We start from the raw sequence: 230,686 nt of genomic DNA, 5'->3' as shown, positions 1-230,686 counted from the left end.
GATTTAGAAACCGTAGCTCAACTGGAGGCTACCGTTAAGAGCTGCAAACAGCACTATCAGCCCTTATTCGACCAGTACAATGCGCTTAATAAGCGTATCAAGATCGCCAAGGGTCTTAAAAACAAGACTTTGAATACCGTATTACAAGCCCAAGGTGATGCTATGAAGATCCTGGTTCAGTTGGCACGCAAAGAAATTAGCGACAGACAGAATCAGTTGAATGCAGCGAAACAGACACGTACCCGAAAGATAACCTATGCCCGCAATACCTTGTCTGGCATTGATAGTCCACAGGTCTCAATTAAATCAAACAAAAGCGTAGTCACCTCATTGAATAAACGGATTTCCGCAGATTGGAGTGACTTCAAAGCAGCGATTCGCAAGCAAAACCTTACATTAACCACTCAGTCTCTGTCCTCACTCGTCTCCGGTTACCGCCAAATCGCAACACACAAGCAAAAAATCATAGAATTAGAACAAAAGATTTCTGCTGTCATTGCAAATACGAGGAAACAGATCATTTAACGGACTTTTTCTTCTCATTCGCTCTGCGGTAAGCCATTACTTTGCGGTACATGCTTTTATCAGAAAGATGTTTAAAAATATACGGGTCCGGACTAGTATTCACTTCAATAATCCAAGGCGTCATGGATCTATCCAATCCTACATCGACACCAATCTGTCTAAACCCAGGATATTTCTTATGGTAGAAACGTCCGGTATCTTCTCCTAGCTTTCTCAGGATCTTAAGCATTTGCGCTTGCTGAGCTTCGTTCAGATAAGGAGACAGCAGCTTTTCCATAGCAGTTAGTTTGCCACCGCTATGATAGTTGGTAACAATCTTACCTTTCTCAGCTACCCGACCGATCAGACCGGTAGTTTCCCATTTACCCTGCGGGCTGAGCTGGACCATCACACGGATATCAAAGCGGTGTTTCCCGTGCTTTAGCAAAACTATTCCTCTCTGGATCAGGTAACTACGTCCACGCGTCGCTTTCTTTAAAGATAAATGGAAGGCGTCGAAGGTTCTAAAGGTTTTGAGTCTTGTTCCACTTTGGTACTTATATTCTGTTCCATGAGCCTCTCTACTCTGCTCAACCTTCATCACACCATTGCCGTAGGTACCGTATTCCGGTTTAACATAAACCATTCCATATTTCAGCAGCATAGCTTTCAGATTGACTTTACTGAATTTTATCGTTTCGGGAATCAACGGTGAAATTTCAGCGCTTCGCATGAGCACCTTGGTTTTAATCCATTTGCTGGTCAATGCAGACTTTAACTTCTTTCCCAACTGTCCTCTCCCCTGTCCCTCAAAAAATAATCACGGCCTTAGTAAGCCTTAGTATTTTATGCTGCAACTGTACAAATGGCATGAGTGAAACGCCCTCTCCGCTTTCGGATGTATCTACTGTTTACTGTGTTGCATATGGTGGAAGAGGATATCCATTAGCGGATAAAAGGAGGCGTGAACCATGCATATTTGTATCATTGCACCGGAGCAGTTCCCAGTTCCGGGAGACGGTTCTGTAGAAATCTGCATTTGGGCCATTGCCAGAAGACTGGCGGAGAGACATAAGGTAACCATTGTTAGTCGGAAGGTACCTGGACTACCTGCTGCCATTATATTGGAGCAGGTCAGAATTATCCGATTGCCTGCAAGCACCCCAGCCCATTATCTTACTTCGGTATTAGAATACATTCAGAAAGAATCCTTTGACATCATTCAGGTTGATAATCGCCCCCATCTTATGTCTGCTGTAAAGAAGCAGCTTCCTCATATCCCGGTATTTCTGTTCCTGCACTCGCTTACCTTCACACCGGGTACAGATAAAGTGGCAAATGCCTTAGCAAAAGCAGATCTGATCATTGCCAACAGCCATTCCTTACAGCGAAGATTGGATCGCCGCTTCCCGCAACTGACCACAGGGATTCATATTGTCTTATTGGGAGCTGATCTTGACCGGTTTACCCCTGTGCAGATATCTGAAAAACAACAGCTTCGTAGTTTCTACAAACTCCCGCAGACCTTCACAGTTTTGTTCGTGGGTCGGGTTATACCCCGCAAAGGGGTGCCTATATTAATCCGTGCTATGTCGCATTTAAACAAACACCTCCCCGCTCATCTGGTCATCGCCGGCAAAGGCAAACCGTCGTACATACGGCAGTTGAAGCTCCTTGCACGGCGGCTGAGAGTGTCTGTTACTTTTCTAGGAAATGTGGCTCATGAGAATATACACACCCTTTATCAGGCGGCAGACTGCTTTGTATGCCCTTCCCAGAATCATGAATCCTTCGGCCTTGTTAATGTAGAAGCTATGGCCTCCGGTCTACCTGTTATCGCTTCTAATAATGGGGGCATCCGAGAGATTGTCGCCTCTGGCCATAACGGTTATCTGGTAGAACGATATCGCGAGGCTTTACCCTTTGCCCGGCATTTGCTGCGGATAGCCCGCCATCCACAATTGGCAGTTACCATCGGATCACAAGGGAGAGCAGATGCGCTTGAAGCCTTCAATTGGCAGCGAACCGCAAACCATTTAGAACAGCTGTATCAAGCTTCTGCAACACCACAGCAAGGGTACAGAACTCTTGCAGATGGAATGCAATTGTAGACTCACCCAAAGTAGGGGCCTCCTAAGCCATCAACTGGTTGCTGGCTCCCTTTCTTTTTGGAGCTTGCTTGAGCTAAACACCAATCTCCGAATGAATTAGGTAACATATGCGCATACAAGGTAGCTATCGGACACAGCTGACCCCAAACGCAGCTTTATCCCTCATTTGCAATGCTAAGGACCCTATAACCCCTATTGGCATGAAAAATGTCCCATATGAACGTCATCCATAGGAATAACGCCAGTGGAGTCCGCAAACATGTTCCAAGAGCCAAGAACTAACAAATAACGTCATATCGGTCCATAAGCCTCAGAGGAGGATTATTACTCCACGATGCAGACAGGCCATGAGCAACAACAAAAAGCAGCGATCCTGCCTCACGGGAGAATCGCTGCTCTGCTTTTTTTCCGGATTTTACAATAAATAGGTAAGTTTCATTCAAATCAATTGAATAACTGTAAGCACAAGCCCTACGACAAACCCGCATAAAGCTCCGTTCACACGAATCCATTGCAGATCTTTACCCACTTTATCTTCCAGCATATTCACTAGACTAGCGTCATCCATGCTGTCCAGATTCTCTTTTACCAAAAGACCTATTCTGTAGTGGTTAGCCTCTACAAAGGCAATTAGCGAAGCGCGAATCCGCTCTTCCCAGCTGCTGATCCATTCTTGTTCCTTGCCAATACGACGTACAAGCAGGGTATATAACGTGAACAGCTTGCGTCCGCCAGCCGCCCGATCTTCCTCCAACAGGGAAATTGCTTTGCTGCGAATGTTCTCCAATTGCGCATGCAGGAATTCGGTTGCTGCTTCGCCTTCAAGCTCATTCAGTGCCCATTCTTTTAATGAAGCCAGTCTAGCCTCGTCATTAACAATCTGGAACAGGGCCACTCGAATCTCGCGGATAATCTCTTCACGGTATGGGCTATCCTCTTCCCGAAAATCGCGGATACCGGACTGCAACATACCTTGCAGCATTTCACCAAGCATATCTGCATCCATAAACCCGACAAAAGCCTGAAAAGCCATACCTTTAAGTCCGCCAAGCTTCACTTCAGCTAATTTCTCGCTGGCAATCTTGCCCAGCATAGCCTTCGTTTCAGGACGTCCGCTCCAAGTAGACACCCCTTCCAGCGCATAGTCTAGAGCAGCTACATCTTTACCGTCATTCATTAACTTAGTAACTATTTTATCAGCCGCAACGCCAAGCTCAGCTTCACGAACATATTCGGAGGCTGCCTTTTGCAGAAACGGTACTGCCTTCTCTACCGGAAGACGAGACACGAATTCGCCAAGCTGCTCCAATATTTGTACTCTTGCCTTCTTTTTACTAAAGAACTTTGTCAGTAGCTTGGAGCCCATTGATATAAAGCCAAACTTACGCAGCTTGTTCTCAATGCTTTCCTTGTTAAGAAGCTCAGTCTCCATCGCGGTGATTAGTGATTGGATGATCTTATCGCGATTCTTGAGCAGTAGTGAGGTGTGTGGAATACGTAGCCCCATCGGATGGCGGAACAGCGCCGTTACCGCGAACCAGTCGGCAATCCCCCCTACCAAACCGGCTTCGAAACCACCTCTCAGTAGAATCACGGCTAGGTTTTCAGGTAGAAACAGTGTAATCAGAAACCCACATGCCATAAAGGCGAGTGACATGGTGGCTAAGTTTTTGGATCTCATAAATAGTCCCCTTTACATAAGCAGCTGCCGATGTCCTTACACAGGAAAAATACCGTCGGTCACGTTCCACGAACATAAGCTGACGATAGATTCGGCTAGTCGGTTAGTTTGATAACTATTGTACCACGACTGAACTATTATCTAAAAATATACTGTAAAAACCTCTTATCTCTTGTTGGACGTTCATTATTGTACAGTTGCATGAAAATGGTTTTTGGTTTTCAGAATATTAATGATAAGATACAAGTAACGTTTCAATACCCCTTAAAAAGTACCACTTTACCTGGAAAAGGAGCTCATACAATATGCTGATTGCTTTAGATATGGATGGAACATTACTGAACGAAGAAGGAAACATCAGTCCAAAAAACCGCGAAGCTATTATAAAAGCTCAGAAACTAGGTCACATTGTTATCATTGCCACAGGCCGCTCTTTTATGGATGCAGAACGTCAGCTTCGGCTAGCGGATCTGGAATGTCCTGTAGTCAGTCTAAATGGCGCAGTCGTCACATTATCTGATCGCACCCTCGCGGCAAGCACGCCGCTGAATAAAGCAGACATCATTCCCGCTCTACGCTGGATGAACGAAATTCCGGACTTGTATTACGAGGTATACACTGAGGATAACGTTTATGTAGAGCTGAACAAACGTGTACGGTTAGAGAAATTATCTGCACTAAGCGATGAAGAAGTTCCTGAAGAAGTCAGCTGGCTGCTGAAAGCAATGATCGATCAACAGTTTCAACAAGCAGCAGTTACCTATGTGGAGAGTATGGAAGAGGTGTGGAGCAAGGAGGAAAATGTTATTTATAAAACATTGGCTTTTTCTCTAAACCGAGAGCTGCTCAAGGAAGCTTCCACCCGCTTCGCAGCTATTCCGGGCTTAATTATTACCGCCTCCCATGTAAATAATATCGAGATTAACCATGAGGAGGCCAACAAAGGCTCCGGTGTAACCATGCTTGCTGACCATTATGGTATCCCGCTAGCGGATGTAGCTGTCATGGGCGACAGTTATAACGATCAGCCGATGTTCGAGAAGGCCGGCTACCGGATTGCTATGGCTAACGCAGCGCCAATTCTTAAGGAAATGGCGGAATTCATCACCACCAGTAATGAGAAAGACGGAGTCGCGGCAGGAATTGAGCATCTTTTGAAAAGAAATTCTAAAGAATAATTTCTGCATAAAGCAGTGAATGCACAAATAGCACCGTGGGCGTTCTGCTCACGGTGCTATTTGTGGGTTTATTTTTGCTAGGTAGGGGTCTCTCATTTACACTTTAGGTTTAGGTTATGGCGTGCCTATAGCTTACTGTGGCTTGCCTATAGCTTACTGTGGCTTACCTATTGCTTACTTATCGCTTTCCTGTAGCTTACTGTGGCTTGCCTATTGCATCCCCCGTCCCTCTCAAGAATTAGTTGTACTTCGTACAGTTAAATGCCCTCTTTTAGGCGCTAATTCGGATTAATTGCACTCTGTACACTTATATTCAGCAAATCTATTCAAAACGCAAAAATTCGCGATTTTTAACTGTACAAACTACATCTAAATCGCAAGGGATTCGCTACTCCACGAAATAGTTGCACTGAATACATCTATTTCACTTCAGCCGGTCAATCTCCCCATGTCTACAACTGCCTCCGGGTTAAAGCGAACTACCTTTCCATTCATCCCAAATCATCAAGGAAGCTTCCCTCCCCCTCCCATTCAGCAGACACTCGTACGTAGTCATCCACCTCAGGAAATTCCAACAGTTCAATAATAATCAATTCGAGCGCTGTAATGGCCCGCAGTCCATGCTTCGTACCAGCAGGTACCGTGACCGTGTCCCCGGCGGCAACCGCATGAAGATGGCCATTCATCCGGTATTCTCCATTTCCAGAAAGAAAAGACCAAACTTCTTTAGTATGCCGATGAAAATGGTAGCTGGTGTGCTCGCCTGCCAAAATGGTTATTTTAGAGGTCGTAACCTCAATACCTGCCGCCGTACGAGAGAAGTCCAAAATGCGTGAGGTGCCCCAGCGTTTTTCTTCAATCATCGGCTTCGCCGCATGGCCCTCCAGCTTCTGCTTAATTCGTTTTGCCTGCTCTATCCCAGCAACCAAAATGCCATCTGGACCCGACGCCACGATTAAACCAGGAGCGCCGATGATATGCACAGGACAAGAGAGTTCGTTGATCAAATGGGTACCTTTTGAATCCTCAGAAATACTCCCACTGCCAATTACTCTTCCTTGCAAATGGGGAACAAGTGCATCCCAGCTGCCGATATCCGCCCACACCCCAATATAGGGGATGACAACCGCTCGCCGCGTGTGTTCTAGCACCTCATAGTCAAAGCTTCGTTCTGGCAATTGATCATAATGCTCCATAAACTCCATGTAATCTACTGGAAGATCCCGTTCGACCATACTTGAGAGCAAGTACCCTAATGAGCAGGAAAACACGCCGCAATTCCACAGTCCTCCCTGAGAAATGAACTCGGCGGCTGTCGATTCGTTCGGTTTCTCCGCAAACTGCTTAACATTTAAAAAAGACGTCCCCCCTACCCCAGACCCTTCACCCGGCAGAATATAACCGAACTGTGTAGAAGGAAATTCAGGTAAAACACCAATCAAAGCAATGTCCGCTTGTGATTCGGCAAGCACACTTGGAAATTGATGAAGCTGTTTAAAAAAAGAAGTCTCCACATACGAATCCACCGGAATGACCACTACGATCTCTTTTGAGTCCATACCCTTCACAGAATGCAGATAACTTGCCGCCAGAGCTACTGCAGTAAAAGTCCCCCGTTTCTGCGGCTCCGCTAATAAAGGGACTTGAGCACCAACGGATTTGCGAGTAATCTCCACCTGACTGCGATGAGTCACTATGCAGCTTGAATCCAACAAATCTACCTCTTCCAGCCCTCTGCATACCCGCTCGATCATCGACTCCATACCGCCAGCTTCTGTTGGAAGCAGCCTTAAAAAAGCTTTTGACCTGATCTCATTTGATAGCGGCCACAACCGCTTCCCCGATCCCCCTGAAAGGAGTACGATCTGCAACCCTATCGCCCCCCTGCCCTGGATTTAGCCCCCGGTGTTCTCACATACCCCTTTCGTTTATGAAAAGACAATGATCTATACTTCTCAGCCAGCTGATTCACTTTCTGCTTGGATAGCTGTCCTGCATTCATATGGAGACCTTTATTACGCGCTTTTTGAATCTTCATTCCCTCGCGATTCTTCGAATACAGGTAATTGGCATAGGTTTCGAATTCGGAAAAGGCAAATTGCTTGGAGCGGTTCATACTGTGTAAAATAGCTCGATACCAGGGCATTTGGTGTTTTGCTTCTATCTCTCTTTTCATTTGAGCCAATTGACTGCGTTCAAACAGCATATAATGGGTCACAAATGATGATTTTGCGGTCACCTTCCGGCCCATGAGTTTCCTATAGGTTACAAAATACTGTGGTTGGCTCCAGTTCCGGCTGTAAAAGAGTGTCTTGCCATTCGCCCGAAAATGGTGGGGGGTGATCAGAACGGTATCGGCATCAATGACCAAAAAATAATCCGCTGTGCAGAGCTTGTCGCCATTCAGCTTCAGCAGCTGTTGGAATAGCCAGCCGGAACGTTCCCAGGTGCGTGAGCGGTAATGAATGTCTTTTTTCGTAATCGGCAGCACCGTATTCTCGTCAATAAAGGTACAGCCTTTTGTGCGGCAGAACTCAATCATCCGTTTCTTTTTGGGAGCAACAATTAATATCCGGCCGATGGGATGCTTAACCTGCTTTCTAACAGCGTCAATCACATGGGGAAGGGTCTGTAAATCTTTTTCAATCGCGGGAATCAGTACATCTATAGTAACGGCATGTCTGATGCGGGCCTTACTGGGCGAGGGCATAGGGTCATCTCCATATCATGTTTTTGCTTTAGGATATGAGCATGATAGGAAAAGGGAATGGGCATCACAGAATTGTTCAGGAGAGTGGCAAATGTGCGCTGGACAAGCCTGCGATGCGCGGGCAGAAATTTTTATATTATAAAAATAGAAATAGACCTGCACCCGGCGCCCTTTACTGGGGCAAATATGCCAATTTTTTCGCTTATGAAGGTGGATTGGCCCTCGTCTAGGGCATTTTTGCCTCTCTTCCACGTCCCAGCTCCTCTTCTGCTTCTTTCTAGGGCATAAATGCCTCTCTTTTCGCTTACGAAGGCGGATTCGCCCTTATTTAGGGCATTTTTGCCTCTCATTCCGCCCACCCAGTCATATTCCATCCAATCTACGGGATTTATACCGTACATTCCGTCCACGTAGCCACTTTCCAGCTAATCTACGGGATTTATACCGTACATTCCGCCCACGTAGTCACTTTCCATCCAATCTACGGGATTTATACCGTACATTCCGCCCACGCAGCCACTTTCCATCCAATCTACGGGATTTATACCGTACATTCCGTCCACGTAGCCACATTCCAGCTAATCTACGGGATTTATACCGTACATTCCGTCCACCCAGTCACATTCCAGCTAATCTGCGGGATTTATACCGTACATTCCGTCCACGCAGCCACATTCCAGCTAATCTACGGGATTTATACCGTACATTCCGTCCACCCAGTCACATTCCAACTAATCTGCGGGATTTATACCGTACATTCCGTCCACGCAGCCACATTCCAGCTAATCTACGGGATTTATACCGTACATTCCGTCCACCCAGTCACATTCCAGCTAATCTGCGGGATTTATACCGTACATTCCGTCCACGTAGCCACATTCCAGCTAATCTACGGGATTTATGCCTCACATTCCGCCCACTCAGTCACATTCCACCCAATCTGCGGGATTTATACCGTACATTCCGCCCACGCAGCCACTTTCCACCCAATCTGCGGGATTTATACCACCGTTGTGTCCCACTCCCACACCAATCCCCAGATTTTTACTGGCTCAATATCCAACACTTTTCCTGTGCAGTAAAAAGCCTGGGATGGTATATTGTAGATTGGCTAAATTTTCGGCACATTTTAAGATGAACTCAAACATCATAGAACTAGATTTGTTGAGACCACTCTATACAGAAATAATGAAGGTGAATCTATTGAATAAGCTTTTATTTCATAATATCCCGCTGGGAGCTACTGGTGAGCGGATCCCGCAAGCGGCTGTTGCCTCAGCGCAGACAAGCCAAGAACTGGTGAAGCGGGAGGATGAGGACTCCGCTTATTTTCGCAGGCTGGAAGAAGGCGGCATCCTGCTCAACCGTCCGCAGATTTCTGCGGTACGGCATCATAAAGGGCCGCTTCTAACACTGGCCGGCGCAGGCTCCGGCAAAACCTCGGTTCTGATCTGCCGAACCGGTTATTTGTTGTCCGTGCGCGGTGTCTCGCCAAGTCAGCTGCTATTGCTGACTTTTTCGAGTAAAGCTGCGGCGGAAATGCGCGAACGGATCGCCCTATTACCGGGAGTAGGCCCAGCGGACGTCGCGCGGCTGCAGGCCCGCACGTTTCATTCCTTTTTCTTATTTTTCTTGCGCAGACAAGGATTGCAGCAAGAGATTTTCAGTGAGACGCGGCGCCAGCACATCCTGTTGAAACAAATCATGCGTGAGCTAGGGCTACCTAAAGATGCCTATCCACCGGAAACGCTACTCTCCCTGCTCTCTTCCTGCAAGATGAACATGGGTACCGCAGAAGGCTTGCCTGAAGGAACCACCGCTGAAAAAGAAATGAAATCCATTCTGGAAATCTACGAACAATGGAAACTAGACAATTTCAAAATCGACTTCGACGATGTCCTCTTAATCGCCTATCGGATGCTAAAGGAGCGTCCTACGCTTTTACAGGAATTGCAGATGAGATATCTATACGTGATGGTGGATGAGTTTCAGGATACCAATGCCCTGCAGTACGAGTTAGTCAAAATGATTGCTCACCCGCAGCATAATCTGATGGTGGTTGGCGACGATGACCAGACGATTTATTCCTTCAACGGGGCACGCAGTGAATTCATTCTGGAATTCGAGAAGCTGTACCCGGGAGCAAGGGTTATTACACTTGATATTAATTACCGTTCTGGTCCAGCTATAGTCGGACTCGGCAACGGTATTATCCGGCACAATACGCGCCGGCGTTCCAAAACCCTGCAAGCTGCCAAAGGCAGCGGGAGTCAGCCCCGGTATATGCGTCCCCAAACAGCAGACGAGGAAGCCGAGCAGATGGTTGAGCATATTTTAAACGAGGTTTCGAGCGGCAAAAGAGAATATAGCGACTTCGCCATGTTATATAGAGCGTCCAGCAGCAACCGGGCCGTTCTGGAATTACTTCTTTTACGCGATATTCCCTATATTGATTATGGAGAAGGGCAATTACTGTACGAACACTGGCTAATTTCCCCGGTCGTGGATCATATGCGTCTCTCCGTGAATCGGCGGAATTTTGCGGCTATGGAGAACATCCTGCCTACTCTTTATATGAACCGTGAAAAAGGTATGAATCACATCCGGCAGATGGAAGCCAGACAACCAAAGCAAGGCCCACTAATCCATCTGTTGTCCATGCCCGGCATGGAGGATTTCAAGGGCACTAAGCTTAGAGAGCGGCTGGATCTAATTCGCAATATGCGCGAGTTAACCCCAGTCCAAGCGATCCGCCAGGTCCGCACGCAATTCTATGATTATTTCATCGAAGCGAATGAGCGGCATCAAGCAACCTTGCATCGCGAAACGTTAAAAGAAATGCTAGATGAACTAGAATCGTCTGCAGAGCGATTTGATAGTATTCCTGCCTTTCTGGATTTCATAGATAATGTTACGGAACGTAATGAACATAATCGTCAGCCAAGCACCAAAGAACAAGGGAATCGGATCGCGCTTATGACCATTCACAAATCCAAAGGATTAGAGTTTCCTGTGGTCTTTTTGATTGGAGCCTCTGAAGGAATTCTCCCGCATAGCTCCGCCCTGGAGGGCGACCGGCTCAAGGACCGCAAGCTGGCCGCTGCAAATAGTGGGAGTTCAAGCTTGGCTGCCCTGGAAGAGGAGCGAAGACTGGCTTACGTAGCTGTTACTAGAGCCCGGGAAGAGCTATTTATCAGTTCACCTGCGAGGCATCGAGGCAAAAAAGCAGAGGTCTCCCGCTTCATGTTATCAGCCTTCCGCTCTGCCGTTTCTTCCACAGCAACGACTACGGTGAGCAGAACAGTGACAACAAGATCCTTACCTACCAGCCGGACAACTGCGACAAGAACCCATGTCGTTCCGGTATGGAATTGTACCAGCAGTACCTGTCCTGGCTGGACACGCATGAAAGCGGGCGGAGCTGAGGATCATTTAACCTCAAAGCCCTGCCCGTTATGTAGTTCCCCTATGGCAAAGGACCAACGAGAAGTTCCTGTATGATTCAACGCAAAAAAAGCAAGTTTCCTCTTCCCTGGAAACTTGCCTTTTTTATAAAAATATAGGTTTAAGCTGGAGTTACTACTGCTTCTTCTTCCTCTTCTTCATGCACGGTCTTGATCTGGATCATTACGGTTGACGGTTCGGTCAACACTTCAATACCGTCCTTGAAGATCAGATCAGAGACTAGCAACTGGTCGCCAATATCCAGTCCGCTGATATCGACTTCCATGGAGGTAGGCAGATCTTCAGGCATACAGCGAACTTCCACTTCATAAATTTCAACCTGAAGCGTACCGCCTGCTTTAATCCCTACGGCTTCACCTGCAAAATGAATAGTCACCTTGCTGTCCATGCTCTTTTTCATATTTACATGTTGGAAATCAATATGCAGAATTTTGCCGGACAGGGTATCCTTCTGAATGTTCTGAACCACGACCGGAACCTCTAGCTCTTCCGATACCTTACCTTGCAGAATTGCGCGCGGATTCTTTTTGAGAATGTCCAGAAGTTCTTTTTCATTCACTTCCAACGTCAGAGTCTCTTTACCAATACCATATAATACAGCCGGAATACGTCCTTGCTTACGCGCCTGATTGATGTTGGACTTGGTGTCAGTCTTACGTGTGTTGAATTGAATAAACTTATTCATTGGGTTTCCCGCTCTCTTTGACCATAAATTCTTGTCACACTAAGTGTAACATGACCATATAATCTAGTCAAACCAACTGGAAGAATGCTAGGATTCGTATTCGTCAAAAGGGTCCGCGATCTCAATCTCATATGCTTCAGCATCACTCACCCCTACAGATAATACCGCCCGGCCTCCTCCAAGACGTTTCAAGCCACCGCTAAAGATGACATCCTCCAGTTCCTTGCGCTTGCCCGGGCCCGCCGGAAAATCACTGCGGACTGCAATTATTTTGACCGGAGTTGCTTTATAAGTCTCAGGATTCAGCGAAAAAGCCATGGCATAATAGTGTTTGTTTCCGGCGCTATCGAAGCAAGCAATGTGGCCCAATACGCCCACCATTCCACCCCGCAGCAGATGAGCTTCATTGGCTCCCCCCCACTCTTCGGGCACGAATTGATCCTGAAGCACCTCGGCATCAATAAAGGTCTGCTCATTCAGTTCGTCCAGCGAAGGAATCACTGTGAACCCAATCTGTCCTCGCCCACCCCGTTCGCCCTGTGGCCGGGTAAATACGCCTACACTGCCATTATCAAGCTCGATAAGCCGGATATCCTTCATCGTGCCGGGACCTGAAGAAAAGTGGGTTAAAGAATCGATGTGATACCCCCGGTAGAATTGGGTCACCCAGGAGGTAATCCGGTGCGGATCATCCGCTGCCGTAATCACTTCCACCCCGCCCACAATAAGTTCCCCCCTGATCCGGGTCCAGCACGGGTCCTGTAAATTGTACGTATGCGTATGCGCACGAGGCCTCCAGACTCCATCATGGCATGTAAAAAAGAAGACTTGAGAGAACTCACTGTCCCGTTCCTCAACTCTTCCCATTAGTACTTCCTCCCCGTTATACATAAACGGGGCGGTTATATTATAGACATCCCGGTGCCCGACACCGGTGAACGTCAGTTTATTTACTATGGTTGTACCGCGTCCGGCATGATATGTGTCCAGAAGCTGCTTACAGGTGGCTGTCCGTGCCGGGTTCCTTGTCATCATCGTCCTCCTCATAATCATTTGAACGATCGATTACCCAATCGTTGTCTTCCGCATCCATGGCGATCAGCTCGCCGGGCTGGACATTAAAGTATACACATAATTTTAGCAGCAGATCCCTTGGATACTGCACCATCTCATTCTTGTACATTCGGCGTACTGAATCAAAGTGGTAATTGATCTCTTTGGCAAGCTTACGGATCGATAATTTCGGATCATGCCTCAGCATGACCTCGCTCAGTTTACTGCGTATGACTGGCATTCATCCACCTCCTCCAATAATATATCCGCACTCACCCAAGGAGTCAATTAAATTGACAAGATTAAATGGTCATGTTACAGTGGGATTAGGAAATAATTTGCAACATTTCTAATTTCAGAAAAAACAAATACCTTTCCCTATTCAGAAAATAAAGTCTTCTTTATTTTCTTTTTTTGTATCCAGACCAATCGCAAGACCATTAGGGAGGCTCTTTGAATGAAAAATACAGTCCGTAATCACAACATCGTGTTCCTGGGAACCAGTCTGCCGCGAGAGTGCGGTATCGCCACGTTCACACAGGATCTGCTAGATGAACTTATCCACCTTCCCGGCTTCAACCCGCCCCGGATTATTGCCATAAACAACAATGAAACCTACGCTTACGATCAGCAGGTAATACGGCAGATCGACCAGCATAATTACGCAGATTATATAGATACGGCCGATTTCCTCAACAATTCTGATACCGATTTGTTGGTCATCCAACATGAATTTGGCATCTACGGCGGAGAAAGCGGTGAATACCTGCTGCCCTTTGTCGAACGTTTGAACATTCCGTATGTTGTTGTTTTTCACACAGTGTTGACCAAGCCCTCCCCTAAGCAGCATCAGATCATCCGATGTCTGGCCGAGCGTAGCGTGCAGGTCGTGACGATGGCGGAATCAACCCTTACTGATTTATCTACTATTTATGAGATCCCAGTTTCCAAAATTACATTCATCCATCACGGTGTCCCTCAAGTGAGCACAGCTTCACGCTCCAGCCTCAAAGCACAATACGGTTATCCAGACCGCAAAATCCTCTCCACCTTCGGCTTCCTCAGTCCCGGCAAAGGGATTGAATACAGCATCGAAGCTATGCGCGGCGTGGTCAAGCGACATCCCGAAGCACTTTACATTGTCTGGGGCAAGACCCATCCGGTCGTCAAGCTGGAATCCGGCGAAGTTTACCGCCAGAAACTGACGGACCTCGTAGAAATGTTTGACCTGCAGGACAATGTCCAATTCGTCGATAAGTTGCTGACCCAAGAAGAAGTAATAGAGTCCTTGGTCATGTCAGATATCTATGTGACTCCTTATCTGGGTAAGGATCAGGCCGTCAGCGGCACCCTGGCCTACGGAGTCGGTTATGGCCGGGTCATCGTGTCGACCCCTTACCGCTACGCCCAGGAAATGTTGGCAGAAGGCCGCGGTCTACTGGCTGATTTTCATGATTCTGCTTCCTTGGAAGCCTGCATTTTGCGCTTGCTGAATAGCCCCGCCCTGGTGCAAACGATGGAAGACCGTACGTTGAAGCTCGGGCTCACTATGCGCTGGAACGAAATCGCCAAAATCTATGCCGCCTTGTTCCACAGCCATATCCAGAGCTCGGCGTCAGCTGATCGGAGCGTGATTTAATGGAAACCTCCACCACAGTACAGGCTAAACCAGGCTATCTCCGCAGAATCACGGACGATACAGGAATCTTTCAGCATACCAAGTTTGGGGTTCCGGACCGTTCCAAGGGCTACACTACCGATGATAACGCCCGCGCTCTGATTGCTGCGGTCTTAATGTACGAGAATTCCCGGGATGCCGTGGCACTCGATCTCATTCATACGTATATCTCTTTTATCTATCATTCCCAGACAGCGGACGGCAATTTTCGCAATTTCATGGATTATAACCGCTCCTTTATAGAGGATAAAGGTTCTGAAGATTGTCAGGGACGTACCTTGTGGGCACTCGGGTTCGCCCTGTCGCATGCTGCTTCCCTGCCCGATAACCTGATGAATACCTGCCGGTATTTGATCAATCAGGCACTGCCGCATCTGGAAGCCTTGGGCTCACCTCGGGCCGGAGCCTATGCCATCATCGGCCTAAGTTATCTTACCGAAGCACCGGGCTCATTAGGTTATGCTTTTCCATACCCGCATACTGAAAACACGACCGAAGAAGCCGCCTTTCTTCCAAGGGCAACCATTGAGAGTCTGATCGAAAATATTGCGATTCGGCTGCATAATCAATATACCCGCTATAAGGGGCACGGCTGGAATTGGTTCGAGGACAGCATCACTTATGGCAATTCCATGCTGCCCTGGGCTCTGCTTCGGGCCTTCCTGATCTCCGGGAATAAAGACCTGCGGGAGACCGCCAAGGAAAGCCTGGATTTCCTAGCTTCCACCACCTTCTCCAGCAAAGGTTACTATAAACCGATCGGCAGCCATGGCTGGCTGCTGCGTGATGGGCTGGCTGCACCCTATGATGAACAGCCCATTGAAGCCTGCGAGATGCTGCTGGCCTGCCGGGAAGCAGCTGTTGTTCTTGAGGACCCCGCCTATCTTACGCAAGCAGAATTATGCTACAACTGGTATCTAGGGCATAATTCCTTGGGAATCCCTCTGATCGATCCGCAGACTGGTGCTTGTTATGACGGCATCCATGCCGCGGGGCTCAACCTGAACCAAGGCTCGGAGAGCATTATATCCTTCACAATTGCCCGGTTGGTGATGCATCATGAATAAATATGCTACGATCCTAGCCGGCGGGGGCGGAACACGGTTTTGGCCCCTGTCCAGACAAGAAATCCCAAAGCAGCTGCTGAATATTAGTGGCAACGACATTATGCTAAACGATACGATTGAACGCTTCAAAGGGATTATTCCTCAGGAGAATACAGTTATCGTTACTAATCGTACCCAAGCAGTATTGTTGGAGAGTATTATGCACAGCAGCGTTCTCAAAGCTAATATTCTAATTGAACCTGTGGCGCGAAATACAGCCGCTAGCATTCTTTTTGCAGCATTATCTATAGAGAAATCTCATGGCAATTCCTTAATGGTCGTCCTGCCTTCCGATCACTATATAACGGATGAGGAACAATTCCGTCTTACACTAGACGAAGCCTGTACTGTTGCCATGGAGTCAGACAAAATAGTAACCATCGGAATCAAGCCTACTTTCCCATCTACTGGCTACGGCTATATTGCCTTTGATAAGACGCCGATTGCGACAAGCCCAGTGGCTGTATATGATGTAGATGAATTTGTAGAGAAACCAAACTTTCAGAATGCACAGAGTTATCTGGCATCCGGTAATTATCTATGGAATAGTGGGATTTTTATTTGGCAGACCTCTGTCATTATTGATAATTTCAAACGTTATCTACCTCGACTCTACAAAACCATGCTGCCCATCAGTGATTGTTTGGGTACAGATCAGGAAGAGGAAGTTATTAATGCCATCTATCCAACGCTTCAGAATATTTCGATTGATTACGGCATTTTAGAACGCTCTGATGAAGTTGTCGTGCTTTCCGGGCAGTTTGGCTGGAATGATATTGGCAGCTGGGATGCACTGGGTTCAATCTTCCCTCCGGATGATGCAGGCAACATTATAAAAGCAAATCATGTGGGGATAGATACCCATAATTCAATCATCTATGGAAATGGCAGACTGATCACGACCATTGGTGTAGACGGGTTCATCATTGCGGATACTGGGGATGCACTATTAATCTGTCCCAAGGATAAAGCGCAGTCAGTCAAAGATATCGTGGAGCTTCTAAAGGAACAGGGAATGACAGAATATATCTAACAAAAAGGAATGCAAAAAGACGGGCCATTGCAATACATGCATGGTCCGTTTTTTATCTCATTATATAAGTTGAACAGTTTATAAATTTTTTTAAGCGCCAAACCTAGGTCCAAGCCCACAAGAACCCGTCTCGATCCCAAGCAATTCTCCCGCCATGGAGTTTCCGGAAAGCTTTCTTCACTTCTTTGGAGAGTGAGGCATTGCCGTTCTCATTCACAAATACAAATTCTTCTCCAAAATTCTCTTTCACATATTCAATCGCCGCCGTCTGATGCAAGGTACCCGTAAAACGAATCTCCTTCACCATCCATTCTGCTACTTCTTGTGCGGTTATTTCCATATGGATGCGCCTCCTCCCTGTGCTTACTGCTAAAATGTGCCCTCATTATAACATGAATACAGCCCAACCGGACAAACGTCCGAATTGGGCTGTATTGAAGTCATTTTACATCATTGTGGATAGATATGGTTCGACGGATAACGGGACTTCTGTCCTCCACTCACCATCAACAGAATCCCAGTAATTAAGTGCAAGAACCAGCCTACAAAAGGAATCCATGCCAATAAAGAAGTTATAATTCCTAGCACTGAACCGTAGATAGACTCACGGTCTCTTGAAGATAAAATCAATGTAATCACATGTAGAATAAACATCAACCCCAGAACGGAATACCCCGTGCCAATAACAATAGCAGCACCCAGAATTGGAATTGCCAAAATAATTTCACAGGAACCCGTAATCCATTTCATAGCTTTAGAAGCGCTCAATAGACAACCTCCTAATTGGGTAAAATATATGATTTTTCTCGTGCTAATTATTTTATTTCATACCAACGGCAAAGGTTCTTCCACTTTGTCATGAGATTGCTTCTGCACAAGTGGAGGCAAGCCCTCCTTACTCATTGCTGCCGAAGGGTCCAGCCCCAAACAGTGGCACATTAAAGGTGCCATTCGCAGCTGTGGCAGCACTTCTTCCTCTTTTTCCGAAGATAACACATCTACCCCAAACGTATATAATGGCACATCTCGCTCGGACGGGGTTATCCCGCCGTGGTACCCATTTGCGTTCATTCCGTGATCTGCCGTAATCATAATCTTATAGCCCTGTTCTATCCAAATAGGCAAAACAGTGGCCAGCAGACCGTCGGCATTACGCACTGAAAGCTCATATTCTTTACTCTCTCCGCCATAACGATGCCCGGCGTCATCTATATTCATGGAGTGAATGTATAGGAAATGCGGATCATAGGCACTCCGTAAATACACAGCGTCGGCAAACACATGACTGTCGGGATAGTGATCCTCGAAATAAAAGCTGCCATGCTGAATGGGCTTCATCACATTGTGCTGATGGCGATCAGCCAGCGGATCAAAAGGGGCCGAATTATAAAGCTCACTGACCCAATGATAGGCGACAGCAGCTGTGCGCAAATTAGCGGCCACTGCGAGATGGAATACGCTCTCTTCATGGCTTGGTCTCACAATATGGTTAGCCGTAATTCCATTTTTGGTCACAGGTGTCCCCGTCAAGAGTACTTCATAAAGCGGGCATGACAGACTAGGCAATTCCGACTTCACTCGGTGACATGATATTTTCCCCTGCTCCACCAAATGCTCCATATACCCCATATATTCACGTGCGGCCTCATATCTAAGTCCGTCCAACACTACCACAATAAGTTTATTGTTCATTTCAGTCATCTTATTACGCTCCCTCTCGTTCCAGATGCAGCAGCTCAGAAGGGTTCAGAGCCAAGGTGACGTTAGCCCCTTCCACCAGCCTCAGCCAGCGTCCGTCATTTAAAAGATCAACCGTTAAGCAAATGTCTTCTACCTCTACCGTACACCTAATAATATTGCCCAACACGGAGACAGATTTAATGATGCCATCCACCAGTTGCACTCCGGCAGCAACCTCGTGAAGTCCCGCGCCCTCATGCAGCAGCGTAACCGCCTCAGGCCGAATAGCAAAGCGGTCCTGCGTGCTATCTATCCCCCGGAACAACGTCATCACTTCTGATCGGGTCAATACATTGTAACTGCCCATAAACCGGGCAACGAACTCTGTTCGTGGTGCGGAGTACAACCCCTCAGGTGTGCCATCCTGCACAATCCGGCCACCGTTCATAATACAGATGCGGTCAGAAAGAATCAGCGCTTCCTCCTGATCATGTGTCACGAATAGTGTCGTCATGTTAAACCTTTTTTGGATATCACGAATTTCTGCACGTAAATTCTTGCGTATCTTAGCATCTAGTGCGCTTAAGGGTTCATCCAGCAGCAATACTTTGGGCTGCACCGCTAGAGAACGAGCCAGCGCTACCCGCTGCTGCTGTCCACCGGAGAGGGACTGCGGATATACATCCCGTTTATCCTCCAGATCGACCAATGCCAGCAATTCCGCGCAGCGATGATGGCGGGCTGATTTCGATAATCCACGCATTTTCATTCCATACTCGATATTTTGGCTCACCGTCAGATTGGGGAACAAGGCATAAGACTGAAACACCATTCCTACCTCGCGCTTACGGGGCGGCAAACTTCCCAGATCTTTATTTTCCAAAAGAATTCTGCCGCCATCCAGCTCTGAAAGACCGGCTATGCAGCGTAGCAATGTGCTTTTTCCACAACCGGAGGGGCCTAGCAGTGTTACAAGTTCACCTTCGCGGATCTCCAAATCAACATTGTCTAACACACAGGTATTCCCAAACATTTTGCGTACACCCTGCAGCTTTAGATAATCATTCATCCCTTAACGCCCCCTCCCATCTTTTTACCGAGCTTCATGAGTACCATCGAAAGAATTAGAATAAACAGAAAATAAGAGATCGCAATCGCGCTGGCTAAATGTCCACTTTCACCAACCCTTTGATATAGATATACCTGAATCGTCTGAATATGTCCGCCAACTAACATGTTCGTAAGGACAAATTCGCCGAATAGAACTGAAAATGATAACAGTGTAGAGACGATAACCCCAGGCCATATATTAGGCAAAATCACATTCACGAAGGCCGTTCTTCGGCGGGCACCAAGCAGCTCCGCAGCATGCAGCAGTTCAACGGCATTAACCGTTAACAGACTATTGCGAATACCCTGATACATATAGGGAAGGATGACCACAAAATATGCCCCCACTAATAAATACGCTGTTCCAGCGATATCAAAGGGACCAGAGGAATAGGTACGAATAAGACCTACCGCAGCCACAACACCAGGCACCGCATAAGGCAAAACAACAATACCTTTCATAAAGCTCTCCCAACGCGGAAAATAGAGGGTGATGACAAAAACAGCTGGCAGCATCACGGCCAGACTCAGCACCACGCTGATCAGGCATAAATAAAGCGAGGTCCAAAGCGCCTCCAGAAAGCGAATATCCTCAAACATTTCCCCAAACCAATTCAGCGTCCAAGCTCGGGGCAGCAAGGTATTCTGCCAATCTTGTGCAAAAGCATAAATGCCCGTTGCCAAAAGAGGAAGCAGCAAATACACCATGAGCAGCAGCATGAAGGTGCGTGGAGCGAAGCCTGCTTTGCGTATATTCATTGCCCTGCCTCCTCACGAGCTGTCCATAAACGCCGGGAAGCTTTGATTTTCACATCCGGTTTACTGAGCGCTTTCGTTCCGAACCTCTCCGCACACCGCACCATTAAATGGTTCAGATAAACCGCCAAAATCGTAGTCAGACCAAGCAGAACAGCAAGCGTACTCCCCATTTGTGGCTGTGTAACCACATCTCCGGCAACCAGTGAACCGATACGTACCGCCAACAGATTGTAATTTCCGCCAACCAATGCGTAAGCCGTGGCATAAGCCCCCATTGCATTAGCAAAAAGAATTCCAAGTGTGCCGAAGATCGCCGGAGTTAGAATAGGCAGGCCAATCGTCTTCCAGAACTGCCAAGGCCCAGCCCCCAGTAAGGACGCTGCCTCTCTCCACTGCTCACGAATTCCGTAAAAGGACGGGTACAAAAGCAGTAAGGCTAACGGAACCTGAAAGTATACATACACCAGTATTAGACCTGACCAGCTATATAGATCAAAATCGGCAAAAACACTCCAGCCCCACTGTTTAAATAAGAGTGTAAACACCCCATTATTTCCGAGCAAAATGATATAAGCAAAAGCCAGCGGAACACCTGCGAAGTTAGAGGTCATATTCGACAGCATCAGAAGTCTATCGCGTACTCTCGGGGTAAACCGGGTAATGCAATAAGCACAAAAAAGTCCGACAATGATCCCTATCAGACTTGAGGTTATGGAGATTAGCAGACTGTTCTTAATCGCCTGCATGTAATAGGCACTTTGCAACGCATGCAGATAATTTCCTAACGTAAATCCCGTTCCGTCCGCTGTGCGAAAGCTTCCCGTCAGCATGGATAGTATAGGTACCAGTTGAAAGGCTAACACCATTAGTGCAAATGGAATAAGTGCCAGGATCACACCGCGGCTTCTTTGTTTCATCTTACTCGCTCCTTGTCGCGGGAATAGAACAAAGGCGCCTTACGGCATCGTGACGAAGGCGCCCTGCTTCTTTTTTGGGGAGAACTAGTTCAAATGCACAAGCACACGTTCCTGCCACAATTGAGGAATGATTTTTGCCGTCTCTTCCCATACCTTGTAATCACCAACAGGCTTAGCGTTGACGTATTCTTCTTTTGGCAACAGCTTAGCTGCAACATCATCCGGCAATGTTACACTGTCACGGATCGGACGAGCGTAACCTTTGGCAAGATTAATCTGTCCTTCATCGCTAAGGATGTATTGACGTGTAAGCTTCGCCGCGTTAGGATGCGGCGCATATTTGTTGATGATCGTGGCATACCCGCTCACGACACTGCCTTCCTGGGGAATGGCTACTGCGAAACCATCTTTGTTGATCTGATCTCTATAGTTCAAAGCGTTGAAATCCCACAGCAGGGTAACTTCTACTTCCCCTTTTTCGATGTTGGCAAGGGAAGCTTCTGCATTGGAGAGACGTCCGTTTTTTGCTAAATCCTCGAAAAAAGCAATCCCCGGTTCAATGTTCGACTCGTCGCCACCAAAGGCCATCGCTGCGGCCAATACAGCCATCTGTGCTTGAGCAGCCTTGGTTACATCACCAACGATGATTTTGTAGTTACCGTTCTTCAGATCTTCCCAGCTCTTCGGTGGATTCGCCACGAGCTTAGTGTTAGTCAGAAAAGAAATGGTGCCTTGATAGCCGACGATCCAATTCCCGTCCTTATCCTTAGCCCAATCGGGGATTTCATCCCAGTAGGATGTTTTATAAGGCTGGGTTACCCCTTTATCCACGGCAACCGAGCCAAACGCAATCCCCACATCTCCGATATCGGCCGTTGGTTTGTCTTTTTCCGCATCAAACTTGGCAATTTCCTCCGCGCTCGACATATCGGTATCCGAATGTGTAAGACCATACTTACTGTTCATATCACTCCATGTATCTTTCCAGTTCGCCCAGGAATCCGGCATTCCTACACTGACGATACTGCCCTCTTCTTTAGCTTTACTCTCGATCTCAGTCAGACTTAATTCTTTGGTGCCAGCCTTTCCATTCGTTGTTTCTTCAGCCTTGGCTGAATTTCCACAAGCAGCAAGCAACAGGACGAGCAAGGATAACATTAGACCCATCGATAATTGATTTTTGATCCCTTTTTTCATGATTTCCCCTTCACTCCTATTTCTTATTTGCGGGCTTCTTTATGTCCAACTGTTAGGCACCCAATTGCAGTATAGGCGTGTACTATTTTCGCGGCATTAAAGAGAATAGGAATATTTGTAAATAAAAAGAAACGACCTGTCGTCTTTTTTAGATGACCGCCGTTTCCCTTAGAAATGTTTTTATGAAAATAATTACATTAATTACACTAAAATAGAACTTTACTGATGTATAGTAGTATTTATTCATAATAAGAAATGACCCTCAGAGGAGCTTGAAAAATGCCGTTTACAAAAATTCAGATGGTAACAGGTTTATTTCTATGTACTTTGCTTATCTCAGCTTGCAACAATGCAGCTACTCCTCCTAAAAATAACACGCCAGATACAAGTAATAAAATCATTCAAATAAACAGTGATCTTTACACCCTCCCATTACGTGATCAGAATACAGAACAATACAACTACGCTGTCAATACCTCTGCCGGTATCGTATGGTTGCCAGCCCCAAAAATGAACATTGCCCCTGGAACAGAAGCAAATCCTTTTTATTTTCCAACAGAGCCATTCACTTTCTATTTAAGTTCTCCTAATGAAAAATCACTAGCTGTAGAAAAGTCCAAGAAGCTATTGACGTTACCTTTAAATGATGGCGATGCTGTTCTGGTGGTTAGCGGCGTTTTTGGATTAGATGATTATATCCTCTATCATACCTTTTCCATTTTCACTGATGGCGCTCAGCCGATACGAGAACAAGCTTGGGTGATGAAAGTAGACGATCCAACATCTAATAAAGAAATTGCTCAATTCCATTCATCTGGAGGTAAATTTTATAGTTATGCAGTTGATGAAAAAGAAAAACTTTATCTATCGGTTTCCATACTTCCTGGAAATGCAGATGGTAGCTATAGTTACGAAGTTTATATTTATAATCTTCTGACTGGCAACAAAGAAAAAATAAATGATTATTCTCTTAATCCCTCATCACTGGATTCCATCCAATTTAATTACAATGACAAAAAATATTCGTATAAACTTCAGTCCAAGTAAAAAACTGCCCGACATTTCCAGGCAGTTTTACATGTATGAATATAATTACCGTCTACGCGCTGCCACACTGACAACACCGTATCTGTAAAGCACCTTCTTGCCGAACCAGCCAAAAAGACGATCCGTAAAGAAGCCCATAAAGCCAAGGCAGAACAACCCGACAAAGATCCAATCCGTACGGAAAAACAACCGGGAATTCCAGATCAGATAACCTACACCTTCGTTCGAAGCAATCATTTCCGCGCCGATAATCGCCATATATGAGGTGCCCATCGCTAACCGGATACCCGTAAAAATATAAGGGATCGTCGCCGGAACGACCACATGAATCAGAATTTGCCACTCACTGGCGCCCATACTGCGGGCTGAGCGGATTTTGTCTTCTTCCACGGACATCACACCGGTTAAAGTATTCAGCACCACGATAAAAAAGGTAGCGTACATAATTAACGCAATCTTCGACTGCTCCCCAATACCAAACCATACTAAGAACAATGTAATGAATGCAATCGGCGGGATAAAACGGATAAAGTTCAGGAAAGGCTCCGCAAAAATACGGATCAAGTTCACCTTCCCAATGATTAGCCCTACGGGAATCGCCAGTAAACTGCCGAGTACCCAACCAATGAGCACCCGGTAAAAGCTAATCCCGATATATTGCAGCAAGGTTCCGTCTTCCAGCAGCTCCCGTCCGCCCTTAAGTGTACTCCATGGTCCGGGGATCACATCGGGGCCATAGATTACAGCTCCAAGCTGCCAGACGCAGAGCGCGGTAATCCATAGAAGGGTTACGGATACCCACTTCCTCTCCACCCATTTTCTCATCTGTCTCACCCTATCCTATTCTTCGAAATGACCTTGAATTTGATTGTATAACGAGTAGAATTCCGGTGAGGTTACGTCCCGCGGATACGGCAGTGTATTGTCATAAATATCCGTAATATTAGAGGACGGTCCTACGGACATAATACCAATTCGTTCCCCCAGCAATAACGCCTCCTGAATATCATGAGTTACAAAAATCACCGTCTTATGTGTCTGGCGCCAAATGTTGACCAATTCCTTCTGCATCGTTCGGCGCGTCATCGCATCCAGCGCACCAAATGGCTCATCCATCAGCAGAATCGCTGGATCATTCGCCAGCACCCGAGCCAGCTGAACACGCTGCTTCATACCCCCAGACAGCTCCTTCGGGAACTTCTCCTCATGCCCGTTCAGCCCAACAAGCCCGATGAACCTATCCGATATTGTGTGCCGTTCCCCCTTTGCGATTTTCTTCATCCGCAATCCGAACTCCACATTCTGACGGACGGTTAACCAAGGGAATAAGGAGGAATCCGCCTGTTGGAACACAACCGCCCGATCTCTGCCAGGCTTATTCACCTCTACATTATCCACCCGTAGATGCCCACCGGATTTGGAGACAAACCCGGCGATCATATTCAGCAGTGTTGATTTCCCGCAACCACTCGGCCCGAGTAGAATGAAGAATTGCCCACCTTTAATTACGAGATCTACATCTTTTATAATGTAGTGAACGTCCCCAGCAGTCGGTTCGCTGTAGCTTTTACGGAGCTGCTCAATATGAATGGTATGCTGCTTAGCAGGTAATGACATGCTGAACCCCCCTATTTCTTGTACGTAACCTCTTCTGGCAATGCCTTCGCCAGCGGCTCAAGATTCAGTTTACTATCCAGATCGAAATCCTTCTCAATGATTCCGTTGTCGACCATATATTTCTTCTGCTTGGTCAAACTGTCATACGCTGCTTGAGTAAATCCTAGTGCCCACGGATTATTCGGCAGATCTTTTATCGTTGATTCCTTAGGCTGCTTCACTTCCTTATACATCAGATCAGCAACCTCATCTGGGTGAGCCTGAGCATAGGCTCCGGCTTCATCCACCGCTGCTAGGAAATTCGCTATACCTTGCGGATTCTTAGCCGCAAAATCATTTCCCGTTACAATCCCCATCCCCAATCGAACCGTGGTTTTAGACATATCCGTCAGTTCATGAACACCTTTAAGTGCATAGAGCTTATCATTCAGAACCGAACCATAAAACCATGCTCCATCCACAGCACCTTGCTTCAAAGCGATATAAGCTTCATCAAAGGCACCCTGTCCTATTAACTCCACATCACCGAGAGCAGCATTATGCTCTTTCAAATATTCATCCCAAAGGTACGGAATGAAGGTGCCGCGTATGAAACTCAGCTTTTTCCCTTTCAAATCTTCAGCCTTCTGAATATCATCCTGTACGAACAATTTCCATTCAGTGGACGCTTCATCAGTCGCTAATCCCGCCGAGGCGATAATAGCATAATCGCCCTTCGCCACTGCGTTCAGCAAGGGGAAGTCTGCCCCGAAAGCCACATCCACCTGTTTAATAAAAAGGGCATTTACACCTTCCGCAGGGGAACCAAAGTTGACCAGTTCAGCGTCAATCCCGTGTTTGGCAAAGATGCCTTTATCTAGTGCCACCCGAAAAGTGGGATTCGTATTGATATCAGCAATTTTTATCTTTAATGTCTCTGCTTTGCTATTCGCCGCTCCCTCTTTAGCGGCATTAGAGGCAGACGCGTCGCCCTTGGAGCTGCAGCCCGATAAAAGGATAACCACTGATAAAGATAAGAGCAGAAAGCTTGAGCTGATCCATGATTTTTTCAACCGACACATCTCCTCAAATTTGTTAATTTACCTTGCGGCTGCTGCCTTCATCCGTCGTCGCCACACAAGCAGCTCCTTCAATAAATGGCAGGGTTGTCGCCACACTTACCACAGAATCCGATCCTTTAGGTGCAGACCCCGGGACTCTGAACTGCGTTATGTCTATTGGCTCAATCGCTTGTTCAACTGGCGTTTCCAGCTGTGGTACCCATGCATAAGGCACACGGTAGGAACGATAGACCATGTTGGTATTTCTGGAGTCCGTAAATGGCGAAATATATTCCCATACCAGTTCATGTTCTGGAGTAACTTCAAAGAGTCTGCCGTTAGAACCTTCTGTAATTAAGGTGTTGCCATTCGGAAGCCGTTGAGCGGAGCTGATATATGGACTGTAGAATTTATAAGAATCGGTTGGGACAGAGAAACCTGCTTCTGCCGCTGTATATTGCCACTCTATCTCAAAAGTCACGGGATTAATCTCCAGAATTCGCGAGTGGTCGCGGAGTGCATTTTTTTGCCCAAAAGGAGAAGATGGATTTGGAAGACCATAACCGCCCCAGCCCCCGTTATCGAATACAAGTAAGTTGCCTTCTCCCGGCAAACCTTTCGGAATGATGTGCGCATGATGCTGGCCAATGATCCAGTCGATATGCTTCACTTCTGGCAGCGAGTAATCCGGACCGATTCTCCAAACGATGGCTCCGGTACGCTTATCCGTGATCGCAATAATATTTGCTTCACGCGCATCCCAGATCACGTTATCCGGATGGAAACGCTCATCCCCTGCATCGTAAAACTTATTGGGTCCTACATAAGAAGCCGAATTGATATGCAGCCAGTCTCCAACACCACCACCTAGATTTCCGAAAGAGCGTGAGTTAGGATCACGAAATAGTACATTTTTGGCCGCTTCATCAAAGCCTAGCTCATCAAAATGTTCATTTGGAGCCCACTCCCAGACGATATTCCCCTCCCAGTCCACCTCAAGGATCGTGTCATCAAGCAATTGTTTGTCGGAGATTTGAGGATTGTAGATGTTTTTATGAGCAAGAATTAGCGTTTTTCCACTGTCTACCTTGGGTTCAAGCCCCGGTGCAAAATATCCGACCGGATTGCCTTCGCGCTGATAGTCATGATGCTGGCGGGCATACCAGAGGGGTTCATAACCCGGATCTTCTATATGTTCATAGCTGTTATATTTCCACACGATGTTCCCATCCCAGTCCACCTGTACCAGATCTACATTATCCTGTATTCCGAATTTAGGATCTCTTCTTCCTGTGCTGCCCAGCACATAACCACCCGGGAAGATTTTAGCCGGAAATCCAAGCAGCCCCTTCCACAAATGCACCTCTTTACCGTTCATATCAATCAGTACAACACCTTCTTCACCAGCTTGAAATACGGTATAGCCACTCCAGGCTTTGTTAGGGTTATATACGGTTGCTCCAGTTGGATAAATGGTTGAATGTCCCATCGTTCATCTCTCCTACGTTCAATTTTTTTAGTAGCTAAGATAATTACTCTTTTTGGTGGTTGTTCGTGGCTTCTGTTCAAGGGCTGGAGAGGTCTCTGCATTCTCCTTGGCGAGCTTCAGCAGGATATCCGAGAATCCTTCCAAATTGCTAATGATCCGCTGATAAAAGTCATTTTGCTGCGCCAATTCCTCCTCCGTAAACCCCTCAAACAAAAGCGAAATACATCGTTCTCCGATGTTGCTGTTCTGCTCCGCCAGCTTGCGGCCTTTATCCGTAATATCCAGCATTACCGTTCTACGGTCGCCTTCTTTACGTCTGCGCACGGTATATCCACCCGCCTCAAGCTTATCGCTCAATGCGGTAATCGCACCTGAGGTGAAGTCTAGTTCATCCGCTAAGTCTCCTAGCCTTTGTTCACCATCGCGAATGATTTTGTGCAGAATCAGCATGCCTGGTAAGGAGATGCCTGCTACGGCGACCTTATCCCGCTCTTTCACGAATCTGCGAACCGCCTTGCGAAATGCCCAATCTGTCTCCTCCAGCTGTCTCCAATATTGTTCGTTCATGGCTTACTTACCTCTGCTTTCTCCCAATCAGCCCATAAAAAAAGACTCCCAGCACCTACCCCTGACAAGGGAAAAGTACGGGAGCCTTTGGTGGTCCAATCAGCTCAGTTGAATTATTTCACTGTTCATTTAATTACTGTTTAAGTATTGGTGATATCATATACCCCTTTATTCCTACCTGTCAAGTAAGTGTTTTATATATTCAAAAAAAGAACACCTTCAAAGGTGTCCTCCAACTCGGAAGCTTATAGACCACTTTCCAGCACAATTGCGAGACTGTCCTCATCGTATACCTGCATAAAAGATGAAATGGTCGGCAGATAATCGGCTGCCACGTATAAAGTACCTTTTAGGATCTGTACCTTCTGACTTGCGTCAGGCTTAAGGGAAAGTGTCCAATCCCCCTTGCTAATCACGGTTTCCTTGTTGACCGCGTTCCAGCTAATGTCCGCTCCCCATGAGCTAAATAACGCTCTAACTGGTAAATATATTTTACCCGACTCCTGAAGTGGCAGATTAGAGGTATTTAATTTCACTTGCACTCCGTCCAACCATACTTGCATGTTTTTACCTGCTGGCAGCAGCGGAACGGCATCCAGCAGATCAGCTTCACTACGCAGTGGCTTAAGGGCCTGTACATCGAGATCTAATACCTTCAATTTGTTATTTAACGTGTCCGTCACATACAGCTTCCCGGACACAAGAGCGATACCGGAAGGTTGATTAAACATTACATCGTCCAAAGCTCCGACCCGATCTCCCGCGGTACTTTGTCCTGCGACTGTAATGACCTTGCCGTCCTTCTGAATAGCCCGAACCCGATGATTCAGACTATCAGCAATCAGCAGTACTCCATCAGCATAAGCCAGTCCCCGTGGACGATTGAATAGAGCAGACAGTCGGTCTCCATTCTGGAATCCTCCAGCCATATAGCCAGTCACAGGGTCAACTGTGGTTGATTTGCCTGCAAAGGTCTCAACCTTACTGCCTTTAATCAACCGGATCATCTGATTTCCGCTATCAGCTACATAGAGATTACCGGACTCATCAAACGTAAGACCCACTGGCTCATTGAATTTTGCCGAAGCTACCGCTCCATCCAGATAAGCACCATCATTCCCCTGCTGACCCGCAAATGTAGTAACGACCCCTTCTGGAGTAACTTTACGAATCACATGATTAAGTGTGTCCGCTACATATAAGTTATTATTGCTGTCTATGGCTAGGCCACCCGGAGAGCTAAACTGCGCCGCATTGGGTTGTCCATCCTTGTACCCGGCGACTCCCGTTCCTGCAAGGGTGTAGACTGTGCCTCCCTCTATTTTGCGGATCACATGGTTGTCGGTATCACTGATATAGATATTACCTTTACTGTCAGCGGCGGTGTACGTCGGATGATTAAACAAGGCCTCTGCCGACTGCCCATCACTATACCCAGTATTACCTTTTCCGGCTATCGTCTGTAGGGTTCCGTTACTCCACTTGCTAATTGTGCCGCTTGCTGACTGCACAATAATGAGGTCATTGCTGCCAGGCACTGCTGCCACTCCCAACGGTTGCTTAAGAGAGAGTCCAACATTAGACGAAACATTCTGGACTATACTCCCTTGAATGTCACCACTTATGGGCTGCAATACCTCTGCGGCTACGATATTAGGTAGGGCTGCGCTTATAAGCATAATTCCGCAAGCGATGGAGATGAGTTCTTTTTTCATAACGTTATTTTCTCCTCCCGAAGGTTATTGCGCCTTTAAAATAACAAAGATAAGCTGATCTTAAGCGTGTCTACTATTACCTGTACAGGGCCGTCTTCAGTATCTTCAATCCTCACCAGAGGAATGATAACGTTATAAGGTTCGGGAGTTAGTCTATTCAAAAATTCTGGAGTAAGTTTAAGCACAAAGGTATTCTCATCATTCCGATCCAGTACATAATCCGTATCTTCTAGTGGTAATGGATCTCCAAGATCATATTCATAACGATATCTAATCTCCCCTACATCATAACCTAGCGAATGGATGATAAATTCCGGTGCTTCATCTTCACCTATAGGACCCGTATGATTAAAATAACTCGGAGTGATCTCTCCTTCAAAGTAAAACCCGCCGTCTGCTATCTGTTGATCCTCTTCCTGTACCTGCCCCCCGGTAAGGGCATTCTTTAACAAACCACCGTTAACCTTGATTTGAACGAATGACTTATAAGGAAGTGATTGCCGCAGTTGAATGATAAGCTCATTCTCTCGAATATATACCTCTCCTAAATCGAGCGTGTCCGCACTCTGATTCAAAGTAACACTCACCCCATCCCTCGCAGCATTAGGATTAGAGTCATCTGCGATATTAAAGGCTAAAGGTGCAGTAAACGGCAAAGCAATCTCATTATCACGGACGAGATAGTCATAGATATGTTCTCTAAATTCCTGCTGGTTCAGCTCAGGCGCGTCAAGCGGATTGGGCGTCGGCGTTGCTGTCGGCTCCGGCGTCGGCGTTGCTGTCGGCTCCGTCGTCGGCGTTGCTGTTGGTTCCGGTGTTGGCGTTGCTGTTGGTTCCGGTGTTGGCGTTGCTGTTGGTTCCGGTGTTGGCGTCGGTTTCGGTGTTGACGTCGGTTTCGGTGTTGACGTCGGCTCCGGTGTCGGCGTTGGTCTCGTCGGTGGTGTTGGTTTCGTTATATCTAAGGGAGCCCGACTAGATAGATCATAGTTAATCTTAGGTGGAATTGATGGTATAGGTGGGTGGACAGGCATAGTAGCTTTTATTTGCTCAAATAGTCGATCGAACTGATCTTTTATTGCTTCGGTTAATTTCCCTTCTTCGTTCAGATATTCCAAATGCTGCTCTAACGCAAATTGCGGCAATACATTCAGGGACAAGTGCCCCTGTATCCATTGTTGATTCTCTATAATAAGCTGTTGGGAGGCTCCTATTAATTGAGAAAGAGTAGCATCTACAGGCGAAACTACATGAACTGTTCCTTCCAGAACTCCCAAATAATCGCCGTTAATTCCTGCCCCACCATTAAGGACTACATTGCCTTGGCTATTAACGCTAACAAAAAACTCTGTGCCCATAACGCCCATAATAGCCGTCGGGGTCTCAATCTCAAACCGGGAGTCACCCTCCAGCTTCTTTTTCACCTTGATCAGGACCTGCCCATTTTGAAGCTTCAGACTTGTCTTACCGCCCAGCGCTTTGGCACTTTCGACTAGTTGGCTGATGGTAAGCGTAGTGTTTGCTCCGATCGTAACTTCTTTGTTGGCATCAAGGTCGAGGCTGATTTGTCCGTCCGAGCCTGTTATAATCGTATCGCCTTGCGTAATCGCCATCCCTTTGAAAGCATTAAATTTCTTGGTTCCTCCGCTTTTCTTCACCTCTGACTTGCCTGAGACCGCAGTTATTTTCCCCACTTTGACGCTATCCTTCGCCTCTGTGACAACCGCTGGCCAAAGAATACTGAACAAAAGAACAAATGCCAGTGTAAGCTTTAACGACTTCATCTCAATCCCTCCAATTCATAGACACTGATTCCCTGCTCCTTGCCCTTTACCTTGATCTCTCCTAATGAAACAGCTGATACTCTATCTTTTACAAAAGCGTAGGTAGCTTCACTAATGAGGATTTGTCCAGGCTTCGCATTGCTTTCCAGACGGGCCGCCGTGTTGACGGTGTCTCCAATCGCTGTATAATCCATCCGTGTCTTCGAGCCAATATTCCCGAATACAGCTGGGCCAGTGTGCACCCCAATGCCGAATTTCACGACTAAGCCAAAACGCTCGAACAGCTTTTGTTCCACTGCAGACGAGCCTTCCTTCATCGCCCACGCCGCCTTCACCGCTTGCATCGGATGATCCTCCAGCAGCAATGGAGCATTAAAAATCGCCATCGTGGCATCCCCGATAAACTTGTCCAATGTGCCATCATACTTAAAAATACAACCTGCGGTGAGATCCAGATACTCATTCAAAATCTCTACAATCTCCTCAGGCTCAGCAGCCTCCGACAACGGAGTAAACCCGCGAATATCCACGAACAACAAGGTTAGCTCTCTGCGGCTCCCCCCCAGCTTCAATCCTTCTTGACCCTTCTTAAGAATTTGATCCACAACTTGCGGGGCAACATATCGGCCAAAGATATCCGTAACCCTACGTTTCTCCATCAGTTCTTCTAAATATTGAAACCCTATCACGACAATGCAGCTAATAATTAGAAACGGAATCACATAACCTAGTGAAATCACCATTCCCTGATCATAGAAATAACGACCTGCAAAAATAAGGAGTGCAATAATGACCGCAATGACAGCGTAGGAATATAGCATCTTCACTTTACGGAATAGTAGATATGCCAGGAGTGCAGCTAGTAACAAAACTACTTCGTTCCACTTCCAATCCAGCACGCGTTTATAATTATTGTCCAGCAGCGATTGAATAATATTCGCATGTATTTCCACGCCGTATAACGTGTTTTTACCGCTGATCGGGGTTAGAAAGTCATCCTTAAACCCTGTAGCATACGGCCCGATAAGCACAATTCTATTCTCAAAATAGGATGGAGAAACCTCCCCGTTAAGCACCTCCGAATAGGGAATCTCTTCAAAATCACCCTTGCCGCCTGAATAGGGGATATAGAAGCGCCCAAACTTATCTAAAGGTAGCTTCTGCGGATCCGCAGTCCCCCCCATCGCCTCTCGATATTTCTGATAGAGTGTCCATGACAAGCTGTTAATAGGTTTACCTTCATAGTCAAAAGAAAAAAGAGCTTTACGCACCACATGGTCCATGTCGGTAATGGTATTGATATGGGCGGTCGCAGCCGCTGCCTCTCTTAAAGCCTCAAACGGCTGGGATAACTCCAACGCTTCGATCTTCCCCTGCTCAGTATTTGGGGCAAACGTGCCATATACAGGCAGGACTACATTCCCCGCTCGTGCGACAGCCGCAGCGAATTCGGCATCTGCCTCCGGATCCTCCGAGCCCACTGGGAATGTGAGGTCAAAGCCGATCACTGCAGGATGGCCCTCGGAGAGTGTATCCAAGAGCTGGGCATGAACATTTCTGCTCCATGGCCAGCTGCCGAAGTCCTCCAAGCTCTGATCGTCAATCCCGATGATAGCAATCGTAGTATCCACATCTCTCTCGTGCTGCATCACACGATCTTGTAACTGCTGATCGATGGAATCAAGGCTTCCCCGATACAGAAGGAACGCAAAAACCGCAGTAAGCAAAAGGAGGATATGTGCTAACTTCATTCTCAAAGTCGGTATCTCCAATCTATGTATTATGGAATGAGTCCAAACCAGCGGTCAGTATGTTGGATATTGATACGTAAAGAAGAAGGGGTCGGTGAATAACAGGATGAGGAGTACAAGCACCCATAAATGAATGCCAAGCCCTGCGCCAAGCGGAAGAAGTGCCGTAAAGAGCTGAATTACTGCTAACAAAAACGGTACTAGAGAAGAGACAATGCCAGCTTCCCTTGCAATTTACTTTTATTTTGAAAGATTCTGAAAATTTAAAATTAATTCAAAAATATTATATATGAAAAATCATATGAATAGTGGAAATTTCCTTTTTACATAGAAGAAAAAGGAGACTACACGCAAAAAAGACAAAAAGCAGGCCAGAGTCTCCTCTGCCTGCCTTTGCCAACCTATCTTATAATTTGATTATTCCATATAACAGTTTTGCGATTTCAGCACGGGTCACTTTGCCACGAGGGTCAAAGTTATTGTCGCCCTTGCCGTCAAGGATTCCCTTTGCTTGCAAATCAATTACCGCTTGCTTCGCCCACTCAGATACACTATTCATATCCTTAAAGCTTGCAGCAGCAGCAACGGAAGCTTGCAATCCTGCTTTATACTGCATCAGTTTCTGCAGGACAACTGCCGCCTCCTCACGAGTAATCGCATCTTTAGGTCGGAACTTGCCATCACTGCCTTGGATCAATCCAAGCTGGACAGCTTTCTCTATCGACTGTGCATAATAAGCATCTTTAGATACATCTGCAAAAGCACTCTGTACGATAGCCCCATTTGCTTCATCCAATCCGAGAGAACGAACGGCCAGTGTAACAAAATCTGCACGGGTTACATTCGCCTGTGGTCCATAATGCGTATCGTCGATCCCTTTAATCACATGCTTAGCCGTCAGCTTGGAAATATACGACTCTGCCCAGTGACCAGCAGTATCCCTAAATTGCTTATGGTATTCCAGTACCGCAAAGGAGGAAAAGTGATTTGTTGTGAAGGTAACGGTATTATCCTTAAACACTCCACCCAAATATTCCAACGTGCTGCCATTTACATAATAGACACCCGCAAAATCTGTATCAAGCTTAGCAAGCTGTTCCTTAGTCAGCGTCAAGGTAATCGTAACAGCACCTTTAAGCTGGTGGATAGCCGTTTCTTTGCCTCCTGCAGATGTACTGAGGTTCAGCGTAACGTTAGCTCTGAATGGACTCATTCCAGCGTCATTGGCCTGTACAGATATCATACTCGTATCAATGCTTAGTAGCAGCATATCACTGCCTGCCGGAATGGCTGGTAAGGAGTTTGTTGGTATGCTCAAGGTAACGTTAGATGAAACAATATTCAAATTCAACTTCTTTTCGACAGCCTGTTGAACAGCGGCTGCATCAAGAGCAATTCTAATCTGATCTTGAGCCGGGGTTGCTCCGCCTGCGCTAATCTTTAGGCTTCCCCCTGTAGCAGCTTCCTCTATCAGTTTCTTCAAGGCTGACGGATCAGCTGTATACGTCCCATTACTTCCTAATGCCAGTTCAATGTTTCCCTTTCCCGCTCCAGGTGTGGCTGTAGGCGTTGGAGTCACTGTTGGCACTGGTGAAACTACCGGAGGTGCCGTTGTCACCTCTGGTGCTGGTGTCGGCGTCACCTCTGGTGCTGGTGTCGGCGTCACTTCTGGCGATGGCGATACCTCTGGTGTCGGCGTTACCTCTGGTGTCGGTGTTGGTGTTGGTGTCACCTCTGGTGTCGGCATCACATCCTCTTTTCCAGTGTAAAAGCCCCAGATATCTGAAAGCACACTACCGGAGTGATCATCCTCAACCTTTGTATACCATTGGTAGTAGCTATCCGGATTCAGCTTACTCCAAGTGACCTGAGTCTCCGCGCCACTCTCTACTTGTGGATTGGCCGCAATTTCCTGGTCGCTGTAAACCTTGACTCCGATATAGTCGGTAGCCACACGTTTAGTCACAGGCTGTAAATCCAGATCCAGAACGAACTCATCTTTGCCTGGATATTCGTCTTCATCATAGTAGTTATAATCATCCAAATAAGGCGAATAAGTCTTCACGCGAAGTTTGTTATTAGCAACATCGAACTGAAGCAGACGGATATAGCCGAGTCCCCCTTCTTCAGCGCCTTGGTAATCTGCCAGCATTTGATAGACACTGCGGTCTGGAATACCGTCACCGTTATCATCCAGCTCGTCTACCTTAAGCTCAGCATCATGATAATGGCCGGACAGTGCTGCGATTACGTTTTTGTTAGGTTTCACAACCATCTCAAAAATCTTATCCGCAATAGGTGCACGGTTATTAGAAACCAGCAAGTATTCATGGAGACAAAGAATCGCTTTACGCTCTGGATAACGGGCAACGATCTCATTCATCCATTCGATTTCTTCCTCAGCCAATCCCCAGCCCATGTATACAATAACAAAATCATTTCCGTTCGCAGACACTAAATCGTAATGGCCCCTGTTGTTGTCATAAGAGCCACCGAAGGTCGGCATATTCTTGAATCTCCACTCTCCAAAATACTCCCAGAATTTCGTGTAATCCCCGGTTTGATGGCCTACGTCATGATTACCCGCAAGAACACCATAAGGAATGTTAGCTTCCTCCAGAACCTTCATGTCCCGGTCAGCTTCCTTCCACTCATACTCCTGATAGGATTTATCCACGATATCTCCTGTATGAATAACATACTTCAGGTTCAAGCTCTCTTTGTTGTCAGCTATCCATTCTACATTTTTACGGTAAATGTAAGGGTAGCTCTGTGAATAATATTGTGTATCAGACATCCATACAAAAGAAAAGTCATACGTATCTTGTGTTACTGTTGGTGCTGTCTTAGCCACCGAAGCAATTTCGTCCTGAACCATTACTGCAATGCTATTTCCATTAGCATATTCTCCAGCTGTAACCGTGGATTTCAGCTCAAAATCCTCTGTTCCAGCGATTAAATGATCCAGCTGTACCCATTTTTGTTGAGTTGGACTCCATGCGTAGAGACTTACTTTACGTCCCGGCAACGAATTCCCTTTCCATTCAATATCTACACGATCTGACGCCTTAACCGACTCATCCAGCTTAATTTCATAACGCTGATAAGGGAATTGATTGACAGCATCATTAATTAAATATTGTCCGTCCACCGCACTTATTTTACTGTAGTCATCACTGCTAAGCGCTTGTTCGCCCGCAGGTACGGATTGTTTCGGCGGCTCTGTATCGGATGCATTTATAAACCCAGCAAAGCCTTGCTCCGGATGGTTAGCATCGTACTTAAATCCTCTAAAGAAGGTAACGTTTATCTTATCCTGATTAGGATCTTCAACCTTAACCTTTAAAGTCGGATTAGTACCTACAGCGGTCTCCCAGTTTGTAGGAGAAATAAGCAGTGGCGCAAATGGATTCTCATTCGGTACATGGAATGTAATGACCTTTTCTGCCTGATTGCCAATCCTATCTAAGGCTGTGATAGAAAGCGTATGCTCCCCAGCCGATAACTTCCCGGATGAAGTAGCATAGGGCAGTTCAATAACATTACCATCCAGCTTCACGCTGACCTTATCTACACCCGCATAAGTATCCTTAACTTCAGCAGCAATTTCAAAATTGCCACGGTAAGTTTGTCCTTCTTCTATGGATGCTTTGATGGATGGTGGCGTGTTGTCGACAATTACGTTTGATGATACTTTCGTCACACCTTCGGTAAGCGTTACTTTATGTTCTCCGTCAGTTGCTTCCTTAGTATTCCAGTTGTACGCCTTTGAACGGAACAAATCCGCTTTTAGATCAAACTGGAAGCCGAGGGATTCATGCTTACCTGCGCTGTCCCCCATCTTGATTTCCTTATCACGTTCTGCATAAGCCGGGTCCCAAATTTCGGTACCATCTGCCAGCAGGAGACGAACATTTTTCACTTCAAAATCATCCTTATTCTCCTCAGGACGAGGATCAAATGGAGATGATTTAGAGCCCGCCCGAATGTAAATCACATTATCCGTACCCTTTTTTAAAGCGGCAGAAGAAATAGGAAAAGTCAATGTAGTATACGTAGTAATCGGGTCCATAAAGGTATACAGAATACTGGCATCTCCTAGTTCTTCCGGTCCCATCGTGATCGCATTTTTAAAATAATAGTCCACATTTTTAGCTTCAAATACAAAGTAGGCATCATTCTCCAGTGCATTATATGTCTCGTTATTGCCCAGTAACTTACTGTCAATGCTCAAGCCTAAGACATCAGCCTTAGCGGTGGCAGAGGTTCCCTTTACGGTCACGGAGCCATTGATCAACTGCCCTTCCTTCACATTCAAACGAAGGGGTGATTGATCCTGTCCTCCTGTAACTTTTACTTTCATTACTGGAGATTGTGTTTCATTCGTTCCATCAGAAACAACAAAGTAATACTGGATTTCATTTCTGCCAATCAAATCCGCAGAGGTCAATTTGAAGTGATACAAGCTGTCGTTGAAGTCTTGGGATAGATTGTGGCTAACAGCCTCCGGCTGCTTGTCCGAAGACACTCTAACTTCCACAGAAGTAACAGCTTTATTGTCATCAGCAAAAGCCTTCAAATCGAGACCCAGCGACTGATCAATCTCCGTTACGCCCGTCAGATCTTCTACTGTTGGTTTCTCTGTATCCGGCTCCACATGGATCGGTGTGCTTGGAAGTTGTGTTACATCCGTCTGGCCTGGTGACGGAACGGCTGACCCCGTACTGATCTTGAGCATTTTGCTCAGCCCATTCACAGGATACTTATATAGAAGGGCTTTATTCTCTTTGGTGTCATCACCTTTAGCTCCACCATCGTAGGTGAGGTCAGCATCATAATACGCGGAGGAAATTTCTTTTTCCGTGTTACTTTTGATTACGACTGCCCGGCGGCCAGAGTTCGCCATACCATCGCTTTTGATCAAAAAGAGATTGGTGCCTTCAATTAAGTTTGTGTTGAATTCTGTATTGAAATCATTAGCAGTGTAAGTACTATTGGCACTATTAATAACCCAGAACACCACGGACTGCTGTGCAGGAATCAGAAAGTTCTCTGGCGTCGAAGGCCACTTCACATCGGAAGCGTTACCTTTATCAGGATAACGATAATAGACCTTGTAGTCCTTGAAATTAACAGGTGCATCAGTATTGTTATAGATCTCAATGAATTCAAAAGCGTCGCTGCTCGTTCCTTTTACATTCGTCGAATTCGGCAGCAGCTCTGTGATTAACAACGGCGGCACATTATTCGAATCAAACGCCGGCAGGTTCACATGAACAGAATAACTCTCTGTCACATTATTAACGCGGATGCTGTAATGCAGCTCCGGCTCTTCCAGCGCAGCTGCAGGAATCATTGCCGCATATTCATCCCCACCTTTTGAGGTCATGGTGATTACCGTATCTTTCGCCTGAGAAGGAGAGCCATACTGTAGCTTCACTACAGGTAGTGATCCATCTGCCCCGCTTTCCAGATTAGTAATCTTCGCACTGATAGGGAGATCGGCTGGATCGACACTACTCTGTGCAATATGTTCAATCACTGGCTGCTTGTTCCCAGGAACTAGCTCAGGCACTTGTTCTGCCTCTACGGTTCCAGGCGTAGCCACAACCGTTCCCGAATTCACCATGAGGTTCATAACGGAGCTATCTGCTTGCAAGTATTGATAGAAGATCCCGTTATTCTCCTTCACCTGTTCTTTTCCATAGGAAGCAGAAACAATTAGCGTATCTCCTGCTTTGCTTTTAATTTGTAAATTACGCGCAGAAGTGTTAGCCATCCCCCCGCCACCGTTGATCCGGAACAGATTCACTCCTTCCTGCAAAGCTGCAGAAGGATTAAAGTTTTTGATGAAATCCTCCGTAGGAACATTCAGATTATTGCCGTTCATAATCCAGAAAACAATATTTCCATGCGCCGGTATTACAGCATCACCATTAGGTGCCCATGAATCTTTGTCATTATAAAAGAAATAATAATCCTTAAAATTAACCGGCTTGTCCGTATTATTGTAGACCTCAACAAACTCGTAACCATCTACAGAGGTTCCATCTGTCCCTTTTACATTTTTAGTATCCGGAACAACCTCTGTAATCAGTAGCGCTCCTGGATTATTAGGTACCGCGTACACCTCTGCCATTACAGTCGGTTGACTTAAAAGCGTGTCGAGCTCAACCTGTTCATCAAAATGCGCCTCTAATTCGGAAGATGTCTGCTCCGTCTCCAGCTGCTGCTCTTCGGCATATCCTGCTGGAGCCATGATTCCCAACATCAAACTGCTGGCAATTATGCTGGAAAATAAACGTTTAGCTTTTGCTGTTATTCTCAAAACTCCGAACACTCCCCATTTGTTTGATTGTGATTCAATGCATAAATATGCAATGAATCTCATCTGGAAAGTATACCTGCGGTGTATTATCGCTATATCATAGCCGTGTTAAATCTTTAGGTTATTTTTAATATTGCTTAAGCTTCAGTTCAGCTTCGCGGGTTACAATATAACTAGTTAGAACCCATTTTAAACGATACTTTAGACGGATGCTTAAGCAAGATAAGTTATTGCAGAACAAGAAAAGAGGACTCTAATGGATATAAAAAGAGTGATCATAGTCGGAACGGTAGTTGTAGTGATGTCTTTCGGAAATGCTTGGACTAGTCTTACCGCTAATGCAAGTTCGCCTGTAAAATGGTCCACGGCAGAGGTCGCGGATCAAGACGAATTATTGGAGGTACTTAACCAGCCAACAGACGAGGATCTATACGAGGCCATATATGACGGTAAGTCACTTCAAGATATTGCATCAGAACAAGGCCAAGATATTGAAGCTGTAATCGATCTACAGGTTGCCCAGCTAACGGATCAATTGGATTCACGGTTAGCCGCTGGAAGCATAACAACCGAGCAGTATGCGGCATATAAAGCGGAGCTGAGGGACATCGTTTCAGATAGTGTCCATACTTCCTTCGGTTAAGGGAATACATACAGCGACGCTGTAACATACACAAAAAAAACCCGGCTAAATGGATCTTCCATTTAGCCGGGTTTTGTATATTTAATACTTATTTTATAACAGAATCCCTAAGTCCCTATCTTGTTCTCTCTGTTAATCTCCAGAATATCAAGGAAGAATACAAAGATCGGAATCCCCAGAATCAGACCCCAAACCCCGAGATAATGCTCAGAGAATAACAACACGATAAACGTATAGAACATAGGCAAATTCATTTTGGATGACATCAGTTTAGGATTTAGGAAGTAGCCTTCTACAAAATGAAGCACGGCAATCATTGCCAGTACATAGATAGTCATGACTAGGCCACCAATATTGTAACCAATAATACAAAGTGGGATTAGCGAGATAACAAAACCTACAACCGGAATTAAACTAAGCAAGAAGATCATAATGGATAATGCGAAAAGGTAAGGAAAACCTAAAATCCAGAGCCCGATCACCGTAAAGCATGTATTAAACAACGCGATCAGAATTTGTGCTTCGATCACTTTTCCGAAAGAGGAGATAAATTTTCTGCCAAAATACTCAAGCTCTACATAGAACCAAGAGATTTTGCTCTCTTTAAGGCGGGAAGTGAAACTAACGATCCTGTTCTTCTCAAGTATAAATACAAAGCTCAAAATAGTTGATAAAACAAAGCTGGTGCCCCAATTGCTTATTTTCAAGACATATTCAATACCGTCTTTCATGTACGACTGATAGTTCAAATCCTTAAGCTGGGCGAATATATACTGCACTATATCATTCTGCGGGATGTTCTCAGGGGTCAAATTGGTCAAAAAATTCGTTAACTGTTTAATCTGTATGAAAACCTTAGGCAGATAATTAACGAGGGTTATGACAATTACAGCGATTAAGGCAAGGTATAGAATAACAATAATCACTTTGCTGTTAACTGCTACATATTTGTTAATGCGCTTCGTGAGCAGCACTTGAAAGCTATTCATTACATACGCAATCAAAAACGTCAACAGTACCAAATTAAGCATATCTCTAATACTGAATAGCAGTAGAGCAACCAATCCTAAAATCAAAAAACGCCGGACCGTTAAATTTGCGTAATAACGCTTAAACAATTCCATCAGTTCTCTCCATTCGCTTACCAATTAGTACTCTGTTTATAGTCTACAGTAAGGAATTCACTTATAGCAACTAGTGATTCGCCTAAAATGACGAATTTACTCACTTTTTGTAATCTCATCATCTATAAAAGTGACACTTTTCATGCTCCTACATCCATATGAATCAATTCAACGATTCGGCGTTTCGGATCATATTTCATATCTATATGCAGATCTTTGCATAATTGATGAAATGGAACCATCAAGGTTCCCTTCCTCATTTCAGGAGAATTCCTTACCATATTCACCTTTTGGTTGTTCAAGGTCAATTCCATAGGCAAATCGATATGCTTCATCTGATCAAGCGTCAACGCAGCGGTAAGTGTCTCACTTCCCCCGTTAATTCGTGCGGCATTCCGATCCGCTCTGGTGTTAATCCCATCCTCAATTTTGAAGGTCAGTGAAATCCCCAGCGAATCACAAACAGCCAGCAATCTGTCATTGTAGGACCCATAAGGAAAAGCAATCGCCGAATCCGTATTGCCCAATTCTTCCTTCAGCCTTTGCTCCGCCTTAGCCAGATCACGTGTAACTCTGCTGTAGTATTCGACATTCATCTCATTCCTGTTCTCATCATCAACATATAACAAGGCACTTGCAGCTGGCCGCTGCCCGCCCTCGGCATCGACAATCCCATAATGGTGCAAATCATAGGTATGACTATAAAATCCCATCCCAGCATGCTTCATTTCCCGCATTTGCTCCCAAGTGAGCTTCGGTACGCTATTCGGATCTGGGTGATCTATTGTAGATACGATAACAAAATTAACGGCTGTATATCCGTATTTTTGCAAAACGGGGAACGCCAATTTATAGAAACTCTCATATCCATCATCAAAGGTCAGCAGCACTGCATTGTCCGGAACTGCGCCGTTATTCAGCATAAATTCACGGTATTCCGCCATGTTGATCACATGAAAACCTTCCTGCTTCAGCAGATTCATTTGATCATCAAACCGATCAACCGATAACACCCAAGGAAACTGTGGCATGGGCTTCTCAGAAAGATGATGATACATCAGCACAGCCACCTGATCTCTGTAGTAAATACCTTTTGGAAGAGGTCCGGATTTCTGCCAGCCGATTTGTGTATTTAGTGCCTGTTCAGCTACCGCCTTCGGGATCATAAGATCATCAGGCGAGGCTGGGTTGGCAGCTATCGTCTTTATCATTTGACCATTTACGTTAATAATAATTGTTGAAGGTTCACGTTGTGTATTCAAAATAGCAGCAAGGCTCAGCAGTAGAACTATGACAACAAGCAGCATATATTTTTTTGTTTTCAATCTCAGAATCTCCTTAACAACATTTCTTGTCCCTATGTAACTATATATTTTATGGAAGTTCCACCTGCTATTGGTTACATTTTCTTCTTATTTTTGTTTCTTTATCATAAAAAAGAGGGCGAACCTCAAGCCTGAACCGGCTTAAGGAACACCCCGCAAAATGGAGATCTATATACAATTATGTACATCTATATGTGATTGTAGACGGTCTAGGACCTTCTCTTATCTGCGAAGTAATTCTCTTCCCCAAGCTCGTCCACGAACTGCTGCAGCCAATGATAATATTGGACGGCATGCTCCAGCTTCTCCAGATCCTTCAGGCAGAATTGCCGCTCCTCCTCAGATGTATCTACGGCTTGAACCAATCCCTCCAGCTCAGGAATGACAACGTCTAAAGCGTGCTTCATGACATCAATCTCCCGCTGTAGCTTCATCCCAAAAAAGTTCTTAAAGGTCTGAAAGAAATCTGTTTCCACTGCATACAGATCCTTTCGGTCCCGCTTCTCCTCCAGCTTAGTGACCATCTTGGAGGCCATCAAAGAACGGACTCCATAGCTCATATTACTCTTGCTCATATTCATCACATTCTTCATCTCTTCAAGCGTCATCGGACGGTCTTCAAAGAACATAATTCCATACAGCTGCCCGAATGAATAATTCGCACCATATAGGTCCATCGTCTGAGCAATCGCATCGATCATCGGACGCAGCAGCTGCTCGCGTGGAGATAAGTCTTTATTCTCTTCACCAAAGGCTACCTGTTTCATAGCTGCACCTTCATTCCACTTAGAATCTACCCTTCTATTTTACACAAAATAGCAACTACCTGCGCTAATCTCTTAATTTTTTACATAATCTCGCATCGATCTTTACGTCCACTTGACCACGCAGCCGCCCGATGAGTGTACAATTTTTTTTGAACGGAAGAGCTTTCCTCAGAATTATACCGCAAAAAACAGAAGATGGAATGGGGTATCGACAGAATAATGAAACGTTCGAGATTTATAGGGGAGTTGAAACCGGTGCTCTTCACCTTGCCGGCAATGATTCCATTCGTTGTATTTTGGCTAGCGCCATTACTTTATGTATTTTATCTCAGCTTTACGGAATGGGACTTCATGAGCCCTGAGAAAACCTTTGTCGGACTAACCAACTATCTGGATCTGTTCAGCAATCCTGCCTTCTATAAAGCACTTAGAGTGACTCTGTTATTCTGTGCCGGAAGTGTGCTGCCCGTTATTCTGATCGGACTTGGACTAGCACTCCTGATGAACGGGAAGCTGAAAGGGTCCACCCTCTATCAGGTATTGCTGTTCTCCCCTTGGGTCACGCCGACCGTGGCTGTATCCATTGTCTGGTCCTGGATCTATGAACCCGAAATCGGCCTTGCCAATACTGTACTTGACCTCTTAGGTCTAGAAAAAATCGGTTGGCTTCAAGACCCTAAATGGGCGCTGCTTGGCGTTCTGCTCGTGACAATATGGAAATCGGTAGGCTGGGCGATGATTTTTTACTTGGTGGCACTACGCAATGTCCCTACGGATCTGCTGGAAGCTGCTCAACTGGATGGAGCAAATGCTGTTCAAAAGTTCATCCGCATTACCTTACCGCTTATCTCGCCAACGACACTATTTCTGTTCATCGTACAGATCATCGGGGCGTTGCAGGCTTACGACCAGATTAACGTACTTACACAAGGTGGACCCTCAGGATCAACACGTACCTTGCTCTACATGTATTATCAGTCTGCCTTTGAAGCCTTTCAGATTGGAGAAGCCTCTAGTGTCGCAATGATTCTGGTATTTATATGTATGCTGCTCTCCGTAATCTCACTAGAGGTTAGTAAACGGACAACCCATTATCAATAACAACTGCTGTAAAGGAGAACGACTGATGAATGCAACGATTGTACGCGTGGGCAAGCTGACCCGCCATCTATTTTTTACAGCTATTGCACTGATCATGGCCTTCCCCTTCTATTGGATGGTCACCAGCGCCTTAAAAACCAATGATGAAATCTGGCAGTCTCCGCCCACAATCTGGCCTAAGGATGCGCTGTGGAGTAATTTTTCAGCCGCCTGGCACGAAGCCCCTTTCTTCAGATATATGGGCAATAGCATATTTGTCGCTGTGTCGATTGTTATTCTGCAGGTCATAAATTCCGGGATGATGGCCTATGCGCTTACGCATATGAAATTCCACTTCAGAGGGCTGTTCTCAGGCGTTATTCTTTTCGGCTATATGGTTCCAGCCACCGCAGTTTATCTTCCCGGATATTTGGTATTGTCCCAGCTCTATCTACTGGATTCATATGCCGGATTAATTCTATCCAACTGTGTAAGTGTCTTCTCCATCTTTCTAATTCGCCAGGCCTTCCTTCAGGTTCCCCATGAGCTGGTGGAGGCTGGAGAAGTGGACGGTTCCTCACATATGCGGATTCTGTGGACCATTCTTGTCCCCATTACACGTTCTTCCTTTGCTGTGCTAGCCCTGATCACCTTCATTGATCAGTACAATAACTATTTCTGGCCGATGCTCATCACCAAAGATCCTAATCTACAGCTAGTCTCGGCGGGTCTGCGTAGTTTCTTTACTCAAGGAGGTGCTTACGGATTAAAATGGCCGCTGATCATGGCCGCTAGCGCATTCACCATCACCCCGTTGCTGCTAGTATTTCTACTAGCTCAGAAAACGATCATGCAAAGTGTCAATATGACCGCTGGTTCCAGCAAAGGATAAGCTAACAATTCTATTTTAATAAGAGGAGAATGATGATGAACGTATTGAAGAGACTGTCCACCCTGTCTTTAGTTGCCGGATTTACAATGTTAACAGCTTGCGGAGGAAATGCGAATACAGGCAATGTTACAGCGGCGAATGGAGCTTCTTCCTCCCCCTCCACAGAGGCTGCGCCCACACAAAATGCACCGGTAACAATTGAATTCTGGTATGGTCTCGGCGGCAAGCTTGGTGAGAATATGGAGGCACTGATTCAGAAATTTAATACCTCTCAGCAAGAGGTCATCGTCAAAGGTATCGCGCAGGCAGACTACACGGAAACCGAACAGAAGCTGCAAGCAGCTATCGCTACAGGAAAAGTACCTGCGGCTGCTCTCTCCTCCAATGTAGATTGGGCCCGTAAAGGATATTTCGCTCCGATAGACGAGCTTATGGCACTGCAGCCAGATTTTAATAAAGAGGATTTTGTCCAAACCTTTCTAAATCAGGGCCAGGTTGATGGTAAGCAATACTTCCTGCCGATGTATGGAACAACGCAGGTCATGTACTACCGCAAAGATGTTTTTGAGAAGAATGGAATTGATGCGAGCACACTAAAGACTTGGGAAGATCTGGCTGCCGCAGCTGCGAAAATGACAGTGAAGGACGGCGGCAAAACCACCCTTTATGGTTGGGAGCCTATGTGGGGTTCAGGGAACATGATTGATGCCGTACTCAGCAAAGGAGGCACTATCCTTAGTGAGGATGGAAAACAAGTTATGGTCGACTCTAAAGAGTGGATTGAAACCTGGGATTTGTTCCGCAAGTGGATTCACGAGGATAAGATCATGCGGATTCATTCCGGCGGTCAAGGCTGGGAGTATTGGTACAAGACGATTGACGATGTAATGAAGGGTCAAGCCGCAGGCTACACTGGCTCCAGCGGCGATCAGGGCGACTTGGACTTCAGCATTGTTTCGGCTATGGAGCAGCCAGGCTGGGCAGGGATCGGTGAGGGCAAACCCGTAGCCCAAGCCCTTATGGCCGGCATTCTATCCAAAGCCAGCGACAGTGAAAAGGAAGCAGCTATGAAATGGCTAACCTACTTCACGAATGCTGAGAATACTGCGTCCTGGTCCATTAATACGGGATATATTTCGGTGCGCCAATCCGCATTGCAAGACCCGGCGTTTGTGTCATTCAGCGAAAGCAATCCACAGATTAAGGTTCCATTGATGCAAGCTTCTCATGGTTCTGCACCTTTCCAAGACCCAACTGGCGGCAAAATTAACGATGCGTTGACAATCGCCGCAGATAAGCTGCAGATTGAGAATATCCCAGCAGCACAAGCACTTAAGGAAGCACAAGAAACGGCACAAGCAGCGCTTGATAAATTAAAATAAAGGGCGGTGGACTTCATGTCTGAGCTCATCACTCCACAAGGCAGATATGCTGTAGCAGCTATTCTATTCGATAAGGATGGTACGCTGCTCCAGTTCGTATCCCTCTGGGGCAGCTGGGGCGAATGTTTTTTAGAGAGATTCACGAAGTATATGAGACAAAGAGGGCTACAGATTGCAGAAGAGCAGCTCCCTGCATTAATGGGAACTGTACACAATGCCCAGGGGAGCATTACCGATTATGATCGCAACGGACCGCTGGCTATGGGGACTATGAGTGATCTTTATGCCATTCTGTCATGGCAGGGTTATCTGCAAGGTTTATCTTGGGCGGAGTCCATGGAGCTTGTCCATCAATGCCGTCTCGAAGCGGATGTTAGGTTAGAAGAGAAACGCCCCGTTCACTCCCTTCCGGGACTTCATCGTTTTCTTGATGAGTGTGTGAGTGCAGGCATTCCTCTCGCCGTGGTGACCGCAGATGAAACAGAGGCCGCAGACAAACATCTCCAATGGCTGGGCATACGGCATTATTTCTCCGAGGTAATTGGAACAGATCTTGTGGATCAGGGTAAACCTTTCCCCGACATGGTGCAGCTTGCCTGCAAAAGGTTAGCCGTGGAACCCGCGTACACAGCGGTTATCGGCGATACTAACGGGGATATGCGAATGGCTAAAGCAGCGGGTGTACAGGTAGCTATCGGCCTAGCAGAAAGCGACGGTACTACTGCTTCAACACATATTCTCCCGGATGCAGATCTCATTGTACAATCTTATGCTGAGCTCAGAATTGAGGTTACTCCCCTGTGAGAATAGAAGGAATATGGGCATGGATGTTTCTGGCGCTGGCTATTGTGTTCGAACTCTCAGGGACCCTCTCAATGAAAATATCTCAAGGGTTCACCCAGCTCTGGCCTTCCGTGCTTATGTTCCTGTTCTATGGAGCCAGCTTCACCTCCCTGAATTATGCTCTCACCTCTATTAAGGTAGGCGTAGCTTATGCGATATGGTCAGGAGCGGGAATCATCCTGATTTCCTTCATAGGAACCCTGTTCTTTGAAGAAAAGCTAACCCTATCCTCACTACTTTGGATAGCCGTCATCATTGTCGGGATCATAGGACTGAATATTAGCGGCAAGACGCATTAGCGAACAGCAACAGTATTGGATAGGTTCATAGATGAAGGAGGATGCCCAAACATGAGTACGAACACATCACCTGAAGATAAACCAGTTATCACCTTTCAGATCATTACGGATACCCATGTCACTGCTGACCGCAATCATGAGTACAATCTTAACTTCGAGCTGGCTCTCCGTGATATAGCAGCGCATGGGGAAGGCAGCAGCGGGATTATGCATATCGGTGATGTCACAGACCACGGCTTCCCTGCTGAATACGAAGAAATGCTTCGTATCCTCAAACAATACAAAACCGAACTGCCCGGGATTACCTTTACCTTAGGCAATCATGATGTGGGCCTCGGAAATTGGGAATCACGTTTAGGAATGTATACGTCACAGACCGGAATGTCCGGACCCTATCATGATCACTGGGTCAATGGCTATCATTTTATTATGCTAGGGACAGAACAAGGATTGCCCAAATTCTGTGATATTTCTTCTGAACAGCTTGATTGGCTGGAGCATAAGCTTGGAGAACAAGCTTCACCAGATCAGCCTATCTTTCTCTTCCTGCATCAACCGCTTAAAGACACCGTAGCCGGATCGCTGGAATCGCAAGATTGGTATGGTGTCACACAAGATAAGGAATTAAAAGAAATCCTGTCGAGATACCCTCAGACCTTGTTATTCACTGGACATACCCATTGGGAGCTGGAGGTAGACAACACTATGTTCCCTGGCGATGGAGAGATCGCAACGATGTTTAATGCTGCTTCTGTCGCCTATCTTTGGACTAATGAAGATAAACATAAAGAGGGCAGCCAAGGCTTCTATGTAGAAGTGTATAGCGATAAAGTGCTTGTCCGGGGCAGAGATTTTAAGACAGGAAGCTGGATTGAGGCTGCACACTATGAGGTATTTTACCCAGCGGTAAGCGTATATTAAAGATAAGCATTTAAGCGAGAAATATAACAAAAAAACGATTGTGCACAGGGAGTCCTTCCCCGCAACAATCGTTTTTTACTGTAGCTATTCAGCTTAACGTCCAATCGGTGCAATCCGGTAGACAGCTGTATCTCCAACCGCTGCCTTCGTATCGCTCCCGATCTGCCAACCGAAGGATAACACAGAAGCCAAACGTTCCTTCTCGGCCAAGGTTAAAGCCACCTCAGCGGCTTCCTTACCTTCCTCAAGCTCCAGAGCCGCTTCTTTGCCCAGAGCTACCCATATCCAGCTGCGAATCCCACGAATCGTGTTGTATTTAATCTGATAGCCTGTCTTCACCGCTTGCCCGAACAACTCCGGCTGCTCTGACTGCAACGTAGTCAGCTGCTTATAATCAAATTGGTATTCGCTCTTGTCAACGGGCAAATCGCCCTCTGCCACTTTACGAAGAATATCCTCATCAGACCACCCCAAGGAGCGGAGTGATTCCACCAATAACGCATCCCACTGGGATAACTTTACCCGGTTTAAGTTCTCTGACATTCTGATCCCTCCCAATCTATATATAGAGTCTAATCATACCGTAAAATCATAAGCAACATAATGGCCCGGACTTACTTCCTGTAGTGTGGAAGTCTCAGCTCTGCCATACTCTTGCGAATATCCGTCTAAAATAATTCTCTGATTGGCCCGCCGGGGATCCGTCTCCAAGATGGAAGACAGCAGCGCCTTTGTATAAGGATGAATAGGATTCTCGTACAGCTCATCACTTTCGGCTACCTCCACTAGACGACCGCCATACATCACGCCGATCCGGTCAGAAATATGCCGTACCATCGACAGATCATGTGCGACAAAGAGATAGGTCAAGCCGAATTCGGACTGCAAATCCTCCAGCATGTTCACTACCTGAGCCTGGACAGACACGTCCAGCGCTGAGATCGGTTCATCACACACAACAAATTCAGGTCTTACGGACAATGCTCTGGCAATCGAAATCCGCTGGCGTTGGCCACCGCTGAATTCATGCGGGAAGCGGTAGAGATGTTCTCTTTTTAAACCTACCTTTTCCAGCAATGCCGCAACAGCTTCTTTGCGTTCTTCACCTTCGTGGATACCGTGGATTTTCATCGGCTCACTGATCAGATCAAGCACACTTAAGCTTGGATTAAGTGATGAATAGGGATCTTGGAAGATCGACTGAATGCGTCTGCGAAAAGGTTTTAGCTGCTTCTCTCCAAGCTTGCTCAGCGGCTGCCCGTCAAAAGACACTTCACCGTCTGTGTAGTCATATAAGCGCAGCAAGCAGCGTCCAACCGTGGACTTGCCGCTTCCCGACTCTCCAACCAGCCCAAAGGTCTCTCCCTGACGAATCTGAAAGCTTACGCCATCTACTGCCTTAAGCACCGATGTATCGCGTCCCCACATATCCTTGCCTTTGGAGAAATGTTTTTTGAGATTATTTACGTCCACTAGAATCTTATTGTCACTCAACCGAACCGCTCCCTTCAACGCCAGCTACGGCTGGAGTCTCCTGCACGCCATCTGCTAACCAGCACATCGAACGGTGACCGGGCGATAATTCGATTACCGGAGGACGTTCGCTGCAACGGGCAAAAGCATTAGGGCAACGTTCCATAAAGGGACAGCCAGAAGGAGGATTCAACAAATCCGGAGGTGTGCCTTCGATTGGAATTAGACGTTCACGCGATTTGCCGTCACGTTTCGGAATGGAGCGAAGCAGACCTTTCGTGTAAGGATGCTGTGGGCGATAAAAAATATCCTCCACCGTACCTTCCTCCATCACTAGTCCACCATACATTACGATAACCCGTGTACATACCTGAGCCACCACACCCAAATCATGAGTGATCAGCGCTATAGCTGTACTGGTATTATTTTTTAGCTCTTTAAAAAGATCAAGAATTTGGGCCTGTATTGTTACATCAAGCGCAGTTGTCGGCTCATCCGCAATCAATAGCTCTGGCTGGCAGGAAAGAGCCATAGCGATCATGACCCGCTGCCGCATCCCGCCGCTGAATTCATGCGGATACTGCTGCAGCCGCTGCTCAGGATTATTAATGCCCACCTGCCGCAGGATACTTGCTGCCTCTTTAAACGCTGCTTCCTTATTTAAGCCGCGATGCCGCCGGATGACCTCCGTAAGCTGCTGGCCGATTTTTTTCACAGGATTAAGAGAAGTCATGGGGTCCTGAAACACCATCGCTATGCGGTTACCGCGCAGTTTTCTCCACTCTTTTTCCGAAAGGTTAGATAAATTGTCACCACGAAAATTAATATTTCCAGCGATAATTTTACCCGGAGGTGTAATCAACGACATAATCGCCTTCGCAGTTACACTTTTCCCGCTTCCGGATTCACCAACAATCCCTACCGTTTCTCCAGCATCTATATGAAAGCTAACGCCACGAACTGCCTGATTCTCTCCATCCCGAGTTTGGAAGGAAACCTTCAAATTCTCAACAGACAATAGCCGTTCCGTCATGATGTCTTCACACTCCTATCTTCGGATCAGCTTCGGTTCAAAGCCAACCCGCAAAATATCGCCCAGAACATTAAAGCTCAGAACCGTTAATAGTATCAATAACCCCGGGAACAATGCCAAATAAGGTGCCTGAGCGATATATCCCTGCGCATTGTTAAGCATACTGCCCCAAGTGGCATTCGGAGGTTGTACCCCGAACCCAAGGAAGCTTAGGGACGACTCCATCATAATCGCGGAAGCGATATTATTCGTCGCACCTACAATCACAACAGGTACTAGCCCCGGAAGAATATGACGCCAAATAATTCCGAAGTTGCTCTGGCCGGAAGTTTTTGCATACAGTACATATTCCCGTTCTTTAATCGTCATCGTCTCCGCACGAATCACACGGGCAATGTTCATCCACATTAATAGAGCAATAATTAAAATGATGTTTCCTACACTCGGCTTCAGAAATACGCTGAGCAGCAGCAGCACAAGGAAAGATGGAATGGACATCACTACATCAAGCATCCGCATCAATAGATTATCAATCCATCCGCCAAAATATCCACTGATTACGCCCACCGTCACACCTATACCCGTGGCGATGATCATTGAAGCAAAACCAACTAGCAAAGATACCCGGCCACCATACAAAGCTCGGGCAAAATAATCCCGGCCGTAATCATCCGTACCAAACCAATGATCCGCCCCGGGTGCTTTCAAACGTGCCAAAACATCCATTGCATTCGGATCATGTCCGGATAAAAAAGCAAATATAGAGCCTAGTGTGAAGACGATTAAAGTAATGAGGGCTGCGACACCCAATTTATTCGTAAATAGCTCATCTCCAACACTTTTCCATTTACTGCGATTCATGAGGTCACCTCGTTAATTTAATTCGTGGGTCCACGAAGCTATATAGAATATCCGCGACCAGATTGCCGATGATCAGCATTAAAGAAGAGAACAAAGTTATTCCCATAATTACGGGATAATCCATCCCTTTAACCGCAGTCATCCCTAAAGAGCCAATACCCGGCCATGAAAATACCGTCTCCGTTACAATTGCACCCGCCACCAGATCACCCATCGACATCCCGAGCAATGTAATTACTGGCAACAGTACATGCTTAAGCACGTGACGGAACAGAATCGTTGTCTTGCTGGATCCAAAAGCATATTGAATCTGCACATATTCTTCTTTTAGCTGTCCAATCGTACTAGAGCGGATGTATCGTACGTAACCGGCCAGAAATCCAAACGCCAATACGGCGCAAGGCAAAATACCATGCTTCAATACATCAACCGCTGATTCCACACCAATGGTTCGCATCCCCATTATAGGCAGCAGGTGCAGCTTAATTGCGAATAAGTACATAAGTAAGATGGCCAGCCAAAATAAAGGCACTGAAATTCCGATATAGGATAAAAAATTAATTAGTTTATCCACCCAGCGGTTCCGGTTAGCTCCAGCAAGCAGACCCATCGGGATCGCCAACAGAACGGCTAAGCCGATTGCACTGCCCATCAAACCTGCTGTTGCAGGTAAACGTTCTAGAATTTGCTCCAATACAGGCTGATGATTCACAAGGGAATAACCGAAATTGCCCTGCAGTACTTCTTTGATCCATATAAAATATTGAATGTAGGCTGGCTTATCCAGCCCAAGGTTATGCCGGATGCGCTCAATATCATCCGCGTGCATATTCGGCGTAACGAAGGATAGTACCGGATCCCCCGGAGCCAGCTTAATCATCGCAAAGCACACAACCGAGACAAAAAACAGCATCGGCAGGGTTTGCAGTAATCTTCGGACGATAAGTTGTCTCATACGTATATTCTCCCAGTTCTATATCGGTAAAAAAATAAGCTGGATTGACCAGCTTATTTTTTCCCGTTCTTATTTAAGGTAGATTTTCGATAAATCTTCAAAAATAACGACAGGCTTCAAGACTGCTTCTTCTAGACCGCCGTAGTTCTTGGAGACAGCTACGATAGTCTTAGTATTAGCAATTGGATAAATCGGTGCATCGTCAGCAATGATCTCTTGGATCTTCTTATAGATCTCACCACGTTTAGTTACATCTGCTTCTCCTGCACCATCATTGAACAACTTATCGACTTCAGCATTATTATAATGCGAGTAGTTAGAGTCTGCAGTAGAAGTATACAAAATTCTGTAAGCATCAGGATCGTAACCCATAATATAACCTGCAATCGCAAGTTCAAAATCTGTTGAATTCATATCACTGAATTTCTGGCCATATGCCGAGGCATCCATATTTTGCAGTTCAACTTCAGCGCCAATGGCCTTTAGCTTTTGCTGCACGTATAGTGAAATGGCTTCCTGAGCTTTATTACCGCTCGATACAATCAATCTCAATTTCAGATCGCTAGCCCCTGCCGATTGCAGAAGCTCTTTGGCTTTTTCTACATCATTATCAAAAGAAGGTACGTCATTAGTATAGAACAATGCATCCGGAGTCAAAAAGGACTTCGCCGGGTCTGCATACTCGTTAGAAGTATAAGCAGCCTGAATGATTTCATCACGATTTAGGGCTAAAGACAAGGCTTGACGAACTTCTTTTTTAGCAAGAGCACCTCTATCACTGTTTGCATTGAACAACAGGTAGGACAATCGGCCTTCACTATAAGGCAGGATTTCGAAATTGTTCGAAGCCTCAATCGTTCCAACATCCTGTGGATCTAGATACTTAATGTTGATCTCACCATTCTGAAGTGCGAGATTCGCAGCATTCGTATCTTTAGCAATCCGGTACGTTATAGAATCAAGATGTGGTTTGCCGCCAAAGTAGTTGTCAAATCTCTCGAGTGTAACATATTCGCCTGCTTTGTATTCTTTAAATTTAAATGGGCCAGATCCAACCGGAGCAGCATTCTTGGTGCTTTTCTCTAGATCCGTCTCATTCTCAAAAATATGCTTTGGAATCGGAAATACTTGCACTAGTGTAGCTTCAAAAGCTGGGCTGACCTGCGGAAGCTTGAACTCTACAGTCAGATCATCCACCTTAACTGCCTTAACGGGTTTATCACCGATGAATAAGTTCGCTCTCAGCATGCTGTTTTGCTTCTCATCGAGGATGCTATCAATCGTGAACACGACATCGTCAGCTGTAAGCTTTTCTCCGTCATGCCAAGTTAGTCCACTTTTCAGTTTCAATGTATAAGTCAGGTTATCTTCGGAAAGTGTCAGGCTGTCTGCCAAGTAGAAGGTCTTCTCTCCGTTATTCACTTGGAACAATGGCGCGTAGAGCGCTTGGTCAATCGTCAGACTGACACGATCACCTGCATAGTTCGGATTTAGAATGACAGGATCTGCAGCGACCCCAATAATTAAGTTGCCGCCATCTTTTGGTTCAGTGCTTGCTGTCGATCCTTCAGTAGCCGTAGGCGTCTGATTTGTATTTGTCGAAGCGGCGTTATTTCCCCCGGAGCACGCGCTAATCAAAAATGTTAACAAAACCAAAGTAATAACTCCAGATAATCCTCTACGCATAAGTTTCTCCCCCGTGTCTATATTGTCTTTGTTTGTTTTTATATTGTATATCGGGATACTAGGAATTACAATGGATAGCATTTCACATTAATGTAATATTGAGGGAACTGATAGTTTCAACCTTTTTCATGACATCCCCACGCCTTAAAGTATCCACAGGGTCCATACCTGAAATGACTCTTCCGAATACAGTATGCCAAGGGTCGCAATAATCAAACTCTGTTCAGCCACCAATATGAGCTTCAGTCTTCGCTGTCTCTTCCGGTGCAATCAATTTCCTCAGCATCCTCATTCAGCAGAGGTCGGTATTCACCCTTTCCATCATCCCAGAACACATCCGCACGAGGATTCATGGCCAGTAACAGATTGATTAACTACTGAACTTTTAGTGGTGATTTATCCATAGTCTCATTCCTGTGCTCATCTGGCTGCATTCTTATCTAATTATCCGGTAATTGTACAGCAGATTCATCAAAATTAATATATCTAAAAAGTTCAATTTATCCAACTCTCATTTCTAATTTACTATAAGAACTTTGCGAAATAAGGATTATTACTCTCTCACTGTAAATATATTGAGAACATACCTATACCTCTCGGAAGAAAGGGAGAGTCCCCCAAGGAGGCCGCAATGAATAAGACACGCGTATTAATCGGCAGCCCGATCCATCAAAAGCCCAATGTATTACGGGAATTTCTGAATTCCCTGCTGCGCTTGAATATCGAGCAAATCGAACTGGATTTCCATCTGATTGATGACAATGATGATGAGGAATCCAGCCGGCTGCTCCAGGAATTTAAAAGCAAGGGCGAGCATATTTTTATTCAAAGCTCCGGCTTTAACGATGCGTACATTCGCAATGATACGACTCACTATTGGAATTCTGATTTAGTCTGGAAAGTCGCCAACTTCAAAAACCTCATGATTAACCGAGCGCAAACCCTGAACTACGACTACCTGTTTCTGATCGACTCAGACCTCATCCTCCACCCCGATACGCTAAGACATCTAATAGGGACGAACAAAGATATTATTTCAGAGGTATTTTGGACACAGTGGCAGCCAGATACCATGTTTCAGCCGCAGGTCTGGATGCATGACGAATATAATCAGTGGGAGATACTTCCCGGCGAAAAACTGCAACCCGAGGAGATCAACCGCAGATTTCATGAATTCATAACCAAACTCCGCAATCCTGGAATCTATGAAGTGGGGGGTCTCGGCGCTTGTACATTGATTAGCCAGCATGCGATAAAAGCCGGGGTGAGCTACAATCAGATCCGGAACATATCATACTGGGGCGAGGATCGCCATTTCTGCATTCGTGCCGCGGCCCTTGGCATTCCGCTATTTGTTGACACCCATTATCCTGCCCTTCATTTGTACAGAGATAGTGATTTGAACAAAGTTGAAGATTTCATCAGAGAAACAACAGGGGTAAAAGCTGAATCGGCACCCACACCCATCGAGGAAAATTCCAATGAGGCTGCAGCTGCTCCTATAACCAAAAAGCGTCCCAAGCTAACCCTTACCATGGTTGTAAAAAATGAAAGCGGGCGCTTCCTGCGACAGGTTCTGGAGGAACACCGCAAATATATCGATGAGGCTGTCATTATTGATGACGGCAGCACCGACAATACAGCAGCTGTCTGTCTGGAAGCACTTGAAGGCCTTCCCGTTCGTCTCGTGCATAATACCGAATCCAAGTTCAGCAATGAAATTGAGCTGCGAAAACAGCAGTGGGAGGAAGTCCTAAAGACAAATCCCGAGTGGATTCTGAGTCTGGACGCGGATGAGATCTTTGAAGCCAGCTTTGCAGAAAATATAGATTCCTTGCTGTATGCAGATGGGGTCGATCTGTTCTGCTTCCGCCTTTACGATTTATGGAACGCGAACCATTACAGGGAGGATACCTACTGGCGCTCTCATCTGAACTACCGCCCTTTTTTGCTTCGCTATAAAGAAGACTTCAACTATGTATGGAATGAATCCCCACAGCACTGTGGGCGGTTCCCGGAAAATATTTTCGAGCTGTCTCATCAGCTAAGCAATCTGCGGCTCAAGCATCTCGGTTGGTCCAAAGCCGAGTTCCGGCTGGAAAAATATCTGCGTTATATGCTCCTCGACCCCGACGGCAAATACGGCTGGAAAGAGCAGTACATGTCCATCTTGGATGAACAGCCTCATCTAATCCCTTGGGTGGAATGAGGCTTACAATAAAAAGGGCGTTCACAAAACCATTAGGGTTTTGTGAACGCCCTTTTTTTATTCAGAACTCAATTCAGAACTCTCTGGTCCATCGACTTCTGGCTTCAGAATGGTTACTGTCAGCTCGTTGCCGGATTCATCCACCTGAATAACTGATCCCTCTGCGGCTTCACCAGCAATAATCGCACGCGCCACACGTGTCTCCAAGCTGCGCTGGATAAATCTTTTCAACGGTCTTGCCCCATACACAGGATCAAAACCTTCCTTAGCGATAAAACGCACTGCCGATTCAGTTAATGCCAGCCCGATCTCCCGTTCTGCCAGACGTAGACGCAATCCATCCACCAGTTTGTCCACAATTTTCTCGATCTCACCCAGTGTCAGCGGCTTGAACATTACAATGTCATCCACCCGGTTCAGGAACTCTGGACGGAAATGACCACTCAGTTCCTTCATCACTCTATCCTTTGCAGCTTCCGTGAGCTGACCTTTTTCATCGGTGCCTTGAATCAGATGAGGTGAACCGATATTGGAAGTCATAATGATGATTGTATTCTTGAAGTCAACCATTCGGCCCTGTGAATCAGTCAGCCGTCCATCATCAAGCAGCTGCAACAGAATGTTAAACACATCGGGATGCGCCTTCTCCACTTCATCGAGCAGCACTACAGTATAAGGCTGACGCCGCACAGCTTCCGTGAGCTGCCCGCCTTCCTCATATCCAACATATCCTGGAGGTGCGCCGACGAGACGGGAGACACTATGCTTTTCCATATACTCCGACATATCTATACGGATCATGCCATCTTCGCGGTCAAAAAGAGATACCGCAAGCGACTTAGCGAGCTCAGTCTTCCCTACACCCGTCGGGCCAAGGAACAGGAATGAGCCAATCGGGCGATTCGGATCTTTGATTCCCGCTCTTGCCCGAAGCACTGCATCGGCCACCAAGCTGACAGCTTCGTCTTGGCCCACTACCCGTTCATGCAGCGTATCCTCCAGACGCAGGAGCTTATCCCGCTCGCCTTCTACCAGTCGGCTAACCGGAACGCCGGTCCAGCGGGAGACAATATCTGCGATTTCCTCTTCAGTAACAGCCTCACGTAGCAATCTTGTATCCTGATCCTGCTGTGCCGCTTCTTCCGCTGCTTTCAGCTGACGCTCCAGATCAGGAATAATGCCGTAGCTCAGTTCGGCTGACTTATTAAGATCATATTCCTCCTGTGCATCAACCAGATCCTTACGTGCTTGCTCCAGCCGTTTTTTGAGGTCGCGAATCCCTTGGATGGCCGACTTCTCTTTCTCCCAGCGCGCCGTCATTCCTAGCTGCTTCTCCTTCAGGTCAGCGAGCTCGCGCTGTAATATTTCGAGACGGCGTTTGCTGGCGTCATCGGTTTCTTTTTTAAGCGCTGCTTCTTCAATCTCCATCTGCATCAGGCGGCGGGTCACTTCATCCATCTCACCCGGCATGGAGTCTATCTCTGTGCGGATCATGGCGCAAGCCTCGTCCACTAGGTCAATCGCCTTATCCGGTAAAAATCGATCCGTAATATAACGATTGGACAATACCCCTGCGGCTACCAGTGCGCTGTCATGGATTTTGACCCCGTGGTGAACTTCAAACCGCTCCTTCAGACCACGCAAAATGGAGATCGTATCCTCTACATCGGGTTCGCTCACGAGCACCTGTTGGAAACGGCGCTCCAGCGCAGGGTCCTTCTCTATATATTTGCGATATTCATCGAGCGTTGTGGCACCAATACAGTGCAGCTCACCCCGGGCCAACATCGGCTTCAGCATATTGCCCGCATCCATCGAGCCTTCGGTTTTACCTGCTCCCACAATCGTATGCAGCTCATCAATAAAAAGAATAATGCGGCCGTTACTTTCGCGAACCTCCCTCAATACCGCCTGCAGGCGTTCTTCGAATTCACCACGGAACTTCGCGCCTGCCACAAGTGAACTCATATCCAGTGAAAAAATCGTCTTATCCTTCAGCCCCTCTGGTACGTCTTTGCGCACGATCCGGTGGGCCAAGCCTTCCACAATGGCTGTTTTCCCTACACCTGGTTCACCGATCAGCACAGGATTATTTTTCGTTTTACGGGACAAAATCCGGATTACCCGGCGGATCTCGCCATCACGACCAATGACTGGATCAATCTTGCCCGCGCGAACCTCTGCTACAAGATCACGGCCGTATTTCTCCAGCACCTCATAAGTAGCTTCTGGCTCCCGGCTGGTTACCCGCTGATGTCCACGGATCTCAGCAAGCACCGACATCAGCTTCTCACGGGTCAGCCCACGGCGGACAAAAAGATCCCTTAGCTCACGATTCTCCCCGCTCGAATCCGACACCATGGCCAGCACCGCATGCTCCACAGAAACAAACTCATCCTGCATCTTCGCCGCTTCCTTCTCCGCCTGCTCCAGCAGATGAATCAGCGATTGCGAGGCGTAACGCCTTACCGTGCTTACTCCTGACCCGCTGATGCTCGGCTTGCGTTGAAGCAGTTCATCTGTGCTGCGCATCAGCTCAGCCACAGGGATATTCATCTTTTGCAGCAATCTTGGCAGCAATCCTTCTTGCTGCTGAAGCAACGCTTTTAACAGATGGAGATTATCGATCTCCTGATGACCGCTGTCTGATGCCAGCGACTGCGCCGCAGCTACTGCTTCCTGCAGCTTTTGAGTTAATTTATTGAAATCCATAGCTCTCTCACCTTTCTATTTAGGAGTGATTATATTAAATCGGCCTTTTGGGCCGGGGATAGGTTAATTTAGTGGGATTTATCCCGCTTATTTCGAGTAACTGGCTGGTTTGCACTCATTCTGCGGGATTTATACTGTTCTTTTCGAGTAACTAGTTGGTTTGCACTCATTCTACGGGATTTATACCGTTCTTTTCGAGTAACTAGTTGGTTTGCGCTCATTCTGCGGGATTTTTACCGTTCTTTTCGAGTAACTAGTTGGTTTGCACTCATTCTACGGGATTTTTACCGTTCTTTTCGAGTAACTAACTGGTTTGCGCTCATTCTACGGGATTTTTGCCGCTCTTTTCGAGTAACTAGCTGGTTTGCGCTCATTCTACGGGATTTATCCCGCTTATTTCGAGTAACTGGCTGGTTTGCGCTCATTCTACGGGATTTTTACCGTTCTTTTCGAGTAACTAGTTGGTTTGCACTCATTCTACGGGATTTATCCCGTTCTTTTCGAGTAACTAGTTGGTTTGCACTCATTCTGCGGGATTTATCCCGTTCTTTTCGAGTAACTAGTTGGTTTGCGCTCATTCTACGGGATTTTTACCGTTCTTTTCGAACAACGAGCCCAATTCGGCACTTTCTAAGGCACTTTTGCCTCTCTTTTCGACCAATGAGCCCTCGCCAGTACTTTCTAAGGCATTTTTGCTTCTTTTTTCGCACATCGAGCCTAATTCAGCACTTTCGAAGGCATTTTTGCCTTTCTTTTCGACCATCGAGCTTAATTCAGCGCTTTCTAAGGCATTTTTGCCTTTCTTTTCGACCATCGATCCCAGTTTGGCACTCTCGAAGGCACTTTCGAAAGCACTTTTGACTCTCTTTTGACTCTCTTTTCCCACCATAGTGCCGACTTTCACCGTTTGAGCGAAACGTTCATTTATAGTTAGTGGCTAAATAAGTTACTGTTCTGCAACTAGCATTCAAATCACCTTATTCACCAACCAGAGTTGATCACAAACGAGTGAAATCACCTCACCTCTACCTCTTCTACCTATCTATTAATTACCCACTTTCGCCTTCTGCCGCTGGGTGCCAGTGCTTTGACGTTTAGCTCTGGCTTCGAAAGGGCTGGAGTCTGCCAGCTTTCGGTAGAGATTTTTCTCCGCTTCGCTGATAGGTTCAGGGATAACAATCTCAATTTCAAATAAAATATCGCCATTCGCACCATTCTCACGTTTTAAGCCCTTGCCGGGGATACGTAGCGTTTTGCCGCTCTGAATTCCTGCTGGAATCTTCAATTTCACGGCGCCGCCCCCCGGTAATGGAACCTTTACTTCTCCACCCAATACCGCTTGCCAAGGAGCGATTTCAACCATGCCATATAAGTCGCCATCGCGAATCTCATAAATATCATGAGGAAGAATATGAAGTGCCAGCAACACGTCGCCACCCGGAGTGTTTCCCGCGATTTTAATAATTGTACCCTCATAGGATCTAGGCGGAATGTTCACATCCACCGTTTTGTCACTGACCTGTACTCTTACAGTGGCGCCTTTATAAGCCTGCTCCAAGGTAATATCCAGCTGCGCCTGCATGGTACTGCGGGCCTCTCCCCACGGATTGCCATTCGCACGCCCCGTTCCACTTCCCGAGAAAAAATCAAAGCCAGCCCGATCCGCCGAGCCCCGATTCCCAAAAAACATCCCGAATAAATCTTCCTCCGAAATACCAGAACCTCCTGTTGAATAAGTTCCACCTTTCCAGCTTCCACTTCCACCAAAGTTTGAATCCCAAGAGGAGGCTCCACTCGCCGCCCCTCCACTAGCTCTGCCACGTTGAGCTCCATAAAGCAGCTCTTCATCATAGAGTTTCCGTTTATCCTCATTACCAAGCACTTCATAGGCTTCAGCTGCTTCTTTGAATTTCGCCTCTGCCTCAGGGGCTTTGTTAACATCGGGATGCCACTTCTTGGCAAGCTTCTGATAAGCCTTTTTAATTTCCTGTTTAGTAGCTTTTTTGCTCACACCCAAAGCATCATAATAGCTTTTACTAGCCACTCGCGCTTCCTCCTTTCCATCCCTATTCTCATATTGACCACCATTGCACTCCGAGAAAAGACGCACCATAGCCGGAATTCTCCACTACAATGCGCCTTCTATTCATAACACTATATTAAAAGCCCGCTGCCATCTCTAAAAGACTGAGCGGAAGTTCATTCCGCTTAATTTATGCTTATTCAGACTGCGAACCCGTAGAATTAGAATCTCCGTCTTGAATCTCGATGCGTTTACCTTGCATTTTTTGCCGTTTGGGAACTTCCAGCTTCAGCACTCCATCTTTCAAAGACGCGCGAATTTCTTCCTCGGCAATATCTTGAACATAGAATCTGCGCACATATTCACCATATCGGCGTTCTCTGCGTACAATCTGATGTTCCTTGTTCTCCTCGGCATTTTCTTCCTTACGTACCGCTTTAATCGTCAAATAAGGACTGGCATAATCAATGTCGATTTCTTCTTTTTTCAAACCAGGAAGTTCAGCTTCAATCAGGTAAGCCTGCTCACTCTCACGAATATCTGTTCTGAAGGACATCGTGGAGCTCTTAATCGGTGCAAAAAAATCATCATTAAAAACATCATTCAAGGACTTAGCCAGCACACCAAAAGCATCATCTCTACGTTTACCAAAAGGAACCATATCAAACATTATCCATTCTCCTCTCATTGACTTTGACTTTATTTGACCTATGACCTTATTATAGTCCCCTACCCGAGGAATAACAAAACCGATTTAAGCCGATTATCGCTCAAATTCAGGCGAATTAGCTGATTTTCCACAACGAAATTAGTTCTTTTTATTTATTTGACCAATTTTGACCTTTGTTTGATCTTTCGTAAATGACACCTATTTAATCATGATCCAACTTGCAGTACGATTATTATATGTTCAGACCTTCCGTTCAATACAAGCCATTAGCTTCTAATCATCTTCACGCCAGCTTTTACACAGAGTTTTCTTACGATCTATCAAAATTTAACGATTTAAAGATGAAGCCAGCAGAAGTGATATAATGAAAGACAACTAAAGACCATTTTCGTTACAGGAGACCAATTGTATGCAACCAACCTATCCTATGGATGATACGCAGTGGAGTAAGCTCATCCAAAATGTCGCCTATTATTTCGATGATCTTACCCTCAAGCGGGGGTTCCAATATTATAAACAAAATCGAGTGCAGCCGTTTACCATGACGGAGCCTCGTAAGATTAACGCTCTAGTTGAAGGTAGAGAGGATTACCGCGTCACCATTGATCTCGACGGCTTCACCAATTGTCATTGTAATTGTCCAGTATCAGGTCATTGCAAGCATATGGCTGCCGTGCTGTTGAGTTATGCCGAACAACAAAATAGATCTGTACAGGTTTTGGCTAACGCTAAAGCTGCTTCCTTTTTGCCCAAAATATCAAGTACAGCAACAAGTACTTCTATTGGAGCCGATGCAACTCGTCAGCAGCAAATGAAAGAGATGGCCAACCGCATCGCTAGCGGAAAAATAATGGAGTGGCGGGAGTATTTTGAATTCTGTATCTCCCCTCTAGCCCATACTACCCGAAATCCTGAATATGTGAGTCGGGCCTTGTCTGCAATTAATAAATTCAAACCAAAAATGCTTCCGGAAACGGAGAAGCTGTTCACTCTGCATGCTCATCTTTATCTGTTGGAAAAGCTCGCTAAGCCTTCCACGCAATCCGTCGGTCAGGCCGCTTACGCCCCTTCTCTTGGTTATTACACACAGGTAGCAGTCTCAGAGCTACAGGAAGTAATCACAGGTCTTTTAAAAAAGACACTTCCGCTGTCCCCCGAGCAAGAGCAGGATCTATGGCCATACGTCATCGATACTCTATCTTATCTGCGGCGCGAGATGTTGACGGAGTCACGGGATCGCTCACGGGATCAACCCTCTTTTTCTCTTAGCTATGATCTGCTGTGGAGAAATTGGATTTATCCGAATACAGGTGGAACTAAGCTTTACCTGAATGAAATCGAACAGCTGCAGCAAGCAGAAGGTGAATTAGGCGCTTCCCTGTCACAACATGCGTGGCTGTTAGCTCAGAGCCGCATGTATTACTATCTGATGGATGACCAGAAAGCTTGGGACTTACTGAATAAGGCTGCCGAACGCCCGGGTCTCCATCCCGATGAGCTCATGAGCTTCACCTCTCCGCTGCTGGATGCAGGGGATTGGTCCCGGTTGGTGGGTTGGCTTGTTCAGATCGGTCCACTGCTGAGCAGCAGACTCTATAATCTCAATAGCTATTCAACCAGTTGGGAAGAAGCTGTTCGCCACCTGCCTGAAGCTGAGCTGCAAATGTGGGACACACTAGCCACCATGTTACCTATCTCTGGCGAAGTCTATGAAGAGAAGTTAATCACCTATGAGAAATGGCAGACCTGGATGGATTATCAGCTGTCCATCGGTAAACAGCCCTCCGAATTTCGTGTCAAAGACCTCCAACCGGTGGAAAAGAATGCACCTGAGGTTCTGCTGCCCTTTTACCATCAGGCCGCCGAAAGATTCGTGCTGGATAAGAACAGACATAGCTACAAAGCGGCTGTGAAATTGTTGAAACGATTATCCAAGCTGTATAAAAAGCTGAAACAAGAAGAACGCTGGGAAGAGTTCCTCACTGCCTTCGCCATTAGGCATAGCAGGCTCCGTGCGCTGCAAGAGGAGCTTCGGAAAGGAAAGCTAATACCATGAACATGCATTTACGCACGCTAACCATCCGGCTTGCATTAAGCCAGTATGGCGATGCTTTAATATTTGGAATGAATGAGCGCGAAGATCTCGTGCCGGGCTTGCAGCTTAAGCAGCGGCTTTTCGCCTGGCATGAGGCGTCTTTTTATGGTACAGAGTTAACCGTGCAGCCCGCTGGCGAAGGCGTGGAGCTAGTGATTCTTCCTGCTGAGCAGGTCATCCCCTTCTTTGCCGAGCAGAAGCTTTTGGCGCATATCGAATGGAGCTGGGAGGGCGATGCCGCCCACCTCACAGAACTGGCGCCACTTCTGGCTATATGTCTGGAGCACAAACAGTATATTCCCGACATCTCCGCCTACCGCGCCGGGAGGCTGCAATGGACTTGGGACGAGGGGGCTCTTGCGCAGGTGGCAGTGGACAGTGACACTGCTAAGGGAGCCCTTGAGGCGCTAAATGGCGGCAGCGAATTTAGCCGTGGATTACGTGCGGCGTTCTCTGCCGCCGTATCGCAGCGCTATTACAGCACGGAGGCCGAGGCCGGCGACCTCCGCAGCGAATTCCCGCTTCTCTTCGATAGAAGCGGAGCACTTGCAGCGGGCATGGATACCGCCGCGTGGCTTATCGCCATTGGCTGGAAGGCGGACTCCGCGCCTTTCCGGCCCGCTCTACAGCTGCTGGAGCCCGATGAGGATGAATCCTATTGGCGGCTGCAGCTGATCCTTCAGGACAAGCGCGATGAATCCGCGCTTGTTCCCATCAGGCTCGCCGATAACGGCGAGCCGTACGGCTTGTGGCCGGCCGCGTGGTCGGCTCACGTGCATGAACGGGCCGCGGGATGGCTGGAGCGCCTCCGCGGCAGTCTGCCGCCCGAGCGCTTCGCGGCGGGCGGCGATGTGCTGGCCGAACCGCTGAGCGATGCCATCGCCTGGCGGTTCTTGACGGCCGAGAGCCAGCGGCTGCTGGAAGCAGGCTGGCAAGTGCTGCTGCCGGCGTGGTGGGAAGCCGCCAGCCGGAAAAAGCCGCGCCTGCGCGCAAAGATCAGCTCCGGCGAAGACAAACGCAGCGGTGGCGAGTCGCTGTTTGGTCTCGATTCGATCATCGATTTCGATTGGCGAATCTCCATCGGCGATGCGGATCTCACTGAAGCCGAATTTGCCGAGCTGGTCGCAAGAGGGGAACGGCTCGTCCGCTTCAAGGGCAAATGGGTCTCACTCGATCCGGCTCTGCTGGCGCAAATCCAAAGAGCCATGGCGGGAATGGACAAGTCGCAAGGCTTGTCCTTCCAAGACGTGCTTCAGCTCCACTTGCTAGGAGCTGGTGAAGAGGCAGACGCTGATGCTACGGAAGAGCAGCTGCAAGAGGATGCCGCGCGTCTGCGTCTGGAGGTAGAGCTGAACGAGCATTTGATCAGCCTTATCGGTCAGCTGGGCCAGCGCTCAGAATGGCCTAAGCCGCCCGTACCCGCAGGCCTTAAAGCGGAGCTGCGCACCTATCAGCATGAAGGATTCGCCTGGCTGACCTTTCTGCGCCGCTTTGGGCTGGGGGCCTGTCTAGCCGATGATATGGGACTAGGCAAAACAGTACAGCTCATCGCCTATCTGCTAGACATCCAAGAAAACACGGATGCAAGCTCAGCCCGGCGGCAGACCGACCCACCAGGCTGGCCTTCATTGATCATCTGCCCGACCTCCGTGTTAGGCAATTGGCAGAAAGAGCTGGAACGCTTCGCGCCTTCGTTGAATGTTATGCTTCATTACGGAAGCCGCCGTCTGGACGCAGGATTCTTCTATGGCGCAGCTTCGCAAGCCGATGTGGTACTGACCTCTTATGCGACTGCTGCGCTTGACCAAGAGCTGCTAAAGGAATTCACTTGGGCGACGATCTGCCTGGATGAAGCTCAAAATATCAAAAATGCCCAAACCAAACAATCCGCAGCTGTACGTAGTTTTCCAGCTCTACACCGGGTCGCCTTAACAGGGACGCCGATAGAGAACAGATTATCCGAGCTGTGGTCCATTTATGATTTTATAACCCCAGGTTATCTGGGCAGCGCCAAGTCTTTTAATGACCGATTCACGAATGCTATTGAAAAGGAACGCGACGCGAAACGTACAGCGGACCTACAAAATCTAGTAAAACCATTCATGCTGCGCCGCAAGAAAAAAGACCCTAATATACAGCTCGATCTACCTGATAAAAATGAAATGAAAACCTATGTTCATCTGACAGCCGAACAAGCGGCGCTTTACGATCAAACCGTAAACGGACTGTTGGAACGGATGAAGAAGCTGGAAGGCATTGAGCGCAAAGGGGCAATTCTCGGGGCTCTGACCGGGCTTAAGCAGCTATGCGATCACCCGATGCTTGTGACAAAAGAAGCTATCCCTGAGCTTGATACGGACAATAAACTGGATACCAGCTTTCTTATTAACCGTTCCTCCAAACTGGAAAGACTGCTGGACATGGTTAAGGAGCTGCGCGCGGAAGACGAGCGCTGCCTGATTTTTACTCAATATGTGGGTATGGGAAAAATGCTTCAGGCGGTTCTCCAGCAGGAGCTGGGCGAACCCGTCCTTTATTTGAACGGAAGTACCTCCAAACAGGCGCGCGACCGCATGATCGAGCGGTTTCAGACACCAGCCCCTTCGGCGGAAGATGGGTCTACACGCCCAGACACATCGCCGTCTGATCAGCCGAATGTATTCATCCTTTCACTCAAGGCTGGGGGAGTTGGCCTGAACTTAACTGCAGCCAATCACGTATTCCACTTCGACCGCTGGTGGAATCCAGCGGTGGAGAATCAAGCAACTGACCGCGCTTACCGCATGGGCCAGACTCGTGATGTGCAGGTGCATAAATTCATCGCCCTGGGCACACTCGAAGAACGGATTGATGAGATGCTGGAGAATAAACAGCAGCTCAGCGATAATGTGATCTCCAGCTCGGAAGGCTGGATTACCGAGCTGTCCACAGAGGCTCTGAAAGATCTCTTCACCTTGCGTCGTGACTTAAATGACTAGCAAAAAGGAACATTCGCGTAAATGCGAATGTTCCTTTTTCACAAGAATAATTACCATTGCTCGGACATTTTAAAGGTAACTGCGAGATCGTCCCCGCCCGAGAGGGAGTTTACCACCAATGTGACAGGTTCATCATGGAACTCGTATGAGAGTCGCTCATTAAGTAAATTGACCGCCAGATTCGCATACGCCCCAGAAATCCCTGATCCTGTACCTTGCATAATAACTTTTCCACCCGTGACCGTAGTGCAGGTATAGTTCACTAGCAGCGCCGTGTCCGTGACAGGAATATTTGTAGTCGGTGTAGGATAATTCTCGAAGGCCCCATCAAGGGTCCCGCCTGCAACGACCATATATCGCACAGGTCTTTTGGACATAACATCTAAAGCTGCCGGTCGAATCTCAGCCGCAAGACCTTGTGGAATAGCAAAGCCAGGACGTCTCATAAAGCTGATCGCTGCGAAGTCAGTCGATGTAACGGTCACGTTATCACGTATTTCCGAGGTTATTCGGCTCACTTGAAACACTTCAAGATCAACGGCCGTCCATACACCGTCCACATCAACAAGGAAAACCTGAATCTTCATCTGCTCCTGCGAATATACAAAATTAAATTGGAATAAATCCTCTACCATGACATAGGTCTTGCTTAAGGTCTCCTGATATTGCAGCTCAAATAACTCTTCAACAAAAATGGCCTGGGGACTGACACTATTGGATAAGCCCGTAATATAACAAAACGCGCCAGCCGATCCATTGTTGACAACTTTGATCACTACTTGATCTATTGGCCGAGTACCGTCGACTGGTAAATTAATAATGGTGTTTGTGGACAGAACAGGCAATGTCATCACACCTCCTATATATCAATTCATATATGATATGTAAACATTGTTTAGAATTATTGGGTGTAATTAAAATACAAGAGATGTTCCAGAGCATAAATAGAGATTTGCCACTAAATAACGAATGTGGTAAACTCGACTTAACTTTTTATGAACGGAGGGTTACGTGTGATAGACTTTATCCGAGTTAGAACTTTGCGCGGCTAATTGAATAGCGCTAAAGCTCTGCCCATGTGCAGAGGACTCAGGATTGGTCTACCCATTTTTAAAGGTAACCCGATAATTTAACAACAGCGTGTAGGGAGGATTCTCTTCACCTCCATTCCTTTAAGAATTGAACATCCATAGAAGCCGATTAGCCAACTGCTGCTCGCAAGGGATCAAAGTGACTCTTCCCTGCGACTGGACTGTTGTTTAATTCATTCTACCTATGGAAGGCCCTAACTCTGACGTCCTCTAACGAACCGTAAGCACAGGCAGATTGCCTGTGTTTTTTTGCGTTTATTATTTACTATTGGAGGATGAATAAATATATGGAACAAATACGAGAAAAAGCAATTATAGTCGGTGTCCAGCTTCAGAACGAAACGAATTTTGCCTATTCGATGGAAGAGCTGAGCAATCTGGCAGTTGCCTGTGACCTTGAAGTCGTAGGAGAGCTTAGTCAAAAGGCAAGTCGAATTAACCCCTCCCATTATATCGGGACAGGTAAAATCGAGGAATTATCGGCACTTTTAGAGGCACACGATGCTCCTATTGTTATTTTTAACGACGAACTGTCACCTTCACAGATCCGCAATTTGGAGTCCGCACTGGATCGTCAGGTCATTGATCGGACCATTCTGATCTTGAATATTTTTGCGGAAAGAGCGAAGACCAAGGAAGCCCAGCTGCAAGTTGAAGTAGCCAAGCTGCAATATATGCTGCCGCGCCTCACAGGTCTTCGTGAGTCGCTGGGCAGACAAGGTGGCGGAGCTGGACTTAAAAACAGAGGTGCTGGTGAAACCAAGCTAGAGCTGGACCGCAGAAGAATTGAAGAGCGGATTACTGCTTTACAGGTTGAACTGCAACAACAAGTAGCAAGACGCCAAATCCAGCGGAAACAACGGCATAAAAATGAAGTTCCCGTCGTCTGCCTGGTAGGCTATACGAACACCGGAAAATCCAGCTTAATGAATGTCATGGTAGAGACTTACCATCCGGGTTCCCATAAACAAGTATTCGCCAAGGATATGCTGTTCGCTACACTAGAGACATCGGTTCGCAGCATTGAGCTGCCTGATCACAAAACCTTTTTATTAACAGATACTGTCGGATTCGTCAGCCAGCTTCCCCATCATCTGGTCAAAGCGTTCCGCTCCACTCTTGAAGAGGTTACCGAAGCGGACTTATTGATTCATGTAGTCGATATTTCCGATCCGCAGCATCAACAGCATATGGCGGTTACAGATGAGACGCTCAAAGCACTCGGCGCTGACCAGCTTCCAACGATCTATGCCTATAATAAAGCTGATCTGACTGATTTGCCTTACCCGCAAATTGAAGGTGACAATGTCTACCTTTCCGCCAAGCAAAATAGTGGAATGGCTGAACTTACCGCTCTGATCCGCAGCCATGTTTTTACGGACTATGTCCAGTGTGAGATTCTGGTTCCATTTGATCGGGGTAATGTAGTCTCTTATTTCAATGAACACGCCCATGTTCAATCTACTAGCTATGAAGAAACAGGCACACGCCTTGAGCTGGAATGCAGAAAATCTGATTTTGAGAAATTCCGCAACGATTTTATTGAGCTATAACAAATTAGGAACGACGTGGTAATCCTTAATTAAAAAAGAGGGATAGAGTTTTCAGAGTTATCTGAAGCTCTATCCCTTTCTTTTGTGAATAAAAAAATGAACAATACAAAAGAGCCCTCTCTTTGCATTGCTCAGTAAGTATAAAATAGGCAGACGCTAGATCTTATAAATATAGTTTCTAGACCCTATTCTTGAACATACAGTGTATCGGAAGCTTCTATTGTTGGCTGCCGGTAAAACCGTTCCTGCAGATAACCGCTGTAAGTAATTAAAGTCTGGATGCACCGATTCATCCGTTAAATAGGCCGAGATATCACTCCCATATACTCTTTCCTGATTCAGAGAGTCTATGATAATCTCTCCAGTAGTAATCCCTATGCCATGGCCGTAGAACAGATCATTTTCGAGTTTAATTGCATTCTCGCCCTGCCATTCTGGCTTGCTCGGAGCATGATCGGGATTCTTGAAATATACAACGTCTCCCCGCTGCGTTAGTTCCTTGTTGTAGTTCGTGATTAAGCGTAAATTCTCGTCATAATTCCAGTCCCATAAGAACAAGTCCTTGAAATACTTATTAAACGCTTCTTCACCTATAGCTTCAATCGTCGCCCGATACATAACAATGACCATGGCTGTCGCGCATTCAAAGGCATATAAATGACCATTCCGAAAAATATCTTTAATCCCCACTGTGGGTTCCACGCCAGCGTTCAGCTGAAGCCCACCAATCTCTGTACGTGTCCAAAACTGCGGATTGCAGCGGGAATCATCAAATGTTGCAAAATCCACTCCACTTTCATTTAAAGCTTCAGCCGATTCCACGATGCTTTCTCTCATTTTGCGCTCAAAGTCAAGGGCATCGGGTGAACGAACTTCCTTCACCATGCTTAGTCCCTCCAATGTTATAGGTTCTAAATATAGGTTATTGTACGTGTTCGTCACCGGGTTGGTGCTTAATTCTCATGATTCCCTGGCATCCACGAACCACTGGTTAAGCTGCCGTGTCTCTTCCGTCAAAATATCCAGGAAAATAGAAGTGCGATAACCCGTATCCTTCAAGCTTTTGCCCGTAATCTCTGCAATTCGGTTTAATCTATAAAGCAATGTATTAGTGTGTATATGTAAAAAAGCCGCGGATTCCTTTAAATTGCCGCTTAATGATAAATAGACAGCGATCGTTTTGAGAAAATCACTTTTATGCTCGCGATCATGTTCTTTTAGCGGATATAGCAACGGGCTTTTACGAATTCGACTGCGCTTTTGCTCCATAATAGCCGGTATATAAGCCCAAAATCCAATCTCCTCGTACAATAGCAGCTCCCGCCCATGAAAAGGCAGCAGCTTTTTGATCTCCACAATGGATACCGCTTCCCAATAGGCAATAGCCGCGGACATATATTCAGTGTAATCGAGACTACAGCCAGCAGCCAGTGTGCAGCCTTCACTCTTATACATATCCTCCATTGTTTTATGCAGGAATGAAGATAATCCACCCGCCCCTTCGATCACAAAGCTGAAGGAAAACAAAATAATCAGCCGATTATGCTCAGCCGTCAGAAATAGTAATTGCAGACCGGAATAAGATGCCATAACCTGCCGAAACCGGAGTATTAAATGATCATCGATTACCTTGTCACTTTCAAACACGCTAATATAATATTTTTCCGGCAAAAGAATGGACCAAAATTCCGCATCCTTTTTAATATTTGCTTCGTTGTCGTAGTGGGAGGTAATCAGCTTCCAGAAAAAGTCCTCATGCGTTTTGTCCTGCTTCGTTTTCCAGCCTCGCTGCTTAAGTAAATAACGGCCTACGATACCTGCCGCCTTCTCAACGATATTTTCGGCATGCCCTTCTACCAGGTTGCCTGTATCTACTACCCATATGTACCCGAGAATTTCCTTTTGATGTTTAATACAAATGGCCAGCCGGGGACCAAGTCCCACCTCCAGCACTGCAGGAATTCGAATGGGATGTGCCGCGCTCTCCAGCTGCTGCATAATCCCTTTTTTGCGCAAGCCAATAATCACAGCGTTAGGTACACGCTTCCCGATAATCGTTGAAATCCGCGCGGAGTCACTCTCAAATTCATGCGAGCTGTAGCCAATCACATGATGATTGCTGTCCTCGATGGTAACTTGAGACTGTAGCGATTCACTTATCGTATCCGCCAATGATTCCATACTGTCGAAGAAACGATCAAATAATGGATCCTTATCTGTCACTAGCTTCACTCCCACCTGAAGAATAACCAAATCCTGTACTCTAGAGTGATTTCATTATAGTATGCATCCCCCTAGCTGACTATAAGATAAATAGCTGGTGTAGGTGAGGGGCGAGATCGGCTTGTTGAGGAAGGTGTTTGGGACGGGGATGATTGGTGGGGGGTGTGGGGAGTTTTGTCGGGGTATTTGGGAAGGTTTAATAGTTGTTGGTGTTTACCAAATGTTATAAGTGGTTTTTAGGGAATAACCCCCGGAAATCTCCATCAAAGCTTTCACCCGATCCATCCAACTTCACTACTTAATCTATCCACCATAGCACCGTACGAGCAAACAACTACTGTATCTAATTACTCTGAAACACAATCTATTTACTTTAACATCGTACTGACCAACTTCCACCCGGTCTCCATCGCAAGAAACGCCAAACAGCAAGCTCCCCGCAGAGAGCTTGCTGTTTGGCTCATTCCATTATGGAACGTGTCTATTTTAGATCAATGTGAATGTCTGCTCCATGGCTTGCTCAACCGAATAAGGTGTCTCACCCAACGCTTCGGCAACAGCTTGGCAGGTGATTCTGCCATTGGCTACATTCACGCCGCTTCTTAAGCCGTCATTATCCTGAATCGCCTTGATCACACCTTTATTGGCAATTTGCAGGGCATATGGAACTGTAACATTTGTTAAGGCAATAGTTGAGGTCTTAGGAACAGCGCCTGGCATATTAGCCACGGAATAATGCAGCACGCCGTGTTTCACAAACACGGGATTATCATGTGTCGTCACTCTGTCGATGGTTTCTACAATGCCACCTTGGTCAATGGCCACGTCAACGATCACTGATCCCGGCTTCATGGTCTTGACCATTTCTTCAGTAACCAGCTTCGGTGCTTTAGCACCCGGAATTAACACGGCACCTACCAGCAGATCCGCTTCAGCCACTGCTTTGGCAATATTATAAGGGTTAGAGATCAACGTATTAATCTGTGCTCCAAAAATATCATCTAATTGACGTAGTCTCTCCGCGCTGAGGTCAACTATCGTAACATCTGCGCCTAAGCCAATAGCCATCTTAGCTGCATTAGTACCTACTACACCGCCGCCAATAATACTCACTTTACCTCGGCTAACGCCAGGAACTCCGGAAAGAAGAATACCTTGTCCGCCGTAGTTCTTTTGCAGGAACTGCGCGCCCAATTGGACGGACATCCGGCCAGCTACTTCGCTCATCGGTGTTAACAGCGGCAAGGTGCGTCCATGAACAACCGTCTCATATCCGATCGCAAAGACGCCTTTGTCTTTTAGCGCAGCAGCCAAGGCAGGCTCTGGAGCAAGATGAAGATACGTAAATAGAATAAGGCCTGGACGGAAATAGGGGTACTCAGTTGCTAATGGTTCTTTTACCTTCATCACCATTTCAGCAGAGCTCCAGACCTTTGCTGCATCCTCAATCAATTGTGCTCCGGCAGAGACATACTCTTCGTTAGGAAATCCGCTGCCCACACCGGCTCCAGCTTCTACGAGCACTTGATGACCTTCAGTAATTAAACTAACTACACCCGCAGGGGTTATGGCAACACGATTTTCATTGTTTTTAATTTCTTTAGGTACTCCGATAATCATCATTCATCTCTCCCATCTAATGTAGATCCCTTATGTAAAGAATGATAACATATGATTAGCATTCCCATTTTGTTAAAAAATTAAAATATTATCTACCATGATTGTGTTTTTACACAAAGGATCAGACTTAACTGCCCATTAATCTTTAATCATTTTGGTACTCAACACAACCATCTATATTATCTCATAAAAAAAGACACCCTATAGAGTGCCTTTTTGACGATTTTGTATGAAATTAAAGCGACTACCATATCGCATGATGTTATATTAAGTGACATTAACTATCTTGATAATAACAACATCACTGTTTCTAACACCACATTTACCCCTTTTTCGCAGTCTTCATAGGAGGTTAGTTCCTCTTCACAATGGCTTTTACCCTTCACGCTAGGCACGAACACCATTGCGGATGGCAGAAAGCTGGCTACGAATTGTGCGTCATGCCCTGCACCACTTGCGATCTTTCGACTGGAATAACCCAAGGTTTGAGCCGCTTGCTCCACCAAATCACACACATTCTGATCAAACCACACCGTATCTCGGCCCCAAAGCTTAGTCTTGCTTACTTCACAATCCAGCAGTTGCTCTGGCAAACCGTTGATAATGGCTTCCACTTCACGCACAATCTCCATCTCTTTATGTCTGGCTTCAATGGTGAAAATCACTTTATTGGGAATGACGGTATGGATATTAGGAAGCACATTCATTCTGCCCATGGTATACACAAGCTCGGAATCGAGCGCCCCCAGCTTGCTCCGCAGCTCAATAATCAGATCTGTGGCAGCAAACAAAGCATCTTTGCGCATCGCCATAGGGGTTGTGCCCGCATGATCGGATTCTCCCGTCACCTCAATCTCGTAACAGGCCATACCAACTACACAGTCAACCAGCCCAATCGTCAGCTCCTCTTTTTCAAGAACAGGCCCTTGCTCGATATGAAGCTCCAAATAAGCGGTGGCTTCGGTGATACGATTGCTCATTTCTCCCTTATATCCACTCTTCTCCAGCGCTTCACCAAAGGTGATGCCTGCTGGATCTTTTTTGTTCAACATAACACTTTTATCAAACTTTCCGGACAGCACACCAGAGGCCATCATCGATGGCTCAAAACGTGCCCCCTCTTCATTCGTAAAATTCATAATCGTCACCGGAAACTTCGGCTTAATCCCGTAATCTACAAGCGTCCGCACCACCTCTAGACCCGCGATAACCCCTAGGACGCCATCGAATCTGCCCCCTTTTTTCACAGTATCCATATGCGAGCCAATCACAATCGGAGGCCCGGAAGTTTCGCCTGCCAGTGTGGCATACATCGTCCCCATATCATCCATCTTCACAGACATTCCGAGCTCTTCACAACAGGCACGAAAATAATCCCGAACTTTAAGATCCTCTTCCGTCAGCGATAATCGGGTCACGCCATTTTTATCTGTACGCCCATAATCGGCAAATGCCTCGATTGTATTCTTCAGTCTCTCACCGTTCACGAATATTTTTTGCAGCTGCATCCCAGATCCCTCCGCTTCGAGCATTTTGTTGGCTTTCTATCTATGTTAAACCAAACCATAATATTTTCATTTTACATATTGTAATAACTATTATTCACATGATGCTACAACGAGTAGAGCCAGCAATAAGTAAACTAAAGTAGTATATACAATCTTTTCATACGAGGGGTAAGCTTAAGATAGCTTATCATCCAGTTCTACACAGGAAAGGAGCGAGCCCATGAATCTAAGCCTTGTGATCCCGGTATACAATATAGAGCAGTATATAACCCCTATGTTTAATTCACTGCTTGATCAAAGCGATCCGCATTTCGAAGTCATCATCGTAGATGATGGTTCTACGGATAACACTTACAACGTTATAGAAAAGGTTCTTTCGCGTAATCCCGCCCTTTTCTGTAAAGTCATTCGAACGGAGAATCATGGAGTAAGCGCGGCTAGAAATAGGGGTTTAGCTGAAGCCACAGGTAGCTATGTTCTTTTTGTAGATGGAGATGATTATGTCTCCGCAGACTTGGTCTCAACCCTTCAGTCATATACTCAAGATGAACAACCCGAGATTATTTGCTGGGGTTATAATCATGTCTCCGAAGGCAGAGAAACTCTATTGAGCTGTACCTCTGATTTCAGCGACGTGACGGGAAGTGAAGCACTGGCGCGGATTTTCGTGAACAAAAGCTTGCGAATATGGACAGGGAGTATCGCTTATAAGCGAGAATTCTTACTTCTCCACGGGCTAGGTTATACAGAACGCTGTGTGAATGGAGAGGATCAAGAGTTCATCTACAAAGCCTTGTCCAGAGCAGCCAGAGTCATCTCAATCCCGGATATACTATCCTTTTATTTACAGAGAAACTCCTCCATCTCCAACAGCTATAACGTGAATAAATTCGATGTAGTGGATGCTTTCAAAAGGGTGGATGAATATTTCAAAACCTATCCCTTTGCTGAACTAGATACGATCTCCCCTTTGTTAATGAACCGGGAGCTGATCGAGAACTACTTTTTCAACCTCAAAACCTGTCTAAATGGTACGGAAGGGGTAAGCATTCAGGAATTACTTCGTGACATCAACCATACCTATCCAAAGCTCAATCAAGAAATGGATGAACTCATAAGACGTTATAGAGGAGATAATCGCAGATTAACCCTTTATATCAGAACATTTTTAATCTCCCCGCTTCTATATCACAGATTCATCTCTGTGGAGAGAGGCTTATCCAGGTTCAAGCGAAACCTACTTAAAGGGAACGGAACCCGAAAGGAATCTAGAATATGAAAAAGATGCTGATATACGCCTATACCGAATTTAATCTGGGCGATGATCTATTCATTAAGGTGCTGTGCGAAAGATATCCGGATACCAAATTCAGAATTTGCGCACCACGCCTCTATAAACAATGTTTCAAAGAGCTCCCTAACCTCAAAGTGTATCCTTCCGATTCCCTTCTTCTAAGAGGCATTGGCTATATTTGCAGGAAGCTAAAGATACATAATGTAGCTCACAAATATCTGGCAGATCACTCAGATGGCGTCGTTCATATCGGCGGCTCGATTTTCATGGAAGCAGACCACTGGGCAGAGCATTTCAAGAATGCAGAAGTCATTCGTAATCAAAATAAGCCTTACTATCTGTTAGGATCTAATTTTGGCCCTTTTACAAATCAAGAATACTATGATGAGCACAAGCGGATTTTCAAGGATTATACAGATATATGTTTCAGAGAACAGTACTCTTATGATTTATTTAAGGATCTGGATAATGTCCGCTTAGCCCCAGATATTATTTTTCAGCTAGACCCGCCAGATATTCCAAACGAACCGGAGGATTACATCGTCTTATCCGTTATTAAACCTTCAGCGAAAGGTCTGAACGGTTTTGACAACCTCTATTATGAAAAAATGAAAGAACTCGCAATTTATTTCATTGAAAAAGGTTACGCGGTTCATTTCATGTCATTTTGCGAACACGAAGGCGATCAACTGGCGATTGAAGAGATTCAGCGCCTTATCGGTCCCTCCTACAAGGATGCTATTCAAGTGCATTTATATAAAACGAACATGGAAGAAGTGTTGTCCGTGTTAGCTAATGCCAGTTCTATTGTGGCTTCAAGATTCCATGCAATGATTCTGGGCTGGGTATTTAATAAACCGGTATTCCCTGTAGCCTACAGCAAAAAAATGGTCAATGTAATGGAAGATGTTGGATTCACAGGTCTGTATGCCGATTTCAACACGCTGGAACAGGTCCAGCCTGAACAGATTTTTGAAAGTATGATCACCTGCTCTATGGATGTCACACTGCAAGCAAAACAAGCCGAAAGACATTTCGAGCATCTAGATACGTATTTACCGCTTTACGAAAGGGGGATTCGTTATGAAAGCCAAGCGGAGCATTCTTAACTTATCCTTTGGACTGGGAAGTCAACTCATCACGATCATCCTCGGTTTTTTTATACCCAGACTGATAATGGTCAACTATGGCTCTGAGGCCAATGGGCTGATCGCTTCGATTGTGCAGATTATTAGTTATTTGGCGCTGCTGGAAGCAGGTGTTGGGGCGGCCTCGATCCAAGCACTTTACAAGCCGGTAGCTTCGGATAATAAAAACAATATCAACTCTATTCTGGCTGCCACCTCCAGCTATTATAAAAAAACAGGTATTTACTATTTCTTCGCCGTACTGCTACTCGCCATCGTGTACCCGCTAGTGATCTCATCTGAGATCGATAAATTATCGATTATGGTCATTATTTTGCTTACGGGGATGGGCGGAGCAATCAATTATTATTTTCAGGGGAAATTCAAGGTCCTGCTCGCTGCGGAGGGAAAAAGCTATGTAGAGACTTCTATTGTCACTGTGGCTAATATTATGAACAGCCTGATCCGGATTCTGTTATTACTGCAAGGTGTGGACATTATTGCGGTTCAAGCTTCCTATTTTATCTTAACTTTACTTCAAATCATCGCTTTCTATATTTATATGAATAAGAATTACAAGTGGATCAACCTGAATCTCAAACCAGACTATGAAGCCATTGGTCAAAAGAATTCCGTATTAGTCCATGAAATCTCCTATTTGGTGTTTAGAAATACGGACGTACTTATATTAACCATCTTTACGAATCTAAAAATCGTCAGTATCTATGTTATGTACAATATGATTTTTACGATCGTGGATAATATCGTCCAGACCATAAACGGAAGTGTGAAGGCTGCCCTCGGGCAAAGCTACCATGAGAGTAAAGAAGCATTTATTAAATTTTATGATGCTTACGAAGTGTATTTTATGGGGCTTATCTTCTCGATTCTAACGGTGGCTTACATTTTGATTTTACCCTTTATGAAATTGTATACCGCTGGGGTAAACGACGTGAATTACATTGATATGTGGCTGCCGGTCTTGTTCGTAGTCATCAAATTATTAACCAATGCCAGAACGTCTTCCAATAATGTGATTACCATCGCTGGACATTTCAAAAAAACACAAAACCGTTCCATTCTGGAATCCGCCATTAATCTGGTGGCTTCTGTTGTCTTCGTAATCTTCATGGGAATTTACGGTGTACTGATGGGAACGATAGTTGCCCTCCTATACCGCTCCATAGATATTGTGATCTATGCCAGCAAACATTTGCTGGACCGCAGTCCATGGGTCACTTTTAGAAGATGGCTTACGAATGCAGTAGTTTTTGTAGGCATTATTCTCATCACAACTGCCATCGACATCCCGATCCATTCCTATCTGGGGCTTATGATCTGGGGTGTACTTCTAGGACTAGTGATCTTGCCTGTATATTTTGTAATCGGCTCTTTAATGGAACGGGAAGTCTTCCTCTATACATGGGAACATCTCAAAAAGTATCGATACAAACTCAAAAATAAAATTAACGCTCAGCCTGAGGTAAGTGGTTTATCCAAATAACACAACAGGAGGACTGGAAATGGATCATAGCGAGGTTTTGCAGCAAGCCTGTTACGTCTTTCTAAACGACCTAAATGACGAAATAAACCATTCACCTACCATCCAAATAGAGGATACAGAACTATTGCAAAGATGCCGCCAGATCATAGATCAAGAACAAAATGTACAAATCAAACCTTATCTGGAAACCTTATCTGAGGTTATTCATGCCTTTCTGACGGGGAGGGCTTCAGAGGATACTTTGAAATTCTATCTGTCTGAACAATTCAACATTGTTGCCAGTGATATCGCAGGTTTAATTCAGGGGTTGGTTAAAATGGAAAGCCGCATTTCGGATACGGAAATTTCCTACCCAACAGTCCAATCCTTATCCGATTCTCCCAAGATCAGTGTCATTATCACCACCTATAATAGAAAAGAATTCCTATATCAAGCGATCCAAAGTATCTTAATGCAGGACTATCCCAATAAAGAGATTACAGTGATTGATGATTGTTCTACAGATGGCACGAAAGAGTTAATGCAGCAACACTTTGGGGCGGAGCCACGGGTCATTTACATGCGCAATGCTACCAATAGCGGACCTGGAAATAATCGCCGAAAAGCTTTTGCTGCACATGGTGATGGGGAATATGTTCTTTTTCTCGATGATGATGATTATCTGATCGACATGAATTATTTCAGTAAAGCAGTCCGCTTCCACCTCCTTCATCCCGAAATTTCATTTGTAGCTGCGAATGTGTTCCTGGAGTATTCCAAAGCCAAACAACTAAAAATCTCCAATCTGCAGCTTAGCAGCATTATTAAGAAACGCGATTATTTCATGAATTTCGAGAAAAAAGGATATCCAAAACCCGCCTCTACTTTAACTACTGTCTTTAAACGAGAGGCCTTAATGGCTATGGATATCCTAGATATGAATATGGTCAACGATGCTTCCATCTATTTGCGTTCCCTGCTGGTAGGTGATGCGGGCTTCATTGATGTGATTGCCGGCGTGTACAGAATACACGGGAACAATATCACCTTTAATCTGAGCCAAGGATTTTTAATTGAGAATCTGGAAGAAAAGAAACTCATTAAGAATATGGCCGTGCAGAAATATGGATATAACGCACAGGAAATGACGGAATGGTTCAACCACAATGCTTACGATACGATCTCATACTATTTATTAAATTCTGCAAAAGACGCTACAGACTTTAAATTCATGTACCATTGGGCGCTTAACCATTGCCCGCTGATCTACAATCAATTAAAAAATGAGTTTCGCATGAAGCTTATTAAAAAACAACTATTACGAATCTCCTTACTCCGCACGCTACTCGGCAGATGATTCGCTCATTAGCTTATCGAGCAGCAGAAAAAACTCTTTAAGCTTTTCTTTCGGGATGTCGGCATACTTGTCTCCAATGCTGATCTCACAATAAGAAGCATGTTCCCCGGTAGCTCTTATACCCGCGCTTAAACCGATTCCTGTCGCCTCATACACCGCTGACAGAATCGGTTCAATTTGTTCCTTAGACATTTGAAAATGCATGTGAAACATATTGGAGACAGGTTGAGCGGGCAGAGTGGTTACGTCGTGACATTGATTAACCCAAGCAGCAAGCTCCTTTGCACCTTCATAATACTGCTGCATGTTGCCTTCTCTTTGCTGGTAATAATAATCAGAAGAAATGATGTACGGATATAAGCTGATTAAGTCTCCACCATGCCGCCGTTTCCATATCTTTGATTGCTTCGTAAAATCTTCACTGCCTGCAAGAATTGCCCCAGCGATTCCTCCAATTCCTTTATAAAAGGATATATACACACTATCAAAGAGTGCAGAGATTTCAGCTGCTGACTTCCCGTAATACGGGAGGATCTCAAATAATCTTGCCCCATCCAAATGCAATTTAATGCCGCGTGCACGGCAATGAGCAGAAATAGCTTCAAGCTCCGTGTATTCTGGCAGCTGACCACCAATCTCGCGCTGGGGTAATTCCAGCAACAGACAGGCGATATCCTCCTTTAGGTTCGCCACATCCTCCAAAGTGATTAATCGGTTCTTGTCCGCAAGCAAGATAGGCTCAATATGATGTAATTCCTTCAGGCCATCCTGCTCATGGATCTCCAAGTGACATAAGGGATGATAGGCTACCTTTTTCACCTCTTTTTCATCGCACCAAATTCTTAAAGCGATTTGCTGCGCCATCGTTCCGCTCGGAAAGAAAACCGCGGTTTCTTTGCCCAGGATATTCGCCATTTTCGTCTGGAAATCTTCAATCACTTCGCCCGTTCCATAAATATCAGATGCCGTACTGTTCTCTACGGCTGCCAAGGCTTCCTTCAACACTTGCACATCTCTATTCCCATTCCCTGCGATTCGATAGGCCGTTTCATTAAAAGCCTCTTGTACGGTTTTTTTTCCGTTCATTCGTTGGATAACCCCTTCCGGATTTGCCTTGTCCCTAATATAGACGAATTTCCAAAAATCCCATCTTAATTTTACCCGATCTAAGGTGAAAAAACATGAGCGCTGTGCTACAATATTGGAATTGCAACGGCAATCTTAGGGAGGGTTATTGAATCACATGCTCATTATTGGTATCGCCGGCGGCACCGGCTCGGGAAAAACAACCGTAGCCCGCTCCGTCATTGACCGTCTTGGAACGGGAAAGGTAACTTTCATATCTCAAGATAACTACTATAAGGATCACTCACATCTCAGCTTTGCTGAACGTGAATCCATTAATTACGATCATCCTTTCGCTTTCGATAACGAGCTGCTCATTGAGCATCTTAAATCTCTGCGCGAAGAACAGACCGCATTCGCTCCCGTGTATGACTTTACAGTCCATGCCCGCTCCACTACAGAGACGGTAGAACTGAAGCCAAACAATATTGTAATCATTGAGGGACTCCACGTCCTTTCTGACGAGAATCTCCGTGAAATGCTCGACATCAAGGTATTCGTGGATGCCGATCCTGATGTACGTATTCTCCGCCGGGTCCTTAGAGATATTGAAGAACGTGGACGGAGCATCCAGTCGATCCATCATCAATATTTGAGTACAGTTAAACCCATGCATGAAGCTTTTATCGAACCATCCAAAAAATACGCTGACCTGATCATCCCTGAAGGTGGCCATAATGAGGTTGGTATTCAGTTGTTGTCCATCCTAACGGAGAAGCATCTATATAACGATTGGACGTCTTAAAGTCTTAATTAAGCGCTTCTAGCTAGCTGCAGAGAATCTCTCTGCGGCTTTTTTTGATATGCGTTGACCCATCCGTGGTTCAGAATAATCCCACCTCATTATGGTAATAGCTATATTTACAGCACCAGCGGAAGAGGGATAACAACTATGGGATTTCTGAACAGAACAATAACAAAAGTTTTTAAGAACCCTTCATTAGGGCACCCTAACCCCACTAAAGAATTACCCAAGGAACCTATTAAAGAAAAACTTCAAGATAATATTCAATATATAAAAACAACACTCGGCAATAGTACAGATCTCGTGATTAGAGAATTCTTTATTGGTTCCAAACACCAGATTAAAGCAGCTATTTTCTATACAGATGGATTGGCGGATAGTAAAGCTATTCAGGATTTCATTCTGGAATCACTAATCTTAGAACTTCCAGATCCAAGTCTTGATACACAAACAACCAACTATCAATTATTAAAAGATCACATGCTCACTGTAGGGGATATTAAAGATACGACGGAGTTCAATTCTTTATTCACCTCTCTATTATCCGGAGATGTGATACTCTTACTCAATGGATATACCAAAGGGTTCACCATAGGCATGCGTGACTGGAAAGACCGTGGCGTAACGGAAAGTGCCACTGAAACGGTGATTCGTGGACCTAAGGAAGCCTTCACAGAAAGCTTACGCACGAATACCGCATTAATCCGGCGGAAAATAAAAGACCCCAATCTCTGGTTAGAAACACAGCAAATTGGACGTGTAACACAGACAGACGTAGCCCTCATGTATATCAATGGCATTGTTAGTGATGAGATTCTGCAAGAAGTCCACTCACGTTTAGATCGGATCGACATTGACGGTATCCTGGAAAGTGGCTATATCGAAGAATTAATCGAGGATGAAACCTATACCCCATTTCCAACCATCCATCATACGGAACGCCCTGACGTTATAGCAGCTGCTCTTATGGAAGGAAAAGTAGCCATATTAGTAGATGGGACTCCTATAGTAATGACGGTGCCTACCTTATTTGTTTCCTTCATGCAGACGGCGGAAGATTATTATCAACGTGCCGATGTTAGCACCTTAGTACGAATGCTTCGATACTTCAGTATTTTCATTTCACTACTTGCCCCATCTTTGTATGTAGCTATTACTACCTTTCATCAGGAGATGCTGCCCACAACCCTGCTGATCAGTCTAGCCGCACAACGGGAGGGCGTGCCGCTTCCAGCATTTATTGAAGCACTCTTAATGGAGCTTGCCTTTGAGATTATACGAGAAGCGAGTGTACGAATGCCTCAAACCATAGCCCAATCTGTATCCATTGTAGGCACCCTAGTGATTGGGACTGCGGCAGTTGATGCCGGCATTGTTTCTGCTGCCATGCTTATTGTCGTCGCTATTACTGCTATCTCCAGCTTTGTGCTGCCATCCTTCGATCTTGCCCTGACCATCAGAATGCTCCGTTTCCCAATGATGTTCCTTGCTGCATCCTTTGGATTGTTTGGGATCATTATCGGCGTTATTGCGATAGTTCTTCACATGTGCAGCTTACGTTCCTTTGGAATTCCTTATTTGAGCCCGTTTGCTCCCTATAACCTCGCCGATCAAAAGGACACCTTTTTCCGAATGCCGCACTGGGCTATGTTTACCCGCCCTAGACTTATCAATAAAAAAAATATCGTTCGGGAAAAGAGTACACCACCGGAAAAACCTGGAGATCTCACGGAGGAATAATTCATGAAACGAAGATCGCTTCTGATTTGTGTTCTTATTCTCATGCAAATATTTGTAACAGGTTGCTGGAGCCGCCGAGAATTAAATGATCTTGCGATTGCTGTAGGAATAGGTATCGATAAAATCGGAGATCAATATCAAGTTTCTGCGCAAGTGGTCTTACCCAGTCAAATCGCTGGCTCAAAGGGGGGCTCTCCTCAGGCACCAGTCAACCTTTATAAAGCGACGGGAAATACCGTATATGAAGCCCTTAGAAAAATCACAACCGTTAGTCCACGTAAAATTTATATCTCTCATTTACGAATCCTAGTCCTTGGCGAGGATTTGGCTAAAGAGGGAATCAGCGATGTTCTTGATTTCATGTCAAGAGACAACGATACGCGAAATGATTATTTTATAGTGGTAGCAAAGGATGCGAGGGCAGAAGATGCGTTGAAAATATTAACCAGTCTTGAAAAGATTCCTGCCGTGCGATTGTTTTCCAGTCTGGAAACCTCTGAGAAAAATTGGGCACCTACATCTACTGTGACATTAGGAACCCTAATTACAGAACTTGTGAGTAAAGGTAAAAATCCAGTCTTAACAGGTGTTGTCATCGATGGAAGTGTAGATGAAGGAGAAACTCCGAAGAATGTTGAAACGGTAGACTCTCCAACGGAATTGAAATACTCCGGATTGGCCATATTCAAGGAGGACAAATTGATTGGTTGGCTAAATCCAGAGGAATCAAAAGTGTATAACTATTTAACCAATAAAGTAAGGAGCACTGTTTTCTATATCCAATGTCCCGAAGGTAAAAAGGTTTCACTTGATGTATTTGAAGCCCGTTCCAAAATGAAAGGCAGCATCCATAGTGGCAAACCAGAAATCACTATTGAGCAGCATTTAGAATCAGATTTAGGAGAGGTACAATGCAGAAATCTTGATCTAAGGGACCCAAAGACCATCACTCAATTAGAACAAATCGCCAATAAAAAAGTAATAAATCTATTCGAAGCTACAATTAAAAAGGTACAAACTGAATACAAAAGTGATATTTTTGGATTCGGCGAAATCATCCATCGTTCTAACCCGCAGGCGTGGAAGAAACTGCGAAACAATTGGGATGAGACCTTTGTTAACCTTCCAGTAAGCGTAAAGATGGATATTAAGATTCGCCTGTTAGGGAAAGTGACTAACTCTTTCCTAGAAGAGGCGAAGTGATGAATTGGAGTGAACAAAACCATGTTGGAAAAGGGAAAAATAAGTACTCGCCAGCTAACCTTACTGGTTATGCTCCTTACTATTGGGGATTCCATCCTTATAATCCCTTCTTCATCCACACACTACGCCACACAAAACGCCTGGATTTCCACTTTAATTGGAATGGCATTAGGTTTGCTGGCCAACTATATGTACAGCAAGTTCGCAAAGTTATATCCCAAATTAACGCTTATTGAGGCAATTCAAAAGGCCTTCGGAAAATGGCTTGGGACTATTCTATCGCTTATGACTTTATTGTTTTTTCTTATAGTTATCGCTGGAAGTATGAGGGAGATCAGTGATTTTGTGATTTCAGAAATGTTGCCTGGAACTCCTATCCCGGCCATTCTGCTCTTATTTATACTTATCGTAATTATGGCAACGCGGCTCGGTATTGAGGTTATCGGACGAGCGGGAGAGATCTTCACTCCAATGGTCGTTATCCTATTTCTGATCCTGACGGTCGCAATTGTTCCTCAGATGGAAATTATCAGAATATTCCCCATCCTGGAAGATGGAATAAAGCCAGTACTGAGAGGGACTATTCCCATTACGGCCTACACCTTTTTAGAACCAGTCGTCTTTCTAATGATACTTCCTTATGTAGATAAACAACAAAAGATAACAAGGAGTTTTTTACAAGGCACCCTCCTAGGGGGGACTGTAATTTTCATAACGCTCATCGTCTCCATACTGGTCTTAGGTCCGGATCTGACGGCCAGAGATATATATCCCAGCTATAACATCGCAAGGCGCATATCTGTTGGTGGAATCTTTGAGCGGGTGGAAGCCATGATAGCTCTACAGTGGATGTTAACTTTCTTTATAAAAGTAACTTTGTATTTCTATGCTTTTATTCTGGGGTTGTCCCAATTATTAAAATTGAAGGAGTATCGAGTGTTATCCTTACCGACAGGGTTGATTTTGGTCGCACTAGCACCTCTTATAGCCCCAAATTACACTTATTACGGCGAAATTTTTGATAATTATTGGGTGTATTATGTTATAACCTTTGGGTTATTTCTACCCCTGGTTTTGTTAAGCGTAGTAATGTTCAGAAGAGCACTGAGCAAAGACTTAATATCTCGAAACTAAATGGTTTGGGAGGTTGTGAATATTGGGTATAGTAGTGATTCTCATAGTTGTAGCCGTTATAGCAGCCATTGAAGTTCCCCTGATGTGGAGGAAAAAATTAATCAAGGAGATGTGGGTTTTCTCATTTCTTCTGTTGCTGGGAACTTTCTTCAGTCTTATTAATGCGTTACATATTTCGGTCTCTAACCCATTGGGATGGATGATATTTATCTATAAACCCGTCTCCGATATGGTAAATGCCTGGTTATCCTAAAATGGGACTGAACCATTCCCTTGAGATGGCTTAGTCCCCATGATTAAACGACATTGCCAATTCAGCAAGCGCCCTAAAGTTTGTTGCTAGCCGTTCACGCTCCAGCCAGTAATAGACTTCCTGGCCTCTCTTTTTATGGTCAACAATGCGGGCATCCCGTAGGATTTTGAGATGATGTGAAATCGCTGGCCTGCTTATTTCGAATTCACCTGCAATTTCCCCAACATTCAGCCGACCTTTATTCCCTAATAACGTAACAATCCGAATCCGAGTAGGATCACCAAATGCGGTGAGAAACCGTGTGATGCTGTTGATATCGTTAGGTTTAATCTCTTGCGGTTCTATCTCCCCACCCCGATTCGTAAATAAACTTAAACATACTCACTTGTTGAAACTACAATAAAGACCTTGTAGATTCTCTAACTATTAATTCAGCCGGGAAAATCTGATGCGCATGCTTAACCTTCTTATTGATGAGATCAAAAAGAATCTTAATCGTCGCTTCCGCAATCTCCACTACCGGCTGTTTGATGGTAGTAATAGAAGGATTATAATAGAAGGAAATATCCAATCCGTCATAACCAGCCACAGAGTAATCTTCCGGGACTTGCTTGCCCGCTTCAAATATTGCCTTACAGGCGCCGATAGCCATACTATCTGATAAGGTAAAAATAGCGGTGAACTCTTCACCTAACTCTAGCAATTCTTTTGTAACCGCATACCCATTTTCCATACTGTAACTGTCGATATCCTCTTTCATCCGCCGCACTAGCCGTTCATTATAAGCGATTCCATGATCAGCTAAAGCCCTTTTATAACCTTCATATCTTAACTTACCGATACTTACATCTTCTTCTGGTGCAGTAATGACTGCGATTTTCTCATGCCCCAGATTACATAAATAGTCCACAATCTTATAGCTCTCATTAAAGTCATCTACAGATACAGAAGAATAGTCGCTCAAATCAAACTCTTCCGTCATCCCAATCGTACTAAGGACAAATGGAACCGTTAATTGCTGTAATTTCTCTTGAGAGTGTGAGAATAAACCTCCTAAAAAGACAATTCCCTTCAGCCTTTTTTCTTTCTCCAGCTCAATCGCCACTTCGATCTCATCTTGATTCTCATCAACTCGTTGTAGGATGAAGGAGTATTTCTTGCGTTGAATCTCTTTTTCGAACACTTTGATCATCGGGCTAAAAAATGGATTGGATATCCCTTTAATCAATACTGCAATCGTTTTCGAATCAGAACGTTTTAAATTTCTTGCACTGTTGTTCGGGACATAATGATTTTCTTTGATAACCCTCATAACCATCGCTTTTGTTTCTTCATTAATATCCGGATGATTGTTAATAGCCCTTGATACAGTAGTCACGCCAACACCGCATAATTTGGCGATGTCTATAATAGTCAGTCTCTCCATTTCTATCTATCCTTTACTTGTTAGTATCTATCAAACTCCTTAATCCTTATTCAACTTCATAGTCAAAATAAGAAAGCAGGGGATTCCTGATGGTCACCCACCAAGAAAAACACCCTACTCGCTTCTTACATGAATATTAATTTATTTAACGAGGTAGATCAAGCTTAACCCTTAACCGCACCTGCAACGACACCTTCGATGATGTACTTTTGACAAGTCAGGTAGAAAATGATGATTGGCACAATAGCTAAGACCAGCATCGCCATCATAGCTCCCATGTCAATCGATCCGTATCCACCTTTTAGGTACTGGATCGCAATAGGAATCGTTTTATATTCTGTACCAATCAGCAGGTCTGGCAATAGGAAGTCGTTCCATACCCACATTACATTAAGGATAGCTACAGTTACAGCAATAGGTTTCAGGATGGGCAATACCACTTTAAAGAAGGCCTGAGGTGGATTACAGCCATCAATCATTACCGCTTCTTCAACCTCAAGCGGGATAGACTTCACAAATCCGCTAAACATAAACACAGACAGCCCTGATCCAAACCCTAAATAGATTAAGATAATCCCAATCGGATTGTCGAGATGCAGCACGTTTGCAGTCTTAGTCATTGTGAACATAACCATTTGGAAAGGCACGATCATCGAGAATACAAACGCATAATACATCATGCCTGTGAATTTGGACTTCACCCGGGTAATGTACCATGCAGTCATGGAAGTAAATAACACGATCACAGCCACCGAGCATACCGTAATAAACAAGGACATTCCGAAGGCACTGAAGAAATCAATCTTTGCTACACCACTAGTATAGTTCTTTAAACCAACAAACGTAGTCTCATTAGGGAATAAGAACGGCGTATCACTAATGTAGAACTTACCCTTGAAGGAGTTCATCAGAACAATAAAAATAGGAGATAAGAACGCAATGGCCAAGACCAACAAAATGGTGAATATAGAGTAATCTTTTGCTCTAGTCTTTTGCATTAGTTCTCAACCTCCTTTCTTCTAGTAATGACAAGTTGTATTAAGGCGATTAAGGCTACTAAAGCAAAGAATACGACGGCTTTCGCTTGACCGACACCTTCCCATCCTGATTTTCCGTAGAATGTATTGTAGATGTCCAGTGCTAACATGGAGGTCTGCTTAGAAGGAGCACCAGCGGTCAACGCTAAGTTCTGGTCAAACAATTTAAATGAATTGGATAAGGTTAAGAATAAACAAATAGTAATGGACGGCATTACGAGTGGAATAGTCACATTACGCAAAATCTTAGAACGTGAAGCTCCGTCAATTCTTGCGGCTTCTACTATATCTTTAGGAACATTCTGAATACCTGCAACATAGATAATCATCATGTACCCTATCAATTGCCAATTCATAAGAACGATTAGTCCCCAAAATCCATACGTTGCATCAGAGGTCAAAGTGACACCAAATTTGTACAAAATCCCATTAAAAATCAGCTGCCAGATGTATCCTAATACGATACCGCCTATCAAGTTAGGCATAAAGAAGATCGTTCTAAATACGTTGGTACCTTTTAGCTTTCTAGTTAATAACATCGCCAAGATGAAGGCGAACACATTAATAGTAAGAACAGATAAAACTGTGAATTTAACGGTGAAACCTAATGCATTTAGAAACTCTTGATTCGAAAAAGCTTTAGCGTAATTGCCAAACCCTATCCATGTTGCATCATTGACTGTAGTAAACTCTGTAAAAGACAAATATATACCCAAAAGAAAAGGGATCACAAAGGCAATTCCAAAGGCTATTATGGTCGGTAATGCAAAAAGAGCAAAATATTTTTTTATCGATTTTTCCATGGAGTCTTCTCCTATCTCAGTATGGAAAATGATGAAACAGATGTAGCAAGATCCACTCCAATTGTTGCTTAGTGCCACTGAATCCCGAGGGAGCCCAGTGGCACTAAGCTTTTATCTGTATGACAACTGAGAGTTATTCAAGCATCTTTCCATGCATTTATTATTTTGCTTTTTCAGCCTTCCAAGTGTCCTTGAAGATGGTTACAACTTCATCCCAAGTTTTGTTTCCTTGAGCGTATTGCAAGAGGGCATCACCAAAGACGTTTTTGAATTCTTCACTTGGGAATGCTGCGAATGTCCAAGCTACAGAAGTAAGATCTTTTTCCATCCAAGCAGATACTTCTTTAGCAAGTGGATCTGCTGGTTTTTCGCTGTCTTCAAAGGTATTGAATGGTGCGATGAAGCCTAGATCGTTAGTTACATAAGCTTTACCTTTTTCACTGGAGAACAACCATTCCAGGAAAGCGATAGAAGCTTGTTGGTTCTCAGCAGATACTTTGCTGTTGATTGCGAAATAGTTTTCTGTACCTACAGCCAAACCTTGTTTTTCTTCGCCTTCCATACCTGTGTAGATAGGCAAGAATTTGATTTCTTCAGCTTTAACTACGTTACCGTCAACATCGTTGATTTGTGACCATGCCCAGTTACCATTTTGAACCATAGCTGCGTTACCAAGTGCAAATTCAGCCATGGAGTCAGCTACGGATTTACTACCCAGCAAGGATTCTTTAGTTACAGAGTTCTTGATGTACAGATCGAAGATGTTTTTAAATTTATCGTTGTATTTGAATTCAACTTCTTTAGAAGCTAGACCCGCAAGAACGGTGTTGTCAAACTCAGTATTGTCTTTGAATTCATAGTACAGCGGCAAGTTTGCAAGGTGAGTCTGCCATCTCCATTGCTCACCAGCAGCGAGGGAAGTGGAGGCGAATACACCTTTAATGCCCAGTTGGTCTTTTTTAGCCGTCATATCTTCTACTACTGCTTTCAAAGTGTCGAAGTTATTGATCTCAGTTGTGGAGGAGATCGATACCGCTTTATCAGCCAAAGCGAAGTATTTCTTCATAATTGCGTCGTTGTAGATGATGCCGTATCCTTCAACTACGTAAGGGATACCATACACGCCTTCACCTTCAGTTACAGCCAAGCTTTTGTCGGACAGATAGCTGTAAAGCTTAGTATCTTTCAAATCCAAGGTGTAATCTTTCCAGGATTGAAAACCAACAGGTCCGTTAATTTGGAAAATAGTTGGCGCTTCAGACTTGGAGATTTCGGATTTCAATTTAGTTTCGTAAGTACCCGCAGCAGCCGTTACGACTTTTACCTTAACTCCTGTTTCTGCTTCGTAATCCTTAGCGATCTTTTCATATATTTCTGCAATCTCAGGTTTGAAGTTCAAGAAATAAACTGACCCTTTTTTACCAGATGTAGCGTTTCCATCATTGGATGCAGAATTATTTTCTTTATTCCCACATCCTGCCGCTAAGACAACAACCATAGACATTACTAACATGAGCCCTAAATATTTTTTGATATTCTTCATTCTTCTTCCCCCTCGTACTTTTTATTAGATTACTTCGCATGAAGACGTTCCGATGCTGTTAGTGAAAATTATGTCAGCGTTTTCATTTGCTTAAGTAATCCCCAGCCTACTTTTTGGTATCCTTCTCGGTATCCTTATCGGTAACGTTTTCAATTGAAATATTAGCACACCATTTTGAACTTTTCAATAGCCAATCTTTTAGAATCATTTTATGGAAAAACTGCCCACGGCAAACCTTGCAAGCGTTATAATAGATTCATCCTTATTCATGAATGGTGAATGCTTAGGACATACTAATGGTTAACGACCCATTAAATAACTATGAATAGGTGATTGCATATTTTATCTCTGATCGAACAGTATGAGCTACAATTCTCCAATAATAATTATTTTGGCGATATCGGGGTAGATCCCTCTTACTCCATTGTAGAAGGCTCCCTTCCTGTACTAGTCTCAGCTCCACATGCCATTAATCATTTTCGAGAACATGCTGTAAAACCAGCTGACATGTATACAGGCTCCCTTGCCCTCTTGTTACAAAAGCTCACCAATTGCTACTGTATTTATTCGAATAGCTTTTCCAAAGAAGACCCAAATTACATCTTAGGTGGAGAATATAAGGCTGCGCTACGAGCGCTTGTCAAAGAACATCGCATTCAGTTTGTGATCGATCTGCACGGAGCTTCCAAACTTCGAGAGTTTGATATTGACCTAGGGACACTGTACGGAACCTCTATACGAGAGAATAATTTAAATGACGTCATAGGCATCTTTAACAATAATGGTATTACCAATGTTCGACAAAATCATACATTTTCTGCATCCCATCCTGGAACGATTACTTCATATTGCGCTAAGGAATTGTTAGTTCAAAGTATTCAAATTGAAATTAATCGAAATTATCGTAACCCGAATGCGTTTGATTTATTCCAAAAAACCATTCATTCCCTTGAACAAATCATTAAACTATTGGGCGGTGTCTGACATTATTATCGAGCAAACCTTTACTATTCTAGACAAACAAAGCCTTCAACCTCGTGAAGAAATCACAATGAACTCCGAAGAGTTAAAGGAATTAGGTTTAGTCCAGCATATCTTCGTTGATCTTACAGCAGAGAATGGTGTCAAAGTCAGCTGTTTAATTTTAACGGCAGATGAGGTGCCAAGAGGTACAATCCAATTATCCAAGCGGGCAAAGGACAAGCTCGGGGACTGCCTGACTACAGGATTAACAATAACGAAGCCAGAATACGACACAGTTCTTCGGGGAATTCCTAAAGGACGAGATTGCCAAACCCTATGTAAAAGCCTGTCCAGCACTCGTCCGTAAATATACAAATCAAGTAGAACTTATCAATCCCAAAAATGGCTTCCGGGTAAACCTAACTTTACGAGAAGATAGCACAGCCAAACCGAATACCCTTTACTTCAACAGATACATCATGTTATTGCTTGAAACCCATTCCGAGGGGCATGATCCATTAATCATTACTCGCGCTAGGACGCGTTCTCAACCCAAGCCAGGCATACATAAACTTATAAATCAACTGATCCAACGGCCCTTAAGTGCATTAGGGAACTTTTTTATTGGCAAAAGAGAGCTCACCCTCAGAGTGGGTCATCCTTACCCTTTTGATGAGCACCAGAATTTATGCAGAATTCATCCGAATGTTAGAAAACTGCTAGGCATGGAAGAAACAGATCAGATCGTGATCTCCTATAATTCCAAACAAATCACCATCCCCATCTTAGACATCGATACGGAGCATATTGCCCAGTCAGTCAAGCTTCATGCGGATAATGAGCAGCTTAAATTTATCGACAGCCACTTATTTATCGGGATCACCGCCTTATCGCGTAACGAGTTAGAAATCCCAAGCATCGGCACATCAGTTACCGTAAAAAGAAGTATGTACTCCTTATTCCTAAAGCACTTAAACAAACTGGTCTTACCTGTTATCGCTTTGTTGTTCACCATAGTACAGCTATATAAGGATTTGAACTGGAGCATCGCTCTGACCGTCATCATTTCTCTTGTGTTACTTCCGATTATCATCTACACAACACTATCTGAGGAACGCGCCAAAATTAATTAAATGGAGGGATTTCCGTGGAATTCACTTCACAATCCCAAGTAGAAGATATGATCTACAGCTCTTACCTAAGGGCCATTAACAACATTACAGAGACTTTGGATGAAGAAGTTAGAAAACCGGAGTTAACCAGAGCATTACTGGATGCAGTCGGAAGTCCGGATCGCAATCAAAAATACATACTGGTCACAGGCAGTAAAGGTAAGGGCTCCACCTCTAGATTTATTTCCTCTCTGTTAAGTCACTTGGGATATAAAGTGGGGTTATTCACCTCCCCTCACCTGGTAGATTTCAACGAAAGAATCCGGATCAATGGGCAGGCAATAGCCACAGAAGATTTTGTACGATTAGGTAATGTAATTTGCGGGGGCTTCCACCAGATCGAAGAGCAGCTTGCTGCTGATGAATATCAAGGTCCGGTTGGGGTTGCTTTGGCTATTGCGGCTTTGTACTTTAAGGAGAAGGGTACAGATATCAATGTGATTGAATGCGGTAGAGGAGGAAGGTTTGATGACACCAATGTCCTGAGCAATGACTGGGCTGTCATTACCCCGATTATGGAAGAGCATGTAGCCCATTTGGGACCTGATCTGAACAGCATTACACTGCACAAGCTTGGGATTGTCAAAAACAACATAACAAACGTCTATGTTAGCAAACAGAAATCCGACGTTCTTGCGATCATGAAGGACAACCTGTCCTCCAACCCTGTGCAATATTATGAAGAACAGTTTTTAGCTGAATCTATCACCACCACTTCTGTCGGAACTACTTTTGATGTCCGGACGAAGCCAGCCGTTTATCCAGCCTTGACCCTTCCGCTATTGGGACAGTTTCAAGCGGTCAATGCTGCCAGCGCAGTCGCACTTTGTGAAGAGATTACAGGGGGACCCCTTGATCAGGAGATCGTACATCACTGTTTTGAACAATTACAATGGCCGGGACGTTGTGAAGTTATCTGTCATGACCCACTGACGATTATTGACGGAGCTATTCATAGAGATTCTGCAAGCTATCTGGCTGAACTTATTCAATTAGTGAATCCTGAGCGCAGCCGTACCGTCACATCCATCATCGGTGTCCCTAAGGATAAAGATTACACAGGGGTCATCGAAGTCATGAGTACAGTCTCGGATCAACTAATCGTAACCAAACCCGATATAACCCATCTAATTTTCCCAACGGATGCCCTGCTTATCGCTAAAAGTTTTCTCGAAAAAAGTTCCGAATTCCCTTATTTAGAGGATGCTCTTACGTATGTTAAAGAACAATCACCTTCGGAGATTATTGTAATCGTGGGTACGCAAACTCTAATCGGAAATGCCAAAAGATTATTCGGGCAATCGCTGCTGAATATCGGCTTATAACTGATTCATACGCTGAAGAATAACTTCCCTGTAAAGGTCTGAGAGGCCAGGTACTTCACTTGGATTTTGCTTACAATATTCATCTAACATCACCTTATGGTTGACCTCAATCACCATCAAGCCTTGATTTGTCTCTAAGATATCTACTGAGCAGAAATCAAGGCCCAGCGCTTTAGAGGTCCGGGAGGCAAGCTCCGCCAGCGCCTCTTGTTTGGCCTGATCTTTCACCTCAATCGTAACAGCTCCGTTAATCAAATTATGCTTCCACGAACGAACTTTTTTTTTGCCAAGGAATACACGCGCCTGATGATTAAAAGTTACAATTCTATACTCAATCTCCGCTTCATAATAAGGACCTATTGCCCCATTAAGCTGTAAAGAAAATAATAAATCCAGCTTTTCGTGCAGATCGGCTATCTCATTGATTTTGTACACATGATTTCCCTGCGCCCCGTTATCCTGCTTCATAACTACCTCCCCATTGCATGCTTGGAAATAATGCTCAGCCAATGGATAAGGATTCAAATTGCTAAATTTGGAGTCAGGATGCGGCAAATAAATATGTTCTACAGCTGGGATATTCGCCTTATGCAAAACATCATAAGTTAGAGATTTACTCATGGCAATGATCGTAGAAGCACTCTTGTTTAGTCCGATCTCAGCGTCTACCATCACAAATGATTTCACTCCATCTGTCGCTCTATATACGAAATTCGGTGTAATTTCCTCAAAGCTAATCCCTGAGGCTGTAACAGAATGCTGGATCATTTTTAAGTAAGGTCTAGTCGTCATTCAGTTTCCTCATTTCTAACAAAATATGACCAACCCTAATCATAGCATGAGGAATATTAATAAAAAATAATAAAATTGCGTTATAATAGTTAACACAATAATCTCCCGAATCTTATTTCAGGTCCCTTTTTCACAAAAATGACAGACTGTATGTTACGTTTAATGACTGACAGCGCTTTTATAGTTAAAATAAGTGTTGATTATTTAGTGATCATCCTCTATGATAAGCTTATTAAAGCGAATCAAAAAGTTAAAGCGGTTAAACTTTAATCTCTAGGTACCTAGTATTATTGCTAATTAATAGTGTTAGTATGAACAAAGGTTAAAGCGCTTATACTTTTAAAACGAGAGGTTGGTGTGTCATGATCAATCGCGAGAACAGGCGGCAGACGTTCTATATGTATCTGTTCATTTCTCCTTGGATTATCGGCTTCCTAGTATTCGCCCTTTATCCTATCTTATCATCGCTTTACTTCAGCTTTACTGATTATGACATCATACACCCACCTAAATTTATCGGGCTCGCTAACTACACAGAGATGTTTCACAATGACCTGTTCTGGAAATCGGTGGTTGTCACGCTGAGATATACCTTCATCGGTGTACCTATCCAGCTTGCACTCGGTCTTGGCTTTGCGCTATTGCTCCACCAGACCATTCCTTTGCGCGGCTTTTTCAGAACAGCAATGTATTTCCCAAGCATGGTATCCGGCGTGGCCATGTCCCTGCTGTGGTACTGGATCTTCAACCCGCAGATCGGGCTCTTCAATTACATCCTTTCCTGGTTCGGCATTCATGGACCAGCTTGGCTGATGAACCCAGACACTGCTCTATATGCCTTAATCATCATGACCTTCTGGACAGCAGGCTCAGGAATGATTTTATTCCTCGCAGGTCTGCAAGGCGTACCGGCTAGCTTGATCGAAGCCGCTAACCTTGACGGTGCCGGGCGCTTCAGAATCTTCCTGAACATTACCTTACCGATGATCTCTCCCGTGCTGCTCTTCCAACTGATCATGGGACTAATTGATTCCTTCCAAGTCTTTACCCAAGCTTTTGTCATGACTCAAGGGGGGCCGAATTACTCTACCTGGTTCTATGTCTATAATCTCTACACCAGCGCTTTCAAAGAATATCGTGCCGGTTATTCCTCAGCCTTGGCATGGGTGCTCCTTATCGTAGTTATGCTCTGCACTGCACTAATTATGAAATTGTCTAACCGTTATGTTCACTATGAAGGAGGCGGACGCAAATGAGTACAGTCAGAGCGCTAAGCCCCCGGACTAAAGGAACAAAACGCCGCCGGAAAGCGGAGCCTGTTAAGATTTTCAGCTTTATTACTCTAGTAGTTACAACATTTCTGATGCTGCTTCCTTTGTTCTTCATGGTCTCCACTTCACTTAAGTCCAAACGCGAGATGCTGAAGTTCCCACCCACCTTTCTTCCGGAGAGCTGGCAGTGGAGCAATTACACAGAAATATTTGATACCCTGCAGTTCGGTACACTTTATAAAAACAGTCTGATTATCGCCGGCTTTAGTGTTGTGGGAACCTTGATTTCTTCGGCGCTGGTTGCCTATGGATTCGCCAGATTCAGAGGTACAGGTAATCAGGTGTGGTTCATCCTGCTGCTGAGCACCATGATGTTACCCTATCCGGCCATTATGATTCCGCAATTTGTACTCTTTTCGCAAATGAACTGGATAGATACCTTTTTACCCCTGATCGTGCCTGCTTTCTTCGGCTCAGCCTATAATATTTTTCTGCTGCGCCAATTCTTCTCCACATTGCCTGAAGAGCTGTTTGATGCCGGACGCATTGATGGCTGTGGTGAAATACGGATGTGGGCTACCATAGCAATCCCACTCTCCAAACCTGCACTTGCGACCGTAGCTATCTTTGCTTTTATCTACAACTGGAATGATCTGCTTACGCCAGTGCTTTACTTAAGCTCATCAGATAAGTTCACGCTACCCGTCGGGATGGCTTCTCTTACCTCATCGAGGTTCCGCATACCACCTTGGCATCTGCTAATGGTTGCTTCGGTTCTAGCTATGGTCCCAATCGTTACGCTGTTTGCTGTAGCCCAGAAACAGTTCGTCGAAGGGATTGTACTTACAGGGATTAAGTAATAATCCGCCATCCGGCGGCCAAATATACTTGAAATCATGGAGGGTTTAGCTAATGAACAAGAACAGGAAAAGTATTGCGCTTTTACTTGCAGCTACCATGCTCGTTGTTCTAGCCTTATCAGGCTGTAGCGGCGGCAAATCGGCGGGTAACGCCCTATCTGAAGGAAACGGTGGCTCTACTAATTCTGGAGGCAAAGCAGAAACGGTAACGATTACCCATTACACAATAGATTCAGAAGACCGCACATTTGTCGAAAAATTAATCCCTGATTTCGAGAAGCAGCATCCGAATATTAAAGTGAAAGTGGAAAAAGCGCCTTATGAGCAGTTCGACAGCAAGCTGCAAACGCTAATTGCCGGCGGCAAATCGCCCGACGTGACAAGTCACTGGGGGTATGGAGGTTTCGCAGAATACTACAATAAGGGTATGTTGTTCGATATGACCGACCTTATGAAAGAGGATGGTTTCAAGGCAGAGGATTATAGTATCCCAGAGAATCTAATGGGTATCTACAAGGTTAAAGATCACACTTACGGCATCCCGGTCAATATGTATGTCACCTTAATGCTCTATAACAAAGACATGTTTGATGCTGCCAAACTGACTTATCCAACAAGCGATTATGAAGATAAGAGCTGGACGTTTGAAAAAATGGTCGACGAAGCTAAACAAATGACGCTTGTATCCGATGATATCGCCAAAACTCAATATGGCGTAGACTTCACTTGGTCCGAACGCGATATGCGGCCGTTATATTTTGGAGCGGAGCCTTACTCAGAAGATACATGGACTAATGGCGGCGTGCCTTCCGAGACTTATTTTGACTCCCCTGAAGTGATCGCTGCCTACAACAAGCTTTTTGATCTTGTCTTTAAGGATAAAGTCTCTCCTTCTTCCGAATGGAGCAAAAGTGTAGCTGGACAGAACGGCGATCCCTTTGTTGCTGGTAAAATCGGCATGTCTATCGGAGGCTCATGGAACCTTGCAGGTGCAAATGACTTCCCCTTCAAAATTGGCGTAGCCGCTGTACCATGGGGAGGAAACGAAAAGGTACGCAGCACCCTTTATGTCGATCCGCTGCTGATCTTGAAGGACTCCAAACATCCGAAGGAAGCTTTTGAATGGATCAAATACCTGATCACAAGCGAAGTGCAAGAGAAATCCATTGAGCTTAGTGGCGGTAACCCACCAGTCAACACCGAAGCTGCAGAAGCTTACTATAAACATTTTGAAGGTATCGATCCACAGGATATCAAAAATGTCTACGAGGGTGCTGTTAACTACGGCTTCGAATCCTATAACCACTTAATCACCAACTACTCGCAAATTAATGACATGTTCATTAATGAATTGCAGCCAGTAGAAACTGGACATAAGACGGTTGAAGAGGTGATGGCGACGATTCAGAAGAAGGTTACAGAGATCATTCAGCGATAACTGTTTGGCAGGTATACCGCCCCCTTTAGGGACGGTATACCTGCGTGAAATCATACGTTTAGCGGACAGTCTGCCAACCCTGTATACTGAAAGTAGAAAACAGGATCGGAAAATCTGCCGTGAGGAGAATTAAAGATGAAAGTTAGTATTTTTGATGTAGCCAAAAAATCCGGATTATCCGTTGTAACCGTATCCCGGGTGTTAAATGGGGCCGAATCGGTACGCGAGAATAATCGCCAAAAGGTGCTGGAGGCAATTAAAGAGCTGGATTACCGCCCTAATGCTGCGGCACGCAGTCTGGCAAGCGGTAAGACGGGAATTATCGGCATTATTGTCACTACCCTGCAAGATTCCTTTTTTGACGCAGTGGTCAAAGAGCTGAATGAAATATTAGCGATGCATGGTTATTTTTTAGCCATATCCATCTCAACAGGCATCGAATCGGATGATAGCCATTATTTAATTCAGGAGGATCGTGTAGACGGTTTAATTCTGCTCTCTCCGATGGAAGAGGACAATTATATTGTGGAGTTAAAACGGCGGGGTATTCCTTATGTGCTGATAGATAATCAGAAGCCCGAAAATGATACCTACTCCATCACGATCGACAACTTCAAGGGGGGATACGCAGCTACGCGTCATCTGCTGGAGCTGGGACACACTTCAATCGCTCATCTCTGCGGTCAGGAAATGTTCCGGAGTACGCGGGAGCGGCGCAGTGGATTTCTACAGGCGCTTCGGGAACAAGGACTGGCCCCCTTTGAGATCGTGCCTGGTGATTTCGATATTGGGATGGGATACGATACCTGCAAACGTTGGCTGAAGGAAGGAAAGCTGCCCACCGCCGTATTTGCCGGGGATGACAATATCGCGCTTGGAGTCATCAATGCCCTGATGGAAGCGGGCATTCAGGTACCCGAAGAGGTGGCAGTGGTCGGCTATGACGATCATTATATTGCTTCACAGCTTCATCCACATCTGACAACAATACGTCAGCCTGCAGACAAAATCGGGCTGGCAGCCGCGGATATGCTGCTCAAACGCATCTCCGGAAAGATGAAACGTGGAGCCGGGATGCGGATTGATCCTGAACTTATCGTACGTGAATCTACCGGAGCTGAGTAGATTAAATTTATACACTAGGAGTGACGACCATTGACTTACTACTTGGGGATCGATGGGGGAGGCACGAAAACCTATGCTCTGCTAAGCGATGAACATGGCAATGTTCTTGGCAAAGGCAAGAGTGGTAACGGCAACCACCAGACAGGCGCCCTTGAGGCCGCCAACAGTATTAAAGAGGCCACATTCGGGGCGCTGGCTGAAGCCGGACTCCGGTTGGAAGACATCCAGCATACCTATCTCGGACTTGCCGGTGCTGATCGCGAGGCCGACTATGCTATTCTCCATCCGATGATACGCCAGATAGGATTCACCAAATACACCATTAACTGTGACACTATGATCGGTCTACGCGCCGGAACGAATCGCCCATATGGTGTCGCGCTCATCTGCGGCACCGGCACCAATTCAGCAGGCAGAAACCTGCAGGGAGAGCATTATCAATGCGGCGGCTTTGACTATATGTACGGTGATTTTGGCGGGGGTGGCGCACTCAATATTGAGGTGTTTCGTTCCGTTATCCGAGCTTGGGACGGCCGGGAACAGCCCACCCTATTAACAGGCTTACTGCTAAAAATGTTAGGTTATGAGGAAGTTGGGCATATGTTTCACGATTTCCTTGATCATTGGAAAAAAGTCCCCGTAAATGTTGCCCGCCTGCTCTTTGAAGCAGCAGCTGAAGGAGATGCCGTAGCATTGGAGATTTTACATCGGCAAGGGGTTGAACTAGGGAAGTCTGCGGCAGCTATCATTCACAAGCTAGGCATGGAGCAGGAGGCCTTCGATGTGGTGCTGGCAGGAAGTCTGCTAACCCGAGGGGATCGCGGTTGGATTCGCCAGCCTATCGAGAAAGCTGTACACGCTGCAGCCCCTCAGGCAACCGTGGTTACCCTTGCCACAGAGCCTGTAGTCGGTGCAGTATGGTCAGCTATGGATCAAGATGGGTTGACCCTTAGTAGTGAAGTATATGAGAAAATGCGGAAATTTCAGGATTATGAATCGATCAAACAAACTACAAGACAGGAGTGATTAATCTTGGCAGCTAACCAAGGATTAAAGATTGCAGTTATCGGTGGAGGTTCTTCGTATACCCCAGAATTAGTAGAGGGATTCATTCTTCACTATAAAGAACTTCCCGTGCGCGAATTATGGCTTGTAGATATTGAGCCTGGTCTTCGCAAGCTGAATATTGTAGGTAACTTGGCAAAACGTATGGTGGAGAAATCCGGCCTTCCGATTGAGGTTCATCTGACAACAGACCGCCGTAAAGCGATCGAAGGCGCCGACTTCGTCAGCACTCAGATGCGTGTCGGCATGCTTGATGCCCGTGCCCGTGATGAGTCGATTCCGCTCAAATATGGCGTTATTGGCCAAGAAACAACAGGTCCTGGGGGAATGATGAAAGCACTGCGCACCATCCCTGTTATTCTGGATGTATGCCGTGATATCGAGGAACTGGCTCCCAACGCATGGCTGCTCAATTTCACTAACCCTGCTGGGATGGTCACCGAAGCCGTTCTGAAATATTCTAAGGTAAAAAGTATTGGCCTGTGCAACGCACCTATCGGCCTGATCAAGCAAGTCTCTGCCAAATATAATGTAGCAGCAGACCGCGTATATGCCGAATTTGTGGGCCTCAACCACTTGCACTGGATTACTCGTATCGATGTTGAAGGTGAAGACAAGCTGGATGATATGCTTGCAGATACAACCAGCTACAGCGCTAAGAACGTACCGGCAAGAGAATGGGACCCGGAATTCCTGCAATCCCTTCATGCACTGCCCTCATACTATTTAAAATATTTCTATATGACCGATGCCATGCTCGAAGAGCAGATGGACTCCCATAAGCAAGGCATTAACCGTGCTGAAGTCGTCAAACGTGTAGAAGAAGAGCTCTTCGAGCTTTATGGTAATCTAGAGCTAAGCGAGAAGCCGAAGCAGCTGGAACAGCGCGGCGGTGCTTTTTACTCAGAAGCAGCTGTTAATCTCATGAGATCGCTTCATAACGGATCAAACGACATTCAGACCCTAAATGTCGCTAACCGTGGCATATTGGACTTCCTGCCAGATGACGCCAGCATTGAGGTGAACTGCGTGGTCACCAAAAACGGCCCGCTACCTCTGCCACTGACCAAAATTCCAACCATGGCTAAAGGACTCATTCATGCTGTCAAAACCTATGAACAGCTGGCGATTGACGCCGCTGTAACCGGAGACCGCGCCCTTGCCCTTCAGGCGCTCGCACATCACCCGCTTGTTCCGTCCGTGGACGTAGCGATTCGGATGCTGGACGAAATGCTGGAAGCTAATAAAGAGTTCCTGCCGAACTTTTTTGCGAATTAATTCATACCTCCTATCGAGAAATAACTAAAAGAGACCGAACCCGGTCTCTTTTTTTGCGCTTGTTGCTGATACTCGCTACCGAAGCAAAGATAAATAAAGCATCTTGGTAATTTGCACTTAGCGAATTCGCTATCGGACACAGCTGACCTTAAAAGCGGCTTTTTCACATTTTTAGAGTGCTAGCGGACCCCATAGCCGTTATTAGCATGAAAACCACCCAATATAACCCCTTTCTAATTGAATAGCGGCGCTGGTGTCCGAAAACCTGCTCCAAAGGCTAAAAACTAGCAAATAACGTTATCTGGGTCCGCATGACTCGGCCGAAGATTGCACAGAAAATGTGTTCGGATATTTATAGAAGAACCAGAGATTACTGCGAGTTGTACCGATAATGAGATCTGCTGTCCATCAGTTCACTGCTGCCAGATTTGCCAACGACCCACAACGCAAAAAAACGATCCCTGTTACTGGAGGAACGCTTTTTTGTTTCTACTCCAATGGGCTCCCAGCATTTCCACCATTATCATCCACTCATTTATTGCTGCGCTCTCAGCGTATTTCTTGCATTACCTGTTCAATGCCAAAGCGAATATCCGGCTCTTTTACACTGGATACATTGAGCTTTAGAATCTTCTCTTTATTAAAAGAGGGCAGATACCCGCTGTCCGCCATTTCGATGCGAATGAACTTTTTTTGCAGACGTTTGCTCATCTGTTCTGTCTTTATGCTGTCACTAAGCTTCAGATACGTATGCACACCAAGCTGGCCGGTTGGATGGTAGGAATAATGCTGTGCTGTCGCTGTATCTAACTCTCTCATAATCGATTCATGGAGCAGCGTGGATCTTTTTTCGTAGCAGGAACGCATCTTTTTTCGGTGGCGCTCGAACATTCCGCTTTTCAGATACAACTCCAGGGCAGCCTGAGACAGCATAGAGCTATCTATATCCATCAGTCTTTTGAATCGGTTAAAAGAGTCACACAGGACCGCTGGCAGTACAGCGACACCGACACGCAGACCCGGAAATATAATTTTGGAAAAGCTTTTCAAATAGATCACATGGGAAGCATCGTCATAAGCGTAGATCGGATCCTCTTTTGCATCCTGCTCCAAGTCCGCCATGTAGTCATCCTCAACGATGTATACATCGTATTTAGCTGCTAGCTGAGCAATCGCCTTCTTCTGGGGACGGGTATAGGAGACGCCAAGCGGATTATGAAATCGCGGGACGGTATAAAAGAACTTGAACTGGCCTGTCTTAAATAACCGTTCTAATTCATTCAAGTCCACCCCAGCATCCGAACGCTTTATCCCCTCTGTCTCAATGCCATACGTCTTCAGATATTCCATAAAAAGCGGATAACCCGGCTGCTCAATCAGCACTCGCTGCCTGCCATTCGGAAAAGGAATTCGGGTCAATACGCCAAGCGCCTGCTGCACACCTGAGGTAATAAAAATCTGTTCCGGATTGGCAAATACCTGATAAGAAGCCAGATGCCGCTGCATTTCACGAATAAGAGAAGGAAGCCCCTGCGGCGTTCCATAGATGAACAAGTCATTGCGGTACATATCAATCGCTTTATTAATACAATGTTGGAAATCCAGATACGGAAAAATATCCGGGTCGGGTGCAGACACCGTAAAATCGATCCAATGTGCACCTTCGTCTTTTCGCTGTCCGCTTCGTTTCATGACATAATAACCACTTTTTGAGGCGGCATAGATTAAATGTTTGTCCTGAAGATCCTGTAAAGCGCGAATTACTGTACTTTTACTACATCCATAACGTAAGGACAACTCCCGGATAGACGGTAATTTATCTCCCTCACGATACGTATCCTCGGCAATTTGCGCTTCCAGCTCGTTGATTAACTCCGAATACTTATACATCCCTTTCACCTTCCTCCAAGCTTATTCTGTACCGGTACAGATGAATAATAATTACATTGTAGCACAGCTACTCTAGCCTTAGAATAAAGAGCAGAACAGGACCGGTACCTAAATGCGCGCAACACTTTGGAGGTCTTTACTAATGAATACATCTTCTACTCAAAAAGCGATAGCAGCAGCTGTCATGAATGCGATTATCGTCGGGTTTTCCTTTATATTTGTAAAAATGGCCCTAACCGTCTCGGATCCTTTTGATACGCTAGCTCATCGCTTCACGTTATCTTTCCTTGCCGCTTCTTTATTTACTTTTCCAGGGTGGGGGCGGGTGAAGTTTGGAATATCCAAGGCAGCAGTGATAATCCCACTGGCTTTAATGTATCCAGCGTTATATTTCACCCTTCAGGCGTATGGACTTCTGTATACAACCTCCGCTGTAGCGGGTATTATTCAGGCGACAATGCCCATCTTCACCATCCTTTTGGCGGCGATGTTCTTGAAGGAAACCACGAGCAGCTTCCAAAAGATCTCTACATTAATCTCAGTTGCAGGCATTATTCTTATCTTTGCCATTCCAGGTTTGAGTATCTCTTCTTCTAGTCTTTGGGGCGTCTTGCTCATCCTAATCTCAGCTTTATCCCTTGCCGGTTATAATGTTGCGGCTCGAAAGCTGACACGTACCTGGAGTCCCAAAGAACTTACCTATATGATTACTTTGTTCGGATTTATATTTTTTAATGGACTGTCGATCATTAAGCATGGTTCGGCAGGAACCTTGGATCAGTATTTCACACCTTTTCAAGAGCCCAAATTTATATTCTCCATGCTCTATCTCGGCGTACTCTCCTCCCTCGTGACCTCCTTCCTCTCCAACTATGCTTTATCACGGATGGAAGCTTCACGCGTGAGCATTTTCGGCAGTCTTTCAACAGTTGTCTCTATTCTCGGTGGTGTACTTCTGCTGAATGAGCAACTGGAATGGTACCATTGGACCGGTACAGTGATGATCATCGCCGGGGTGATCGGTGTGAACTGGCGGAAGCAAGTAAGGGCCAAAGGCAAAGCGTGAAGATTGATATGCATACAAAAAAGACACCCCGCGAGGTGTCTTTTATCTTTACCCTTTTCAGTATCTCTATTCTGTAGCAAGCCTCACTAATCGCCGTTATTTGGCTGTTTCAAGCTCCTTGATCTTCTCTTTATATTGATCCAACAGATTAGCTAAAGCTTCCTTGATCACAGTCACATCTTTGGATATAGCGGCACTATTCAGATCATCTTGGGCTTTGAAAAAAGCTTTATCCGCGTCGCTAAGATCTGGAATGGAAATAGCAATTGAAGTCGCGTCTACAGCTTTCATTGAAGTAGTGATATTGCTATCTACCTGCATATCATCGACTACAGGTATTACTTCAAGGTTACGACCAGCTTCAATATATCCTGCAGGTAGAGCTTCGGTGGATAGTATTTCTTTAGATAATTGAACTCCCTCCACCAGTTCCGCAGGCACAAGCTCGGCAAGTGCGGTTACACTAAATCCAGCAACCTTATAATACTGATCCAAGGTGTTCTTCCAATCTTCTTGGGTATTAGGTGCGTAGGTCTTAGCCAACTCTAGGGGATCTACCCAATCAATAGTGGTTACTTTAGTGGCAATTGTTCCTTTAGAGGCAGCAGTAACCACGGCTGCAGCCGTTGTTTTCGTGTTTCCGTCTTGCGCTCCACTTGCTGCGTTCGTTGCAGACGGTGCAGCAACGGCGGACACTAGCAGGGCGGACAGCGCTAACTTTTTAAATAACATCTGTTGATTCATAAATACAACACTCCTCGTCGAATCGAATGATCTTACAAGACCAAGCTTACATAATGGGTGTGGCAGAACATTGGTTAATTTGTGGAAAAACAATGGCAGCCGCCCTTACCCACCTCTGGATTGATATAATTGTAGGAGAATAATTTGGAGGTAACCCGAAATGAATAATCCATATCTCATTGCCGTAGTCGACGATGATGAACATATACGCAATCTTGTTGAAGCTTATTTACAAAAAGAAAACTACCACACCATCGGCCTTGGCAGCGCTGAGGAAGCATGGACCTTGTGGCAGACTAGCCCCCCGGATATGTGGGTACTCGACGTTATGCTCCCCGGCATGGATGGTTATGAGTTCTGTAAAAGGATTCGTAACGAAGCCGAAGTACCGATCATTATGATCTCCGCAAGAGATAATGAAGTGGATAAAATATTAGGATTGGAGCTTGGCAGTGACGATTATCTAGTCAAGCCGTTCAGCCCTCGTGAATTAGTCGCCCGGATCAAACGGCAGCTTCAACGCTGGTACAAAATGAGTAATCAGGCCGAAAAATTGAATAGTCAGACCACTTCCACCCGTCTTGAAATCGACCAGCTTCTACTATTGCCGGAAGAAAGACGTGTATTTTGGTGTGGTGAAGAGGTAGACTTGACCAGCAAGGAATTCACCATGCTAAAAGTATTCGCTGATGCCCCTAACCGGGCATTTACAAGAGATGAGCTGCTGAGCTATGTGTGGGGGGACGACTATTTTGGAAGTGATCGCGCCGTGGATCATCTCATTAAACGGATGCGCAAAAAACTGGAGCATTTGCCCATTGAGGCTGTATGGGGACACGGATACCGCATGAGAACAGATGGGGGTGAGCATACGAATGAAACTAGCACATCAGATTAATTTAGCCTTTAGTATTGCATTGGTATTGCTACTATCTATTACTGCAGTCGTGATCCATTTTGTACTACTCAACCATTTTGTCGGAACACAAAAAGAGGATTTAAGAACCATTGGTGCGGCGATGTCAGTTACATTGACTGAAGAAAGTAAATACATCGGGGAGATTGGCACTCAGCTGGAAGCTCTGCCGGTGACCATACCTTCTCTAAGCACTGCAGGCGTCGAAGCCATTCTTAGCGATGAGACAGGAAAAGTCTTGTCCACATCATCAGAGATGAGTTCAATTGCAATAAACTATGATGCCAAGAGTGTCACAGGCCAAGCCACTGAGCTCCAGAACATTTGGAATGGAACAGATACACGGTATATTACTGAAGTGAAGGCTACACCTATAGGCACGCTAACTCTGCTAACCCCTATGAGCGCAGTCACTGCTATTGAACAAGCTTTGCTCAAAAGACTGCTGATCGTTTTCAGCGCAGCGGGAGCATTTATGTTCCTATTTGGCCTATTTATCACCAAGAAGATGATTCAACCTCTAATGAGGCTGCAACTAGAACTCCGCAAAGTCAAAGAACGGCACTTCTCAGATGTTAAATTAATTAAAGCTGGTGGAGAGCTTGGATCTGTCGCTCAATCGGTATATGACATGGCAGATGAATTAAATCGTTTCAACCATGTGCAGAAACAATTTTTCCAGAATGCGTCTCATGAATTAAAAACTCCCTTAATGTCCATTTCCGGCTACGCTGAAGGGATTAAGGATGGTGTTTTTGAAGGTGAGAATGTAGTAAAAGGGCTAGACATTATCATGAGCGAAAGCAGCCGCTTGAAGAAGCTCGTGTCCGAAATGACTTTACTTGCGAAGCTGGACAGCGAGGAAGATATATTCAAGCCTACGGTTATTTGTTTAAAAGATCTACTGACAGAAACCATCGAACGAATGAACCCTCTATTAATGAAAAAAGAATTAACCCTCCATATCTCCCACGATCATCAAGATTCTCTTACGATCCGTGCGGATAGGGATAAGCTGCTACAGGCGCTTCTTAATGTAGTTTCCAATGCAGCACGTTATGCTAATCAACATATCTATATCCATGTTTCGGTCAAGGAGGGCCGGGCTCTGTTATCCGTAAGTGACGATGGCCCTGGAATTTCGGACGATCTGCTTCCCTATCTCTTCCATCGTTTTGTAAAAGGAAAAGACGGAGAATCCGGACTTGGACTGGCTATTTCCCGCGCAATCATCGAGCGTTGTGGAGGTCAGATCAGCGCAGGCAACCGAAGAAATGGCGGTGCGGTAATCTCGATGGGGTTTCCTTTATAAATATCCATAAGAGGCTGTCTCAAAAGTAGTAAACTCTACTTGGGGCAGCTTCTTTTTTATGGAATAGAAAAGTAATGGATTTTACTGTGCCATATGACTATATACCACGCGTAGTGTTCTCTGATATTGCGTTGGGTGGTTGGACGGTGGGCGGTTGGGCGGTGAGCGGTGGGTGTAGGCAGTGGGCGGTGGGCGACTTGCTAGGTGAGTTTTTCATACGGCTTGCGGTAGGGTTTAAACTAATTAGGGAAAAACTCCCTGAAAATAGCCGATATTCACTCTAAATGCACGAAATCAGGGAATTCCTCCCTAATAATTAGGGGGATTTCTTAATTAGTTACTAAATCGGCCGAAAATCAGGTAAGTTTTCCCTAATTACTCTATAAATACTTCACTTATTGCATCACTTGCAGCATCACTTGGTGCGACACATGAATCATCAATTGCTCATCACTTGGTGCGCCGCTTAATTCAATCGCTCAACATGTACATAAGAGCTGGAACAGGCCTCATCAGCTACTTGAACATTCATCGTCGGTCACCATCTATATTTTTACTGGTAAATGATGCCGTTTCTACTTCATGGTAAATATAGCTACTATTTTGGGTAATATATAGTCGAAGTAACAATTACACCTTACCTCTGATAAGAGTTAGATACTACATTTTTTTCACAAAAAGGAGATACCAACATGAGCAGACTTGCAGGAAAAGTAGCTATTATTACTGGTGGAGCAGGCGGTATTGGTAAAGGGATGGCCCTGGCTTTTGTTAAAGAAGGCGCTAAGGTAGCTATTATTGACCTCAATGAAGAAACCGGCAAAGAAACAATTAAAGAATTACAAGAATATCAACCTGAATCTATCTTTATTCAAGCGAACCTCAAGGAACACGATAAAATAGCTCACCTTGTTAAACAAGTAGCTGATAAATTTGGAAAAATAGATATTTTAGTAAACAATGCCCACGCATCCAGAATGAAATCTATTGAAGAAACTACACAGGCTGATTTCGATTTATCTTTTGATACAGGCTTCTATCCAACCTTCTATTTTATGCAAGCAGCACTACCGTATTTAAAAGAAACACAAGGTAAAATTATTAATTTTGCATCGGGCGCTGGCCTCAACGGGGATACCAATCAAGGAACATATGCTGCTGCAAAAGAAGCCATCCGTGGAATTACCCGGGTAGCCGCTAATGAATTTGGTCCATTTGGTATCAACGTAAACATCATTGCTCCAATTGCTAATTCCCCTGGCATGATTGAATGGGCAGAAGCAAACCCTGAGTATTACCAAAACATGATTTCAAAAATCCCTTTGAGAAGATTGGGTGAACTGGAAAGTGATATTGGTCGTGTTGCGGTATTCCTAGCGAGTGAAGATTCCGATTATATTACGGGCCAGACTATCATGGTAGATGGCGGGTCTATTAAGCTTCGTTAATTTCAAGCAGATACTCGACTTAAAATGAATAAATTTGATGCTAAATAAATAAGCCGGAAGTGAACATCGTAAAATGTTCGCTTCCGGCTTTACTACTTTCTATTTAATCGTGATTTCGTCCACATATACGGTAGCACTACCTACTGGATCAGTTGCTGTGGTCATGACTTGAACGCCAATCGCTTGGGTCAAATTACGATCCGCTACCTTGCTGATATCCAGTGTTATTGTAGTAAATCCATTGGCATCTACTGGTGTAGCCGTAGAAGCAGTCCATGTTCCCCAGCTTGAGCCACTTTGGGTAAACAGCTGAGCCATTACACCGCTAACATCGCTTGCATCAATAGGTACAACCTTGATTTTAAGCGTAATTGTTGATGCATTCGCTAAGTTGGTAACCACCATACGACGCAGCTGGAATTGCCCTCCATTCAATGTTAAGTCCGCTTGCATCGAATGAGTTCCCTCAGCATACACAGCATTGCTCACCGATAGATTCTGAGCCAGCGCTGTATTATATTTATTATTTTCATCCACATTGATGCTGAAGCCTTGCAGTGTATTGTCCTCGAAGCCATAGACGACAGCTTCAGGTGCGGTACCATTCTTCAGGGTCCGAACATCATCCAGATACAGCGTAGAAGTTCCCGTACCACTGAATCCCTCGAGCTTGATACCTATGGCTTTTACACTATTAAGATCTGCAATACCTGCCAAGTTGAGCGAAACCGTAGTAAATCCGCTCGAATCTACTTTCACAGCTCCACTGTCAGCCCAAGACCAGGTTGATCCCGTCTTAATATACAAACGTGCATCCGCTGTTCCGTTCGACAGTTTAATTTGTGCGCTTAATTTATCTACCGCGCTCAGATCCAAACTGCCATTTTTGCTGAGCTCAAAAGCTCCACCTGAATCGAGTGAGAACAAGGAGCTTAACGAATGAGTTCCTTCAGCAGCCTCATCAGTCGAGATCACTGCCGCGCTTGCACTCGCATTATTTTGCTCTACTGTCCAGTCCTGAGTATCTTTTTCGAAACCATACAACAGCTTCGCCTGTTCTGGCGTGCTGCCAGGGCCTTCGCCCCCGTTAGGAACGCCACCCGTTCCATCATTAAACGCTGCAATATCGTCGAAGTACAGCGTACCAGACGTACTTGCTACTATGTCCTTTTTATTTACGTAGATAGACACTGCCCGAATGTCCTTAAGGTTCTCTTTAGTGATTACTTTACCGGCATTTCCTGTATCCCATGGCGCTGGAGCGAACTGGCTGAATGGAATTTCCACCAAGCCAGGTGTCGTACCTGCCAGTGAAGGATAAGCTTCAAAAGAAATGCCGCTTGCATTGACCTGAATAACAAGCTTGTGGTCGCTGCCATCAGGTGCAATCCAGAGCTTCAATTTGTTGGCGTCCGACCAGTCGGCATTATTCATGTTTTTGGTACGACCTGTATAACCTTGGCCATCCACATTATAATCGAATCTCAGGCCATACTTGCCATCATTTTTATGGTCCGCATCAAGTGAGATCGTATTTAGATCACCCGCAGGACTTAATGCCGCACGAAGTAATTCATCATTCCCTTTGTAATTCTCAAAAGTATCTACAATCAATGGGTCCCCATTGCCCTCTACGTCACTTACAAAGATTTGGATCGTTTGTGAAAGTACAGAACCATCCTTTGCATAGGACTTAACAGTAAGCATCACGCCAGATTCGTCGAAGGCTACACCTGGTGTCCAATCTGCCAAGTAATAGAAACCTTCTGCGTCAGCTGCCATGCTGTACTCTGTTGTGTCATCCCCAATCAGGTAGGTTACTTTATCTACGTCCTGATTCAACACACGAACACGAAGGGTCGATGTTTTTGTCGTGGGCACTGTTTGGTTTGCCGTTGGTGAGGCAATGTGTAAAAAAGGTTGCTCGGCTTCTGTAGTTACCTGTTTCGAATACGCATCCGCAATAGCCACTTCATGGCTGAAGCTTGTATACGGATCATTATAATAGTCTACAAAATCAGGGAGCAGTTCATGATCCCCTAGCCCGTTTGGAGCATTTCTATAAGGGACAAAGATAGAATCTGTATTGAAATTCGCCCAAGTCTGCATGTACGCCATCCGTTTAGCATCCGGATCAGACTGCAGTGCAGCGATTAGCTTGGTAAAGAATTTCAGGTCCTTCGTTCCAGTTGGCTTCACACCCGAATAACCGAACTCAGTAAATGCTGCGATTTTCCCCTTATCATCCGCCAGCTTCGAGATCAGCTTAGCATCCTTCACGACTGAATCAAACCAACCCTCAGTGGTTCCGTCATAATAATTATCGAAGCCAAGGATATCGACATAGTCATCTCCCGGATACGTCTCAAGGAATGTCGCATCTGTGCCGTTAAATGGACTTCCCGGTGAGAACGCATATAAGAAGTTATGCACATCTTTTTTGTCCCTTAAGTATTCAACGGTATAACGATAAATTTCAGCATACTGCTCCTTCGTACGGTAAGGCGCACCCCACCAGAACCAGCCACCATTTTGCTCGTGGAATGGACGGAAAATGACTGGAATAGCTTTACCATCATCATCTTTTAAGTTATTCGCAAAGTCCGCAATCATATCCAGGAATGCATTAAACTCTGCATGTTTGTCACCGCCGGGTAATATATGCGTAAGCACATTCCCTTTGGTGTCATAAAAGTCCTTTCCTGTGACGAAGTTCGGCATATGCGAGCTTAAAGTAAGCACGCCGCCTTTTTCATAAGCAGATTTCATCACGCCGATTAATTTATCACGATTCTCCAGCTGGGTTGCACCTAGATCGCCTGGTTTCTCAAAACCTTCAAGACTAAGCGTATCCCAGCCGAACAGCCCCGGAAGGTCGCCTACTGCATTCTCGACCTCAGACTGCGTTCCGTCCTTTTCAGTAATAGAAAGTCCTTCTGTAGTAGCATGCTGATGTCCAAACAAGATCTCACTGCCGCGGATATCCTGTAAATAGGCGAATAGCGATCTAGTCTCACTACTTGCATCAACATCCGCTAAATTCTCGATACGTCCCACAGGACCCGTCGGGTCTGTCGGTGTCGGTGTTGCTGTTGCTGTCGGTGTCGCTGTTGGTGTCGGTGTTTCCGTTGGTATTGGTGTCGCTGTAGGTGCCGCGGTTGGATTAGTCGGACCTGCCGGCGTTGTTGATGAGCCTGATGCCGAGGTAGGCGCTGGGGTAGTCGTTGCTACAGGACCTTGATTGCCTTTGATAATGACAATTGTGCCAGGAGCAATGGGCTTACCGTTCAACGTTACTCCTGTTGCTTTAACGTCCGCTTTTGCAATGTCGCCCTGACCGGAAAGAGTGGTTCCAGTCGCTTTGACAGCTACGTTTAGATTAGCAATCGATGCGCCTTCACCTAGGATCAGCCCCACAGTGCTATTTAGAATTCCCGTGGTGATCATCGTCCCAGTTCCAAACTCCAGTCTTGCTAGACTATCTACCGTTAGCTGAGAAATTTGGGTTGTACCACTCGTGAGGACACGAACCTCACCCTCTTTACGATTTATATTTACTTTGCCTAATGAGCTATTCTTAATAAGAATGGAGTTTATACCGCCACCTGCAATAAATGTGGTGCCCGTAACCTTAATACCCTCAAGGGTCACTTCGCCGTTACCGATCCCAGCAGTTAGATACAGGTTTCCGTTTATCGTTGCATTTTTTAACACAACACCATCCTGATTAACGACTACATTCCCAGAAACTATTCCTCCTTCAAAGCTTCCAGATTGCGAGTAATAACTCTTCACTATTTTATTAATTAACGTTATAACTTCGGCACGGGTGATCCTTCCAAGCGGCTTAAAGGTTCCATCCTCATACCCTGTAATCAAACCTGAGAGCGCATGAACTGCATCCTTAGCATAAGCCTGAATCTGAGCGGAATCACTAAATCCGCTCATCGATGAAGCGCTTTCAGTAGCTTGAAGAGTAAATATCCGAGCCAACATCGTCACCGCATCCTGACGCGTTATATAATCAGTAGCTTGTGCTTTATTCTCTGAGTATCCTTCATAATACCCAGCATATCGTGCCAACGAAAGCTGATCTGCATACCAATCGGTCGCTTTTACATCGGAAAAAGATTGATCTGACTTCATATAGAAACCAAATACCTTATTCAAGATCGTAGCAAACTCAGCTCTTGTAATTCCTTCATTGGGATGAAAAGAACCATCCTGATACCCGTTTAATACGCCATTTTCTACCCACTTCGCAATATTTTGTTGTGCCCAGTGACCCTGTGTATCACCGAATCCCACAGTCGATGGCGCTGCTGCTGCAGAAATTACAGAGGGGAAAGGAGACATTATCATTGCACAGGCAAGTATACTCCCCAGCCACTTTTTCGCTTTTTTCATTCCTAATTCTCCTTCGAAAATGAATGGATTTGATAATAAGAATAGCCAACCAGCTGTTATGAACCCAATAACTATCTGTCCTTATAGAAGACAATTACAGACCTACTCGCTAACTATTCACCTCCACATATTCAGCTTCGTTATTAATAACAAACACTAACAAAATACTTTAATTTCGTTAGATATTTCGGTATATGCAAGATTATAGCGGTTACATTGGCATAAAACAATCTAAATATTCCCTTTTGTTATAATTATTTTATTATTTAAGTTAGTATTAATGTTAGTTATTCCGAAAATAAATAACAAAATTCAATTTAACATAACAAAAACAGACACCCCGCAGGAGTGCCTCCCAATAATCATATAGATGAGATCCGATTCATTTATCAATAAGATTGCCCACTTGAATCCTCGAGCACTACCTGATAACCCGACCCTCCAAATAAGGGTTTGCAAATCGTTGCAACTCTCAGCGACGCACTTTCCGTGTACTCTTTGCACACATAATCCATTCCAAGGCTTCCTGCTGCCTGCTTGTTCTGACGCTCCGAATTTCCGTGAATTACTGCTATTATTACCGCTCCAATAATTATGATAATAAGGACTAGATAACCTAAATGTTTTTTTCTCATCTTTCCTCCTTATTACATAGAGTGATATTGGCACAGCAACGGGGCGATTAGCAATAATCTCGTTTCCGTAGGCACCCTATCCCGTGATTAAGTATGCCGAAGCCGATACCTATAAGCATAATTTTACCCCTACTCTACTTCAACAGCTTAACCTATATAAAAACAAAAGGCACCCCCAAGGGCGCCTTCATTATCACTACATATTAGTTGTGCTAGTTATTTATAAGACTCTGCCAGCGAGTTCGCCACCACTATCGCATTGTACACATCTTCCGGAGTAACCGGGAACGGCATATTGCCCATTGTGTCTCCTTCTGCACAAGCAGCTTCAGCAACTTGGCGCCATTCGGATTCGATAAATTCCGTGCACCCCAGATCGGCGAGGGTTAGCGGAAGATCTACATCCTTGATAAGCTCAATGACAGTTTCCAGCTCCTCATTTGAGGCATTTTCCAGTACTAACTGGGCTAAAAGACCAAACGTAACCTTTTCACCATGCTGAGCTTTGTGTAGTGAAGGAACGGCTGTCATCCCATTATGGATAGCATGCGCGGCAGCCAGACCACCAGATTCAGCACCCACACCACTTAGATAAATTGTCGCTTCAATGGTCTCCTCCACCGCGCGTGTATAGAGCTTCTGATCGACCGCACGTTTAGCTTTTACCGCATTCTTAAGTAGAGCTTCATAACAAAGTCTTGATATACCTAGACCCGTTGTAGAAGGTTTCATGAGTACGAGATTGTCGCCATTAGAGGCATAACAAGCACGGGCTTCAAAATAAGTAGCCAGTGCGTCGCCAATTCCAGCTGCGAAAAAACGGGAAGGCGCTGAAGCTAAAATCGCTGTATCCGCCAAGACCACATCCGGATTACTTGGGAGGAATAAGTATTGATCAAATGAACCATCTTTATTATAAATGACAGCCAGCGCTGTACATGGTGCATCAGTAGATGCAATCGTCGGAAAAATAACTACAGGCAGCTTCTCATAATACGCAGTAGCTTTGGCGGTGTCCAGTGTTTTACCTCCACCGATACCGACGATGATATTCGCCCCAGCTTTACGGGCAAGTTCCCGATTACGATTAATCTCTTCCTGAGTACATTCATAATTGAATTTTTCAAAAGTAGCCTTATTCCCCGCACCTTCGATGGAACTCCCCGCCTCTTTCTTAGCACGTTCCAAAATGAACTCATCACAGATCACATAGGCATGATCGCCAAACGCCTTAATATACTCATTCAGATCTGACAGTAAGTTATGGCCGGAGATAAATTTCTTTGGTGAAGTAACGGATCTAACGAAATGTGACATTGTGCAAGACTCCTTGTTGTGTGTTTTAGTAAGCATAAAGACGCAATTCCTACATATTATTACCCCGCTACCCAAGAAATACTCAAGCTGCATTCTCCAAAGGCACTCATCAGAGCATACAAAAAAGACACCCCTCAGGGCGTCCTTTGATTTTTTTATATCTATTATATAACACGATGCTGAACCCATTTCTTGCCCATAAATCGCCGCAGGAAAATCAAACCTCTGATCCCCCACTCACAATTCATCGCCAGCCAAACGCCGAGTATACCAAAGTTCAGAACAATACCTAAGATGTATCCGAGCACTACACGGAACAGCCACATCGTAAGCATCGAAACCATGGAGGTGAATTTGGAATCCCCTGCCGCTCTAAGCGCCGAAGGCGTAATAAAGCTTATAGACCATAACGGAATTTGCGCAATCGTATTGATGAGCACAATCAGGAAGATATCACCCACAATCTCAGCAGGAGGATGGAACATAGACACTAATGGATTGAAAAAAGGCATAATCAGCAACCCCATCACCACCAGGGAAAGAGAAGAGGCGACAAGGAATGATTTAATAAATTTTCGAGCATCCTTAACATTATTGCTTCCCATACATTGTCCCACCACTGTAATAATCGTCAAGGACAACGCATTCCCCGGGATTTGCATAATCCCTGCAAAGGAGGAGGCAATCGCATTAGTCGCAAGTGCATACGTACCCAGACTAACGATGAAGATCTGAGTCAGAATTTTACCACCATTAAAGAACATCTGCTCTGCCGCAAACGGCATCCCGATGAACATTATTTTTTTCAGCATAGACAGCTTAACCGCTACAAGATCGCGAATACGGATATGCAGATCGTTGTCCAATCGGAATAGATAATAAAGTGCGCAGAACGCCCCCAGGTATCTAGCTATATTTATAGAAATGGTCATCCCCAGAACACCCATATGCAACAGGTTAATAAAGACGAGATTCAATAAGACATAAGTTAAATTCATAATTAGCGAAAGTACAAGCGAGGCCCTCGTTCTACCAATTCCACGAAGAGCACCACATACCGCTTCCACAACAGCTATACCAAGATAAGAGATACAACTCCCGATTAAATATATTCGGGCGTTCTCCATAACCTCCGGTGAGGCCGCTCCAAATAGTAAATTCAACAGCGGATTGTGAAAAAGAATTCCGAACATCCCAATAGCAAATGCCATCAGCGAAACAGATGACGTAGCACCTGCCGTAGCTTTTGACACCATGAGGTCATTGCCGCTCCCTTTATACTGCGCAACAACAACCGTCCCACCTGTTGAGACGGCAATAAACACACTAATGAGAAAAATATTAAGAGAATCTATCATATTGACCGCACTGATAGCTGCCACACCAGACGAGCTTATCATAGCTGTATTCACTAGATTAAGACCCACCACAAAGGCCTGATCCACTAGGATAGGGATGAATAAAGCAATCATCTGACGATAATCTATCGACTCCCCAGAAAAATACTTTTCCAGAAACCGCACACTTTGCTTCGTATTTACACCTACATTAGGCTCCATCTTTGCTTCACTTCTTTTACATAGAGTTTGTCAAATTGAATTATGCGTATAAATAGAAAAAGGCTCTTCAGGTTGAAGAGCGATTCAAAAGTATTGCCTGTTTATATGCACTTAGGTATGCGGTCGAGAGGACTCGAACCTCCACGGGGGTTAGCCCACACGGACCTGAACCGTGCGCGTCTGCCAATTCCGCCACGACCGCACAAGATATAAAAAAATACAGTGCAGAATATAAGTTAACATGATTTCACAGAAAGAGCAACAACAAATTTAACAAGTAAAAGCGCCTTCGGTGTCCTTGTAAGGGCAGTAAGCGTTTAAGGGAAGACTATAAGAGTATTGGTGTCACTTATACTTTCTTATATTTAAAAAAAGTGTATCGATGCCCTCAAGAGGATCATCGATACACTTTTAGTTAGAACAATAGAATTATGATGCTTGTCCAAGCATGCGATAGATGATAACCGCTGCTTGAGCGCGATTAGCTATACCCTTAGGTGCAAATTTCCCACCATCAACACCGTTGACGATTCCCAATTGAGTTAGCTGTGCGATAGCCTCTTGTGCATAAGGAGCAATACTGGATTTGTCTGCAAACTTACCCAATGCTGCATTTTTATCAATCGGCTGTAGTTTGTCTTTCAGTGCGTTAGCAACCATAATGGCCATCTCTTCACGAGTCACTTCACGACCCGGTTCAAATTTGCCATTTCCAGAGCCTTGTACAAGTCCAGCCTTCACCGCAAGGGCGATAGAATCCGTGTACCAAACTCCTTGTTTAACATCGTTGAACGAACTGGTTGTTGCTGAACCCGTAAGATTCAGTGCGCGTACCAGCATCGTAACGAACTCTGCTCTAGTCACTGTTTTGGTTGGCGCAAAAGTATTTGCATCCAGACCTTTCAGAATGCCCTTAGCAGCCAATGCTTCAATAGCTTCTTGCGCCCAAGCTACCTTGCCCAGATCCTTGAAGTTTGCTGCTGGCGCAGTAGTTGGTGCAGGTGTTGCCGTTGGCGCTGTTGATGGTGCTGGTGTTGCTGTTGGTTTCGCGGTTGGAGTAGGCGTTGGAGTTACACCGGTAGAACCGCCTCCACTGCCACTGCCTGATCCCGAATCAGCCTTTAATTTATTAATAATACGACCTTCAATGGCTGCTTTAATCTCTTTGCCATTAAACGTTTTTACAATGTAGTCGTAGAACACGTCCAAATCAATAGGTCCAGCCAATGAATCACTAGCTTGAGTCAGAACCTTGTAGTTATCTCCACCCGCAGCCATAAAGTTATTTACTACTGCTGTATATTTCTGCGTAGGATTAATTGGTGTTCCATCAGTTAGTGTGAGGCTCGCAATACGATCGGCTACTGGCAGATACATATTCGCTGTATATTTCAGTCCGGAAATTTGCAGCGTTTTGATATCTGGTGTTCCATCAGCTTTTACATTCCATTGCTGTTGCAGCAATGTTTTGATTTGCGCTCCGGTTAGTGTCAGCTTCACAAGCGTGTTGCCGAATGGCTGAATTTTAGCCAGATCGCCGAAGGTTACAGGACCTTTCGGAAGGTCCGCACGGATACCGCCTGGATTCATAAAGGCGAAATCGGCAGCTTTTGCACCATCGCCGAAGTCAGCATTACGCATAGAGTCAGCAATCAGATTACCAAGTGCAGCCTCATTATTGTAAGCATCGGTACGAGTGATAGTTCCGTCCGTTGTACCCACTGGTTGAGTGAGCTCAGGATGTTTCTCAAGGTAAGCATTAACCAGTGCCACACTTTCCGGATCTGGGGTTACCCCATCATGGAAGGTGGAAGTTACCACAGCAGACTTGTCCTTCACATCACCTGTTTTAGGATCAATGATCAACTTGATATCCTCAAATGCTGTACCGTAAGAATAAGCTTGTACAATCAGCTTGCCGTTTACTGTTCCATTTGCAAGTGCATGGTTATCACCAGCAACGATAACATCAACAGGGGATTCCGCAGGAAGCGCATTGGCTAGATCAGCCGCTTCACCTGTAGTCACACCATCTTTGGTTGTTGCAGGATCATGCGCAAGCACGATAATCGTCTCAACACCTTTAGATTGAAGTTCCTTAGCGTATTTCTCAACAGCCGCCACTTCCTCATCAGGCGTAAGGAAATGCACGCCAGCCGTACCGGAAGGTGCTACCTTGCTTGGTGTGGATTTCGTTACCAGACCAATAAAGCCGATCTTCACACCGCCTACTTCTTTGATTACATAAGGATTAATAATTGGCTCGCCAGTTTTGGCATCCACTGCATTCGCATTAACATAATCAAAATCAGATCCAGCATGGTTAACTTTATTATCCTTAGGGTCGACACCGCCATAAAGCTGTGTCATCAGTGCATCAACACCTTGGTCAAATTCGTGATTACCAAGAGAACCCACATCAAATTTCATCATGTTCATCCAAGCATGAGTCGGCTCATCGCGCTCAAGGGATGATACTGGAGCGGATGCTCCAACGGAGTCACCATTATGGAAGAGTAATGAGTTCTCATATTTTGCACGGGTTGCTTTCAAATAAGTCGCGAGATAGGCTGCTGTGCCTACAGACTTATTGTTCACTGTAGAAACAGTGTCGAGTTGACCGTGGAAGTCATTAATTCCAAGAAGGTGAACCTCCACATCTTCCGTCGGTGCAGGTGTCTTCACACTTAGATCTAGCTTGAAAATTCCAAAGCCCTTATTATCTTGCTGTCCAGTATCGGAAATGTTCGCTGGGAGTACATTTGCCGCTTTAGGTGTTGTTGTAAATGTAACATTCACATTGCCCTTGATGGGTGCCAAGGACCAGTTACCATCAGCAGTTGGATCAATCGTACCAGCTTCACTGATGTAGTCCATCAGAACCTGACGATTCTCATCTTGAGAGTCTACAACCAGCTCTGCACCTTTAACACCCGGGAAGTTCCCGCCACCACTTGCGCGGTAATTATTAGTAACAACAATGAAATCCTGATCTAGATCTAAAGGTTGATCATTGTAAGTGACATCCGTTACACGACTCGAAGAAGCATCATTAATCGTACCATCCGGATTGTACTTCGCGTTTTTCGTCACATCAATTTTATATTGAACCCCATCGATTACATCGAAGTTAAAAACTGAAAATTTCGTATTCAACAGAGACTGCGGAGTCGAGATCCCTGGTTTGATGCGGTTAAATGCGCCCGCACTCATTTCCAGCCATTCTTTTACAACAGAACCCTTAACCTTGATTGCTTTAAGCGTGTTGTCATATAGATAAAGGTCGCTTGCGCTACGAATAGTCAAGTTCCCTTCATCAATACTAGTGTATTCTTCTGGACCGTTACGCCCTGCTTTAAAAGGAGCACCCACGCTTAGAATTGGCAGATCTTTATATTGAGGAACATTGACATCAATATAGTTCTGTACGTACCATTTCTGTGCGTACGTAACAAGTTGGACGGTAGGATCATCTTGAACCATTGCGAAGTAACTGTTCATTGGAGCCGTCGTAACGCCCAGTTTTTGTTCAGTATAAGCAATAGTAGCATTATGCGCTGCTGCAACCACAGCATCTACAGTCGGGTCAGGCTCAACAGTAGGAATGTTAACCTTGTTCACCGTCTTGTAAATGGAAAGTGCTGAAGCTTTTGAGCTTTCCTTATCTACCGTCCAGCCTTTATCACCTTGTACAATATCCAGATCAATTAGACCCAAATAAGCACCGCCGTAACCAGCTTGTACAGCAGGCGTACCGTTAATGTGGCCATTCACATTATCAATTACTGCTTTCTCGTTATTATATGGCTTGTCAGTAACAGGGTCCTTGAACAAACCATCCAGGGTATCGTCTTTTCCAGTCGGGAATACCTTATGCGTATGAGAGAACGTGATTGCATCAATACCTGCAACCTTACTCAGCGCATTAATGTCGTTCTCAGAGCCATCACCCTCAACAGCATTGATGTCAAACCCAGCATGGGCCATAGCGACAATGACATCTGCTCCTTCAGCTTTCATTTCTGGGACAAACTTCGTAGCCGTTGCTGCAATATCTTCAACGGTAACTTTGCCTTCCAGATTAACCTTGTCCCACTCCATAATCTGTGGAGTAACCAGGCCTATCAGGCCGACTTTAATCGTATGTTCTTGACCATTACTATCCTTTAATTTCTCATTGAGAATGACATAAGGAGTAAAGGCATTCGAGCCATCTTTTTTATATATATTTGCATTCACATAATCAAAATTTGCACCTGTTGTATCCTCATGTCCATCACTACCATTTATAGTACGATCTAAAAATTCCAATCCATAATTGAATTCATGATTCCCAAAAGTCGCAGCGTCATATCCTATAGCATTCATGGCCGCAATCATCGGATGAATCTCAGTTGGATCTTTAAGTTCCGATTTTTTCGCCACGTAAGTACCTAACGGAGTTCCTTGAATCAGATCCCCATTGTCAAGCAGGAGGGTATTGGATTTTTCGCTTCTAGCTTTCTTCACCAAGCTTGCTGTGCGGTCAAGACCGACAGTTACCGATGCCGCATTCTTAAAATAATCCCAGCCATACACATTGGTGTGTACGTCTGTTGTGCTCATTAACCGGAGCTCAACCTTTGCTCCAGATGCGGGTGAAGCAGCTACCTTATCTGGACTCCAAACTGTGCCCAGAACGACTCCGCCTAGTACCTGCGCTGATAGCACAGCAGTTGCCAGCACGGACGCAAGCGGCTTATTCCATCGTGTCTTCCATCCCATAATAATATTAGTCCTCCCTATCATTTTCACATAATTTCTGTGATATTATATCACACAAACATAACCAATTATCATATAATTGTAAAAATAATATAAAACAATGTTAAATATAATAACATAAGAAGAAAGACCTAGACTTATGAATCCGTTTTTATAGGTCAAGAGTCAATAGATGCAAAAAGAACACATCTTCACCAGATGTGTCCTAAAAACAATCCTATATAAAGTCTAGAAAAGTCGAATCTATGTCCGGCACTACTTTTTACCCATTCATAGCAGTAATCCCAAAACAGATTGCAGTTATTAAAGATAAGGGTGTCATCACAAGTTTTTCTTTCATGCTCCTCGACAATAAGTTCATTATAGTATTAAGCATTAAATAGACGGCAAAAAAATAACATACCCTTCTATCAAAAGGTAATCCAATAGAGATCACATTCCCTGCCTGCAATAAGTACAGGATGGCAACTAGCTGTATCACTACTGAAACTCCACACGCGACTCTCATTTGTGAAGGCATAATTCTATGTCTTCCTCCCATTGCAAATTCCCCATAAGGCAATCCCAGAGACAGCAGTATATAAAGAATCACTGCTCCCAAAAAAGTAATACTCCCAATCCATGCTGATATCAAGTTTTCACCCCTCCATAATTTATTTATCGCACATTAAATTATATGAGTGTAATGAATTATTATGGGCATCAACACAAGTGGTAGCTCTTTCACCCAAATATTTTTTTATGATGAACTAGCACAAGCAACACAAAAATATCTGAGTAATATAGAAGTAAATAGACCAATGAGGTGATCCACAAATGGCAAATACAACGAAGATTCGCAAACGTGCTGAACAGCTGAAAGGTAGACCCGTGTGCATTACGTTACATGATGGACGTACGTATATAGGATGGATAACCGGCCTCGATAAGAATGGACTGACCCTTTCCAAACCACGTAAAAACAAACACAGAAAATCAAAAAAACACTCTTCTTCCCGCTCCCGGAAAGCAAACGTATCAGGATTAATGCCCTTATTCGGCTCACTTTTCGGAATGGGTGGAGGCGCTCTAGGCTCCGCAGGAGCAGGGGCTGCCAGTTCTGGAGGCGGTGGTTTTGGCGGATTTGGCGGGTTCGGGGGAATCGGCAACTTTATTGGAATGGTACAAAAAACTATGCCGGTTATGAAGATGGGCTACAATATGATTAAATCTATTTCCCCCTTCCTTAACGGGCTAAAAGGATTAATGGGATAATCAAAAGACACCCCTCAAGGTGTCTTTTATTTTTGCTCATAATCTTATCAGGTTCTTTAACAATCTGGCTGCAGATCTTAACCGTGGATGTTTTAGATGCTCCTGTACATAACGATAATTGGTCAATTCAACCTTAGCATCACTGAGGGCATAGGTAAAATCATCATCAAAGGGCAACTTATACTCCCAAACTCGCTTACTCCAGTGCGGAATATTTGCTTGCATCCATGGATCGTCTATCCCGGGATGAATATAGGTCTCACTAACGCCATCCGGCAACGAATACAGCTTAGCAATAATAGATCTTTTAAAACTTTCATACGTCTCGCCTTCCTCTACACCAAAAGGATGCGATAGCAAATAGTCGGGAATCGGCACCCCAAACGTATCCGCCAGCCCTGCTCCAAGGGCAACTGGTCGTTCAATATTTTTCAGCGATGCCAAAAGCGGATCCTCAGCATGGATGTATCTGAAGAATCGTGAGGGCAATCCCCAGCGCGAAATTTTCCACAACGTCTGCGGTAGCAAGCTGCGTCCTGTTTCCACTCCGTATAAACTACCCATGTGGTTGTCTACATGGCTAATCACTATTCCCGACTGTTTTACTCGCTCGTACTGCGCATCTATCTCCTTTAGTACGGCTTTTGTCTGCGCCCCCTGTTCGAACTCTTTTACCGTCCTATATTGATGTCCGCTCTCGTCATGAAGAGAAGTCTCTCCCGTCAGGCTCGCCCAGCGCAAAGCCTCAAATTCACTAGTCATCGTCAAGTGAAGTCCCACATTCCGTTGTTGCCTGCGACTACACCATGCAGCGGCCTCCTCAAACCCAGGGGCCACCGCCATAATCGTTGCTGAGGATACCTTTTCCTCTTCCAGCAGATGTTTAATCGCCTGATTCATGGGGGGACTTTGCCCAAAATCATCACAATTGATGATTAATTTTTTGTTCATAGTCAGCCTCACCTCTCAAAGAGTCCATAAATGTAAATTTCATTGTGAAGGATATGACAACAGCTATGGCCAACAGACATAATGGCACCACACTTATTAAATACCTAAATGTCGCTTCAGGATCGGACCCTGGATCATCGCCGCCTTGATAGCCAAAGATCATACCTACAATGAAAAAAGCTAACGCAGAGATTAACCCGCTTGAACGAGTAATGAATCCGCTTACAGACGTGTAGATTCCTTCTCTTCTCAGACCTGTTTTTTCCGCATCCTCATCAATAATCTTGCCACCTACTATTGCTGGGGTCACTAGAAATCCGGCTAATCCGAAACCGACAACTACGCCAGCAGCCACACCACTTAAGAGATCATAACCAAACCATAACGGAATTACCGATAACGCATATAAGATCAGTGATAACCGCCACGCCTTAACCCCGTCCATCTTACGAATCATCCAGTACCACACGAATACTAATGGAATGACCGAAACAAAAACAGCTGCAAGTAAAATCGATACCTGAGCCTCTGAGATATGAAGTACATATTTTGCATAAAAAGGAATCATCGAGCTTACAAGTCCATTCACCGTTTGGGCAAAAGAGTTCGAAATATTAAACACCCAAAACTTTTTATTCCGAATGGTCTCCCGAAAAGCCGGAATCAACTTCAAGGGTTCCTGCTCTGTGGGCTCCTTCTTTTCTTGGACATTCATCATACATAAAAACATAAACACTCCAAAGAGACAGGCATACACTATAGCCATATTAGAGAAACCAATAGCTGCAAAAATAATTGGGGTTAAGGCAGTACCGATTAACAAAGCTACAACTTGATAACCTTGCTGAATCGCGGAGGCTTTTGCCCGAATACGGTCTCCACGGAAGAGCTCCGGGAGTAACGCTCCATAATTCACCCACAACACAGTGGCGACAGCCTCATAGAAAATAAGTGTGACTAGAAACCAAGTGAACAATCCATTTTCAGATAATCCGCCGGGAGGGGAGAAAACCAGTACAAATGCCAGCATGAATAACGGAATTGAGCCAAACACCCATGGTCTGCGTCGACCCAAACGAGTATCTGTGCGATCTGACCAATAGCCGAATAACGGATTGTTTACCGCATCCCAGATCAGAAAGATGGTTCTGGCTAATGTAGCAAGTCCAATGCCCAATCCTAATTTTTCAACATAAAAGTAACTGTAAAATGAACTAAATGCCTGACTGGGAACCATCATCGCAAACATCCCTAAAGCAAAGGTGTACGGCGAATTGATCCATTTATGCTTCACTCACATACCTCCCCTATGGTAAAGATCCGGTTGTAATATATTACCATACCGAAGAGAGAACGCCATCAAATTTTTCCTTAGCAGAAACTACGGATAAAAAAAAGAGGCCCCGCAGACCATCAACAAATGGCTGCGGAGCTTTTTCATAACTAGACTATAAAACATCCTTCAGCTTGTTTCGGCTCTGAACATCCAGGGCTAGATAATCACGGATTTCGCATCTTTTTCCATTGATATCCGTAAGAATGATTCGTTTATGACTTGGATACTGCATATGCTCGTGCAGGTTCCGCATAACGATCCGGGTCTGGCCCAGATTCGTTTGCAGCTCCCAAATCCACATATCCGCTTTTTGCTTAATAGAATCAATGCGGGTTACAACCGGAAGAAAATACCGCAGCCGGAGCTCTGTGTCCACTTCCACCCGACTTTCTTCATCGAGCTGATCAATGTCACGAATGACCCCGATCTCCTCACTCTTGGAGTTACGAACTGAAATATACTCCGTGGTATATTGGAATGGAAATATACGAAAAAGAATTAATTCCTCATAGACTTGACCCTCCACTACTCCTTGAAACACGCCACCTTGACTGCGGCTAAAAGAGATTGCACCCGGTTCAAGAATGTTAATCTCATAGGGATCTTTAGGATTCAATTCCCCGTTAACAAGATTCGGATCACTCATGCATCTCAACCCCCTTAATCTGCGACATTTCCTTCTGTGCCTCAACTAGCTTGAAGTAAGCACCTTCTGCAGCAAGCAATTCCTCATGTGTACCCACTTCAATGATCTTCCCGCGTTCAAGCACTACAAGACGGTTCGCATTTCTTAGCGTGGATAATCGATGGGCAATCGCGAATGTCGTTCTGCCTTTTACCAGTCGCGAGATCGCTTCTTGAATTTGCCGCTCGGTCACTGTATCTACAGAAGCTGTTGCTTCATCTAGGATTAGAATTCGCGGATCGTGAATTATTGCTCGGGCAATAGACACTCGCTGCTTCTCTCCACCGGACAATTTATGGCCACGTTCCCCAACTCTTGTATCATAGCCATCCGGCAATTGAACGATAAAATCATGGGCGTTGGCAATTTTTGCAGCGCGCATGATTTCTAATTCCGTAGCGTCCGGTTTAGAATAGGCAATATTCTCAGCAATCGTTCCGTCGAATAGAAACGTCTCCTGCAGCACTACACCGATCTGACTACGCAGATCTGACTGGCTGATATTTCGGATGTCCACACCATCGATGGTAATGGTTCCCTCATCTGTGTCATAGAAGCGACAGATCATATTAATGAATGTCGACTTACCGGCACCTGAATGTCCGACCAGACCAATCATCTCGCCCGCACCCACTTTTAAATTCACATTCTTGAGCACAGGATGATGTTTTTCGTATCCATAAGTAACCCGCTTAAACTCAACCTCACCGTTTACGCGGCCGATGGCTGCTGGATTCACAGTATCAGGCACATCTGACGGTGTATCCATAATTTCAAAGACCCGATCTGCTGCTGAAATCGCATGGCTGGCCCAGTTGATCATTTGGCTCACCCACTGCAAAGGTCCGAGAAGCATCCCAAGGTAGGTCACCAAAGCGATTAGCGTACCGATGGATAATTGTCCCTGTAGCACCGTTTTCCCGCCATAAAACCAAATTAATAACGTACCTACACCAGCAACCAACGCAAAAGCAGGAAACATCCCCTGCCATAAGCCTTCGATCCGAATATTATGCCGAACCAGCTCCTTATTGGCGACTGTATAACGTGACATCTCTGTTGTTTCCTGACCGAATGCTTTGACTACACGAATCCCCTGCAAAGAATCGCCAACCAAAGCGTTTAATCTAAAAATAGATCTCCACTGCTGGTACCAACGTCTGCCAATCATCGGCCATAACACTGTCGACAGCACCACCATAAGCGGCATAGGCAGCATAGCAAGCAGCGTTAGCTTCCAATCCATACTGAACATAATAGTGAAAATAGCGATTACCCGTAGCAATTCACCCGAGACCCAGATTACACCGTCAGTCATAAATTGCCGCATCGCCTCTGAATCATTATTCACCCGTCCAATAAATTGCGAAGATTGTCTTCGGTCGAAAAAAGATAAAGATAATTTCATCAAGGAATAATACACATCATGACGAAGATCACCCATGATTTTGGAACCAATCCATACCCCTATAAGTCCACGTACAGTCTGCATTAAAGTAATTACTAGGGATGTGGCTGCTAGCCCGATCACAATCCATAGAAGCGTTGAGCCCATATCCTTTTCTGTCAACACATTATCAACGATCATCTTCGTCAAAAAAGGTGGAACAAGCTCTACCAATGTAGTAAAAATCAACATAATCGCCGCAGCGATCATTTGGATCTTATAAGGCTTGGCATAGCTCAGCATCCGAAATAGAACCTTGCCGTTACTCTTGCACACCGGACAAGCTTGCGAATCTTCCGGCAGTGGATTGCGGCATTTTGGACAATTCCTTGGAAACTCTTTTTCAGAAGCGGTTGGCCGTTCCTCGCCTTTAGCTACAGCGCCAATTAATTTAGAAGCAAAACCAAATATAGAGGTAAGTGATGCTGTATAACGTATAAGTATAATAGGCCCCTCTTGGGTATCCACAAGCAACGATCCGCCGCCTACCCCGCCTACTACCCGGGCATCAGTAATATTCGAGACTAGAAGCTTTGAGACCAGTTTCCCGTCCGTTCCCCAAACGGAAATCTCCTTCTCAGTCAATACAAGCCACTGCTCACCGAATTGCCCATCTTTCATTAAATCGGATACAGAGTGAAATAAAGGTTGTTCTGTAAGCTGTATTTCTATAGACTTGGGAAGTTTATCAATAGATGTCATACATTTCTCCCCTTTCTTTACCCACCTATTTACTCACATATATTTACAGTGGTAAAGATGAAAAAATGATTATAATTGTTTTGTATGGTTATTTAAACAAATCAAAAGACACCTCTAAAGGTGTCTTTTTGTATTACTTCCTATGGTACTGGCTATACGCTTATTTCAAAGCTTTCCATACCCAGTTCTCTACTTCTGGCAAATCAATACCCTCTTCGCGAATGAATTGGTGATGTTTCTTAACGATAGCATCCATTTCATCTGCGATCGCTTTATAGTCGTTAGCATTAGGCAAGCTCAGAACAGCTTCCTTCGCCAAGTCAAAGCGGTCCATTTGATTCAATACGCGCATATCGAATGGTGTTGTGATATCGCCATTCTCGCGGTATCCGTGTACGTGCAGGTTATGGTTATGGCGATCAAAGAACAAGTCTTTAATCAGACCTTCATATCCATGGAAAGCGAAGATAACTGGTTTATCTTTTGTGAAAAATTGATCAAACTCTTCGTCAGATAAGCCACGCGGATCTAATTTTTGACTTCTCAGTTTCAACAAGTCTACCACGTTGATATATCTAATTTTAAGGTTCGGCAGTTTTTCATGCAGGATAGAGATGGCAGCCAAGCTTTCGATAGTTGGTTCTGTACCTGCAGAAGCAAAGACAACATCAGGCTCTCCACCTTGATCGGTGCTTGCCCAGTCAATAATCTTCAGTCCTTTATCCACCAGCTCTTGTGCTTCATCCGCACTGAACCATTGTGGACGAGGATGTTTGGAAGAAACAATCAAGTTAATTTTTTGACGGTCATTTAAGACGGTGTCAAAAACAGCCAGCAAGGAGTTGGCATCAGCCGGCAAATACTCACGGATAAATTCTGGTTTTTTATCAGCCAAGTGACCTAGCAAACCTGGATCTTGGTGAGTGTAACCATTGTGGTCTTGTTGGAATACAGTTGAAGTTGCTACCACATTCAATGATGGAATATCAGCACGCCAGCTTTGATCTGTTGCTTTACGCAGCCATTTGAAATGCTGAGTAATCATCGAATCCACGACACGCAAGAAAGCTTCATAGCTTGCAAAGAAACCATGGCGACCTGTCAATACGTAACCTTCAAGCAAACCTTCTGCCTGATGTTCAGACAATTGGGAATCGATAACACGGCCATAAGAAGCTAGGAATTCGTCATTCGGCTCAATCACTTGATCCAACCATTGACGTTTCGTCACTTCAAAGACAGGTCCCAGACGATTGGACATTGTTTCATCCGGTCCGAAAATTCTGAAATTGCGGTTCTCTTCGTTCAGAGAGATAACATCTTTCATGTATTTACCCAGAACGGCCATATCTTGTGCTATTACTTCACCTGGTTTGGAATTATCAAGTGCGAACTTACGGAAATTCGGTAAGTTTAGATCTTTAATTTGGTTGCCAGCATTAGTAACTGGGTTCATTCCCATACGTCTGTCGCCAGTTGGCAGAATCTCAGCAAGTTCAGCGTTCAGACGACCATTGTCATCAAATAATTCTTCTGGTCTATAGCTGTTCATCCACTCCAATAACGCCGGAGCATGCTTCATATTTTTTTGATCCACTGGAATCGGCACCTGATGGGCACGGAAAGAGTTCTCATTCGGAACACCATCCCATTGCTTTGGACCCGTCCAGCCCTTAGGAGAACGGAAGACCAACATTGGCCAAACCGGACGCGTCAGGTCATTGTTGTCACGTGCATTCTTTTGAATCGCTTCAATTCTTTCAACGATGGTATCAAGCACCTTAGCCATTTCCGGATGCATTAGATCAGGATTTTCGCCTTCAACGAAGAACGGTTCCCAACCCATACCTTTAAAGTATGCAGTAATTTCTTCTTTGGATTGACGAGACAGAATCGTTGGGTTACTGATTTTGAAACCATTTAAGTGCAAGATCGGCAGAACTGCACCATCAGTAACTGGATTGATGAACCGGTTGGAGAACCATGAAGCCGCTAATGGGCCAGTTTCAGCCTCTCCATCACCAATAACAACAGCGGAGATCAAATCTGGATTATCCAGAATTGCACCTACACCATGGGATAGAGAATAACCTAATTCGCCACCTTCGTGGATCGATCCAGGTGTTTCAGGGGCAGCATGGGAAGCAACTCCACCTGGGAAAGAGAATTGTTTGAACAATTTCTTCAGGCCTGGGATATCTTGTGTGATTTCCGGATAAATTTCAGTATAGCTACCATCGAGATAGGAGTTCGAAACCATAACCTGACCGCCATGACCAGGGCCCTCGATGTAGAACATATTCAAATCATATTTAGTAATGACCCGATTCAAATGGGCATAAATAAAGTTCTGGCCTGGAATAGTTCCCCAGTGTCCAATGGGCTTAATCTTTACGTCTGCTTCTTTCAGCGGTTCTCTTAACAACGGATTATCTTTCAAATACAGTTGACCTACAGAGATGTAGTTAGTTGCGCGCCAGTATGCATCAAGCTTCTCTAAATAAGTTTTTGATGAGTAATCAACATCCATGGATAATACCATTTCTTCCACTCCCCAAAATTTTTTCTGTGTCTACATTGCCGTAATTTCTTCCACAAGTACATCATACCGCCGCGAAAAATTAATTCAACCTTTTCAACAAATGATACGGTCCAATTTTGTGAAAATATGAACATAGTATGAAAAACAGTGTCAATTGTCTGTAAAAATACGTCAATATTAATATATATGTAAAAATATGGACTGAAGTTTGCGGGGGTATTTGCTACTTGTCCTTCTTCTATTTTGCGCAAAATAAAAAAAATAAGACCGAGAAAAATTCCCCAGTCTTACTTTTAATGAACGGACACAAAGGTATTAAATTTTAAGTATTTATAGTGGAAGCGCATATGGGAGAATTCAAATGGCGTGCCATTATCTAAAAAGAAAATCCCTTCCATAATGCTTACTGGCTCATTTGCCTGCAAATGCAGCAGCTCTTGATCCGTAGCCTCAGAGGGTTCTGCGGATATCGATAAAAAGGATTTGGTTACCGCCAGATTTCGTGAATCCTCCAAATAATTAAAGATAGATCCTTCAATAATGGTCTGATTTAAATTCTGCACGATTTTGATTGGGATATAACCCGTTTCAATCATAAAGGGTTCATCATCAAAAAGACGTAAGCGAATGATTTTGTAAACAAAATCATGAGGGCCTAAAAACAGATCCCGCTGTAGTTCTTCCGTTGGTGGAATGACCTCAAATTTCAAAACTTTAATCTTTGGCTTCTTCCCATTCATTTGAAAATTGTCGGTGACACCTAAATTAGAGCCTTCGTAGTTAAAAATAGATTCATTTTTTATGTATAAAGGATTTATAAATGTCCCTGAGCCACGCTTTTTAAAAATAATGCCGGCATTTGCCATTTTAGTCAGAGCACTTTTAATAGAACTACGACTCACTTGATAAGTTTCACTAAGCGTTCGTTCATCCGGTAATTTCATATCGGGAAACTGCCCAGCAAAAATTTTCATTTTTAAGTCATCAATAATTTGTTTGTAGACAAACTGTGTCATGAAGTACTCCTTTTCAGGTCGATACAAGTTTTATTTCAATCTTTACTATAACATAATAACCAGACGTTTATAATCTATCCGGCCAGCTTATTTACGTCGGCGATTTGTCATGCGATTGTACATCACTAAACCGGCAATGACCATGCCCAGCGTCCCCATACTACTTGCTGATTCAGCCTGCATACCAAACAAAATGCATAGGTTAGTGACCAAGCTTTTTGTAAGTACAGCAACAATAATTAACATCAACGGGCGCCAAATGTTGTATCTTCTCATCCAGGCAACACTCCTAATCCAATTTTCTCAAACTATTGATCGATTTCATCTATTATATCACAAGATAGTAACCGCATTCATTTCCTATAACCGTAAAGAAATCGAAGCCGATCAGCATTTTTTACTTCCCTCTATCTTTTTCTGTATTCTAGCCTAGCGAACGTGACGTCTATGCGTCATATTCGCTTTCAATTCCTCAGCTCCTCCTATCTGTCAATTACGCCTTTATTCGACTTTTGGTCTGGACTTATCCTTTTTCACGGATTATAATAACGAATGCACACCAAAAGACGAACATTAAGGCGGAAATCATGAGAAATTATATGCGAATATTCCTAGGCACTTCATTTTCTAGCCTATCCCCAAAAGAAATTCAAATTTTAAAGGATCATCTCTTCTGTATCAATTCGGATGGGATGATAGAAATGATCGTTGCACCGGAGCACGCCGACTATCAACCCTTGCTTGATGCTTATCAAGGTCAGGACAATTTTCATGTATTAGCCGAGGGCCAGTATTTTTTGCCCGGCTTTATCGATCTGCATGTCCACGCGCCACAATGGGCTCAATCTGGAACTGCATTAGATATCCCGCTCTATGATTGGCTAAATACTTATACCTTCCCACTGGAGTCTAAATTCTCGGACCTGGCTTTTGCAAAAAAAGTCTACGATGACGTGGTTGGTACTTTGCTCGCAAACGGAACCACTACAGCACTTTATTTTGCAACGGTGCATAAAGAGGCCAGTCTATTATTGGCTAAAATATGTGCGGAAAAAGGACAACGTGGACTCGTTGGAAAAGTGGTTATGGACGATCCGCAGGGAAATCCTGAGAATTACCGCGACTCCGACACCCACACCGCACTAGTGGATACGGAAGAATTTATACTAGCTGTACAAGAACTCGCTAAATCTACTAAACAAGGCGTTTATCCAGTAGTGACACCAAGGTTCATTCCAAGCTGCACTAATGAGGCTTTACAAGGCTTGGGAGAACTTGCCGCTAAATATGATACGTATGTGCAATCGCACTGTAGTGAAAGTGATTGGGCACATGGTTATGTGCAAGAACGGTTCCAGAAGAACGATGCTTTTGCCTTGCATGATTTTGGTCTGCTCAGTGATAAATCTGTCATGGCTCATTGTAATTTTTTAGATGAAAATGATGTGAATTTGTTTGCAGAGACAGGAACAGCTATTGCGCATTGTCCGATATCCAATGCGTATTTTGCCAATAGTGTCATTCCGATCGCTGACTTCCATGCCAAAGGCGTTGAGATTGGTTTAGGCTCTGATATTTCCGGAGGTTTTTCACCTAGTCTCTTCGACAACATTAGACAAGCCGTAATGTCTTCAAGAATGCTGGAGGATGGTGTGAATCCCTCACTTTCTGCACAAAACCGCGGAGTACCGGGATCACGAATTACGATCCATGAATCCTTTTATCTTGCTACCGCTGGCGGCGGAGAAAGCTTAAGCTTACCTATCGGCCGGTTACTAGAAGGTTATGCATGGGATGTTCAAATAATCGATACGAAAGTACACTCGGCGAAATTGCCCGTCTTTGATGAGAATGAAGATTTGCAAGATATTTTTCAAAAGATAATGTATCTGGCTAGACCTGAAAATATCCGTGAAGTCTGGGTACAGGGTGAAAAAGTTCATTCGCGTTAAAGATTAATTAAACTAGAAAACTTAAGGTGGGCATCGGAGTGAAAACACAAGCAAACGTACAAGAGCAAGCACATTTGGAATCACAGCTACTAACTGTCCTACCCGATGAAAAAGTTTCATTTAGTAAATCCGTCATTCTCGGCTTTCAACATGTATTGGCTATGGATGTCTATGTAGTGCCATTCCTGATTGCGATGTTAATCGGCTTACAGCCCAATCAGTCCAGCGCGTTAATCCAATCCACCTTTATTGCCGCAGGACTTGCAACGATTGTGCAAACCTATTTCTGTATGAAGCTGCCTATCGCTCAAGGTCCTTCTTATGTTCCACTGGGTGCGATCGTCAGTATTTATGCAGCTAGTGGTGGCGGGGAGCTCGGTTGGAGCTCCGTGTTAGGTGCCAGTTTAATCGGGGCCATCCTGGTTATTATTTTGGGTTATGCGGGGATTTTTAATAAAATCGTTAAAAACTTTATCCCGCCTATCGTAGGTGGCACAATCATTTTCATTGTAGGTCTATCTTTATTGCCTGTTGCGATCAGAGATAATATCTACGGAGCCTCCGGGGCTTCAATTAATCAAAATGTATTATTAGCCCTTATTTCAGGTGCTACACTGCTTATTTTTGTGGTTCTCGGTACTTTGTTCCGTAATAAAGGATCTGTCTTCCGAATTCTTTCCGTAATGATGGCGTTAGTAGTTGGATGTATTTCGGCTAATATTATGGGCGTTTTAGATTTCTCAGCCATAAGTAGTGCCAAGTGGTTTAGCATGCCGCGGATCGCTTTTGTTGATTTCGGCTTTTCCTTCAATTTTTCAGCTATTATCACCATGGTTATTATTTATATCGTGCTGCTGGCTGAAACAACTGGCACCTGGTTTGCGGTCAGCAATGTAATCAATAAACCTTTGACAGACAAAAATATTAACCGCGGCGTAATTGGAGAAGGAATTGGCTGTCTTATTGCTTCTGTGCTCGGTTCGACTCCTGTTACAGGTTATTCAACTAATGCAGGGATCATCTCCATTACAGGTGTTGCCAGCCGCCGGGTTTTTCTCGCTGTAGGAGGATGGTTTGTCCTCTTTGGTTGTTCCGGTAAACTCGCCGCTTTGATCTCTTCCATTCCATCCGCTGTAATCGGCGGCGTCTTCGCCATCATCTGCGGCATCATCGCAATTAATGGTGTGCAAGTAATGAAGAATGTAACCATCGGCGAAAAAGAAATGTACATTATTGCCTTACCTATGATCATCACCTTGGCGTTGGTACTCATTCCTGGTGACTACTTGAACTCTTTACCTACATTCGTGCAGTATTTATTAGGCTCACCTATCCTAGCTGCTTCATTGGCAGCAATATTATTGAATAAATTATTACCTAGTGGAAAATAGAACATAAAAAAGAGCAGCCTCTTATTGATCCTTTTTTATCCCCGCGAATAAGCCGAGCTTTGTATGCTACTTTCTGGAATTCCTTAAACAAAAGACACCCATCGAGGTGTCTTTTGTTTAAGGACATGATTATTTTTTACTTGAGTTCATCCATAAAACCGCCTTACCATATGACCTCACAATTTTAATACAAATATCCATATGTCCCTTGATTATATTTAATAAACTAGGATTCCTCCAAAATAACGGAGATTATCAACGCATTGAATTATTCCCTGAAATATATTATGATACGTTTAAACAATTAAACATTATAACGGAGGGAGTTATGAACGAATCTAATAGTAATCAGAAGGCGATTCATATTTTCGAGAATTTAAGCCCCTATTTCCAAGGCTTGGGAGATCCTATTCGTCAGCAAATCATTGCATTGCTGATCGACAAAGAGAGTATGAATGTGAGCCAAATTGCAGAGCATATCCCCATGTCCCGGCCTACAGTCTCTCATCATCTGAAAATATTACGGCAAGCAGGGCTGCTTAAGGTTCAGAAGAAGGGCACGGAAATGTTCTACAGACTTGAGTTTGACGAAGCGATAGCGCTTATGAAACAACTTGTCCATTTCGTTGAAGAGGAATGCCAGTGCTAATTAATGCCATTAACCTGACTAGCACTTGTCATTCCTATTTTTTTAAGCAATATGTTAAATAACTTAAACATATAAACATTTAAACGGAGGTTGCAGATATGCATAGGAAAAAGGTACTTATTGTAGGAGGATACGGTGCCGTCGGCAGACAAATTGCTCAAATATTACACGATCGACATCCCGATCTCGAGATTATATTGGGAGGAAGGTCACCGCAAAAAGCAGCACCTTTTGAGTCCACACGGGTACAAACAGTCGTAGTTGATAATAATGCGGATGATCCACTGCTTTATGCAGGCGATAATGTATCGCTAATCATCAATTCCGTCAACGATCTGCAGGATCGGCTACTTATGTCTGCAGTTAGAAGAAAAATCCCACTGATCGATCTTACTCGCTGGACAGAGATATTCCAACAATCAATCACAAAGTTAGAAAAAGCAGACCTCTATGCTCCTATCGTGCTTTCTTCGGGATGGATGGCGGGAACTGCTTCGCTGTTCGCCATGCTGCACTCGGCCACACTTCAAAACGTCGCCGTTGATATTCACGCGTTGTACTCTCTACGTGACAAAGCAGGACCCGACTCCGCGGCGTACATGGATCGTATGACCATTCCATTCCATATTACAGAACGGGGGGAAAAACGTCTTGTATTTCCAATGACTGACCCTATCAAAGTCCAATTTCCAGATGGATATACAGCAAAATGCTATCGGCTTGACACCCCAGATCATGTCACCTTGCCAACAGCTGAGCATATCGACTCCGCCAGCTTCCGCATCTCCTTCGACAGCAAAGCCTCCACCTCCATCCTTGTCGGACTAGTTAACAGCGGAATATGGAAGATGATCAGCGGGGACCGATTCCGTTCGCTTAGACGAAGACTGCTCTACAATCCTGGTACTGGCAGCGCACATCATATCCTTATTCATCTAAAGGGCCTGGATCATAATGGGCACTGGGTTGAACGGACAATAGCGATTTCTGACCCGCTTGGTCAGACTCATCTTACCGCTTTGGGAGCTGCTGTCCAAGCAGAAAAGCTATTGCGGATATCAAAGGAAGAACCATTGGTCCCAGGCATTTATTATCCAGAAGATCTGCCTGATGAACGGATGGACATCTCTGAAATCACCAACTTTTTTAAACAATATGGGGTTCTTATATCTCACTAATAGCACTTCACATATACCGAGCATTCTGTCTACTACAATTAAGTGCACAGACAGTAAAGAACCCGCTAATATAGCGGGTTCTTTACAATAGAGATGAGACGGAGCTAGGTAAGTTCACAAAAAGATAAAATCTTTGATTCGTGCTAAACCCTGTCCCCTGCCTATTTCCACCCTTAAAGGCGTTTGACTAGACCAGGCTAAAGTCCCTGAATATATTGTTATTATTTATCCTATTCAAGGACTTTTATTAAATGGTGGGGGTGATCATTCTGGCTATCCGTTACAGCATCATAATTCCAACCTATAACCGACTTCAGCAGCTGCTACTTACACTCACTTCATTCGAGACACAGACCTATCCGAAGGATCGGTTCGAGGTGATCGTCACAGATGACGGTTCTACAGATGGTACTAAGGAAATGGTCGAAAGCTTTCAAACTTCTTATCCGCTTATTTATGTCGCTCAGCAGGAACAACGCGGCCGTTCTGCCGTAAGAAATCTGGGGCTGAGTCAGGCAAAAGGGAAATACGTCATCTTCTGCGATGCTGATTTTCTGGTATTCCCTGAATTCATTAGGATCGTAAACCAGTATCACCGTAAATATCCTAAGTCGATAATTTCAGGTATTCCACACTCATGGGATGACGCTTATACCCACTACTACCCAGACTTTTCTCCTGAAGAAAAAGAACATTGCCGCAATACACTTTCGCCTTCTAACTTATGGAATCCTGACTTCGAATCAGCGACTGAAATTATCCCAATAATCACACCCAATGATATCCTTCAGCAGACGGAGACGTTATCAAAAGTCACCTTTGCCTCAAGAGTTCCTCCAAATACTAAAAAGCAATTTGCCAGCACAGATGTAGCCCCTTGGATGTTACTCGTCACACGTTGTGTGTCCATAAGACGCAGCCAATTAACACGGGCTGGAGGTTTTAATGAACAGTTTATCCTCTATGGACTCGAAGATTGGGATCTTGGGTATCGACTGCATCGATTAAAAATCCCTTTTCACAGCATCAAAGAAGTTGTCGGCGTTCACCAAGAACATCCAACCCACTTCAGAGGAAATCTCATAAATATTGAGAATCTAAAAATCATGTTCAAAAGCTACGGGTTCAATGACTCTTCCCTAAATCTGTTCGCCCTTGTTCCTCCAAACGAAGACCTGGAGAAATACAAACATACTATACGGGTCTTGCGCAGAGGATACCGAACGAAGTCAACACGTTCATCAGCAATATTAATGAGAAGGACGTTACGGATTGCCGCCAAACAGCTCTATGAACCCAATGATACCGCCCTATACCAAGAGTCGTTAAGACGGATAAGTGTAAAAGTAAAGAGAAGAAAAAGCCGGGTTGCCCGTGTTTTGCGAGAGATTTTGGTGAAGGCTGAAAAGCTGGGAGAATAATACCTAAAAATACATTAAACCGGGCATCAAATGATGTCCGGTTTTTACTTATTTTCTCAATTTATTAGGTAGCGGAATATGCCTAATCGACTCAATGGGGTGATAGAGCAGCATCCACGGACCAGAAAAACGCATAACCCCTTTAATTCTTTGGCGATAATCCGGTTTGTAACAATGAACAGGACATTTGGCACAAGCTGGTTTCTCTTCACCAAACTTACAATAGGCTAACCTCTTCAGCGCATACTCGTTTAATTCCTGACATTCCTCACAAAAGCCTTTATGATGATGTTTTTTCTTACAATATATACGAATCATTTTGGTAACAAGCTCTTGTTCTTTTTGAATTTTAGGACCCTCATTTAACTGCCGGTTTACCTTTGTTATCATATATGAACCCCCTTGTAACTTGTACAATAAGATCTCATGTAATTATAAAGGGTAAACCAACTGTGAAACCAGCCTTAACGCTAAACCTCCTTAATTCCCTCACATACCGGGGTTGAAAGCGATTATTTTATAAATCAAATTTATTTAAAAAAACTTGTAACGTTTATAGCTTTTTACGGATATATAACTTGAGGAGGTGAATGGATGCAGGACAACGAGCAATTATACAGGGAATATTCAACCCAAGTATATAAATTCGTATTTAGCTTTTGTCATAATCACTTGCTGGCAGAAGAAATCACCCAAGAAACTTTTTATAGAGCTATAAAATCGATAGATAAATACGATGGGACCTGCAAAGTATACGTTTGGCTTTGTCAAATTGCTAAACATGTGTGGTATCAGGAGCTGGACAAGCAGCGCAAGCGGAAGTCTGAGGAATTAGAAGACGCTCCTTTGGCTAACGCAAATTCAACAGAATCCCAGTTCATTTTTGCTCAGGACAAAATGGATTTATTTAAACAACTTCATTTACTTGATCCAAACACCAAAGAAGTATTATATCTGCGTTTGACCGGAGAATTCAGTTTTCGGGAAATTGGCGAAATTCTTGGCAGAGATGAGACCTGGGCAAGAGTTACCTTTTACCGTGGAAAACAAAAATTAATGAAAGGAAGATCTTCATGAAATGCGAGATCATTCAGGATTTATTACCTTCCTATATTGAAAAGCTAACCTCTGTACATAGTAACGAAGAAATCGAAAAACACCTGCAATCCTGTGAAAGCTGCCTTCAATTCTATAATGAAATGAACGCCACAGCAAATCTAAGTGTGCCTATTATTGATAAAGAGGAAGTTAACAAACTCAATTATTTTAAAAAAGTGAAAAAAAAGAATATAAAAACTCTCATTTTTTCCGTCTTATCGGTACTCATACTGGCTACAGCCCTTATTGGACTTTTTGTTATCGGTTTCCCTGTATCCTCTAAAGATGTAGTTATAGATTATCAGAAGACAAAGGATCGTTTGGAAGTTCATCTAACTTTGGAAAATGGCAAGGACCTCGTGTTCTCAGGAAAAACCAAATTTATCCGCGATGAGAATAATAATGTAATCGGTTCTGAAACTAGGTATACGCCTAGAGGTTTACTTCATAATCCCTTTGATGATGTAGGCAAAAAAGTTATGTTGGGGACGGAGATTCATACCGATCTAGATTTTCCAAACAAGTTTATTCTTGAATTCAAAGATAAAACTATGACGTTTGTTAATGGTGTTTTAGTGGAGTAGACATTGCCGCTAAAATAAATAAAGACACCTTTTTAGGTGTCTTTCGCTTTGCACCCTACTAAAAAAGTTAGCATTTTTGTTCGTTTTTTCGCTAAAATATAGGGTTATCGATTTACTGAAAGTATCTTATAATAAAATTACACATGGATATTTCACCTCTTTGTGAACGCGCGTTTATAGATCGGCCCATTAACCACTTAATAGGAGGAATGGTCATGCAATATGGTTATTTTGATGGAAAAAACAAGGAATATCTCATTACCAAGCCGAATACGCCTGCCCCTTGGGCGAATTACCTCGGCTCGCCGGAATACGGTGCGATCATCTCAGGTAACGCAGGCGGCTATAGCTTTGTAAAGTCTGGCGCAAATGGGCGGCATATCCGCTACCACTTCAACTCTAAGGACGAGCCCGGACGCTATATTTACGTGAGAGATTTGGAGAACGGGGATTATTGGTCCGGCTCTTGGCAGCCAGTGGGTAAAGATCTGGAGCAATATAAGTCGGTATGCCATCATGGAACCGGATACACGAGCATCGTCTCGGACTACGATAACATCCATACAGAATCATTATATTATGTACCACTGAACAAAACCTATGAGGTGTGGCGCATGAAGGTGCGCAATGATGGCTCCAAAGCACGCAAGCTGGCTCTCTTCGGATTTGTTGAATTAACCAACAATAACAACTATGAGCAGGATACCGTCAACCTTCAGTACACTCTGTTTATTTCACGGACCTACTATAAAAATAATATGATCCTTCAAGTCATCAATGAAAACACCCCCGAAGAACAAACCTGGAGATTCTTCGGGGCTGCAGGTGCAGAAGTTACCGCTTATGACGGTGACCGGGATACGTTCCTAGGCGATTACCGCAGTTATGGCAATCCGGCCTCTGTTGAGAACGGCCAATGCTCCAATTCATTAAACTACAATACTAACTCCTGCGGGGCCCTGCAGATTAACGTAGATTTACAGCCGGGAGAAGAGAAAGAAATCGTATTTCTACTGGGACAGTATGATGAGAAAGGCGCTTCCGAGATTCTCAGCCATTATAAGGACTTGTCCGTGGTAAATAAAGAACTCGAAGAGTTAAAAGCATTCTGGCACAGCAAGCTTAACCGCTTCCAGGTCCAGACACCAAGCGATAACCTGAACAACATGATCAACACTTGGAATGCATATCAATGCTTTATCACTTTCATCTGGTCACGTGCAGCCTCCTTCCAATACTCCGGTCTTCGTAATGGACTCGGATATCGGGATACCGTGCAGGATATTCAAGGCATCATTCATCTGGATCATGAGATGGCCCTTGAACGTCTAAGACTGATGATATCCGCCCAGGTTTCCAACGGCGGTGGACTTCCGTTGGTGAAATTTGACCACAACCCTGGACATGAGGGCACACCGGATGATCCAGAATACGTGCGGGAAACCGGTCACCCCCATTATCGGGCTGATGACGCTTTATGGCTGTTCCCCACCGTCATTAAATACTTGAATGAAAGTGGCAACTGGGATTTCACAGATGAAATAATCCCTTATTCGGATAAAGGCGAGGGCACAGTGTACGAGCATTTGCGCCAGGCACTTCAGTTCAGTCTGGATCGTATGGGCGCACACGGCATGCCGGTTGGGCTTCATGCCGACTGGAACGATTGCCTACGGCTTGGAGCCAAGGGTGAGTCGTTGTTCGTCGCATTCCAGCTGTATATGGCATTCAAGGTATTCATGGAAATCGCACAAAATAAGAACAAGCCTGAAGATATTCAATGGGCGCAGGGCCTGCTTGATGAGCTGGACGATAACATTCAAAGGCACGCTTGGGAGAACGATCAATTTGTCCGCGGATTTACCGAAGACAACTATACCATCGGCTCCTGGGAGAATGATGAAGCCAAGATCTGGCTCAATCCGCAAAGCTGGGCCGTATTAAGCGGTGCAGCCCGCCCGGATCAGGCGAAGCTCGCCATGGACAAAGTGTATGAGAATCTGCGGACCGATTACGGCACTATGTTATTCTACCCTCCGTTCCGTGAATACGGTTTGCCAGTAGCGTTGATGGCTCTTTTCAACGCCTCAACTAAGGAAAACGGCGGCATCTTCAGCCAGCCGCAGGGATGGCTCATTCTGGCGGAAACCATGATCGGCAACGGTGGGCGCGCGTTCGAATACTTCCTGAATTGCAGTCCGGCCAGCATGAACGATAAGGCTGAAATCCGTAAACTCGAGCCTTATGTACATGGCCAGTTTGTCGAGTCCAAGGACAGCCCATATCAAGGCCGGGCGCATGTCCACTGGCTGACCGGCACCGCTTCAACCGTGATGGTCTCCTTGGTGGAAGGCATTATGGGGGTTCAACCGCAATTTGATGGCCTTCGCCTCAACCCGTGTGTTCCTTCCGACTGGACAGACTTTTCCATGGTCCGGGAATTCCGTGGGAAGAAGCTGAACATCCAGGTGGAGAACAAGAAGGGTGTACAAAAAGGGGTTACCCATATCGTTATTAACGGTGAAGAAATTCAAGGCAACCTGATCCCGGTGGCCAAAATGGCGCCAGAAAACAACGTGCTCGTTATTATGGGTTAAGGCGTATTTATGAGGAATAGATAGGAGGACGGACCCGATAAGGTGCGTCCTCCTGTTTTTACAATTAGAACGAGGCTTGTACACTTGCCTTCCGGCTCTATGACCGCGATTGAGCTGGATTCAAATGACGAAAAAAAGACTGCCGGGACCTTCCCGACAGCCTGAACTCATTCTCATAATTGGCAAACCAAGTTTCTTCGCCTGTAACAATCCTCTACAACCTCGGGTCAATGTCTTTCTCTTTCGTTACCTCGAATAACAGGTTTGCTGCAATTTGCTTGTAGTCCTCGTTGTCAGACGAGATCTCATCCAGCTTCACTTCTAGCATTTGTCTGCCCAGCCGGTGTTCGATTAAGGACGTCCGAAGCTTAGGAGCGATATTCTTCTGTTTCATCAGCTTGGCATACTTATGTGGAAACTTGTAGTCGTACCCGTAGATGATCGACAGGTAGCCCGGATTGCGGACCTTCATGTATGGGACTACCCCCTGCTGTTCTTGCTCCGGTTTGATTACAATTCCCTCCATATGTTTCTCTACCGTTATCTTTGCGAAATACTCCTCTGCTCTGATGTAGGCATCAGGCTCTTTCAAGTCCAAAACCAGAGATTCATCATCATTTAAGAACCTGTATAATTCGGAGGTTTTACCGTCAGGTACCCGTTCAGCACCATTCTCCAGTACTTCCTTCAGGGTTGCAAAAGGTTTGTACGCTAATTCTGCATCACCCGCATACAACTCCAGTTGCTGCTTGTATACTCTGTAAGCTTCCTCACGCTGGTCAAGATCAACATACGATTCTCTTATGTCACGGACATACTTAAAAGTCTGGTAAACATGAGGCCCATAGTTGTTGTTAAGCGCCTCTTTCGACATATGGTGCTGGTCTTGTTCAAACCCGCTTGCTTCAAAATCCTGTATCAGTTTACCCAGTGACTCCTCAAATCCATATTGTCTTAAGAAATCCAGCTCTGTCTCCAGCGCCTTGCTAATCGGCCGGAACTGACGCTCAATTAACCCATCCCCCAGCGCTTTCCAAGGCAGCAGCTCGCCATCCAGTAAAAGCACACGGATCCCCTGCTCAGCCATATAGGTTCCGAATCTATGCAGCAGTTGTTCGTAGATAGGCGTCAGATCGACCGCCTTAACCTTGTAGCCGTTCCGGCTAATTGCGTAACACTGCTCTATATCCCGGTAAAGGTACACACTACAGCGTGATCCCATATATTTAGGCTGCAGGACGACTTCAGATATACGACGCTCGGCAAAATAATCCAACCCTTTTCGCAGAGACTCAAGCTCACCGGCAGCCATATCCTTATCCGCAGGTGACATCGTCCCGGAGATGAAGTTGACCCGGTTCTGCGAGGAATACTGCAGTCTGCGCACAGACTCGTAATCAAGCTCTAACAAGGATACGGTTTGCTTTTCCCGGAACAGGATAGGTAGCTCTTCGTGCACCGTAGTCACACGCGATTTTTGACTTTTATAGAAAGGTTTAAACGACATGCGAACAGAAGTTAGTTCATTACCCTGCGCACTCCCTGTGTCGAGGTGGAGTTTGTTTTTGATCCGAAAAGTCTGCTTGGCTGCAATATGTCCGAAGAGATGAAAGGGGTGATTACTCACAGCCTCTTGCTTTAGGAAATCAAGCTGTTCCTCAAAGGAAACCTCACGATCCAGCCGAAAGTTACGCTGATGGCGTAGTGAATTCGTATCCAGCTTACCAATGTACTTATTACGGCAAGGAGCATGAGTAACATAAAAAGAAGGACCTTGCATACCTATATAGCGGTAAAAGGGCTGAGATTGCTCCACTAAAGCCGAAAATTTACTAAAAAGCGCGGTATCCTCCTTAAGCACTTGGGTGGAATCAAAGTACGTTCTTAGCAGTTCCGGATCGGTTCCTTGAATCTCACCCTTTACGTACTTGTATACAAAGTTCTCGTGATTGCCCATAACAAATAGGAAATGCTCGCGGTTATCAAATAAGAACTCAATCGTCTCCCGTGTCTTTTTGCCCTTATCAATCCAGTCACCAGCAAGAATGACTCGTGTGTTACTGAGCTTATCTGTTGCACTTAACTTACCTTCGTGCACCCTGTAGCCGTAATTACGTAATAGTCCCTGAAGCTCTTCGACGCACTCATGAACATCCCCAACCACAATATACTCTTGTGCTTGTAGAAGTACCGTAGATGCGTAAGTATCCCAATCCTGTATAATCACCCGGTAGTCCGGGTTAGGTATCCCTTCACCCTCGAGAATAAAATCTTTAGCACGCACTTTATGAATCTTGTTGTAACCTTCCCGTGACAGAACAGGCAGGACTTCTTTTCTCAGCCGGTTTAAATGATTGGAGATCAGCTTCTTCGAGCGCTCCGAGACGTAGTAATCCTCCCGTTTACGGTAATCAAACAGAATAACCTCCAGATTATAATTATTTTGCCCGGCGATCTCACGGACTTTACTACGGTAATCTTCGGATAGCCCAATGGTATCCATCACCACAAACTCCGAATTAATCGGAAAAGAAGTGACTAACTTCAATCTCTCAAACAATAATTGAAAGGTATGCGAACTCGCCTCCAGCATAACCTGATCATACTTATCATAGTCGTAGCCCAATATCTCCTGGCGGATACTATCCGAGGATAAATACTGCACATTCGTACGTAAACCTTTGGAGGCATCCTCTAGTTTTAACTGCGGGATCAGAACTTCTTTAGCAAAAGTTGATTTCCCGCATTCCGTTGCTCCTACAAGCAGAAATATGGTATGTACACGCGTTTGAATTTCCACTGTCTACTCCTCCTTTCTTCGCACAATAGCGCATTGCGTCGTACGGATCTCGCCAACCCGGTCACCAACCATCAAATATTCAACCTCGACTGCTAAACCTTGAACCGTATCCAAAACCCATTGCACGAACGCTTCCTGTCCCATTTCCCACTTGTGATCTTCATGCCGGAATCCTTCCAGCTCATAGTAACGATTGAAATCAGCATTTGGTGTCGTCACAATAAGCTGTTGAAAATTCACATTACCGATTATTTGCTGAATAAGCTCTGCCGCTTCACCCTCACTCATGTGCTCTACAACTTCTGTTAGAATCACATCAACCTGCTCCCCATTGTACGACTCCAGAAAATGGTCCAGTGAGCCAAAGGTTGCAATGTTATCAATGTCCTTAGCTTTCGCTTTCCGATTCACAACCTCCAGCAACGCCTCGGCTATATCTACCGCATAATAGGTGCTCTCTATTTTTCCGGCAAACGGAATTGCATAGAAACCTTCTCCGCAGCCGATGTCCAGAATCGGCTTATTGAATGGAAACACACTCGAAATAAAAGTACGCCGCTGCATCGCAGTACCGCCATACTCCAGCCCAATAGAATACTGGTCTGTTTGTTCGATGGAGGCTTTATATCGCTTGAACCGTTCCTTAGAGGTAAGGAAATTCCTTGCAAATAGACTTCTTATATAAAAAGGTGCATCAATGACGTTAAGGCTGCGGATATATTTATCCAAAATAGCATCCGAAATATCTATGTACTCATCCCCAAATATGGATAAGAACAAGGACAGCACACCAACAACATGTAAGAGGTGATACAAGCTTTTATGTGTGGTAATCGTCAGCGAATAGCTCTTATGTGCCTGATGCTGCAAGGAGAAGGTATAGCCCTTTAAATGCTTTTGGAAAAATTCAACATAGTGTATCCGCTCAACCTGAACCATATTGATGAAAAAAGAATGCTCATATCCTTCCGCATCCCGTTCATCCTGGGCTTTGAAGGGTGTAGAGAAAAACTCATTGACCGCATTAAGCGGAAATAGAGGTGTGTTAAACCGGGAGACATTTAGATACTCAAAGCCCTCGCTTCCATTCTGCTTGTAGGATATATCGTTATCTGCGTCCTTAAAATAAACGTTATAAGTTGCCTCATCAGAATACCATCCATACGCCACTCCCTGACGAACCGGACGAAGCTGCATACCTGTCACTGGATTTTTTTTAATTAAAAAAGTGAATTTTGGATTCGTAGATTTCAGTTGTACAATAGCCACTACCATCTTCCTCCTATCAATCTTTCTATAGGGCCCGTCCCCATACTTCCTGTAAAGCTTCTCGAAATAGAGCATCCAGCTGATGATCCTTGTTGTTCTCCTTAGCATTCAAGGACGCCGCCACCTTATCCAACACTTGGAACTGTTCTTCTAAATAATCGTTAATCGCGGTTAGCTGCGGCTCGTAGTCTAGTTCCTCACCGGATTTTTTTCGTGCCAGCAATTGCTGAATCACCTGCCACAGCTCTTCATCCTGCGGAATAAGCCGCTCTACCAGTACATCGAACTCCATCGGCGGCATCTCTCCATATCGGTGAGTCCATTCACAGGCTAGAACGGGACGAAGTACATAAAAGTACTTTTTGATCTTGACCTGTTCGCCTTGCAAATAATCACGGTAGTTCCCTCTTGCCATGTTTAAGTAATGGTACATACAAGACTTCGGCGAAAACGTGTACGGGGAGATGCTTCTAAGCTTCTCTGCTGTACTGTACTTTTCTGCATATTGAATGGGTGATTGCAGCCACTCCAGCAGCGGTGGATTAGACTTCCGAAATAAATTCAGTGCTTTCCGCAAATCCCAGCCATTGATATCAAGCATATTGTTAATAGGACGCTCGATCACATCCCGCTTATCAAAAATAGATAGATACCATTCCGGTTTATGCAGATAAATAAATCTCACATCATAATCGCTGTCCTGCGATGGGAATCCCCACGCCCGGCTGCCTGATTCGCAGGCATACAATATTGTAACTTGCTCCTCCTGTTCAATCTGTTCCAGCTGCTCACGGATAAGCTTGTTTATAGGATCCATCTTCATCCCTCCAGATCGGTTACTTCCCTATTCTCTACCCTTGTTACTATTCGAACGCCTCATCAGAATTGCTTTGGCTTCATGGATCTATCTTCGCTCATCTTCCCTGTAACGAACAGGGCGGAAGTATGGCGGCGGCCAAAAACACTTCCATTTTATTCAACTCTGGTGCTTAATATAATGAGTACTACTATTTCTTATGGATTCGCTACAGGCTGGAGGGATACAAATGGCCCGGGAAAGTTTTGACAAGGAGATTCAATTTCTTCGCATGCTCTCTTTAGCGGGGGGAGCTTACAGCAGACAACAATTCGCCGATCGTCTCGGCATTTCTGTACATACCTATGACAAAACGCTGCGCAACCTGAAGGGCATGGTAACCGTCTTACAACAGGATCTGCCTACAGAACAAGGAACAGAACTCTCTGAGTGGCTCCGCTATAACTACTATGAATCTGCCGACCCGCTGCTCCTGTTCTTGTTCCGGGCGAAGTCGCTTAAGGAAACGGAGAGCATCCGGCTTACTCTACTATTAACTGCGCTCCAGACTCAGGAGCTAACGGCTAAAGATCTACAGGATGTCTGCAGTGAGCAAATGCCAACCGATTATCCAATGCCCGATGAGAAAACCATCCGTGGAGATCTGAAATACCTTGAGGAAGTTGGCGTTATTCTTCGTGTAAACGAAGGTCGGCCTTATCGATACAAGGCTGCTAACGATCTGATTGATCAATTATCCGGCGATCAGCTCTTGGATCTTTACGACTATGTTGATGTCATCGCCAACACGCAGACTCCGTCTGTACAAGGTTACCTGCTGCGCGACACCTTAAAAAAGGTCCTGCGGAAGCGGGGTTATACCCTCGAAGCTACGGAAACCCATAGATACAAATATAATTATCATTCACGTATTCTTGATGAGGCACACCTATATACGATATTTGCAGCCATTCAGCAGCGAAAAAAAATCAAGTTTCTATATCTATCCCCTAAAAAGGGCAAAAACTACGCCTCTCAGAATACCAATCCTCTCTTTGAGCGGGAAACAAGGGGCGTCACAGAAACTGTTCTTCCGCTCCGCGTCATCTATGACCATCAATATGGGCGCTGGTATTTAATCGGACATAATTCACGTATGGGCATCATGAAATTCCGAATGGAGGGCCTTACTCAAATTGAGGAGGGCGACACTGTGGAAGAAGCAGAGTTTGCTCAGAAACTCAGCAATCTGGAAGAACAGATGACAACCAGCTGGGTTATAGATACCACCCGTGCAATTAAAGTGGTGGCGAGATTTTATAACCCCAATCGCCCAGGTGTTAATTTTATTCGGGAGCGGGTTGAAGCGCAGGGACAGTGGGGAGAAATTACGGAAGAGTCCGATTCTACATTCCTTTATGAGATCATAGTGAATGGTATTTATGAAATTAAGCCGTGGTTACGAAGCTTTGGCTCGAGCTGCGAGGTATTAGAACCCCCTTGGCTGCGTAAGCAATTTATCGCGGAGTGGAAGGAGATTCACAGCTATTATGAATCCATTTGAGAAAATATTTAACTTCCAAATCATTTCACGCCTCGACGAAGTGGGTTCATTAGCGCTGACCTCCCAGGAACGTTCCTGGCTGAAAACCATGTTAATGCACCCGGCCTCAGAAGCAGCTTTTACACTGGATACCTTAAGTAAATTGAACGCCATATTGGAGGCAGAAGCGTCCACAGAAGTGCGGCAAATTATTATGGAGAAAGCTAAAAGCAAAGAGCGGCAGGTCTATCATCCAATGCTTCGTACACTCCGCCGTATAATCATGCAGAATCAAGCGATCCTTATTACTTTCCATATTAAGCATGGAGGCCAACGAACTGACCAAGCCGGGTTCCCTCACAAGCTGGAATACAACATGTATAAGCGGGAGTGGTATCTGCAATGGTACAGCACCCGGCAACGTTCTCTTATGTCCACTAAACTAAAAAACATTATTTCTGTTGAAGTAGCTCCCTTCCCTGCCAAACGGATTAATGATTTAAAAGCAAGGATAATGCGATTATTAGAGGATCAGAAGGAATGTGCATGTATTCAAGTCATCCCCACCTTTAATGCTGAGCTATCACGAATTCTGTACGCCTTTTCCTGTTTTGATAAATCCGTGTCCTTTGATGAAAATTCGGGTATCTATCGAATCAAAGTCATCTACATGAGAGACGATAGCGAATTCCTATTGTCCAAAATCCGTTTTCTTGGCCTCCGCGTAAAAATCGTCGAGGGTGAGCATCTTAAGCGGCGCATGCTGAAATCCGCAGCTATGGCGATTGACCGGTATGGGGAATAACCGAGAATTAGTATAAGCTGGTCAACTATCCTGAAGTGTTGAAACGTGCTTATATAGTAAAGTAAAAGACACGGTTAAGATGTCTTTTACTTTACTTACAGCAGCTTTCTTAAAAACTGAGAGGTTTATTCTCATGAAAAGAAAATCCGTCTTATGCATATAGTCAAGATGAAAACTCAGAGTTAGTGAGGGGATTAGAAGTGGGAAAGAGAGTTATAGTAAAAATATCAGAATTGACCAAAAAACATAAGATTTCCCTACGACAATTGTCCAGAATATCCGATGTCCGACATGCCGCATTAAGTGAGTTAGCTAATGGAAAAAGGGAGAATATTAACTTTAGTCATATAGGCAAAATTGCAGAAGCTTTAAATATTGAGGATATTCGTGAGATTATTGATTTGGTTGATGATAAAGATTAATCAAATCAACACAAAATTAATAGTTTTTGAATCGACAATAACTCAAGTAATAAGATCATAAGAAAAAGCAAAGAAAAGCGACCCCTACAGGTCGCTTTTCTGCGTTTCTGATACTCCATATTAAAGTAGAGGCAGCCATTCCCCTATTCCAGCTTCATATAGTATAGATTCGCCGTACTATCTTTTGTAATGGTATGTGCACCTGCGGCTAGAGAGACAGTGGCAATGCCATTGGTTATAGGATAACTTGTTCCATCCACTTTGATTTTCGATCCCTCTGTGTTGAACACTAGGGTTAGCGTTGAAGCTTTAGCAGCAGTGAATTGAATGCTGGTAACACTCTCGATTTTTAGACATTGGGTTAGGGTTAAACCCTGATAGGCCACAGTTCCCTTACTTGTTGAGAGATTGCCTTGAATATTGAAGAAGCTGCTTGTTGTTCCATCCGTAGTAAAGTTGTGAACGGTTGCTCCCGCTGTCGGCACTGGCGTTGTCGTCGGTGCTGGAGTCGCTGTTGGAGCTGGGGTCGCTGTTGGCACAGGAGTTACTGTTGGCGTAGGTGTTACTGATGGAGTCGGAGTCGGGTTCGTTGGGTTTGAATTCCCCCCTACAGAGACAAGTCCCGTTGTGTAGCTTCTGATTGCAGACATCAGCGCTGTATTCAACGCATACGAAACGTCATCCACTGAATCATTAAATTCCCATGTGAAGTCTCCGCCATTCAGACGTCCGGCTTTTGCCATAACAATCTGTTCAACATTGCTTACGTTATCAATATTAGATACGTTCACTCCTGTATTTACGCTCGTGTCGAAGTTGTTATAGGCTGTTCCCCCTTTTAATGCTTTGTATGAGCTTGGGACGGTTTCATTTCTTGACGAAGCTAAGTAAGCATCAAATGAGGTAACATTAGCAGGAGCTGTCCCTGTGTTTGAATTCGCATAGATGAGACTTGAAGCCTCTACAATAAGATTGTTATAGGCTTTAATCACACCTCCATTTTCGCCTGAGAATGTGCCCTCCCCTAAAGCATCTGTACCTTGTAAAGAGATCATCATTGGAAACTTAGCATGTCTAAAATAATTAGATTCTACAAAAGCTGAAGCACCTGTAGTAACACCCACACCGTATTTGGAGATACCATCGAAAAAGTTGTTATAGATATGGACGGATGCCACTCTAATCCGCGGATGACGGGAGTCCGAATGGTCAAACCAGTTGTGGTGGAAGGTAACAAAAAATTCAGCCGGCTCACTCAAACCAACTAGCGAAGATTTTCCGGAATCCCAGTAATGGTTGTAAGAGATTGTAATATAGTTGGATCCATTTTTAAGGTCTGTGGAACCGTCGCCCTTGGCTTGGTCTGCATCGCCTCCAGCAGCTCCATAAAAAATATCATTATTATGCACCCAGACATTCATATTGCCAGAATCCATTGAAATGCCATCGTCGGGGAATAACATTACACCCAGGTTTCTTACTTCCACATTACCTACATATCTTAGAAGCATTCCCCAACCGTATGCGTAAGCATCATTTCCGATACCTTCAATAGTAATATTCATTTCCGAATAATTGTTTTTACCTTTGACTTCAAGATACCCACTGCTGTTAAGCTGTCCACTCAGATCAGCAGCTGTAACTTTTCCGATAATTCGAATCGCAAGTGGAGTGGTATCATAGCCTTTTTGTCTCAGTGCCAAAATACCGCCCAGGCCAACCCCTATTTGTACAGCGCCGGAGCTGTTGATTTTCACACCAAGGGTTATGGTTTGCGCAGTCTGAGATGTTATATAAAGCACTTGAGCACCATTCTTGAGGGTTCCATTCTCATTATAAGCCCCTGATCCTGTACCATATTGCGAACTAGTCGAAAAAGCAAATCCTGAGCGGTCATATGACGTTACGGATAGTGGATTTGAAACCGCACTTACCGTCCCACCCCCTGACAAAGTAGCTTCAACTTTCATCACATAATTTCCGGCTGCAAGCCCTACAGCATCTGCTCTCCAGTAGGAAGGATATTTGCGGATTAACTCATTATTAATTTGTTGATACCCAGAATCCGCTGCACTTGCCAATTTAACATAAACGTTATACCCTGTCGCATTGCTTACAGGTGACCATTCCACGTATGCCGTTTCATTCCAGCCTCCACTGCCTGTTACCGCAAGACCAGCAGCATGCACCACCGTATTTGTCCATCCACCTACTATTAAAGAAAGAGCAAGAGAAAACAACACAACAATACTGGTTACCTTTGCAACTCTTTTTTTCATTTTATTTCCTCCCTATTTTAATTTGTTGCAGATATCCTTGTAACCGCTTGCAAAAGAATGAAGTTTCTCTTTTCACCTCCTAAATATTTAGAAAGAGATCCTGCATCTAACCCCTGTATCCCTTCGAAAATAATACAAATTCTGGAACCATAACACGTTCAACATATCAAAACTAAAAAAGGTTCCGAAACAATCATTTACTCATATCTCCCCTATCTAACCGTGTTCTGAGCTAATGATTATAGGACAGCGAATGGATTGTGATCATACAACACGAATAGCCACACAGTAGCCAGCACATAATAAAATTCACAACCATTAGGTAATCAAGGAGGAATTTTCAATTGAGCGCAAGTAAACCAGACAAGAATCTGATCAACACTGTAAAAGATTTGGAAGCCACGCCCGTAAACAGCCTGGAAGCCCAACAGCAGCAACAAGCCCGTAATGATCGCCGCAAGCAATCCCAGCATGACAGCGACGGCAAATTCACGGAAAATGAAACCGGGAACTTTCATTAAAGTCAGGGATAATGTTGGCATCTTTTTTTCGAGCTGCAATAACGTAAAAAGACACCCTTCAAGGTGTCTTTTCTTTTACTACCTATGGAGCCGTATCAAATCATTTAATCCTTAGTGCCTGGCTACAACGTGTGCAATAACGTGTACCCGGCGGAGACATTGACCCGCAGCCTTCACAATAAAGCTCCTGCGTCATAGGCTTCACTTGTTCGTCATGTCGGATCGCCTCATTCATTGTTGGATTTAACATATTCAAGGCATGGAATTCCTCTCTTCTTCCCCTACGAATGAGTAAGAACAATAAAAAGAGACCCATAATCCCGACTACGGCCATAACACCGGCCTTCATCAGCCCCGGTTCAAAGTGATAATTCCATAATGCATGCATCACAACTACTACTAAAAACATTTCAATTGCGCGTCGCCATCTTGTCCATGGCTTGACGTCCCCCAAGCTCGAATTCTTATGCATGCTACTTGCATACCATATCCCCACAGTGGCAATCGCAGTCCATGTTCCATGACCGAAGGGCGATAATAATGCTCTCATCCATAGGACGGTAAGCATCCCTATTGACGATGCCTCGTCTAGATGAACCCATCCATAAATAACACTTTCCACTGCCGCGAATCCCATGCCTGCTGCCGCACCAAACACCACTGCATCCATTAGAAATTGGATTTTCCGCGTTCGAACGAGCATCACACAAATTAATAATTTCGCTGTTTCTTCTATTAGGGCTACAGACAAAGGTACGTAAAGCTGTGAAAAATCAGAAGAATTTGCTTTTACTTCAAAAAGCCATATCCGCTCTAAATACCAAGCCAGAGGGATAGCCACAACCGCGGTAGATACAAAAACTAAAACAAGTCTCCGCTGACGGAAGCCTATTAACTGCTGACTTCTCACAAAAGCTACGAAGGCTGCGGGACCCACCACTCCTCCAACAATCAAGGTGGCGATCTTCCACCATTGGCTATGAAGGAATAGTGCCAAGAAGGAGACTACAAGAAATCCACCTACCAGCCATAACAGCTGGTCAATCCACTTGTCTTTGGTTTTAGGTAGAGATTCCTTATCCTCGGCAATAGACTCCTCGCCGATGGCAATTGTAACTTTCTCCAGCAGATGGGGTGTTCGTATGTTTAGAACCTTAATGAGTTGTTGACGAACCGGAGCGTAATAGTCGAGTATAGTTAAGAACTCTAACTTGCCCATGATAAGTAATTCACTATCTTCTACCGCGATCAACGTGTGTGAGGCAGCCGTGTCTGTTAGTAACTCTGTCTCTCCATAAAAATCTCCTTCTCGAAGAACAGTCTTACGCCGCTTTTGGCCACGAAGCTCGATACTCCCGCTGTTAATCATGAAAAAATGATCAATTACCGCACCTTCCACGATAATCTCTTCACCCTTCGTGACTTTCTTGAACATTGTAATCTCTGCAAGACCCCGAAGCTCAGCATCAGGTATGACCGACCAGATTGTAGCTTTACGAAGCATACTATGGATCATTCGGATCCGTATGTTCACAAGCACACTCTCGTAAAATAATGGACTTAGGTTCGCCAAATATTCGAAGGATGGACGGTCTAGACGCAACGCCTTTACTGGCCCGATTGCCGTAACACTAGCTGATCTTTGTTCGTTCCGAATAAGACCCATCTCTCCCACTAACTCTCCCGGTCCAAGTTCAGCTAAGAGCAGTGTTTTCCCAACTAAGTTAACTGAGGTTACTTGCACCTTCCCTTGCCATAAAATGAAACAGTCCTTAGAGGTGGACGCTTCCATAAGAAGTCGTTGTCCATCCTCTAAAGACACAAGTGTTATAGCGTTAATTACATTTTGTAGCTCATCATCAGGAATACCTCGTAAAAACGGATGATCTCGTAGAAAATCAACTGCAGCTTTGGATATCATAGTTTTAACTCATCACCGCATATTCCCTATAATACTACTTCTGGAATCTTGCATTTTTTTAATAAAATTCGTCATTACATCGAAGGCTTCGTTACGTTTATTCGTTAAACTTTGCAGGCGCAGCATGTCCATTTGCTGGCTATTACTTGCACTATCAATCTGTGACTTGATTTGCCCTAACAGCTTCTCAAGTTCCCCTTTGGTTTGCGGTATAGCCATGCCCATAGCAGTAAACATAGCACCCTTGTCATCTACCAGCTCCACAGCAGAGCCGGCCTCAGCACCAGAAGGAAGCTTCCCTAGCTCTTCATTAATAACTCCCAACAATTGATTCAGTTTTGCGATTGTTTCATTCTGGGCTTGTACAGCTGTGATTTGATCTTTTAACTGACTCTCTAACATATTAGTACGATTCTCCTGCACAGCCATCATTGCGGTTTCAAGATCCATGCCCTGAATGTTAACCTGTGTCATCCCCTCCAAATTAACGCTACCTACCGAGTTTTGCGTGGCATTTCCATTCAGGGCATCCTTAACAGAGTTATAAACCGAATTGTTATATAACAAGGCCCCTCCTACAATGATCCCCAGTAAAAAAGTACCTGACATAGATAAAACCAATTTTTTTACACTCATTTCATTTCCCCTTTTCATTTATGGATGATCATTGTGTCATCACGATTAATAAAGCAAAATGTACGCGTTCTTTGTTAATATTGTTATATCATTTAGGGTGATTTATGGTCTGTAACCCCAATTACAAATTCAAACATTTGAACTCACTCAGATTACGTCAAGTATATTTCTAAGTCTATCTATGTTACACACAAGTATTTTCCTCTGATCAATACGTATCAACTGCTCATCCTGTAATCCAAGCAATGATTTTGTCACGGTCTCACGCGCCGTTCCTGTCATATCCGCCAGGTGTTGATGCGTTAATTTCAAATCGATTAGAACACCTTCATCAGAGGGCACTCCGTGCTGTTCTGTTAGACGCAACAACACGCGAGCAATACGCGTACGCACGTCGATAACGGTTAAGTCTGTTATTAATTTATTGGCATCCCGCAGACGATCTAATGCTGTTTCCAAAATGCCGATTAGTATTTCCGGATTACTTTTTAGTAAAGGAATGAAATCACGTTTTTTCAAAATACATAAGGTAGACTTCTCAATGGTCCTTGCAGAAGCAGAGCGCGCTCTTTCGTTTTGCAACAAAGCCATCTCTCCAAAGAAATCACCTTCTCTAAAAATAGAAAGAATTACATCCCTAGAGTGGTTATCTTGATAGATTTGAACAACTCCAGAGAGAACCAGATAAAGCTCCTCTCCCTCTTCACCCTCAAAAAAAATGGACTCTCCTTTTATATAAGTACGCTCGTTACATACCTTAGCAATTTCAGCTAAATATTCATCATCAAGATGTTCAAAGAACGGAAAATCCCGTAACAGTTGTGGGTTCATCTTCTAGAGGTTCCTCCAGTATAAGTAATAAATTTTTTAGGATTGAATCGCGAAACCTATCCTATATTGTAATGCTTTTAATTTAAGATAAATAGTGACAGCAGTCATTAAATTATGATGTGACATTTTTACATTTTATGGGTTTGTGATTGAGTATATTTCACAAATTTTCCAAATGCATCATCGTAAAATGGAAGGTTTTGGTTGTTTAGGACAAGAATAAAGTTAAGATTCTAAATTCCGAGAAGTGAGTTGATGAACATGAGTGATAAGATGGTGACTGTTTTTAGAAGACAGTTTGATCCAACCGTAGAAATGTTGAAGAATCTTATCGAAGTATGTCCTGATCATTTTTGGAAGGATGCCAAGCATAAATACTGGAAGCATATATTCCATGCTACAACCAGCATGAAATTTTGGTTTAGGCAGCAGAAGGATGAAGAATTCACGATACCTGACTTCGGTAAAGATATAACAGAAGACTTAGATAAGGAGTGCTCTGACTACCCTACTAAGGAGGAAATGACGGAGTACGTAGAGGAGATAATGAGTGTGGCTCGTAATTTTTTTACTGAACTTACCGACGGCAGATTATTGGAACCATGTGTACTATACGAAGAAATAACTAAAACTGATGTTATCCTCATGCAGATAAGGCATGTTCAACATCATATAGGTTATTGCAACAGCATATTGAATTCGAATCACCTACAAACAGCAAAGTGGCTATGATAAAATTAGTGACCGAAATCAGCTTCTTTACCACGAGGAGTGTTATTTAATATGGTTTATGAATTTGATAGTGAGATATTCAATACTAATGGTAAAGTACCTATTCAAATCTCTGTTGACGGGTACGAATTTGACCATACTTTATTGCCGTCAAAGAATGGGCATTATTTTGTTTATAACGAATTTATTCGAAGAGCAGTACAAAAAGAGCTCGGTGATACATTACATATAATACTTAAGAAATGCGAGGAAAATCGTAAACTGATTGTTCCAGATTACATTACTACAAACCTTGAAGAGTACCACATGCTGAATACATTTCTAAACCAGCCTGATTACATTAAACGAGAGCAGATTAATTATATTGAGCTTGCTAAAAAGGAAGACACAAAAAATAGACGAATACTAACTCTAATTGATAAACTTAAGGATTAATAAAGGGACGACAATAAAGTTGAGGTAAAATAAAGACATCAGAGTTAAGCAACGAATAAAATGAGCACCAAACTTTAAAAAATCACAAAAAAGCGATGAGAAACAATTCTCATCGCTTTCACATTACTAAAACCAGACTTGTTACAGCAACCCTCTGTCCCCTTACGTGGTGCTGGCACGTCGCTTAGCAAGCGCCATAGCAGCGGCGTAGCCGGAGCTCCAAGCCCATTGCAGGTTATAGCCGCCGCAATCTCCATCCACATCCATCACTTCACCTGCCAAATACAGCCCAGGGACTAACTTAGATTCTAACGTTCCTTCGATTAGCTCCGTCGTATCGATGCCACCGGCTGTTGTTTGTGCATTCGTGAAGCTATTGGTATCGGTCACTTTAAATTCCCAACGTTTCAAGATTCGATAAAATATTTTCTTGGTTTTCCATGATAAATCCATACAAAGCAAGTGCGGCTGTTGATCAATTCCAGCCTCCTTCAGCAGAACTGGAATCAGTTTCTTGCTGACGATGCCCACAAAAGAATCGGCAACCGTCCGGTGTCCGAAGATCCCCCAGTGGATCTCCAGAAAATCAATTAACTCTTCCTCCGTGCGCTCCGGCATTAAATCAACCGACAATGTCACCGATTCTCCTATTCCGAGATTATACGCAGCCTTTCTGCTGAGCTGAAGTATGGGCGGGCCCGAGATACCATAGTCCGTAAAAAGAATCTCACCAGACTCAGTGCGGATGACTTCATTGTTTACGATAACATGGGCCTCTCCCTCAAATTTGATGCCCGATAGTTCCTTCAAATACGGATAATCCAGCTTCAATTGTACAATGCCTGGCACCGGGTTGATCAGGGTGTGCCCCAGGCGTTGGACAAGCGTATAACCGGAGCCGTCCGTTCCCGTTTTGGGAGCGGTAAGGCCGCCTGCACATAGAAAAAGATAGTCGCTGGTATACACAACCTGTTCCTCTGTCTCCGTCTGGCAGGTTATCGCGAACCGCGGATGTCCTGCCGAAACGGTAACATCCAACACTTTATGTTTATAATATACGGGAACATTCCGATCCTCCAGCGCCAGCTTAAATACACCCGGCACCGAAGCCGCCTGCAGCGACATCGGATACATCCGGCCATTCTCCAAGCTTACAAAAGGAAGCCCGAGTGAGGAGAAAAATTCGATCGTTTGGCGGACACCGAATTGCCGCAATACATGTATTGGGAATCCTTCCTGATTACTGTGATACTTGCGTGATAAAGCGGCCGCTTCATCCGTACCGGTGGCGGTGGATTGGTTCGTAATGTTGCAACGCCCGTTACCCGTCGTTATTATTTTCTTCCCAAGCCGGTCATTGCTTTCAATAATTGCTGTATCAATACCTTGATCCCTCGCTGTAACTGCAGCCATTAGACCTGCAGCACCCCCACCGATAATGAACAGCTCGTGGTGCTTAGAAGTCTGATCCTTATACATGTTAATTGATGCATCCCTTTTCCTAATAAATTTATTGAATTGACTTAGCTAGCGCCATGGCGGCCACATATCCGGAACTCCAGGCCCATTGCAGGTTATAGCCGCCGAAATCTCCGTCGACATCCATCACTTCGCCAGCCAAATACAGCCCAGGCACCAGCTTGGATTCCAGCGTTCCTTCGATGAGTTCCGACGTATCAATGCCGCCGGCTGTCACTTGCGCATTCGTAAAGCCATTGGTATCCGTCACTTTGAATTCCCAACGCTTCAAGATTCGATAAAATTCCCCCTTGGTTTTCATCGATAGATCCTGGCAAAGCAGCTCTGGCTGTTGATCTAAGCCAGTCTCTTTTAGTAGGACAGAAACAAGCTTCTTATTGAAGATGCCAACAAGGCAATCCGCCACAGTCCGGTGTCCAAAGGTCTCCCAGAGCCTTTCTAAAAACTCAACTAACTCTTCCTCCGTGCGGCCCGGCATCAGATCAACCGACAATGTTACCTGTTCTCCTCTTGCAAGATGATACGCAGCCTTCCTGCTTAGCTGAAGAATCGGCGGGCCGGTAATACCATAATCCGTGAAGGCAATTTCACCCTGTTCACTGCAGATGACTTTACTGTTCACAATGATATGGGCTTGTCCCTGAGATTTGATAGTGGACAGTGCCCTCATATTCGGATATTGCAGCTTCAATTGCACAATGGCCGGCAAAGGCTCAATCAGGGTGTGCCCCAGACGTTCGGCAAGTGTATACCCAGGAGGTTCTTTTCCCGCATTTGGACCGGCAAGGCCACCCGCAGATAGAAGTAGATAGTCGCTAGTATAAACAACCTCCTCCTCTGTCTCCGTTTGGCATTTTATCTTGAAGCGCGGATGATTCTTCGAAACAGTAACATCCAACACTTTGTTATTGAGGTATACCGGAACATTCCGATCCTCCAGCGCAAGCTGGAAAATATCCAGCACCGCTGCTGCCTGCAGCGACATTGGATACATCAAGCCCTCCTTCAATCTTGTAAGTGGAAGCCCGAGAAAGGAGAAAAAATCTATAGTCTGACGGATGCCAAATTGCTGCAATACCGCAAGTGGAAATCCGGCCTGATTACTGTGATACTTGTGCGATAAAGCAATTGCTTCATCCGTACCCGTCGCAGTGGATTCATTCGTAATGTTACAGCGGCCATCACCTGTCATTAATATCTTCTTTCCAATCCGGTCGTTACCCTCCAGAATGGCCGTATCGATACCCATATCCCGCGCAGTAACAGCGGCCATTAATCCAGCAGCACCTGCGCCGATAATAAACAGCTTGTGGTGCATAGAAGTCTGATTCTCATACATGGTTGGTCAATGCATCCTTTATCCAATTTTTCTAAAACACAGAGTCACTTTATTAAATTATAGCATAAGTATACTGGTTTTCATTTATATCTCCCTATTAACTCTTCCTATCCTAGGTTTGTCTTTTTTATCCCTATATAGAACCTTAAATTTATCTTTACACCTTCTTCACTGCAATCTTTAATTCCACATACGAAAGATACTGGATCTAGCAAGATACTCATTTTTTTGAACCGCCACGCATAGTCCAGATCATATTCTGAAAATATGAAAAAAGACACCTTTCATGGTGTCTTCAATAGTACTCCATATGGAGCCGGGGGAGGCGAACCCCTGTCCGAAGATAACGGCACATAAGCTTCTACAAGTGTAATTACAGTTTTGATGACCCCTAGAAGCATTCTAACCAATATTTGATGAGTCATTCTGATTAAGGAGACTGATCATAGGAATAACTCCTTAGTATAGTGATGCAATTATATAAGTTAATCGTGAATATATCGGTTTTTCACAGTGCTTCTTCGATACGCAGAAAGTACCTTTGGCGCTACAGATGATGGCTGGATCCAAGCAACAATTATGATCACCGACCTCAACGTTGAATGAAGAACGATGAACCTTCTGTATACTACCAGAAGGTTTACTAAAGTTTTTTAAAAATTGCTAATTCCCTGCGGAATCAAGATACGCTTCAGCTTCTTCTATTGATTCGTACAAGTTTGCAATATCTTTAAACATACGATTCATTTGCGTTTTGTAGAACGCCGTAGGCGCAACATACACCCATTTGTGTTTTGTGGACATTCCAGCTTTGACAGCATCTTCACCAGTTGGAGCAAGAATTGCCATCACCTCTTGCTTAAATACCAGACCACCAGTGATTACAGTCATACCTGTAAACCCTCGCTTAGTTTTCTTCAGTATCTTCGGAAATTGTTCTGCGTACGCAAAGGCATCCTCAACTTCCATACCGTCCGATGTTACAATAATTCTGTTTTTATTTTTAACATAATCAATAGTAAAACTCATAATAGTAATTCCTCCGAATGTTTTTGCTTTTGAATGCTTATGCCATAATCTTATATCAGTTCGAGCTCTTATAGATGTAGTTTCGGAAAATGTGTCACGAATTATTAACTTCAAAGTGAATGATCTAATTTTAGGTGTAGACAACATGTCTACAAAAATAAATACATTTAGTTCCCCATAATTCCTTGCCTGCATTCGTCTACAATTCAATCACTAAACAGCAAAAAAACCGCTATTTCAGCGGGTTTTCTTATGGGGCTGAGGGGAGTCGAACCCTGACCGAAGATAACGGTACATAAGCTTCTATGAGTGTAATTACAGTTTTGATGTCACAAAATTCATGACTCCCGCCAGAAGATTGTTTTACGGTGTAGTTGTAATTCTAAACTCAAAACTGTGCTATAGCGAAAAATCGGTATCACCCTTTTTATAGGGAAATTTAAGCCTATATGTTTCTTCTTCTTTTCCATAGGGCATTGTAGCAATTTTTATACGAGTATAATCAAGCCTGCTATCTTTTAAAACTCTCTTTATCAAGGCTATACTCCGTTCTTCTTCCGTAATGATACAAAATATATTAAGAGCATACTTTTTCGGGTCGGAAGTGCATTTACCCATATCAAAGCCATCAACACAACCTAAGTTAGTATCTACTAGAGATGTGTCCAGGTATTCTATTACTTTATCTCTTAACCAGTTATCACGTTGGCTTCCTTTTTCACTTTTCAGAGGATACTGTACTACTAACCAAAATCTTTCACTCATTCATAATCACCAGCCAATAAAGAGATTATTATAATAATTATAACAAAGAAACTTTGCAAAAGGGTACAGTTAACAATAGTATGGGAACCATCCTCATGCGGACGGTATTCGTGATGGTAGAGAAATCTTTTGCAGTTTAAAAATATGCATACCAAACATTCCGAGACCTCATAGTAGACATGATAAACCACAAGTACACATTTGAGGAATTGGCTGAAATCATTAAAAAGCAATCTGGAACCTTTCGTAAAACGAACAAACCAACTTTGAACAGAGGGTCCCTGACTAACCATTTTCTTGAGAAAACTTTTACTCACTGGTTTAAAATCGCAGAGCCTTCCAAAGCACAGATTCTGATAAACAGGGAGATTGTGCAACTGAATTTTTATGTGGTAGAATCTGCTAACGTTAGCGGTTAAGGAGGAGATAAAATGGATACGGAAGTTTTGTTTGAGCTAGGAGAAATAGTAGTAACACCAAAAGCCCTACAGATGATCCGTCACGCAGGTTCTATTTTCCCACTAAATTGTCACGCATATGGTAAACGGGGAGTCATCAGCGAGGCTGACTGGAAACTCAACGATTGGGCAATTAGCCATGGGGAACGACTAGTCAGTTCTTACTCTGAAATTTGACAAAAAAAGATATGTTTGTTGTAACCGAAAGGGATGGGAGTATCACAACGGTGCTACTGTGTGAGAAATACCGAGAACAGCAAACAACCATGAACTTGAGAACGAGAACATACCAAAAAATAAAAAAATGTAAAACATCGAAACCATTGTGAAGGACAACGTTATAGAAGACCTAAAATCCAGAACAAATGCTCTATAAGAGACCTTCAAGCAAGAACAAGAAGTTCTCTTCTCATGCTTATTTTTTCAGATGATCTTAGATGATTTACTTAGTTGTAAAGGTGGACCACAAAATTATTTAATTTCTTCTATTTCTTCTATTTTTAATTCCTCTCGATTTAGAATAATTTCCTTAATTTTTTTTTCTTTGACTAAAAAAACTTTCTCAAAAGTATGATCAGATGCTATAGGATTTACTTTTATACTTAATTTCTGATCTTGGTAATCTATGTTTACCATCGATACTGTATATTTTTCATTATTCTCTTCATTTTTATAATTTAAATATACGTATATGTTATTTTCATTTTTGATTCTGCCTAGGTAGATACCGTTATTTTTATCTTTACTATCTATCCATTTACTCACTACACCTTCAGTTTCATTCGTATCTAGATACTGTATATTTATTGTGCTACGATTCATGCACCCAGTGACTATTGCCATTAAAGAAACCAAAAGGAGTAATAGAAACTTTCTTTTCATCATTTAACCTCTTTTATATACGGTGTATTTTTATAGACAAACTTAATCGCCTCGCTTATGAATTATTTTAGTTACAGAGCGGAGTAAACATAATTTTCAGCTTCTTTACTTACTTGGTATGAAAATGTTACTGCTAATCCGCCTGGGTAAGTCACTGTCGGCGAACCTACAGACAAAAAAGTATGTCCATATGCTGGTTGGATTGCGACTTCAGTTACTTTGCTATTTTTAGTTAATCTATAATTGAAATTACCTGATTTTGCATAGGCTTCAGTACCATTGATTGCATAACCAAGACCAAACTTAATAGATGCACCTGTATTTATGTTTGGTACTACTGTTGGATTAGCTGTTTTAATAAACGCCCCTGTTGTTAGATCAACGTAAGAAATAGTAGCATTGCTATTTGAATTATCTAAATACATTCCTTCTGACCAAGGTACTGCCACAATGTCAGTAAGAAGGAAGTTCGGCGCACTAGACCAATTGTAGTAAGTTGAGAAAGTAATAGAACTGAATGTACTTGAACTCGAAGAACCGTTTCTATAAGTAGATAATGATAACGTAGCAGATGCACGAGCTAACTGTTCTTCTGTGCCACTATAATTTTGGATAGTGGTTATTTGTTTTTCATCGTATCCTGCATTCTCTAGCAAGGACTCATCTAGTTTTTGTAACTTATTCACTTTCACTTGCATACTCGCTTCGTAATCGAAATTCTTAATATACTCAATATCTTCTTCAGTATAACCCATTGCTTTTAAATCCTCAAAAGATGTACTCTGAATTTTTTTGAAAGAGTCATACTCATTAGAAACTGTTTGACTTACTAGAATCCCTTTACCTCCCTCTGCAGGATCAACAGGATTTGCTGATGCAGTGTTAAAAAGAGCACCGAAAGAAAGTACGCAAACCAATAAATATTTTGGAATAATTTCCAGTCTATACATGAGGACTTTTTACCCATCACTTTGAAGTTACAGAACATCTAGAGACATTGATTCGTATAACAGTGGGAGCACTGTTCAAATAGTTCCTTCGTAATCAACGCTGGATGAGCATTCTTGGTGATGATTTTGCTTCCGATATACGATTCATTAAAAATAATTGCGCAGATGGTACTGACTGACCATGTTCCAACTTTTTCCGTAGACACTTGCTGTTGATTCAATTCAGATACGATTTTATGGTAGCCTTTGTTTTCAAAAGCATACTGATTAAATACCCACCCGATAATATCTATCTCTTCACGCGGCCCCGGCACTCACACCGACTTCGTATTCTGATGTCCCAAAGCAATGTGTTCCGTCCGATATCCGTATGGCGGCGTTCCACCATTGTCGTAACCCAGTTTGACCTTTTGAGTCATTCCTTTCCACACCTCTACAGCAAGATTGGCATTGAAGAAATCAGAAATAATTTCAAGCATTCCCTCCAGCAGCATATTTTGCAGCGTCTCCCCTTCCATCTTCTCCATAATTAAAATGACCTTCACCCCAAATTGATTAAGCAGCACCTTGCAAAAAGGTGATTGGAGCGTTTGGCTAAAGCGATCATCTTTTGAAATTCCGGACGATCATCCGTTTTGACAGATTTCCCTTTTTCAATAAACTCACCGACGATACTCCACCCCTTCTCCAAACAATATTGTTGGGGCTTAATGAGCAGGAATAGACAACTCTTTCTCTGCTTGACGCTCAGATGACACACGGACATAATATGTTCATAATTACACTTTCCTTTCGTATATGATTTTTGGGCATAAAAAAGCAGGCACACCCATGAGGGCATACCTGCTGATAAATGAGGCCAATATTACCTGGACTGTCTGCGACTCAATAAGAAGCCTGATCGGTATTCCACAGTTCCATGTCAATAATCGCAGGTTGAGCATCTTCGGTCACGATTAAATCATTTCAGCACGATAACGTAAAAAAGACACCCCTAAAGGTGTCTTTTACTTTACTCCATATGGAGCCGAGGGGAGTCGAACCCCTGTTTAGTACATTTTAGCTTGTGTTAAGGTAAATTATTAAATGCTGAAAAGCCTTGCTATATAAGGGTTTTTAGAATTAAAAGTGTTAACCTGTATTGAACTGTATTAGCAGAAATTAGCCCTGTTTTATCCGTTTGGCTACACTTTGACTACAAAAAATCGAGGGGATTCTGGAGTAGAATACGGTAAAATTTATTTTACGTTAATAGACATCTATGAAATCAAGTCACTTCCATCTATGATGGAATGAATTATAGAAATCGGTAGCTAGGGAGAATACCACCGATGCTTTATTAAACTGCTCTCGATTCAATATCGTTTTCTTGTGAATGCTCGCTTATTCACAGGAATCCCCCATTTCTAGAACCACAGAAAAATCAGAAAAGGGGTCCCGCAGGTTCTGGACAGTTGGCGATTATCAATGGATAGTGTATACGAGATCATTTATTTTTTAACAAGAGGAGCATTCAGCCAAAGCGCTAGTGGCATTCCAGAAGATTGGTTGTCAGGACAGTTCCTTTGAGTGGATTCAGGAGTTTATGACGACGGCGCTAGCCTTCACCCAGAGAAGAAAGAACACTTTATCCAAGAGAATACGATGTTCTTGACTAAGGAAGAAGCCAAGCAGCATGTCAAATCACTACCACTACACTGATGAAGTACACTCGTATGTTATGACAGCCTCGAGAGCGCTGAAAGTGAAAAGGCTCTCGAAGATACTGAGTGGATTTGGGTTTGTCGCTTTGCCATAGGCCATCATCCCTGAACTGTGTCGGCTCCCTAAAGGAGAGGATCAGTACTATGAATGTGAAAAAATCTGTTGAATTAGATTTGAAGAATTTATGCGTCGTGTAAGAGATGCCTTCGGAATATCGAAAGATATACATCCAGATTCAACAAGTAACTCTTCCGAGTTAACTTGCATTTTCAGACGGAGTTCTGAATGATTCTGATGTTAATACGATTTTCAAAATTCTAGTTAGGTGATCATATTGTAGAGCTTCTGACCAGAGGAAAAATTTTAGAATATCATTAGTCCCGATCACTAAAAAAGTAATAATCAACCCGATAAATGTGATTCCTATAGCATTGGAAAGATCTTTACCTAATTGTATTCCTACAAATTCTGACCAGAGAGGAAAAAATACCACGGCACCAACAGACACAGGAAACCATTTCTTGGTTTTAATATTTTCACTTCTTGTACCGAGATAGTCTATTATTGTTTGAACATATTCAGGACTTATATGTTTATTTTTTAGCTCTTTTTCAAATTCATCAGTCCTATAAGCAAGTAAGATATCTTCTTCAAAAGAAGATAAATTGTTCTTTATTAAGGTCTGATAATCAGTCAAAGTATTGAAAAGATACCTTCTTGATGATTTTAGAACGTTAATAAATAATAGAGATGCAGTGCTCATCAAAATAAAACTAATTAGAAATAAAGAAGCAGAATTGTTTAAATTTGAACTAACGAATATAGTGAAGCCTATCAACATTATGATCAAAGCTATAACCGCTTTGAGTCTGATTTTACGATCTCCCATTAATTTGTAATTCGAAAGATTCTCCTTATAAAACAACTGTAAGTCTCTAATTGTTTGGAGAATAGTCAACCCTGTTTTTTGTTCCAAATCGTACCACTCCCTGTATTTTTTAATCAGAAATACGTTAAGTAGTGATGTTAGTTTCATATATCCGTAGTAATTTAACATTATAAATGCTCTACATTAATATCAAATACGCATGACAAGTGCAGAGAGAAGTTGCGCCCAATGATTGAGTTATTACCTGCACCGGAGAACGACTACAACCCCAAAGATGATCTCGTGGAAATATCCCATTGAGAATGCAGATACTGAAGACATACGAAAAAAATTTGGTTGCTGAACATCTATCGTACGATCAAAGGTTTAGTAGACAGCTATAAATTTGTTCTGAAGGGAAGACAGAAAACGGCCTAATTGAATACGACATGCCTGGGTAGAAGAAGCCATCAAACGCCAGATCCAGTGTCCAATCTGCCGACCAACGTGCTTATTACCAAAGAGACATGTCATGCCAATCACTTGCTCTATAAACGGATCATACAAGAAGTAACACATGTAGCTAATAATATTGTAGGTCCGCATGAGCATATGATTGTTCAACTGTTATTTGTCGGAGATAAAAAATACCGGTACAAAGATGCCGTTGAGTACATGCGGAGGGGATACATGTCCGTGGTTTATGGTTCGAAGCTACCACTTTTTCCGATAAACGTCGAAAGGTTATTGCATCACTGGCGAACACACTGCTGTTTAATGGCATTATGGACTATATAACAATCGACTACGGACGAGGTCGAAACAAAGAAGGCGAAATAGGATTAAGACAACTCAACCACCGCGAAGGGTAGATGATTCCATCGCTATCGCACCGTTCCATCATCTACCTTTGCTCTCCTGGGCAAATCCACGAAACAAACCTTGTATGCCGGACTCAATGAAGCGAAGGGTTCTTTTAGTAGTGTTTTCTTTCGTGCAGCCTTCCGCATTTCGTTTCTCAAAGAAGCCACTCTTCATACCGTAGCTATTCAATGCAAATTACATTTGTAATTTTAACAATGAAGGAGTAGAGTGTTAATTTACTGATTAATTCCAATGGTTTTTCCAACTTAACACACCCTGCCACCTTCTTGCTTGCTTAACTTTTTGAACTCTTTCATGTCGCCGTTGCATTTTTTTGTAATAATCTTCTCGCTCTGCTTGACTCATAGCCTTTATTTTATTAAATGCTTTACTAGTTTCTTTAGCGGAACTTTCACTATCAAGTTCATTGCGCACTTGATAAGCCCCCCATGATTCACCTTCATCCCAAGCTGTTTGGAGTTCAAATGCTACTTTATCAGCAAGTTCTTCTGTAGGTAATTCCATTAATTGAAATTCAAACACTCCATCAGCTAGAAGAACAATAAATTTTCCCTCTCTAATTACTGATTTATACAATAGTTCCGATCTCCTTTACACGCATTTACGCAAGTTTTAGATAACTGAACTTTAATACTCTCTATCCAAAATAAGTGACTCAGTATTCTTTTATCTTAATATACGCTTCAATTTGTGGCTCTCTAAGTTTTTTGTTCTCAATAATATTCGGCACGGTTTCCATAAAATACATCAATATACACACTTTATTGGTATATTTTGTATATTATGGATTCGACACTAATTTCTTGTCTCCCCCTTTATGCTTAAGAATATTATCGTTATCGTTAATTTATGAAGTTCTAAATATGATAACGCATGACTGTTTAGTCCTAGCAACAAGAGTTAGGCGCTCAAAAAATTTCGTCGTATCATTATTTATGATAAAATCATGGAAACATCTTTTTACATCTACATGCAAAAATAAAAGAGAACACTCATTTTGAATGCTCTCTACATAAAAATATTATAATAAAAGAAAGTTCGAATCAAATATATATAAATTATCTATTACATTAAACTATTGCATCTGCTGTGATAACTAGAATTTGCTCGATTATGTTAATTTTAGATAATAGTTTTGAATTTTCTTTGGATAATTTCTCAGGTAACACTCCTATACTATCAAAAGGAAGAATTCCAAGAAGAAATGATCTGTAACCTGCTAGATAATTATGAAGCCATACGTAATCAATTTTTGTTTGATTAGTATTTTGAAAATGCCTATGAATTTCTTTGGTAAATTCGGTAAGGTTTTTCTTCCTAGCTCTTTGATAACAATAGATAATTGATGATAAATATTGCGTTTTCTTTCTTGACAATCGGAGCTCATTCCCAATCACAAAACCATTTAATGAAATTTCCTTTTTAGTCTTTATCAATTTTTGTGAGTTCAAAGTTAATCCAGCAGATCTAAGTATTTTGCTTATTCCATTAGCAAATATCTCTTTATGAATGAATAAATCATTCGATGAAAACAGAAGATCATCCACATAGCGAGAATATGTAATATTAAATTTCTTACAATATCTATTTATTCTAATATCTAAGGATCGAAAGTAGATATTCGACAATACCGGTGAAGTAACCGCTCCTTGTGGAATTTCCCCAGCTAATGATACAGTTTTCATTATAAAATCTATTAATTTAACGCTCTCACTGATATTTATATCAGCAATATAATGCTCTAATACTTTTTTTAATTTTGACAATTTAATATTGCTAAAAAAATTTTTAATATCAAACTTAATAAAGTAATTTTTACCTCTATGAACATTTAAATAATCAACATATGATTTTTGTTTAACATAGCCATATGCGGAATTAGATAATGGTATGAAATCAAAAAAGTTGTTTTTTAACTGTTTTTGAAATTTATATAATAAATGATCATTTAGAATACAATTCAAAATCCTTTTTTTCCCTTTTTTCTTATCAATTTCTTTGCTGTAGTATGCATTGGAAATTTCCGCATCCGTTAACGAAGTGAGAAAATCCAACAGGCTTCCTCTGAGAATCTTTCTTTCAAAACTTTCTATACTTTCAATCCTCATAGTGCTCTCCTTAAATGCTGTTTAGGGGAAAGTACATCCCAGAACCTCGACTTTTATTCCGGCCGATAATACGAGTGCGATGAATATTCGCGCGATCTTTAGCAAGCTTAATACCATGGATTTTTCTTTCTACCATTAGATGAAACGTCCCAAAGAATTGTCAGTTCTTTCGATAAAAAAAAGAATAAACTTTCTTTTCTTCATGGCGAAAAACCATAATAAATATGATTGTTTCGAATTTACTACTTCCCCTAAACAATAAAATTTTACACCAAATCCTCTAAGTAAACAAGTACTTTTCCTAATTCAGGGAAAAGTGTTTGGAATTCATGCCTCATTTTATATTTATCATTTTTTCCTGTAGGATTTATTTTATTTATATATACCCATTCTAAAAATATTGATATCCATCCGCTTGTTTTTCCATCGATTATAGCACTTGATGTCTTTAAACTTTTTCGGATCACTTTAATTTTTTCCAGTATTTTATAGAAGATAACATTCTGATCTTCAGAATCACTTTCAGTATTTAACCAATCTGTTTTACCAAATAACAAAACCTTTAATAAGTTTGTTTTTTGAACATCAGTATTTAATCCAGAATATAACTTTTTTAATAAGTCCTTCTTAGTTATAAAGGTGTTTAACCATTGATATATTAAATGATGATTTTCTTTTGTAATAATCGCTCCTTCGATAGTGGTTTGAAGAGGGAATAAGTTATATTGACAAAAGTATCTCTGTATCATTTCAATCAAATCTATTCGTTCATTTTCTTCTTCTAAACATAATCCTGAAGAGTCAATAGTAAAGGTAGAGTTTTTTATTATGTTTTTAATCTCTTTTCTTAATTTAAATGAATTTTTGAATTTATCTTTATACATATATTGTTCCTGCTTTTGTATATCATCATTTTTCAATGCATTAACATAAGAACTTCCCGATATACTAAATTTATTTTTTTTTGTAACATAACTTAGTATTTTATCCATATCTAACAGTACTAAATACTTAATCTTAGACTTTCTATCATTTGGATTCACTAACTGCAGCTTATCATTTTTTCCTTCAAAGGAATATATATCATACCTTAAGATACTCGGGAATATTTCTACAAGTCTATTGTTCTTAAATAGTTCCAATTCAGTATCACCTTCAACAAACAAACAGGCCTCTGAAAAAAACATATTAGCTTCATTATCTGATATTAACTTGTATTTTTTTTGCTTGAAACCATTGATTTTAGTTATAGTTGTACTGTTATAAAATTGATTGTTGGTAATATGAAAAATATTGTAATTATGGTTTTCTATTATTATATTTTTTGCGAAAGTAGGTGAATGAGTGGAAAAAATCCACTTTGTTGTTTCGTATCCTTTGTTTTCTTTTATACTTTTAACAAAATCTTCGATTTTCTTTAGATGAAGATGCAACTCTGGTTCATCAATCATTATTAAAGCTGATGAAAAATATTTATCTTCAAAAAGAATTAAAATAAGATCTACATAAATCTTCATATATGTAAATGAATTCATTCCATTTGACCCGGTACTCAATGGATGTGAATCATAACTAAATTCCGAACCACCTAGTTGCAATTTAACTATTTGGCTTATTTTCTGATAAACTGTACTTTTCTGTAGACGTATACCATTAGTATTAAATATTTTTAGTATGCTAGTAAGTACGCCCTGGTAATTATTTGTGATTGGGTCTTCATCAACAAATATACCTTGTATTCTCTCATTAATATCAACTCTCTGTCTAAAAGGTGCAATTGTTCCTATTAACTCCCACAAAGAGTCCCACTTAAGTAGATCAATACTACGTGATTCAAGAAAAAATATTGGAAATCTAACTGCTAAAAATGAGCGGAACTCATAGTCATCATTACTCCAAACCAAAGTTCCATTCTTGTTATATTTTAATGATAAAACCACCCTGTTCTCAATCGTGTATTTTTTTATGTATTCATCAATTCTTTCAAATAATTCATTTGTCGGCTCTATCAGATTCGAAAAAATTGTGCGGGTCTGAGCAGTTTCTTTTTTCTCATTTATCTCAGTAAAGTCATATTCAACACTTATTTCTAATTCATCATTATATGGATTATTTTTGTTAAACATGTCCAAATCATGATGTTTAGTAGTTAAATTCAAATAAAAAAAATGCAGAATTTTCATTATATTTGATTTGCCAACGTTATTCGTTCCAATAAAACAATTTACGTTATTAAGAAGATTTAATTCAATATAATCAATTGATTTACAATTAGTAATTGTCAACCGAATAATAGACAATAAAATTCCCCCACATCTTAAAAATTTTATATCATTTAATTAAGGACTCATTCTTTTTTCAATTCAATGTACGCAGGCGCCTATCTTAGAAGGTAATCATCCTTTCCAAATGTTCCAAATCATATTATTCTTCACTTTGAATACTAATTATATCAATGCTTTACTATCAAGGATAACATTTTTACTTGCACTAGTCTTACTCAAAAAATTTCGCCTTACTTATGAGACGGTTCATTCCGATGGATCTAATACAATCTTGTAAAATTGCTTAATAACACCTTTTTCATTTGGACTATTACTAGTCATACTATCTCTCACAGACAATGTTTTCTTTTATATAAATTATTATTATCCCATCTCTTCCGGAGCCATAAATCCCACTTGCTGAATGACAAGATTTATAGCCACTTTCTCAAAATCCAACGGATACCCTAATTTCTTCAATAATCTTTTGACACTAATCTGCATCTAGGCTTGTATATGCTTACGAATCCCAATCCATCTTGATATTTCTTTTTATCGCCACTAATTCCCGATCTTTTTCACAAGACACTTCCGTAATGCGTTACTTCTTATATAATGTTATTTCTTTCACATCTTATTTCATAGTGATTGTATTATAGTTGTTTCCCCCTAAGTGTTTATAATATACCGTTGCCCTCGGAACAATGAGCAAGATACTGTTCAAATGATACCCGACCAACCTAATCGGGGACGTACTCTTTTAATGACGTTCATAAAAGTACACTTTTGCGAACGATATAAAATCAAGGAAATAGAACTTTAATTTACGTTCGCAATAGTGATAATTCATTTAACAAACGTTCTATTAATAATATATACATTTACGAACGCTTTTGATAGAATATAAGCATGTCCTACAAAAAAGGAGTGCGGTATATGGACGTTCGTAAATTTGGGTACATACGGGTCAGTACAAAAGATCAGAATGAAGGACGCCAATTTGAGGCCATGAAAGAGCAAGGAATTCATGAACGAGATATTTTCATGGATAAGCAAAGTGGAAAAGATTTTAATCGAGTGAACTATCCATTATTAAAACGCATGCTCCGTAAAGGAGATGTTCTATATATTCATTCCTTAGATCGTTTTGGGCGAAATAAGGAAGAGATCCTTCAGGAGTGGAATGATATCACGAAAAATATCCAGGCAGATATCGTGGTTATGGATATGCCCTTACTGGATACTACCCAGTTTAAAGATAGCCTGGGTACCTTTATTGCCGATTTAGTTTTGCAGATACTTTCCTGGATGGCAGAGGAGGAACGAGATCGGATTCGAAAACGGCAGCGTGAAGGGATTGATTTAGCTCTTCAAAATGGAGTGGTTTTTGGCCGACCCAAGGCTAATCTCCCTGTAGGGTTTGAGCAGGTATATGTTCGGTGGAAATCAGGAGAGATAACAGCTGTAGATGCTATGCGTGAAATAGGAGTTAAAAAAACGACCTTTTATAAGCTCGTTAGGGAGTATGAAGATAAGGAACAGTAATCACTATTGTAATAGAAGAAACACGTTTGCCGTTATTCAAGTTACCTTTAAGCTACTATTGCCTAATCCTCATGTATGATAAAAGGGGAATTTAGGAGATTATCGAAAAAACGAAAGATAGTAGCCCCTTACAACGGGGCTACTATCTTTTATAGATTACACAAAAGTAGATACGTCAATAACGATACGATAACGCACATCACTGCGAAACCTCTGAAATTATCCAATAAGTGTAACAGAGATATTTACGGTTGCCTTCATCAATCCAAATATCGCTTGTGTAGCTACTGCTATAGCTTTTTTCAGTTTCAAGTGCCACTTTTATCTTATCAAAATCGTGTCTGATTTCCATGGTGGTAGGAAATAATCCAAATGCGCCGCTTGTCCAAAGAAAATAAATAAAGTATTAGACTTAGTTTTCTATAGCAATACCCGGTGAATGTCTATATTTAACAATGGTTTTATTGATTCTCGTTATACAATTATCCATATCTTCATCCAAGTCTATCATATGCTTTTCATCAAATCCTTTGGGTGTAATCGCTCTATCGAATTGGTCTAAAGAAATAGGAATACAAAATAAAGAGCCTTGGCTTCTTGAATGCATTAGTTCACTTATTATTTTTAATTCTTCTTGAAAATAGCCCGCTTGAATAATCGACTGTTCAGAAAAACATACAATAACAAATTCTGACTCTTCAAGTGTCTGTCGTATTTTTATCTTCCAATCCTCACCAGGGAGAATATCTTCTGTATCGATCCATACTTCTAATGCATAATCTTTAAGTCGCCTACACAATTGTAATGCAATATTCTTATCAATTCTCGAATAGGAGATGAATACCTTAGCTGGATTTACTATATGTCTAAGTTCTTTACGCAATAACTTTGTTTCTTCCAATAACTCATTCACTCTATTGTCTTCCCAAACAAAATCATTTAGTGTAAACATAAGCACTTTCGCAGCTTCTTTATGAATATCCCATAACTCATTAAGAACTCTACAGGCACGTTCGACATCAAGTAACTCAAGATCTTTTCCTTTTCTTAGGTAGTATATGAACCAACCTGCTTGCAAATTTGTTTTCCATGGTTTAATTAAAATAATTGACAATATTTCGGTTAATAATTCAATATCCTCATCTGATTTAGCATTCTCAACTATTTTTGCAAAATGAGCTCGTCTGCGTTCTGGTTGCGAAAATTGATGTAATTCCCAAAACCTCAACAACTCATCAAAATCAGCTGCTATGATGCCTATTCCGCCGTGAGTGTTCTTTATTTTCTCTTTTAGTTCTCTCCATCCTTGATTAATAAATTCATCATTCTCATTCCAAACTAAGCCTTTTTCATACTCATTAATTTTAATGTCAATCACTCCGAATCCATTGAACAGTTTCATGCTCGGCACTATAATCAAGTCCTGTAAATAACATGTCTTCTTCACCTAAAAGATTGATACAAAGTATTGGTTTTCCTAGACTACTAAAATAGTCTAACTCAAAATTAACCCATTCGGACTCAATGGAGTTCTTTGTTTTAACAAATACCAGGTTTCTGGATTGCTCTAATCTTTTTTGCAACACTGCTTTTGTATATTCACTTATTAGCTCTCTTTTCAAGAAATCATTGTCACTTGTCCAGTCACAGTATACATTAATAGAATGCTTATTGAAGGCTTTCATTATCTTCTTTATTATTTCTGAGTCTTTGTAACTATGTGAAATAAATACATCATATACTTTTTTGTTTTGCACATTGTTACTTTCAATTCTGTTTAATAAATCGAGAGGAGTCATGTAAAACTGACTTCTCTCTGTCATATATTCTTTTTTCTTTCCTTTATAATGTTTTCTTAATTTAGCGTAGCTTCCTGTCGATTGTAAGTACTTAAACGCCATATCCCTAATTTGGTTATTCCGTTCACTATCATTAAGTTTATAAAAAAACTCAATAACTTTTCTTGATTTGAATTTCTGAAGTTCTTTAAATATTTCAAGCTTTCCATCTATACTTATGCCTCTATTGTGATAAGCAGCAATAAATGCATCAATATAAAGTGGTTCAACGTTTTGAATAAGTTCATTAGCTTTAGCAATCTTTTTATTCCTACTTTGAATAGCAATTTGCCTCTTGGCTTTATAATTATCGAGCCTTTGTTGGTAACCACTCTTATCAAAGTTAGCCTTGTGCTTGGCAATCGCACCCTTAGATAGCATGTGTTTGACTTTAGGCAAATTAAGAAAGTGTTCTCTCGGGGGAACGGGCTTGTATCTGATCTTCTTACCGTTCTTTGCTAAAAATGCATCTTTCTTTTTATATTGATGATAACGTTGATCTAATTCCTCCCACTCTCTAGGATACAGATCTTGAAATAATTTCAAGAGTGTTTCAGCACTGTAGTTATAAGGTAACACATCAGATAAACGTCTCAATATTTGACTTAAATTCTTATTGATTCGCATTGTTTCACCAACATACTTCCTTTGGGCTATACCAGGCATACTTGCGATTCCCCTATTTACGAGTATATTTTAAACACCTTTTCGGATGTTATATTGGTCTTTATTTCCGTTAATGTTATATGCCATTTGAAGATATCCATCGATATTATCAATAAAATCAGACCACTTAACAGAACGAATGTACGAGTACTCTCCTGTGTATATTTTGTTACCTTCACTATGATTGCTACAATCGTTGTAAGTTGGTGACTTAATATTAAACATATTTTCTCTTAATATTGTAAATAAGGTATTGGTTTTCAGTGTCCTGCAATTACAATAGGGACACGTATTATCCTGAATGAAATACTCATAGCTGTTGAATTGGTCTGGTAAAACAACCGCCAGTAATGCATTAGTCCCGCTTGCTTTGCCGTTTCTCGTAAGCTCTTTCAGTGAATATGAAATCTCCCACGGTATCCACTGGTCTTCTTCGCTAGTAATAACCGACTTCATATTTTTTGAAATAAACACAAGGGTTATGCTGCTATCAAAAATCTTGTCCTTCAAGCTTGTCCATATCGTATCTTCCTTAAAATCACTAAGATCCTCACCATCAGCCTCACCTTTGTTAATGTGATCTTCTTCTTTTAGCTTACTTTGCAATTCATCTACGTAATGTCTTACGGTCGTAGAATAGTTACCGTTGAGAGGATAAACACTGCTATCCGAATATTTATATGAGATAAAAATTTTTCTTCCCAACTTCATCACTCCTATAAAATGTTTATGGATTGAATTAGATACCTAAGGCATCAAGCAATTTATTTGTGAGCAAAGCATAATCGGGGCTAACCATTAACTCTTGATTAAACTCTACAGATAAATGATTGGGCTTGCTCTGCCATCCAGAGTTTTGAAATCCTGATGCAATTTCTGCTGCTCTTCCCCCGACTGATCCAATTAGAAATACTGGAAGATCTCGAGATCTTGCTAACTCAATTTCCTCATCAACACCTGGTGGAATACCCGGCCTTTGAGTTTTACCCCCTAATACGATCATACATGCCGCATTTTCATGACTAACCATTGCTTTCCTCATCGCTGTTAGGCTCTTTCCACGATCATGTTCCACATGATCTACACCTGTTACCGTTGAATGAGAAGATACCTCATCTATAGTTGCCTGCGTAACAAAGTGTTTCGAGATAAACATATGATTTGCTTGAGTAAAATCATTAGCCCTTCTTAACTTCGCAATATCAAAAATAACTTGTTGGAAGGTTGGATGGGCTCCAAAAATAACTGTGCCATTCCTGTCAAGAATTACTTGTATAATGGCATAGAGTGCGTTCCACAAAGTCTGTTGGTATTCAGGTTCACAATCTGGAAATGCTCCAGATACAATTACTCCTTTTTTTTGATTGAATGATGGTAGTTGACCTCTAGAGTAAAGTTCTAAGCTTGATATATACTCATCACAAGAATCAACAAAGTGAGGATCATCAACTAAATCCTGATTGTTTTGTGATGCCATCGGAGCAAGCATTATTGCAGCATCATAAACATGACCTAGACGAGGGTGCTTGGAATATCCCTGTTCCAGAATGGTATTGTTAAATATAACCCGATCATCATCTTTGGGTATTCTTCCATAGAAGCTAACAAGATGCGTCATCGGTCGTTGTATATAGCGAAATCCTTTTCTGGGTATATTGACCTGATACATGTAGGATTGCTCACTTATGATTTCAAGAGTTATTTTCCCCTCTCGATCCAACTCACGCATCCTTTGCAAATTTCCAAAGATGGCCATGGCTTTGTCACGTGAAATTTCAAATGCTTTATGGATAACAGAATCAACTAGATTTTCATCAACTTGTCGCAAGCCTAAATCTATTGTAGAATCCAAAAAATGGGGAGAATCAGCTGGTTTTATTCTAAGATCTACTCGATTGGTCTCATCACCGAGTTTGACCCAAACAATGGGCAAATTCATTGATAATGCCATTTCGAGTTCTAACTCAATCCAAGGAGATTCACCGCTTTGAGGCGTGTCCAGAAAAATTACAGCATCACTCTTACGAAGATTACTTTCAATAACTTCTTGGGCTTGCTCCCCAACAAGAATATCACTTAAATCTCGAAAACGATTTTGAGCCCTTAAACATAATGCATCATAAAATCCGCCTGCAATTGCTTCACCATCGGATCTACGGTGACTTAAAAAGAGAGCCATGTTTCTCCTTGTTAACGTAGGTTGTAAGATTGAAATAGCATCTCTAGCTACAGCAATTGCGATGGTCTCTAGTTGCAAATTAGTTAGTTTTCTTCGTTCAAGAGCATCCTTAACATCAAAACTTTGGGGATCAGGTATACATTTAGGTGGTACACGATGAGCAGAAGTCATCGATATTGGATAGAATTTTGTATTGGCGTGAACTGCCTCATTAAGGAATGTCACAAACGTTGTAGAATAATCGTTATCCTCACGATTAAAAAAAATAATAATATCTTTATCTGTTGGTTGAGCCATCGATTGATGTAGTATCATTTCATTTTGGATTGGCTTTGTATCGGCATGCTTTGATAACTCATTTAGACAGAACTGATAAAATTCATGCGCTTTATTATCTCCGCTTAATGTAATGGATGGATCAACTATAAAAGCTCTCAACCGAATCATCTCCCATTTCTAATAAAGTTAAAAGGCGTAACTAAATAAAACTTCATTTAGCTACGCCTGATGTCTGTTAGTATTTAAAATCCTCTGTCTCTGCCTGAGCCATCAATTCTGCTTGCTGAATGATGAGGTCTATAGCCATCTTCTCAAGATCCGGCGGGTAACCGTATTTCTTAAGTAATCGTTTGACGGTAATCCGCATTTGGGCTCGGACATTCTCTCTAAGCGTCCAATCCACCTTGATATTGCTTTTTATGGCCTGGGTTAATTCATGAGCAATTTGCTTTAGAACGAGATCGCCCATTAATTCTTTGGCTGTTTCGTTTGAGGACAAGGCATCGTAGAAGGCTACTTCCTCTTTAATGAGTCCAAGATCTTCACCGCGCTTTACGGCAGCGTTCATCTCTTTAGCCATTTGGATCAACTCTTCAATGACCTGCGTTGTCTCGATGGTACGATTGTTGTATTTACGCACAGCTTCTTCTAGCATCTCAGAGAACTTCTTCGACTGAATAATGCTGACTCTTGAAACGGCCTTCACCTTACCCTGAAGCAGCCTTCTCAATAACTCTACCGCAAGGTTTTTTTGCTTCATCCCCCGTACATTCTCCAAGAATTCATTGGACAATATCGAGATGTCCGGCTTTTGCAATCCGACTGCCTCCATAATATCAACGACTTCGTCGGACATTATCGACTTGGAGATCAGCTGATTTAATTCAGCATCTAGTTCATTCGTCGTTTTCTTCTTATTTTCTGTCGTGATAATTTTGACGATTCCTGATTTGACAGCCTTGAAGAAACTAATCTCCAAGTTCACTTGCTCTGCAGCTTCAGTAGTTGCACATAGAGCATATGCTTTTGCCAACTCCGTTGTCCAGTTCACAAAATCACGTTTTCCTTGATCTCCGAGTCCCAGTACATAGTCGACGGTTTCAACGATGGCCTTCATCCGCTCAGAGGCTTTTTCTGAAGCGAATCTAGTATAGCCGTGTCCATGCAAAAGTTCTCTGATAAGTTGTAATCTCTCAAGCATGAAGTCAACCGCCTGATCCGTATCGATACCCGCAGTCTTGCGATCATTTTCCGTGTACCGTTGAAGTGCTGATTTCAACATATCCGCGATGCCGATATAGTCCACGATTAGACCGCCTGGCTTGTCTCGGAATACACGGTTTACACGTGCAATGGCCTGCATAAGGTTATGTCCCTTCATGGGCTTATCAATGTACATGGTGTTCATACTAGGGACGTCGAATCCCGTTAACCACATGTCGCGGACAATTACAATCTCAAGAGGATCTTTTAAATCTTTCATCCGCTTTGCCAAATGTTCTCTACGGCGTTTCGTTCCAATATAAGGCTGCCAATCTGCTGGATCACTGGAGGTTCCTGTCATAACGATTTTGATTTTACCCTCGTTGTCGTCATCACTGTGCCAGTCCGGTCGAAGCGCGATAATTTCTTTATACAAATCGATGGCAATACGGCGCGACATAACAACGATCATCGCTTTACCATACATGCCACCTTGCCGTTGCTCGTAGTGATTGACCATGTCTTTGGCGACTTGTTTGATCCGTTTCTCCGAGCCAGCTAACGCCTCTAACCGCGCCCACTTGGACTTCAGCTTTTCTTGCTGTGTATATTCTTGATACTCCGTAATTTCTTCATATTCATTATCGATAATAGGTCGTTCAGTATCAGATAATTCCAACCGGGCAATTCGACTTTCATAGTAGATCTTGACGGTTGTTCCATCTTCCACTGCTCGCGTCATATCATAGATATCAATATAATCACCGAAGACAGCAGGGGTATTCTTATCGGTCAACTCAACAGGTGTACCTGTATAGCCAATATAGGAGGCGTTTGGCAATGCATCGCGCATGTATTTGGCATATCCGTACTTAATGTTTGCCGAATCATCTCCTGTAACCATCTCAGCTTGAAATCCATATTGACTACGATGAGCTTCATCCGCGATAACAATAACATTACGGCGGTTGGTGAGTACTGGGTATTTCGATTCCCCTTCTTCAGGTGAAAATTTATGGACCGTTGTAAAAATAATTCCACCTGACTCTACCGATAACAACTCTTGTAAATGTGTACGGTTTTCGGCATGTTGCGGGGTTTGACGCAGTAAATCTTTCGACTTACTGAACGTAGCGTACAGTTGATCGTCTAGATCATTTCGATCTGTTACGACAACAATCGTCGGATTATCCATGGTCAGGACTAGCCTTCCGGCGTAAAAGACCATGGATAGGCTTTTGCCGGAGCCTTGCGTGTGCCAGATGACACCGATTTTTCGGTCCCCTTCCTCCATCGTCGCTCTCTCAGTACACGCTATCGCCTTGTTAGTTGCATGGTACTGGTGATAACCGGCTAATATTTTGAAGAGCTGTTCCCCATCCGTCTGAAACAATACAAAATGCTTGATAATATCAAGCAGCCTGCTTTTCTCGAACATACCTTTGATCAACACTTCTAGTTGAGGGAGAGTGGAGGGGGCCACATCTTCCCCGTCGATTGTCCGCCACATCATGAACCGTTCTTCATCTGCCGTCAAGCTTCCTACACGAGCATTAACACCATCACTGATGACCAAAAACGAATTATATGTAAAAAGAGATGAGATTGCCTTTTTGTATGTCTGTACCTGGTTGTATGCATCACTAATTCCCACTTCTTCATTGGAGGCGCTCTTCAGCTCCAAGACTGCGATCGGAAGGCCATTCACAAAAACCACCACATCCGGCCGCTTATCCTTTTGATTCTCAATTACTGTGAATTGATTAACGACCAGAAAGTCGTTATTATCTATTCGGTCAGGATGAGTATCGAATAGCCAAACTTTCTCCGTTGGATAGTCTCCGTTAGTCGCCCGGTACTGTACGTCAATACCATCGGTAATCATTTTCTGAAAGGCCTTATTATTGATTATCAGGCTTGGGCTGCGAGGAACTTCAATAATACGAATCGCTTCCTCGATCGCTTCCCTTGGCAGTCGCTTGTTGATTCTGATCAGAGCCTCTCGAAGGCGATCTTTCAGAATCACATCCTGATAGAGCAGCCTTTCCGGATATTCACCTTCAGGTGAGATTTCCGGACCGTAAGCTCTGTTATAATTCAACTCTTCGAACCACTCTAGTGTAGCTTGCTCCAAGTCGCTCTCGGTGTAGGATGTGGTGTATAGGGCCATAAGATGCACCTCCCTTGATTAGTTAATGGGTACTATATTTTTCACTGCTTTCTGCAACCATTGGCAGATCAACAACCTGTGCATATTCTTGCTCCACAGATACCCGAATTTCACCAGACATGAGTTTGGGGAGGACGGTATCTCTAATTAAAACAAGAGACTCATTTTCCCTCTCACATTTCTCAATCAAAGACCCGCTTGATTGTATTATATTATTAAAATGAGCGATCGTATCCAGTGAGGGAATAAGTACTGGCACTCGTTTCATCTCTCCACCAGAAATTTCTTTAAATGTAGAACCAGACGCTCTACTTTCAATATTGTCTGTATTGTACTTTAATAAATAATAGATAAATTCTGATCCTACATGTTTCGATGGAATTATTGATTTAAAACCCTGATTAGTTGTTACTTCATTTTTAGAAATTGCCATGTATCCAATAGGTGCTCTGGAACTAAACAAAACAGTCCCCTTAGGTAATAGCCTAGTACTTGAGTTTTTAAAACCTTTTTTTGTTATGTCAATTTGTCCCCGTGAGATATACTTATTCTTGTTAATTGAAAGGTCTTTTGGAGTTATCCAAGGAATACCTTGGTTTGTATAATATTCATCATTATTCTTTGAAGGAGTAGATCCACCAGCAATTTCACCCAGTTCGGAAAGGAGACCAAACTTCCACCCTTTAGGAAGCGACCCTAGTTCACTTTCCTCAAACTCACCGCCGCTAGTCTTGTATGGCTCTCCATTTTCATTCGGAAACTCAAAATCTACAAACCAACGCTTAAAAATAGCCTGTGCCACTTCTTCAAGGTTTTTGTTGATGGCGTTGTTGATTTCAATTTTTTCATCGAGGGCTTCTAAAATACCAACAATTTCTCGTTGCACTTTTAGAACAGGCCAATTAACACTAATTGGATGAACATGGTTTCTATTAAGAGTTGGATTAGCCGAACCAACGTCATATCTTTTTAGATCAAGTGTTTTCAGAAAATAATAAACAAATTTCGGATTGTTTCCTTTGAAGTCCTTGACCCATAACGATGTATCATGTGGCCAGTAGTCCTCTTTTACAAAGTAAACTGTTCCCAATGTACCCTTGCGACCAATAACTACGCCGGGCCCTTTTGCATGATATGTATCATGATATCCTGATATCCCACCTGAAGAAATGACTGGAATACTTCCATTTCTCATAACCTTCTTGGTAATATCAACACCACGTTGTAAAGTTATTTGTTCTCCTAAAGTGCAATTTACCCATTGAGTACTTCCCGAACTTCTTTCCAAATGATTTTCAAAACTCAAACCCAATCCCCCCAAGCTGCTTACGAATTTCATCTTCCAAGTGACGGGATTTAGTGAATTGCTCTGCTAATTCTGTAGTCAGACGAACCATCTTATCTTCAAACGGCTCACTGTCTTCCTCTATATCTTCAATTCCAACATACCGACCAGGTGTTAAAATATATTCGTGTTCTTGGACTTCTGAAAGTTTCGTCGCTTTGCAGAAACCTTTAACGTCCTCGTATTCTCCCGCATCAAGCTGTCCGCGCCAAGCATGATACGTATCAGAAATTGTTTTAATATCCTCAGTATTTAGCTCTTTATGAGTTCTATCAGCCATCTGTCCCATTTTACGAGCATCGATAAACAAGATTTCGCCGCGGCGGTCGCGTAACCCCTTAGGAGATTTATTCTTGGCCATAAACCACAAACAAACTGGGATTTGCGTCGAATAGAACAATTGGCCCGGCAAAGATACGATGCAATCCACCAAATCCTCATTGGCCAGCTTACTTCGAATCTCAAGTTCTGCTGTGGTACTCGTAGACATCGAACCATTGGCGAGCACGAAACCAGCCACACCACTTGGAGCAAGTTTATTTACCATGTGCTGAATCCAAGCATAATTGGCATTTCCAGCAGGTGGAATTCCATAGGCCCAACGAGCGTCGTCTATCAGTCTAGCGCCACCCCAGTCACTAATATTGAAAGGGGGATTGGCTAAAATGTAATCCGCCTTTAGGTTTTTGTGCAGGTCATTATGAAACGTATCTGCATGATGCTCACCTAAGTTGCTGTCGAGTCCGCGGATGGCTAAGTTCATCTTACACAATTTCCAAGTGGTCGGATTAGACTCTTGACCATATACCGCAATATCCCCAAGTTTACCCTGGTGCTCCTCTACAAATTTCTCACTTTGCACGAACATCCCGCCCGAGCCACAGCACGGATCATAGACACGGCCTTTGAATGGTTCAATCATCGCTACCAGTAGCTGAACAACGCTATTCGGGGTGTAAAACTCGCCGCCGTTCTTACCTTCTGCGCTTGCAAATTTACTCAAGAAATATTCGTACACCCTGCCGAGTACATCCTTAGAACGACTTTCTTCATCCCCAACTTTGAACGAAAACAAGTCGATGACTTCACCAAGCCGTGTTTTATCGAGTGCCGGTCTTGCATAATCCTTTGGCAATACACCTTTAAGCGATGGATTTTCCTTCTCGATGTCGATCATCGCTTGATCGATAATTTGTCCGATTTCTGGCTTTTTGGCATTAATCTTAATGTTGCTCCAACGCGCATCCTTTGGAACCCAGAAGATATTTGCCGCTATGTATTCATCCCGATCTTCTGGATCTGCATAGGGTTCATTTTTTAGTGCCTCGAATTTCTCTTCAAATGCATCGGATACATATTTCAGGAACAGTAAGCCAAGCGCGACATGCTTATATTCTGCGGAATCCATACTCCCGCGCAGCTTATCCGCCATGCTCCATAATTTTTCTTCAAATCCTATATTAGCTGTTGCCATGTTTTCTTGGTCCTCCTCAGTATAGTTCACCGTAAAGTTGATTTTTCACTTGCTCCCAACGGGTTGTTGCCTCTTGGACAATTGTTTTGTATCGCTGTTTCTCTTCATTATATTTATTAATCCGATCTATCTGTTTCTCCTTTGTGAGAAGAGGGATTTCAATTTCGGCCACATCTGCGGGATTCAAATTCATGACGGTTGTCCCGCGTTGAAGTCCTTTAATCAGCGTAGATCCCACAGGACTCTCGAGAAATATCTTTGCATACTGACTTAGGATTGTTGATTTAAAACGAATAACGATAATATTTGCAGAGGCGATGACGATCCCTTCAGACCCCGGAAATACTGCCATTTTGTTCACTGTTCCCCGGCAGGTCATTACAAGATCATCCGAGAGGATTTCGTAGCGTCTAACCTTGCGCTCTTCCTCATCAATCGTTTCTAGTTCATCAAGAATGACTTCGCTGTCATCCAAATTGGAGATGTTAAGTACTCTAATGCTTCCTGATTTTAAATTTTGCTTCAAAATGGACTTTCCCCGAAAAATCTCTGCGACATCCCTAAGTTTCACCTTAGGAACGGCGGCTTGCTGGAACACGTGTAACAAGTCGTGATCTTCTTCCAGCATCATGTCGATTCGCCAGTTCTCCAGCTGTAGAAACTGCTCGGCATGAATGGTAATTTCCCGCTCACTAACTAGCGCCATCTTTTGGAGCTGTAATCGGCCTAAATGCACTTCTTTTGCTGGCAAATTTCCAAATTCGACTTGATAGGTCTTAATGGAAGTAAAGGGACGAAACAACCCATCTGGTAGCAAATTAATATTACAGACGGGGATCAGTTCATTCGTTTGCTTACGCCAAGTTACGATACTCCCCGATTGAAACATCATCCGTGCGGGGAAAGTTACACTAATCCTTCCGCCGTCTTGTAAGAGCGGTATTAGATGATTAACTGCTACGCCCTCGGAGTCCCGAATCGTCACTTCGTCATCTTCGTCCATTTTCATTCCGAAATTCGGAATGGCTAATATGGCCTCGAATTTTTCATTTAGCGGCAACGGATGATATATAGATCCTTGAATGACATTGACGTTAGGATAAGGTTCAAAGTATACCTTCAGAAGTTTTGCGAAAATATAGTTTTCTGTCAGCAGCGTTAACCTGAACGACTGCTTGAAACACTGTTTATCCACTAGCCCTCGAATATATTTCTCTGTCTCCGTAATGAGAAGGGATTGGTAATGATGATGATCACACATAGTTACAAACCTATCCATGATACCAGAATGGACGATGATTCCTCCCGTAACACGATCTTGCTGTAAGGTCTGCAGGGCATATTCCAACAAGTCGATATTCCAACCAGCTTGATACAGTTTATAAAATAAATACTGATCCCCTGGGAAATGTCCAAGTTCTCTCTCGCCGACATGCTCCTTCATCCAGCGAAACAATACTTCCGGTTCTAAAAGCGTGTGATTAGCTACTTTCTGTTGTTCTAATACATTTCTAGTGTGTGTGACTCTTACAGCTTCCCGAAGCAATTGATCCCGGGAGCTAATATCATGAAGTAAACAAATATTCCAGAACGATTCTATCAATTTATCACCCTCTAGCATTAGGAACTTACACCTAAATAATACCATGCAAATATTTAGTATTGCAATACTAAATATTTGCATGGTATTATAATTTTTCTTTTTGTTATTCTTTTCATTGGTATTGATGCACTAGAAAATCTCCCAGAGTATGACTCATTCCTTAGGTTTAAAGAAGTTCAGTTGGTTTGACATATCCGTCTACCTATAGCAAAAGCTCTCTACAATAAGAGAGCTTCAGCATCATCAACACTATTGTTATCGCATATCAACCACTTTAAAAACAAACCATTCACTATATTCTTTTAACGCCATCTGGACTTGTGAAAATAAGACTAACCATATCTCTGTGCTTATCTCCATTCGCGATTGAAAATTTTGTACTTACACGACCACCCTCATCTCTTGTATTGTATGTCAATCCAACAACTTTATATTTTCGGTTTTGACCAAATTGGTATTTGTAGGGGCATGAGGAAAAGAAATTATTAGCGAGTACTTTAGTCTGGTCCATGGAGATGATGTTCTGTAGGTCCACCACTTCAAACAGACAATACTCTGGGGATTTAGCTGAAATATACCTTTCGTTATCATGGAGAAACGGGGCATCCACTTCCAGAATGAATTGCTCACCCTCTTCGTTCTCAATAACCATTGTATCGACGGTGCTAATTATTCTTTCCATTCTCTTTTATAGCCTCCCTTTACTTTAATACAATTCTCCCCTGATTTTCTGATGCTCCAAGGCAAACATCTCAGGGCTAGGATCGAAATAACGGTTTGAATGTTGGAACACAAACTTGTTCGTGATGGACGATAGATATCCGGCATCCCAAGTCGTATCTTGAATAATCCATTTTCCGTCAACATACGTTTCTATCCAGGTGTGCAGAGAATCCACGACCGAGGTGTCGATAGCATTCGTTTCCCTAATCCCCTTTACGGTGCCTGTATAAATTCGGGTGGGAATTCCTATGGCTCGATTTAAAGCTGCCGTCAAATGTGCGTAACCATTACAAAGCGCCTTTTTATTTAACAAGGCTTCCATTGCAGTTTTAAGCTGGATATCACCTGAAAAGTATGCAACCGTATCATACGCGATATTTTGGGTAACCCAATCATGAATGGCTTTGGTTTTATCGTAGTCATTCGCCTTCCCTCCCGCTATACTCCTCACCAGCCCAATTATTTCTGGATCATCACTATTCACGTAAGCTGATGCGATTAAGTCGGGGGATCGTTGATCTGAATTCATCACGGTGAAGCCCGCATAACCATGGGCCAATAATTGCTCCCGGTTTCCAAAATCGACGTCAGTACTACCCGACCCTTTGGGTTTAATACTAACTACATATTTACCTGGTCCATTGTGAAGATAGATCTTCGTATTCAGTCGGCCATTTATAGTATCAACACTTTGATAATAGAGCCTCACACCATTTTGATTGACGATAATTTCAAAATTAGAATCGCTATTAAATTGTGCGGTCAAGGATATCACACTTGTATTAGTCAACGTTTGAATCTGAGTAAAGGGACCAGGCTCAAGGTCACTCCGAGCACTACTGCCCGGCACAGGGCAATTTGGACTTGGATAGGGCGGTTTGTCACTTAAAGATTCGAGTTGCTTCTTCATTTTCTTGATAAACGTAATGGCCTCCGCACGAGTGAGTAAGTCGTCTTTGCCATAACCTTCAATGGTTGGTGATGTCTTACCCCTGGACATCCCCTCATTAAGTAAAAATTGTATCGACTGATCCTCGGAACAGTTAAAACCTTGCGCAGCAATAGTTAGCGAGGCAACCCCACCTCTGGTCATCGGACGCTCCTGTGAAGAGTAGTAGCCCCATCTATGCAATGCATATGCTCTTGTTTTAGAGTCCCATGGCTGATCTTTATCTGCAATGAAACTACTTGGATCCTCGTAAGCCTTGATCAGTATTGATACAAACTCCTTAAAAGTGATCGTGTCATTCGGCCGAAAGCTCCCGTCTGGATAACCGCTAATGATGCCTTGTGCAACACCCCAAGCGATCTCTTCATGTGCCCAATGCTTGTCCGACACATCTCTAAACGAAGGAGCACCATAGGCGACAGTTGCTAGCAGCACCCAAATGAGTGCTAATAGGGGAAGGAACCGGAACGTTTTCATGAAAGACTTCCTCCCTGAGGTGCTATAAAACGCACAGATTGATCGGTATGCATATTCAGCGCATAAAATTTTGCTTCCACATAGTCAATCCATAAGCATGTTCCAGAGTTCACATGATGAAGAACCTGCTGCTGCTCGGCTGGAATTGACGTGTTAGTCTGACGACTGTAATTTTCAACATCTTTAGTATCGAAGAGTACATGATGATGGATCGGCAGCATGCAGAGCGGGTTAGGCTCATCAATTGTGAGTACAACAGTGAAATCGAAGTTCTTCCAATCCGCCCTCCATAGAAGATGCTGTAGTGCTCTTTCGAACCATCCGCCATAATTGCCATCTATTATGAGTTCGTTAGGGATATCGATATGAAAAATAAAATGATGTGCCGACTCCAGCGCCGAGAACAAAGCAGGAATGTTGTACATCTCCCAAATCGTTTCAAAAAGCAGTAGAGCCTTCTCCTGAAGAGTTAACCCGGTTGGGATTTTACGAACGAATCCCTCGTTGGTTCTTAGCCACGGTTTTTCGCCGAAGCTTAACATATATTCATTTAGACAATCCCGGTGCGGACTTAATTCGAACTGATCTGCGTAACCCTTAAGCGGGCTTGCTGAATTCCGGTCGAAGGATGCGCCGTTTGGAAACAACGTATCTACCGAATGACCATGTACCCTGCTAAGCATCTCCATATAGGTCCTAGCGAAGAATGAGCGTCCTTGCAGGGTGGCCTCACCGAATTCACGCATTTCGCCGTCCAGATCAAACTCCCGATCCGGGATAAGTTCAATGTCTCTTAGTGCTCCGCCGAGCCAGTATTCTTTTCCTGAGTCCATCTCATGGTCGAAGTGAATGCGATACACTGAAACGGGATCATGAATAAACTGCTCCCGGCATAAAGCATCAATTGTCTTCAACCGATCCTTCTTTTGACCCCCAATAAACAGTACACGGTTATTAGACCGACTGCGATCTGAGGATTTCAAGGACCAATTCCACACAAAATCTGCCTTCTCTGTACCATAGAAGTTTTCTGCAATCTTAACTGGGCCAATATGCCGGAAATACTTATCTCCATGATCAGGTCCCAAGATAAAATCCTTCTGTATCAGTTCAGGTTCCAAATACTCCTCTGCACTAGCCGTTTCTGCAATACTTCTGTGCACTTCCTTGCCGGTATATAGAGCGGGTTTTTGAGGATAGGACAAAGCCTTGCGTAAAGCAGCAGTCTCCTTGATGAGAAAGTAGGAGGACAAAACAGCACCCTTGATTAACATAAGGACCAACCCAAATACAAGAATCATAAAGAATACGACAGGTCCGGAATCAGCATTGCGGCTGCGGTTTGAGAAATAGTCCCAGAAAGAGAATAACAACCAACCTGCAGTAGCACTACCGATTAGTATGGCCGGTTTAAAAATGCTATACCTGAGAGAAAGAATAACAACCACCCAGGTCCAACCCCAAGCATTGTCTTTATTAATGATCCAAGTGACAAGCCAAATAAGAATCACTGCCCATCCGAACCACACCGATAACTTAAGCTTCCTAATAGCTTTGGTCTCGCTAGATGTATTCATCAAACTCAATAAGCCCTCCATATACTAATAATTAGAATTTTTAAAAGTCATAGATAGAAAGTATCCCTTATATGTATGTTTTGTCAATATATAAACTTTTAAGGGTGTTCATACTATCATTCCTTATCTCTAATGTTTGGGTTGAGGTGATAATATGATCGATTCATCTAAATATGATGATGATGTATATAGTTTTATCCGTCTTATTGGGGAGCGCATAAAGAGCATACGTCGATCCAGGGGACTAACCCAAGAGGAACTTGCCGAGAGGGCTGGTATTAAATCCTCATATGTGACGGGTATAGAAACCGGAAAGAGAAACTCGTCATTAAAAACAATTTCTAAATTACTAACCGCTCTAGAAGTAGAGCCGTGGGAGTTGTTTAACTTTAGTGAAATTGAAAGTGAGGAACTTCACGAGAAGAGAACGAACGTAGAGTTAATAAAGGCGCTACTATTATCGAGAGAACTACATGAGATTAAGCTCATTCAGAAGGTTGCACGACAGGTGTTTGATACCATTGATCATTCTAACGGGAAGTAAAATATATATTGCCGCAGTTATTGAGTGGATTCTACTCAATAACTGCGGCTAATAGCCTCATTCACTGCCGGCAAAGTTTCTCTAACAGACTTTTTGCCCCCTAATTTACTCGTTAAGTAACCCATATTATTTCGTAATAACCAAACAAATCAAGCACTTTAGTATTGCGGCATTAACTGCGGCTAATAGCCGCAGTTAATGCCGCAATACTCTTCCAAGTTCAAAGTACGAGAAAGGTTCTTGACAATATCACCTTATGCTCTTAGTATATGATTCATAAACTATCTAATTCATACTTCATCCCTTGACATGAGTCTTAAGGGAAACTAATTCTAATAACCTTTAAACGTGTTAATATGTTTTTAATGAGCTCTGATGCTACTAACTATTTATAATTGGCTTTAAGCCCTAATGGATGATTTCAATTCCCATTAGGGCTTTTTTGCGTTCAAACCTTCCGAGGTAGGAATGCCAATTACAGTCTAAATATCCAAGGCTGAGGGATCTCTAAATGATTCTTTGGCCTTTTTATATATATGTTACCTAGACGGCAAAATATCAATTTCCGATTTTATCGGACGTTCTAATCATCAGACCAAGGATCACCCCGGACGCTTGCGACCGGAGTTGGTTGAAACAAGTGATCCCGAATGGTATGGATACGCCCGTCCGCCATTCTGACTCAAGGGCTAGCAGGCAACCACAATACTTTTTATGTTGCCGGGAGGCGAGCCCATAACGGCTCACTTATGTCTCTGATACTACTCAATTCAAAAAAATAACAGCGAGCTTTAATAAGAGATGTACTTGAACTTGGTTTTCGTTGAACCCGCTCCAAGCAAGCTCTCCGGCCGCTGATTATATAGCTACTAGTTAAAGATTGCTGAAAGATATCAGCAATGCCATTGGAATAAGTCTGACTATTTTAAATTCTTAGAGGAGGTCTAGTACATGATTGAAACAAGAATGATTTGTGATTTAACCGTGCACCCGAGTCATGATAACGTGATTTCAGAATGCACACCTCTCGCTATGCAATCTCTTGAGTTGAGTGTCCGTGAAGAAGGAATCCTATATCCTCTAATTATCAATCAGCATAATCAAATTATTGATGGCACTACAAGATGGTTGATAGCTCAGAAACTAGGTATCTATGAGGTGCAGGTTTATATAATCGATTCCGATTCCAATTGTAACTCTGAAGAATTCCTGCTACTTACGCTAAACAGATCTAGAAGGGATAATGAACAGGATCTCATTAAGCTAGCTAAAATCGCTAAAAGGCTTTATGAAATTTTCGATATCAAAAGAGGTAGGAAATTGGGACACGGTGACCCAAAAGATGCAAAATATGTAGCAGATCTTCTTAAATGTAGTCAAAAGAAGATAACTAGGCTATTGAGACTTCTTCAGCTTATTCCTTCTATTCAAGACTTAGTTTCTCAAGACAAAATTGGAATTAGCATTGGAAACAAGATTGCATCTAAGCTTAATGAGGAGCAGCAACATGCCTTTTACAATGTTATTACTAGATTGGATATTAGGAATATGGGAAGCCAAGAAATTCACACCTTGATTGAACAATTTAAGAATGACCTATTACAACCTATTGATGAGATTTCAGAGGAGGATTTGGAACTCACAACGTTTGATGAAGTTATTAGAGCTTCTTCCGGCGAGCATTTCCCATTAGTTATGAAAAATCTTTCTGAAGTTCCAGTCGAAAATATTATTAAAGACATTGTCAAAGTCTATCATAACACCACCTTTTGCTACGAAGAAAAGCGTTATCCGATAAGTAAACAAAATCACATGAAACTAATTGCAACCGTTGAAACTTTATTGGGCTATCTCATGGATAAGGTGGGATCCGTAAATTGAATATGACTTCAGGTCCCTCACCGTTGGAAGCACAAACCAAAAAGCTCTTTAGGCATATACGTACGGGTAGTTACAAAACCCGGGCTCAATATATGGGCAAGTGTCTTAATTTTGCACGATTCTGTCATAATACTTATAAAGTCAGTAACATTCGAAACATTAACACTGATCATCTAGCAGCCTATATTGTGACCCGACAAAAAAATGATATTGCTGGAACAACAATCTGCGATGATCTTTCGGCTATTCGTTTTCTGATGGATCATGTTTCTAATCCGCGCTACCAGATATTAACAAATGTTGAAATCGAAGAACAGTATGATCTACTGTTGGGTAATGAGCCTCTAAATCCGGGTAATCGTGCGTGGGCAATCAATGAATATGAGACATTCATTCAAAATTGTAAAAATATCGGTGCTTATAATCCCATTGATGTGTCTGTTCTTTGCATTAGCATGGGATTACGTATTACTGAGGCAGTTGCCTCGACCAGGGCGCAAGCAGAATATGCACTTCGCACTAGGGAGTATCAAGTCAAACACGAGGCTAAAAATGGAAGATGGCGTAAAGTCCCTTTAAGCCCTGAGGCAGAGCAAATGTTCTTACGGCGTCTACCCGAGGTGCCACGAGGAGGACACCTTTTCATCAAACCTGATCAAAAAACGCACTTGGCAGTAAACGAGCATGAACATTTTTTACGTTGCATTCGAGGTAAAATAATTAGCGAGGAAGGGATACGAACAAGAATCATCAAAAAATCAGCAAAAACCTTTACTAATGAGATAACTTGGCATGGTCTACGTTATTCATATGCTCAGAACAAAATGAAACAACTACTTCTAAACGGATTCAGTTACGATGCTGCTAGACAAATTGTATCTCAGGATCTTGGTCATAATCGATTGTCTGTTGTAGACGTATATATTGGAAAGAAAGGTTGTTACTTGGATAACATTTTGTGAGTAATACCCGCTTCTTATGTTAATTCCTTTCTTTACATCTTTTAAAAAATGGAGGACTCAAAATGGAACCAACTCTCTTGACTATAGATGAAGCGAGAAGTATTTTAAGGGTGGGTCGTAACGTAATGTATCAACTGATTAAGCAAGGAGGTATTTGCCACATATTGGTAGGTAAACAGATTCGAATACCCAGAGAAGCGCTATATAAATGGATTGAATCCAAAACGTTTGTCTCTTGAGTTGAGTGACGAACCTCGGCCTCTCACACCGTATATACCATTCGGTATACAGCGGTTCATGAAATATTGCGTGTGGATTTGTATCTGTCCAATAAATTCTTAAGTCCATTGGATTCCCAGTGTTATTCAAAGGAATTGGACTCCCTACTATTCACCAATACCCTTTTCGGATATCCCCTCATTCATAGGCTTTATCCTCGGGCGTACCTAAGGATAGAAGCCTATGAACTTTGGTTCTCGGGTTTCTTCCATTGTTTTCAAAGGCCCACCCTGAACCCTCTTGAATCCATTTGTCCATTTCTCGAAGGACTCTTGTCAGAAGAAAATAAAGTATTAGACTGTTGAGGGCATTCAACTAACGTGCAGGATAGTTTGACCGCTTAATAGAATGCCTCAAAAATGGAGCAAAAAGCAATTAGATCTGGATTATTCTCAACTGCTTCTCGTGACGCTGTAGGAGGAAGTTGATAATGGGTGAATGAAGCAACTACACGCTTTTTTTGTTGACTTTGTTATCCTCGGTTGTTGATTTTTAATGCAAAAGAAAAACCGCTCCGACAATTGGGCGGGGCGGTTAATTCTCAAATATCGTTTTCCGTTAGCACACCCTGAAAATCCGTGAGTGCATTATATTACTCTACTCACTTTCCCTATCTTCAAATATTCAATTTGTGCAGAAATATCTTTAAGATCCTCATCATTAACGCCCAATGCATATCCCTTTGTCGTCAACCAAGATATACTCATATCACTGTTGTTAATTTGAAGTAATAACGCCTTGTTGAAATGTTGCGTATTTGCCTCAAACCATCCTCCTATGGACATCTTAATTTTGGCACGAATTTGTTCCGAAAATCGAATGAAATTTTTCGGTTTTTCCCCGCTTCTCCTATTCACCCCAGAATAGATTCTCGGTTGATGCAACGGCGGTACAGTATCTGGTTTTTCCACTACAAAGTCTACATGTCGTTGTTTTTTTAATTCACATAGCTTGGAATAAAGAAGCAGATCATCTGTAATCGAATATTTACCTCCGCGAACTTTGCTCCAGCCATGCATAGCCATGTACTTAAGTGTCATTTGATCCTCAAGTTTTTTAGCCGCAAATCTATCACAGCAACCAGCTGAAATGACCTCAATTACTGCTTTTGGTTTGTGTATCTTCGTCCATTCAGCACCTTTTTTAGTGCCATGTTTTCGAATGCGTTTATCCAAATCGTCAGTTGTAGATTCACCAACATAAATAAATTGATCCTCTAGTTCAAGTATATAAACCGAACGCATCACAATATCAGTGTCTGCCATTTTATTCCTCGCGCCCTCTGTTCTTTTTGAGCAATTCGTCTTCCTCAGCTAACATTTTTTCGTAAAACGTTTCTTTCTTTGCTTCGAATGCTTCTATAATATTTTGCATTTTCTTGTTGTCTGAGTTGCCACTAAGAATTAAATTAAGTGCCTCTTCATCTGAAATTTCATTATTAATACGTTTAAAAACCAATTCCTTCTCTAGTTGATTTAGAGCCTGGTCTTCGTAACCCCAAGAGGCATTCATTTGTTCGAACATCTTATCAAACTTTTCCTGCGAAACTTTTTCATTACTACCCACTAGACGCCCTCCCACATACCATTTCCATTATTGTACAATAACTATTTGTTACAATGCTATTTCAATGATGATACCAATTCATACAATAGTAATTATTCTCTCGCGTTGTAACGCAAGCGATCTGGCAGATCAGAAGACGCGTTAAGCTCTAACGGGAAACGTTAGTTGAACGACAACAGCGGCAGTCTAAGACTTATTTATCAAGTCTTGGTTAGCCGCTGTTTTTATTAGTGGATCAGTCTAAAACTTATTTTTCAAAAGCTGAAGATCTTTCAATTCAAAACCGCGTTAAATCAATGACTCCAGACTAATACTTTATTTTCACCGAACTCCTACTTCATACCTACTATCCTTATGTTCGTGGCTGGAGGCATTTCTAGTAGGCGTCCACCTTTTTTAGCCGCAAACCTGCCTTCCAGTGAACGGGGGCCAACAATTTTTGCCCAACCAACATTTGTCTGTTTTAAAGCAGCTTCAGGAACATAAAACTCAATATACATAGAACCTGGCTTTGCTTGTTTTCGAAATGCATTAACATCTGCAGGAAGAGCAACATGTGTTGTGCCGGTATGACTTTCTATCACTTTTTCTGTTCTTAGCATAGAGTCGTACTCCTGTTTAGACATCCATCTGCCTACTTTGGTTAGGGTTACTTCCCTGTTGTCCTTAACTGCTGCCGTACACAGCCCATCTTCTGCTATGCTTAATGCCCGTTCTGTGGAGGCAGTTAAGTGCAGGCCAAAACCATGATTGTTTGATTGCTCTCTCATAATGCTCGTCTCCTTTGAGGTGAAATAAAAAAAGCGCAGGAGAACATTCCTGCGCTTTGCTGAATATTTGTGGAAAACAAAAAAAGGCCCAAGTAGCAGCCATGAAAGACTGTCACTTGGGCCCGAGGCCTAAACTATAAAGTTATGATAAGGAGGAGTATTTTGTTATCTGATCACGGAAAACAAAAAAAGCCCCATACGATAGCCAAAAATCGGCTTCGTACAGGGCTATTCTGGATCAATCAGATTGCGTTATTAAACAAAAAAAGTCCTCCGATGAAATAGAACTATGCCTATTCCAGGAGGGCTATAGATATCCTAAATATGTAGTTATTGATAAAGAAGGATCCTGCGATTCAATTCTGAAATGGACCAGAGCCCAATTAGCAGATGAGCGTTATGAGTATTAATGGATACTTATCCTTCACGGGACACCGTGATATATTATATAGTTCACCCGGGTTGTCCTTAAAAAACAGACGTTTACCCCGAATCCAAAAAAAATTTTTCGATATACTCCAGGATGTTATCCTCTGCTCGCCGTTTATTTCTGTGAACTGTCTGCTGCTTCGTTCCAAGCATTTCCGCGCATTCGGCTTCGGTAATTGCGCCCTCCCCGTAACAACGCTCGAAGGCTTCGATTTGAGGTAGACTCTTTAAGTATTCCTTATGCATGCCTATAGGAAGAATCATGTATCCATAAAAGTCTTTCTTCTCTTTACGGCTCAATTTCCGATTATCCACCCTCAATTGCTTCACAGTCTCGATAACTTTAGCTCGAAGAAGAACCGGGTCCCGTTCTTCCAGAGTAATAGCCTGTTTTTCGAGGTAGATTTGAAACAGCTCTTTGCGCGGCTTACCCTTTTTCCCATTTACATATTTCTTTCTGAGCCACCTTTTTGTCAGCTCACTATGCACATTAATTTTTATAAAGTCTCTGAAGGTTCCCCTGCCATCGACACGGGGCATAAAACGGGTAGCAATGGCTTCAATCAACTCGACTTCAATTTCCTCTGTAGAAATGTCATCAATATCGTTCCATCGAAGCCTAATTGCATTTTTAACCATTGGTGTGAAGTACGCAGTAAATAATTGATACTCATCCCTTGTTGCATCGTTACTGCAAACGGCCGCAGCAATCCTGAAGACTTCCTCATCAGCTAAGATTGGAGAAGAAAGCGAGTGCTTCACTTCTGGAAACTCCTCTGTTCCATCCAGATGCGACACAATACAGATAGCGTACCCCCTTTTTAGCTGACCATGTTTATCTGAAACCATCCTGTAAGCCTGGCGTTTATCAGCAGCCTCGACATACTCCAAGATTTCCCTTCCCGTATCTACGGTGTAACCACTCACATAAAAGTCCATTTCAAGTCACCTCTCTTCTTTTCCGGTAAAAGTACCTATATATATTTGTTCTAATATTTTCGCCTTTTTTTGACCAAAAATCTAGAAATGAATTACTTCCGTTCAAAAAGAAGCACCCAGTTGGAAGGGAGCCCCTCCTACTTGGTGGTTTTTTTCATCATTAATGAAGCAGCGCTCATCAGCCCACCTCAAGATTTCGGGAGAAAGCAAAGGGGGCAGACTGCCAGTGGTAGTTCGCAAAACCCAGCCGGTGCAGTCGCCAACGTCCATCCAGCAAGACCGTTCCACTTCTTCCGTTTTCAAAGATACATCTGAGAGCCTACCGTAGCTGTCATCCACAGCCAGCCACACCGAACCTTGCACGGCAAGAACCGGTATGGCAAACAAGGCTATGACAGCTACGGTATACGGATGTACTGATCTTTGAAAACCTCATACGTTTCACTTCATTGCTCATCCGGGCGGACTGCGCCCTAACCGGCAAAACCTTAAAGATTCCGCTCATTGCCGCTCGTGCTAGACCAGCAAACGGAACCAGATTGGCTTTAAATCCAATAACTTTTAGGAGTCTATGATGATGTTAACAAAAAACGTGTACAGTACCATGATCGGAAAGCAGTTTTCTCAACCCAGCTTTAAGCTGTTGTGCGCACTAATCGATCAACGAATTGAATATGGACTTCCCAGCTTCATGTTGCGGAAAAGACTCCTGGAAGAGATAGAGGATTTTAATAAGAAGGCTACAGCTGTTCTGGAGGAACAGCACAAAGTGGAGGATAAGGTACGCAGAGACATGCTCGCTTTCCCCTTCCATACCGAACTGACCTATAAGCTATCTCTTGTTTTGAATTGTGGAACGGTCTGTAAATTGGACTTAAAGTATAATAATATCTCGTTTACGGATCCGGAGGGAAACTCAGGATTAACACCTATAGTGTACGTGTCCCAGTGGCAGAAGAATAAATACATACGGATGATCAAACCGAGGGAAGTGATTGAGGGCATTGAGCATCTGTACACCGTTCATTCGACTCATATTCCCGTCATTACGAAGGAAAACGTATCACAGTGTGATAATAAGGCGGTCCTGGAATTACTATTGACCTTAACGGAAACCGAGAAGAGCCTGCTGCAGGAGAAAAAGTGCCCAAAACTGCGGTCATAAAAGAGTGTTTCCAAGCCCTCATACCTTTATGGTAGCCAGCATTGAAGAACAACCATCAGTGCGGCGTAGAAAAAACAAACGTCCGGCAGCTGATAAACAAATACCTATAACCCTGCCAGTGAGAGTCTCACAGTATCAGTGCGAGATCTGCATGTCGATCTTTTATCTCTAATTTTTAATTAAGGAGATCCTGATTGGGCGCGTAAGGAGTGTATGAGCGCGTCGGCTGACTAGCTAAGCCTACTTTTTCCTTCTGCCCTGGTTCCGGATGAAACGGGCGCTGCAGAGATTCCCTTCAAAGGTGGGCGCCGAACAACGGCCGCCCTCGTAGCCCAATGTTTTTTCCTTGACAGATAAAGTGAAAATCGCTTACAGGTATAGATAGATATATTCAAGGGGGAATTAACATGACGATTTTAGCGATGTATCGATGGGAGAATAACGCTGTATTTGTATCTGATTTCCGGGTTTCTTATGATGGAAAGAACCAGGTAGATGTCTTATCCAAGTTTATTACTTTCGATAACAGACTTGGTATTTTCACTGCGGGCAATTTGGAATTATGGAAAGGCGCTGTGCCAATAATCCAATCGGTTATGCGAGAGGTTACAATGGATAACGTAGCAGAAGAGGGGCCACTGCAGCTGGCCCTGACACGTTATACAGAATCAATCCCTACCGCTCGTGATAAACCCAGACTAAAGTATGGAGGAATTGGTTTCATGCTTGACGAGGAAACGGGAACCAATATCGTCTTCAGTTTAGAAGGAGAAGCTTCAAGAGGTCTTCGCATAACCCCTCTTGAAGATGGATGTATTGTCATGGGAAGTGGCAAAAATATTCCTATGATTGAGGATAGGTTGGGCGCCGTCCTGAATCAGCATAAAGCGGAACAGCCAGACAATGTACCTGAAATAGAATCAAAATTGAAAGGAGAAGTTACTGATTACATCACTCGATGCGGAGCATCCGCTTACCGTAAGTTGGGCATATCACCCGTCTTCGCAACCTCCCGACTTGCTGCAGGTGGTTTTAATATGACGGGGATCGAGACTCATGGAGGTAGTTTTTCCACTTATGGACCTCCCCGAAGATATCATTATTCGTTTCAACGCATAGATGGACAAATGGTGCTCCAAAATCATCTTACTAACAGAGTCATAGTCGTTAATGAAATCAAGGATTATTCTGATTCAGAGGTTGATGTATTGTTTGATCCGCTCGGGTTAATGGGGGGGGTTGACCCAATCCCTTGTGCGGTAGGAGATACAGTGTACTTTATGAACCAATGGGTTGAAGATGACTTTCTTGACCGAACCGTATATAAAACGGGGATCTTCTATTTTAAAGGCCAGCCTATGTGTAATCCAAACTACCAGCAGCTGGCGAATATCATAATGGAAGAGTTAGATAATCCGGAGGCAGTTCCTTATGTAAACACGGGAGACATTGGTTTAATTATCCCGGCCGAAAAATGCAGTTCATTTGAGGCGGGTATCAGCACACAGATTTTAAACCATACATGGATGGCCGAGCATATCACCAACTACGATAAATTCTACGACCCACCGGCGGACTCTGCTGGCAACTAACCAGCTTTCTGCTGTTTTCCGCAGAAAGCCGCCGGGCTCCTTTCCACTGCAGGCGGGCGAACCAGCCCGTCCACTGAATCACCATGATCGAGTGCATAATGTCAAAAATGGCGACTCAGCCGACCGGTTCGTCAGCTTTCTGTGGTACGGGTTACTTTTTCGGGTACGCCGATTACCAATAGTCTTATTATTGTCAGAAAAAAAATAAAGATCTAGACTGAAAAATAAAGTATTAGACTAACGATGCTTCATTAAGCTAAAGGACAGCTTAATGATTTCGCGAATACTCTTATATTGAGTTATAAAAAAGTTCGTATATAAGACGTTATGTGATATTACTGCAAAGAATAAATCCTATAAATATAAAGAGGTAAATATGAATAAAATTGAAGAGAACTATAAACTACTCGTTAGTTACATTAAGCATAAATGGAATAGTATTAGCACCGAATTAGACTCAATATTAGATGTGATGCCAGATGAATTTGAAATTGACATTAAGAGCAGAACAGTGCTAAATACTTATTTCAAACCTGAGACTGAAACAGAGTTAAAAGAGTTTGAGGGATATTTCTCTTCATTTGGAGAACTATTAAACAGAACATTAATGGAAGATTATTCAAATACATATTCTTTTATTGAATCTAGCACGCAATTAATTATTAAAGAAATGAATAAAGAACTTGAATACAAGAGATATAAAAAATTAAACCAAAAATTTTCCAACAAGTCAGAATTTTATAAAATGATCAAATTCATTGACGGTAATATTTATAAGTTTAATGAGAGTGACCACATAACTATTAGATTAATAGAAAAATATATAAGAAAAATCAGAAATGATGGAGTGCATAAACCCTACGAAAGTATAGGGAATGAGATAAAAAATGCAATTTTAATAGATAACAATAATGTTGATCAAAGACTTAGAGCTGTCCATTCTCTTTTTGTCGATAATATTAATTCTTTATATGGAGTGGTAGAAGATTATAAATCTATATTATTAAAAATTGTTCCTGATAAAGGATGAAAAATCATATTGTTAGTAAATCAAAGAAGGCGATAACATCACATAACACCATTTCACGCATCGGGCCATTCGGTCCTCGGTCCGGCCAAAGATTGGAGTGAATTCGTGGAGGCATTTCAGTGTTCGAAGAAGCTGGGTCAGCCGAGTACACCCACACTGGCTAAGTCTGTCCGGGTCTGATGCCCCTTACCGCCAGTGATGGTTCTTGAATGCGGGAACTTTACTCATTGGGCTTTTTCAAGTTATTCCGCTAACGGGGACGTTAGTTGAACAACACAGCGGCATTCTATGACTTTAATTTCTTTCCACTCTTTTTCTACCAATGGAACTGGAAAATGTTTTGTAAAATAACAAAAGCCCGAATCCGAAGATTCGAGCTTTCGTAGGTTCATTACGAACCTTAATTTGTAACTTACGATAGTCGCTCATTACGAGCTTGAATGACAACATATTACCTTCAAATCCTATATACGTCAACTCAAATTAGCAGTTGATACAATATCGTCGATCTATATAAAACTAATCCCAGAGTTAATCCTTATCTCTCCCAAGTGCTGTACTCATCGCATTGATTGTTTTCTTATGCGTTTTATCAAACCGGTGAGTATAGATCTTGTTTGTTGTAGCCAAATCAGAATGCCCTAATGCTTCTGAGATTGCCTTTAAGTCAACACCCGCTTCATAGAGAATACTTGCAAAAGTATGACGCAAATCATGAAGTCTGATTTTAGGTAATACATTACGCTCTAGAAATAAGCCAAATTGCTCGGTCAGCGTATTCACACGATACGGCTTTCCATTGTCCTGGATATAAACATAGCCACTATCTATGTACTCATCACCCAACATCCATTTGTACTCTTCTTGACGCTCTCTGGCCTTGGTGAGGACCTCAAACAGTTCATCCGTCATATAAAGCACACGCTTGCTCTGTTCCGTCTTAGGGGCTTTTACGATCTCTTTACTGCCTGCGCTAGTACGAACCTCTGCTATCTGAATGCTCCTATCCTTGAAGTTAATGTACTTCCATTGAAGACCTACAATCTCTTCACGTCTAAGTCCCAAATAACCGGCCAGATATACGGGTAATTCAAGCTTTGTGTTTTTCACTCTGTCTAGCAGAATATTTAATTGCTCACGGGTATAAGACTGTCCTACGAACCGTTCTTTCTTAGGAAGAGTTACCGCGTCCGATACGTTACGATGCACAAATTGCTGCTTCAGGCCGTAATCCAACGCTTTCCGAATACAGGCATGATGTTTATGTACAGTATTTGGAGAAAGTAGTTTATCATCCATTAGATATTTATAATATTGTTGGATGTGTGCAGGTTGCAGCTTTTGTAACTCGAAGTTACCCAAAAAGGGGATAATATGCTTAAAGATAATATTTCTGTAACCATAGATGGTTGTCTCTTCGCAGTTATACTTTACGTATTTCTCTATCCAATGCTCAAGAAATTCGGAAAAAGTCATTTTTGTCGTTTGGACCAATAAATTACGTTGCTGATTATATTCAAATTCATTCAGTAACTTCTTAGCCTCGGCTTCAGAGGAAGCAGACGTATATTTCCTGATTCGTTTGCCTTTACTATCTGTACCAAAATCAAATGTAACCCGAAATTTGGTTCCGACCTTGGTGATGCTTCCTGCCATGCTATCATCTCCTAATTCTCTTTGCCGTAGGGGATTCCTCTACCTAAGGTTAGGATAGCATGCTGCAAGATATTTTGTTAATAGATAGAACTGTAGCCAAATGGACTACAGCTACCCTCAAAAATCATGCAGTTAAACGAGTGTTGGCTACAATTTGGCTACAATTTTAGTCTACATACGTAAAAACCCCGCTCTGGGAGCGGGTTTTAGGATGGAGCCGAGGGGAGTCGAACCCCTGTCCGAAGATAACGGCACATAAGCTTCTACGAGTGTAGTCACAGTTTTGATGTCACCCGAGTATCGCCCCGTAACCGGCTATACGTTGGGTCAGCCTGATTGTCTTCTTCAGCTCACCGCAGGCGGAGATGAGACAGCGTATCCCACTATTTGTTAGCCCCTATCCCTGTCACATGGGCGATGCAGAGTAGAAGCACGCGCACAGTTTCTTAGGCTGCGAAAGCGTAGTTGTTTTGTTGTTTGCCGTTTAATAGGCTTTAGCGTTGATGAAGCGGACGCGTCCCCACTACTCGCTACTCATGCTCGAACTATCCCCGTCGAATCCAAGAACGGCCCCTCATTAAAAAGGGCGCTTCGGATCAAGCGGATCTTCCAAGCAAGAGAGATCCAATCTACAGCTTCTTATTCAAGAAAACTGTAACGAAGCAATAACTAACTTACTTACTTACTTACTCAGTATAGCACATTTATCAACACTTTAACACGTGGGTTAAAGGAATTGAAGGTTGAAACTGGAACTCCTTTGAATCGTCTAGTTCTCCCAGATTATCTGGCGATCTTTTGCTTATCACGCAGTACACGCTGGATATCACGTTGAGCATCTCGCTTGGCAGCCGAGTCACGTTTGTCATACTCTTTTTTACCTTTACCAAGACCAATCAGCAGCTTCGCATAGCCATTCCGCACATAAATCTTGAGTGGCACAATCGTAAACCCATCTCGCTTGGACAAGCCCAGCAGTTTATGAATTTGCTCCTTATGCATTAACAATTTACGTGTGCGTGTCGGATCAGTAGGATTGGCACGGTTACCTTGTTCAAAAGGGCTGATATGCATGTTGTGAATCTGAATCTCACCATTGCGGATCGTAGCAAAAGCATCTCCAATATTAGCGCGGCCATTACGCAGCGACTTGATCTCTGTACCCGTCAGCACCAAGCCAGCTTCATAAGTATCCTCGATAAAATAATCATGGGAAGCTTTCTTGTTCTGGGCGAGTACTTTCCCGTCTGCTTTTTTACCCATGAGAATCACTCCTTGAATCATATTCATAAGTTAAAGTAACCATGTCTGTCTAATCTTAAACGACACAGCCATCGAACGTCTGATCTATATTGTAACAAATGGAATCAAGTGAGCGCAAGGAACCTTCAACCAAATATACCTCACCTAATTTGTCATATAGTTGTCAGTAACATTACCCAATATCTAGCATTTGTTACAAAAAAACATTAAGCTGAGTTGATCTGGATTTTTTAGAAAATAGCGAGGTTAGCCTTTTGCTTGTGCGCCTTAATTAACAGATAGTTATCCACTAATCTCTTACATATCTATATCCATCTACCCTATTTACTTATTACCTATTGTTCTCAATTATCCGCTTCCCCCTACTTGGATATACATCTATTCGACGCCTATTCAAATAGTGCCGCTTTTACCTATACTGTGCCTATCGTATACTGTGCCTATCGTATACTGTACCTATCCTCTACCTATCCACTTTGCTATCACCTACGTTTTTCTATATAAATGTATTTCGTGCAACTATTTAAGCCTTATCACCGCCAAAAAACTAATTAGTTGCACTTTCTGCAGCTAAAAAAGCGAAATCAGACCAATTAGAGGTAACTCATCAGATTTAGATGTACAAAATGCAACTAACTGCCACTTTTACTACATAACCCAAATTTAACTGCACATAATGCAATTAACCAAGCCTGTTATGAGTTAAAAAGCACCGCCCCCAGGAGGGACGGTGCTTAGTAACATTATAGAGTTACGCAACGCATAACCGTCATTTATTTCTTTTTACGCTTACGTGGTGCTCCTTCTGGAGCGCCGCCATTATTGTCACTTCGTTTAGAAGTAACTTGCTCAAACGTCTCTACGTTGCCTGGTGTCACGGACTGGCCGATGAACACGCCGCCTTTGGTTTTCTTTTTGCGGCGGCCTTTGCCTGTAGGAGCGCCGTTACGGCCTTCTCCACCGCCAAAGTTCCCCCCGCGATCCTCGCGGCTGCGGAACTTCGTGCTGCCGTCCACGCCCCGCGCTTCGCCGCCGGAGGCGTCGGACGCAGGAGCGCCGTATCCGCCTTTGCCTGATCCAAAGCCGAAGCTGATGCCGCGTCCACCACCGGCACCACCGGCACCGCCGGTGTCTCCGCCGCGGCCTCGCCCGCCGCTGCGCTCACGCGGCGCGCCTGCGTTGCCGCCGGCTTCGCCTCCGCGCTCTGCGCCCGGCGCAGCAACTACCCGGCTCGCATCCTCGCCGGCCTCGCGCCCGCGCTTCCGCTTACCGCGTCCGCCCGCTGCGCCAACACCGGCCGCTTCGCGCGGCCCTTCACCGGCGCGCACAGCTGCGCCCGGCTTGCCCTTGCCCGCGCCTGCAGCAGCGCCGCCGGGCTTGCCTTTACCGCCGCGTCCCTTGCCCGCGGCAGCTTTGCCCCCGGCCGGCTTAATGAAGCCGCCGCCCGAACGGCCGCCCTTGCCTCCGCGGCCGCCTGCAAAGCCACCGCCGCGGTGCTCACCTGGCGCGCGTGGCTTCATGTCGACCAACTCGAAATCGATCGTGTGGTCATCCATATTTACTTTGGCAACTCGGATCTTCACCTCGTCACCAATGCGGAACACACGCGATGTGCGCTCGCCAATAAGCGCCATATGACCTTCGTCGAAGTGATAATAATCGTCGCTCATTGCACTGAGACGAATAAGACCTTCGACGGTATTATCCAGTTCGATGAACATTCCGAAGCTGGTCACACTGCTGACCATAGCCTCGAATTCCTCGCCTACTTTATCCTGCATGTATTCTGCTTTCTTCAGTTGCTCCGTATCGCGTTCAGCTTCTACCGCCACACGCTCGCGTTCCGAGGACTGCTGAGCAATGTCAGGCATCCGGCTAGACAAATAATCATGCCGTTTCTGGGTCAGTGCCCCTCCATTCTCAATCACTTCACGCATTACGCGGTGAATGACCAGATCGGGGTACCGGCGAATTGGAGAAGTAAAGTGAGAATAGTATTCCGCAGCCAGTCCGAAATGGCCCGTGCTCTCCGCATCATACTTTGCCTGCTTCATGGAACGCAGCATCATCGTACTGATGACCGTCTGTTCCTTTGTGCCTTGGATTTGCTCCAACAGATCCTGCAAAGCACGTGGATGAACCGAATTGCCACGGCCCTTGACGTGATATCCGAAATTGGCCGCAAAAGCCATGAAATTCTGCAGCTTCTCTGGATCTGGATCTTCGTGAATCCGGTAAAGGAACGGAACCTTCAACCAGTGGAAATGCTCAGCAACCGTTTCATTTGCCGCCAGCATAAACTCCTCGATAATCTGCTCCGCTACAGAACGTTCACGCTTCACGATATCTACAGCCTTCCCGTTCTCGTCGACGATGATTTTGCTCTCTTCAAAATCAAAATCAACCGCACCCCGGCGCATCCGCGCATCGCGCAGCTTCATCGCCAATTCCTTCATGAGGCGGAAATCATCAATTAGTGGACTATAACGTTCCAGCAGCTCTGGATCTTCATCTTCGAGAATTTTACGAACATTGGAGTAAGTCATTCTCTCTTTGGTGCGAATCACGCTCGTAAAGACATCGTGCTTCACAACCTTCATTTGCTCGTTAAATTCCATTTCACAGGACATTGTTAACCGGTCTACCTGTGGATTCAAGCTGCAAATCCCGTTCGATAGACGGTGCGGCAACATCGGAATAACCCGGTCTACCAAATACACACTACAACCGCGGTCATAGGCTTCTTTATCCAGCTCAGAGCCTTCACGCACATAATAACCTACGTCTGCTATATGGACGCCCAGCTTGTAATGTCCATTCTCCAAGCGCTGTACGTTTACCGCATCATCCAAATCCTTAGCATCTTCGCCATCAATCGTAACAATGTTCAGCCCTCGCAGGTCGCGTCTTCCTTGCTCCGCAATCTCCTCTTCTGTAATTGAATCAGGAGCACTATCGGCTTCATCCATCACTTCAGCTGGAAATGCTTCAGGCAATTGATGTTTGCGGATAATGGAAAGAATATCAACACCCGGATCATCCTTATGTCCGAGAATTTCAATAATTTCACCCTCTGCCGCTGCTCGGCCTTCCGGATAACTCACAATACGCACAACGACCTTTTGACCATCTACAGCACCTTTAAAGGATTGCTTCGGAATGAAAATATCACGATTAATCCGCTTATCATCAGGCAGCACAAAGCCATAGGTCTCCAGGTTTTGAAAAACACCTACCGTCTGCAACACGCCACGTTTTACAATACGTACTACTTCGCCTTCCATACGTCCGCCGGACGGACTTTTAGAGGTAATACGAATCAGAACGATATCGCCATTCATAGCTCCCTTAAGATCATTTGCATGGATATATACGTCAGGATGATCACGATCATCCGGGATTAAAAAAGCAAAACCCTTCGCATGTGCTTGTAAACGTCCACGCAGCAAATCCATCCGTTCTGGCACGCCATAACGTGCAGTACGGGTCAATACAATTCTTCCATCCTGCTCTAATTCAATCAGCAGCTCCTCGAACTTTTTAAACCCTTCACTATCCTCTAGAGCAAAATGACTCACCAGCTCTTCATAAGTCATTGGTTTATATGCAGTTTCCCGCATGAAATCGAGTAATATTTCTTGTGTTATCATGTTCGTCACCCCAGCCCTCCGCGGCTTCAAGCCGCTGGCAAATATGTATATCTTGTCCTGCCCTGCAGTAATGCCAAGTAAATTTTACCTTTACTACTTCATACCCTAGTATACACGAAATCAATCCTGCGCATCCCTGTTACTGTCATCCAAAGGTTAACACAGTACAAAATTTCCTTTAACTGCTGAAATACATCCATGCCAATTTCAGATTTACTTCCTATCGATCCAGCCTTTTTCTTTGCGAATATGAAAAGAAAAGCACCCTTAGGTGCTTTTTAACTCCTTTTAATATAACAAAAAAGCCTCCGCTCTATTCCATTTAGAACAGAGCGGGGGCTTACGGTAGATCTTTTAGTCGATTAGAATAGCAGCTAGAATCGCCATGATGAAGAAACCAGCAGCAAGTCCAACAGTTACACGTTGTAGTACGAGCTCCATACCACGAGCTTTTGTTTTACCAAAGAGATGCTCAGCACCGCCAGAGATGGCACCGGAAAGACCCGCGCTTTTCCCCTTTTGCAGAAGAACGACCGCAATAAGACCGACGGAAAAAATCAGGAGCACAACTTTCAAAAAGATATCCATTCACTTCCACCTCCTACGCCTAAGCATCACTATCTATGGTAATTTAGGTTATCACGATACATAAACAGTATTCTTATTTTATCATAGCGCTGTCGGTAATACAACAGCTTAGACTGTTAAGTCGTAGCTTTTCTTGCAAGATAAGGATAAACCTATTAAAGTCTATCTTCTTCAAATCATAAAAAAGACCCGCCATAACGGCGGGTCTTCGAAGTCTGCTATAAAAGCAGATTATCTTTTAAGGTTGTAGAAGGATTTCAGGCCGTTGTATTGAGCCAATTCACCCAACTCATCTTCGATGCGAAGCAATTGGTTGTATTTAGCAACACGGTCTGTACGGGAAGGAGCACCTGTTTTGATTTGACCAGCATTAGTCGCAACAGCGATGTCAGCGATTGTGCTATCTTCGGATTCACCGGAACGGTGGGAGATAACTGCTGTGTAACCAGCACGTTTAGCCATTTCGATAGCATCAAAAGTTTCAGTCAATGTACCAATTTGGTTAACCTTAACCAAGATGGAGTTACCGATACCTTTTTCGATACCTGTTGCAAGACGCTCAGTGTTAGTAACGAACAAGTCGTCACCAACCAATTGGACTTTATCGCCCAATTTTTCAGTAAGCAATTTCCAGCCATCCCAGTCGTCTTCGGACATACCGTCTTCGATTGTGATGATAGGATATTTTTCAACCCATGAAGCAAGAAGGTCAACATACTCAGCGGAAGTGTAAGATTTACCTTCGCCAGCAAGGGTGTATTTACCGTCTTTGTAGAACTCAGTGGAAGCAACGTCCATACCCAAGAATACGTCAACACCTGGTTTGTAACCAGCTTTTTCAATAGCTTCGATGATTGTAGTGATTGCTTCTTCATTCGAACCAAGGTTCGGTGCGAAACCACCTTCGTCACCTACAGCTGTGTTCAGGCCTTTGGATTGAAGTACGGATTTCAAGTTGTGGAAGATTTCAGCACCTGTGCGAAGAGCTTCTTTGAAGCTTGGAGCTCCTACAGGAAGAACCATGAACTCTTGAACGTCGATGTTGTTGTCCGCATGCTCACCACCATTGATGATGTTCATCATTGGTACTGGAAGAGTTTTAGCGTTGAATCCGCCCAGGTATACGTACAAAGGAATATCCAAAGCTGCTGCAGCTGCACGAGCTACTGCCATGGATACAGCTAGGATTGCGTTAGCGCCCAATTTGCCTTTGTTAGGAGTTCCGTCCAAAGTAATCATCAATTTGTCGATGCCCACTTGGTCAAGAGCGTCCATACCGATAACTTCTGGAGCGATGATTTCATTTACGTTCTCAACAGCTTTCAGAACGCCTTTACCCATGTAACGGGATTTGTCGCCATCACGAAGTTCTACAGCTTCGTGAGCACCAGTGGAAGCGCCGGAAGGAACGATAGCGCGGCCTTTAGCACCGGATTCCAGATAAACGTCAACCTCTACAGTAGGGTTACCACGGGAGTCAAGGACTTCGCGAGCATATACATCAGAAATAATAGTCATGTAAGTTAATCTCCTTTTAACATTGTTTTGGTCTTACTTGTATAGCTTAAAATCAAAGGCGTTATACCTTACCTTACTTACGGCTAGCAATCATGGATTGTCCGGTCATTTCCGCAGGTTGCGGAAGTCCCATCAAATCTAGGATTGTTGGTGCTACGTCTGCAAGAATACCGGATTCACGTAATACAACATTCTCAGTAGTCACGATGAACGGAACAGGATTGGTTGTATGAGCTGTGAACGGGCGACCGTTCTCGTCAAATACCATATCTGCATTACCATGGTCAGCGATAATAATGGCAACGCCACCTTTGGCAACAACCGCATCCACTACTTTACCTACACACTCATCCGTCACTTCTACAGCCTTGATTGTTGGTTCCAGCATGCCGGAGTGTCCAACCATATCAGGATTGGCAAAGTTAAGAATGATAGCATCCTGTCTTTCCGCTTCGATTTCCGCTACGCAGGCTGCAGCCACTTCGTATGCGCTCATCTCAGGTTGAAGATCATAGGTCGCCACTTTAGGAGAGTTGATTAAGATCCGAGTTTCACCAGGAAGCTCCTCGTCACGTCCACCGCTGAAGAAGAAGGTTACATGCGGATATTTCTCAGTTTCCGCGATGCGCAGTTGCTTCTTGTTTTGTTGAACAAGCACTTCACCCAATGTGTTATCCAGGTTCTTCGGTGAATAGGCTACATAACCTTGTACCGTTTCGCTGAAAGTAGTTAGGCATACGAAGTGCAGGTTTTGCGGGAACAAAGGACCACGATCGAAACCGCGGAAATCTTGATTCGTGAACACTTGTGACAATTGAATAGCACGGTCAGGACGGAAGTTGAGGAATACGACGGAATCGCCGCTCTCTACTGCCGTTACAGGTTTGCCTTCACTGTTTACAATTACACTAGGTTCAACGAATTCATCAAATACCGAGTTTTCATAAGATGAAGTGATGGCTTGCACAGCATCCGTGTATTTAGGGCCTTCACCATAAACCATAGCACGGTAGGCTTTCTCTACACGTTCCCAACGTTTATCACGATCCATTGCGTAATAACGTCCGGACACCGTTGCAATTGTACCCACGCCAACCTCTTCGATTTTAGCTACTAGATCTTGGACAAACTTCTTCCCACTATCAGGAGCTACGTCACGACCGTCCATAAAAGCATGGATATACACTTCATGCATATCTTCTTTTTTAGCAAGGTCAAGCATAGCAAACAAGTGGTTAATATGGCTATGTACCCCTCCGTCGGATACAAGCGCGTAAAGGTGAAGCTTTTTGCCACTGTTCTTAGCATTTCTAACTGCGCTAACCAGGGTTTCGTTATCGAAGAACTCACCTTCGCGAATCGATTTATCGATACGAGTCAAATCCTGATAAACGATCCGGCCTGCACCAATATTCAAATGCCCTACTTCGGAGTTGCCCATTTGCCCTTCCGGAAGGCCTACAGCTTCACCGCAAGCAGTGAGTGTAGTGTTAGGATATTGTTTCAGGTAACGGTCATAGTTAGGTTTGTTGGCTTGAGCAACGGCATTACCTTCTGTCGTTCCACGCAAACCAAAACCATCCATGATGATCAAAGCTACGGGTTTTGGAGCTGACATCTTACTTCGCCCCCTCAACCAATTGAACGAAGGAATCCGGTTGTAAGCTGGCACCGCCAACAAGCGCACCATCGATGTCGCTTTGGCCCATGTACTCAGTTACATTCTCAGGCTTCACGCTGCCGCCGTATTGAATACGAACAGCTTCAGCTGTTGCTGCATCATACAGATCTTTTACAAGACTGCGGATGTAAGCAATAACTTCGTTAGCATCTTGGGAAGTGGAAGATTTACCTGTGCCAATAGCCCAGATAGGTTCGTATGCAATAACAACTTTTGCTGCTTGCTCGGCACTAAGACCTTGGAATGCAGCTTCAGTTTGTACTTTACATACTGCTTTAGTTTGATCAGCTTCACGCTCTTCGAGCTTTTCGCCAACACATACGATAGGAGTAATTCCGTGACGGAATGCAGCATGCATTTTCTTATTCACGATTTCATCCGTTTCGCCAAAATAAGCACGACGCTCAGAGTGGCCAATGATAACATAGTCCACACCAAGATCACTTAGCATTACACCACTGATCTCGCCTGTGTAAGCACCGTTATCTTCAAAGTGTAGGTTTTGTGCACCAATCTTGATGTCAGTACCTTTTGCAGCTGCTACAAGTGCAGGCAGGTTAGTAAATGGAGCGCAGATTACAGTCTCAACGCCTTCTACTTCTGCTTTGCCTTTAATTTCAGCAATAAAGCTTTCTGCTTCAGGAACTGTTTTGAACATTTTCCAGTTACCTGCAATAATAGGTGTTCTCATGACTTATGTTGCCTCCTTCTTAGGTCTTACTTATCGTTCAGTGCTTCTACGCCAGGAAGCGCCTTGCCTTCCATGAACTCAAGGGATGCACCGCCACCAGTGGAGATATGATCCATTTGATCAGCCAGGTGGAATTTCTCTGCTGCTGCTGCGGAATCTCCGCCACCAATAACAGTGTAACCTTCAGTAGTTGCACAAGCTTTTGCTACTGCAAGTGTACCTTCAGCGAATTTATCGATTTCGAATACGCCCATAGGTCCATTCCAGACAACCAGCTTGGAGTTCTTGATAATATCGGCATAAAGTTCACGAGTCTTAGGTCCGATATCAAGTCCTTCCCAACCTTCTGGGATTTCATTGTAATCAACGATCTTAGTGTTAGCGTCAGCACCAAATTTATCAGCAACAACAACATCAACAGGAAGCATGAAGTTTTTACCAAGTGCTTTTGCTTTTTCGATGAATCCAAGAGCAACGTCAAGTTTGTCGTTGTCTACTAGTGATTTACCGATTTCAAAGCCTTGTGCTTTAGTGAATGTATAAGACAATCCACCGCCGATCAGGACGTTATCAGCCAAAGACAACAAGTTATCAATAACATCAATCTTGTCTTTAACTTTCGAACCACCGATGATCGCAGTGAAAGGACGTTCTGGGTTAGAAAGAGCTTTACCAAGAACGGACAATTCTTTCTCCATCAAAAGACCGGATACAGCTGGTAAGAAATGAGCGATACCTTCTGTCGATGCATGTGCACGGTGAGCCGCACCAAACGCATCATTAACAAACAAATCAGCCAATTCAGCGAATTGTTTAGCCAGTTCAGGATCGTTTTTCTCTTCACCTGGGTAGAAGCGAACATTCTCAAGTACAAGTACGTCGCCTTCGCCTAGCTCAGCGATTTTTGCTTTTACAGCTTCGCCAATTGCTTCGTCAGCTTTAGCTACTGGTTTGCCAAGGAGCTCGGACAGACGTTCAGCAGCAGTAGTCAAACGCATGGAATCTACGAATTCGCCTTTAGGACGACCCATATGACTCGCAAGAATGATCTTTGCACCGTTCCCGATCAAATATTTAATGGTTGGAAGTGTTTCGCGAATACGAGTATCATCAGTAATTTTACCGTCTTCTACAGGTACGTTGAAATCCACGCGTACAAATACGCGCTTACCCTTTACTTCTACATCACGGACGCTTTTTTTGTTCATGATTAATTCCTCCACACCCAAAATTGTTTCTAGCAGGAAACAAGAAATACATTTAGAAAGAGCGGAAACAAGGAATTTCTGTTTCCGCTCTATAGATGTTGCTTATATCAAGTCAATTACTTAGCGATTTTAGCGAATTTCTCCAAAGTACGAACCAATTGTGCAGTGTAGGACATTTCATTGTCATACCAAGCAACAGTTTTAACCAGTTGTTTGTCGCCAACAGTCAATACTTTAGTTTGTGTAGCATCGAACAGGGATCCGAAAGTCATACCTTTGATGTCGGAAGATACGATTTCATCTTCAGTGTAACCATAAGTGTCTGGATCGGAAGCTGCTTTCATTGCTGCGTTGATTTCTTCAACAGTAACGCTCTTATCAAGAACAGTTACAAGTTCAGTCAGGGAACCAGTTGCAACTGGAACACGTTGAGCTGCACCATCCAATTTACCTTTAAGTTCTGGAATAACCAGACCGATTGCTTTAGCAGCACCAGTAGTGTTAGGAATGATGTTCTCAGCTGCTGCACGAGCGCGTCTGAAGTCACCTTTAGCATGTGGAGCATCCAAAGTGTTTTGGTCGCCAGTGTAAGCATGAATTGTAGTCATCAAGCCTTCAACGATACCGAACTTGTCGTTCAGTACTTTTGCCATTGGAGCTAGGCAGTTAGTTGTGCAAGATGCGCCGGAAATAACAGTCTCAGTACCATCAAGAATGTCATCGTTAACGTTGTAAACGACAGTTTTCATGTCGCCAGTAGCTGGAGCGGAGATAACTACTTTCTTAGCTCCACCTTTCAAGTGTTTTTCAGCTGCTTCTTTAGTTGTGAAGAAACCTGTGCACTCAAGTACGATATCAACGCCTAGGTCGCCCCATGGCAATTCTTCAGGGTTGCGGTTAGCAAGAACCTTAACTTCTTTACCATTGACTTTGAAGAAGCCATCATGCACTTCAACATCACCTTGGAATTTACCTTGAGTTGTATCATATTTAAGCAAATGAGCAAGCATCTTAGCGTCAGTCAAGTCGTTGATTGCTACCACTTCGATACCTTCTACATTTTGAATACGGCGGAAAGCAAGGCGTCCAATACGTCCAAAACCGTTAATTCCAACTTTTACACTCATTGAATAGTTCCTCCTAGAATTCGTTTTATTTATTCAAAACAGACGGTGAGGTCTGTCATGACAACAATGTTAAGTATGATGCAAGAAGTATGTTATTGCCTGCAATCTAAAAACTACGAAGATAGCTGTAGTTGATTGTCAATTTCCTTGCCTATTTCTACTGCAGCAGCCTCGTCCGTGACGAGAATATTCTCCTGCCCGAAACGCAGCATGGCATGAATGGCTTTGGCCTTGGGTTTGCCTCCTGCAATACCGATGACTTTCTCTGTCCGAATAATATCTTCTAGACGTAGACCCATCGTAAGCATGGTATGGACAACCTGACCCTCTTCATTGAAATAATAGCCAAAAGATTCGGCCACTGCCCCTTCACCCTGGATTTCCGAGACTGTAGCCTCGTCCAGTTTGCGGCGGCGGGTCATTTCAATGGCATCCCCAATCCCATGTACAATAATACGCGAACTACGGATGGTTTGTACAATCTCTCCAATATTAGAGTCAAGTGCCAGCGATTGGTATGCATCCCCGCTAAGCAAATCAGGGACATGCAACAACCGGTAGTTGGCTCCAACCCGCTTTGCCATGGTTGAGGCAATCGTGTTGGCTTGAATCTCCATACTCTCTCCTAATCCTCCACGCGCCGGAACAAACCAAGCGTTCTTATAGGAAAGGGACAACGGCGGTGCCAGTTGATCAGCCATATCGGCAAGCGTCGATCCACCTGTGACGGCAACTGTATCATCTGCGCGAAGTATACTCAGCAGCGCTTTCGCACCCGCTCGGCCAAGCTCTCGTTTGGTGAACGGCGATGACTCACAATCACCCGGTACTACAATAACTTTATCCAGACCATACGTTGCTCGAATTTTCTCTTCCAGCTCATCCAGACCAAATAGGCTCTTAACAACCGGCTCTAGCAAATCAAGCAGTCTACGTCCAGCAGCGCTAATGCGCATGCCAACACTCTCGATCTCAATAAGCCCTTGCGATTTCAGAAGATCCGTCTCGGCACGCAGTACCCGCTCAGTCATATCTAGCGAAGCGGCTAGCGTTCTGCGCCCAATAATATCGGACAGCATGATCTGATGAAGAATCGTGTACCGTCTCTTAAGGGTTTCCATGAGATCAGGCAGAAGCTGCTTTTGGATATCTAATAAATTACGCATACTTTCACTCCTGCAACTTCGTCTTCCTCTATTCCCTTGTTCATGGTCTCAAAACGTCCCGGGTAAACTTTTTAAGTCCCACCCATATTCTAACCAAATATTGCTCGAAGCGCAAGTCTTCCGAGAGTAGAATTCTCAAGCGCTTGTCTTCTTATACATTAATAAGGTCAGAAAAAGATATAGCGCCAGATGCCTGTCCCTAGAGCGCTTGTCCAGTATTAATATTACATTGCAATTGTGTAAAAATTGTATTATAATCATTTTTGTTGCGCCCGTGGTCCAATGGATATGACGTAGGCCTCCGAAGCCTGAGATCCAAGTTCGATTCTTGGCGGGCGCGCCATTAATTTCATTTTTGCACATAATTTAGTAGTGCCTATACTACTACTTAACCAAAGAGCCGCTTGTCGGCTCTTTTTTTTGAATATAAGTTTGACTTTCTTTGACTTTTTGTTTGAATTTGTTTATCATGTGGGTAATACGGCAAGAGTAAAAATGAATACATTTAAAGAACCAATATCAAGGAGGTTTTCCACGTGAGTTATATTCCTATGGTAGTAGAACAGAGCAACCGCGGCGAGCGCGCTTATGACATCTATTCCCGCCTGCTGAAGGACCGCATCATTTTCCTTGGAACGGAGGTTAATGACGTGGTAGCCAATTCTATCATCGCACAAATGCTGTTCTTAGCTGCCGAAGATCCTGACAAGGACATTCACCTCTACGTGAATAGCCCAGGCGGTTCCATTACTGCAGGTATGGCTATTTTTGATACAATGCAGTACATTAAACCAGACGTTTCCACCATTTGTGTGGGTATGGCAGCTTCTATGGGAGCTTTCCTGCTAAACGCTGGCGCCAAAGGCAAACGCTTCGCACTGCCTAACAGCGAGATTATGATCCACCAGCCTCTGGGTGGTGCTCAAGGTCAAGCAACGGACATTGAAATCCGTGCCCGCCGCATCCTCAAATTGCGCGATAAGCTGAACCGTATTCTAGCAGAACGTACGGGTCAACCTCTAGAACGTATTGAGAAGGATACAGATCGCGACTACTTCATGACTGCTGCAGACGCGGCTGAATACGGTATCGTAGATAAAGTAATCGAGAAGACATTGCCTAGCGGTGTGTAAGCTATAAAGTAAAAATATAAAGAGGCTGTGCTCTATCCGTTATGGTTAGAGCACAGCCTCTTTATATTTTATAGAAGACCTAAATCCAATTAAGCCAGCCCGCCATAACCTAGCGCATCCAGCTTCTCGGCAATTACGCGATAACCCCGGCCATTCGGATGCAAATGATCAATGGATAACAGCCCTCTCTCATTTCCTGCGAACTCACTGTAAATCGAAGCAAATCCACATACTCGGCTGCTGTACTGTGCTGCGTATTGATTAAACTGCCTGACCCACTCTGTCGCACCAACCACCTGAGGATAGGGGTTATATAATCCCACAATTCTAATGATAAAAGGTCTACGCGTCCTCGCCTTCAATTGTATAAGGATATTCATAATTGCAGAGAAATTTTGTTTGCATTCCTGAAGCGATCTGCGCAGTTCTGCGGATAAGTTGCCTTGCTGTCTTGCTGCTGATTTGGCCGCGTGAATCAAATCATTACCACCGATAGACACAGTGATGATATCGGCTACTCGAACGGCCTCACGCATCATGGAATTTCCGCGCAGCCGCTGCTCCAGCTCTGAAGTAGTCATTCCGTTCACGCCTAAATTCGTAGAGGCTACAGTAGTCCGCAGTCTCCCTTCTGCCATTCTACGGTACACCGGTACAAAACCGTTACCTGGCAGAGCACCAAATCCAGTCGTCAAGGAATCGCCAATTGCAGTATATTGGTAGCCCATAGCTCTCCCCCGTTCATAAACTAGTTACTCCCTTTAGCATATGAACAAGAGACAACTCTGGTAAGGGGGAGATGTCTTGTGCCGACATTAGCGGAGACGAAACATTGCCATTTATTTCATGCCAGCAAACGGGCTATTGCCATCCGGCAAAAGCTCTTTGAAACTAAAAGTATACTCAGGGAAGCCTGCAGCATACGCTGTGTACTCATATAATTGGAAGAACAGAACAACCTTGTCGTCCTTCAGATAGAAATATTTCTCCGTATTCAATCCGTTGAATCCTCCCAAATAACTATCCTCTGCCTTCAGCAGCTTGCTCAGCTTTGCATTCAGCTGTTTTTTGTAGTTTGGATTAGCTCCAAACAGGTCGCCCAACAGTAGACGTTTACCATCCTTAAGCGAGAAGGTGAAGGCTTCACGGTTAGTCATTCCATGGGCGCCGCCCGTATCACTATACTGATGCATCACTATGCTGATCACACCATTCTGATTGTAGGTCACTACATAACCTGAATCATAGGTGTATTTGGGCTCTGCTCCATCTCGATCGGAGATATCCTGTTCTGCACCCGCCGCGAATTTCATAACACTTTCCTTCAAAGTATTATTAATAGCTTGTTGCGCACTGGAGTTGCCCAATCCACTGATCTTCGGATAATCAAGCTGAATAAAAGCTTCTGCCCGATCTTTAGCATAAGTTTCCGTGGTTACCGTCAGCGCGTTCTGCGGTCTGTTCAGCACATTCAGCCTACTGGCGGCCCGACTCCAATCTACCTTATAACCCATATAATCATTTAACAATCCTGATGGAACATAGAGGCGATTATTAATTAACTTCCCTTCATACTCTCGAATGAAATAGTTGTTCACCCACACAGAAGTACCGTAGCTGGATAACATCAACTTGGCCTTGGCCGATCCTTTTCCAATCATGTACGCATTTTCCTTCTTATCATACACAAGCGGTAATCCCAACACACCTCGCATAAAAGTTAGGGGAATCCAGGCCTGTCCTTCCTTCAAAATACCTTCCTGCAACGAATTTATCCCGTTTGCCTTTAAAACGATACGCGATTCAATAGTTTTATTCTCCGTTTTACTAGCTGCTGCATAACCCGTTTCGCTGGGCAGCAGACCTCCACCAAACAATAAACCTGCTGACATCAGACCTATGCCCCATTTGCGCGCTGATTCTTTTGAAATAATATTCATCATCTTATTTTTCCTCTCCTTTCCAATTTATTAAACAGAATCGTAGAGAACTTACACAAAAAAAGAGGCGCCCCCCACTATTACTAGTGGAAGATCACCTCTCCTCTCTGCATTCACCTTGTTCTGATACTATTTCAATTCATACATTACGCTCAGCTGAGTTGTAACTTTAACTACTCCGGGTTGCACGGATGTGCTTGCACCAGCATCTGCTGCAGCCATATTCATTTTTAGATTCTGTTCAAAATAAACCGGAGTGATATCGCCATCATTTTGGCTGACCGTGATCACTTGACCCAAGCTGCGTTTAGCTGCCTTAGCAATAGCCCCTGCTTTAACATCTGCATTCGCCATCGCTTTTTCAATCACCTGAGCTTCAAATGCAGAAGTATCTTCCACAGAAAAACGTGCATTTCCGATATTATTCGCCCCTGCCGCAGATGCAGCGTCCAGCAATTCACCAACCTTGGTCAGATCTCTATAAGACACTAACAGCGTATGATTGGCGTTGTACCCCTTCACTTGCTGTCCTTCTTTTTCGCTGTAACTATAATTGGGTTGCACATAAAACTGCGTGCTTTGAATATCTTTATCTGCAATTTTCCAAGTATTCTTCAGTAAAGTCATAATCTTCTGAATTTTAGCGGCATTGGTCTTCTGCGCTTCTTGCGCAGTTGTGGCCGTAGTATCCACACCGATGGACAAGTATACGATATCCGGCTTGAGGGACAATTCGCCTTTACCTACTACACTAACGACATTTTTCTGCACTTCATCTGCGTAAGCCTTTGCAGGACCTTGGAAAACACCACTCATGCTGATCCCTCCAATTAACAAACTCCCTACGATCATCACTGAACCAATTTTCTTCAATAAACCTTTCATATTTGCCAGCCCCTTTCATTTCTTGTGATTTGTTATTATCCTCTAGACGAGTCATTTTGGTAAATGTTGCACGTTCTCCATCTATTTTTTGGTATTAAAAAAAGCCCCGAAGGGCTTTTGGTCATGCGATAAATAAAGTCTTCCTAGCAGAAACGATGTTGTCTTCCTATTATTGGTTCTCAAGCTCTTCTTTGCTGACCAGACTTGTCAAAGCGTTTACAGCTTGATCGGCATCCGCACCGTCCGCGCTAATGTAAATCTCCGTGCCGGAACTGATAGCGAGGCTCATAATCCCCATAATACTTTTAGCATTTACTTTTTTATCATCTTTTTCCACGAAAATCTCCGACGAAAACTTGTTAGCTTCTTGCACAAACAATGCTGCCGGTCGGGCATGAAGCCCTGTCTTCAACCGAACAACTACCGGGTGCTTTGTCATGAAACGCTTACCCCCTAATTGAGTTCTCCCCAAAAGTTTCACATTAATTTTATATTATTATATCATTATAACGTAAACCACACTAGAAAAAAAGTAATTAGCCGCCTCGAACCTTGTCCGCCAGCTCATCAATCTTACGAAGCCGATGATTTACTCCCGACTTACTGACTGTACCTTTGAGCATTTCACCAACCTCCTTGAGGTTGATATCTGGATGCGCCATTCGAATTTCTGCTACTTCACGCAGTTTATCCGGCAAATTCTCCAGTCCCATTTCTCGCTGCAACAGCTTGATATTTTCAATCTGCCGCACCGCAGCACTTATAGTTTTGTTGAGATTTGCGGTCTCGCAGTTCACGATCCGATTCACGGAATTACGCATATCGCGCATAATTCTTACATCCTCAAATTTGAACAGCGCCTGATGCGCTCCAATCAAACTTAAGAATTCAATAATCTTCTCGCCTTCTTTAATGTAAAGAATGAACCCTTTTTTACGTTCAATACAGCGTGCGTTTAGGTGGAATTCCCCAGCCAGATCCACTAATGCTTTACAATGTTCCTCATACATCGAGGAAATCTCCAAATGGTAGGAGGAGCCTTCCGGATTATTAACCGATCCGCCAGCCAGAAAGGCACCGCGCAAATAAGCACGCTTGCAGCAGTTATTCCCAACAATCTCATCATCAATACCATCGGTAAAAATAAATCCTTCCGACACAATTCTAAGATCCTTTAGGATCTCTTGTACACGGTTTGGGATTCTGACGATATAGACGTTATTTTTCTTCAAACGCATTTTTTTACGCACGAGTAGCTCAATATGGACCTGGTAATATTTCTTAAGTAAAGAATATACCCGCCTTGCAATCGCGGCGTTCTCCGTCGAAATGTCGAGAATAACCTTTTTGCTTGAAAGCTGCACAGATCCATTCATACGGATAAGCGCTGACATTTCCGCCTTCTCGCAGCAGGGTTCACTCTCCACCATCGTCAGCTCTTTTTTGGTAAGGGCCGCAAAAGACAAGGGTCTCACCTCTTTCTTGATAAGTACTTCGTTCTCATCTATAAGTTATACCCTAGGGTTTCTGTTTATCCAATCCTGCACAAGCTGATAAATGTGATGGCTAAGCTTATCGGTATCATGTCTCAAATAAGTTCGGAATAAAACCAGTTTATCGGCTATAACCTTGTATCCATTGCCATCCAGCGCTTCTTTATCAAGCTGCACCGGGCGCGCGCCCTTCTCGGCGTACTTCGTCTGGACCTGTTCCGGAATCTCACCGTCATTAACAATAACATAATCGAATAAATCGATCCCGATATGATCATATACAGCTTGAAGATGATCGCTGACGGTATAGTTATCCGTTTCACCCGGCTGAGTCATTACGTTGCAGACGAAAATTTTGATAGCATTCGAAGATACAACCGCTTCTGCCAGTTTCGGAACAAGCAGGTTGGGAAGAATGCTCGTATACAGACTGCCAGGACCCAGCAGGATCGCATCTGCATTCCGAATCGCCTCAAGCGCTTCGGGCAACGGTTCTACATCTGGCGGCTCCAAGGACACTCGTCTGATGATCCCGCCAGCTTCAGGGATTTTGGACTCCCCCGTGATAATCGTGCCGTCCGACATTTCTGCATGCAGGATTACAGCCTCACCGGCCGCAGGCAATACCCGGCCGCGAACAGCGAATAATCGACTGAGCTCCCGTACAGCTGTAACGAAATCGCCGGATATATCCGTGAGCGCAGCAAGAATCAAGTTGCCGAGACTATGACCAGCTAGTCCCTCACCCGTGTTGAAACGGTATCTCATAATCTCTGCCATGAGCGGCTCAACATCAGCCATAGCTGTCAATACGTTGCGGATGTCCCCAGGAGGAGGCATTTGCAGTTCACTGCGCAAAATACCTGAGCTTCCCCCATCATCGGCAACGGTAACAATAGCAGTAATATCTAATGGCTTCTCTTTTAAACCACGAAGCATAACAGATAACCCCGTGCCACCGCCCATAACGACGATACGTGGACGCTGTCTTTGTTCTTCAGCCACTATGACCCCTTCTCTCTAGTGCCGATCACGCTCGGAATCCCGATGACTAACGGTTACGGATTCCGTCTCGCTAACGCCCAGCATTTTACCCAAATACTCAGATATGGCTACGGAACGGTGTTTACCTCCCGTACAGCCAATGCCAATGATAATCTGGGACTTACCTTCCTTGCGATATTGCGGAATTAGAAAATGAAGCATATCGAGCAGTTTGGTCAGGAACACCTGTGTTTCAGGCCACTTCATTACATAATCGTAGACTTCACTGTCCTGGCCGGTTTTAGGCCGCAGATGGTCCACATAATGTGGGTTAGGCAAGAAGCGGACATCAAAGACAAGATCTGCATCAATAGGGATACCGTACTTAAATCCGAAGGATGTAATATTGACGGAAAGCGTACTTTTTCCTAGATGCGAAAACCGTGAAACGATCTTCTCCTTAAGCTGCACGGGCTTCATACTGCTGGTATCTAAACATAACGTAGCTGAATTTTTCAATTCTTCAAGCATTTTACGTTCTAGCTTGATACCATCAAGCGGCAGCCCCTTAGGTGCTAATGGATGATGACGTCGACTTTCCTTGTAACGCTGAACAAGTACTGAATCTGTAGCATCCAAAAACAAGATCTCACAGCCAATGGTTGACTCATCCTTGATATAGGCAAGAGACTCAGACAAAGCAGTGAAGAATTCTCGACCACGCAGGTCAATTACAAGGGCTACCTTGGCAATCTTACCCTTCGACTGTTCAATTAGCTCTGCGAACTTGGGAATCAGCACCGGTGGTAAATTATCGACACAGAAGAACCCTAGGTCTTCCAGACTCTGTACAGCAATTGTCTTCCCCGCACCTGACATTCCCGTAATAATAATCAGGGTGGCTCCAGCCGTTGGGGTATTGTCCAATTCGGTCATAAAAGCGTCCCCTCCCTAGATTTAGTATATGAATACTTCCCGTCTTTTAAGAACGCAGCAAAAGGCCGGCAGCCCCAACAATACCTGCGTCATTACCAAGCTCAGCTGGAATAATCGAAACACCAGTTTGAAGCGGAGCCGGTGTCAATTTCGCAAACACACGACGAACCTCATCAAATAGAATATCTCCAGCCTTAGACACACCGCCGCCAACGATAAATACTTCAGGGTTAAGCACAGCCGCAACAGAAGCCATGGATTTACCCAGATAGTACGCTGCACGATTCACTATACGGATAGCTACTTCATCGCCAGCCTTAGCCGCATCAAAGACTTCTTTCGCAGCAATCTTCTCTACCATAGAGAGGGAAGTACGATCGCCACGAGCTACTGCATCATTAGCCATGCGGATAATACCTGTGGCGGAGGAAACGGTTTCCAGACAGCCCATGTTGCCACAGCCGCATTGAATAGCTTCCAGATCCGGCACTACTGTGATATGACCAAGCTCACCAGCTAATCCCGCAAAGCCTTGATAAATCTTTCCATTAATAATAATTCCGCCACCGACACCTGTTCCAAGCGTATAGCAGACACAGTTATCAACGCCACGTCCCGCACCACTCCAAGCTTCGCCCAGTGCAGCCACATTCGCATCATTGTCTATTTTGACAGGCTTGTTCCAACGATCTTCCAAAATGGAACGGATCGGCACATCTCTAAATCCTATGTTAGGCGCAAGGATGATGATTCCTTCACGAATATTTGTGAACCCGGCTACACCCGCTCCTACACCTGCAAGCTGATCCCAAGAGTACGGGGAATCCTCCACAATTTGGCGTACATACTTCTCGATATTATCGATAACAGTATCGACACCCTCTGCAGTTCCTGTAGGTCCCTCATAAGTATGTAGCAGGGTACCTTCAGCATTACAGATTCCAACCTTAATTGCAGTTCCACCCAAATCCACGCCAACGTAGATATTCTCAGACATGTAACAAGCCACCTTTTTTTATACTAAAATAGTTAATCCTAAGTACCAACTATAATAGAAGCCCTCTCTGTGGTCAAGGAAAGACAACACACCCGGGAATTCCTTATTTTAAGAGTATACTCTATTATATTCTAAAAAGACCCCCTTACGCCTAAGTAAGAGAGTCTTGTACCTATATTATTATCTGGAAAATAACCCAACGCACCGATTTATTCTGATAAAATGCGCTTTTGGCCCTCTAATGCTCGGATTGGAGCGATATTCTGTGTGAACTCTAGCGTGCCCATATATTGGCCTGACTCGTCTCGTACAGCGAAGTAACGGATGTAGATAAACTTATCCTTGATATTGATCCAGAAGTCCTCAGCATCCTTACGGCCTGCCTTAAAGTCTTCCAAAAGCTTCTCTACCACATGAACACTTTGCGGGGGATGACAGTTCTGTACTGTACGGCCGATAACCGCTTTAGTTCGGGCAAAGATACGTTCCTTCCCGTGTGAAAAATATCGGACAACATCATTCTCATCAATGAAGGTTAGATCTACAGGAAGATGGTTGAGTACGGTCTCCAGCTGATGCAGTGACAACAACCCTGTCTCAAAACGGATAAACCCGCCTTGCGGCGTAGCTCCTTCTGTTTCTTCCAGCACTGCGCCGTCCGGCTCAGCGGCCCGCTCAGGGATCCACTCCTGCTCCGGTGCGGTTAGGCAGAACCCGATCTCATCACTCTCCCGGGCGATTTTGACCCATTCATCTTCCGTCAGTTTGTCCAGGGCCATGGGCAATAGAATATTTTCTTCCTTAAAGATCATTTCATTAACTTCCTTGATGATCTCCTCAAGCTGAATGCCTATTTCTGTTGCGTTTCCGCTATAAGTGCTGAGCGCAGCTTTTGCCTCTTTAATCATACGGCGGATATTATCATCCACTCCCCACATTACCTTGGTTGGGCCATAAATGCCGTATTTTTCGAGGTATGGGAACAGCAGATTTTCTTTTCGGCTATAGTGTTTATCAAGATCCAGCAGCAAGCTAAGATCCTCCAACAATTTGAAGATCAGTTCCTCACTATCATTCTTTTGAAACTTTGTTGCGTGCAGATCCATGCGGAAGTTAACAAGTTTTTCGATCTCACGATTCTCCAATTTGAAGGTGTGTACTGGATGGCCTGGCTGCTCCTCGGGCTGGGACGAGCGGTGAATTTGCTCAATAGAGCCTTTAAAAATGGCTGTATGCACCGAACAAAGACGTTGGACCTCGGATACCGGAATTCCTTCTTCGGTCATTAATGAATGCTCCATCGCGGAAATCTCCGCTACGGTAACATCACCCACAGCTTCGGCGAACCGCGCCTTAACCTCTTCTACACTTTTCCCTGCATGCAGCTCTTTAATAATCTCCTTAAGCATAGCCTGGCGACGAGTCTGTTCAGGCACATCAACTTCACGGTTGTTAATCAGTTCGCTCATATTAACACTCCTTTATTAAATAATCCCGAAACCATGACGTTCAAAAGTTAGCTTCACGTGCTCGAGTTCCATTTTCTTCAGCTTAATTCCTTTGGATAAGGTCATGAAACGGCCAGCGGTCTGCAGCATGCCAGGCTTGGCAATATCCTTAAAGCCCAGCTCTACCATAATCTCGATGACCTCCGGATGCCGTGATACCATCTCGAATATAGATTCATCCAAACTCAGCACTTTTTCCATCTGACTCTTCTCCTTCATGTGAGAACTATTCTCAATAAAAGATTAGCACAGGCCGTACAGGACCATTGTGATTGCAATCACTAATTCAAAAGAATGCAATTATCGTTCTTTTTAAGACGGATTATGTCTCCTGTGAACCTAAAAAAACTGCCCCCTACGCTTAAAAAGCATAAGAGACAGCCTGATTTGTCATTAATTAATGATTTATTATAGCGTTACTCCTGTTTTGAATATGGAGATCTCACGGAAATTATTCTTTTCATTATTAACCCATTCACCGCTGGCCACCGCAATAATATAGTTTATGAAGCTGCGCAGGACCTCATCTGGAGAACCATCTTCCACCAACACACCTGCATTAAAATCGATCCAATGACGTTTGCCTTCATACAATGGGGTATTGGTAGATACCTTCATCGTAGGCACGAATGTACCAAATGGTGTTCCCCGCCCGGTCGTAAAGATCACCAATTGGCAGCCAGCAGCAGCCAGTGCAGAGGAAGCCACAAGATCATTGCCAGGTGCGTTAAGGAGATTTAAGCCTTTATTAGTGATAAGCTCCCCGTACTTGAGGACATCCATAACTGTAGCGTTCCCCGATTTTTGAGTACAACCCAATGATTTATCCTCAAGCGTAGTAATTCCTCCGGCTTTATTCCCTGGAGAAGGATTTTCATATACCGGCTGTTTATAGTCCATAAAATACTGCTTAAAGTCATTAATGAGATCGACAATTTTGTTGAAAATAGTTTCGTCCGCAGCACGTTCCATTAGAATTTTTTCGGCACCAAACATTTCAGGCACTTCTGTCAGTACAGTGGTCCCGCCTTGAGCAGCCATATAATCAGACAGACGTCCAAGGAGCGGATTCGCAGTAATACCGGATAACCCGTCGGAGCCTCCACATTTCAGACCGATCTTCAGCTCGGAGAGTGATACCTCTTCCCGTTGATCACCTTGTACATTATTGTAGATTTCCTTCAGCAGCTTCACGCCTTCTTCAATCTCATTCCCAACCTCCTGGGAGACAAGGAAACGCACACGATCCACATCATAGCTGCCCAGCATGTCTTTAAAAATATGCAAATTGTTATTCTCACAGCCCAATCCGAGCACAAGCACGCCGCCCGCATTCGGGTGTTTAACCGCGTTAGCCAGAATCGTACGTGTATTGTCATGATCATCGCCCAGCTGGGAGCAACCGTAGTTATGCTTAAGCACGAGCACGTTATCGAAAGGTGCGATATCTCCAACCTCTGCTTTGAAAATATTGATGATCTGCTCCGCCACTCCATTCACACAACCAACAGTAGGGACGATCCACAGCTCATTGCGGATACCTACAGATCCATCAAAGCGGCGATACCCCTTAAAGGTCAAATTCTCCGCTGCAAAAGGATTCGGCGTCAGCTTCTGCTCAAAGGTATATTCCTCTACCCCTGTTAGGTTTGTCTTAGTGTTATGGGTATGCACCCACTGCCCCGGCGCGATAGACGCTATAGCATGACCAATGGGGTAACCATATTTCAATACGTTTTCACCTTCGCTAATGCTGGATAGTGCAATTTTATGGCCTCTAGCGATATCTTCAGTAATTTTAATCTCTTTTGAACCAATCACAATGGTGTCGCCTGCTTTATAGTCTTTAAGTGCAACAGCGACATTATCAGCCTCATTAATCTGCAATACTTCTTTCATCGTCTTGATCATATATTTGTCACCTCCAGGGTATTAGTTGTGTGCCGGTCTCTTCACGAACGCTTTTAAGGCTTGCTTCATGCCATTTTTCTCAATCGCAATCAGTCCTTCTGTCACCTTGTCAGTAAGTCCAGCCACTTCATTCAGATCACAGCCCCAGCGATTGGTTGCGGCAAGTACTTCGACGGCCAGTGCGCGCAGCCCGGTGTCTGTGCCATCCCATCCTCCCCATAAGGAGGCGAACCATTCCAAAATATCCGTATCATCAGCCAGTTGAATGTTTTCTTCCCCTCTGCGTCCTCTATAGAAGGCAATTAATGCGCTCAATGAGAAGACAAGCTTTTCAGGCAATTGTCCTTTGGCCTCTACATATTGCAGTAAAGAAGGCAGATCTCTTGTCTTAAACTTCGATATAGAATTAAGGGAAATGCTCATCAAGTAATGCTGCACATAAGGGTTCAGGAATCTTTCTAATACCGCGTCTGCAAAAGAATTCAATTCCTCTGCCGGCAGATCCAGCGTTGGAATAATCTCATCATAGATTAAGGACTTCACGTACGCTCCAACCTCTTCGTGCTCAATGGCCTCAGCAACCGTATCAATACCGTACAAATACGCTACGGGTGTCATAGCTGTATGAGCTCCGTTTAAAATCCTCACTTTACGAGTCCGATAAGGGGCCATATCATCCACCACCAGCACATTAAGACCTGCTAGTTCAGCCGGGAACTCCTTTTTAATCCACTGTGGCCCTTCAATCACCCAAAGATGGAATTGCTCGCCGACAACGACCAGCTTATCCTCATAACCCAGCTCTTCTGTAATCTCGGCAATGCTGTCTCTTGGATAACCGGGAACAATGCGGTCCA

189 protein-coding genes, 2 tRNA genes, 1 other RNA gene and 1 pseudogene (2 of these 193 running past the window's edge) are annotated in these 230,686 nt (G+C 43.7%); 69 read left to right on the top strand and 124 right to left on the bottom strand.

What is annotated here, in order from left to right; translation table 11 throughout:
- On the top strand, positions 1 to 525 hold the 3' portion of the coding sequence (locus tag MHI51_RS01805; protein ID WP_076275955.1) for a hypothetical protein. It extends 291 nt beyond the left edge of the window; only the last 525 of its 816 coding nucleotides appear in the window; the start codon falls outside the window, past its left edge; the stop codon is at positions 523 to 525.
- On the opposite strand, the gene MHI51_RS01800 is transcribed toward MHI51_RS01805, so the two are convergent.
- Positions 518 to 1,294 carry a YheC/YheD family protein gene (locus tag MHI51_RS01800; protein ID WP_232061115.1) on the bottom strand — a complete coding sequence of 259 codons (777 nt, stop codon included), beginning with the start codon at positions 1,292 to 1,294 and terminating at the stop codon, positions 518 to 520. The two genes, MHI51_RS01805 and MHI51_RS01800, sit on opposite strands and share 8 nt — an antisense overlap.
- Positions 1,295 to 1,475: 181 nt before the next feature.
- On the opposite strand from MHI51_RS01800, the gene MHI51_RS01795 reads away from it, so the two are divergent.
- Positions 1,476 to 2,615: a glycosyltransferase family 4 protein gene (locus MHI51_RS01795; protein WP_076275954.1), complete on the top strand. Its 1,140-nt coding sequence runs from the start codon at positions 1,476 to 1,478 to the stop codon at positions 2,613 to 2,615.
- Positions 2,616 to 3,054: 439 nt separating this feature from the next.
- On the opposite strand, the gene MHI51_RS01790 is transcribed toward MHI51_RS01795, so the two are convergent.
- On the bottom strand, positions 3,055 to 4,296 hold the full coding sequence (locus MHI51_RS01790) for a DUF445 domain-containing protein (RefSeq protein ID WP_076220722.1): 1,242 nt from the start codon (positions 4,294 to 4,296) through the stop codon (positions 3,055 to 3,057).
- 305 nt (positions 4,297 to 4,601) lie between these two features.
- On the opposite strand from MHI51_RS01790, the gene MHI51_RS01785 reads away from it, so the two are divergent.
- A complete protein-coding gene (locus MHI51_RS01785) occupies positions 4,602 to 5,474 on the top strand; it encodes a Cof-type HAD-IIB family hydrolase (protein WP_341000956.1) in 873 nt (290 codons plus the stop codon).
- A 491-nt stretch (positions 5,475 to 5,965) separates the two neighbouring features.
- On the opposite strand, the gene MHI51_RS01780 is transcribed toward MHI51_RS01785, so the two are convergent.
- From MHI51_RS01780 to MHI51_RS01770, 3 genes are all read right to left on the bottom strand, one after another.
- Entirely contained in the window at positions 5,966 to 7,345 is a 1,380-nt protein-coding gene (locus MHI51_RS01780) for a sugar phosphate nucleotidyltransferase (RefSeq protein WP_076220740.1), read from the bottom strand.
- A gap of 2 nt (positions 7,346 to 7,347) precedes the next feature.
- Positions 7,348 to 8,184, bottom strand: coding sequence for a DUF6492 family protein (locus MHI51_RS01775; RefSeq protein WP_076220739.1), 837 nt, complete (start codon positions 8,182 to 8,184; stop codon positions 7,348 to 7,350).
- Between the two features lie 131 nt (positions 8,185 to 8,315).
- Positions 8,316 to 8,594 (bottom strand): hypothetical protein, encoded by a 279-nt coding sequence (locus tag MHI51_RS01770; RefSeq protein ID WP_405173524.1) that lies wholly within the window; start codon positions 8,592 to 8,594, stop codon positions 8,316 to 8,318.
- Between the two features lie 793 nt (positions 8,595 to 9,387).
- On the opposite strand from MHI51_RS01770, the gene MHI51_RS01765 reads away from it, so the two are divergent.
- Entirely contained in the window at positions 9,388 to 11,685 is a 2,298-nt protein-coding gene (locus MHI51_RS01765) for a UvrD-helicase domain-containing protein (RefSeq protein ID WP_342410353.1), read from the top strand.
- A gap of 64 nt (positions 11,686 to 11,749) precedes the next feature.
- Here the strand turns inward: MHI51_RS01765 and MHI51_RS01760 are convergent, their stop codons facing one another.
- The 3 genes from MHI51_RS01760 to MHI51_RS01750 form a co-directional block, all read right to left on the bottom strand.
- Positions 11,750 to 12,334, bottom strand: a complete 585-nt coding sequence (locus MHI51_RS01760) for a 50S ribosomal protein L25 (protein WP_076101172.1) — start codon at positions 12,332 to 12,334, stop codon at positions 11,750 to 11,752.
- An 87-nt stretch (positions 12,335 to 12,421) separates the two neighbouring features.
- On the bottom strand, positions 12,422 to 13,369 hold the full coding sequence (locus MHI51_RS01755; RefSeq protein ID WP_139330081.1) for a DUF1861 family protein: 948 nt from the start codon (positions 13,367 to 13,369) through the stop codon (positions 12,422 to 12,424).
- A complete protein-coding gene (locus tag MHI51_RS01750) occupies positions 13,332 to 13,628 on the bottom strand; it encodes a helix-turn-helix transcriptional regulator (RefSeq protein ID WP_076127054.1) in 297 nt (98 codons plus the stop codon). The genes MHI51_RS01755 and MHI51_RS01750 overlap by 38 nt, the downstream gene beginning before the upstream one ends.
- A gap of 216 nt (positions 13,629 to 13,844) precedes the next feature.
- Between MHI51_RS01750 and MHI51_RS01745 the strand changes: the two genes are divergently transcribed.
- Genes MHI51_RS01745 through MHI51_RS01735 form a run of 3 tightly spaced genes read left to right on the top strand, consistent with a single transcriptional unit; the run spans position 13,845 to position 17,204 of the window.
- Entirely contained in the window at positions 13,845 to 15,026 is a 1,182-nt protein-coding gene (locus MHI51_RS01745) for a glycosyltransferase family 4 protein (RefSeq protein ID WP_076275948.1), read from the top strand.
- Complete coding sequence (locus MHI51_RS01740) at positions 15,026 to 16,132, top strand: glycosyltransferase (RefSeq protein ID WP_405173523.1); 1,107 nt, start codon at positions 15,026 to 15,028, stop codon at positions 16,130 to 16,132. The genes MHI51_RS01745 and MHI51_RS01740 overlap by 1 nt, the downstream gene beginning before the upstream one ends.
- Positions 16,125 to 17,204 (top strand): mannose-1-phosphate guanylyltransferase, encoded by a 1,080-nt coding sequence (locus tag MHI51_RS01735; RefSeq protein ID WP_036687341.1) that lies wholly within the window; start codon positions 16,125 to 16,127, stop codon positions 17,202 to 17,204. Before MHI51_RS01740 ends, MHI51_RS01735 begins: the two co-directional genes overlap by 8 nt.
- A 103-nt stretch (positions 17,205 to 17,307) precedes the next feature.
- Here MHI51_RS01735 and MHI51_RS01730 read toward each other — a convergent pair whose 3' ends face one another.
- From MHI51_RS01730 to MHI51_RS01700, 7 genes are all read right to left on the bottom strand, one after another.
- Entirely contained in the window at positions 17,308 to 17,544 is a 237-nt protein-coding gene (locus MHI51_RS01730; RefSeq protein WP_076219710.1) for a DUF6953 family protein, read from the bottom strand.
- A gap of 110 nt (positions 17,545 to 17,654) precedes the next feature.
- Positions 17,655 to 17,972, bottom strand: coding sequence for a hypothetical protein (locus MHI51_RS01725; RefSeq protein ID WP_036687337.1), 318 nt, complete (start codon positions 17,970 to 17,972; stop codon positions 17,655 to 17,657).
- Positions 17,973 to 18,029: 57 nt separating this feature from the next.
- A complete protein-coding gene (locus tag MHI51_RS01720; RefSeq protein ID WP_405173522.1) occupies positions 18,030 to 18,905 on the bottom strand; it encodes an alkaline phosphatase family protein in 876 nt (291 codons plus the stop codon).
- Between the two features lie 4 nt (positions 18,906 to 18,909).
- Positions 18,910 to 19,953: an ABC transporter ATP-binding protein gene (locus tag MHI51_RS01715; RefSeq protein WP_076127045.1), complete on the bottom strand. Its 1,044-nt coding sequence runs from the start codon at positions 19,951 to 19,953 to the stop codon at positions 18,910 to 18,912.
- A complete protein-coding gene (locus MHI51_RS01710; protein ID WP_076186152.1) occupies positions 19,950 to 20,753 on the bottom strand; it encodes an ABC transporter permease in 804 nt (267 codons plus the stop codon). Before MHI51_RS01710 ends, MHI51_RS01715 begins: the two co-directional genes overlap by 4 nt.
- Complete coding sequence (locus MHI51_RS01705) at positions 20,750 to 21,670, bottom strand: ABC transporter permease (protein ID WP_405173521.1); 921 nt, start codon at positions 21,668 to 21,670, stop codon at positions 20,750 to 20,752. The genes MHI51_RS01710 and MHI51_RS01705 overlap by 4 nt, the downstream gene beginning before the upstream one ends.
- 84 nt (positions 21,671 to 21,754) lie before the next feature.
- Entirely contained in the window at positions 21,755 to 22,867 is a 1,113-nt protein-coding gene (locus MHI51_RS01700; RefSeq protein WP_076275946.1) for an ABC transporter substrate-binding protein, read from the bottom strand.
- Positions 22,868 to 23,146: 279 nt separating this feature from the next.
- Between MHI51_RS01700 and MHI51_RS01695 the strand changes: the two genes are divergently transcribed.
- Positions 23,147 to 23,914, top strand: coding sequence for a hypothetical protein (locus MHI51_RS01695; protein ID WP_076275945.1), 768 nt, complete (start codon positions 23,147 to 23,149; stop codon positions 23,912 to 23,914).
- A 45-nt stretch (positions 23,915 to 23,959) separates the two neighbouring features.
- Here the strand turns inward: MHI51_RS01695 and MHI51_RS01690 are convergent, their stop codons facing one another.
- The 9 genes from MHI51_RS01690 to MHI51_RS01650 all read right to left on the bottom strand — a co-directional run bounded on the left by MHI51_RS01690 (position 23,960) and on the right by MHI51_RS01650 (position 40,202).
- Complete coding sequence (locus MHI51_RS01690; RefSeq protein ID WP_076278955.1) at positions 23,960 to 24,739, bottom strand: ABC transporter permease; 780 nt, start codon at positions 24,737 to 24,739, stop codon at positions 23,960 to 23,962.
- Between the two features lie 15 nt (positions 24,740 to 24,754).
- Positions 24,755 to 25,531, bottom strand: a complete 777-nt coding sequence (locus MHI51_RS01685; RefSeq protein ID WP_405173520.1) for an ABC transporter ATP-binding protein — start codon at positions 25,529 to 25,531, stop codon at positions 24,755 to 24,757.
- Between the two features lie 11 nt (positions 25,532 to 25,542).
- On the bottom strand, positions 25,543 to 26,583 hold the full coding sequence (locus MHI51_RS01680; protein ID WP_405173519.1) for an ABC transporter substrate-binding protein: 1,041 nt from the start codon (positions 26,581 to 26,583) through the stop codon (positions 25,543 to 25,545).
- Between the two features lie 22 nt (positions 26,584 to 26,605).
- A complete protein-coding gene (locus MHI51_RS01675; protein ID WP_405173518.1) occupies positions 26,606 to 28,060 on the bottom strand; it encodes an aryl-sulfate sulfotransferase in 1,455 nt (484 codons plus the stop codon).
- A 27-nt stretch (positions 28,061 to 28,087) separates the two neighbouring features.
- Positions 28,088 to 28,627 (bottom strand): MarR family winged helix-turn-helix transcriptional regulator, encoded by a 540-nt coding sequence (locus MHI51_RS01670; protein ID WP_076220058.1) that lies wholly within the window; start codon positions 28,625 to 28,627, stop codon positions 28,088 to 28,090.
- Positions 28,628 to 28,872: 245 nt separating this feature from the next.
- Positions 28,873 to 30,342, bottom strand: a complete 1,470-nt coding sequence (locus MHI51_RS01665; protein ID WP_341000936.1) for a stalk domain-containing protein — start codon at positions 30,340 to 30,342, stop codon at positions 28,873 to 28,875.
- 35 nt (positions 30,343 to 30,377) lie between these two features.
- Positions 30,378 to 32,123, bottom strand: a complete 1,746-nt coding sequence (locus MHI51_RS01660) for a FecR domain-containing protein (RefSeq protein WP_405173517.1) — start codon at positions 32,121 to 32,123, stop codon at positions 30,378 to 30,380.
- A complete protein-coding gene (locus tag MHI51_RS01655) occupies positions 32,120 to 33,874 on the bottom strand; it encodes a CHASE2 domain-containing protein (RefSeq protein ID WP_256718934.1) in 1,755 nt (584 codons plus the stop codon). Before MHI51_RS01655 ends, MHI51_RS01660 begins: the two co-directional genes overlap by 4 nt.
- Positions 33,875 to 34,280: 406 nt before the next feature.
- Positions 34,281 to 40,202, bottom strand: a complete 5,922-nt coding sequence (locus MHI51_RS01650; protein ID WP_405173516.1) for an S-layer homology domain-containing protein — start codon at positions 40,200 to 40,202, stop codon at positions 34,281 to 34,283.
- 256 nt (positions 40,203 to 40,458) lie between these two features.
- Here MHI51_RS01650 and MHI51_RS01645 point away from each other — a divergent pair, with 256 nt between their 5' ends.
- Positions 40,459 to 40,845, top strand: a complete 387-nt coding sequence (locus MHI51_RS01645) for a hypothetical protein (protein WP_038568262.1) — start codon at positions 40,459 to 40,461, stop codon at positions 40,843 to 40,845.
- 107 nt (positions 40,846 to 40,952) lie between these two features.
- Here the strand turns inward: MHI51_RS01645 and MHI51_RS01640 are convergent, their stop codons facing one another.
- From MHI51_RS01640 to MHI51_RS01630, 3 genes are all read right to left on the bottom strand, one after another.
- Entirely contained in the window at positions 40,953 to 41,969 is a 1,017-nt protein-coding gene (locus tag MHI51_RS01640; protein ID WP_036687315.1) for an AI-2E family transporter, read from the bottom strand.
- A 140-nt stretch (positions 41,970 to 42,109) separates the two neighbouring features.
- The gene (locus tag MHI51_RS01635; protein WP_405173515.1) at positions 42,110 to 43,294 is read right to left on the bottom strand and encodes a polysaccharide deacetylase family protein; all 1,185 of its coding nucleotides are present in this window, start codon (positions 43,292 to 43,294) and stop codon (positions 42,110 to 42,112) included.
- Between the two features lie 209 nt (positions 43,295 to 43,503).
- Positions 43,504 to 44,061, bottom strand: coding sequence for a GbsR/MarR family transcriptional regulator (locus MHI51_RS01630; protein WP_076101159.1), 558 nt, complete (start codon positions 44,059 to 44,061; stop codon positions 43,504 to 43,506).
- 219 nt (positions 44,062 to 44,280) lie between these two features.
- Here MHI51_RS01630 and MHI51_RS01625 point away from each other — a divergent pair, with 219 nt between their 5' ends.
- The 6 genes from MHI51_RS01625 to MHI51_RS01600 are packed head-to-tail and all read left to right on the top strand — an operon-like array spanning position 44,281 to position 49,478.
- Positions 44,281 to 45,162, top strand: a complete 882-nt coding sequence (locus MHI51_RS01625) for a carbohydrate ABC transporter permease (RefSeq protein WP_405173514.1) — start codon at positions 44,281 to 44,283, stop codon at positions 45,160 to 45,162.
- Between the two features lie 25 nt (positions 45,163 to 45,187).
- Complete coding sequence (locus tag MHI51_RS01620; protein WP_405173513.1) at positions 45,188 to 46,033, top strand: carbohydrate ABC transporter permease; 846 nt, start codon at positions 45,188 to 45,190, stop codon at positions 46,031 to 46,033.
- A gap of 35 nt (positions 46,034 to 46,068) precedes the next feature.
- On the top strand, positions 46,069 to 47,415 hold the full coding sequence (locus tag MHI51_RS01615) for an ABC transporter substrate-binding protein (RefSeq protein WP_081398219.1): 1,347 nt from the start codon (positions 46,069 to 46,071) through the stop codon (positions 47,413 to 47,415).
- Positions 47,416 to 47,430: 15 nt separating this feature from the next.
- Positions 47,431 to 48,219: an HAD family hydrolase gene (locus MHI51_RS01610; RefSeq protein WP_405173512.1), complete on the top strand. Its 789-nt coding sequence runs from the start codon at positions 47,431 to 47,433 to the stop codon at positions 48,217 to 48,219.
- On the top strand, positions 48,216 to 48,557 hold the full coding sequence (locus tag MHI51_RS01605) for a multidrug efflux SMR transporter (protein ID WP_248549163.1): 342 nt from the start codon (positions 48,216 to 48,218) through the stop codon (positions 48,555 to 48,557). Before MHI51_RS01610 ends, MHI51_RS01605 begins: the two co-directional genes overlap by 4 nt.
- A 51-nt stretch (positions 48,558 to 48,608) precedes the next feature.
- Entirely contained in the window at positions 48,609 to 49,478 is an 870-nt protein-coding gene (locus MHI51_RS01600; protein ID WP_405173511.1) for a metallophosphoesterase family protein, read from the top strand.
- 93 nt (positions 49,479 to 49,571) lie between these two features.
- On the opposite strand, the gene MHI51_RS01595 is transcribed toward MHI51_RS01600, so the two are convergent.
- The 7 genes and pseudogenes from MHI51_RS01595 to MHI51_RS01565 all read right to left on the bottom strand — a co-directional run.
- A complete protein-coding gene (locus tag MHI51_RS01595; protein ID WP_405173510.1) occupies positions 49,572 to 50,021 on the bottom strand; it encodes a hypothetical protein in 450 nt (149 codons plus the stop codon).
- Positions 50,022 to 50,054: 33 nt separating this feature from the next.
- Positions 50,055 to 50,972 carry an ABC transporter ATP-binding protein gene (locus tag MHI51_RS01590; RefSeq protein ID WP_280753353.1) on the bottom strand — a complete coding sequence of 306 codons (918 nt, stop codon included), beginning with the start codon at positions 50,970 to 50,972 and terminating at the stop codon, positions 50,055 to 50,057.
- Entirely contained in the window at positions 50,965 to 51,984 is a 1,020-nt protein-coding gene (locus MHI51_RS01585; protein WP_076127008.1) for an ABC transporter ATP-binding protein, read from the bottom strand. Before MHI51_RS01585 ends, MHI51_RS01590 begins: the two co-directional genes overlap by 8 nt.
- Before the next feature lie 15 nt (positions 51,985 to 51,999).
- Positions 52,000 to 52,845, bottom strand: a complete 846-nt coding sequence (locus MHI51_RS01580) for an ABC transporter permease (RefSeq protein WP_405173509.1) — start codon at positions 52,843 to 52,845, stop codon at positions 52,000 to 52,002.
- 4 nt (positions 52,846 to 52,849) lie between these two features.
- Positions 52,850 to 53,800: an ABC transporter permease gene (locus tag MHI51_RS01575; protein WP_036687292.1), complete on the bottom strand. Its 951-nt coding sequence runs from the start codon at positions 53,798 to 53,800 to the stop codon at positions 52,850 to 52,852.
- 69 nt (positions 53,801 to 53,869) lie between these two features.
- Positions 53,870 to 55,486, bottom strand: a complete 1,617-nt coding sequence (locus MHI51_RS01570) for an ABC transporter substrate-binding protein (protein ID WP_076275935.1) — start codon at positions 55,484 to 55,486, stop codon at positions 53,870 to 53,872.
- Positions 55,487 to 55,568: 82 nt separating this feature from the next.
- Positions 55,569 to 55,682 (bottom strand): annotated as a pseudogene (locus MHI51_RS01565) (peptidylprolyl isomerase); the annotation flags it as partial.
- 435 nt (positions 55,683 to 56,117) lie between these two features.
- Here MHI51_RS01565 and MHI51_RS01560 point away from each other — a divergent pair.
- Positions 56,118 to 57,695: a glycosyltransferase family 2 protein gene (locus MHI51_RS01560; protein ID WP_405173508.1), complete on the top strand. Its 1,578-nt coding sequence runs from the start codon at positions 56,118 to 56,120 to the stop codon at positions 57,693 to 57,695.
- Between the two features lie 57 nt (positions 57,696 to 57,752).
- Here MHI51_RS01560 and clpB read toward each other — a convergent pair whose 3' ends face one another.
- The 4 genes from clpB to MHI51_RS01540 form a co-directional block, all read right to left on the bottom strand.
- Positions 57,753 to 60,407 (bottom strand): ATP-dependent chaperone ClpB, encoded by a 2,655-nt coding sequence (clpB, locus tag MHI51_RS01555; protein ID WP_341000930.1) that lies wholly within the window; start codon positions 60,405 to 60,407, stop codon positions 57,753 to 57,755.
- 574 nt (positions 60,408 to 60,981) lie between these two features.
- A complete protein-coding gene (locus MHI51_RS01550) occupies positions 60,982 to 61,296 on the bottom strand; it encodes a hypothetical protein (protein ID WP_076275933.1) in 315 nt (104 codons plus the stop codon).
- A gap of 156 nt (positions 61,297 to 61,452) precedes the next feature.
- Positions 61,453 to 62,451, bottom strand: a complete 999-nt coding sequence (locus tag MHI51_RS01545; protein WP_405173507.1) for a DnaJ C-terminal domain-containing protein — start codon at positions 62,449 to 62,451, stop codon at positions 61,453 to 61,455.
- A 175-nt stretch (positions 62,452 to 62,626) separates the two neighbouring features.
- On the bottom strand, positions 62,627 to 63,100 hold the full coding sequence (locus MHI51_RS01540) for an Hsp20/alpha crystallin family protein (protein ID WP_076186194.1): 474 nt from the start codon (positions 63,098 to 63,100) through the stop codon (positions 62,627 to 62,629).
- A 409-nt stretch (positions 63,101 to 63,509) separates the two neighbouring features.
- Here MHI51_RS01540 and MHI51_RS01535 point away from each other — a divergent pair, with 409 nt between their 5' ends.
- Positions 63,510 to 65,156: an SWIM zinc finger domain-containing protein gene (locus MHI51_RS01535; protein ID WP_405173506.1), complete on the top strand. Its 1,647-nt coding sequence runs from the start codon at positions 63,510 to 63,512 to the stop codon at positions 65,154 to 65,156.
- On the top strand, positions 65,153 to 68,173 hold the full coding sequence (locus MHI51_RS01530; protein ID WP_405173505.1) for a DEAD/DEAH box helicase: 3,021 nt from the start codon (positions 65,153 to 65,155) through the stop codon (positions 68,171 to 68,173). The genes MHI51_RS01535 and MHI51_RS01530 overlap by 4 nt, the downstream gene beginning before the upstream one ends.
- Before the next feature lie 50 nt (positions 68,174 to 68,223).
- Here MHI51_RS01530 and MHI51_RS01525 read toward each other — a convergent pair whose 3' ends face one another.
- Complete coding sequence (locus MHI51_RS01525) at positions 68,224 to 69,024, bottom strand: hypothetical protein (RefSeq protein WP_076275929.1); 801 nt, start codon at positions 69,022 to 69,024, stop codon at positions 68,224 to 68,226.
- A 527-nt stretch (positions 69,025 to 69,551) separates the two neighbouring features.
- On the opposite strand from MHI51_RS01525, the gene hflX reads away from it, so the two are divergent.
- Positions 69,552 to 70,817 (top strand): GTPase HflX, encoded by a 1,266-nt coding sequence (gene hflX, locus MHI51_RS01520; protein ID WP_076220524.1) that lies wholly within the window; start codon positions 69,552 to 69,554, stop codon positions 70,815 to 70,817.
- A gap of 156 nt (positions 70,818 to 70,973) precedes the next feature.
- Here hflX and MHI51_RS01515 read toward each other — a convergent pair whose 3' ends face one another.
- From MHI51_RS01515 to MHI51_RS01500, 4 genes are all read right to left on the bottom strand, one after another.
- Positions 70,974 to 71,702 (bottom strand): protein-glutamine gamma-glutamyltransferase, encoded by a 729-nt coding sequence (locus tag MHI51_RS01515; RefSeq protein WP_076186204.1) that lies wholly within the window; start codon positions 71,700 to 71,702, stop codon positions 70,974 to 70,976.
- 75 nt (positions 71,703 to 71,777) lie between these two features.
- The gene (locus tag MHI51_RS01510; RefSeq protein ID WP_076275928.1) at positions 71,778 to 73,040 is read right to left on the bottom strand and encodes a CdaR family transcriptional regulator; all 1,263 of its coding nucleotides are present in this window, start codon (positions 73,038 to 73,040) and stop codon (positions 71,778 to 71,780) included.
- Between the two features lie 486 nt (positions 73,041 to 73,526).
- Positions 73,527 to 74,660, bottom strand: coding sequence for an alanine dehydrogenase (gene ald / locus MHI51_RS01505; RefSeq protein ID WP_038568222.1), 1,134 nt, complete (start codon positions 74,658 to 74,660; stop codon positions 73,527 to 73,529).
- Between the two features lie 281 nt (positions 74,661 to 74,941).
- Positions 74,942 to 76,168 (bottom strand): Zn-dependent hydrolase, encoded by a 1,227-nt coding sequence (locus tag MHI51_RS01500; protein WP_248549176.1) that lies wholly within the window; start codon positions 76,166 to 76,168, stop codon positions 74,942 to 74,944.
- Between the two features lie 220 nt (positions 76,169 to 76,388).
- On the opposite strand from MHI51_RS01500, the gene MHI51_RS01495 reads away from it, so the two are divergent.
- Genes MHI51_RS01495 through MHI51_RS01480 form a run of 4 tightly spaced genes read left to right on the top strand, consistent with a single transcriptional unit; the run spans position 76,389 to position 81,429 of the window.
- Complete coding sequence (locus MHI51_RS01495) at positions 76,389 to 77,447, top strand: glycosyltransferase family A protein (RefSeq protein ID WP_280753363.1); 1,059 nt, start codon at positions 76,389 to 76,391, stop codon at positions 77,445 to 77,447.
- Complete coding sequence (locus MHI51_RS01490; protein ID WP_248549178.1) at positions 77,444 to 78,571, top strand: polysaccharide pyruvyl transferase family protein; 1,128 nt, start codon at positions 77,444 to 77,446, stop codon at positions 78,569 to 78,571. The genes MHI51_RS01495 and MHI51_RS01490 overlap by 4 nt, the downstream gene beginning before the upstream one ends.
- The gene (locus MHI51_RS01485) at positions 78,546 to 80,093 is read left to right on the top strand and encodes a sugar isomerase (protein ID WP_076126979.1); all 1,548 of its coding nucleotides are present in this window, start codon (positions 78,546 to 78,548) and stop codon (positions 80,091 to 80,093) included. Before MHI51_RS01490 ends, MHI51_RS01485 begins: the two co-directional genes overlap by 26 nt.
- A gap of 19 nt (positions 80,094 to 80,112) precedes the next feature.
- Positions 80,113 to 81,429: a glycosyltransferase family A protein gene (locus MHI51_RS01480; protein WP_076192559.1), complete on the top strand. Its 1,317-nt coding sequence runs from the start codon at positions 80,113 to 80,115 to the stop codon at positions 81,427 to 81,429.
- Here MHI51_RS01480 and MHI51_RS01475 read toward each other — a convergent pair.
- Complete coding sequence (locus tag MHI51_RS01475) at positions 81,415 to 82,515, bottom strand: low specificity L-threonine aldolase (protein WP_076126976.1); 1,101 nt, start codon at positions 82,513 to 82,515, stop codon at positions 81,415 to 81,417. The two genes, MHI51_RS01480 and MHI51_RS01475, sit on opposite strands and share 15 nt — an antisense overlap.
- 157 nt (positions 82,516 to 82,672) lie before the next feature.
- On the opposite strand from MHI51_RS01475, the gene udk reads away from it, so the two are divergent.
- The 5 genes from udk (at position 82,673) to MHI51_RS01450 (ending at position 87,629) form a co-directional block, all read left to right on the top strand.
- Positions 82,673 to 83,299 carry a uridine kinase gene (udk, locus tag MHI51_RS01470; RefSeq protein WP_036687251.1) on the top strand — a complete coding sequence of 209 codons (627 nt, stop codon included), beginning with the start codon at positions 82,673 to 82,675 and terminating at the stop codon, positions 83,297 to 83,299.
- Between the two features lie 147 nt (positions 83,300 to 83,446).
- Positions 83,447 to 85,039, top strand: coding sequence for a spore germination protein (locus tag MHI51_RS01465; RefSeq protein ID WP_405173504.1), 1,593 nt, complete (start codon positions 83,447 to 83,449; stop codon positions 85,037 to 85,039).
- Positions 85,040 to 85,042: 3 nt separating this feature from the next.
- The gene (locus MHI51_RS01460) at positions 85,043 to 86,242 is read left to right on the top strand and encodes a Ger(x)C family spore germination protein (protein ID WP_076126972.1); all 1,200 of its coding nucleotides are present in this window, start codon (positions 85,043 to 85,045) and stop codon (positions 86,240 to 86,242) included.
- A 21-nt stretch (positions 86,243 to 86,263) separates the two neighbouring features.
- On the top strand, positions 86,264 to 87,376 hold the full coding sequence (locus tag MHI51_RS01455) for an endospore germination permease (protein ID WP_341000925.1): 1,113 nt from the start codon (positions 86,264 to 86,266) through the stop codon (positions 87,374 to 87,376).
- 22 nt (positions 87,377 to 87,398) lie between these two features.
- Positions 87,399 to 87,629: a hypothetical protein gene (locus tag MHI51_RS01450; protein WP_254847760.1), complete on the top strand. Its 231-nt coding sequence runs from the start codon at positions 87,399 to 87,401 to the stop codon at positions 87,627 to 87,629.
- A gap of 30 nt (positions 87,630 to 87,659) precedes the next feature.
- On the opposite strand, the gene MHI51_RS01445 is transcribed toward MHI51_RS01450, so the two are convergent.
- The 5 genes from MHI51_RS01445 to MHI51_RS01425 form a co-directional block, all read right to left on the bottom strand.
- Positions 87,660 to 87,935, bottom strand: a complete 276-nt coding sequence (locus MHI51_RS01445; protein ID WP_405174032.1) for an ArsR/SmtB family transcription factor — start codon at positions 87,933 to 87,935, stop codon at positions 87,660 to 87,662.
- Positions 87,936 to 88,023: 88 nt separating this feature from the next.
- Positions 88,024 to 89,055, bottom strand: coding sequence for a LacI family DNA-binding transcriptional regulator (locus tag MHI51_RS01440; protein WP_076126967.1), 1,032 nt, complete (start codon positions 89,053 to 89,055; stop codon positions 88,024 to 88,026).
- 164 nt (positions 89,056 to 89,219) lie between these two features.
- Positions 89,220 to 90,053 carry a carbohydrate ABC transporter permease gene (locus MHI51_RS01435; protein WP_036687243.1) on the bottom strand — a complete coding sequence of 278 codons (834 nt, stop codon included), beginning with the start codon at positions 90,051 to 90,053 and terminating at the stop codon, positions 89,220 to 89,222.
- Positions 90,053 to 90,895, bottom strand: coding sequence for a carbohydrate ABC transporter permease (locus tag MHI51_RS01430; RefSeq protein ID WP_036687240.1), 843 nt, complete (start codon positions 90,893 to 90,895; stop codon positions 90,053 to 90,055). The genes MHI51_RS01435 and MHI51_RS01430 overlap by 1 nt, the downstream gene beginning before the upstream one ends.
- A gap of 160 nt (positions 90,896 to 91,055) precedes the next feature.
- Complete coding sequence (locus MHI51_RS01425; protein WP_076126963.1) at positions 91,056 to 92,438, bottom strand: ABC transporter substrate-binding protein; 1,383 nt, start codon at positions 92,436 to 92,438, stop codon at positions 91,056 to 91,058.
- 333 nt (positions 92,439 to 92,771) lie between these two features.
- On the opposite strand from MHI51_RS01425, the gene MHI51_RS01420 reads away from it, so the two are divergent.
- The 4 genes from MHI51_RS01420 (at position 92,772) to MHI51_RS01405 (ending at position 95,898) form a co-directional block, all read left to right on the top strand.
- The gene (locus MHI51_RS01420; protein ID WP_076192573.1) at positions 92,772 to 93,422 is read left to right on the top strand and encodes an N-formylglutamate amidohydrolase; all 651 of its coding nucleotides are present in this window, start codon (positions 92,772 to 92,774) and stop codon (positions 93,420 to 93,422) included.
- A 67-nt stretch (positions 93,423 to 93,489) separates the two neighbouring features.
- Positions 93,490 to 93,768, top strand: a complete 279-nt coding sequence (locus MHI51_RS01415; protein ID WP_405173503.1) for a hypothetical protein — start codon at positions 93,490 to 93,492, stop codon at positions 93,766 to 93,768.
- A 112-nt stretch (positions 93,769 to 93,880) separates the two neighbouring features.
- Complete coding sequence (locus MHI51_RS01410; protein ID WP_405173502.1) at positions 93,881 to 94,534, top strand: hypothetical protein; 654 nt, start codon at positions 93,881 to 93,883, stop codon at positions 94,532 to 94,534.
- A gap of 14 nt (positions 94,535 to 94,548) precedes the next feature.
- Positions 94,549 to 95,898 (top strand): bifunctional folylpolyglutamate synthase/dihydrofolate synthase, encoded by a 1,350-nt coding sequence (locus MHI51_RS01405; protein ID WP_405173501.1) that lies wholly within the window; start codon positions 94,549 to 94,551, stop codon positions 95,896 to 95,898.
- Here the strand turns inward: MHI51_RS01405 and MHI51_RS01400 are convergent.
- Positions 95,893 to 96,690 (bottom strand): RimK family alpha-L-glutamate ligase, encoded by a 798-nt coding sequence (locus tag MHI51_RS01400; protein ID WP_405173500.1) that lies wholly within the window; start codon positions 96,688 to 96,690, stop codon positions 95,893 to 95,895. The genes MHI51_RS01405 and MHI51_RS01400 overlap by 6 nt on opposite strands.
- 362 nt (positions 96,691 to 97,052) lie before the next feature.
- On the opposite strand from MHI51_RS01400, the gene MHI51_RS01395 reads away from it, so the two are divergent.
- From MHI51_RS01395 to MHI51_RS01370, 6 genes are all read left to right on the top strand, one after another.
- Entirely contained in the window at positions 97,053 to 97,946 is an 894-nt protein-coding gene (locus MHI51_RS01395; RefSeq protein ID WP_036687229.1) for a carbohydrate ABC transporter permease, read from the top strand.
- Complete coding sequence (locus MHI51_RS01390; RefSeq protein WP_038568194.1) at positions 97,943 to 98,821, top strand: carbohydrate ABC transporter permease; 879 nt, start codon at positions 97,943 to 97,945, stop codon at positions 98,819 to 98,821. Before MHI51_RS01395 ends, MHI51_RS01390 begins: the two co-directional genes overlap by 4 nt.
- Before the next feature lie 52 nt (positions 98,822 to 98,873).
- Entirely contained in the window at positions 98,874 to 100,259 is a 1,386-nt protein-coding gene (locus MHI51_RS01385) for a sugar ABC transporter substrate-binding protein (protein WP_076192581.1), read from the top strand.
- A gap of 135 nt (positions 100,260 to 100,394) precedes the next feature.
- On the top strand, positions 100,395 to 101,384 hold the full coding sequence (locus MHI51_RS01380) for a LacI family DNA-binding transcriptional regulator (RefSeq protein WP_405173499.1): 990 nt from the start codon (positions 100,395 to 100,397) through the stop codon (positions 101,382 to 101,384).
- A 30-nt stretch (positions 101,385 to 101,414) separates the two neighbouring features.
- Positions 101,415 to 102,410: an N-acetylglucosamine kinase gene (locus MHI51_RS01375; protein WP_076275916.1), complete on the top strand. Its 996-nt coding sequence runs from the start codon at positions 101,415 to 101,417 to the stop codon at positions 102,408 to 102,410.
- Between the two features lie 6 nt (positions 102,411 to 102,416).
- The gene (locus MHI51_RS01370) at positions 102,417 to 103,727 is read left to right on the top strand and encodes a 6-phospho-beta-glucosidase (RefSeq protein WP_076275915.1); all 1,311 of its coding nucleotides are present in this window, start codon (positions 102,417 to 102,419) and stop codon (positions 103,725 to 103,727) included.
- Between the two features lie 549 nt (positions 103,728 to 104,276).
- Here MHI51_RS01370 and MHI51_RS01365 read toward each other — a convergent pair.
- Entirely contained in the window at positions 104,277 to 105,617 is a 1,341-nt protein-coding gene (locus tag MHI51_RS01365) for a PLP-dependent aminotransferase family protein (protein WP_076275914.1), read from the bottom strand.
- A gap of 142 nt (positions 105,618 to 105,759) precedes the next feature.
- Between MHI51_RS01365 and MHI51_RS01360 the strand changes: the two genes are divergently transcribed.
- Positions 105,760 to 106,683, top strand: a complete 924-nt coding sequence (locus tag MHI51_RS01360) for a DMT family transporter (protein ID WP_076206086.1) — start codon at positions 105,760 to 105,762, stop codon at positions 106,681 to 106,683.
- Between the two features lie 96 nt (positions 106,684 to 106,779).
- On the opposite strand, the gene MHI51_RS01355 is transcribed toward MHI51_RS01360, so the two are convergent.
- Entirely contained in the window at positions 106,780 to 107,427 is a 648-nt protein-coding gene (locus MHI51_RS01355; protein ID WP_076275912.1) for a hypothetical protein, read from the bottom strand.
- 160 nt (positions 107,428 to 107,587) lie between these two features.
- Here MHI51_RS01355 and MHI51_RS01350 point away from each other — a divergent pair, with 160 nt between their 5' ends.
- The 3 genes from MHI51_RS01350 to MHI51_RS01340 all read left to right on the top strand — a co-directional run bounded on the left by MHI51_RS01350 (position 107,588) and on the right by MHI51_RS01340 (position 111,103).
- On the top strand, positions 107,588 to 108,325 hold the full coding sequence (locus MHI51_RS01350; protein WP_076126944.1) for a response regulator transcription factor: 738 nt from the start codon (positions 107,588 to 107,590) through the stop codon (positions 108,323 to 108,325).
- Entirely contained in the window at positions 108,303 to 109,655 is a 1,353-nt protein-coding gene (locus MHI51_RS01345) for a cell wall metabolism sensor histidine kinase WalK (protein WP_076275911.1), read from the top strand. The genes MHI51_RS01350 and MHI51_RS01345 overlap by 23 nt, the downstream gene beginning before the upstream one ends.
- Before the next feature lie 692 nt (positions 109,656 to 110,347).
- Positions 110,348 to 111,103 carry an SDR family NAD(P)-dependent oxidoreductase gene (locus tag MHI51_RS01340; protein ID WP_038568170.1) on the top strand — a complete coding sequence of 252 codons (756 nt, stop codon included), beginning with the start codon at positions 110,348 to 110,350 and terminating at the stop codon, positions 111,101 to 111,103.
- Between the two features lie 99 nt (positions 111,104 to 111,202).
- On the opposite strand, the gene MHI51_RS01335 is transcribed toward MHI51_RS01340, so the two are convergent.
- The 6 genes from MHI51_RS01335 to MHI51_RS01310 all read right to left on the bottom strand — a co-directional run bounded on the left by MHI51_RS01335 (position 111,203) and on the right by MHI51_RS01310 (position 123,785).
- Positions 111,203 to 115,510, bottom strand: coding sequence for a glycosyl hydrolase (locus MHI51_RS01335; RefSeq protein ID WP_405173498.1), 4,308 nt, complete (start codon positions 115,508 to 115,510; stop codon positions 111,203 to 111,205).
- 389 nt (positions 115,511 to 115,899) lie between these two features.
- Positions 115,900 to 116,145, bottom strand: a complete 246-nt coding sequence (locus tag MHI51_RS01330; protein WP_405173497.1) for a hypothetical protein — start codon at positions 116,143 to 116,145, stop codon at positions 115,900 to 115,902.
- Between the two features lie 216 nt (positions 116,146 to 116,361).
- Positions 116,362 to 117,462 carry a glycerol dehydrogenase gene (locus tag MHI51_RS01325; RefSeq protein WP_076218290.1) on the bottom strand — a complete coding sequence of 367 codons (1,101 nt, stop codon included), beginning with the start codon at positions 117,460 to 117,462 and terminating at the stop codon, positions 116,362 to 116,364.
- Between the two features lie 164 nt (positions 117,463 to 117,626).
- Positions 117,627 to 119,021 carry an MATE family efflux transporter gene (locus MHI51_RS01320; RefSeq protein WP_076218289.1) on the bottom strand — a complete coding sequence of 465 codons (1,395 nt, stop codon included), beginning with the start codon at positions 119,019 to 119,021 and terminating at the stop codon, positions 117,627 to 117,629.
- A gap of 118 nt (positions 119,022 to 119,139) precedes the next feature.
- A tRNA-Leu gene (locus tag MHI51_RS01315) sits at positions 119,140 to 119,223 on the bottom strand.
- Positions 119,224 to 119,450: 227 nt separating this feature from the next.
- The gene (locus tag MHI51_RS01310) at positions 119,451 to 123,785 is read right to left on the bottom strand and encodes a bifunctional 2',3'-cyclic-nucleotide 2'-phosphodiesterase/3'-nucleotidase (protein WP_405173496.1); all 4,335 of its coding nucleotides are present in this window, start codon (positions 123,783 to 123,785) and stop codon (positions 119,451 to 119,453) included.
- Between the two features lie 816 nt (positions 123,786 to 124,601).
- Between MHI51_RS01310 and MHI51_RS01305 the strand changes: the two genes are divergently transcribed.
- Positions 124,602 to 125,039, top strand: a complete 438-nt coding sequence (locus MHI51_RS01305; RefSeq protein WP_076126935.1) for a hypothetical protein — start codon at positions 124,602 to 124,604, stop codon at positions 125,037 to 125,039.
- 36 nt (positions 125,040 to 125,075) lie between these two features.
- Here the strand turns inward: MHI51_RS01305 and MHI51_RS01300 are convergent, their stop codons facing one another.
- From MHI51_RS01300 to MHI51_RS01270, 7 genes are all read right to left on the bottom strand, one after another.
- Positions 125,076 to 125,990, bottom strand: a complete 915-nt coding sequence (locus MHI51_RS01300; RefSeq protein ID WP_076275908.1) for a polysaccharide deacetylase family protein — start codon at positions 125,988 to 125,990, stop codon at positions 125,076 to 125,078.
- Entirely contained in the window at positions 125,962 to 127,284 is a 1,323-nt protein-coding gene (locus MHI51_RS01295; RefSeq protein WP_076275907.1) for an MFS transporter, read from the bottom strand. The genes MHI51_RS01300 and MHI51_RS01295 overlap by 29 nt, the downstream gene beginning before the upstream one ends.
- A gap of 154 nt (positions 127,285 to 127,438) precedes the next feature.
- Positions 127,439 to 127,972 (bottom strand): DUF1854 domain-containing protein, encoded by a 534-nt coding sequence (locus tag MHI51_RS01290; protein ID WP_076275906.1) that lies wholly within the window; start codon positions 127,970 to 127,972, stop codon positions 127,439 to 127,441.
- A complete protein-coding gene (locus MHI51_RS01285; protein ID WP_405173495.1) occupies positions 127,965 to 130,160 on the bottom strand; it encodes an ABC transporter ATP-binding protein in 2,196 nt (731 codons plus the stop codon). Before MHI51_RS01285 ends, MHI51_RS01290 begins: the two co-directional genes overlap by 8 nt.
- A 160-nt stretch (positions 130,161 to 130,320) precedes the next feature.
- Positions 130,321 to 132,702 (bottom strand): phosphoketolase, encoded by a 2,382-nt coding sequence (locus MHI51_RS01280; RefSeq protein ID WP_175618986.1) that lies wholly within the window; start codon positions 132,700 to 132,702, stop codon positions 130,321 to 130,323.
- A gap of 293 nt (positions 132,703 to 132,995) precedes the next feature.
- The gene (locus MHI51_RS01275) at positions 132,996 to 133,718 is read right to left on the bottom strand and encodes a GntR family transcriptional regulator (protein ID WP_076126926.1); all 723 of its coding nucleotides are present in this window, start codon (positions 133,716 to 133,718) and stop codon (positions 132,996 to 132,998) included.
- An 87-nt stretch (positions 133,719 to 133,805) separates the two neighbouring features.
- Positions 133,806 to 133,994 carry a hypothetical protein gene (locus MHI51_RS01270; protein WP_036687195.1) on the bottom strand — a complete coding sequence of 63 codons (189 nt, stop codon included), beginning with the start codon at positions 133,992 to 133,994 and terminating at the stop codon, positions 133,806 to 133,808.
- A 311-nt stretch (positions 133,995 to 134,305) separates the two neighbouring features.
- Here MHI51_RS01270 and guaD point away from each other — a divergent pair, with 311 nt between their 5' ends.
- From guaD to MHI51_RS01245, 5 genes are all read left to right on the top strand, one after another.
- Positions 134,306 to 135,670 (top strand): guanine deaminase, encoded by a 1,365-nt coding sequence (gene guaD / locus MHI51_RS01265; RefSeq protein ID WP_342410332.1) that lies wholly within the window; start codon positions 134,306 to 134,308, stop codon positions 135,668 to 135,670.
- 38 nt (positions 135,671 to 135,708) lie between these two features.
- Positions 135,709 to 137,061 (top strand): uracil-xanthine permease family protein, encoded by a 1,353-nt coding sequence (locus tag MHI51_RS01260; protein ID WP_076192601.1) that lies wholly within the window; start codon positions 135,709 to 135,711, stop codon positions 137,059 to 137,061.
- Between the two features lie 328 nt (positions 137,062 to 137,389).
- The gene (locus MHI51_RS01255; RefSeq protein ID WP_076126921.1) at positions 137,390 to 137,710 is read left to right on the top strand and encodes a helix-turn-helix transcriptional regulator; all 321 of its coding nucleotides are present in this window, start codon (positions 137,390 to 137,392) and stop codon (positions 137,708 to 137,710) included.
- 98 nt (positions 137,711 to 137,808) lie between these two features.
- Positions 137,809 to 138,888 carry a saccharopine dehydrogenase gene (locus tag MHI51_RS01250; protein WP_076218283.1) on the top strand — a complete coding sequence of 360 codons (1,080 nt, stop codon included), beginning with the start codon at positions 137,809 to 137,811 and terminating at the stop codon, positions 138,886 to 138,888.
- 269 nt (positions 138,889 to 139,157) lie between these two features.
- Positions 139,158 to 140,309 carry a glycosyltransferase family 2 protein gene (locus MHI51_RS01245; RefSeq protein WP_076218295.1) on the top strand — a complete coding sequence of 384 codons (1,152 nt, stop codon included), beginning with the start codon at positions 139,158 to 139,160 and terminating at the stop codon, positions 140,307 to 140,309.
- Positions 140,310 to 140,357: 48 nt separating this feature from the next.
- Here MHI51_RS01245 and MHI51_RS01240 read toward each other — a convergent pair whose 3' ends face one another.
- A complete protein-coding gene (locus MHI51_RS01240) occupies positions 140,358 to 140,699 on the bottom strand; it encodes a nitrous oxide-stimulated promoter family protein (RefSeq protein ID WP_076275903.1) in 342 nt (113 codons plus the stop codon).
- Between the two features lie 204 nt (positions 140,700 to 140,903).
- Between MHI51_RS01240 and MHI51_RS01235 the strand changes: the two genes are divergently transcribed.
- The 3 genes from MHI51_RS01235 to MHI51_RS01225 all read left to right on the top strand — a co-directional run bounded on the left by MHI51_RS01235 (position 140,904) and on the right by MHI51_RS01225 (position 144,588).
- A complete protein-coding gene (locus MHI51_RS01235; protein WP_036687188.1) occupies positions 140,904 to 141,386 on the top strand; it encodes an RNA polymerase sigma factor in 483 nt (160 codons plus the stop codon).
- On the top strand, positions 141,383 to 141,991 hold the full coding sequence (locus MHI51_RS01230) for a zf-HC2 domain-containing protein (protein ID WP_076275902.1): 609 nt from the start codon (positions 141,383 to 141,385) through the stop codon (positions 141,989 to 141,991). The genes MHI51_RS01235 and MHI51_RS01230 overlap by 4 nt, the downstream gene beginning before the upstream one ends.
- 215 nt (positions 141,992 to 142,206) lie before the next feature.
- The gene (locus MHI51_RS01225; protein ID WP_076275901.1) at positions 142,207 to 144,588 is read left to right on the top strand and encodes a GH36-type glycosyl hydrolase domain-containing protein; all 2,382 of its coding nucleotides are present in this window, start codon (positions 142,207 to 142,209) and stop codon (positions 144,586 to 144,588) included.
- Between the two features lie 214 nt (positions 144,589 to 144,802).
- Here the strand turns inward: MHI51_RS01225 and MHI51_RS01220 are convergent, their stop codons facing one another.
- From MHI51_RS01220 to MHI51_RS01210, 3 genes are read right to left on the bottom strand one after another with little or no spacing between them, the layout of a single operon-like run.
- Positions 144,803 to 147,388 (bottom strand): metallophosphoesterase, encoded by a 2,586-nt coding sequence (locus MHI51_RS01220; protein WP_076275900.1) that lies wholly within the window; start codon positions 147,386 to 147,388, stop codon positions 144,803 to 144,805.
- Positions 147,389 to 147,391: 3 nt separating this feature from the next.
- Positions 147,392 to 148,657 (bottom strand): class I SAM-dependent methyltransferase, encoded by a 1,266-nt coding sequence (locus tag MHI51_RS01215; protein ID WP_405173494.1) that lies wholly within the window; start codon positions 148,655 to 148,657, stop codon positions 147,392 to 147,394.
- A gap of 25 nt (positions 148,658 to 148,682) precedes the next feature.
- A complete protein-coding gene (locus MHI51_RS01210) occupies positions 148,683 to 149,474 on the bottom strand; it encodes a nucleotidyltransferase domain-containing protein (protein WP_076192614.1) in 792 nt (263 codons plus the stop codon).
- 229 nt (positions 149,475 to 149,703) lie between these two features.
- Between MHI51_RS01210 and MHI51_RS01205 the strand changes: the two genes are divergently transcribed.
- The 3 genes from MHI51_RS01205 to MHI51_RS01195 all read left to right on the top strand — a co-directional run bounded on the left by MHI51_RS01205 (position 149,704) and on the right by MHI51_RS01195 (position 152,223).
- A complete protein-coding gene (locus tag MHI51_RS01205) occupies positions 149,704 to 151,017 on the top strand; it encodes a YafY family protein (protein ID WP_076192616.1) in 1,314 nt (437 codons plus the stop codon).
- Positions 151,004 to 151,801 (top strand): WYL domain-containing protein, encoded by a 798-nt coding sequence (locus tag MHI51_RS01200; RefSeq protein ID WP_076192619.1) that lies wholly within the window; start codon positions 151,004 to 151,006, stop codon positions 151,799 to 151,801. The genes MHI51_RS01205 and MHI51_RS01200 overlap by 14 nt, the downstream gene beginning before the upstream one ends.
- Before the next feature lie 200 nt (positions 151,802 to 152,001).
- Complete coding sequence (locus tag MHI51_RS01195) at positions 152,002 to 152,223, top strand: helix-turn-helix transcriptional regulator (protein WP_076219837.1); 222 nt, start codon at positions 152,002 to 152,004, stop codon at positions 152,221 to 152,223.
- A 143-nt stretch (positions 152,224 to 152,366) separates the two neighbouring features.
- Here MHI51_RS01195 and MHI51_RS01190 read toward each other — a convergent pair whose 3' ends face one another.
- Positions 152,367 to 154,502 (bottom strand): pectate lyase, encoded by a 2,136-nt coding sequence (locus MHI51_RS01190; RefSeq protein ID WP_405173493.1) that lies wholly within the window; start codon positions 154,500 to 154,502, stop codon positions 152,367 to 152,369.
- Positions 154,503 to 154,846: 344 nt separating this feature from the next.
- On the opposite strand from MHI51_RS01190, the gene MHI51_RS01185 reads away from it, so the two are divergent.
- A complete protein-coding gene (locus MHI51_RS01185; protein WP_175617392.1) occupies positions 154,847 to 155,023 on the top strand; it encodes a hypothetical protein in 177 nt (58 codons plus the stop codon).
- A 100-nt stretch (positions 155,024 to 155,123) separates the two neighbouring features.
- Here MHI51_RS01185 and MHI51_RS01180 read toward each other — a convergent pair whose 3' ends face one another.
- From MHI51_RS01180 to MHI51_RS01170, 3 genes are all read right to left on the bottom strand, one after another.
- The gene (locus MHI51_RS01180; protein WP_081387383.1) at positions 155,124 to 156,944 is read right to left on the bottom strand and encodes a cyclic nucleotide-binding domain-containing protein; all 1,821 of its coding nucleotides are present in this window, start codon (positions 156,942 to 156,944) and stop codon (positions 155,124 to 155,126) included.
- A 12-nt stretch (positions 156,945 to 156,956) separates the two neighbouring features.
- Positions 156,957 to 157,580, bottom strand: coding sequence for a hypothetical protein (locus MHI51_RS01175; RefSeq protein WP_076219839.1), 624 nt, complete (start codon positions 157,578 to 157,580; stop codon positions 156,957 to 156,959).
- Positions 157,581 to 157,727: 147 nt separating this feature from the next.
- On the bottom strand, positions 157,728 to 158,411 hold the full coding sequence (locus MHI51_RS01170) for a Crp/Fnr family transcriptional regulator (protein ID WP_076275899.1): 684 nt from the start codon (positions 158,409 to 158,411) through the stop codon (positions 157,728 to 157,730).
- Positions 158,412 to 158,672: 261 nt separating this feature from the next.
- Here MHI51_RS01170 and MHI51_RS01165 point away from each other — a divergent pair, with 261 nt between their 5' ends.
- Positions 158,673 to 159,143, top strand: coding sequence for a DinB family protein (locus MHI51_RS01165; protein WP_179087563.1), 471 nt, complete (start codon positions 158,673 to 158,675; stop codon positions 159,141 to 159,143).
- A gap of 51 nt (positions 159,144 to 159,194) precedes the next feature.
- On the top strand, positions 159,195 to 159,578 hold the full coding sequence (locus MHI51_RS01160; RefSeq protein WP_076275898.1) for a YdeI/OmpD-associated family protein: 384 nt from the start codon (positions 159,195 to 159,197) through the stop codon (positions 159,576 to 159,578).
- Between the two features lie 162 nt (positions 159,579 to 159,740).
- Here the strand turns inward: MHI51_RS01160 and MHI51_RS01155 are convergent, their stop codons facing one another.
- The 4 genes from MHI51_RS01155 to MHI51_RS01140 all read right to left on the bottom strand — a co-directional run bounded on the left by MHI51_RS01155 (position 159,741) and on the right by MHI51_RS01140 (position 164,190).
- The gene (locus MHI51_RS01155; RefSeq protein ID WP_076220239.1) at positions 159,741 to 161,057 is read right to left on the bottom strand and encodes an NAD(P)/FAD-dependent oxidoreductase; all 1,317 of its coding nucleotides are present in this window, start codon (positions 161,055 to 161,057) and stop codon (positions 159,741 to 159,743) included.
- Positions 161,058 to 161,088: 31 nt separating this feature from the next.
- The gene (locus MHI51_RS01150) at positions 161,089 to 162,396 is read right to left on the bottom strand and encodes an aminoacetone oxidase family FAD-binding enzyme (RefSeq protein WP_405173492.1); all 1,308 of its coding nucleotides are present in this window, start codon (positions 162,394 to 162,396) and stop codon (positions 161,089 to 161,091) included.
- A 663-nt stretch (positions 162,397 to 163,059) separates the two neighbouring features.
- Positions 163,060 to 163,425 carry a hypothetical protein gene (locus MHI51_RS01145; protein ID WP_076126891.1) on the bottom strand — a complete coding sequence of 122 codons (366 nt, stop codon included), beginning with the start codon at positions 163,423 to 163,425 and terminating at the stop codon, positions 163,060 to 163,062.
- 399 nt (positions 163,426 to 163,824) lie between these two features.
- A complete protein-coding gene (locus MHI51_RS01140) occupies positions 163,825 to 164,190 on the bottom strand; it encodes a hypothetical protein (protein ID WP_076220550.1) in 366 nt (121 codons plus the stop codon).
- 431 nt (positions 164,191 to 164,621) lie between these two features.
- On the opposite strand from MHI51_RS01140, the gene MHI51_RS01135 reads away from it, so the two are divergent.
- On the top strand, positions 164,622 to 164,825 hold the full coding sequence (locus MHI51_RS01135) for a hypothetical protein (protein ID WP_076220755.1): 204 nt from the start codon (positions 164,622 to 164,624) through the stop codon (positions 164,823 to 164,825).
- A 294-nt stretch (positions 164,826 to 165,119) separates the two neighbouring features.
- Here MHI51_RS01135 and MHI51_RS01130 read toward each other — a convergent pair whose 3' ends face one another.
- From MHI51_RS01130 to MHI51_RS01105, 6 genes are all read right to left on the bottom strand, one after another.
- Entirely contained in the window at positions 165,120 to 165,533 is a 414-nt protein-coding gene (locus tag MHI51_RS01130; protein ID WP_405173491.1) for a hypothetical protein, read from the bottom strand.
- 68 nt (positions 165,534 to 165,601) lie between these two features.
- Positions 165,602 to 166,480, bottom strand: a complete 879-nt coding sequence (locus tag MHI51_RS01125; RefSeq protein ID WP_076275893.1) for a hypothetical protein — start codon at positions 166,478 to 166,480, stop codon at positions 165,602 to 165,604.
- Between the two features lie 38 nt (positions 166,481 to 166,518).
- The gene (locus tag MHI51_RS01120) at positions 166,519 to 166,794 is read right to left on the bottom strand and encodes a recombinase family protein (RefSeq protein ID WP_342410322.1); all 276 of its coding nucleotides are present in this window, start codon (positions 166,792 to 166,794) and stop codon (positions 166,519 to 166,521) included.
- A complete protein-coding gene (locus MHI51_RS01115) occupies positions 166,795 to 167,007 on the bottom strand; it encodes a hypothetical protein (protein ID WP_076275892.1) in 213 nt (70 codons plus the stop codon). It abuts the gene before it with no gap.
- Between the two features lie 14 nt (positions 167,008 to 167,021).
- A complete protein-coding gene (locus MHI51_RS01110) occupies positions 167,022 to 167,246 on the bottom strand; it encodes a recombinase family protein (protein WP_254847761.1) in 225 nt (74 codons plus the stop codon).
- A gap of 1,194 nt (positions 167,247 to 168,440) precedes the next feature.
- Positions 168,441 to 169,160 (bottom strand): hypothetical protein, encoded by a 720-nt coding sequence (locus MHI51_RS01105; protein WP_144024837.1) that lies wholly within the window; start codon positions 169,158 to 169,160, stop codon positions 168,441 to 168,443.
- A 330-nt stretch (positions 169,161 to 169,490) separates the two neighbouring features.
- Between MHI51_RS01105 and MHI51_RS01100 the strand changes: the two genes are divergently transcribed.
- The gene (locus MHI51_RS01100) at positions 169,491 to 169,850 is read left to right on the top strand and encodes a hypothetical protein (protein WP_144024838.1); all 360 of its coding nucleotides are present in this window, start codon (positions 169,491 to 169,493) and stop codon (positions 169,848 to 169,850) included.
- A gap of 309 nt (positions 169,851 to 170,159) precedes the next feature.
- Here the strand turns inward: MHI51_RS01100 and MHI51_RS01095 are convergent, their stop codons facing one another.
- From MHI51_RS01095 to MHI51_RS01085, 3 genes are all read right to left on the bottom strand, one after another.
- On the bottom strand, positions 170,160 to 170,513 hold the full coding sequence (locus MHI51_RS01095; RefSeq protein WP_076220693.1) for a hypothetical protein: 354 nt from the start codon (positions 170,511 to 170,513) through the stop codon (positions 170,160 to 170,162).
- A gap of 494 nt (positions 170,514 to 171,007) precedes the next feature.
- The gene (locus MHI51_RS01090; protein WP_405173490.1) at positions 171,008 to 172,045 is read right to left on the bottom strand and encodes a reverse transcriptase family protein; all 1,038 of its coding nucleotides are present in this window, start codon (positions 172,043 to 172,045) and stop codon (positions 171,008 to 171,010) included.
- Between the two features lie 266 nt (positions 172,046 to 172,311).
- Positions 172,312 to 174,345 carry a retron Eco8 family effector endonuclease gene (locus tag MHI51_RS01085; RefSeq protein WP_405173489.1) on the bottom strand — a complete coding sequence of 678 codons (2,034 nt, stop codon included), beginning with the start codon at positions 174,343 to 174,345 and terminating at the stop codon, positions 172,312 to 172,314.
- A gap of 900 nt (positions 174,346 to 175,245) precedes the next feature.
- Here MHI51_RS01085 and MHI51_RS01080 point away from each other — a divergent pair.
- Positions 175,246 to 175,854, top strand: coding sequence for a recombinase family protein (locus MHI51_RS01080; RefSeq protein ID WP_076218491.1), 609 nt, complete (start codon positions 175,246 to 175,248; stop codon positions 175,852 to 175,854).
- 412 nt (positions 175,855 to 176,266) lie between these two features.
- Here the strand turns inward: MHI51_RS01080 and MHI51_RS01075 are convergent, their stop codons facing one another.
- The 11 genes from MHI51_RS01075 to MHI51_RS01025 form a co-directional block, all read right to left on the bottom strand.
- The gene (locus MHI51_RS01075; protein WP_179087466.1) at positions 176,267 to 177,232 is read right to left on the bottom strand and encodes a toll/interleukin-1 receptor domain-containing protein; all 966 of its coding nucleotides are present in this window, start codon (positions 177,230 to 177,232) and stop codon (positions 176,267 to 176,269) included.
- On the bottom strand, positions 177,225 to 178,358 hold the full coding sequence (locus MHI51_RS01070) for a toll/interleukin-1 receptor domain-containing protein (protein WP_081398181.1): 1,134 nt from the start codon (positions 178,356 to 178,358) through the stop codon (positions 177,225 to 177,227). The genes MHI51_RS01075 and MHI51_RS01070 overlap by 8 nt, the downstream gene beginning before the upstream one ends.
- A gap of 30 nt (positions 178,359 to 178,388) precedes the next feature.
- Positions 178,389 to 179,069, bottom strand: coding sequence for a TIR domain-containing protein (locus MHI51_RS01065; RefSeq protein WP_256721840.1), 681 nt, complete (start codon positions 179,067 to 179,069; stop codon positions 178,389 to 178,391).
- Positions 179,070 to 179,097: 28 nt separating this feature from the next.
- Entirely contained in the window at positions 179,098 to 180,975 is a 1,878-nt protein-coding gene (locus MHI51_RS01060) for a TIR domain-containing protein (protein ID WP_076218494.1), read from the bottom strand.
- Between the two features lie 76 nt (positions 180,976 to 181,051).
- Positions 181,052 to 184,189 (bottom strand): type I restriction endonuclease subunit R, encoded by a 3,138-nt coding sequence (locus tag MHI51_RS01055; RefSeq protein WP_076218495.1) that lies wholly within the window; start codon positions 184,187 to 184,189, stop codon positions 181,052 to 181,054.
- A 22-nt stretch (positions 184,190 to 184,211) separates the two neighbouring features.
- A complete protein-coding gene (locus tag MHI51_RS01050) occupies positions 184,212 to 185,495 on the bottom strand; it encodes a restriction endonuclease subunit S (protein WP_076218496.1) in 1,284 nt (427 codons plus the stop codon).
- Positions 185,485 to 187,008, bottom strand: a complete 1,524-nt coding sequence (locus tag MHI51_RS01045; RefSeq protein WP_076218497.1) for a class I SAM-dependent DNA methyltransferase — start codon at positions 187,006 to 187,008, stop codon at positions 185,485 to 185,487. Before MHI51_RS01045 ends, MHI51_RS01050 begins: the two co-directional genes overlap by 11 nt.
- A gap of 16 nt (positions 187,009 to 187,024) precedes the next feature.
- On the bottom strand, positions 187,025 to 188,629 hold the full coding sequence (locus MHI51_RS01040) for a restriction endonuclease subunit S (RefSeq protein WP_081398184.1): 1,605 nt from the start codon (positions 188,627 to 188,629) through the stop codon (positions 187,025 to 187,027).
- 274 nt (positions 188,630 to 188,903) lie between these two features.
- On the bottom strand, positions 188,904 to 189,293 hold the full coding sequence (locus MHI51_RS01035; protein ID WP_076218498.1) for a hypothetical protein: 390 nt from the start codon (positions 189,291 to 189,293) through the stop codon (positions 188,904 to 188,906).
- Positions 189,294 to 189,317: 24 nt separating this feature from the next.
- The gene (locus MHI51_RS01030) at positions 189,318 to 190,760 is read right to left on the bottom strand and encodes a transglutaminase domain-containing protein (RefSeq protein WP_076218499.1); all 1,443 of its coding nucleotides are present in this window, start codon (positions 190,758 to 190,760) and stop codon (positions 189,318 to 189,320) included.
- Entirely contained in the window at positions 190,757 to 192,340 is a 1,584-nt protein-coding gene (locus MHI51_RS01025) for a hypothetical protein (protein ID WP_076218500.1), read from the bottom strand. Before MHI51_RS01025 ends, MHI51_RS01030 begins: the two co-directional genes overlap by 4 nt.
- Positions 192,341 to 192,491: 151 nt before the next feature.
- Here MHI51_RS01025 and MHI51_RS01020 point away from each other — a divergent pair, with 151 nt between their 5' ends.
- The 4 genes from MHI51_RS01020 to MHI51_RS01005 all read left to right on the top strand — a co-directional run bounded on the left by MHI51_RS01020 (position 192,492) and on the right by MHI51_RS01005 (position 195,963).
- Positions 192,492 to 192,881: a helix-turn-helix domain-containing protein gene (locus tag MHI51_RS01020; protein ID WP_076218501.1), complete on the top strand. Its 390-nt coding sequence runs from the start codon at positions 192,492 to 192,494 to the stop codon at positions 192,879 to 192,881.
- A gap of 951 nt (positions 192,882 to 193,832) precedes the next feature.
- On the top strand, positions 193,833 to 194,762 hold the full coding sequence (locus MHI51_RS01015; protein ID WP_076218502.1) for a ParB/RepB/Spo0J family partition protein: 930 nt from the start codon (positions 193,833 to 193,835) through the stop codon (positions 194,760 to 194,762).
- A gap of 2 nt (positions 194,763 to 194,764) precedes the next feature.
- On the top strand, positions 194,765 to 195,724 hold the full coding sequence (locus tag MHI51_RS01010; RefSeq protein WP_256721841.1) for a site-specific integrase: 960 nt from the start codon (positions 194,765 to 194,767) through the stop codon (positions 195,722 to 195,724).
- A 62-nt stretch (positions 195,725 to 195,786) separates the two neighbouring features.
- Entirely contained in the window at positions 195,787 to 195,963 is a 177-nt protein-coding gene (locus MHI51_RS01005; protein WP_081398185.1) for a helix-turn-helix domain-containing protein, read from the top strand.
- A 627-nt stretch (positions 195,964 to 196,590) separates the two neighbouring features.
- On the opposite strand, the gene MHI51_RS01000 is transcribed toward MHI51_RS01005, so the two are convergent.
- From MHI51_RS01000 to MHI51_RS00985, 4 genes are all read right to left on the bottom strand, one after another.
- Positions 196,591 to 197,268 (bottom strand): GIY-YIG nuclease family protein, encoded by a 678-nt coding sequence (locus tag MHI51_RS01000; protein ID WP_076147798.1) that lies wholly within the window; start codon positions 197,266 to 197,268, stop codon positions 196,591 to 196,593.
- A gap of 1 nt (position 197,269) precedes the next feature.
- Positions 197,270 to 197,569, bottom strand: coding sequence for a hypothetical protein (locus MHI51_RS00995; protein ID WP_076218504.1), 300 nt, complete (start codon positions 197,567 to 197,569; stop codon positions 197,270 to 197,272).
- A 332-nt stretch (positions 197,570 to 197,901) separates the two neighbouring features.
- Positions 197,902 to 198,339 (bottom strand): hypothetical protein, encoded by a 438-nt coding sequence (locus MHI51_RS00990; RefSeq protein ID WP_076218505.1) that lies wholly within the window; start codon positions 198,337 to 198,339, stop codon positions 197,902 to 197,904.
- A gap of 483 nt (positions 198,340 to 198,822) precedes the next feature.
- Entirely contained in the window at positions 198,823 to 199,707 is an 885-nt protein-coding gene (locus MHI51_RS00985) for a hypothetical protein (RefSeq protein ID WP_076218506.1), read from the bottom strand.
- A gap of 571 nt (positions 199,708 to 200,278) precedes the next feature.
- On the opposite strand from MHI51_RS00985, the gene MHI51_RS00980 reads away from it, so the two are divergent.
- From MHI51_RS00980 to MHI51_RS00970, 3 genes are all read left to right on the top strand, one after another.
- On the top strand, positions 200,279 to 200,872 hold the full coding sequence (locus tag MHI51_RS00980) for a hypothetical protein (protein ID WP_144024617.1): 594 nt from the start codon (positions 200,279 to 200,281) through the stop codon (positions 200,870 to 200,872).
- A gap of 407 nt (positions 200,873 to 201,279) precedes the next feature.
- Complete coding sequence (locus MHI51_RS00975) at positions 201,280 to 202,464, top strand: hypothetical protein (protein ID WP_076218508.1); 1,185 nt, start codon at positions 201,280 to 201,282, stop codon at positions 202,462 to 202,464.
- Between the two features lie 376 nt (positions 202,465 to 202,840).
- Positions 202,841 to 203,494, top strand: coding sequence for a hypothetical protein (locus MHI51_RS00970; protein ID WP_076218509.1), 654 nt, complete (start codon positions 202,841 to 202,843; stop codon positions 203,492 to 203,494).
- Positions 203,495 to 204,025: 531 nt separating this feature from the next.
- On the opposite strand, the gene xerC is transcribed toward MHI51_RS00970, so the two are convergent.
- From xerC to MHI51_RS00915, 11 genes are all read right to left on the bottom strand, one after another.
- A complete protein-coding gene (gene xerC, locus MHI51_RS00965) occupies positions 204,026 to 205,150 on the bottom strand; it encodes a tyrosine recombinase XerC (RefSeq protein ID WP_076218510.1) in 1,125 nt (374 codons plus the stop codon).
- A 209-nt stretch (positions 205,151 to 205,359) separates the two neighbouring features.
- Positions 205,360 to 205,724, bottom strand: a transfer-messenger RNA (tmRNA) gene (ssrA, locus tag MHI51_RS00960).
- Positions 205,725 to 205,933: 209 nt separating this feature from the next.
- A complete protein-coding gene (smpB, locus tag MHI51_RS00955; protein WP_036687155.1) occupies positions 205,934 to 206,413 on the bottom strand; it encodes an SsrA-binding protein SmpB in 480 nt (159 codons plus the stop codon).
- Between the two features lie 773 nt (positions 206,414 to 207,186).
- Positions 207,187 to 210,063 (bottom strand): ribonuclease R, encoded by a 2,877-nt coding sequence (rnr, locus tag MHI51_RS00950; RefSeq protein WP_076277743.1) that lies wholly within the window; start codon positions 210,061 to 210,063, stop codon positions 207,187 to 207,189.
- Positions 210,064 to 210,417: 354 nt separating this feature from the next.
- Positions 210,418 to 210,651 carry a preprotein translocase subunit SecG gene (gene secG, locus MHI51_RS00945; protein WP_076126868.1) on the bottom strand — a complete coding sequence of 78 codons (234 nt, stop codon included), beginning with the start codon at positions 210,649 to 210,651 and terminating at the stop codon, positions 210,418 to 210,420.
- A gap of 231 nt (positions 210,652 to 210,882) precedes the next feature.
- Positions 210,883 to 212,169 carry a phosphopyruvate hydratase gene (gene eno / locus MHI51_RS00940; protein ID WP_036687130.1) on the bottom strand — a complete coding sequence of 429 codons (1,287 nt, stop codon included), beginning with the start codon at positions 212,167 to 212,169 and terminating at the stop codon, positions 210,883 to 210,885.
- Between the two features lie 73 nt (positions 212,170 to 212,242).
- On the bottom strand, positions 212,243 to 213,787 hold the full coding sequence (gene gpmI, locus MHI51_RS00935) for a 2,3-bisphosphoglycerate-independent phosphoglycerate mutase (RefSeq protein WP_076277724.1): 1,545 nt from the start codon (positions 213,785 to 213,787) through the stop codon (positions 212,243 to 212,245).
- Position 213,788: 1 nt separating this feature from the next.
- On the bottom strand, positions 213,789 to 214,541 hold the full coding sequence (tpiA, locus tag MHI51_RS00930) for a triose-phosphate isomerase (protein WP_076126864.1): 753 nt from the start codon (positions 214,539 to 214,541) through the stop codon (positions 213,789 to 213,791).
- A gap of 26 nt (positions 214,542 to 214,567) precedes the next feature.
- Positions 214,568 to 215,749 carry a phosphoglycerate kinase gene (locus MHI51_RS00925; protein WP_076277723.1) on the bottom strand — a complete coding sequence of 394 codons (1,182 nt, stop codon included), beginning with the start codon at positions 215,747 to 215,749 and terminating at the stop codon, positions 214,568 to 214,570.
- A gap of 116 nt (positions 215,750 to 215,865) precedes the next feature.
- Entirely contained in the window at positions 215,866 to 216,876 is a 1,011-nt protein-coding gene (gene gap, locus MHI51_RS00920; protein ID WP_036687120.1) for a type I glyceraldehyde-3-phosphate dehydrogenase, read from the bottom strand.
- A gap of 113 nt (positions 216,877 to 216,989) precedes the next feature.
- Positions 216,990 to 218,042 (bottom strand): sugar-binding transcriptional regulator, encoded by a 1,053-nt coding sequence (locus tag MHI51_RS00915; protein WP_076126862.1) that lies wholly within the window; start codon positions 218,040 to 218,042, stop codon positions 216,990 to 216,992.
- Positions 218,043 to 218,310: 268 nt separating this feature from the next.
- On the opposite strand from MHI51_RS00915, the gene MHI51_RS00910 reads away from it, so the two are divergent.
- Positions 218,311 to 218,385, top strand: a tRNA-Arg gene (locus tag MHI51_RS00910).
- A gap of 193 nt (positions 218,386 to 218,578) precedes the next feature.
- Entirely contained in the window at positions 218,579 to 219,175 is a 597-nt protein-coding gene (gene clpP, locus MHI51_RS00905) for an ATP-dependent Clp endopeptidase proteolytic subunit ClpP (protein ID WP_036687113.1), read from the top strand.
- 89 nt (positions 219,176 to 219,264) lie between these two features.
- Here the strand turns inward: clpP and MHI51_RS00900 are convergent, their stop codons facing one another.
- The 12 genes from MHI51_RS00900 to MHI51_RS00845 form a co-directional block, all read right to left on the bottom strand.
- Positions 219,265 to 219,903, bottom strand: a complete 639-nt coding sequence (locus MHI51_RS00900; RefSeq protein ID WP_076186860.1) for a GDSL-type esterase/lipase family protein — start codon at positions 219,901 to 219,903, stop codon at positions 219,265 to 219,267.
- A 111-nt stretch (positions 219,904 to 220,014) separates the two neighbouring features.
- Positions 220,015 to 221,118 (bottom strand): PdaC/SigV domain-containing protein, encoded by a 1,104-nt coding sequence (locus tag MHI51_RS00895; RefSeq protein WP_405173488.1) that lies wholly within the window; start codon positions 221,116 to 221,118, stop codon positions 220,015 to 220,017.
- A 126-nt stretch (positions 221,119 to 221,244) separates the two neighbouring features.
- A complete protein-coding gene (locus tag MHI51_RS00890) occupies positions 221,245 to 222,000 on the bottom strand; it encodes an SIMPL domain-containing protein (RefSeq protein WP_076126857.1) in 756 nt (251 codons plus the stop codon).
- Positions 222,001 to 222,169: 169 nt separating this feature from the next.
- The gene (locus MHI51_RS00885; RefSeq protein ID WP_036687106.1) at positions 222,170 to 222,439 is read right to left on the bottom strand and encodes an HPr family phosphocarrier protein; all 270 of its coding nucleotides are present in this window, start codon (positions 222,437 to 222,439) and stop codon (positions 222,170 to 222,172) included.
- Positions 222,440 to 222,536: 97 nt separating this feature from the next.
- Positions 222,537 to 223,466, bottom strand: a complete 930-nt coding sequence (gene whiA / locus MHI51_RS00880; RefSeq protein ID WP_036687104.1) for a DNA-binding protein WhiA — start codon at positions 223,464 to 223,466, stop codon at positions 222,537 to 222,539.
- Between the two features lie 45 nt (positions 223,467 to 223,511).
- Positions 223,512 to 224,459, bottom strand: a complete 948-nt coding sequence (yvcK, locus tag MHI51_RS00875; protein WP_169744815.1) for a YvcK family protein — start codon at positions 224,457 to 224,459, stop codon at positions 223,512 to 223,514.
- 54 nt (positions 224,460 to 224,513) lie between these two features.
- On the bottom strand, positions 224,514 to 225,413 hold the full coding sequence (gene rapZ, locus MHI51_RS00870) for an RNase adapter RapZ (RefSeq protein WP_076126855.1): 900 nt from the start codon (positions 225,411 to 225,413) through the stop codon (positions 224,514 to 224,516).
- 46 nt (positions 225,414 to 225,459) lie between these two features.
- Complete coding sequence (locus MHI51_RS00865) at positions 225,460 to 226,410, bottom strand: ROK family glucokinase (protein WP_036687097.1); 951 nt, start codon at positions 226,408 to 226,410, stop codon at positions 225,460 to 225,462.
- A gap of 209 nt (positions 226,411 to 226,619) precedes the next feature.
- On the bottom strand, positions 226,620 to 227,879 hold the full coding sequence (locus MHI51_RS00860; RefSeq protein WP_076308723.1) for a DUF438 domain-containing protein: 1,260 nt from the start codon (positions 227,877 to 227,879) through the stop codon (positions 226,620 to 226,622).
- A gap of 15 nt (positions 227,880 to 227,894) precedes the next feature.
- Positions 227,895 to 228,119 (bottom strand): DUF1858 domain-containing protein, encoded by a 225-nt coding sequence (locus MHI51_RS00855; protein WP_076219201.1) that lies wholly within the window; start codon positions 228,117 to 228,119, stop codon positions 227,895 to 227,897.
- A gap of 207 nt (positions 228,120 to 228,326) precedes the next feature.
- A complete protein-coding gene (locus MHI51_RS00850; RefSeq protein ID WP_342410881.1) occupies positions 228,327 to 229,817 on the bottom strand; it encodes an altronate dehydratase family protein in 1,491 nt (496 codons plus the stop codon).
- Between the two features lie 33 nt (positions 229,818 to 229,850).
- Positions 229,851 to 230,686, bottom strand: the 3' portion of a protein-coding gene (locus MHI51_RS00845; protein WP_076219202.1) for a tagaturonate reductase. Its footprint extends 634 nt past the window's final position; the window shows 836 of its 1,470 coding nt (coding positions 635-1,470); the start codon falls outside the window, past its right edge; the stop codon is at positions 229,851 to 229,853.

The organism is Paenibacillus sp. FSL H8-0260 (assembly GCF_045040625.1).
Lineage (GTDB): Bacteria > Bacillota > Bacilli > Paenibacillales > Paenibacillaceae > Paenibacillus_AQ > Paenibacillus_AQ odorifer.
Note: the sequence above shows the minus strand (reverse complement) of the source record. Positions and strands in the feature narration are given on the sequence as shown.

Coding starts and splice junctions, on each gene's coding strand:
- MHI51_RS01795 (WP_076275954.1), top strand. CDS start 1,476: ATGCATATTTGTATCATTGCACCGGAGCAGTTCCCAGTTCCGGGAGAC.
- MHI51_RS01790 (WP_076220722.1), bottom strand. CDS start 4,296: ATGAGATCCAAAAACTTAGCCACCATGTCACTCGCCTTTATGGCATGT.
- MHI51_RS01785 (WP_341000956.1), top strand. CDS start 4,602: ATGCTGATTGCTTTAGATATGGATGGAACATTACTGAACGAAGAAGGA.
- MHI51_RS01775 (WP_076220739.1), bottom strand. CDS start 8,184: ATGCCCTCGCCCAGTAAGGCCCGCATCAGACATGCCGTTACTATAGAT.
- MHI51_RS01760 (WP_076101172.1), bottom strand. CDS start 12,334: ATGAATAAGTTTATTCAATTCAACACACGTAAGACTGACACCAAGTCC.
- MHI51_RS01755 (WP_139330081.1), bottom strand. CDS start 13,369: ATGATGACAAGGAACCCGGCACGGACAGCCACCTGTAAGCAGCTTCTG.
- MHI51_RS01750 (WP_076127054.1), bottom strand. CDS start 13,628: ATGCCAGTCATACGCAGTAAACTGAGCGAGGTCATGCTGAGGCATGAT.
- MHI51_RS01745 (WP_076275948.1), top strand. CDS start 13,845: ATGAAAAATACAGTCCGTAATCACAACATCGTGTTCCTGGGAACCAGT.
- MHI51_RS01740 (WP_405173523.1), top strand. CDS start 15,026: ATGGAAACCTCCACCACAGTACAGGCTAAACCAGGCTATCTCCGCAGA.
- MHI51_RS01735 (WP_036687341.1), top strand. CDS start 16,125: ATGAATAAATATGCTACGATCCTAGCCGGCGGGGGCGGAACACGGTTT.
- MHI51_RS01730 (WP_076219710.1), bottom strand. CDS start 17,544: ATGGAAATAACCGCACAAGAAGTAGCAGAATGGATGGTGAAGGAGATT.
- MHI51_RS01720 (WP_405173522.1), bottom strand. CDS start 18,905: ATGACTGAAATGAACAATAAACTTATTGTGGTAGTGTTGGACGGACTT.
- MHI51_RS01715 (WP_076127045.1), bottom strand. CDS start 19,953: ATGAATGATTATCTAAAGCTGCAGGGTGTACGCAAAATGTTTGGGAAT.
- MHI51_RS01710 (WP_076186152.1), bottom strand. CDS start 20,753: ATGAATATACGCAAAGCAGGCTTCGCTCCACGCACCTTCATGCTGCTG.
- MHI51_RS01705 (WP_405173521.1), bottom strand. CDS start 21,670: ATGAAACAAAGAAGCCGCGGTGTGATCCTGGCACTTATTCCATTTGCA.
- MHI51_RS01700 (WP_076275946.1), bottom strand. CDS start 22,867: ATGAAAAAAGGGATCAAAAATCAATTATCGATGGGTCTAATGTTATCC.
- MHI51_RS01695 (WP_076275945.1), top strand. CDS start 23,147: ATGCCGTTTACAAAAATTCAGATGGTAACAGGTTTATTTCTATGTACT.
- MHI51_RS01690 (WP_076278955.1), bottom strand. CDS start 24,739: ATGAGAAAATGGGTGGAGAGGAAGTGGGTATCCGTAACCCTTCTATGG.
- MHI51_RS01685 (WP_405173520.1), bottom strand. CDS start 25,531: ATGTCATTACCTGCTAAGCAGCATACCATTCATATTGAGCAGCTCCGT.
- MHI51_RS01675 (WP_405173518.1), bottom strand. CDS start 28,060: ATGGGACATTCAACCATTTATCCAACTGGAGCAACCGTATATAACCCT.
- MHI51_RS01670 (WP_076220058.1), bottom strand. CDS start 28,627: ATGAACGAACAATATTGGAGACAGCTGGAGGAGACAGATTGGGCATTT.
- MHI51_RS01665 (WP_341000936.1), bottom strand. CDS start 30,342: ATGAAAAAAGAACTCATCTCCATCGCTTGCGGAATTATGCTTATAAGC.
- MHI51_RS01660 (WP_405173517.1), bottom strand. CDS start 32,123: ATGAAGTCGTTAAAGCTTACACTGGCATTTGTTCTTTTGTTCAGTATT.
- MHI51_RS01655 (WP_256718934.1), bottom strand. CDS start 33,874: ATGAAGTTAGCACATATCCTCCTTTTGCTTACTGCGGTTTTTGCGTTC.
- MHI51_RS01645 (WP_038568262.1), top strand. CDS start 40,459: ATGGATATAAAAAGAGTGATCATAGTCGGAACGGTAGTTGTAGTGATG.
- MHI51_RS01640 (WP_036687315.1), bottom strand. CDS start 41,969: ATGGAATTGTTTAAGCGTTATTACGCAAATTTAACGGTCCGGCGTTTT.
- MHI51_RS01630 (WP_076101159.1), bottom strand. CDS start 44,061: ATGAAACAGGTAGCCTTTGGTGAAGAGAATAAAGACTTATCTCCACGC.
- MHI51_RS01625 (WP_405173514.1), top strand. CDS start 44,281: ATGAAACGTTCGAGATTTATAGGGGAGTTGAAACCGGTGCTCTTCACC.
- MHI51_RS01620 (WP_405173513.1), top strand. CDS start 45,188: ATGAATGCAACGATTGTACGCGTGGGCAAGCTGACCCGCCATCTATTT.
- MHI51_RS01615 (WP_081398219.1), top strand. CDS start 46,069: ATGAACGTATTGAAGAGACTGTCCACCCTGTCTTTAGTTGCCGGATTT.
- MHI51_RS01610 (WP_405173512.1), top strand. CDS start 47,431: ATGTCTGAGCTCATCACTCCACAAGGCAGATATGCTGTAGCAGCTATT.
- MHI51_RS01600 (WP_405173511.1), top strand. CDS start 48,609: ATGAGTACGAACACATCACCTGAAGATAAACCAGTTATCACCTTTCAG.
- MHI51_RS01595 (WP_405173510.1), bottom strand. CDS start 50,021: ATGTCAGAGAACTTAAACCGGGTAAAGTTATCCCAGTGGGATGCGTTA.
- MHI51_RS01585 (WP_076127008.1), bottom strand. CDS start 51,984: ATGACGGAACGGCTATTGTCTGTTGAGAATTTGAAGGTTTCCTTCCAA.
- MHI51_RS01580 (WP_405173509.1), bottom strand. CDS start 52,845: ATGAATCGCAGTAAATGGAAAAGTGTTGGAGATGAGCTATTTACGAAT.
- MHI51_RS01575 (WP_036687292.1), bottom strand. CDS start 53,800: ATGAGACAACTTATCGTCCGAAGATTACTGCAAACCCTGCCGATGCTG.
- MHI51_RS01570 (WP_076275935.1), bottom strand. CDS start 55,486: ATGCGTAGAGGATTATCTGGAGTTATTACTTTGGTTTTGTTAACATTT.
- MHI51_RS01560 (WP_405173508.1), top strand. CDS start 56,118: ATGAATAAGACACGCGTATTAATCGGCAGCCCGATCCATCAAAAGCCC.
- clpB (WP_341000930.1), bottom strand. CDS start 60,407: ATGGATTTCAATAAATTAACTCAAAAGCTGCAGGAAGCAGTAGCTGCG.
- MHI51_RS01550 (WP_076275933.1), bottom strand. CDS start 61,296: ATGGTGGGAAAAGAGAGTCAAAAGAGAGTCAAAAGTGCTTTCGAAAGT.
- MHI51_RS01540 (WP_076186194.1), bottom strand. CDS start 63,100: ATGTTTGATATGGTTCCTTTTGGTAAACGTAGAGATGATGCTTTTGGT.
- MHI51_RS01535 (WP_405173506.1), top strand. CDS start 63,510: ATGCAACCAACCTATCCTATGGATGATACGCAGTGGAGTAAGCTCATC.
- MHI51_RS01530 (WP_405173505.1), top strand. CDS start 65,153: ATGAACATGCATTTACGCACGCTAACCATCCGGCTTGCATTAAGCCAG.
- MHI51_RS01525 (WP_076275929.1), bottom strand. CDS start 69,024: ATGACATTGCCTGTTCTGTCCACAAACACCATTATTAATTTACCAGTC.
- hflX (WP_076220524.1), top strand. CDS start 69,552: ATGGAACAAATACGAGAAAAAGCAATTATAGTCGGTGTCCAGCTTCAG.
- MHI51_RS01515 (WP_076186204.1), bottom strand. CDS start 71,702: ATGGTGAAGGAAGTTCGTTCACCCGATGCCCTTGACTTTGAGCGCAAA.
- ald (WP_038568222.1), bottom strand. CDS start 74,660: ATGATTATCGGAGTACCTAAAGAAATTAAAAACAATGAAAATCGTGTT.
- MHI51_RS01500 (WP_248549176.1), bottom strand. CDS start 76,168: ATGCAGCTGCAAAAAATATTCGTGAACGGTGAGAGACTGAAGAATACA.
- MHI51_RS01495 (WP_280753363.1), top strand. CDS start 76,389: ATGAATCTAAGCCTTGTGATCCCGGTATACAATATAGAGCAGTATATA.
- MHI51_RS01490 (WP_248549178.1), top strand. CDS start 77,444: ATGAAAAAGATGCTGATATACGCCTATACCGAATTTAATCTGGGCGAT.
- MHI51_RS01485 (WP_076126979.1), top strand. CDS start 78,546: ATGAAAGCCAAGCGGAGCATTCTTAACTTATCCTTTGGACTGGGAAGT.
- MHI51_RS01480 (WP_076192559.1), top strand. CDS start 80,113: ATGGATCATAGCGAGGTTTTGCAGCAAGCCTGTTACGTCTTTCTAAAC.
- MHI51_RS01475 (WP_076126976.1), bottom strand. CDS start 82,515: ATGAACGGAAAAAAAACCGTACAAGAGGCTTTTAATGAAACGGCCTAT.
- udk (WP_036687251.1), top strand. CDS start 82,673: ATGCTCATTATTGGTATCGCCGGCGGCACCGGCTCGGGAAAAACAACC.
- MHI51_RS01465 (WP_405173504.1), top strand. CDS start 83,447: ATGGGATTTCTGAACAGAACAATAACAAAAGTTTTTAAGAACCCTTCA.
- MHI51_RS01460 (WP_076126972.1), top strand. CDS start 85,043: ATGAAACGAAGATCGCTTCTGATTTGTGTTCTTATTCTCATGCAAATA.
- MHI51_RS01455 (WP_341000925.1), top strand. CDS start 86,264: ATGTTGGAAAAGGGAAAAATAAGTACTCGCCAGCTAACCTTACTGGTT.
- MHI51_RS01440 (WP_076126967.1), bottom strand. CDS start 89,055: ATGGAGAGACTGACTATTATAGACATCGCCAAATTATGCGGTGTTGGC.
- MHI51_RS01435 (WP_036687243.1), bottom strand. CDS start 90,053: ATGCAAAAGACTAGAGCAAAAGATTACTCTATATTCACCATTTTGTTG.
- MHI51_RS01430 (WP_036687240.1), bottom strand. CDS start 90,895: ATGGAAAAATCGATAAAAAAATATTTTGCTCTTTTTGCATTACCGACC.
- MHI51_RS01425 (WP_076126963.1), bottom strand. CDS start 92,438: ATGAAGAATATCAAAAAATATTTAGGGCTCATGTTAGTAATGTCTATG.
- MHI51_RS01415 (WP_405173503.1), top strand. CDS start 93,490: ATGAACTCCGAAGAGTTAAAGGAATTAGGTTTAGTCCAGCATATCTTC.
- MHI51_RS01410 (WP_405173502.1), top strand. CDS start 93,881: ATGTTATTGCTTGAAACCCATTCCGAGGGGCATGATCCATTAATCATT.
- MHI51_RS01400 (WP_405173500.1), bottom strand. CDS start 96,690: ATGACGACTAGACCTTACTTAAAAATGATCCAGCATTCTGTTACAGCC.
- MHI51_RS01395 (WP_036687229.1), top strand. CDS start 97,053: ATGATCAATCGCGAGAACAGGCGGCAGACGTTCTATATGTATCTGTTC.
- MHI51_RS01390 (WP_038568194.1), top strand. CDS start 97,943: ATGAGTACAGTCAGAGCGCTAAGCCCCCGGACTAAAGGAACAAAACGC.
- MHI51_RS01385 (WP_076192581.1), top strand. CDS start 98,874: ATGAACAAGAACAGGAAAAGTATTGCGCTTTTACTTGCAGCTACCATG.
- MHI51_RS01380 (WP_405173499.1), top strand. CDS start 100,395: ATGAAAGTTAGTATTTTTGATGTAGCCAAAAAATCCGGATTATCCGTT.
- MHI51_RS01365 (WP_076275914.1), bottom strand. CDS start 105,617: ATGTATAAGTATTCGGAGTTAATCAACGAGCTGGAAGCGCAAATTGCC.
- MHI51_RS01360 (WP_076206086.1), top strand. CDS start 105,760: ATGAATACATCTTCTACTCAAAAAGCGATAGCAGCAGCTGTCATGAAT.
- MHI51_RS01355 (WP_076275912.1), bottom strand. CDS start 107,427: ATGAATCAACAGATGTTATTTAAAAAGTTAGCGCTGTCCGCCCTGCTA.
- MHI51_RS01350 (WP_076126944.1), top strand. CDS start 107,588: ATGAATAATCCATATCTCATTGCCGTAGTCGACGATGATGAACATATA.
- MHI51_RS01345 (WP_076275911.1), top strand. CDS start 108,303: ATGAAACTAGCACATCAGATTAATTTAGCCTTTAGTATTGCATTGGTA.
- MHI51_RS01340 (WP_038568170.1), top strand. CDS start 110,348: ATGAGCAGACTTGCAGGAAAAGTAGCTATTATTACTGGTGGAGCAGGC.
- MHI51_RS01335 (WP_405173498.1), bottom strand. CDS start 115,510: ATGAAAAAAGCGAAAAAGTGGCTGGGGAGTATACTTGCCTGTGCAATG.
- MHI51_RS01330 (WP_405173497.1), bottom strand. CDS start 116,145: ATGAGAAAAAAACATTTAGGTTATCTAGTCCTTATTATCATAATTATT.
- MHI51_RS01325 (WP_076218290.1), bottom strand. CDS start 117,462: ATGTCACATTTCGTTAGATCCGTTACTTCACCAAAGAAATTTATCTCC.
- MHI51_RS01320 (WP_076218289.1), bottom strand. CDS start 119,021: ATGGAGCCTAATGTAGGTGTAAATACGAAGCAAAGTGTGCGGTTTCTG.
- MHI51_RS01310 (WP_405173496.1), bottom strand. CDS start 123,785: ATGGGATGGAAGACACGATGGAATAAGCCGCTTGCGTCCGTGCTGGCA.
- MHI51_RS01305 (WP_076126935.1), top strand. CDS start 124,602: ATGGCAAATACAACGAAGATTCGCAAACGTGCTGAACAGCTGAAAGGT.
- MHI51_RS01300 (WP_076275908.1), bottom strand. CDS start 125,990: ATGAACAAAAAATTAATCATCAATTGTGATGATTTTGGGCAAAGTCCC.
- MHI51_RS01290 (WP_076275906.1), bottom strand. CDS start 127,972: ATGAGTGATCCGAATCTTGTTAACGGGGAATTGAATCCTAAAGATCCC.
- MHI51_RS01285 (WP_405173495.1), bottom strand. CDS start 130,160: ATGACATCTATTGATAAACTTCCCAAGTCTATAGAAATACAGCTTACA.
- MHI51_RS01280 (WP_175618986.1), bottom strand. CDS start 132,702: ATGGTATTATCCATGGATGTTGATTACTCATCAAAAACTTATTTAGAG.
- MHI51_RS01275 (WP_076126926.1), bottom strand. CDS start 133,718: ATGACACAGTTTGTCTACAAACAAATTATTGATGACTTAAAAATGAAA.
- MHI51_RS01270 (WP_036687195.1), bottom strand. CDS start 133,994: ATGAGAAGATACAACATTTGGCGCCCGTTGATGTTAATTATTGTTGCT.
- guaD (WP_342410332.1), top strand. CDS start 134,306: ATGAGAAATTATATGCGAATATTCCTAGGCACTTCATTTTCTAGCCTA.
- MHI51_RS01255 (WP_076126921.1), top strand. CDS start 137,390: ATGAACGAATCTAATAGTAATCAGAAGGCGATTCATATTTTCGAGAAT.
- MHI51_RS01250 (WP_076218283.1), top strand. CDS start 137,809: ATGCATAGGAAAAAGGTACTTATTGTAGGAGGATACGGTGCCGTCGGC.
- MHI51_RS01240 (WP_076275903.1), bottom strand. CDS start 140,699: ATGATAACAAAGGTAAACCGGCAGTTAAATGAGGGTCCTAAAATTCAA.
- MHI51_RS01235 (WP_036687188.1), top strand. CDS start 140,904: ATGCAGGACAACGAGCAATTATACAGGGAATATTCAACCCAAGTATAT.
- MHI51_RS01230 (WP_076275902.1), top strand. CDS start 141,383: ATGAAATGCGAGATCATTCAGGATTTATTACCTTCCTATATTGAAAAG.
- MHI51_RS01225 (WP_076275901.1), top strand. CDS start 142,207: ATGCAATATGGTTATTTTGATGGAAAAAACAAGGAATATCTCATTACC.
- MHI51_RS01210 (WP_076192614.1), bottom strand. CDS start 149,474: ATGGATCCTATAAACAAGCTTATCCGTGAGCAGCTGGAACAGATTGAA.
- MHI51_RS01205 (WP_076192616.1), top strand. CDS start 149,704: ATGGCCCGGGAAAGTTTTGACAAGGAGATTCAATTTCTTCGCATGCTC.
- MHI51_RS01200 (WP_076192619.1), top strand. CDS start 151,004: ATGAATCCATTTGAGAAAATATTTAACTTCCAAATCATTTCACGCCTC.
- MHI51_RS01190 (WP_405173493.1), bottom strand. CDS start 154,502: ATGAAAAAAAGAGTTGCAAAGGTAACCAGTATTGTTGTGTTGTTTTCT.
- MHI51_RS01180 (WP_081387383.1), bottom strand. CDS start 156,944: ATGATATCCAAAGCTGCAGTTGATTTTCTACGAGATCATCCGTTTTTA.
- MHI51_RS01175 (WP_076219839.1), bottom strand. CDS start 157,580: ATGAGTGTAAAAAAATTGGTTTTATCTATGTCAGGTACTTTTTTACTG.
- MHI51_RS01170 (WP_076275899.1), bottom strand. CDS start 158,411: ATGAACCCACAACTGTTACGGGATTTTCCGTTCTTTGAACATCTTGAT.
- MHI51_RS01165 (WP_179087563.1), top strand. CDS start 158,673: ATGAGTGATAAGATGGTGACTGTTTTTAGAAGACAGTTTGATCCAACC.
- MHI51_RS01160 (WP_076275898.1), top strand. CDS start 159,195: ATGGTTTATGAATTTGATAGTGAGATATTCAATACTAATGGTAAAGTA.
- MHI51_RS01155 (WP_076220239.1), bottom strand. CDS start 161,057: ATGTATAAGGATCAGACTTCTAAGCACCACGAGCTGTTCATTATCGGT.
- MHI51_RS01150 (WP_405173492.1), bottom strand. CDS start 162,396: ATGTATGAGAATCAGACTTCTATGCACCACAAGCTGTTTATTATCGGC.
- MHI51_RS01145 (WP_076126891.1), bottom strand. CDS start 163,425: ATGAGTTTTACTATTGATTATGTTAAAAATAAAAACAGAATTATTGTA.
- MHI51_RS01140 (WP_076220550.1), bottom strand. CDS start 164,190: ATGAGTGAAAGATTTTGGTTAGTAGTACAGTATCCTCTGAAAAGTGAA.
- MHI51_RS01135 (WP_076220755.1), top strand. CDS start 164,622: ATGGATACGGAAGTTTTGTTTGAGCTAGGAGAAATAGTAGTAACACCA.
- MHI51_RS01130 (WP_405173491.1), bottom strand. CDS start 165,533: ATGATGAAAAGAAAGTTTCTATTACTCCTTTTGGTTTCTTTAATGGCA.
- MHI51_RS01125 (WP_076275893.1), bottom strand. CDS start 166,480: ATGTATAGACTGGAAATTATTCCAAAATATTTATTGGTTTGCGTACTT.
- MHI51_RS01115 (WP_076275892.1), bottom strand. CDS start 167,007: ATGGAGAAGATGGAAGGGGAGACGCTGCAAAATATGCTGCTGGAGGGA.
- MHI51_RS01110 (WP_254847761.1), bottom strand. CDS start 167,246: ATGTCCGTGTGTCATCTGAGCGTCAAGCAGAGAAAGAGTTGTCTATTC.
- MHI51_RS01090 (WP_405173490.1), bottom strand. CDS start 172,045: ATGAGGATTGAAAGTATAGAAAGTTTTGAAAGAAAGATTCTCAGAGGA.
- MHI51_RS01080 (WP_076218491.1), top strand. CDS start 175,246: ATGGACGTTCGTAAATTTGGGTACATACGGGTCAGTACAAAAGATCAG.
- MHI51_RS01070 (WP_081398181.1), bottom strand. CDS start 178,358: ATGCCTGGTATAGCCCAAAGGAAGTATGTTGGTGAAACAATGCGAATC.
- MHI51_RS01065 (WP_256721840.1), bottom strand. CDS start 179,069: ATGAAGTTGGGAAGAAAAATTTTTATCTCATATAAATATTCGGATAGC.
- MHI51_RS01055 (WP_076218495.1), bottom strand. CDS start 184,189: ATGGCCCTATACACCACATCCTACACCGAGAGCGACTTGGAGCAAGCT.
- MHI51_RS01045 (WP_076218497.1), bottom strand. CDS start 187,008: ATGGCAACAGCTAATATAGGATTTGAAGAAAAATTATGGAGCATGGCG.
- MHI51_RS01040 (WP_081398184.1), bottom strand. CDS start 188,629: ATGCTAGAGGGTGATAAATTGATAGAATCGTTCTGGAATATTTGTTTA.
- MHI51_RS01035 (WP_076218498.1), bottom strand. CDS start 189,293: ATGGAAAGAATAATTAGCACCGTCGATACAATGGTTATTGAGAACGAA.
- MHI51_RS01030 (WP_076218499.1), bottom strand. CDS start 190,760: ATGAAAACGTTCCGGTTCCTTCCCCTATTAGCACTCATTTGGGTGCTG.
- MHI51_RS01020 (WP_076218501.1), top strand. CDS start 192,492: ATGATCGATTCATCTAAATATGATGATGATGTATATAGTTTTATCCGT.
- MHI51_RS01015 (WP_076218502.1), top strand. CDS start 193,833: ATGATTGAAACAAGAATGATTTGTGATTTAACCGTGCACCCGAGTCAT.
- MHI51_RS01010 (WP_256721841.1), top strand. CDS start 194,765: ATGACTTCAGGTCCCTCACCGTTGGAAGCACAAACCAAAAAGCTCTTT.
- MHI51_RS01005 (WP_081398185.1), top strand. CDS start 195,787: ATGGAACCAACTCTCTTGACTATAGATGAAGCGAGAAGTATTTTAAGG.
- MHI51_RS01000 (WP_076147798.1), bottom strand. CDS start 197,268: ATGGCAGACACTGATATTGTGATGCGTTCGGTTTATATACTTGAACTA.
- MHI51_RS00990 (WP_076218505.1), bottom strand. CDS start 198,339: ATGAGAGAGCAATCAAACAATCATGGTTTTGGCCTGCACTTAACTGCC.
- MHI51_RS00985 (WP_076218506.1), bottom strand. CDS start 199,707: ATGGACTTTTATGTGAGTGGTTACACCGTAGATACGGGAAGGGAAATC.
- MHI51_RS00980 (WP_144024617.1), top strand. CDS start 200,279: ATGATGATGTTAACAAAAAACGTGTACAGTACCATGATCGGAAAGCAG.
- MHI51_RS00975 (WP_076218508.1), top strand. CDS start 201,280: ATGACGATTTTAGCGATGTATCGATGGGAGAATAACGCTGTATTTGTA.
- MHI51_RS00970 (WP_076218509.1), top strand. CDS start 202,841: ATGAATAAAATTGAAGAGAACTATAAACTACTCGTTAGTTACATTAAG.
- xerC (WP_076218510.1), bottom strand. CDS start 205,150: ATGGCAGGAAGCATCACCAAGGTCGGAACCAAATTTCGGGTTACATTT.
- smpB (WP_036687155.1), bottom strand. CDS start 206,413: ATGGGTAAAAAAGCAGACGGGAAAGTACTCGCCCAGAACAAGAAAGCT.
- rnr (WP_076277743.1), bottom strand. CDS start 210,063: ATGATAACACAAGAAATATTACTCGATTTCATGCGGGAAACTGCATAT.
- secG (WP_076126868.1), bottom strand. CDS start 210,651: ATGGATATCTTTTTGAAAGTTGTGCTCCTGATTTTTTCCGTCGGTCTT.
- eno (WP_036687130.1), bottom strand. CDS start 212,169: ATGACTATTATTTCTGATGTATATGCTCGCGAAGTCCTTGACTCCCGT.
- gpmI (WP_076277724.1), bottom strand. CDS start 213,787: ATGTCAGCTCCAAAACCCGTAGCTTTGATCATCATGGATGGTTTTGGT.
- tpiA (WP_076126864.1), bottom strand. CDS start 214,541: ATGAGAACACCTATTATTGCAGGTAACTGGAAAATGTTCAAAACAGTT.
- MHI51_RS00925 (WP_076277723.1), bottom strand. CDS start 215,749: ATGAACAAAAAAAGCGTCCGTGATGTAGAAGTAAAGGGTAAGCGCGTA.
- gap (WP_036687120.1), bottom strand. CDS start 216,876: ATGAGTGTAAAAGTTGGAATTAACGGTTTTGGACGTATTGGACGCCTT.
- MHI51_RS00915 (WP_076126862.1), bottom strand. CDS start 218,042: ATGCGTAATTTATTAGATATCCAAAAGCAGCTTCTGCCTGATCTCATG.
- MHI51_RS00900 (WP_076186860.1), bottom strand. CDS start 219,903: ATGGGCTACCAATATACTGCAATTGGCGATTCCTTGACGACTGGATTT.
- MHI51_RS00895 (WP_405173488.1), bottom strand. CDS start 221,118: ATGATGAATATTATTTCAAAAGAATCAGCGCGCAAATGGGGCATAGGT.
- MHI51_RS00890 (WP_076126857.1), bottom strand. CDS start 222,000: ATGAAAGGTTTATTGAAGAAAATTGGTTCAGTGATGATCGTAGGGAGT.
- MHI51_RS00885 (WP_036687106.1), bottom strand. CDS start 222,439: ATGACAAAGCACCCGGTAGTTGTTCGGTTGAAGACAGGGCTTCATGCC.
- yvcK (WP_169744815.1), bottom strand. CDS start 224,459: ATGGGCGGTGGCACGGGGTTATCTGTTATGCTTCGTGGTTTAAAAGAG.
- rapZ (WP_076126855.1), bottom strand. CDS start 225,413: ATGACCGAATTGGACAATACCCCAACGGCTGGAGCCACCCTGATTATT.
- MHI51_RS00865 (WP_036687097.1), bottom strand. CDS start 226,410: ATGTCTGAGAATATCTACGTTGGCGTGGATTTGGGTGGAACTGCAATT.
- MHI51_RS00860 (WP_076308723.1), bottom strand. CDS start 227,879: ATGAGCGAACTGATTAACAACCGTGAAGTTGATGTGCCTGAACAGACT.
- MHI51_RS00855 (WP_076219201.1), bottom strand. CDS start 228,119: ATGGAAAAAGTGCTGAGTTTGGATGAATCTATATTCGAGATGGTATCA.
- MHI51_RS00850 (WP_342410881.1), bottom strand. CDS start 229,817: ATGAAAGAAGTATTGCAGATTAATGAGGCTGATAATGTCGCTGTTGCA.